Origin of the sequence: Rhodococcus sp. 27YEA15 (assembly GCF_049739425.1) — a bacterium.
Lineage (GTDB): Bacteria > Actinomycetota > Actinomycetes > Mycobacteriales > Mycobacteriaceae > Rhodococcus_F.
In genome coordinates this window covers 230,255-460,940 of the sequence record NZ_JBMHHW010000002.1, presented here as the reverse complement: position 1 = coordinate 460,940, position 230,686 = coordinate 230,255, and the positions used below count along the sequence as shown (strand labels likewise).

Annotated in this window: 212 protein-coding genes, 1 tRNA gene and 8 pseudogenes (2 of these 221 cut by a window edge); 79 read left to right on the top strand and 142 right to left on the bottom strand. The window is 61.1% G+C overall.

All coding sequences use genetic code 11. The annotated features are described in order from the left end of the window. From ABH922_RS27160 to ABH922_RS27150, 3 genes are all read left to right on the top strand, one after another. Positions 1-913, top strand: the 3' portion of a protein-coding gene (locus ABH922_RS27160; protein WP_424810131.1) for a cytochrome P450. 320 nt of this gene lie to the left of the window's left edge; the window shows 913 of its 1,233 coding nt (coding positions 321-1,233); its start codon lies off the left edge, out of view; its stop codon occupies positions 911-913. Next, positions 910-1,128, top strand: coding sequence for a ferredoxin (locus tag ABH922_RS27155; RefSeq protein ID WP_424810130.1), 219 nt, complete (start codon positions 910-912; stop codon positions 1,126-1,128). Before ABH922_RS27160 ends, ABH922_RS27155 begins: the two co-directional genes overlap by 4 nt. A gap of 70 nt (positions 1,129-1,198) precedes the next feature. After that, entirely contained in the window at positions 1,199-2,941 is a 1,743-nt protein-coding gene (locus ABH922_RS27150) for an FAD-dependent oxidoreductase (RefSeq protein ID WP_424810027.1), read from the top strand. 94 nt (positions 2,942-3,035) lie between these two features. Here ABH922_RS27150 and ABH922_RS27145 read toward each other — a convergent pair whose 3' ends face one another. The 6 genes from ABH922_RS27145 to ABH922_RS27120 form a co-directional block, all read right to left on the bottom strand. After that, complete coding sequence (locus ABH922_RS27145) at positions 3,036-3,314, bottom strand: DUF3263 domain-containing protein (RefSeq protein WP_424810129.1); 279 nt, start codon at positions 3,312-3,314, stop codon at positions 3,036-3,038. 30 nt (positions 3,315-3,344) lie between these two features. Then, positions 3,345-4,376 carry a 4-hydroxy-2-oxovalerate aldolase gene (gene dmpG, locus ABH922_RS27140; protein WP_424810128.1) on the bottom strand — a complete coding sequence of 344 codons (1,032 nt, stop codon included), beginning with the start codon at positions 4,374-4,376 and terminating at the stop codon, positions 3,345-3,347. Continuing rightward, positions 4,373-5,317, bottom strand: coding sequence for an acetaldehyde dehydrogenase (acetylating) (locus ABH922_RS27135; protein WP_424810329.1), 945 nt, complete (start codon positions 5,315-5,317; stop codon positions 4,373-4,375). The genes dmpG and ABH922_RS27135 overlap by 4 nt, the downstream gene beginning before the upstream one ends. A 5-nt stretch (positions 5,318-5,322) precedes the next feature. Beyond that, on the bottom strand, positions 5,323-6,126 hold the full coding sequence (locus ABH922_RS27130; protein WP_424810127.1) for a 2-keto-4-pentenoate hydratase: 804 nt from the start codon (positions 6,124-6,126) through the stop codon (positions 5,323-5,325). Positions 6,127-6,215: 89 nt separating this feature from the next. After that, on the bottom strand, positions 6,216-7,298 hold the full coding sequence (locus ABH922_RS27125; RefSeq protein ID WP_424810126.1) for an ABC transporter ATP-binding protein: 1,083 nt from the start codon (positions 7,296-7,298) through the stop codon (positions 6,216-6,218). A 164-nt stretch (positions 7,299-7,462) separates the two neighbouring features. Further along, entirely contained in the window at positions 7,463-8,824 is a 1,362-nt protein-coding gene (locus ABH922_RS27120) for an FAD-binding oxidoreductase (protein ID WP_424810125.1), read from the bottom strand. 237 nt (positions 8,825-9,061) lie between these two features. On the opposite strand from ABH922_RS27120, the gene ABH922_RS27115 reads away from it, so the two are divergent. Together ABH922_RS27115 and ABH922_RS27110 are read left to right on the top strand one after the other, a co-directional pair. Beyond that, positions 9,062-9,487 carry a GlcG/HbpS family heme-binding protein gene (locus tag ABH922_RS27115; protein WP_424810124.1) on the top strand — a complete coding sequence of 142 codons (426 nt, stop codon included), beginning with the start codon at positions 9,062-9,064 and terminating at the stop codon, positions 9,485-9,487. A gap of 371 nt (positions 9,488-9,858) precedes the next feature. Continuing rightward, a pseudogene (locus ABH922_RS27110) lies at positions 9,859-11,209 on the top strand (IS30 family transposase). 10 nt (positions 11,210-11,219) lie between these two features. On the opposite strand, the gene glpK reads toward ABH922_RS27110, so the two are convergent. The 11 genes from glpK to ABH922_RS27055 all read right to left on the bottom strand — a co-directional run bounded on the left by glpK (position 11,220) and on the right by ABH922_RS27055 (position 24,767). Next, positions 11,220-12,734, bottom strand: coding sequence for a glycerol kinase GlpK (glpK, locus tag ABH922_RS27105; RefSeq protein WP_424810123.1), 1,515 nt, complete (start codon positions 12,732-12,734; stop codon positions 11,220-11,222). An 18-nt stretch (positions 12,735-12,752) separates the two neighbouring features. Continuing rightward, positions 12,753-13,931, bottom strand: coding sequence for an ABC transporter substrate-binding protein (locus ABH922_RS27100; RefSeq protein ID WP_424810122.1), 1,179 nt, complete (start codon positions 13,929-13,931; stop codon positions 12,753-12,755). Positions 13,932-14,075: 144 nt separating this feature from the next. Beyond that, positions 14,076-14,813, bottom strand: a complete 738-nt coding sequence (locus ABH922_RS27095) for an ABC transporter ATP-binding protein (protein WP_424810121.1) — start codon at positions 14,811-14,813, stop codon at positions 14,076-14,078. After that, the gene (locus tag ABH922_RS27090; RefSeq protein ID WP_424810120.1) at positions 14,800-16,620 is read right to left on the bottom strand and encodes an ABC transporter permease subunit; all 1,821 of its coding nucleotides are present in this window, start codon (positions 16,618-16,620) and stop codon (positions 14,800-14,802) included. Before ABH922_RS27090 ends, ABH922_RS27095 begins: the two co-directional genes overlap by 14 nt. Continuing rightward, the gene (locus ABH922_RS27085; RefSeq protein WP_424810119.1) at positions 16,617-17,480 is read right to left on the bottom strand and encodes a branched-chain amino acid ABC transporter permease; all 864 of its coding nucleotides are present in this window, start codon (positions 17,478-17,480) and stop codon (positions 16,617-16,619) included. The genes ABH922_RS27090 and ABH922_RS27085 overlap by 4 nt, the downstream gene beginning before the upstream one ends. Positions 17,481-17,560: 80 nt before the next feature. Continuing rightward, on the bottom strand, positions 17,561-18,103 hold the full coding sequence (locus tag ABH922_RS27080; RefSeq protein ID WP_424810118.1) for a ribose-5-phosphate isomerase: 543 nt from the start codon (positions 18,101-18,103) through the stop codon (positions 17,561-17,563). After that, a complete protein-coding gene (locus tag ABH922_RS27075; RefSeq protein ID WP_424810117.1) occupies positions 18,100-19,830 on the bottom strand; it encodes a dihydroxyacetone kinase family protein in 1,731 nt (576 codons plus the stop codon). The genes ABH922_RS27080 and ABH922_RS27075 overlap by 4 nt, the downstream gene beginning before the upstream one ends. A gap of 42 nt (positions 19,831-19,872) precedes the next feature. Further along, entirely contained in the window at positions 19,873-20,631 is a 759-nt protein-coding gene (locus ABH922_RS27070; protein WP_424810116.1) for a GolD/DthD family dehydrogenase, read from the bottom strand. A gap of 92 nt (positions 20,632-20,723) precedes the next feature. Further along, positions 20,724-21,710: an LLM class F420-dependent oxidoreductase gene (locus ABH922_RS27065; protein ID WP_424810115.1), complete on the bottom strand. Its 987-nt coding sequence runs from the start codon at positions 21,708-21,710 to the stop codon at positions 20,724-20,726. A gap of 26 nt (positions 21,711-21,736) precedes the next feature. Next, the gene (locus ABH922_RS27060) at positions 21,737-23,374 is read right to left on the bottom strand and encodes an FAD-dependent monooxygenase (RefSeq protein ID WP_424810114.1); all 1,638 of its coding nucleotides are present in this window, start codon (positions 23,372-23,374) and stop codon (positions 21,737-21,739) included. A 106-nt stretch (positions 23,375-23,480) separates the two neighbouring features. Continuing rightward, complete coding sequence (locus tag ABH922_RS27055) at positions 23,481-24,767, bottom strand: amidohydrolase family protein (protein ID WP_424810113.1); 1,287 nt, start codon at positions 24,765-24,767, stop codon at positions 23,481-23,483. A 228-nt stretch (positions 24,768-24,995) separates the two neighbouring features. On the opposite strand from ABH922_RS27055, the gene ABH922_RS27050 reads away from it, so the two are divergent. Together ABH922_RS27050 and ABH922_RS27045 are read left to right on the top strand one after the other, a co-directional pair. Continuing rightward, positions 24,996-26,036 carry an isocitrate/isopropylmalate family dehydrogenase gene (locus ABH922_RS27050; protein ID WP_424810112.1) on the top strand — a complete coding sequence of 347 codons (1,041 nt, stop codon included), beginning with the start codon at positions 24,996-24,998 and terminating at the stop codon, positions 26,034-26,036. A gap of 594 nt (positions 26,037-26,630) precedes the next feature. Beyond that, the gene (locus tag ABH922_RS27045; RefSeq protein WP_424810111.1) at positions 26,631-27,395 is read left to right on the top strand and encodes a hypothetical protein; all 765 of its coding nucleotides are present in this window, start codon (positions 26,631-26,633) and stop codon (positions 27,393-27,395) included. Positions 27,396-27,621: 226 nt separating this feature from the next. Here ABH922_RS27045 and ABH922_RS27040 read toward each other — a convergent pair whose 3' ends face one another. The 3 genes from ABH922_RS27040 to ABH922_RS27030 are packed head-to-tail and all read right to left on the bottom strand — an operon-like array spanning position 27,622 to position 30,874. Continuing rightward, positions 27,622-28,785, bottom strand: a complete 1,164-nt coding sequence (locus ABH922_RS27040; protein WP_424810110.1) for an alpha-hydroxy acid oxidase — start codon at positions 28,783-28,785, stop codon at positions 27,622-27,624. Next, on the bottom strand, positions 28,782-29,690 hold the full coding sequence (locus ABH922_RS27035; protein WP_424810109.1) for a cyclase family protein: 909 nt from the start codon (positions 29,688-29,690) through the stop codon (positions 28,782-28,784). The genes ABH922_RS27040 and ABH922_RS27035 overlap by 4 nt, the downstream gene beginning before the upstream one ends. Next, positions 29,687-30,874, bottom strand: a complete 1,188-nt coding sequence (locus tag ABH922_RS27030; RefSeq protein WP_424810108.1) for a CaiB/BaiF CoA transferase family protein — start codon at positions 30,872-30,874, stop codon at positions 29,687-29,689. The genes ABH922_RS27035 and ABH922_RS27030 overlap by 4 nt, the downstream gene beginning before the upstream one ends. Before the next feature lie 165 nt (positions 30,875-31,039). Between ABH922_RS27030 and ABH922_RS27025 the strand changes: the two genes are divergently transcribed. From ABH922_RS27025 to ABH922_RS26995, 7 genes are read left to right on the top strand one after another with little or no spacing between them, the layout of a single operon-like run. Continuing rightward, positions 31,040-31,957 (top strand): hypothetical protein, encoded by a 918-nt coding sequence (locus ABH922_RS27025; RefSeq protein WP_424810107.1) that lies wholly within the window; start codon positions 31,040-31,042, stop codon positions 31,955-31,957. 7 nt (positions 31,958-31,964) lie between these two features. Next, on the top strand, positions 31,965-32,651 hold the full coding sequence (locus ABH922_RS27020; RefSeq protein ID WP_424810106.1) for a hypothetical protein: 687 nt from the start codon (positions 31,965-31,967) through the stop codon (positions 32,649-32,651). Further along, on the top strand, positions 32,642-33,607 hold the full coding sequence (locus ABH922_RS27015) for an NAD(P)-dependent oxidoreductase (protein WP_424810105.1): 966 nt from the start codon (positions 32,642-32,644) through the stop codon (positions 33,605-33,607). Before ABH922_RS27020 ends, ABH922_RS27015 begins: the two co-directional genes overlap by 10 nt. After that, positions 33,594-34,304, top strand: coding sequence for an SDR family NAD(P)-dependent oxidoreductase (locus tag ABH922_RS27010; protein ID WP_424810104.1), 711 nt, complete (start codon positions 33,594-33,596; stop codon positions 34,302-34,304). Before ABH922_RS27015 ends, ABH922_RS27010 begins: the two co-directional genes overlap by 14 nt. A 6-nt stretch (positions 34,305-34,310) precedes the next feature. Beyond that, on the top strand, positions 34,311-35,081 hold the full coding sequence (locus ABH922_RS27005) for a DUF6282 family protein (RefSeq protein WP_424810103.1): 771 nt from the start codon (positions 34,311-34,313) through the stop codon (positions 35,079-35,081). Then, positions 35,078-35,791, top strand: coding sequence for an SDR family NAD(P)-dependent oxidoreductase (locus tag ABH922_RS27000; protein ID WP_424810102.1), 714 nt, complete (start codon positions 35,078-35,080; stop codon positions 35,789-35,791). The genes ABH922_RS27005 and ABH922_RS27000 overlap by 4 nt, the downstream gene beginning before the upstream one ends. Positions 35,792-35,837: 46 nt before the next feature. Further along, positions 35,838-36,461, top strand: coding sequence for an RraA family protein (locus ABH922_RS26995; protein ID WP_424810101.1), 624 nt, complete (start codon positions 35,838-35,840; stop codon positions 36,459-36,461). 10 nt (positions 36,462-36,471) lie between these two features. On the opposite strand, the gene ABH922_RS26990 is transcribed toward ABH922_RS26995, so the two are convergent. Further along, on the bottom strand, positions 36,472-37,515 hold the full coding sequence (locus tag ABH922_RS26990) for an amidohydrolase family protein (RefSeq protein WP_424810100.1): 1,044 nt from the start codon (positions 37,513-37,515) through the stop codon (positions 36,472-36,474). A 135-nt stretch (positions 37,516-37,650) separates the two neighbouring features. Between ABH922_RS26990 and ABH922_RS26985 the strand changes: the two genes are divergently transcribed. Together ABH922_RS26985 and ABH922_RS26980 are read left to right on the top strand one after the other, a co-directional pair. Next, entirely contained in the window at positions 37,651-38,097 is a 447-nt protein-coding gene (locus ABH922_RS26985; protein ID WP_424810099.1) for an FAS1-like dehydratase domain-containing protein, read from the top strand. After that, the gene (locus ABH922_RS26980) at positions 38,094-38,522 is read left to right on the top strand and encodes a MaoC family dehydratase (protein ID WP_424810098.1); all 429 of its coding nucleotides are present in this window, start codon (positions 38,094-38,096) and stop codon (positions 38,520-38,522) included. Before ABH922_RS26985 ends, ABH922_RS26980 begins: the two co-directional genes overlap by 4 nt. A gap of 75 nt (positions 38,523-38,597) precedes the next feature. On the opposite strand, the gene ABH922_RS26975 is transcribed toward ABH922_RS26980, so the two are convergent. From ABH922_RS26975 to ABH922_RS26960, 4 genes are all read right to left on the bottom strand, one after another. After that, positions 38,598-38,882: a hypothetical protein gene (locus tag ABH922_RS26975; protein WP_424810097.1), complete on the bottom strand. Its 285-nt coding sequence runs from the start codon at positions 38,880-38,882 to the stop codon at positions 38,598-38,600. Beyond that, positions 38,845-39,510 (bottom strand): VOC family protein, encoded by a 666-nt coding sequence (locus tag ABH922_RS26970; protein WP_424810096.1) that lies wholly within the window; start codon positions 39,508-39,510, stop codon positions 38,845-38,847. Before ABH922_RS26970 ends, ABH922_RS26975 begins: the two co-directional genes overlap by 38 nt. Positions 39,511-39,624: 114 nt before the next feature. Beyond that, entirely contained in the window at positions 39,625-40,401 is a 777-nt protein-coding gene (locus ABH922_RS26965; RefSeq protein WP_424810095.1) for an IclR family transcriptional regulator, read from the bottom strand. Positions 40,402-40,559: 158 nt separating this feature from the next. Beyond that, complete coding sequence (locus tag ABH922_RS26960) at positions 40,560-40,907, bottom strand: antibiotic biosynthesis monooxygenase family protein (RefSeq protein WP_424810094.1); 348 nt, start codon at positions 40,905-40,907, stop codon at positions 40,560-40,562. A gap of 205 nt (positions 40,908-41,112) precedes the next feature. Between ABH922_RS26960 and ABH922_RS26955 the strand changes: the two genes are divergently transcribed. Together ABH922_RS26955 and ABH922_RS26950 are read left to right on the top strand one after the other, a co-directional pair. Beyond that, positions 41,113-41,922 carry an alpha/beta fold hydrolase gene (locus ABH922_RS26955; RefSeq protein ID WP_424810093.1) on the top strand — a complete coding sequence of 270 codons (810 nt, stop codon included), beginning with the start codon at positions 41,113-41,115 and terminating at the stop codon, positions 41,920-41,922. After that, positions 41,919-43,586, top strand: coding sequence for a glycerol-3-phosphate dehydrogenase/oxidase (locus ABH922_RS26950; protein WP_424810092.1), 1,668 nt, complete (start codon positions 41,919-41,921; stop codon positions 43,584-43,586). Before ABH922_RS26955 ends, ABH922_RS26950 begins: the two co-directional genes overlap by 4 nt. A 70-nt stretch (positions 43,587-43,656) precedes the next feature. Here the strand turns inward: ABH922_RS26950 and cynS are convergent, their stop codons facing one another. Both cynS and ABH922_RS26940 read right to left on the bottom strand, forming a co-directional pair. After that, a complete protein-coding gene (gene cynS / locus ABH922_RS26945) occupies positions 43,657-44,115 on the bottom strand; it encodes a cyanase (protein ID WP_424810091.1) in 459 nt (152 codons plus the stop codon). Between the two features lie 52 nt (positions 44,116-44,167). Beyond that, positions 44,168-44,533 (bottom strand): hypothetical protein, encoded by a 366-nt coding sequence (locus ABH922_RS26940; protein ID WP_424810090.1) that lies wholly within the window; start codon positions 44,531-44,533, stop codon positions 44,168-44,170. Positions 44,534-44,733: 200 nt separating this feature from the next. On the opposite strand from ABH922_RS26940, the gene ABH922_RS26935 reads away from it, so the two are divergent. Continuing rightward, complete coding sequence (locus ABH922_RS26935; RefSeq protein WP_424810089.1) at positions 44,734-45,486, top strand: helix-turn-helix domain-containing protein; 753 nt, start codon at positions 44,734-44,736, stop codon at positions 45,484-45,486. 82 nt (positions 45,487-45,568) lie between these two features. Further along, positions 45,569-45,829: a hypothetical protein gene (locus ABH922_RS26930; RefSeq protein ID WP_424810088.1), complete on the top strand. Its 261-nt coding sequence runs from the start codon at positions 45,569-45,571 to the stop codon at positions 45,827-45,829. Between the two features lie 139 nt (positions 45,830-45,968). Here the strand turns inward: ABH922_RS26930 and ABH922_RS26925 are convergent, their stop codons facing one another. Genes ABH922_RS26925 through ABH922_RS26915 form a run of 3 tightly spaced genes read right to left on the bottom strand, consistent with a single transcriptional unit; the run spans position 45,969 to position 47,433 of the window. Further along, the gene (locus ABH922_RS26925; protein WP_424810087.1) at positions 45,969-46,751 is read right to left on the bottom strand and encodes a hypothetical protein; all 783 of its coding nucleotides are present in this window, start codon (positions 46,749-46,751) and stop codon (positions 45,969-45,971) included. Beyond that, positions 46,709-47,110: a hypothetical protein gene (locus ABH922_RS26920; protein ID WP_424810086.1), complete on the bottom strand. Its 402-nt coding sequence runs from the start codon at positions 47,108-47,110 to the stop codon at positions 46,709-46,711. Before ABH922_RS26920 ends, ABH922_RS26925 begins: the two co-directional genes overlap by 43 nt. Before the next feature lie 26 nt (positions 47,111-47,136). Then, on the bottom strand, positions 47,137-47,433 hold the full coding sequence (locus ABH922_RS26915; protein ID WP_424810084.1) for a GntR family transcriptional regulator: 297 nt from the start codon (positions 47,431-47,433) through the stop codon (positions 47,137-47,139). Between the two features lie 265 nt (positions 47,434-47,698). Here ABH922_RS26915 and ABH922_RS26910 point away from each other — a divergent pair, with 265 nt between their 5' ends. Further along, the gene (locus ABH922_RS26910; RefSeq protein WP_424810083.1) at positions 47,699-49,180 is read left to right on the top strand and encodes an aldehyde dehydrogenase; all 1,482 of its coding nucleotides are present in this window, start codon (positions 47,699-47,701) and stop codon (positions 49,178-49,180) included. A 66-nt stretch (positions 49,181-49,246) separates the two neighbouring features. On the opposite strand, the gene ABH922_RS26905 is transcribed toward ABH922_RS26910, so the two are convergent. From ABH922_RS26905 to ABH922_RS26890, 4 genes are all read right to left on the bottom strand, one after another. Beyond that, on the bottom strand, positions 49,247-49,582 hold the full coding sequence (locus ABH922_RS26905) for a Dabb family protein (RefSeq protein ID WP_424810082.1): 336 nt from the start codon (positions 49,580-49,582) through the stop codon (positions 49,247-49,249). Between the two features lie 52 nt (positions 49,583-49,634). After that, positions 49,635-50,450 (bottom strand): SDR family NAD(P)-dependent oxidoreductase, encoded by an 816-nt coding sequence (locus ABH922_RS26900; RefSeq protein WP_424810081.1) that lies wholly within the window; start codon positions 50,448-50,450, stop codon positions 49,635-49,637. Positions 50,451-50,502: 52 nt separating this feature from the next. After that, on the bottom strand, positions 50,503-51,363 hold the full coding sequence (locus tag ABH922_RS26895; RefSeq protein ID WP_424810080.1) for a TauD/TfdA dioxygenase family protein: 861 nt from the start codon (positions 51,361-51,363) through the stop codon (positions 50,503-50,505). A 177-nt stretch (positions 51,364-51,540) separates the two neighbouring features. Next, entirely contained in the window at positions 51,541-52,386 is an 846-nt protein-coding gene (locus ABH922_RS26890) for an alpha/beta hydrolase (RefSeq protein WP_424810079.1), read from the bottom strand. Between the two features lie 133 nt (positions 52,387-52,519). On the opposite strand from ABH922_RS26890, the gene ABH922_RS26885 reads away from it, so the two are divergent. Further along, complete coding sequence (locus ABH922_RS26885) at positions 52,520-53,470, top strand: alpha/beta hydrolase (protein ID WP_424810078.1); 951 nt, start codon at positions 52,520-52,522, stop codon at positions 53,468-53,470. Between the two features lie 70 nt (positions 53,471-53,540). On the opposite strand, the gene ABH922_RS26880 is transcribed toward ABH922_RS26885, so the two are convergent. From ABH922_RS26880 to ABH922_RS26825, 12 genes and pseudogenes are all read right to left on the bottom strand, one after another. Next, entirely contained in the window at positions 53,541-54,752 is a 1,212-nt protein-coding gene (locus tag ABH922_RS26880; protein ID WP_424810077.1) for an acyl-CoA dehydrogenase family protein, read from the bottom strand. Between the two features lie 43 nt (positions 54,753-54,795). Continuing rightward, on the bottom strand, positions 54,796-55,890 hold the full coding sequence (locus tag ABH922_RS26875) for an acyl-CoA dehydrogenase family protein (protein WP_424810076.1): 1,095 nt from the start codon (positions 55,888-55,890) through the stop codon (positions 54,796-54,798). Continuing rightward, entirely contained in the window at positions 55,887-56,867 is a 981-nt protein-coding gene (locus ABH922_RS26870; protein WP_424810075.1) for an alpha/beta fold hydrolase, read from the bottom strand. Before ABH922_RS26870 ends, ABH922_RS26875 begins: the two co-directional genes overlap by 4 nt. Positions 56,868-56,992: 125 nt before the next feature. Continuing rightward, positions 56,993-57,844 carry a carbohydrate ABC transporter permease gene (locus tag ABH922_RS26865; protein ID WP_424810074.1) on the bottom strand — a complete coding sequence of 284 codons (852 nt, stop codon included), beginning with the start codon at positions 57,842-57,844 and terminating at the stop codon, positions 56,993-56,995. Next, positions 57,841-58,902, bottom strand: a complete 1,062-nt coding sequence (locus tag ABH922_RS26860) for a carbohydrate ABC transporter permease (protein WP_424810073.1) — start codon at positions 58,900-58,902, stop codon at positions 57,841-57,843. The genes ABH922_RS26865 and ABH922_RS26860 overlap by 4 nt, the downstream gene beginning before the upstream one ends. Before the next feature lie 16 nt (positions 58,903-58,918). Continuing rightward, complete coding sequence (locus ABH922_RS26855; RefSeq protein ID WP_424810072.1) at positions 58,919-60,244, bottom strand: ABC transporter substrate-binding protein; 1,326 nt, start codon at positions 60,242-60,244, stop codon at positions 58,919-58,921. A 220-nt stretch (positions 60,245-60,464) separates the two neighbouring features. Further along, positions 60,465-61,415 (bottom strand): aldo/keto reductase, encoded by a 951-nt coding sequence (locus ABH922_RS26850; RefSeq protein ID WP_424810071.1) that lies wholly within the window; start codon positions 61,413-61,415, stop codon positions 60,465-60,467. Positions 61,416-61,496: 81 nt separating this feature from the next. Next, positions 61,497-61,670 (bottom strand): hypothetical protein, encoded by a 174-nt coding sequence (locus ABH922_RS26845; protein WP_424810070.1) that lies wholly within the window; start codon positions 61,668-61,670, stop codon positions 61,497-61,499. 91 nt (positions 61,671-61,761) lie between these two features. Beyond that, a pseudogene (locus tag ABH922_RS26840) lies at positions 61,762-62,526 on the bottom strand (sodium:proton exchanger); the annotation flags it as partial. Between the two features lie 316 nt (positions 62,527-62,842). Further along, entirely contained in the window at positions 62,843-63,871 is a 1,029-nt protein-coding gene (locus ABH922_RS26835; RefSeq protein WP_424810069.1) for a LacI family DNA-binding transcriptional regulator, read from the bottom strand. 108 nt (positions 63,872-63,979) lie between these two features. Next, entirely contained in the window at positions 63,980-64,468 is a 489-nt protein-coding gene (locus ABH922_RS26830; protein WP_424810068.1) for a DoxX family protein, read from the bottom strand. Between the two features lie 11 nt (positions 64,469-64,479). Then, positions 64,480-64,815, bottom strand: a complete 336-nt coding sequence (locus ABH922_RS26825; RefSeq protein WP_424810067.1) for a Dabb family protein — start codon at positions 64,813-64,815, stop codon at positions 64,480-64,482. A gap of 253 nt (positions 64,816-65,068) precedes the next feature. On the opposite strand from ABH922_RS26825, the gene ABH922_RS26820 reads away from it, so the two are divergent. Together ABH922_RS26820 and ABH922_RS26815 are read left to right on the top strand one after the other, a co-directional pair. Beyond that, the gene (locus tag ABH922_RS26820; protein ID WP_424810066.1) at positions 65,069-65,704 is read left to right on the top strand and encodes a TetR/AcrR family transcriptional regulator; all 636 of its coding nucleotides are present in this window, start codon (positions 65,069-65,071) and stop codon (positions 65,702-65,704) included. Between the two features lie 79 nt (positions 65,705-65,783). Continuing rightward, positions 65,784-66,467, top strand: a complete 684-nt coding sequence (locus tag ABH922_RS26815) for an NAD-dependent epimerase/dehydratase family protein (RefSeq protein ID WP_424810065.1) — start codon at positions 65,784-65,786, stop codon at positions 66,465-66,467. A 93-nt stretch (positions 66,468-66,560) separates the two neighbouring features. Here the strand turns inward: ABH922_RS26815 and ABH922_RS26810 are convergent, their stop codons facing one another. Further along, positions 66,561-67,592: a PDR/VanB family oxidoreductase gene (locus ABH922_RS26810; RefSeq protein ID WP_424810064.1), complete on the bottom strand. Its 1,032-nt coding sequence runs from the start codon at positions 67,590-67,592 to the stop codon at positions 66,561-66,563. Positions 67,593-67,656: 64 nt separating this feature from the next. Further along, positions 67,657-67,782 carry a hypothetical protein gene (locus ABH922_RS26805; protein ID WP_424810063.1) on the bottom strand — a complete coding sequence of 42 codons (126 nt, stop codon included), beginning with the start codon at positions 67,780-67,782 and terminating at the stop codon, positions 67,657-67,659. A 359-nt stretch (positions 67,783-68,141) separates the two neighbouring features. On the opposite strand from ABH922_RS26805, the gene ABH922_RS26800 reads away from it, so the two are divergent. From ABH922_RS26800 to ABH922_RS26790, 3 genes are all read left to right on the top strand, one after another. Beyond that, a complete protein-coding gene (locus ABH922_RS26800; RefSeq protein ID WP_424810062.1) occupies positions 68,142-69,146 on the top strand; it encodes an alpha/beta fold hydrolase in 1,005 nt (334 codons plus the stop codon). A gap of 84 nt (positions 69,147-69,230) precedes the next feature. Then, on the top strand, positions 69,231-70,442 hold the full coding sequence (locus tag ABH922_RS26795) for a cytochrome P450 (protein WP_424810061.1): 1,212 nt from the start codon (positions 69,231-69,233) through the stop codon (positions 70,440-70,442). Positions 70,443-70,527: 85 nt separating this feature from the next. After that, on the top strand, positions 70,528-71,283 hold the full coding sequence (locus ABH922_RS26790) for an alpha/beta hydrolase (RefSeq protein ID WP_424810060.1): 756 nt from the start codon (positions 70,528-70,530) through the stop codon (positions 71,281-71,283). A 100-nt stretch (positions 71,284-71,383) separates the two neighbouring features. Here ABH922_RS26790 and ABH922_RS26785 read toward each other — a convergent pair whose 3' ends face one another. The 4 genes from ABH922_RS26785 to ABH922_RS26770 all read right to left on the bottom strand — a co-directional run bounded on the left by ABH922_RS26785 (position 71,384) and on the right by ABH922_RS26770 (position 73,922). After that, entirely contained in the window at positions 71,384-72,316 is a 933-nt protein-coding gene (locus ABH922_RS26785) for a sugar phosphate isomerase/epimerase family protein (protein ID WP_424810059.1), read from the bottom strand. A gap of 94 nt (positions 72,317-72,410) precedes the next feature. Then, positions 72,411-72,974 carry an enoyl-CoA hydratase/isomerase family protein gene (locus ABH922_RS26780; protein ID WP_424810058.1) on the bottom strand — a complete coding sequence of 188 codons (564 nt, stop codon included), beginning with the start codon at positions 72,972-72,974 and terminating at the stop codon, positions 72,411-72,413. Further along, positions 72,859-73,209: an enoyl-CoA hydratase-related protein gene (locus tag ABH922_RS26775; RefSeq protein ID WP_424810057.1), complete on the bottom strand. Its 351-nt coding sequence runs from the start codon at positions 73,207-73,209 to the stop codon at positions 72,859-72,861. Before ABH922_RS26775 ends, ABH922_RS26780 begins: the two co-directional genes overlap by 116 nt. A 467-nt stretch (positions 73,210-73,676) precedes the next feature. Beyond that, positions 73,677-73,922: a nuclear transport factor 2 family protein gene (locus ABH922_RS26770; protein ID WP_424810056.1), complete on the bottom strand. Its 246-nt coding sequence runs from the start codon at positions 73,920-73,922 to the stop codon at positions 73,677-73,679. 790 nt (positions 73,923-74,712) lie between these two features. On the opposite strand from ABH922_RS26770, the gene ABH922_RS26765 reads away from it, so the two are divergent. The 6 genes from ABH922_RS26765 (at position 74,713) to ABH922_RS26740 (ending at position 81,666) form a co-directional block, all read left to right on the top strand. Next, positions 74,713-75,750 (top strand): zinc-binding dehydrogenase, encoded by a 1,038-nt coding sequence (locus ABH922_RS26765; RefSeq protein ID WP_424810055.1) that lies wholly within the window; start codon positions 74,713-74,715, stop codon positions 75,748-75,750. Between the two features lie 457 nt (positions 75,751-76,207). Beyond that, on the top strand, positions 76,208-77,203 hold the full coding sequence (locus ABH922_RS26760; RefSeq protein ID WP_424810054.1) for an ABC transporter ATP-binding protein: 996 nt from the start codon (positions 76,208-76,210) through the stop codon (positions 77,201-77,203). Beyond that, on the top strand, positions 77,203-78,087 hold the full coding sequence (locus tag ABH922_RS26755; protein WP_424810053.1) for an oligopeptide/dipeptide ABC transporter ATP-binding protein: 885 nt from the start codon (positions 77,203-77,205) through the stop codon (positions 78,085-78,087). Before ABH922_RS26760 ends, ABH922_RS26755 begins: the two co-directional genes overlap by 1 nt. Continuing rightward, entirely contained in the window at positions 78,081-79,022 is a 942-nt protein-coding gene (locus ABH922_RS26750; RefSeq protein ID WP_424810052.1) for an ABC transporter permease, read from the top strand. The genes ABH922_RS26755 and ABH922_RS26750 overlap by 7 nt, the downstream gene beginning before the upstream one ends. A gap of 30 nt (positions 79,023-79,052) precedes the next feature. Further along, complete coding sequence (locus ABH922_RS26745) at positions 79,053-80,039, top strand: ABC transporter permease (RefSeq protein WP_424810051.1); 987 nt, start codon at positions 79,053-79,055, stop codon at positions 80,037-80,039. A gap of 88 nt (positions 80,040-80,127) precedes the next feature. Further along, positions 80,128-81,666, top strand: coding sequence for an ABC transporter substrate-binding protein (locus ABH922_RS26740; RefSeq protein WP_424810050.1), 1,539 nt, complete (start codon positions 80,128-80,130; stop codon positions 81,664-81,666). Positions 81,667-81,972: 306 nt separating this feature from the next. Here the strand turns inward: ABH922_RS26740 and ABH922_RS26735 are convergent, their stop codons facing one another. The 4 genes from ABH922_RS26735 to ABH922_RS26720 form a co-directional block, all read right to left on the bottom strand. Then, a complete protein-coding gene (locus ABH922_RS26735) occupies positions 81,973-82,671 on the bottom strand; it encodes a GntR family transcriptional regulator (protein WP_424810049.1) in 699 nt (232 codons plus the stop codon). A gap of 647 nt (positions 82,672-83,318) precedes the next feature. Then, positions 83,319-83,993 (bottom strand): GntR family transcriptional regulator, encoded by a 675-nt coding sequence (locus ABH922_RS26730; RefSeq protein WP_424810048.1) that lies wholly within the window; start codon positions 83,991-83,993, stop codon positions 83,319-83,321. A 495-nt stretch (positions 83,994-84,488) separates the two neighbouring features. Continuing rightward, positions 84,489-85,289, bottom strand: a complete 801-nt coding sequence (locus tag ABH922_RS26725) for an SDR family oxidoreductase (protein WP_424810047.1) — start codon at positions 85,287-85,289, stop codon at positions 84,489-84,491. 31 nt (positions 85,290-85,320) lie between these two features. After that, a complete protein-coding gene (locus ABH922_RS26720; RefSeq protein WP_424810046.1) occupies positions 85,321-86,628 on the bottom strand; it encodes an amidohydrolase family protein in 1,308 nt (435 codons plus the stop codon). A gap of 401 nt (positions 86,629-87,029) precedes the next feature. On the opposite strand from ABH922_RS26720, the gene ABH922_RS26715 reads away from it, so the two are divergent. From ABH922_RS26715 to ABH922_RS26700, 4 genes are all read left to right on the top strand, one after another. Then, positions 87,030-88,367: an amidohydrolase family protein gene (locus ABH922_RS26715; protein WP_424810045.1), complete on the top strand. Its 1,338-nt coding sequence runs from the start codon at positions 87,030-87,032 to the stop codon at positions 88,365-88,367. 126 nt (positions 88,368-88,493) lie between these two features. Then, entirely contained in the window at positions 88,494-89,408 is a 915-nt protein-coding gene (locus ABH922_RS26710; RefSeq protein WP_424810044.1) for a phytanoyl-CoA dioxygenase family protein, read from the top strand. A 38-nt stretch (positions 89,409-89,446) separates the two neighbouring features. Then, positions 89,447-90,286, top strand: coding sequence for a hypothetical protein (locus ABH922_RS26705; RefSeq protein WP_424810043.1), 840 nt, complete (start codon positions 89,447-89,449; stop codon positions 90,284-90,286). 51 nt (positions 90,287-90,337) lie between these two features. After that, positions 90,338-91,093, top strand: a complete 756-nt coding sequence (locus tag ABH922_RS26700) for an HpcH/HpaI aldolase family protein (RefSeq protein ID WP_424810042.1) — start codon at positions 90,338-90,340, stop codon at positions 91,091-91,093. Between the two features lie 303 nt (positions 91,094-91,396). On the opposite strand, the gene ABH922_RS26695 is transcribed toward ABH922_RS26700, so the two are convergent. From ABH922_RS26695 to ABH922_RS26595, 21 genes are all read right to left on the bottom strand, one after another. Next, positions 91,397-91,735, bottom strand: a complete 339-nt coding sequence (locus ABH922_RS26695) for a carboxymuconolactone decarboxylase family protein (RefSeq protein WP_424810041.1) — start codon at positions 91,733-91,735, stop codon at positions 91,397-91,399. Positions 91,736-92,050: 315 nt separating this feature from the next. Beyond that, positions 92,051-92,662, bottom strand: coding sequence for a GTP cyclohydrolase I FolE (folE, locus tag ABH922_RS26690; RefSeq protein WP_424810040.1), 612 nt, complete (start codon positions 92,660-92,662; stop codon positions 92,051-92,053). A 188-nt stretch (positions 92,663-92,850) separates the two neighbouring features. After that, positions 92,851-93,999 carry a glycerate kinase gene (locus ABH922_RS26685; protein WP_424810039.1) on the bottom strand — a complete coding sequence of 383 codons (1,149 nt, stop codon included), beginning with the start codon at positions 93,997-93,999 and terminating at the stop codon, positions 92,851-92,853. Further along, complete coding sequence (locus tag ABH922_RS26680; RefSeq protein WP_424810038.1) at positions 93,996-95,036, bottom strand: formylglycine-generating enzyme family protein; 1,041 nt, start codon at positions 95,034-95,036, stop codon at positions 93,996-93,998. Before ABH922_RS26680 ends, ABH922_RS26685 begins: the two co-directional genes overlap by 4 nt. A gap of 87 nt (positions 95,037-95,123) precedes the next feature. Then, a complete protein-coding gene (locus ABH922_RS26675) occupies positions 95,124-96,293 on the bottom strand; it encodes an acyl-CoA dehydrogenase family protein (protein ID WP_424810037.1) in 1,170 nt (389 codons plus the stop codon). A gap of 28 nt (positions 96,294-96,321) precedes the next feature. Further along, positions 96,322-97,776 carry an aldehyde dehydrogenase family protein gene (locus ABH922_RS26670; protein WP_424810036.1) on the bottom strand — a complete coding sequence of 485 codons (1,455 nt, stop codon included), beginning with the start codon at positions 97,774-97,776 and terminating at the stop codon, positions 96,322-96,324. 66 nt (positions 97,777-97,842) lie between these two features. After that, the gene (locus tag ABH922_RS26665; RefSeq protein WP_424810035.1) at positions 97,843-99,678 is read right to left on the bottom strand and encodes a flavin-containing monooxygenase; all 1,836 of its coding nucleotides are present in this window, start codon (positions 99,676-99,678) and stop codon (positions 97,843-97,845) included. A 362-nt stretch (positions 99,679-100,040) separates the two neighbouring features. Further along, positions 100,041-101,573, bottom strand: a complete 1,533-nt coding sequence (locus ABH922_RS26660; protein WP_424810034.1) for a DHA2 family efflux MFS transporter permease subunit — start codon at positions 101,571-101,573, stop codon at positions 100,041-100,043. A 50-nt stretch (positions 101,574-101,623) separates the two neighbouring features. Continuing rightward, positions 101,624-102,274: a hypothetical protein gene (locus tag ABH922_RS26655; RefSeq protein ID WP_424810033.1), complete on the bottom strand. Its 651-nt coding sequence runs from the start codon at positions 102,272-102,274 to the stop codon at positions 101,624-101,626. Between the two features lie 295 nt (positions 102,275-102,569). Beyond that, a complete protein-coding gene (locus ABH922_RS26650) occupies positions 102,570-104,609 on the bottom strand; it encodes an FAD-dependent oxidoreductase (RefSeq protein ID WP_424810032.1) in 2,040 nt (679 codons plus the stop codon). Between the two features lie 213 nt (positions 104,610-104,822). Then, on the bottom strand, positions 104,823-106,238 hold the full coding sequence (locus ABH922_RS26645) for an aldehyde dehydrogenase family protein (protein WP_424810031.1): 1,416 nt from the start codon (positions 106,236-106,238) through the stop codon (positions 104,823-104,825). Next, positions 106,235-107,455 (bottom strand): cytochrome P450, encoded by a 1,221-nt coding sequence (locus ABH922_RS26640; protein WP_424810030.1) that lies wholly within the window; start codon positions 107,453-107,455, stop codon positions 106,235-106,237. The genes ABH922_RS26645 and ABH922_RS26640 overlap by 4 nt, the downstream gene beginning before the upstream one ends. A gap of 52 nt (positions 107,456-107,507) precedes the next feature. Beyond that, positions 107,508-108,332: a mycofactocin-coupled SDR family oxidoreductase gene (locus tag ABH922_RS26635; protein WP_424810029.1), complete on the bottom strand. Its 825-nt coding sequence runs from the start codon at positions 108,330-108,332 to the stop codon at positions 107,508-107,510. Positions 108,333-108,373: 41 nt separating this feature from the next. Continuing rightward, entirely contained in the window at positions 108,374-108,592 is a 219-nt protein-coding gene (locus ABH922_RS26630; RefSeq protein ID WP_424810028.1) for a ferredoxin, read from the bottom strand. Between the two features lie 353 nt (positions 108,593-108,945). Then, complete coding sequence (locus ABH922_RS26625) at positions 108,946-110,688, bottom strand: FAD-dependent oxidoreductase (RefSeq protein ID WP_424810027.1); 1,743 nt, start codon at positions 110,686-110,688, stop codon at positions 108,946-108,948. 144 nt (positions 110,689-110,832) lie between these two features. Then, positions 110,833-111,765: an SMP-30/gluconolactonase/LRE family protein gene (locus tag ABH922_RS26620; RefSeq protein WP_424810026.1), complete on the bottom strand. Its 933-nt coding sequence runs from the start codon at positions 111,763-111,765 to the stop codon at positions 110,833-110,835. 70 nt (positions 111,766-111,835) lie between these two features. Further along, positions 111,836-112,750: an NAD(P)-dependent oxidoreductase gene (locus ABH922_RS26615; RefSeq protein WP_424810025.1), complete on the bottom strand. Its 915-nt coding sequence runs from the start codon at positions 112,748-112,750 to the stop codon at positions 111,836-111,838. Continuing rightward, on the bottom strand, positions 112,747-113,136 hold the full coding sequence (locus ABH922_RS26610; RefSeq protein ID WP_424810024.1) for a carboxymuconolactone decarboxylase family protein: 390 nt from the start codon (positions 113,134-113,136) through the stop codon (positions 112,747-112,749). The genes ABH922_RS26615 and ABH922_RS26610 overlap by 4 nt, the downstream gene beginning before the upstream one ends. After that, complete coding sequence (locus ABH922_RS26605; RefSeq protein WP_424810023.1) at positions 113,129-114,292, bottom strand: serine hydrolase domain-containing protein; 1,164 nt, start codon at positions 114,290-114,292, stop codon at positions 113,129-113,131. Before ABH922_RS26605 ends, ABH922_RS26610 begins: the two co-directional genes overlap by 8 nt. A gap of 24 nt (positions 114,293-114,316) precedes the next feature. After that, entirely contained in the window at positions 114,317-114,625 is a 309-nt protein-coding gene (locus ABH922_RS26600; protein ID WP_424810022.1) for a putative quinol monooxygenase, read from the bottom strand. Between the two features lie 166 nt (positions 114,626-114,791). Then, positions 114,792-115,295, bottom strand: a complete 504-nt coding sequence (locus tag ABH922_RS26595; protein ID WP_424810021.1) for a DoxX family protein — start codon at positions 115,293-115,295, stop codon at positions 114,792-114,794. Between the two features lie 202 nt (positions 115,296-115,497). On the opposite strand from ABH922_RS26595, the gene ABH922_RS26590 reads away from it, so the two are divergent. From ABH922_RS26590 to ABH922_RS26580, 3 genes are all read left to right on the top strand, one after another. Further along, positions 115,498-116,451, top strand: a complete 954-nt coding sequence (locus ABH922_RS26590) for a 2-hydroxyacid dehydrogenase (RefSeq protein WP_424810020.1) — start codon at positions 115,498-115,500, stop codon at positions 116,449-116,451. A gap of 21 nt (positions 116,452-116,472) precedes the next feature. After that, on the top strand, positions 116,473-117,234 hold the full coding sequence (locus ABH922_RS26585; RefSeq protein WP_424810018.1) for a dienelactone hydrolase family protein: 762 nt from the start codon (positions 116,473-116,475) through the stop codon (positions 117,232-117,234). Between the two features lie 196 nt (positions 117,235-117,430). Continuing rightward, the gene (locus ABH922_RS26580) at positions 117,431-118,618 is read left to right on the top strand and encodes a CaiB/BaiF CoA transferase family protein (RefSeq protein ID WP_424810017.1); all 1,188 of its coding nucleotides are present in this window, start codon (positions 117,431-117,433) and stop codon (positions 118,616-118,618) included. 565 nt (positions 118,619-119,183) lie between these two features. Here the strand turns inward: ABH922_RS26580 and ABH922_RS26575 are convergent. Further along, a complete protein-coding gene (locus ABH922_RS26575; RefSeq protein ID WP_424810016.1) occupies positions 119,184-119,528 on the bottom strand; it encodes a hypothetical protein in 345 nt (114 codons plus the stop codon). 512 nt (positions 119,529-120,040) lie between these two features. Then, complete coding sequence (locus tag ABH922_RS26570; protein WP_424810015.1) at positions 120,041-120,877, bottom strand: mycofactocin-coupled SDR family oxidoreductase; 837 nt, start codon at positions 120,875-120,877, stop codon at positions 120,041-120,043. A gap of 531 nt (positions 120,878-121,408) precedes the next feature. Between ABH922_RS26570 and ABH922_RS26565 the strand changes: the two genes are divergently transcribed. Together ABH922_RS26565 and ABH922_RS26560 are read left to right on the top strand one after the other, a co-directional pair. Further along, the gene (locus tag ABH922_RS26565) at positions 121,409-121,954 is read left to right on the top strand and encodes an aldo/keto reductase (RefSeq protein WP_424810328.1); all 546 of its coding nucleotides are present in this window, start codon (positions 121,409-121,411) and stop codon (positions 121,952-121,954) included. A gap of 352 nt (positions 121,955-122,306) precedes the next feature. Further along, entirely contained in the window at positions 122,307-123,149 is an 843-nt protein-coding gene (locus ABH922_RS26560) for an SDR family NAD(P)-dependent oxidoreductase (protein ID WP_424810014.1), read from the top strand. 80 nt (positions 123,150-123,229) lie between these two features. Here ABH922_RS26560 and ABH922_RS26555 read toward each other — a convergent pair whose 3' ends face one another. Then, positions 123,230-123,571 (bottom strand): NIPSNAP family protein, encoded by a 342-nt coding sequence (locus tag ABH922_RS26555; protein ID WP_424810013.1) that lies wholly within the window; start codon positions 123,569-123,571, stop codon positions 123,230-123,232. 156 nt (positions 123,572-123,727) lie between these two features. On the opposite strand from ABH922_RS26555, the gene ABH922_RS26550 reads away from it, so the two are divergent. After that, positions 123,728-124,699 (top strand): TIGR03621 family F420-dependent LLM class oxidoreductase, encoded by a 972-nt coding sequence (locus ABH922_RS26550; protein ID WP_424810012.1) that lies wholly within the window; start codon positions 123,728-123,730, stop codon positions 124,697-124,699. Between the two features lie 851 nt (positions 124,700-125,550). On the opposite strand, the gene ABH922_RS26545 is transcribed toward ABH922_RS26550, so the two are convergent. The 13 genes from ABH922_RS26545 to ABH922_RS26485 form a co-directional block, all read right to left on the bottom strand. After that, positions 125,551-125,763: a hypothetical protein gene (locus tag ABH922_RS26545; protein ID WP_424810011.1), complete on the bottom strand. Its 213-nt coding sequence runs from the start codon at positions 125,761-125,763 to the stop codon at positions 125,551-125,553. A gap of 556 nt (positions 125,764-126,319) precedes the next feature. Then, positions 126,320-127,030 carry an ABC transporter ATP-binding protein gene (locus ABH922_RS26540; RefSeq protein WP_424810010.1) on the bottom strand — a complete coding sequence of 237 codons (711 nt, stop codon included), beginning with the start codon at positions 127,028-127,030 and terminating at the stop codon, positions 126,320-126,322. Next, positions 127,027-129,780, bottom strand: a complete 2,754-nt coding sequence (locus tag ABH922_RS26535; protein WP_424810009.1) for an ABC transporter permease subunit — start codon at positions 129,778-129,780, stop codon at positions 127,027-127,029. The genes ABH922_RS26540 and ABH922_RS26535 overlap by 4 nt, the downstream gene beginning before the upstream one ends. A gap of 52 nt (positions 129,781-129,832) precedes the next feature. Then, the gene (locus ABH922_RS26530) at positions 129,833-130,909 is read right to left on the bottom strand and encodes an ABC transporter substrate-binding protein (protein ID WP_424810327.1); all 1,077 of its coding nucleotides are present in this window, start codon (positions 130,907-130,909) and stop codon (positions 129,833-129,835) included. Between the two features lie 992 nt (positions 130,910-131,901). Then, positions 131,902-132,303, bottom strand: a complete 402-nt coding sequence (locus ABH922_RS26525; protein ID WP_424810008.1) for a putative quinol monooxygenase — start codon at positions 132,301-132,303, stop codon at positions 131,902-131,904. 49 nt (positions 132,304-132,352) lie between these two features. Continuing rightward, a complete protein-coding gene (locus ABH922_RS26520) occupies positions 132,353-133,894 on the bottom strand; it encodes an aldehyde dehydrogenase family protein (protein WP_424810007.1) in 1,542 nt (513 codons plus the stop codon). A gap of 169 nt (positions 133,895-134,063) precedes the next feature. After that, positions 134,064-134,780: an alpha/beta fold hydrolase gene (locus ABH922_RS26515; protein ID WP_424810006.1), complete on the bottom strand. Its 717-nt coding sequence runs from the start codon at positions 134,778-134,780 to the stop codon at positions 134,064-134,066. Continuing rightward, on the bottom strand, positions 134,780-135,631 hold the full coding sequence (locus ABH922_RS26510; RefSeq protein ID WP_424810005.1) for a MaoC/PaaZ C-terminal domain-containing protein: 852 nt from the start codon (positions 135,629-135,631) through the stop codon (positions 134,780-134,782). Before ABH922_RS26510 ends, ABH922_RS26515 begins: the two co-directional genes overlap by 1 nt. 75 nt (positions 135,632-135,706) lie before the next feature. Then, positions 135,707-137,020, bottom strand: coding sequence for an acyl-CoA dehydrogenase family protein (locus tag ABH922_RS26505; protein ID WP_424810004.1), 1,314 nt, complete (start codon positions 137,018-137,020; stop codon positions 135,707-135,709). Between the two features lie 669 nt (positions 137,021-137,689). Further along, entirely contained in the window at positions 137,690-138,208 is a 519-nt protein-coding gene (locus tag ABH922_RS26500; RefSeq protein ID WP_424810003.1) for a cupin domain-containing protein, read from the bottom strand. A gap of 30 nt (positions 138,209-138,238) precedes the next feature. Continuing rightward, a complete protein-coding gene (locus ABH922_RS26495; protein ID WP_424810002.1) occupies positions 138,239-139,399 on the bottom strand; it encodes an alpha-hydroxy acid oxidase in 1,161 nt (386 codons plus the stop codon). 469 nt (positions 139,400-139,868) lie between these two features. Further along, on the bottom strand, positions 139,869-140,123 hold the full coding sequence (locus tag ABH922_RS26490) for a hypothetical protein (protein ID WP_424810001.1): 255 nt from the start codon (positions 140,121-140,123) through the stop codon (positions 139,869-139,871). Then, on the bottom strand, positions 140,120-141,295 hold the full coding sequence (locus ABH922_RS26485; protein ID WP_424810000.1) for an amidohydrolase family protein: 1,176 nt from the start codon (positions 141,293-141,295) through the stop codon (positions 140,120-140,122). The genes ABH922_RS26490 and ABH922_RS26485 overlap by 4 nt, the downstream gene beginning before the upstream one ends. A gap of 247 nt (positions 141,296-141,542) precedes the next feature. Between ABH922_RS26485 and ABH922_RS26480 the strand changes: the two genes are divergently transcribed. Beyond that, entirely contained in the window at positions 141,543-142,316 is a 774-nt protein-coding gene (locus ABH922_RS26480; protein WP_424809999.1) for a FadR/GntR family transcriptional regulator, read from the top strand. Positions 142,317-142,326: 10 nt separating this feature from the next. Here ABH922_RS26480 and ABH922_RS26475 read toward each other — a convergent pair whose 3' ends face one another. Together ABH922_RS26475 and ABH922_RS26470 are read right to left on the bottom strand one after the other, a co-directional pair. Beyond that, complete coding sequence (locus tag ABH922_RS26475) at positions 142,327-143,292, bottom strand: NAD(P)H-dependent flavin oxidoreductase (protein ID WP_424809998.1); 966 nt, start codon at positions 143,290-143,292, stop codon at positions 142,327-142,329. 106 nt (positions 143,293-143,398) lie between these two features. Then, positions 143,399-144,373, bottom strand: a complete 975-nt coding sequence (locus ABH922_RS26470) for a PDR/VanB family oxidoreductase (protein ID WP_424809997.1) — start codon at positions 144,371-144,373, stop codon at positions 143,399-143,401. A 419-nt stretch (positions 144,374-144,792) separates the two neighbouring features. Here ABH922_RS26470 and ABH922_RS26465 point away from each other — a divergent pair, with 419 nt between their 5' ends. Next, complete coding sequence (locus ABH922_RS26465) at positions 144,793-145,527, top strand: hypothetical protein (RefSeq protein WP_424809996.1); 735 nt, start codon at positions 144,793-144,795, stop codon at positions 145,525-145,527. Between the two features lie 138 nt (positions 145,528-145,665). On the opposite strand, the gene ABH922_RS26460 is transcribed toward ABH922_RS26465, so the two are convergent. Next, a complete protein-coding gene (locus ABH922_RS26460; RefSeq protein ID WP_424809995.1) occupies positions 145,666-146,757 on the bottom strand; it encodes a CaiB/BaiF CoA transferase family protein in 1,092 nt (363 codons plus the stop codon). A gap of 148 nt (positions 146,758-146,905) precedes the next feature. Further along, the gene (locus ABH922_RS26455; RefSeq protein WP_424809994.1) at positions 146,906-147,949 is read right to left on the bottom strand and encodes a WD40/YVTN/BNR-like repeat-containing protein; all 1,044 of its coding nucleotides are present in this window, start codon (positions 147,947-147,949) and stop codon (positions 146,906-146,908) included. Between the two features lie 208 nt (positions 147,950-148,157). On the opposite strand from ABH922_RS26455, the gene ABH922_RS26450 reads away from it, so the two are divergent. Continuing rightward, entirely contained in the window at positions 148,158-149,273 is a 1,116-nt protein-coding gene (locus ABH922_RS26450) for an acyl-CoA dehydrogenase family protein (protein WP_424809993.1), read from the top strand. Between the two features lie 363 nt (positions 149,274-149,636). Here the strand turns inward: ABH922_RS26450 and ABH922_RS26445 are convergent, their stop codons facing one another. Genes ABH922_RS26445 through ABH922_RS26435 form a run of 3 tightly spaced genes read right to left on the bottom strand, consistent with a single transcriptional unit; the run spans position 149,637 to position 152,262 of the window. Next, a complete protein-coding gene (locus ABH922_RS26445; RefSeq protein ID WP_424809992.1) occupies positions 149,637-150,584 on the bottom strand; it encodes an SDR family NAD(P)-dependent oxidoreductase in 948 nt (315 codons plus the stop codon). Between the two features lie 48 nt (positions 150,585-150,632). Continuing rightward, positions 150,633-151,838 carry a thiolase family protein gene (locus ABH922_RS26440; RefSeq protein WP_424809991.1) on the bottom strand — a complete coding sequence of 402 codons (1,206 nt, stop codon included), beginning with the start codon at positions 151,836-151,838 and terminating at the stop codon, positions 150,633-150,635. A 10-nt stretch (positions 151,839-151,848) separates the two neighbouring features. Next, positions 151,849-152,262 (bottom strand): Zn-ribbon domain-containing OB-fold protein, encoded by a 414-nt coding sequence (locus ABH922_RS26435; RefSeq protein WP_424809990.1) that lies wholly within the window; start codon positions 152,260-152,262, stop codon positions 151,849-151,851. A gap of 298 nt (positions 152,263-152,560) precedes the next feature. Between ABH922_RS26435 and ABH922_RS26430 the strand changes: the two genes are divergently transcribed. Both ABH922_RS26430 and ABH922_RS26425 read left to right on the top strand, forming a co-directional pair. Continuing rightward, a complete protein-coding gene (locus tag ABH922_RS26430; RefSeq protein WP_424809989.1) occupies positions 152,561-153,742 on the top strand; it encodes an acyl-CoA dehydrogenase family protein in 1,182 nt (393 codons plus the stop codon). Positions 153,743-153,859: 117 nt separating this feature from the next. Further along, positions 153,860-154,201, top strand: a complete 342-nt coding sequence (locus ABH922_RS26425) for a putative quinol monooxygenase (protein WP_424809988.1) — start codon at positions 153,860-153,862, stop codon at positions 154,199-154,201. Positions 154,202-154,217: 16 nt separating this feature from the next. Here ABH922_RS26425 and ABH922_RS26420 read toward each other — a convergent pair whose 3' ends face one another. Next, positions 154,218-154,475: a muconolactone Delta-isomerase family protein gene (locus tag ABH922_RS26420; protein WP_424809987.1), complete on the bottom strand. Its 258-nt coding sequence runs from the start codon at positions 154,473-154,475 to the stop codon at positions 154,218-154,220. Between the two features lie 171 nt (positions 154,476-154,646). Between ABH922_RS26420 and ABH922_RS26415 the strand changes: the two genes are divergently transcribed. Further along, a complete protein-coding gene (locus ABH922_RS26415) occupies positions 154,647-155,453 on the top strand; it encodes an enoyl-CoA hydratase/isomerase family protein (protein ID WP_424809986.1) in 807 nt (268 codons plus the stop codon). 195 nt (positions 155,454-155,648) lie between these two features. Here the strand turns inward: ABH922_RS26415 and ABH922_RS26410 are convergent, their stop codons facing one another. After that, a complete protein-coding gene (locus tag ABH922_RS26410) occupies positions 155,649-157,274 on the bottom strand; it encodes a class I adenylate-forming enzyme family protein (protein WP_424809985.1) in 1,626 nt (541 codons plus the stop codon). Positions 157,275-157,329: 55 nt separating this feature from the next. After that, positions 157,330-158,553, bottom strand: coding sequence for an acyl-CoA dehydrogenase family protein (locus ABH922_RS26405; RefSeq protein ID WP_424809984.1), 1,224 nt, complete (start codon positions 158,551-158,553; stop codon positions 157,330-157,332). 159 nt (positions 158,554-158,712) lie between these two features. Between ABH922_RS26405 and ABH922_RS26400 the strand changes: the two genes are divergently transcribed. Next, on the top strand, positions 158,713-159,879 hold the full coding sequence (locus tag ABH922_RS26400; RefSeq protein WP_424809983.1) for a CaiB/BaiF CoA transferase family protein: 1,167 nt from the start codon (positions 158,713-158,715) through the stop codon (positions 159,877-159,879). Between the two features lie 117 nt (positions 159,880-159,996). Here ABH922_RS26400 and ABH922_RS26395 read toward each other — a convergent pair whose 3' ends face one another. The 3 genes from ABH922_RS26395 to ABH922_RS26385 all read right to left on the bottom strand — a co-directional run bounded on the left by ABH922_RS26395 (position 159,997) and on the right by ABH922_RS26385 (position 162,248). Beyond that, a complete protein-coding gene (locus tag ABH922_RS26395; protein ID WP_424809982.1) occupies positions 159,997-160,626 on the bottom strand; it encodes a TetR/AcrR family transcriptional regulator in 630 nt (209 codons plus the stop codon). Between the two features lie 58 nt (positions 160,627-160,684). Continuing rightward, positions 160,685-161,473: an enoyl-CoA hydratase-related protein gene (locus tag ABH922_RS26390; RefSeq protein ID WP_424809981.1), complete on the bottom strand. Its 789-nt coding sequence runs from the start codon at positions 161,471-161,473 to the stop codon at positions 160,685-160,687. Between the two features lie 130 nt (positions 161,474-161,603). Beyond that, a complete protein-coding gene (locus tag ABH922_RS26385; RefSeq protein WP_424809980.1) occupies positions 161,604-162,248 on the bottom strand; it encodes a TetR/AcrR family transcriptional regulator in 645 nt (214 codons plus the stop codon). A gap of 313 nt (positions 162,249-162,561) precedes the next feature. On the opposite strand from ABH922_RS26385, the gene ABH922_RS26380 reads away from it, so the two are divergent. The 3 genes from ABH922_RS26380 to ABH922_RS26370 all read left to right on the top strand — a co-directional run bounded on the left by ABH922_RS26380 (position 162,562) and on the right by ABH922_RS26370 (position 165,725). Beyond that, entirely contained in the window at positions 162,562-163,728 is a 1,167-nt protein-coding gene (locus tag ABH922_RS26380; protein WP_424809979.1) for an FAS1-like dehydratase domain-containing protein, read from the top strand. Positions 163,729-164,016: 288 nt separating this feature from the next. Further along, entirely contained in the window at positions 164,017-164,844 is an 828-nt protein-coding gene (locus ABH922_RS26375) for an SDR family NAD(P)-dependent oxidoreductase (RefSeq protein WP_424809978.1), read from the top strand. A gap of 44 nt (positions 164,845-164,888) precedes the next feature. Further along, positions 164,889-165,725, top strand: coding sequence for a mycofactocin-coupled SDR family oxidoreductase (locus tag ABH922_RS26370; RefSeq protein WP_424809977.1), 837 nt, complete (start codon positions 164,889-164,891; stop codon positions 165,723-165,725). Here ABH922_RS26370 and ABH922_RS26365 read toward each other — a convergent pair. The 10 genes from ABH922_RS26365 to ABH922_RS26320 form a co-directional block, all read right to left on the bottom strand. Next, positions 165,708-165,842 carry a hypothetical protein gene (locus ABH922_RS26365; RefSeq protein ID WP_424809976.1) on the bottom strand — a complete coding sequence of 45 codons (135 nt, stop codon included), beginning with the start codon at positions 165,840-165,842 and terminating at the stop codon, positions 165,708-165,710. The genes ABH922_RS26370 and ABH922_RS26365 overlap by 18 nt on opposite strands. A gap of 105 nt (positions 165,843-165,947) precedes the next feature. Further along, a complete protein-coding gene (locus ABH922_RS26360) occupies positions 165,948-166,469 on the bottom strand; it encodes a VOC family protein (RefSeq protein WP_424809975.1) in 522 nt (173 codons plus the stop codon). A gap of 109 nt (positions 166,470-166,578) precedes the next feature. After that, complete coding sequence (locus tag ABH922_RS26355) at positions 166,579-167,682, bottom strand: ABC transporter permease (protein ID WP_424809974.1); 1,104 nt, start codon at positions 167,680-167,682, stop codon at positions 166,579-166,581. A gap of 34 nt (positions 167,683-167,716) precedes the next feature. Then, positions 167,717-169,228, bottom strand: coding sequence for a sugar ABC transporter ATP-binding protein (locus tag ABH922_RS26350; RefSeq protein WP_424809973.1), 1,512 nt, complete (start codon positions 169,226-169,228; stop codon positions 167,717-167,719). Continuing rightward, positions 169,225-170,358: a sugar ABC transporter substrate-binding protein gene (locus ABH922_RS26345; protein ID WP_424810326.1), complete on the bottom strand. Its 1,134-nt coding sequence runs from the start codon at positions 170,356-170,358 to the stop codon at positions 169,225-169,227. The genes ABH922_RS26350 and ABH922_RS26345 overlap by 4 nt, the downstream gene beginning before the upstream one ends. Positions 170,359-171,378: 1,020 nt before the next feature. Further along, positions 171,379-172,899, bottom strand: a complete 1,521-nt coding sequence (locus ABH922_RS26340) for a class I adenylate-forming enzyme family protein (protein ID WP_424809972.1) — start codon at positions 172,897-172,899, stop codon at positions 171,379-171,381. Positions 172,900-173,457: 558 nt separating this feature from the next. Then, positions 173,458-174,255, bottom strand: a complete 798-nt coding sequence (locus ABH922_RS26335) for a hypothetical protein (RefSeq protein ID WP_424809971.1) — start codon at positions 174,253-174,255, stop codon at positions 173,458-173,460. 4 nt (positions 174,256-174,259) lie between these two features. After that, positions 174,260-176,161, bottom strand: coding sequence for a hypothetical protein (locus ABH922_RS26330; RefSeq protein ID WP_424809970.1), 1,902 nt, complete (start codon positions 176,159-176,161; stop codon positions 174,260-174,262). 27 nt (positions 176,162-176,188) lie between these two features. Then, complete coding sequence (locus ABH922_RS26325; RefSeq protein WP_424809969.1) at positions 176,189-176,488, bottom strand: type II toxin-antitoxin system PemK/MazF family toxin; 300 nt, start codon at positions 176,486-176,488, stop codon at positions 176,189-176,191. Further along, positions 176,488-176,715 carry a hypothetical protein gene (locus ABH922_RS26320; protein ID WP_424809968.1) on the bottom strand — a complete coding sequence of 76 codons (228 nt, stop codon included), beginning with the start codon at positions 176,713-176,715 and terminating at the stop codon, positions 176,488-176,490. The genes ABH922_RS26325 and ABH922_RS26320 overlap by 1 nt, the downstream gene beginning before the upstream one ends. 582 nt (positions 176,716-177,297) lie before the next feature. Between ABH922_RS26320 and ABH922_RS26315 the strand changes: the two genes are divergently transcribed. Next, positions 177,298-177,368, top strand: a tRNA-Cys gene (locus ABH922_RS26315). 817 nt (positions 177,369-178,185) lie between these two features. Here the strand turns inward: ABH922_RS26315 and ABH922_RS26310 are convergent. The 3 genes from ABH922_RS26310 to ABH922_RS26300 all read right to left on the bottom strand — a co-directional run bounded on the left by ABH922_RS26310 (position 178,186) and on the right by ABH922_RS26300 (position 180,617). Continuing rightward, a complete protein-coding gene (locus tag ABH922_RS26310; RefSeq protein WP_424809967.1) occupies positions 178,186-179,133 on the bottom strand; it encodes a DUF2637 domain-containing protein in 948 nt (315 codons plus the stop codon). A gap of 390 nt (positions 179,134-179,523) precedes the next feature. Then, a complete protein-coding gene (locus ABH922_RS26305) occupies positions 179,524-179,838 on the bottom strand; it encodes a hypothetical protein (RefSeq protein WP_424809966.1) in 315 nt (104 codons plus the stop codon). Next, entirely contained in the window at positions 179,835-180,617 is a 783-nt protein-coding gene (locus ABH922_RS26300; protein ID WP_424809965.1) for a ParA family protein, read from the bottom strand. The genes ABH922_RS26305 and ABH922_RS26300 overlap by 4 nt, the downstream gene beginning before the upstream one ends. Before the next feature lie 2,807 nt (positions 180,618-183,424). Here ABH922_RS26300 and ABH922_RS26295 point away from each other — a divergent pair. Then, positions 183,425-183,595, top strand: coding sequence for a hypothetical protein (locus tag ABH922_RS26295; protein WP_424809964.1), 171 nt, complete (start codon positions 183,425-183,427; stop codon positions 183,593-183,595). 977 nt (positions 183,596-184,572) lie between these two features. Here the strand turns inward: ABH922_RS26295 and ABH922_RS26290 are convergent. Beyond that, entirely contained in the window at positions 184,573-184,830 is a 258-nt protein-coding gene (locus ABH922_RS26290; RefSeq protein WP_424809963.1) for a hypothetical protein, read from the bottom strand. A 956-nt stretch (positions 184,831-185,786) separates the two neighbouring features. Here ABH922_RS26290 and ABH922_RS26285 point away from each other — a divergent pair. Together ABH922_RS26285 and ABH922_RS26280 are read left to right on the top strand one after the other, a co-directional pair. Further along, a pseudogene (locus ABH922_RS26285) lies at positions 185,787-186,499 on the top strand (IS6 family transposase). Positions 186,500-187,195: 696 nt separating this feature from the next. Continuing rightward, positions 187,196-188,116 (top strand): toll/interleukin-1 receptor domain-containing protein, encoded by a 921-nt coding sequence (locus ABH922_RS26280; protein ID WP_424809962.1) that lies wholly within the window; start codon positions 187,196-187,198, stop codon positions 188,114-188,116. Between the two features lie 151 nt (positions 188,117-188,267). On the opposite strand, the gene ABH922_RS26275 is transcribed toward ABH922_RS26280, so the two are convergent. From ABH922_RS26275 to ABH922_RS26260, 4 genes are all read right to left on the bottom strand, one after another. After that, positions 188,268-188,822, bottom strand: coding sequence for a hypothetical protein (locus ABH922_RS26275; RefSeq protein WP_424809961.1), 555 nt, complete (start codon positions 188,820-188,822; stop codon positions 188,268-188,270). A 132-nt stretch (positions 188,823-188,954) separates the two neighbouring features. Further along, the gene (locus ABH922_RS26270) at positions 188,955-189,290 is read right to left on the bottom strand and encodes a hypothetical protein (RefSeq protein ID WP_424809960.1); all 336 of its coding nucleotides are present in this window, start codon (positions 189,288-189,290) and stop codon (positions 188,955-188,957) included. Between the two features lie 350 nt (positions 189,291-189,640). Continuing rightward, the gene (locus ABH922_RS26265; RefSeq protein WP_424809959.1) at positions 189,641-190,369 is read right to left on the bottom strand and encodes a DUF3800 domain-containing protein; all 729 of its coding nucleotides are present in this window, start codon (positions 190,367-190,369) and stop codon (positions 189,641-189,643) included. A gap of 394 nt (positions 190,370-190,763) precedes the next feature. After that, positions 190,764-192,428 (bottom strand): cutinase family protein, encoded by a 1,665-nt coding sequence (locus ABH922_RS26260; RefSeq protein ID WP_424810325.1) that lies wholly within the window; start codon positions 192,426-192,428, stop codon positions 190,764-190,766. Between the two features lie 10 nt (positions 192,429-192,438). Here ABH922_RS26260 and ABH922_RS26255 point away from each other — a divergent pair, with 10 nt between their 5' ends. Further along, a complete protein-coding gene (locus tag ABH922_RS26255; RefSeq protein ID WP_424810339.1) occupies positions 192,439-192,594 on the top strand; it encodes a hypothetical protein in 156 nt (51 codons plus the stop codon). Positions 192,595-192,890: 296 nt separating this feature from the next. Here the strand turns inward: ABH922_RS26255 and ABH922_RS26250 are convergent, their stop codons facing one another. Together ABH922_RS26250 and ABH922_RS26245 are read right to left on the bottom strand one after the other, a co-directional pair. Beyond that, entirely contained in the window at positions 192,891-193,571 is a 681-nt protein-coding gene (locus tag ABH922_RS26250) for a response regulator (protein ID WP_424809958.1), read from the bottom strand. A gap of 125 nt (positions 193,572-193,696) precedes the next feature. Further along, positions 193,697-195,949, bottom strand: coding sequence for a sensor histidine kinase (locus ABH922_RS26245; protein WP_424809957.1), 2,253 nt, complete (start codon positions 195,947-195,949; stop codon positions 193,697-193,699). A 478-nt stretch (positions 195,950-196,427) separates the two neighbouring features. Between ABH922_RS26245 and ABH922_RS26240 the strand changes: the two genes are divergently transcribed. Next, a protein-coding gene (locus tag ABH922_RS26240; protein ID WP_424809956.1) for an IS5 family transposase occupies positions 196,428-197,236 on the top strand; the annotation gives its coding sequence in 2 pieces (ribosomal slippage) (positions 196,428-196,767 and positions 196,767-197,236; 810 coding nt in all). A gap of 548 nt (positions 197,237-197,784) precedes the next feature. On the opposite strand, the gene ABH922_RS26235 is transcribed toward ABH922_RS26240, so the two are convergent. The 11 genes and pseudogenes from ABH922_RS26235 to ABH922_RS26185 form a co-directional block, all read right to left on the bottom strand. After that, positions 197,785-197,949 (bottom strand): hypothetical protein, encoded by a 165-nt coding sequence (locus tag ABH922_RS26235; protein ID WP_424809955.1) that lies wholly within the window; start codon positions 197,947-197,949, stop codon positions 197,785-197,787. Positions 197,950-198,053: 104 nt separating this feature from the next. Next, complete coding sequence (locus tag ABH922_RS26230; RefSeq protein ID WP_424809954.1) at positions 198,054-199,037, bottom strand: hypothetical protein; 984 nt, start codon at positions 199,035-199,037, stop codon at positions 198,054-198,056. Continuing rightward, a complete protein-coding gene (locus ABH922_RS26225; protein ID WP_424809953.1) occupies positions 199,037-199,798 on the bottom strand; it encodes a DUF4913 domain-containing protein in 762 nt (253 codons plus the stop codon). Before ABH922_RS26225 ends, ABH922_RS26230 begins: the two co-directional genes overlap by 1 nt. Continuing rightward, positions 199,795-200,226, bottom strand: coding sequence for a hypothetical protein (locus ABH922_RS26220; RefSeq protein WP_424809952.1), 432 nt, complete (start codon positions 200,224-200,226; stop codon positions 199,795-199,797). Before ABH922_RS26220 ends, ABH922_RS26225 begins: the two co-directional genes overlap by 4 nt. A 275-nt stretch (positions 200,227-200,501) precedes the next feature. Then, positions 200,502-200,702: a hypothetical protein gene (locus tag ABH922_RS26215; RefSeq protein WP_424809951.1), complete on the bottom strand. Its 201-nt coding sequence runs from the start codon at positions 200,700-200,702 to the stop codon at positions 200,502-200,504. A gap of 1,851 nt (positions 200,703-202,553) precedes the next feature. Continuing rightward, positions 202,554-202,706 carry a hypothetical protein gene (locus tag ABH922_RS26210; protein WP_424809950.1) on the bottom strand — a complete coding sequence of 51 codons (153 nt, stop codon included), beginning with the start codon at positions 202,704-202,706 and terminating at the stop codon, positions 202,554-202,556. 3 nt (positions 202,707-202,709) lie between these two features. After that, a complete protein-coding gene (locus ABH922_RS26205) occupies positions 202,710-203,525 on the bottom strand; it encodes a class E sortase (protein WP_424809949.1) in 816 nt (271 codons plus the stop codon). Between the two features lie 31 nt (positions 203,526-203,556). Further along, positions 203,557-203,700 carry a hypothetical protein gene (locus ABH922_RS26200; protein ID WP_424809948.1) on the bottom strand — a complete coding sequence of 48 codons (144 nt, stop codon included), beginning with the start codon at positions 203,698-203,700 and terminating at the stop codon, positions 203,557-203,559. Between the two features lie 139 nt (positions 203,701-203,839). Further along, positions 203,840-208,585, bottom strand: a complete 4,746-nt coding sequence (locus ABH922_RS26195) for a DUF5979 domain-containing protein (RefSeq protein ID WP_424809947.1) — start codon at positions 208,583-208,585, stop codon at positions 203,840-203,842. Positions 208,586-208,935: 350 nt separating this feature from the next. Next, positions 208,936-209,271 carry a hypothetical protein gene (locus tag ABH922_RS26190; RefSeq protein ID WP_424809946.1) on the bottom strand — a complete coding sequence of 112 codons (336 nt, stop codon included), beginning with the start codon at positions 209,269-209,271 and terminating at the stop codon, positions 208,936-208,938. Between the two features lie 417 nt (positions 209,272-209,688). Further along, positions 209,689-210,401, bottom strand: a pseudogene (locus ABH922_RS26185) (IS6 family transposase). A 291-nt stretch (positions 210,402-210,692) separates the two neighbouring features. On the opposite strand from ABH922_RS26185, the gene ABH922_RS26180 reads away from it, so the two are divergent. From ABH922_RS26180 to ABH922_RS26165, 4 genes and pseudogenes are all read left to right on the top strand, one after another. Further along, positions 210,693-211,571: a LysR family transcriptional regulator gene (locus ABH922_RS26180; RefSeq protein WP_424809945.1), complete on the top strand. Its 879-nt coding sequence runs from the start codon at positions 210,693-210,695 to the stop codon at positions 211,569-211,571. A gap of 111 nt (positions 211,572-211,682) precedes the next feature. Continuing rightward, complete coding sequence (locus tag ABH922_RS26175; protein ID WP_424810324.1) at positions 211,683-212,633, top strand: zinc-binding dehydrogenase; 951 nt, start codon at positions 211,683-211,685, stop codon at positions 212,631-212,633. Between the two features lie 37 nt (positions 212,634-212,670). Then, positions 212,671-212,979 (top strand): annotated as a pseudogene (locus ABH922_RS26170) (beta-ketoacyl synthase N-terminal-like domain-containing protein); the annotation flags it as partial. 56 nt (positions 212,980-213,035) lie between these two features. Next, a pseudogene (locus ABH922_RS26165) lies at positions 213,036-213,338 on the top strand (IS5/IS1182 family transposase); the annotation flags it as partial. 9 nt (positions 213,339-213,347) lie between these two features. Here the strand turns inward: ABH922_RS26165 and ABH922_RS26160 are convergent. Next, positions 213,348-213,794, bottom strand: a complete 447-nt coding sequence (locus tag ABH922_RS26160) for a DUF6968 family protein (protein ID WP_424809944.1) — start codon at positions 213,792-213,794, stop codon at positions 213,348-213,350. Positions 213,795-214,061: 267 nt separating this feature from the next. On the opposite strand from ABH922_RS26160, the gene ABH922_RS26155 reads away from it, so the two are divergent. Then, a complete protein-coding gene (locus ABH922_RS26155) occupies positions 214,062-214,277 on the top strand; it encodes a hypothetical protein (protein WP_424809943.1) in 216 nt (71 codons plus the stop codon). A 205-nt stretch (positions 214,278-214,482) separates the two neighbouring features. Here ABH922_RS26155 and ABH922_RS26150 read toward each other — a convergent pair whose 3' ends face one another. Further along, entirely contained in the window at positions 214,483-214,830 is a 348-nt protein-coding gene (locus tag ABH922_RS26150) for an ArsR/SmtB family transcription factor (protein WP_424809942.1), read from the bottom strand. Positions 214,831-214,884: 54 nt separating this feature from the next. Here ABH922_RS26150 and ABH922_RS26145 point away from each other — a divergent pair. The 3 genes and pseudogenes from ABH922_RS26145 to ABH922_RS26135 form a co-directional block, all read left to right on the top strand. After that, a pseudogene (locus ABH922_RS26145) lies at positions 214,885-215,871 on the top strand (MFS transporter); the annotation flags it as partial. Positions 215,872-216,034: 163 nt separating this feature from the next. Then, entirely contained in the window at positions 216,035-216,199 is a 165-nt protein-coding gene (locus ABH922_RS26140) for a hypothetical protein (RefSeq protein ID WP_424810338.1), read from the top strand. 28 nt (positions 216,200-216,227) lie between these two features. Next, a complete protein-coding gene (locus ABH922_RS26135; RefSeq protein ID WP_424809941.1) occupies positions 216,228-216,665 on the top strand; it encodes a PPOX class F420-dependent oxidoreductase in 438 nt (145 codons plus the stop codon). Here ABH922_RS26135 and ABH922_RS26130 read toward each other — a convergent pair. The 3 genes and pseudogenes from ABH922_RS26130 to ABH922_RS26120 form a co-directional block, all read right to left on the bottom strand. After that, a pseudogene (locus tag ABH922_RS26130) lies at positions 216,606-217,837 on the bottom strand (IS3 family transposase). The gene ABH922_RS26135 and the pseudogene ABH922_RS26130 overlap by 60 nt on opposite strands. Positions 217,838-218,075: 238 nt before the next feature. After that, positions 218,076-219,191: an IS630 family transposase gene (locus ABH922_RS26125; RefSeq protein WP_424810323.1), complete on the bottom strand. Its 1,116-nt coding sequence runs from the start codon at positions 219,189-219,191 to the stop codon at positions 218,076-218,078. Positions 219,192-219,519: 328 nt separating this feature from the next. Next, positions 219,520-219,912: a hypothetical protein gene (locus ABH922_RS26120; protein WP_424810322.1), complete on the bottom strand. Its 393-nt coding sequence runs from the start codon at positions 219,910-219,912 to the stop codon at positions 219,520-219,522. A gap of 198 nt (positions 219,913-220,110) precedes the next feature. Between ABH922_RS26120 and ABH922_RS26115 the strand changes: the two genes are divergently transcribed. The 12 genes from ABH922_RS26115 to ABH922_RS26060 all read left to right on the top strand — a co-directional run. Further along, positions 220,111-220,746, top strand: coding sequence for an FMN-dependent NADH-azoreductase (locus tag ABH922_RS26115; protein WP_424809940.1), 636 nt, complete (start codon positions 220,111-220,113; stop codon positions 220,744-220,746). Beyond that, on the top strand, positions 220,743-221,450 hold the full coding sequence (locus ABH922_RS26110) for an AAA family ATPase (RefSeq protein ID WP_424809939.1): 708 nt from the start codon (positions 220,743-220,745) through the stop codon (positions 221,448-221,450). The genes ABH922_RS26115 and ABH922_RS26110 overlap by 4 nt, the downstream gene beginning before the upstream one ends. A gap of 14 nt (positions 221,451-221,464) precedes the next feature. Continuing rightward, on the top strand, positions 221,465-222,457 hold the full coding sequence (locus ABH922_RS26105; protein ID WP_424809938.1) for an NADPH:quinone reductase: 993 nt from the start codon (positions 221,465-221,467) through the stop codon (positions 222,455-222,457). A gap of 36 nt (positions 222,458-222,493) precedes the next feature. Continuing rightward, positions 222,494-224,059, top strand: a complete 1,566-nt coding sequence (locus ABH922_RS26100) for an FAD-dependent monooxygenase (protein WP_424809937.1) — start codon at positions 222,494-222,496, stop codon at positions 224,057-224,059. 23 nt (positions 224,060-224,082) lie between these two features. Beyond that, complete coding sequence (locus ABH922_RS26095; RefSeq protein ID WP_424809936.1) at positions 224,083-225,504, top strand: MFS transporter; 1,422 nt, start codon at positions 224,083-224,085, stop codon at positions 225,502-225,504. 49 nt (positions 225,505-225,553) lie between these two features. Further along, on the top strand, positions 225,554-225,949 hold the full coding sequence (locus ABH922_RS26090; protein WP_424809935.1) for a nuclear transport factor 2 family protein: 396 nt from the start codon (positions 225,554-225,556) through the stop codon (positions 225,947-225,949). A 126-nt stretch (positions 225,950-226,075) separates the two neighbouring features. Beyond that, positions 226,076-226,948, top strand: coding sequence for a helix-turn-helix transcriptional regulator (locus tag ABH922_RS26085; RefSeq protein ID WP_424809934.1), 873 nt, complete (start codon positions 226,076-226,078; stop codon positions 226,946-226,948). Positions 226,949-227,468: 520 nt separating this feature from the next. Further along, on the top strand, positions 227,469-228,458 hold the full coding sequence (locus tag ABH922_RS26080; RefSeq protein WP_424809933.1) for an AvrD family protein: 990 nt from the start codon (positions 227,469-227,471) through the stop codon (positions 228,456-228,458). Then, the gene (locus tag ABH922_RS26075) at positions 228,442-229,485 is read left to right on the top strand and encodes a beta-ketoacyl-ACP synthase 3 (protein WP_424810321.1); all 1,044 of its coding nucleotides are present in this window, start codon (positions 228,442-228,444) and stop codon (positions 229,483-229,485) included. Before ABH922_RS26080 ends, ABH922_RS26075 begins: the two co-directional genes overlap by 17 nt. Next, positions 229,482-229,724 (top strand): acyl carrier protein, encoded by a 243-nt coding sequence (locus ABH922_RS26070; protein ID WP_424809932.1) that lies wholly within the window; start codon positions 229,482-229,484, stop codon positions 229,722-229,724. Before ABH922_RS26075 ends, ABH922_RS26070 begins: the two co-directional genes overlap by 4 nt. Positions 229,725-229,730: 6 nt before the next feature. Continuing rightward, positions 229,731-230,678, top strand: coding sequence for an LLM class flavin-dependent oxidoreductase (locus ABH922_RS26065; RefSeq protein ID WP_424809931.1), 948 nt, complete (start codon positions 229,731-229,733; stop codon positions 230,676-230,678). After that, positions 230,593-230,686, top strand: the 5' end (the start) of a protein-coding gene (locus tag ABH922_RS26060; RefSeq protein ID WP_424809930.1) for a winged helix-turn-helix transcriptional regulator. Its footprint extends 464 nt past the window's final position; 94 of the gene's 558 nt are visible here — the first part of the coding sequence; it begins with the start codon at positions 230,593-230,595; its stop codon lies off the right edge, out of view. The genes ABH922_RS26065 and ABH922_RS26060 overlap by 86 nt, the downstream gene beginning before the upstream one ends.

The following is a 230,686-nucleotide window of genomic DNA, read 5'->3' as shown; positions in this document are numbered from 1 at the left end:
CTCGCCCGCACGTATCGCCGCACGGGAAGAGAACATTCGAGCATTCTGCATCGAACTCATCGAAGGATTCATCGCCGACGGATCGTGTGATTTCATGGAGAAATTCGCCTTCCTGTACCCCACCACTATTTTCCTCGACATGTTCGGCCTGGACGTGCAGCGATGCGAGGAGTTCGTCGAGCTGACACACCGGTACGCGAGGCCACGAATCGACACTGACCGGCGAGACGTAGAAGCGTCCATCGATGCTGCACTGACGGAACTGTTCGAGCAGCGGCGTATCGAACCGCGGGACGACCTTGCCAGCGAACTGCTCTGCGCCGAGATCGACGGGAAGCCGATCCCCGACGACGAACTTCTGAGCATCGGCCGTCTCATGTTCATCGCCGGCCTCGACACCGTCGCAGCCACTCTCGGGTGGTCGTTCCTGCACCTGGCAACCCGTTCCGACGATCGTGCCGCGCTGGTATCGAACCCCGAGCTCGCCGATTCGGCAGTCGAGGAGTTTCTGCGGTACTACTCGGTGATCACCGTCGCGCGCACCCTGACCGAGGACGTCACGATCAACGAATGCCCGATGCATGCCGGCGACAAACTCGTCATTCCCTTCGCGCCGGCCAATCGAGACACCGCCGAGTACGACCGCGCCGACGAATTCGTCATCGACCGCTACCCGAACCGCCACGTAGGTTTCGGGCTGGGACCACACCGCTGTCTGGGCTCTCATCTCGCGCGCACCGAATTGCGGATCGCATTGACGGAATGGCACTCCAGAATTCCCGAATACGCTCTGACACAACCAGATTCAGATCCAGAGATATCCGGACTCGAGCCACTGCTCGGGGAAGGCCTCTCCGTCCCCATGCTGGACCGGCTGCTCCTCAGCTGGCCGATCGCCGAGCCGGAAGCGTGACGAACGTGGCCGACGCCGGAGTCAGGAAGTTGACCCTTCGACGGGAGCTGTGCAGTGGGCATGCTCGGTGCCATGCCGTCGATCCGGAGATGTTCCCGATCGACGACGAGGGGTACTCCACACTGGAAACGACGGCCGTCGCGGACGATCGGATCGACATAGCCCGCGAAGGTGTGCATGCGTGCCCCGAGGTAGCGCTGGCCATCGAGGACTAGTTCAGCCAGATCCGGCGGTCCACGCGCAAGTGTGTGTTTCGGCCGGTACTTACAGGTAGGGAAAATTGTTGTGGCTTATGTGATTACCCAGGCATGTTGTAACGACGCCTCCTGCGTGGCCGTGTGCCCCGTGGACTGTATCCACCCCCGACCCGACGAACCCGAATTCACCACCGCGGAAATGCTCTACATCGACCCGAACACCTGCATCGACTGCGGCGCCTGCTTCGACGAATGCCCCGTCGACGCGATCACCGAAGAACACGCACTCCGCGACGAACACCGACAATATCGCGCGATCAACGCCGACTACTACACACGCCACCCCATCACCGACAACCCACCCGAACCCGCCCACAAACACACCCTCGACCCGAACCTGGGCACCCTCCACGTCGCGATCGTCGGCACCGGACCCGCAGCCTGCTACGCCGCGATCGAACTGACCACCCACCCCCGCGTCGAGATCACCATGTTCGAACGCCTCCCCACCCCCTACGGCCTCATCCGCGCCGGTGTCGCCCCCGACCACCCCGGCACCAAAGCCGTCACCGACATCTTCCGCCTGACCATGGGCAAACGATCCGTCCACTGCCACTTCAACATCGACGTCGGCCACCACATCACCCACACCGAACTCCTCGAGCACCACCACGCTGTCCTCTACGCCGTCGGCGCCCCCGACAGCCGCCACCTCGACATCCCCGGCGAACACCTCCCCGGCTCCCACCCGGCCACCGACTTCGTCGCCTGGTACAACGGACACCCCGACCACACCCACCACACCTTCGACCTCACCGGCGAGCGCGCCGTGATCATCGGCAACGGCAACGTCGCCCTCGACATCGCCCGAATCCTGCTCACCGACCCCGACACCCTCGCCACCACCGACATCGCCGACCACGCCCTCCACGCACTACGCGCCGGCAACACCCGCGAAGTCGTCGTCATCGGCCGCCGCGGACCCGCCCACGCCGCCTACACCAACCCCGAACTGATCGCCCTCGGTCAACTCCCCGACATCGACATCATCGTCGACCCCACCGACGCACTCCTGGACCCAGCCAGCCGCACCTGGATCGACGGACCCCACAGCGAACCATCCGAGAAACTGAAAGTCCACCAAATCGAACAATTCGCCGCCAAAGGCAACAACAACAGCACCGGCACCGGCAGTAGTAGCAGCGGTGGCGGGCGTAAACGCATCGTGCTGCGCTACCTCACCGCACCCGAAGAAATCCTCGGCGAACACCACGTCGAGGCCATCCGCCTGGTCCACAACGAACTCCTCCCCGACCCCGACCACCCCCACAGCCCCGACACCGCACCCACCCTCACCACCCACGCCACCGAACACACCCACACCCTGCCCACGAACCTGGTCCTCCGATCGATCGGCTACAAAAGCCGCCCCATCCCCGACCTCCCCTTCGACGAACACCACGCCATCGTCCCCAACGACCACGGCCGCGTCCTCGACCCCGACACCGGAACCCCCATCCCCGGCGTCTACGTCGCCGGCTGGATCAAACGCGGCCCCACCGGCGTCATCGGCACCAACAAACACTGCAGCTCCGATACCATCGACAAACTTCTCACCGACTTCACCCACGGACACCTCACCCCACCCCTGCACAACCACACCCACCTCCACACCCTGCTCACCGAACGCCAACCCGACCTCCTCGACTTCCCCGCCTGGCAACGCATCGACACCCACGAACGCACCCACGGCAAACAAACCGGCCGACCACGCACCAAAATCACCGACACCACCACCATGCTCGACATCGCCCACGGACCGACACACTGAACCCCCTGTTGCCAAAAATGCAGCTGCCGTTCAGATCTCGAATTGGATCTGAACGGCAGCTGCATCTCTTGAATTCAAGGCCATGTGGCAGCGGTCAACGGTGTCGAATGTATCTCGGGCCTTCCGGTCTCGCCACCGAGGACAGCAGCACCGAGCGAGCACACTGACGCAGCTTCAACTGACAGAATTGGCGCAGATCTCGCCGTTCATCGTATGCGAGTGCGAGCATGCGCGGACGCTCCAGGATGTCCAACACCCGCCGATAGAACACGTCCACCGTCATACCGAATTCGGGCAGAACCTGATCATCCGCTCCGCCGTACGGCTTCCACATCTGGACGAATTTCAGCATCTCGTTTTCGTAGGGATCCATGGATTCTCGTTTCTCAGTACGTGGTAGACCTCACCGTGAACCTGCCACCGACTCGGCCGCGTCGACCATCGAAAGTGCGATGTCGATGATCATGTCCTCCTGACCTCCGACGAGTCTGCGACGACCGCATTCGAGGAGGATGTCGCGCACCTCGACGCCGTACTGCTCCGACGCACGTTCGGCATGGCGCAGGAACGACGAATAGACGCCGGCGTATCCGAGCGTGAGGGTCTGCCGGTCGACCCGAACCGGTCGATCCTGGAGTGGTCGAACGATGTCGTCGGCAGCGTCCTGGAGATGGAAGAGATCGCACCGATGCTCGAATTCGACGAGATCGGCGACAGCGATGAATGCCTCGATCGGGCAGTTTCCCGCCCCCGCGCCCTGTCCGGCAAGCGAGGCATCGACGCGCCGAACTCCGTTCTGCACGGCGACAACGGAATTCGCTACCGACAGCGACAGATTCTCGTGAGCATGAATACCGATCTCGGTGGTATCGTCGAGCACATCCCGGTAGGCACGGACGCGAGCGACAACGTCGTCCATCACGAGTCGGCCACCGGAGTCGGTGACGTAGACACAGTGCGCACCATAGGATTCCATCAATTTTGCTTGCCGCGCAAGTTGTTCGGGCTCGGCCATGTGCGAGAGCATCAGGAATCCAGAGACATCCATGCCCAGGGTGCGGGCGGCATCGATGTGCTGAGCCGATATGTCGGCCTCGGTGCAGTGGGTGGCAATCCGAACGGATCGAACACCGAGTTCGTAGGCTCGGTTCAGATCGTGGATGGTGCCGACACCAGGAAGAAGCAGCGTGGTCAGCCTGGCATTACTGATGACACCGGCGGCAGCCTCGATCCACGCCCAGTCGGTATCCGATCCGGGACCGTAATTCACCGAACCGCCGGAAAGCCCGTCACCGTGGGCAACCTCGATCGCGTCGACACCGGCCGTGTCGAGCGCTGTGACGATGCGCGCGACATCGTCGGTGGACATACGATGCCGCACAGCATGCATACCGTCGCGCAGAGTGACGTCTTGAACGAAGATGGGGATACTCACGCGGGCGTCTCCTCGAGTGCGGCGATCCGTTCGGCCACCCGCACTGCGGCGGACGTCATGATGTCGAGATTGCCGGCATACGCCGGTAGGTAGTCTGCTGCGCCCTCGACTTCGAGGAATACCGAAATCTGATGTGTCGGCCTGGATCTGCCCTCGACGATTAGAGTTTCCACCGGCTGATCCGCAGGGATCTCGGTGATTTGGACGTCTTGTTTGAGCCGATAGCCGGGTACGTAGGCGGCGACGTCACCGACCATCGCCGCCACCGACTGCCGAATCGCATCGTGCACGGACTCGTCCGGGGTGTCCACGAGAGTGAAGACCGTGTCGCGCATGATCAGCGGCGGCTCGGCGGGGTTGAGAATGATGATCGCTTTGCCGCGTTCGGCGCCACCCACTCCGGTGATGGCTGCTGACGTGGTTTCGGTGAACTCGTCGATGTTCGCCCGAGTACCCGGACCCGCAGATCTCGAGGAGATGGAGGCGACAATCTCGGCGTACGCGACCGGAACCACTCGCGCGATCGCCGCGACGATCGGAATGGTCGCCTGCCCGCCACAGGTCACCATGTTCACGTTCGTGGCGTCGAGGTGCTCGTCGAAGTTCACCGCCGGGATCACGTACGGCCCGACGGCCGCCGGGGTGAGGTCTACCAGGCGAATACCGTGCGGTTGCAGCTGCGCGGCGTTCTTCCGGTGTGCTCCCGCGGACGTCGCGTCGAATACCAACTCGATCTCGTCGAACCCCGGCAGTGCCATGAGCCCGTCGACCCCGTCGTGGGTCGTCGGAACCGCGAGGCGGGCGGCACGGGCCAGCCCTTCCGACGCCGGGTCGATGCCGACCATCGCTGCCAACTCCAGATGCTCGCTTCGCATCACCTTGATCATCAAATCGGTGCCGATGTTACCCGACCCGATTATGGCGACTTTCGTAATGGCGATCTCCCCTATTCTTCGCTGAAGGTCACTTTGACCTTGCCTATTCCCGAGATCATTGCGGTGACAGTGCTTCCCGGACCGACCGGTCGCATGGCACCGAGTGCTCCCGAGAGCACGATCTCGCCCGCCCGGAGCGGGACCCCGAGGTCACGCGCTTTCCTGGCCAACCATTGAAGGGCTATCAGAGGATCACCCAGACACGCCGCACCGTTTCCCGTCGAGACGACCTCCCCGTCGATTGTCATCGACATCTCGACGTCCCGGGGTTCGAACTCGTCGAGACGCATACGCCGCGGTCCGAGTACGTACGCGCCGGCGGACGCATTGTCAGCAACCGTGTCCCCGAAGGTGATGTCCCAGTTGCGGATACGGCTTCCACAGATCTCGAGTGCAGCAACGGCATATTTCACGGCGCCTCGCACCTGTGCCAGGTCGAGATCGCCGTCGACGAGATCTGCACCGAGGGCGAATGCGACCTCCGCTTCGACACGCGGCTGGAGAACTGCACCGATCGCGATGGTGTCTCCACCGCCGTACGCCATGTCGTCGAACAGCACCCCGAAGTCGGGCTGGCTCACACCGAGCTGACGTTGCACGGCCGTCGAGGTGAGACCGATTTTCCGGCCCACCGCAGTGGCTCCGGCAGCGATACGTTCGGATGCCAGTAGACGTTGGACGGCATACGCGGACGTCACGTCGTCACTGCCGATGAGATCACGTACCGGTGGTCCCGGGCGGCCTGACCGCGCCGCGTCACGAAGTCGATCTGCCGCAGCGACGACGTGCGCGTGATCTTGCGCAATAGCTGTCATGTCTTCACGATCTCCTTCTTCGATGGAAGCGTCCTCACCGATGTTCCGCCCGGCGGTACACCGGTGAGGAACTTCGGTATCGCCCGAACTCATGCGCTCAGGCGCGCACCGGTTTCGGTGTCGAACACGTGTACGTGGCGCGGATCTGTCGTGACGAAAATCGTGTCGCCCTTACGTACCGAATCGCGGCCGTGAACGCGGACGATAACGTTGCCGGGAGTGCCCTCGACTCCGCAGGAGCCGTAGACGAACGCGTCCGATCCGAGTTCCTCGACAAGGGTGACCCGCACCGGCAGACCGCCCTCGCTCGGCGCCACGATGCGCCACACCTCGGGGCGGACACCCACGGTGATGTTGCCCTTCATCCGCTTGGCTGCGGTGGGATCGACCGGCACGACGTAGTCGCCGATCCTGGCTTGCCCCTCGACGGCGGTGGCCTCGAGTAGATTCATCTGTGGCGATCCGATGAAGCTCGCCACGAAGAGATTCACCGGACGATCGTAGAGATTCAGCGGGGTGTCGACCTGCTGAATTTCACCGAGTTTCATGACGGCTACGCGATCACCCATCGTCATCGCCTCCACTTGGTCGTGAGTGACGTAGACGGTGGTTACGCCCAGTTCCGCCTGCAGTTTGGCGATATCGGTGCGGGTCTGCACGCGCATCATGGCATCGAGGTTCGACAGCGGCTCGTCCATGCAGAACACCTGCGGATTACGCACGATCGCGCGGCCCATCGCGACACGCTGCCGCTGACCACCCGAGAGCGCCTTCGGCCGACGATCGAGAAGATCCTCAAGGCCCAGGATATTGGCGGCTTCCAGGACCCGCGTCTGCCGTTCCGCCGGTGCGACTTTGGCCATCTTCAGCGCGAAGGCCATGTTCTCCGCAACGGTCATGTGGGGGTAGAGCGCATAGTTCTGGAACACCATCGCGATGTCCCGGTCCTTCGGCGGAACTCGCGTGATGTCCCGGTCTCCGATGAAGATCTTGCCGTCGTTGACCTCTTCGAGCCCTGCCAGCATCCGCAGCGTCGTGGACTTGCCGCACCCGGACGGTCCGACGAGGACCAGGAATTCGCCGTCCTCGATCTCGAGGTCGATGCCGGGAACGGTGGGCTTGTCTGCCCCCGCATACCAGCGCTGGGTCTTCTCGAACGTCACTGTTGCCATGGTTGTTTCTCCGTTTCTTCACCGGCAGGTACGTGCCGGACGATCCTCAGTGAAGCGACCCGCATCATGTGCGGGGCAGGTCGGAACTCGTGACTTCCGCATCGCCGACCTTGATCCGAGTTGCCGTCGACGGCAACGCATCGTTCCGGAAATCGGAACGCCGCTCAGAAACCCGAGCCGGGGTTGAGGATTCCCTGCGGATCGAGAGCGTCTTTGATCTTCCGGTTGAGCGCCAACACCTCCGGGCCCAGATAATCGGCAAGCCACGGGCGTTTCAACCTGCCGACGCCGTGTTCGCCGGTAATCGTTCCGCCCAGTGACATCGCCAGCTCCATCACCTCGCCGTACGCCTTCTGCGCGCGTTCGGCCATGTCCGGATCGGCGGGGTCGAACACGATCAACGGATGGGTGTTCCCGTCACCGGCATGCGCGATGACAGCGATGGTGACGGCGCGGTCGGCGGAGATGCCGGCGATCCCGGAGACGAGCGCCCCTAGCTGCGGGAGTGGTACTCCGACGTCCTCGAGCAGGAGAGTTCCCGTCCGTTCGACAGCCGGGATCGCCAGCCGGCGGGCGACGACGAACGCCTCCCCTTCTGCCGCGTCGGCAGTGGTGAAGACCTCGGTGGCATTGTTCGTCGCGCACAGCGACGCCATCAACTCGCATTCGGTACCGGCGTGCCCGGCCGGCTCGTCGGATTGAACGATCAACATCGCTGCGGCCTCGCGATCGAGCCCCATCTTCGTCATGTCCTCGACCGCGTTGACGGTGGGGCCGTCCATGAATTCGAGCATTGAAGGCCGTAGCCGCCGCGAGATCGCCAGAACAGTGTTGGTTGCATCGTCCAAGGTCGAGAACGTCGCAACGAGCGTCGCCGGAGGTCGCTGCTTCGGTATCAGCCGCAGCACGATCTCGGTGACGATTCCCAGCGTTCCTTCGGAGCCGACGAACAGTTTGGTCAACGACAGGCCCGCCACGTCCTTGAGCCTCGCACCGCCGAGACGGACTACGGTGCCATCAGCGAGAACGACGGTCAATCCGAGAACGTAATCGGTTGTGACACCGTATTTCACGCAACACAGGCCACCTGCATTGGTAGCTATGTTGCCGCCGATCGAACAGATCTCGTACGACGACGGATCCGGCGGGTACCAGAGATCGTGCTCGGCGGCAGCGGCTTTCACCTGAGCGTTCAACAGCCCGGGCTGAACAACTGCCGTTCGGGTGACCGGATCGACGGTGATCGTCGTCATCCGCTCGGTCGAGACCACCAGGCAGCCGGACACCGCCGAAGCGCCGCCGGACAATCCCGAGCCCGCACCGCGCGGTACGACGGGGATACCGTGTGCCGTCGCGAATCGCAGCGCCGCCTGCACGTCCTCGGTTGACCCGGCACGCACCACAGCCAGCGGCACACCTGCATCGGGGTCGTTGGCGCGATCCCAGCGGTACTTGTCCATCCGATCCGGATCGGTGACGACGACGTCGTCGCCGAGTTCCGCTACCAGAGCGTCCAGATGCTTCATGTTGTGTCGATCCCTCTCGTCGGTCCGGTCTCGCTGTCGATCACGACGTTCCTGGGGACCACCGTTCGCCACGACTCAAGCGGTCACACCTGCCCTGCGCCAACGAAAAGTTCCGGCATCCAGAACACCTCTGAGACATCGCGGCCACATCGCTGAACAATGACTGCTGCCTCACCACGAAGATTCGGCAGCGATCCATTCGAAGCCGAACATGAAGAACTGGAATGGAACTCAGAAATGAACCTTTCTCTCGCCCACTCCCGGACCATCATCGCCGGAGCCCTGGCAGCCGCGAACACTGCCAAGATGAAGCCGCTGACGATCGTCGTCCTCGACGCCGGTGGCCACGTCCTCGCGGCCGAGCGCGAGGACGGCTCGTCCAACAAACGCTTCGACGTCGCCTACGGCAAAGCCCACGGCGCCGTCTCTCTCGGGGTGGGCTCGCGCGCGCTGATGACGCGCGCCGAACAGCAACCGTCGTTCATCGCCGCCGTCACTCACTCGGTCGGCGCATTGGTCCCTGTTCCCGGCGGAGTTCTCATCAAGGACACGGACGGAACCTTGCTCGGCGCGGTCGGAGTTTCCGGCGACACCTCCGATAACGACGAAGAAGCCGCGCTGGCCGGCGTGACGTCCATCGGACTGATGGCCGACGCCGGTTGACCGCAGATCGTTCGCGCTCCTACGACCGAACCTGAAGTCCCGGTGCGAAGTCGCGGCGCTCGGTTTCACAGGGTCGGTGACGTAGGGAGGCCCACGCCGACCTACGGCACCCGAGCTCGCGACGCAGCCCGCACCATGGTTCTCGGCTACCTCGACCTCAACGATGCGCCAGTACCTGCGGGTATCACTATCTGTTGGATCGAGGCCGCCACATAGCCGCATCATTCATAGAGACTCACAAGCAAAGGGCGGATTCAACAGGTCGTCGCAACACCGCGTTCAAGGAGGTGCACGATGGGACGTGGTGGGAAGCAGATTCCGGAGGTGCCTTCGGGTGCGCGGCGGCAGCGGGCAGAGCATTGCGACCGCCGATGCGTTCACCCGGGCGGCCTGAGGCCTCTCGTGCGGTGCAGCGGGACTTCTGGCGGCGGATCGCCTCGGGCGTGACGCCCGTCGAGGCGTCGGAGGCTGTTGGCGTGTCGTGACCGGTCGGAGTCCGCTGATTCCGCCACGCCGGCGGGATGCCGCCGATCAGCCTGGACGAGCCCACGGGCCGCTATCTGTCGTTCGCCGAGCGTGAGGAGATCGCGCTGCTGCGCGCCCAGGACATCGGCGTCCGCGAGATCGCCCGCAGGATCGGGCGCGACCCGGGAACGATCTCACGTGAACTTCGCCGCAACGCGGCGACCCGAAGCGGTAAGCATGTCTACCGGGCGCTGGTGGCACAGTGGAAGGCGCAACAGTCCGCGAAGCGTCCGAAGACGGCGAAGCTACTGGACGACAACAGATTACGTGAGTACGTGCAGGAGCGGCTCGTTGGGATCGTTCGGCGTCCCGACGGCACGATCGTCACCGGGCCTCAGGCGCCAGTGTGGAAGGGGTTGAACAAGCCTCATCGGCAGGACAGACGTTGGGTGTCGGCGTGGAGCCCGCAGCAGATCTCGCAACGCCTGAAGGTCGACTTCCTCCGATGATGAGTCCATGCGCATCAGCCATGAGGCGATCTACCAGTCATTGTTCATCGAGGGCCGTGGCGCACTCAAGCGGGAGTTGGTCGCGTGTTTGCGCACCGGCCGCGCGCTGCGGGTCCCTCGGGCGCGGTCACAGAACAAGCCGCAAGGGCATGTCACCGCGGATGTCGTCCTCTCAGAGCGCCCCGCAGAAGCCGCCGATCGCGCCGTTCCGGGGCACTGGGAGGGGGACCTGATCATCGGGACCGGCCGGTCCGCGATCGGCGCGCTCGTCGAGCGCAGCAGCCGATCCACAATCCTCGTTCATCTTCCTCGGCTGGAAGGCTGGGGCGAGAAACCAGCCGTGAAAAATGTTCTGTTGCTTGTCGGTTACGGGGCCATCGCGATGAACGCCGCTCTGACGGCCTCGATGACGCAGCTCCCCGGACAGCTTCGCAAGACCCTGACCTGGGACCGCGGGAAGGAGCTCTCCGGGCATGCTCAGTTCGCGCTCGATACCGGCACGAGAGTGTTCTTCGCCGATCCGCACTCTCCCTGGCAGCGACCGACGAATGAGAACACGAATGGTCTACTGTGCCAGTATTTTCCGAAGGGAACTGACCTTTCGCCCTGGTCCGCCGAGGACCTTGAAGCTGTCGCCCTTGCGCTCAACAACCGCCCCCGCAAGTCCCTTGACTGGAAGACGCCCGTCGAGGTTTTCGACGAACAACTATGCTCGCTTCAACAGCCTGGTGTTGCAACGGCCGATTGAACTCGCCAAGTCAATCGCCCACGTCCACCCAGCCCATGGTCTTCTCGACCGCATTCTTCCACTGCGACTGTCGGCGTTCCCTATCCCCCGGCGAGGAGTGCGGCTCCCAGCGCCGGGACTCGTTCCAGTTGGCGACGAGCTCATCGGTGTCGGCCCAGTATCCGACCGCGAGGCCGGCGGCATAGGCCGCGCCTAGGGCCGTGGTTTCCGCCACGACGGGACGGCTGACCGGAACTCCGAGGACGTCCGCCTGAATCTGCATGCACAATTCGTTGGCGGTCACTCCTCCGTCGACTCGCAGGATTGTCAGGTCGAGACCAGCGTCGGCGATCATGGCGTCGACGACGTCCTTGCTCTGCAAGCAGATGGCTTCGAGTGCGGCGCGGGCGATGTGGGCGCTCGTGTTGTATCTCGACAGCCCGACGATGATGCCGCGCGCATCCGAGCGCCAGTACGGTGCGAACAGTCCGGAGAACGCCGGAACGAAACAGACCCCGCCGTTGTCGTCCACCGATGCCGCCAAAGCTTCGACGTCACTGGCGGAATCGATGATTCCGAGTTGATCACGCAACCACTGGATCGACGATCCGGTCACGGCAATGGAGCCCTCCAGCGCGTAGACAGCAGGGGCGTCGCCGAACTTGTAGGCGAGCGTCGTCAATAATCCGTTTGCGGATCTGACGATCTCAGTACCGGTGTTGAGCAGCAGGAAGTTTCCGGTTCCGTAAGTGTTCTTGAGCTGACCGGGCTCGAGGCACACCTGACCGACCAGGGCTGCGTGTTGATCGCCGAGATCACCGGCGATCGCGACTGCCCCTTTGAACGGACCGTCCACTTCGGTGTACCCGTACACCTCGGACGAGGACTTGATTGCGGGCAGCATCGAACGCGGAATGTCGAAGAGCGCCAACAGTTCGTCGTCCCACATCAGTGATTCCAGATCCATGAGCATGGTACGGCCGGCGTTGGTCACGTCGGTGACGTGCAGACCGCCGTCGGGGCCGCCGGTGAGCCACCAAATCAACCAGGAGTCGACGGTGCCGAAGATTGCGTGGCCGGCGTCGGCGTCGGCTCGCACGCCATCGACGTTTTCGAGGATCCAGCGGACCTTGCCGCCCGAGAAGTACGGCGAGGGAGTCAGTCCCGACCGCTTGCGGATCACGGCGCTGTGCCCGTCATTGGTCAGTGCGGCGGCGATCTTGTCGGTTCGAGTGTCCTGCCACACGACTGCGTTGCAGTACGGTACGCCTGTGCGGCGATCCCATACGAGCGTCGTCTCACGCTGATTGGTAACGCCGATTGCGGCGAGATCTTTGGCGGTGATACCGGCCTTGCCCAGTGCCGCCGAGACGACTTCTTGTGTGGCCTGCCAGATCTCGTACGGATCGTGCTCCACCCACCCGGCGCGCGGCAGGATCTGTTTGTGTTCGCGCTGATGCTTGGCCACCTCGCGCCCGCAATGATCGAAGACCATGAATCGGGTACTTGTGGTGCCCTGGTCGATCGCACCGACATACTTGGTCATCAATGAGTCCTGGCCCGGCTAACCCACAACCGCACTGGCCGGAAACTGGCCGATACTGTTGTACGAAGCCACCTCGACGAAGTTGAACTGGTCAGGCGGAGACTTGAGAAGCAGCGAGGTCGAACTCACCGGCTCCCACACCTGCGGGAAGGTGAAATCAGGGCTTTCGAGCTTCCCCCGCAGCGCCTTGATCATGTCCACCGGATCGGTCGAGCCTGCTTTCGTGGCAGCGGCAGCGAATGCCTGCAACCCGGTGTATACGGTGGCCTGTGACTGAATCACGGAAATGGGGCCGGTTGCGGTGAGCGCTTCGATCATCGTGTCCCAGCCCTGCCCCGACACTGCGCCCTCGACCTGAGGATTAGCGGCCACCAAGACGACGTTCTTCTGATCGGACGGCGCGATCGCTTTGGCCGGGTTGGTCTGCGCGACAGGTGAATCGCCGATGGTGGGGATTTCCTCCATACCCGCTGCGGTGCGTGCAGAGAAGATGTACGAGGTAAGTGAGGTGTACGACTCGACAACCAGGTGGTCGATGCCCTTGTTCTTCAACGACAGCATGTTGGGCGTGACATTGAGCGATTTCAGGTTCACCGGCTCGTTGAACAGTGTCATGCCGGACCCGTCCATCGCCTCCTGGAAAGCCGGCCAGTCGACCAGCCCGACACCGTCGTTGGTGGTCATGAATCCGACGTTCTTGGCGCCTTCTGCTTCGAGCCGTTTCCGCATGGCAACATAGGGTGCCCGCTGATCGGACGCGAGCGAGGTGAGGTACGGGTACTTCTCGGGGTCTGCGAGCGGATCACCCGAGACGGTCATGACCAGGATCTTCTCCTCGTCGAGGATCGGCATCAACGCCTGCCCCTCGTCGATCGTGAAGAAGGTCACCAGATCGGGGCGCGATGCCACCAATTCCTGCTGGAGCAAGCTGACGGCCTGTGTGGCGTCGCTCTGATCGTCGACGACTTTGACCTCGACCTCACGACCGCCGATCCCACCGGCCTCGTTGATCACCTTCGCCGCCGCCTTCAATCCGATCACGTTCGCATTGGCGAACTCGGCGAAAGCCCCCGAAGTTCCGGTGATGACGAGCACTCGGAACCGGCCACCCGCATCGCCCGAACTCGCCGAGTCCGCGACCCCACAGCCGGTGAGTACCAGCAGAATTGCCAGGATGCCGTACATCACTCTGCGCACTGTCAAGTTCCCTTGTTTCTGCCGGCACCTGTCACGGCCGGGTGAGATTCAATGACGAACTACTGGGAATGGTGGACTCCGCCACGCTGCAAGGCGCGCCCCGGTGCCACTTGCCGGAACATCGACACCGATGTTCCCTCCGAGTCATCCGGATTGCTTCCCCAAGTAGATGTTTCGTAGTTGCTCGAAATCGTGCAGACCGTCCGTCGACGCATTGTACTGCACTCGTCCGTGATCGAGCAGAACCACGTGATCGGCCACGGACAGCGCCTGGTCGACGAGCTGCTCGACGAGCAGAACACCGATACCTTCCGCCTGGATCGACACGAGTATCTCGAGGACGTCGTTGACGATCGCCGGTGCCAACCCGGCGGTGGGCTCGTCGAGCATGATCACTCGGGGTCCAGGCATGAGCGCCTGAGCGATGGACAGCATCTGTTGTTGCCCGCCGCTCAAACCACCGGCCGCATCGTGCCGTTTGGCGTGCAGCGCCGGAAAGCGTTCGTATGCATTCTGAATGGCTGCGCGTCGTTCGCCACGTGTGAGGACGTACCCGCCGATGGCGAGGTTCTCCTCGACGGTGCGGCGGCGGAAGACCCGTTTGTTCTCAGGCACTAGCGAGATCCCCGAACCGTTACGTGCATACGGCGAGAGGGAGGTGATGTCGGCTCCGTCGAGTAGGATCTGGCCGGACGCACGCTTGGCCAGGCCCGCGATCGTGAGCAACACCGTGCTCTTGCCTGCGCCGTTTCGCCCGAGCAGCACGGTGACTTCGCCGGGGTGGACGCTCAGGCACACATCGCGGACGGCGAGTAGGTCGCGGTAGCCGGCACTGAGGTCCTTGACTTCCAACAGCGTCGAGGACGCGTCATTCGTGCGCATTGGTCGTCGCTCCCAGTTCGTCGGCATCGGGCAGTTGTCCCAGGTAGCTTTCCGCCACAGCCGCATTGGCTTGGATCTCGTCAGCAGTGCCTTCGGCCAGCAATCGCCCCGATTCGAGGACGTAGATCCGGTCCGACACTGAGCAGACCATCTTGAAGTTGTGTTCGACGAGGAGCACTGTCGCACCGGCATCGGCGACTCGCCGGATCACCGACGCGAGTTCCTCCACCTCCCCCTCGTCGAGCCCGGACGCCGCCTCGTCAAGGAGAATCAGATGTGGGTCGGCGGCCAGTGCACGAGCAACCTCGACGCGTCGACGGGTACCCAGCGCCAGGCCTGCGGCATCCTGGTCTGCGAGGTCCTCGCACCCCACGAGTCGCAGAGCTTGCCGGGCAGCCTCCGCCCGGGATCGCTCGGCGCGTCGGTGAGCGGGCAGACGCAGTATCGTCGCGGCGATGCTGACGGCGTCGTTCGCATACCGCGCGGAGGCGACCGCCTCGAGCACGGTCATCCCGTCCGGGAGCACCGGTGTCTGGAAGGTTCGGGCCACCCCACGGCGAGCAATCAGATGCGGCGCTCGGCCGGACAACCGTTCACCCGCGAGGCTCACGTCACCGGAGGTCGGTCGGTAAAGGCCGGAGATCAAGTTCAGCAGTGTTGTCTTGCCTGACCCGTTTGCCCCGACGAGGCCGGTGACCTGGCCGGGCACCGCAGTGATGGAGACGTCGTTCAGCGCCTGGTTTCCCTGGAAGTGTTTGGTCAGTCCGTGTATTTCCAGAACGCCGCCCGGAATCGGCTGTACCTCGATCGCGGGAATCGGTCCGGGTTGTTCCCGCGACTCGGCAGTGGCTGTCGGACGCGAACGCCACCGCGAAAGGTGTTGGTCGGCAAGACCGGCGATCCCCCTCGAGAAGAAGACACCACCGACCACAAGGAACAATCCGTAGGCAACCAACGAGTACTTGTCGAAGGCGGTGACCTGCCACGTACCGAGACGGATCACTGCCACTCCGAAGAACGCGCCGTAGATGCTCTCGGAGCCTCCGAGCACGGAGGCGGCGATGATCAGAACCCCGAGCGTCAGGGTGAAGGACGTCGGCGCGATGAAGTGGTCGAGGCACACCACGAGGCCGCCGCCGAGACCGGCAGGTAGCGACGAGATGACAAAGGCCTTGGCCTTGATGACGTTGGTATTGAGGCCGAGAGATGTTGCCAGAACCGGGCTTCGCCGCAGAATGCGCAGCGAGTTTCCGAACGAGGACAGCATCAGGTTACGCAGCAGCGCGAGGACGATCACCATGGCGATGATGCACACGGCATAGAACTCGTTCTTGTCCAGCACGCGGCCACCGATCGTGGCGGCCGGGATGGCAGTCAGTCCGTACAACCCACCGGTCTGCTCAGTGAAGATCTGGGTGATGTCGGGGATCAGCAACACCAGGAAGAACGACGTCATGCCAAGTCCCCAGCCACCCAACCGAAGCCCGGGTAGACCCGTGACGAAGCCGACGACGCCTGCGGCAATCACCGCGACGGCGAGACTCGACAGCATGGACCATCCGCGGATCATCAGGATGCCGGTGGTGTACGCGCCGAGCGCGAACATCGCCACTTGACCCAACGACAGCATCCCGGCGTAACCGAACGTGATATTCAGTCCCGCAACCAACATGGTGTAAATCGCGATCAGGGTCAGCTGCCGTACCCAGAGTGGATCGGTCCCGAACCATGGTACGGCGACCAACACGAGACCGGCGACCAGGGGAAGGAACCAGGACGGGATTCGATCCAACCGCCACGCAGTCATACGACCCTCTCATTTCGCTCGCCGAACAGTCCTTGGGGGCGCAGAAGCAACACCGACAGCAGCAGTGCGAACGTGAGTACGCTGATCCACTTGTCACCCCAGTGCAGGGAAATCTCGGCTTGAAAGATGCCCAGCCCCAGACCACCGATGATCGCGCCGATGTTGTGCCCGAAGCCGCCGATCGCCATGGCCAGGAAGGCGTAGAGCACGACGGTGTCGCCGAAGCTGTAGACGGCGAACGTCGTGGGTCCGGCGATCGGGCCCATCGCGCAGAGCAGACCGCCGGCGAGGGCGAAGGCGCCGATACCCAGCCGGGGAACGTTGATTCCGCGGAGCATTGCGACGTCGCGGTCTTCGGATGTCGCGAGGCTCGCGATGCCCAGCATCGTCAGGTGCGACCACAGGTACAGTCCTACGGCGAGAACGAGTGTGACGCCGACGAGCACCAATTGGGCGGCTGTCACTCGCACACCGAGGAGGGTGAACACGTGATCCGGCGCGAGGCCCTTGACCGCGAGTGGATTCTCCTTCCAGATCAGGAGCATGACGCCCTGCATCGCGACCGACCAGCCGACCATGGTGACCAACTCGGCGTTGATTCCCTTGGACCGCACCGGACGAATGACGAGCCGTTCTTCGGCGGCACCGATCGCAGCGCCGGCGAGCAGGCCGAACGGCAACGCCACCCACGGCGACAGACCGAAGGTGAACACGGTGGCATACGCCAGGAAGGTGCCAAGCACCAAGAACTGCGGTTGAGCGAAGTTGAACGTTCCCGACGCGACGAAAACCATGTTGAAGCCCGTCGCAACCAATACGTAGACGCATCCAGTGCAGATGCCCAGCCACAAGGTCAGCACGTCACACGCACCAGCATTCGCGGTGCTCTACTCTCCGGAATCATTCGCAGATAGTGTCCGTATCGACCGGGGGTGTCCTGTCACCGTTCCAACGCTCGGAATTGTCGGGATTTGAACTTCGAATCCGTGTCGAGTCGAGGGTCGAGGTCAGCCGCCACCGAACGGCCACAGTCGGATTCGTAACGGCTTATCCGCGCCACCTTCGCCGCGGACGGGGACGCCGGATCGAAGTGATAGCCCAACCATTCGCGGGCAAGGCGGCGCGCGATCTCCACTCCGACGACGCGTTGACCGAGGCACAGCACCTGGGCGTCGTTGCTCAGTACTCCCCTCTCGACTGAGAAGCTGTCGTGGGCCGTGACCGCCCGGATGCCCTGAACTTTGTTGGCTGCGATGGCAACACCGAGACCGGTTCCGCAGATAAGCAGAGCGCGATCCGCCTGACCGTCGGCGACGAGCTGCGCGGCGGTGACGGCTACGTCGGGGTAGGGGGTGGCGTCGCTCGCCCCGATGTCCTGAACGCTCTCCACCCGCGGATCACGCTCGAGATCCTCACGGAGCAGTTCACGGTAGGTTGCGCCGGCGTCGTCGCTGCCGATCACCACTCTCCAACCGGCAGTCATTTTGCCACCGAATCGGTCGCGGGCATCGCGGCACGCGCGCATGCAGCCAAGGACACTGCACCGGGATCGGGTGTGCCGATGCTTTTTTCCGCGAGCGGCCGCGCGCGCCCCACTCGTGGCCGAAGATCCGCAGTGTCACGCGCCGCATCTTCGGCGGCGTCGGAGGCTTTGCTCCATGCTGTCTGCCAGTGGGAATCGGCCGCCAACTCGGCATCGACGGCATCGACGAACGGCGCCAACGCATCGAGCATCGTTTTGTCGCCCGGTGTCGCCTTGCCGAGTCTCCGCACCTCCTCGTAGGCGACGCGAACGGCGCTCACCCAATTCTCCGGGTTCGGCTCGGACACGTCGGCGAGTGAGCGTCCCGCTGCCGCGAGCCCCGCTCCCCACAAGACACCAGACGTCCCACCCGCGCGCGCCGCCCAGGCGTCACCGGCGGCGATAAGCGTTGCCCCGGCATTGTCACCGACGGCTGCTGCTCGCTGCGCGGCGGTGAGCGCGGCTGCGGCACCCCTCGTCATGCCTCGGCCGTGATCCCCGTCTCCCGCAACAGCATCGAGCCGACCGAGTTCGGGGGCAATGTCCTCCAAAGTGTCCACCACACGGCTCAGCGCCTCGACAACGGCTGTGGCGTAGCGGTCGGGCTCCGCAGTGGGGCGAACCGGTTCGACAACCTCCGCCCGGTCATGTTCAGACTGATTCGCTCCGGAGGCACGAGTCGATTCGAGCACTGCGCCGCCCCGCCGGAAGGCCGGTGTGTCTGCGGCGCTGCTCCACAGCGCCTCGAGTTCGTCGTCGAGCCAGCTGAGGGTCAACGAGCAGCCGGCCATGTCGAGGCTCGTCACCAACTCGCCGATTTCGGGGTCGACGACTTCCAGTCCCAGGCTCCGCAGCCGCACCGCCACCGACGACCAGACCACGAACAGTTCCTCGTACTTGACTCCGCCGAAACCGTTGAGCACCACAGCAACCCGACCAGTACCCGACACCGGAGCGTTGTCGAGCAGCCGGTCGACGAGGAGCTCGGCGAGCTCTGCCGCCGTGGGCACAGCCGTCTCGTCGACACCGGGTTCTCCGTGGATGCCCAGACCGATACCCATCCGCCCGGCCGGAACCGTGAACAAGGGAGTGCTGTCGCCGGGAAGGGTGCAGCCGTCGAACGCGACACCGATTGTCCTGGTCATGGCGTTGGCGTGCGTCGCCACCCGCGCCACCTCGGCGAGCGGCGCTCCCCCGTCCGCAGCGGCGGCTGCCACCTTGAAGACGACGAATCCGCCGGCGACGCCTCTTCGCCGGGCATGTTCCTGCGGTGGCGCACTAGCCACGTCATCGGTCACCGTGAGGTAGACGGTTTCGATTCCGTCGGCGCACAGTGCATTCCGCGCGATGTCGAAGTTGATGGTATCGCCGGTGTAGTTGCCGCTCAGGAGAAGCACCCCGCCACTGGTGGCAGCCGCCCGCGCCACCGATTCGACCTGCGCCGCCGACGGGGAGGTAAAGACGTTACCGACGACGGCGCCGTCGGCGAATCCGGGGCCGACGAGGCCGCAGAAAGCCGGGTAGTGACCGGCGCCCCCGCCGACGATCACCACGGTCTTCCCTGGCGGGGGCGGCGTCGCGCGCACGACTCCACCCGCGACTTTGCGGACGTATTGCCGATGGGCATCGGCGAAACCAGTGAGCATGTCGTCGGAGAACGCGGCAGGATCGTTGTACAGGCGGGTCATCGGTCACCTTCGGATGTCGCGGATCAGGGACAGGGCTTGTTGTCAGCGGATGGTGTAACCACCGTCGAGCACGAGATCGGCGCCGTTGACCATTCCGGCCGACGACGACACGAGATATAGTGCAGCTGAGGCAATTTCGTCGGGTAGCGCAAACCGGCCCGTGGGGATCTGTGTGAGTAGGGCGTCGCCGCGCGGGCCGTCCCAGGCTTTACGGCCCAGTTCGGTCAACACCACTGTGGGTGAAATGGAGTTGACGGTGATGCCGTGGGGTCCCCACTCGGAGGCGAGCACCTTAGTCAGCCCGATGACCCCGGCCTTCGAGGCGCAGTAGGCGGCGTGCTGGTCGAGTGCGACGTGTGCAGCTTGTGATGCAATGTTCACGATTCGGCCCTTACCAGCGCGGATCATGTGCTTTCCGAGGTGTTTCGCGACCAGGAAGGTGCCGGTGAGGTTGACAGCCAGGGTGCGGGACCAGCCTTCGAGGGTGAGATCCTCGGCTTTCGCAAGGACAACGATTCCGGCGCAGTTGACGACGATGTCGACAGTGCGAGAGTGCACGATGATCTGCTCGACTGCATGTTCTACTGACGTTTCGTCGGTGACGTCACAGGGGATATGCGTCCGCGACGGTTCGTCCTCATGGGTCCGGATGACCGCGGGGAGGTCGGTGACGAATACGTGCGCCCCGTTGTCGATGAACTTGGCGGCGATGGCCGCGCCTATTCCGGAAGCACCTCCCGTCACAACTGCCGTCATTCCGTCGAGACGAAAACTGTCGTGTGAACCCTCAGCGGTGGCCATGCCTGTACACTAGGACGACCACGACAATGAGGGGCGTCACTGTTCCGCACTCCAGAATCTGTTGGAGGCAAGCGCTTTACGGCCAATCGGCGTCAGACGAACGCCGGGATGACTTCACGCTCGAACAGTTCCATTCCGCGTCGATCGTAAGCAGCTTCGACGAACGTGCAGATCGCGTAGGTCATTCCGATTCGCTCGGCGGCGCGGAGCTTTTCCACGATCTGTTCGGGCGTCCCGACCAACTGGGTGGTGCGGTACGTGTGTTCGAGCGTCGCCAACTCGGCGGGCGGGACCAGCGGAGCGTAGTGCGCGGTGATCCAGTCCAGGCGCTCTCGCACCTCCCGCTCGGTGGCCCCCACGATCACCGGATAATTGGCCGAACGAGTGATCGACCCGAAATCCCGGCCGAGATCAGCGCAGTGCCCGGCCAGGACTGCTGACTTGTGCACGAACTCGTCCGGCTCCGGAGCGAAGTTCGCGTAGTCGGCATACTCGGCGACGATGCGCAGTGTCTTCTTCTCTCCGCTACCGGCGATCCAGAGCGGAATGCCGCCTTCCTGGAGCGGCAACGGACGGCAGATCGCGCCGTCTGCATCGAAGTGCTTGCCCCGCATAGTCGAGCGGCCCTCTAACCAAAGGTCACGCATGATCCGGACGCCCTCCTCGAGCATTCCGAGTCGGGCGCCTGGGGCGGGAAAATCGTAGCCGTAGGCACGGAATTCCTGCTCGTACCAGCCCGCCCCGACGCCTACCTGGGCTCGGCCGCCGGAGACGATGTCCACCGTCGCGGCGACCTTGGCCAGGTAGGCCGGGTTCCGGTAACAGATGCAGGTACACATCTGCCCCAGGCGTACTCGTTCGGTGACGGCGGCGAAGGCCGCCATGAGGGTCCATGCCTCGTGCGTGGCCTCGTCCGTCACCACCGGAACGGTGTGGAAGTGATCGAACAACCAGATACTCTCCCACCCACCACGATCGGCGGCCTGAGCGAGGCCACGCATCACCGGCCACTGGCTTTCGACCGGCACTCCGGCGAGGTCGAGAGTCCAACCCTGGGGAACGAACACACCGAACTGCACATCTGTCCTGTCGTAGATCGGCTCGATCAGCGACGGTAACTCGGGCCGTGCCCCGTGACGAGATCCGCGAGAGCTCGGGCGTCGGCAGGTGCCGCGTCCCCACGCCAGGCGATGTGCAGATCCGGCCGGAGTAGGAACAGCGAGCCGTTGTAGAAGTCACGCAACTGCGGCTCGTCCATCCGGACTACCTGCAGTGGCGCCTTCAGGTCACCGAACGCGTCCTCGAACGCGCTGGTGTCCGCCTCGCCGGTCAGGTCGAGCAGCGTGTAATCGGCGCCGAGCGAATCCTGCAGCGGCGAACCGTCCTTGAGCCACATGTGTGGGATGCGGATGCCCGGGCGACCATGCGGTTCGATCCGGCAGAACTCCCACGACGGGATGTTGCCGGGCTCGTGCGCCACCAACGGTGAACCGGCGTACGAGTAGCAGGTCTCCACGCCCACCATGCCGTGCATACGGCCGTGATCGTTGAGGAACGAGTTGACCAGACGCTCCCGAGCGGCCGCACCGGCCTCACCCTCGGACTCCTCGTAGGTGCTCGAAATCTGGCGGTACAGTGTGGCACCGTCGGTTGCCCACCCGGACGCCTCGATGTTCCGTCTGCCCACCGGCCTGCGTTCGAGTTCGTAGCCGGCGAGTAGTTCTTCACCGCCCCAACCATTCACGACGCCCGCGAGCTTCCAGGCGAGGTCGATCGCATCGCCGATACCGGTGTTCATTCCCAGACCGCCGGTCGGGATGACGAGGTGCGCGGCGTCACCGGCCAGGAATACCCGGCCGTCACGGTACCGGTCGGCAAGCAGTAGGTGCGGTCGCCACGTGTTCACCGTGAGGATCTCGAGGTGACAGTCGAACCCGATCAGGCGACGGATATGTGCCTCGAAGTCGGTGTCCTCGGGAAGCGTCGTACCGTAGGACATTTCCTTGCGGTCACCGTGGACGACGAGTCCGTCGTCACTGCCGACGAAATGGTAGTGACGGCCCTTGCTGATGGCCATCTTCTCGTACATGTCGTCGGATCGGCAGATCACCTGCCGGATCTCACCAATCGCGGCCCGGCCGTTGAGTCTGATACCGAGCTTCTTGCGCACCGTGCTGGTGCCGCCGTCGCTGCCGACGAGGAAGGCACACCGATAGGTGTGATCCGCGCCGTCCGCATCGCGGACCACGACGGACACGCCGTCGGCGTCCTGCGTGAAGTCGATCAGTTCGTGACCGTATCGGACCGTGGTGTTCGGCGTCTCGTTCTGCGCGACGTCGCGCAGCAGCGGTTCGATGGTGTTCTGCGAGACCAGCTGGTACGGCTCGAGCGGGTAACTACCGTCCGTGGACGCCGCGATCTGCTCGCGGCGCTCTGCCACCGACGGGTACGACTGCACGGCAACGGCAGGCTCGTTCATCGTCGTGGCGAGGACGATGTCCATCGGGTTGTCGGCGGGGTAGCCGAGTTCACGTACACGCTCGGCGATCCCCAATCGACGATAGATTTCCATGGTCCGGGCATTGGACCGATCCATCTTGGGCCACGGCGCCGGCGTCGGTTCTTTCTCGATGATCAGACAGCGGACGCCGCGGCGCCCCAAGTCGATCGTGAGTGTCAGTCCGGTGGGTCCGGCACCGACGACGATCACGTCGAAGTCGAAGGTGTCATTCGTTTCAGGCATAGCAGGCTGCTCCTACACACGTCGTCGACCTGGGACGACGCGAAAGATCATCGGCGGGTTGCCCGTGAGGACCCGCGGACGTGGTGAATGGTTATCCGCTCGTGGCTCAGACGAGTGCGCCTGCGGCCGGCTTGTGGACGTCGCCGCGCGGGTACAGATCGCGGCCCGGCTCCGACAGAACGACGTCGGCGGTGGGGCCGATCCGCTCGACGAGGGGGGCAAGCTTCTCGACGTCGAAGTCGAAGACCTTGGCGGCGGTGGTGCCCATCATCTGTCGAGCCTCATCTTCGGGCACGTGGTTAACGCCGAAGGTGGCCCGCAGGTACTCGGTCACCGAGGGATGCCACATGCCTTCCAGGTGTGGGAAGTCGGTACCGATCATCATCTTGTCGATTCCGATGTCATGGCGGATCGCGACCTCATGACGCGAGAGCAGCGACGACCCTATCCAGCACTGACGCTCGAAGTACTCAGTCGGCGAGTGCTTGACGACGTCGCGCAAGTCGCTGCGCACGTAGCTTCCCTTCCACGTGTAGTCAGCACCGGCGAGCTTCGGGCGAACCCATGCCGAGCCCTGCTCGGTGAAGACAACCTTGAGGTTCGGGTGCCGCTCAAATACTCCACAGAAGATCAACTGATCGAGAATCTCGTGGGTGAAGAACTCGATATGTCGTGCCATGATCGGGAGAATCATCGCCGGGTGCGGCATCGCGTCGGCAGAGATGTCGCGCTCACCGCTGCGGTTGGTCGAGGAAACACCGCCATGCGAGTTGAGGATCAGTCCCAGATCCTCCATGGTGCTCCATACCGGATCGAACTTTTTGTCGAAAAGCGGTGCGCTGGTTTCGAACATCGGGCAGAGAACACCCTTGAAGCCCTGTTCCTTCGCCCAGTGCATATCTGCGATTGCTGCGTCGACGTCGTCGAACTCGATCATCGCGATGTTCGCGAAACGCTCCGGCGCGGGAGACGTGAAGTCGACCAGCCAACGGTTGTAGGCGCGGTCCGACGCCTGCTTGTGCTTGAAGTCCAGCGGCTTGGCGCCTTCCTTGGCGCCCTGCGTGGCGGAGTACAGCTCGAACGGCTTACCGAAGTCGGGGAAGATGATGTCGGCGGCAACACCGTGCTTGTCCATCTCTGCCAGTCGGACATCCATGTCCCACTTGCCTTCCATGACACCGGCCTCGTTGACCTCGCGGTCCCACTCCTCCACGACGTCGAGGTCGGCGCGAAGCTTGAACACCTCGGGATCGAAGGCGTACCGCGGCTGCTTCTTGAACTCCACGCAGTAGTCGTCGTATTCCTCGCGGAATTCGGGATCGAGGTACTCCCGATAGTCGTCCACACGACCTGTCGCGTGACCGTCCGAAGAGATGATCATGATCTTGTCCATAGCGATTCCTTTCGCCGTCCGTCAGGTTGTCGAGGGCATCACCCTTGTCCGGCCGCGAGTGAGTCAGGCCCGGGATACTGCTTGGACCCCATCTTGCGTGCGCCACCGCGGCGGAGCGAACGGGTGTTCCAGTGGCAGGAACGTTCGCATCGCTGCGCCGGGAACACACCCACTACCGTTTGGGCGACAACGGGTCTCGGGCCCGACTTTCATATCCGGGAGGAACACATGGTTTGGTCGATCGGGTTCGTACCCGTCACGGAGCACGGCCGGGCGGTCGCCACCTCGGCGCTACGAGTCCTCGACATCATCGGATATCCCGTCGACGTCACCGAGTTCGATCTCGGGGCTCGGCGGTTCCTGAGGACCGGCGACGTACTTCCGGGCGGCGATCTCGACGCCCTGCGCTCGATGGACGCACTGGTGATCGGATCGCCTCCGGTGGGAGCGGACGGTATCCCCCGCGGACTCCTCGAACGCGGCATCATCTTCACCCTCCGTGCGGAACTCGACCTGTACGTCAACGTGCGTCGCTATACCAAAGCGGACGGCGTCGACGTCGTCGTGGTGCGTGAGAACACCGAAGGCGGCTACATCGGGGAGGGCGGAATCCTGCGACCCGGCACGCGACACGCAATGGCGACTCAGGGTTCGGTCACCACGGCCTTTGGAGTCGAGCGGACGCTACGGTACGCCTTCGAACTGACACGGAAGCGGCACGGGACGCTGACACTCGTACACAAGGTGAGCGTCCTCGAATACTCCGGCAGTATCTGGCTGTCACTGCTCGAGAGCCTGTCTCCTCAATACCCGGACGTCGACTGCACCTACCTCGACGCCGACACCGCCTGTGTCCGGTTGATCGAGGACGCATCCCGATTCGACGTGATCGTCACCGACAATCTCTTCGGCGACATCGTCACCGACGTCGCCGCCGCAGTCACACAGTCCCTGCACCGGTCGGGTTCGGCAGATCTCAATGCCGACGGCAACGGCCCGTCCCTGTTCGAACCACTCCACGCCGCCGCCGCGAAGGTGACCGAAACACCGTCCGACAATGCCGACCCTCGTGGAGCCTACGCCGCCATCTCCATGCTCTTGGAGCATCTCGGGCACGAAGCCGACGCCGCCCGACTCCACCTCGCCGTGCAATCGGTGCCCGACGACGCCGCCCGAACACTGACAGCTACCGAGGACGCGGTGCTCGCGCACTATCGGATTCATTCCACACCGAATGCGGTGGAAACCGATTCTCCTGCAGGACGATGAACTCGATATCGATCAATGCCGGCCGGCGATGAATATCCTCATCGGTTGTATGCGATTCCCTGTCACACATAACGACTGATTCTGCGGCCCGTGGAATTGCCGATATTCATTCCTGTGTATATCCTCCCGAAACAGAAGGAGTGAAGCCGCATTTCACCACAATGGAACTCGTGAATCACGACTCCTTCCTGGCCGATATCCGAAACTTCCTTCCATGGATTTATCCCGTTGAACTGCGCTTCCACCCGAACGCTGATTGCAAGGTTTTCATCGAACGACGACAGATCTTCCGGTAACGATTTCGGCAATCATCCGGGAAACGAAACAATAGCCTGGATCCTCGATTGCATCTCGAGGAAGATTGGAAACTTCTGATCCAGCGCATTCCAAGGCGCCCATCACGCAATTCGCAAAAAATTTCGACGCCTACCCGGAAGGCTAGGGAGGAAGCGAAATATTAGCCTCGATCCGAAAGATTTCTCCTGTAAGCAGATTCGGATTTTCTTTTGACAGCCAAATGCGTGCAAACCGGTCAGTTTGTGTTAATTTCCACAGGATCATCATCGCTACAGTTCACCGAGAGGTTTCATTCGCATGTCGAAGAACACCCGCAGAGTCGCCACCATCGCCGCACTGGTCAGTGCAGCTGCGTTGGTCGCACCCACATTCGCCGGCGCACTCCCCACGGGCTCGCTCGACTCGGACGCCGCGCCTCTGGGCGGATTCGTCTGCTCAACCCTGTCCACCGAGACGAGCCCCAATGGCTGGGGAATCCCGTTCCTCGACGAACAGGACCACACCGCCTCCTACTCCGCCGAGAACGTTCTCGATACAGACGGCTCCCTCGAGCTGTCGGTCACCGGGGTGGAGGATCGCTCCGCGAGCTACCACTCCGCAGGTGGAGTCAAGCTCGCGGACATCCTGGATCAGGAAATCGGATTCTCCGAACTCGCGGCCACCGCGAAAGCATCGTTCCAGCTGCGACTGAGCGGGACCACCGGCGGAAAGTTCAGCGACACCACCGGCTTCACCACTCTCGTCTGGGTTCCGGATGCCACGGCCCCCGACACCACCGCAGGGGCAGTCCACCAGAACTTGCAGGACGGTCAGTGGTGGAGCACCCAGAACATCGACGGCGCAAAGGACTTCGCGCGCGTGAGTCTTTCTGCGATCGCCGATGCTCAGCCGGACGCCATCGTCGACCACTACGGTGTCAGCGTCGGCCGCGGCTCAGCGGCAACCTCGACCCTCGTCGACGCGGTGAAGTTCAACGGTTGCACCACGAACTTCGCCAAGAAGGACCCCCTGCCCGAGAGCGGCACCGGTTCGCTCGGAAACCTTTTCGGCAGCCTTTCCTAGTTCCAGAGGTTTCCGACCGGCGACGCTCCACCCTCTCGGGTACTGCGGGGTGGAGCGTCGCCGGTCGGAGCATTCACCGCCGGCGACAAGGCGACCTTCCGCACCGCAGGAATTGCCATGATCACCGCCGCGCACTACTTCATGATCCGAGGACGAGAAGCGCAAGCACTTCCGGCCTGGGACAAAAACGACGACATCGAATCACAACGCCTGACACCGCCTGCACTCAGGCCAGGTGCGACGAACCCAGTTCACTGACGCTGCGGACACCGAGAAGCGCCATGGTGGTGGCCATTTCCTCCTCGAGGATGTCCAGGACGCCGTTCACCCCGGAGACCCCGGCCGCAGCGAGGCCATACACCCAGGGGCGCCCCACCATGCAGGCACTCGCACCGAGACAGAGGGCTTTGACGATGTCCGCGCCCCGGCGTACCCCACCGTCGAGGATGAGGTCGACGTGCTCATCCACGGCGCCGCGCACGCGCGGGAGCAGATCGAATGTCGCCGGTATGCCGTCCAACTGCCGGCCACCGTGATTCGAGACCACGATGGCGTCGACGCCGAGACGTGCGGCGTGCCGCGCATCCTCAGGATTCACGATGCCCTTCACCGCCAGAGGACCTGACCAGTTGTCGCGCAGCCACTCCAGATCCTCCCACGTCGACTGGCGTGGAAGGAGCTCCACGAGATTGGCGGCGGAGTCACCGGCCGAGCGCAGCAGGCTGCGCAGCGTCGGTCGGTCCTGACCGAGCGCTTCCGTCGACATTCGGGCAACGATGCGACGCTCGCGCAGGACACCGGCCAGCCACCTGGGGTGGCGTGCGGCGCCGGTAACGTTTCCCCAGGTGACACGGAGCGGACGGACGCTGAGGTGGTTGGCGAGATCACGCTCACGTTTACCCGACACCGATGCGTCGACGGTCAGACAGAGCCCGGTGAAGCCGGCGTTCGCAGCGCGAGAAACCATTTCCCCGTAAAAGCCTCGGTCTTTGTACGGATAGAGCTGAAACCACGGACGATGGTCCGGTACGGCGTCGGTCAATTCTTCGAACGAGTAGGTCGACGCCGACGACGTGACTGCGATGACTCCGTGCTCACGGGCGGCAAGCACCTGTGCTCGTTCACCGTCGGGGTGCATCATCCCAACCAGTCCGGCCGGGGCCAGCATGATCGGGCTTGCCATCTCACGGTTGCAGACAGTGGTGGCGAGGGAGCATTCGCTGACGTCACGCAGTACCGAGGGCAAAAATGCGCGCCGCTCGAACGCTGCCCGATTCTCGCGCATCGTCCACTCGTCACCAGCAGCGCCGTCGACGAAGTCGAAGATCGCCTTGGGGAGGGCGCGCCGAGCCTGCTCCCGGTACCCGGCGACGTTGTACGGCCGACTCACAGGATCACCAACGGATTCACCGGAGAACCGGTTCCACCGGCAACCGGCAGAGGCGCGGCGACGAACATGAAGTCGTAGCGGCCGCGTTCGGCACAGGCGTCCGCGAGCGGCTCGAGCACGGCGTTGTCCACCAGTGCAGTACCGAAGGCATAGAGGGCAGCGTGCACCGCCCAGTCCATGTCGACACCGTTCGGTGCCATGTCGAGCATGTCCCAGACCAGTACCGAGCAGTCGGTGTCGCGAAGAAATGCCAGACACGACGCGTGCAGGCCGGGACGAGCGGTTCCCGTCCCCCACGGCTCCTCGTGTCGGTCGTGTTCTTCGCGGCCGGAGTGGACGACGACGGCGTCACCGGGCTGAATCTCCACTCCCTGTGCCGTGCAGATTTCATGCAGCTCGCGGCCGTGCACGGGACGGTCCTGGGTCACATAGCCGACTCCGCGATGGCGGGGTACGTCGAGAAGCACTCCGCGCGTCACGATTCCGTTACTCCAGGCGTCAATTCCTGCCCACAGCGCACCGGCGGGACGCAGCACGTCCTCGGGTTGACGTCCGTTCCACATGCCCTCCTCACCCCAGGCATGATTGAGAGCGTCGATGTGGGTGCAGGCGAGCCCGTGATAGTTCAGCCCCAGGTAGTCCGACGCCATCCCGCCGGCGCCGCGCGGTTCCTGCATGAGGTAGTGGTTGGCCGGTTTCCGGTTAGTCGGGCCGGGTTCTTTGGGGAACGGTCGACTCAGCGACATCACCGTGCCGGCGCCGACACTGGCCGCCGCGGCGCGGGTACGTTCTGGAGTCACCAAGTTGACGGCTCCGCGCTGATCATCGGAACCCCAACGCCCCCAATTGTTCCGAGTGGATATCAGTGTGGCGATCTCGTCGTGGGTCACTGCATCGGTACTCATCGGACAGCGACACCGGTCGTGGTGGCTCGGTCGACGAGTTCGCGAAGAACTTCGTCGGTGTGCTCGCCCAGTTGCGGGGCACGAGTGCGCACCGCTGCCGGGGTCCGCGAGAAGTCGACGGGGCTGGCCACCATCTGCCGCGAGACCGAACCGTCCTCGGTGTCGACCAGCATGCCGCTCGCCTGGGTCTGGGGATCTGCCAACAGGTCGGTGACGTCGTTGACGGGTGACCAGAAGAAGTTGACCTCGTTGTCGAACCGCGCCGCCCATTCCGAGCGCGGGCGCTTGGCGAACTCGTCGTCGAGCAGCGCCACCAACTCCCCGGCGTTCTCGTAGCGAGCTTCGATGCTCGAGAACCTCGAATCTGATTCCAGGTCTTGCCGTTCTACGATCCTGATCAGCGCGGGCCAATGTCGATTCGACTCGATCCCTAGTAGCCAGAATCGCTTTCCGTCAGCAGCTGCGTAGTTGTTGGCCAGCGGATTGGCCGGTGCGGTACGGACAGGGTGCGCGGGGTCCAGGTCCAGAAGCAGTTTCGTGTTGAGGTCACTGCTCACCTGATATCCCGCCACGCGCGCCAACGATGTCGACACCAGTTGTCCCTCACCGCTTCGCTCACGATCGAACAGTGCCGCGCTGATCATTCCCGCCGCCGTGACGCCGGCGAAGTGATCACCCATTCCACTACGCTGCAGCGGGATGTCCTGGCCGGGAACGGACAGCAGATCAGCGATCGCCCCGCGCGCCCAGCAAGCCCCGAGATCGAATGCGCCGGCGGCAGCAGTCGGCCCCGACAGGCCGTAGCCGGTGATGAATGCATAGATCAGGCGTGGGTCGCGGGCACGGAGGGTCTCGTGGTCCAAGCCCAGTCGTGCGAGCGCGGCGCCGCGCATGTTCGTCAGGAACACATCGGCGGTGGCGATGATCTCGAGTGCGCGCTCGGCTTCCTCCGGATCCCGCAAATTCAAGACGACGCTGCGCTTACCTCTGTTGTCCGGATCGAAGAACGGGTTGTAGTCGACGTCAGGACCCAACTCGGTGTAGATCGCGCGCAGCGGGTCTCCCGTCGGTGGCTCGATCTTGATGACGTCCGCACCCCAGTCGGCAAGAATCCCGCCGGCCGACGGCCCGGCGACCCACGCTGCCAACTCGACGACTCGGACCCCGTTCATTGGTCCCGGCATGGCCGTACCTCCTCAGTTCGTTTGGCGCAAAAGTAGTTCGGCGTCAGCGGTACTCGCCCCACACCGTTCCGGCGCCCGGAACTCGGGGAAGTGGCGACCGACGCCACATGCCTATCTTGCACATGTCCACACACAACAGGTGCGCCTCGATCGAGGCGCACGGAGATGGTCGGGAGCGAAGACACGGTGAATGCGCGAGATCCGATCGACGCAAGGGGCGATGCGATCACAGGTATGGAATCCGTGGCCGGGACCTGGTTGATCGTCGGCCACGGTTCGGTCGGCTTCGTCTTGTCCGAACGGATTCTCGCCGCCGGCGGTTCCGTTCTGGTCAGGGACGACGCTCCCCGGATACCGCCTTCACGTCACGAACGAGTCACCCGGGTCGGCGCGCAGGAGCACATCAGTGCATCGCATGTTGCGATGTGTGTGCCGTCGTCGGTCACACCGAACGCCGCCGTGTACGTCCGTACCCACGTCGACGGACGTCCGACGATCCTCGACTGGGCGAGTGCGCCGCCGTCGACGAAAATCGCAACCGCCGCTCCCGATGCCGACGACTGGATCGACGTCGCCCTGCTCGACTCACTCGACCGAGTGGTTGACCATCCGCTCCTGGCGATCAGCGGAATACGTTCGGAAGCTGCGGCGACAGCTCTGCGAGGTCTCGGTTTCGCAGTCGACGTCGCAGGCGGTGCGGTGGGGCAGGCGGCCGCGGTGAAACTCACCCGTTCCCTCTTCATGAAACCCCTCGAGGGACTGGTGATGGAGTTCCGGGCGAACGCCGAGGTTCTCGACCCCTCCGGCGTCGCCTGGCGTTCGATCCAGCAGAACCTCGGAGGTGTGTTCGCCGACTTCGCGGACGTACTGGTGACCAGCGATGTCACGCACGTGGCTCGGCGCACTCCCGAACTGCGCCATGCCATCTCGTATGCCACCGATCTCGAATGCGCATCCCGTGTCGCCGATGCCGCGGCCCAGGTTCTGGCACGTCTGGCTCAGCACTGGACCGAGACAGGTGTGGATGCCGAGCGAACCGTTGACGACATCTTGTCGGCCGCCCGGCCGGCATTCCAGCAATGAGGACTACATGAGCATCGATCTGGTAGACACCGACGCATCGTCGGCAGAGGCAGCACGACAAGGCTCCGGTTACGAGGCGTGGGTGCCCGAGCTCTCCGTGACCGAGACCTGGCAGGAGAGTTCCAGCAGTGGGGCCCTGCTTCGCCGACAGGTCGTCTTCGTCCCGTCCCTCGACCCGTGGGAAAGCGTCGACTCGGCGCGAGCAGCCGTTCGAGCGGGAGCTCCCGGCGTCCTGAGGCTGAACCTTCGATCAACGAAAGGTGCTCTTCCCCTCACCGAGTGGGCGCTCGATCCGCTTCCGGCGGTATGTGAACGTGAGGGCTACGCCCTTGCGCTCGACTACGGCCCGACCGGCACGGTCCCCCTGACCGAGTTGGCCGCCTTCGCCTGTTCGGCCCCTGAAGTGGCATTACTCGTACTGGGAGACCGGGTATGTGAACAGCCCGCAGTCTGGCGACTGCTCGACTGTTGCCCCAACGTACTCCTCCAGGTCACCGATCAGACGGCTCCGGCGAGCCTGGCGGCCGGTGTCGGGACCTTCGGTGCGCACCGGTTCGTCTTCGGATCCCGCGGATCCGCCACCGGGGCCGACGCGGTGTTGCTCGCCGCGCTCGAGGCCGACGACCAGGTCGCACTGACAAGCGGCAACGCCCGAGCCCTCGACACCCTCGAATGGCGTCAGCGATGGCTGTGACGGGCGGGCTCGTCCTCGCCGTCGATTCTTTGCTCGACGACGATCTGACCGTCGAGGAAGCCGCGGCCGACGAGTTGGGCTGGGAGCTGCGTCGCTGGAGCGGAGACTACCGTGAACTCGCCGCCGCCGACGCAATCGTCCACGTGCGCAGGGTGATCGACCGTGACTTCATCTCCCGCCTGACGTCGTGCCGCGTGGTGGGACGTTTCGGCACCGGTGTGGACACCGTCGATCTGGCGGCGGCGGAGGCTGCCCGGATCGCGGTCGTCAACGTCCGGGACTACTGCGTGAGCGAGCTGTCCAATCACACACTCGGTCTCGGTCTGACGTTAGTGCAGCAACTAGGTCCACGCCACGACAATGTCGACGGACAGCGTCACGGTTGGCAGGAGTACATCACCGGGAACAGACGGGCCGGGGATACCAGCGCATTGGTGATCGGACTCGGCGCTGTCGGTCGCCACCTCGCCAAAAGCCTGGTTGCACTCGGATGGAACACCATGATCACCAGCCGCCGAACCGACGTACCGCTCGATCCCGGCATGCGTGCCGTCACCTTGACTCGAGGGCTTGCCCGCGCCGACGTCGTCTTCGTCCAACGCGAGCTCGATCCCGGCACCCAGCGCTTCTTCGACGAAGATCTCCTCCGGTGCCTACGCCCGGGTGCGGTCCTCGTCAACACGGCGCGCGTGGGACTGCTGGACGAAGGGGCGGTCGCTGCCGCCGTCCTGGACGGCAGGCTCGGTGGTCTCGGTCTGGACGCCCGGCTTCGGCCGGACAGTCCACTCACCGACATCCTCGACCATCCACGCGTACTGGTGACGCCGCACATCGGATGGTACAGCGAGCGCTCGCTGTCCGAGCTCCGACGACGCACCGTGGCAGACACCATCACGACATGCCAACACAGTTCACACCACGACACCGAACAGGACGTACCTCATGTCTTCCACTGATTCCCGCGTCTGCGTCGTCACCGGCGCCGCAGGCGGTATCGGCCTCGCCACCGCGAATGCTCTTCGCACGGAAGGTTGGACCGTGATCGGTCTGGACCGTCAGGCGAACACCGCCACCGGAATCCTCGCGTGCGACATCACCGACCCGGCCGCGGTCGACGCGGTCAGCGCGCAGATCCGCGAGCAACACCGGCAGATCGATGCGCTGGTGAACGCGGCGGGAGCTGGAACCCCCGTGTCCTTCGACGACGCAACCGACGCGATATGGCAGCAGGTCTACGACGTCAACCTGTTCGGCACCGTCCGCGTCTGCCGCGCGTTCTTGCCACTGTTGCGTGCCTCGGCGTGCGAGTACCGGAGCATCGTCAACTTCACGTCGCAGGCCGCGAAGACCGGCGGGCTCCTCATCGGTGCACCGTATTCGACGGCCAAGGCCGCGGTGCTCTGCCTCACCATGTCTCTCGCCGGGGAGCTCGGCCCCGAGGGCATCCGCGTGAACGCGGTGGCGCCGGGCATCATCGAAACCCAGTTCCTCGACAACGTGCCCGGTATCCGCGATCGTGGCGCGGGCATTCCGCTTCGTCGGATCGGGCGCGCCGACGAAGTAGCCCAGGTCGTGAACTTCCTCCTGTCACCGGCGGCGTCGTATCTCACGGGCGAGACCGTGGACGTCAACGGTGGCATCTACATGGACTGACCGGTCATGCTCAGTTGGGATCTACACGTTCATCCGGGTTCGGCCGACGAGGGCCGGTGGGGTGACGGCGACGCGGTGCGAGAAGCAGCACGCCGGGCAGGCGTCAAGGGGCTGGTCTGGAAGTCGCACGGCGGCTGCACGGCAGAACCTGTCGATGCGCTGCCGCCGGGTTCTCCACATGTCATTGCGTCGATCGTGTTGAACCCGGGCATCTCTCCGAAGGACGTGAGCGACGCTCTCGCACGTGGTGTGCGCTGGATCTGGGGCCCGTCTCGTAACGCGGACGGTTCGCTGGGTTGGGAGCTGCCGCTGCCCCGGTTCTGGACGGAGATCGCCGAGATGTTGAGCGATCTCGCGCAGCCGATCGTGCTCGCCACCTCGCACCTCTCCCGAGACGGCCGCCGGGAGTTCGCCGAATTCGCGGCGACCGTCGGTCCGGTTCTGTGTACCGTCACGCACAGCCTGTATCTGACCGACGACGAAGTCGGGACCCTGGCCGGTTCGGGGGCGGTTTTCGAGGTCGACCTCTTCACGTTGACACGGACGGTGCGGGAGATGCCGTTGGCGCCGTTGGCCGCGCGGACAGATCTGGTTCACTCCCTCGGCTCGACGATCTACCTGACCTCCGACGCCGGGCAGGCAGCCACCGGCGATCCGTACGTCTTCGTCGGTGAAGAACTGGAACGGCTGCGTCCCGCACTCGGGCAGCGTCTCGATCAACTCGCATCCTCGGGACCCGAGCGTGTCGCCCGCCATCTGGAACAGGAATCACGATGAGTATCGGAATCGTCGTCGGCGCAGGAGATGTCGCCGCGGCTGTAGTGGACCGCCTCCGCGGCTCGACCCAGCACGTCATCGCTCTCGATCTTTCCCCCGAGCCCCTCACCCGACTGCAAGGCGACGGGCTCGTCTCGGTGGCCGGAGACGTGAACGACGAGGCGGTGCGCACTGCAATGGTGCGCGCCGCCCAGGAGTCGGGTGGGTCGATCGGCTGGGTGCTGCTCACCGCGGGCGTAGGCGCACGTGGACGTTTGGATACCGTGGCACCGGAGCGCGTACAGACGACCTTCGCCACCAACGTGGTCTCTCCGATCTTGCTGCTGCAAGCGCTCTTGCGGGACTGTGACTGGTCCTCGGGAGCGCGTATCGTCGGGCTTGGTTCCATCTCCGCCCGCCGTCCGCTTCCCGAGCGGACGGTCTACGGCGCCACCAAGGCTGCTCTCGAAGCCTTCCTCGTCTCGTTGGGCGTCGAACTCGCTCCTCGCGACATCGTGGTCAACGTCGTCTCGGCCGGTGTGATCGACAGCGCGTTCATCGCCGCTGCCCGAGGCGATCTCGATGACTGGGCAGCAGCGCGAGTGCCCGCTGCACGCCTGGGCCGCGTGGACGAGGTAGCAGACCTGATCGCCTATCTCGTCAAGGATGCCCCGGCTTACCTGAGTGCTACTCGTGTAGTCCTCGACGGCGGTGCGGAGGCACTTGCGTGAGAACCCACATTTCGATCGATCACCCTTCCACGCGTCAGGAGACGGCATGAACACGATCAAAGAGGACCTACTGAAGCTCGGGGTCCCGACGCTGTACGAAGCAGCCGGACGGCGCGGACTTGCGTCCGGGCTGAAACTCCTCGTCGGTGTGCCCTTCGCAGGGCAAGCACATACCGCCGAGATTACTGCCGGGGACAACCTCGGACTTCACCACGGGCTCATGGCAACCAATCCCACTGGCGACGTCTACTGCGTCGCCAGCACCGGAAAGGGCCGTTACGGGGCCATCGGCGATCTGCTGGTCGAGCAGCTCCGCGCCGGCGGCTGGCAGGCCATCGTCCTCGACGACGGGATTCGTGACCTGGATTCGTTGGAGGCACCGCCGGCGATCGCGGCCCGCGGCGTCTGCTCACGCGGCACCGTCAAGAGACGTACCGGCCAAGTCGGCGGAAACATCAGTCTTGGTGGCATTCTCGTGCAACCCGGAGATTGGATTGTCGGTGATCGCGACGGTGTGGTGGTCATCCCCGACAGCCGCGTCACCGACGTTCTGGTTGCCGCGGAGACCCGACTGTCCAAGGAGACGCGGATCGCCGAGCTCGCCAGAACTGGAATGACCGTCCTGGCGGCGAATCTCGTCGCCTCCGACGAGATCGCCATATCCCGCTAGCGGTCCGAGCTCAGACCGCTCCGGCTATCCGACGGCCGAGGAACTCCAACGCATTCCCACTCCTGACCGCTCGGAGTTCCTCGGCCGACAGCAGTCCGCGCTGCGCCGCCACCTCCAGGATCGACTGCGGGCTCGGCCCGTTCGGCAGGAACGGGTAGTCGGAGCCGGCCACGATGTGGTCGATTCCGAAGCGCGTTCGCAGCAGATCCAGATGCTGCGGGTCGAAGACGAGTGAATCGACGTAGAAGCGGCCCACGAGTTCATCCCAGTGGGCTTCGAGACCGGGCTGGCTGATCGAGCGACCGAACTTGAGCCGCGGCCACATCCAGGGCAGCCCGCCCCCACCGTGCGACAAGCAGATCCGCAGACCGGGAAAGTCCTCGAGCACACCACCGAAGACGAGAGCACCTGCTGCCAGCGCGGTATCGGTCATCATTCCGATTCCGAACGAAAGATCCACGGACGCCGCTCGGCTCACGCACCTGGTGTCCATGGGGTGAATGAACAGCGGCGTCTGGAGCTCCTCGGCCGCGGCGAAGAACGGGCGTAGCTCTTGCGCATCCAACTCGGTTGTTCCCACCACGGTACCCAACTCCAGCCCGTCCAACCCGAGCTCCTCGACACACCGCTTCAGTTCCGAGACCGCAGCTGTCGGATCCTGCAGGGGCACCGTGCCCAACCCTCGCAGCCGACCACGGCCCTCGCCGACGGTCTGTGCCAGCCAATCATTGATGTGCCGAGCGTAGCGCAGCCCGAGTTTCGGCTCGGCCCAGTAAGTCAGTGCCACCGGGATCGGCGAGATCACTTGAACGTCCACGCCCAATGCGTCCATCTCACCGAGTCGGGCAGCGGTGTCCCAACACGGTCGCCGCACGACCCGGAACGTCTGGGGACCGCGCATCACCGAGCCGGTCAAGGCATCGGGATGCGCGAAGAGCATCGGCCAGCGGTCGTCGCCGGTCTCGGCGGCCAGATCAGGTAGGTCAGGTGGCATGAAGTGGGCGTGTAGATCCACCACCGGACTCGTCTGGGATACGTCATCGGGATTGGTCACCGAATCAGAAGTACGCAGTTGGAGATTCCTTTGCCAGTCGTCGTTCTGCCTCGCGGAAGCGGCTGCCGGGATTAGGCTTTCCGACCGACGGAACCGGCGCATGCCGGCGGAGGCGGGACGCCGGAACATGACGGTATGGATCACTCCGCTGTAGTCATCGGTAAGACCGGACAGGATTTCGTTCTTCCGATCGAGCGGGGGAAGCTGCGTGAGTTCGTAGGTGCGGTCGCGGAACGATCGATCGACACCGACGATCCGGCCGCAGTCATTCCCCCGACCTTTCTCGCCACCGCCATGTGGTGGCAGGGAGACGACGCCAACCCGTTGCACGACGCCGAACTCGACTCCGCTCGCATGCTCCACGTGGAGGTCGAATATGTCTTCCCGAGCGGGGCGCCGCAGGTCGGCACCACCTTGACCGGAACCGCCCGGATCTCCGACACCTGGGAGAAGGAAGGCAAGCGCGCCGGACCCATGACGTTTGTCGCCGTAACCACCGACTATCGAAATGAAAAGGGAGACATGGTTGCTCAGTGCATCTGGACCGAAGCTCATATTTCACGTCCGGCGAGTGCCCGGTGAACATCCCCCGCCCCCGCATCTCACTGACGGCACCGCCGGAGCCCAGCGTGTTCGGGCCGCTCAGTGTCACCGATTTCGTCGTCTACCAGGGCGCGTCGGGCGACCTGGCCGCCATCCACCATGACCCTGCAGTGGCAGGCGCGGCGGGTTACGAGAAACCGTTCGCTCCCGGAATGTATCCCGCCGGCCTGCTCGCGTCCTGGGCCACCTCGTGGCTGGGCGCGGTGAACATCCGCCGGTACAAGGTCCGCTTCGCACAGATGGTCTGGCCGGGTGACACGCTCACGTGCAGTGGCACGATCACCGGCACCGAGGTGCGGGGGTGCGACACACTCGTCGACGTCGAGTTAGAAGCGCGCGCCGGCGATACCGTCGTGGTGAAGGGGTGGGCAAGCTTCGCCGTCCCCGATTCCGAGATGATCTGATCCGAATCTCTTGACACAAGATTGAACTGCGCCTACCGAGATCGGCAGGCGCAGTTCATTTTTTCCGATCGTTTGCTACAGGGCATCCACCGGGTCCAGGTACTCGGTGAACGATGCCACCGAGTCCACGCGCGGAGCAGGAAGCGGTTCCTTCCACACGTCGAGTGCGCCTTTGCCCATGGCAAAACGCCGAGGACGATGTGTCGCGTCGACGATCACCTCGTGATCGGTGGAGAACTCGATCGAGAAACCCAGCCACGGCTCGGTCACGTAGACCCCCATCGAACCCGATGTGGGGTGGCGCAGGATGTCCAGTTCGAGCTCAACGCCCAGCGATACGGCGTTGTGTCGAAATCGCATGACGTCGTCGAGAGTGTCTACCAGAATGCAGAAGTGCGAGAACTGGGGCCCGGCGAGCTCCTCTCCCACCACGAGCGAAGCCGAGCGAGTGGTGATAGCCGTTCTCACATCTGAGGAACTCCACCGATTCCTCGACCTGATCCGAGATCCGGAATCCGAGGACGTCGCGACAGAACGCCGTTTCTTCGTCGAAGTTCGGCACCACCCAAAGGGTGTGCAACATCTTGTCCAGCGAAATACCGTTCGGAGCAATGGGAACGGCTAGTTCGGCCATCTTGGTAAAGATCTCCCATTGGATCCCCGCCGGGTCCCGGAACCGGAGCCATTCCTCGACACGGTCGGCGATGAAGTCGCCACCTCGAACGAATTCGATTCCCGCCGCTTCGAGGTCTGCAGCGATGCCGTCGTAGGCAGCGCGGTCGAGTGCCTGGTAGGCGATCCGCGAAATTCCGGGGTTGGGCCCTTGCTCCAGACGTACCCAATGATGGTCTACGCCACCGCTCATGAACGCGACGCCGTCGCGACGCTCGGTTACCTCGAGCCGAACCACTCGCGCATAGAAGTCGATCGCCGCCTCCAGATCAGCCACTTCGATCGCGACGTATCCGAGGCGTTGAATCCGGTACATGTCCTTACTCCTTCATTGGGCGACCCGTTGCTCGGGTGGCCCAGTATTGCGTCCCGCCCGCACCGTCCCCGCCGGTGGTTCCGGCGCGTGGAACGTCGATCGACTCCGTGTCGATCAGTAGGGCGTCGACAGTGCCTGAGCTATCTGTAATGCCGTGCGGCGCACATGATTTCTATCCGATACCATGTGCCCACTCGAGCCTAGCCGCGCCAGCGAGACGGCGGCGACAGAACGTCCTTCCGTCACTACCGGTGCCGCTACGCAGAACAACCCGAGCTGGGATTCCTCGAGGTCTTGCGAGTACCCGACCCGACGCACCTCTGCGAGTTGATCGAGCAACAGGCGTGGAGCGACGATGGACCGTGCCGACGGACGAGGAAGGTTATGCGAGAGCACCGAACGAATCATGGACACGTCACTGAATGCCAGTAGGGCCTTGCCGATCGCCGTACAGGTGGCCGGCATGCGCGCGCCGACGCGAGTGGGAATCCGAGTTCCACCGCGGGCGGTGAGCTTCTCCAGGTAGAGGACCTGACCTCCCTCGAGGACAGCAAGATGGACGTTGGCTCCGGTGGCCTCGAACACGTTTTCCAGCGGTCGTCTCGCGATGTCGAGGAGATCGCCCCACATCGACGTACTCCGGCTCATCTGCAACGCATACCAACCGGCACCGAGGGCGTACCGAGAACCGCTGTGAGCGACCATTTCTTCCTGGATCAGCTCGGCAAGTACTCGATGCGCAGTGCTCTTGGGCAGTCCGGCAGCGAGCGCCAGTTCCGTGACACCGGCCTCGCCGTTACTGCGCGAGAGTGCGCGCAGAAGTCGCGCGGCTTTGGCAACGGAGGACACCACACCCGCCGTCGTCTCAGGTCTTTCCAGAACAGATTCCACGTTCGTACCTCCATCGCCTGCCGTGTGTCTCACGTCACTCTACGCGCGTAGATTCCACTATGGCAACCATTTCGCATGACCAAGGCCACGTTAATTCCGGCCAGTGGAACGACGTGCACCAGTGCATATTCGGGCGGCCGGCGCGCACACCGAGCCGGTCATGCCGAGTACGGATCGCCGCACGGCACGAAGTGGCCGTCGCGGGGCGGCTCCACAATAAACGGGACAACCAGATCGCTCCATTCCGAATAGTGCGGCGAACTGCGCCACTGCACCAGATGCGCGTCCAATGAGCGCCATTTGAGCAGGAGCGAGTAAACGTTGCGTTTCTCCACACCACGCCAGTACTCGATCGAGACGAGTCCGGGACATCGTGCAATGACGGTCCGCGCCGTGAGCATCACCTTTTCGAATTCCAGTTCACGGCCCTCCGGGACCACGAACTCACACAACTCGTAGACCGGCCCTACGTACTCGGCCATTGCACTGTTCGTCTCGGCATTCACGATTTCCTCCACATGATCAGCAGTACTGGGGTCGTCGGCACAACATCGGCCGGCGCAGCTTCAGAAACTACGAGTGCCCGATCCGGCGGACGGGTTCGGGTTCCACAAGGTGGAACCCGTCGGTTTCGCCTCCCGGAACACGGGATCGATGCGGCTGCCGGAACTACCTAATCTGTAGCGACGCAAACGGATCGGAGAGACCTATATGTCGACGCAACGCACCATGGAAGTTCCCTCGGGAGAGTTGACCGTGCACGTGTGGAATCCCTCGCACGCCGCAGTCGGAGTTGTGTTCCTCGCTCATGGATACGCCGAGCACGCGGGTCGGTACGAGCCTCTCGCCCGATGGCTGACGGACGCCGGAACGATGGTGATCGCACCGGATCACCGCGGACACGGACGCTCACCCGGCGAGCGCGGGCTCCTCTGCGATCTGGACGAGTACGCCGCAGATCTGGCCGCAGTGCGGGCAACTGTCGTTGCCGAACACGGTAACCTTCCTGCCACGCTGATCGGGCATTCGATAGGCGGGAACATCGCGATACGGTTCATGCAGCTCGGTCTCGGCGACGACCTTCGCGCGTTGGTACTGTCCGCACCGGTTGCGGGCGGTAACCCCGCGGTGTTCGCGTTGGCAGATCACGATCCGATCGAGAACGTACCCGTCGATCCTGCCGCGCTCTCCCGAGACAGTAATGTGGGCAAGGAATTCGAGTCCGATCCCCTCGTCTATCACGGGCCTTACCTGCGCGAGACCTTGACTGCGTATCGGACGAGTGTCGATCGGATCGCTGCCGGCCCCACGCTTCCCGACGTCCCCACACTCTGGCTCCACGGCGAACTCGATGCGCTGGCCCCGCTGGATCTGACCCGGGCCGCTCTCGAGAAGATCCGCGGCCCCCACTTCGACGGCATCGTCTACGACGAGGCCCGGCACGAGGTCTTCAATGAGACCAACGCTGCAGGCGTGTTGGGCGATGTCGTCTCGTTCGTGTCCCGGTGCGTGCGGAAATGAGCGGTGCGCTGTCCTCACTCGCCCGCGAGCATTCCCTCGAACGTATGGGACGAGAACCGTTCGACATCCTCGTTGTCGGCGGCGGCGTGGTGGGCGCCGGAGCGGCTCTCGACGCCGCGACACGCGGCCTGTCCACTGCCCTCGTCGAAGCCCGGGACTGGGCCAGCGGTACGTCCAGTCGCTCGAGCAAACTGATCCACGGCGGTCTGCGATACCTCGAGATGCTCGACTTCGGCCTGGTTCACGAGGCACTACGAGAGCGCGGCCTGCTACTCAACCGTCTTGCGCCGCATCTGGTTCGGCCGGTTCCGTTCCTGTACCCGCTCACCCGGCCCGCATGGGAGCGAGTCTACGTCGGTGCAGGTATCGCAATGTACGACGCGCTCGCCCTCGCGTCCCGCGCCAAGAAGGGCATCCCGACGCACCGGCACCTCTCCCGCCGCGCGGCGCTCGACGTTGCTCCGGCCCTACGACCCGACGCGTTGCGCGGAGCCATCCAGTACTTCGATGCCGCCGTCGACGATGCCCGACACACCATGTCGATCGTACGCACAGCAGCCGAATACGGTGCTTGCGTTGCGAACCGAGTCGAGGTCACCAAGTTCGTGCGCGACGGCGATCGGGTCGTCGGTGCCGAACTTCACGACCTCGAGAGCGGTCGACGGTCAACGGTGCATGCCCGGCAGATCATCAACGCTACCGGGGCCTGGTCGACCGCTTCGCAACAACTGGCCGGCTCCGCGCGCGCCTTGACGGTGCGCGCGTCCAAGGGTGTTCACCTCGTGCTCCCCGCCGACCGCATCGATTCGGCCAGCGGCATCATCGCGCGCAGCGATCACAGTGTGTTGTTCGTCATCCCGTGGGGGCAGCACTGGATCGTGGGAACGACCGACACCGAATGGGACGACCCCACCGTGGAACCCGTCACCGATGCCGACGACGTCGACTACCTGCTCGAGCAAGTCAACCGCATACTTCGCAGACCGGTCGGTCGTGCCGACGTCGTGGGCACGTACGCCGGTCTGCGTCCTCTGGTCGCCGGCTCCGCCGATTCGACGACCAAGCTCTCGCGCGAGCATGTCGTGTCCGCCCCTCTTCCCGGTCTGCTCGTGATCGCGGGCGGAAAGTACACCACCTATCGGGTGATGGCTGCGGACGTGGTCAACGAGGCTGTCCGAGAGTTCGGGCCGGAAATACCACCCTCGTGCACCCAGGACGTTCCACTCGTCGGCGGCGCGGGCTTTGCAGCCCTGTGGAACAAGCGGTCCCGACTCGCAGTCGAGTTGGGACTCACCACCGAGGCCGTCGAACGACTCCTCCGTAGATACGGCGACCGGATCTCGGATCTGGGCGCGCTACTTCACGATCGGCCCGAACTCGCCTTTCCGGTGCTGGGTGCGCCCGGGTATCTACGCGCCGAGATCGTCTACGCCGTCACTCACGAAGATGCTCGGCACCTGGACGACATTCTGATCCGCCGGACCCGTATCGCGATGGAATACCCCGGCCACGGAATCGACGCCGCCGCAGAGGTTGCCGACTTGATCGCACCGCTCCTCAACTGGGATGCAGCGACGGTGGCCGAGGAGCTCGCGTCGTATCACGACCTCGCGAGCGCGGAATCCACCTCACTCGAAGGAGTCATGTTAACCGAAGTTCCTTGAGGCCGAGCGATTCTCGGTATCGACGAGTGCGTCTAGATTGCCGCAGTCATCGTTCGGCACCACACCGAATTCACACGTCGTGCTGGTAGGCGAGAAACTTACCGTCGAAAGTGACGACCACCCGGTCACCGTCGTCGTGGGTTCGACGTTCTACCGTGAGATTGAAGTTGACTGCGCTCATGATGCCGTCGCCGAAGTCCTCATGAATGATCTCCTTGATCGCAGGTCCGTACACGTCCAGAGCCTCGTAGAACCGATAGATCGTGGGGTCACTCGGAAGAGAGTTCGCGCGGGTGCCACGATACGGCTGCCTCTGCAGAGCCTCGACCACCTCTGCGTCGAGATCGAGTACCCGGCCTACTGTTTCAGCATCGGATGCAGGCAGTGGGTGCTGCCCCTGCAGGGACGCAATGGTCCATGCCGTCGGTTTGCCGATGTCCTCGGCCAGCGATCTCCACGTTCTGTTCTTGCGTATTCGCTGGGATGCCACGTGCTGTGCAGCCTGATCTTTACTCATGATGGTCGACATGTGTGTCCTTTCATTGACAACGGGAAACAACGGGCGGTGCGACGAGTGCGATTCAGTCGGCATCGTAGTAGTCGTTGCCGTGTGAGAATTCGATGAAGGTGCAGGCAACGTCCCCGACACTCCAGGCGTCGTGCCCCGGCGGCAAGAGCATGACATTCCCCGTCGGGAACTCGCGGTAGGCGCCGTCAGTCATCCGGACGCCGAGGGTTCCAGCAGTGACCACTGCGACATGAGGGAGTTCGCATAGATCGGTTCGGGCGTAGCTCTTGAGATCTTCGGACCACTTTGCTCCGACGTCGAAGGTCACTTCGGTAACCGTGACACCGTCGAGTTCGGCGCTGCGCTTGCTGATCCGGCCGTGGATGTCAGGGGTGATCGAGGCCAGGTGTGCTGCTTGCATATCAGGGTTGTACGCCATGAAAACTCCTCGTTCGAACTGGTGTGGAGTTACTACTTCATCATCGCCGGACCTGCCGCCGCGAGAGGAGAACGCGCACGACAATCAGGCAAAACGCGCACATCTGCCGGCGAGAGTCCGGTTGACCGGCATGTAACAGAATCGGCTCAAATCGTTAACATCCCGCACATACCATTGTTTCTCGCTTGAACAGGAGTGCAATGAGACGAAGCGAATCGATTGCGGTGGAGCGGGTGATCCACACCATCGATCACCCGGTGTGGATCGTGGACGGCGTCGGCGGAATCGTCACGATCAATCGTTCTGCATTGTCGACGATGGGCTACGGCGACGACAAGAGTCTGGTCGGCCAGAACTGCCACACGTTGTTCCATCACTCCCATCTCGACGGATCCGACTATCACCAGAGCGACTGCCCCCTGTTCCACCGCACCCGTCAGGACCATTCCGCAACTGCCGCGAGACGGGGCACCGAGTGGTTCATCAGGCGAACGGGGACAGTCGTACCGATCGCATGGTCGACCACCACGCTCGAGGTGGATTCGGCGACCCTGACGATGATCTCGTTGGACGTTCTCGCCCACCAGCCGTCGACGGTGATTCCCGGCACCGGCAGGCAGGCTCGACAGTCCGTCCTGGACCGAAAACAGATATACCATCGTGCCTGTCGGATGATCGCTGCGACATCCGACGATCCCGAGCTGACGCCCGCGCGGATCGCTACCCGGCTGCACGTCTCACTCAGATATCTTCAGGTGGCATTCGCCGAAGCGGACGACTCGCCGGCGCGTCGGATCCGCCACGTCCGATTGGATCGGGCACTGTGCCTGCTCGAGTCCGGCTTCGGTGCAGCCGAAGCCGGCGAGCAAGCCGGGTTCTCGGACCCCACGACCTTCCGCAGACTCTTCCGTCGGCGCTTCGACACGAATCCGGCGCAGCGACGGCGACGGTGATCCCCACCGATCAGCCACATCACCCGAAAACCTAGTCGTCACATCTTTGAATTGTCCGAAATACTCAGTCCTGCAATATATTATGGACATAGCACTGGAATGGACCCCGTCACGCGGGCTGCGCTCGGAGCTGGTCATTGCAGCTGTCGGCACCTACTCGGGTATCTCCGCGCTCTTCGGATCGTACGTCGTCGGAGCCGCGGGCAAGGCACTCTCACTCATGCTGCTCCTCCTTGTCCCGTGGAGCGCCGTGAACCTCGTCGACTACTTCGTCGTCAGACGCGGAAACTACATCAGCCCGGACCTGTTCACTGCGCACGGAATCTACGGAAGTTGGAGGTGAAGACGCCTGACCGCATATGCGATCGGATCCTGTCGATGTCGCCGTTCGCGAACCTGCCGTTCCACGAGGGTTGGGCCGCATCCGCACTCAGCGACCTCGACGTCTCCTTCGCGGTCGGACTCGGCACCTCGGCTCTCGCCTACCTCGCTCTCACCGGCAGCCGGTACCGATCCCGCGACAGGCACGACACTCGCGAACCCGGCTCCGACCTGCACTCCCGAACGACTCCGTCACTGTCGACTAGACCTGCCGCGACGACAACCGCGCATTCTCGGGTGCCGACGGCGTAGCCCTCGGAATGCGGCCACCTCGAGAAGAGTTCGAATGCCGAGAGCATCACACCACTGGAGAGCCGGTGCGGCGTCGGCCAGGCGATGATCGCCCCCTCCGCGCACTCTGTTCTGCTCTGGCCAGTGTCAGGGTCGAGCCGACGCAGCGCCCACAGCGACGGAATGAGCAAGGTCGCCGAGAGCACCTTTATCAGTGCAGCTTCGATCAATTGGAAGCGATGGAACAGACCGGCGGGATAGAACTTGACCTTGAAGTGATCCGCTCCCTGTGCACGCAGGCAGTCGTCGTACGCGCGATAGCCGGCGGCTACGAGCGCCCCGTATCGGACGTCGGACTGAGCATCGGATTGGTACGGTAGTTGATCCCACACGGAACCGGACCAGACCCTTTCACGCCGGGAATAGTCGACTGCCACGGATCTGCCGTCGGCGTCGACGCAACCCGTACCGGGCAGCCACGACGTCAGCTTCGGGATGTCCTGCGAGTAGACGGTCCGACTCGGTGGACTGAGTGGACGCTCCCCCACCATTGCTGTCGCGTAACGCGGACGGGCAACTGTCTGGAAACCGACGAGTAGCGCCGACATCGCTACCAGCACCACCACCATCGCGCCGATCGTGTTGCGCAGCAACCTGCGGCGCTGCTGCCCAGGATCAACGCAAGTAATGTGAACGAGCATGCCACGATGCCAGTGGACAGAAATACAGGGAAGATCAGCGGACTGTCGCCGCCGGCCGGGGGGATCGGTTCGACGATAGGTGAGCGAGCCCAATGCAGCACATACCCGAGCAGCGTGGCGGCAGCGGTGACGGTAACGAACACGACCAGCACCCGATTCCAGTACCAACGGGCTCGGCTCACGAACTGAGACCGTCCCAACACGTATGTGCCCCGTTCGATGTCGAACGAGTATTGCCGCAACGTCTGCTTACGTCCGAAGCTCTTGTCGACCGCTCTCATCGACAGCGCATTGTCTCTCGCTCCACTCATGTGAATTATCATGTTTCCTAACCGAATTAGGTGTCCAATGCCACCGCGACCAACGCTTCGAGGTCCGATCGCCCCAGACCCACCAACTCGTCCTGCAGCGCCTGCCGTTCCGCCGTCCCGGGCTTGACCAGGGACTGGGTCAACGTCCCCAGGCCGGGTCGTGCCTGGACGAGCCCGTCGTTCTCGAGTTCGCGGTACGCCTTGAGCACGGTATTGGGGTCCGCCGCGACGGCCGCGACCACTTCTCTGGCAGTGGTCAGTCGGTCTCCCGGATTCAGATCACCGAGGCGTAGCGCCTGCTTGAGTTGGAGGACCAACTGCACGTATGCCGGGATTCCGGATCGCGGTTGAACTCGTTGTCCACACGCACCCTACTCGCCGCGGTCGCACGCGGGCCGAACCCACTCACACCACCCGCGCTGTGGGAACTCGCGTTCCAGCGTCCCAGCAGACGGAAAACCGAGAGGCCCATAACTCCTTCACACCACGAGACTCGTCTCGACGGCTCGCCCACTGCGGGCCGGCGGGCGATCGTCACAGATATGTGATGCCCGGGGTCCACGGCAACCGGGCACGAAGGGACTGAACATGGATTTGAGACACGAGGCACCGCTGCCCTTCCGGCATCCGGACAAGTTCTACATCGGAGGACATTGGGTTCGGCCGGCGAGTGACGGACACATCGACGTGATCGATCCGAGCACTGAACTGGTGGCCTACACAACGCCGGCAGCGGGTCCGGCGGACGTCGAGCATGCTGTCGCGACGGCACGCACCGCCTTCGATGACGGCCCCTGGCCGACCATGGAACCGATTGAACGGGCCGGGTATCTGCGAGCCATCGCGGCTGCGCTGCGTCGCCGCACCGACGATTTCGCTATGCTCTGGTCCCGCGAGACGGGCGCCGTATACAGCGAGGCCGTAGCGGCGTTGGCGACGCCCCCGCAGATCTACGAGTTCTACGCCGATCTCGCGGAGTCGTTCGAGTTCGTCGAACACTTCCCCGACGAGGAAGAGGACGGAATTCGGTTGCAGCGGATGCTGGTTCGTGAACCAGTTGGCGTCGTTGCGGCGATCCTTCCGTGGAATGGTACGACACCCATGATCGCGATGAAGGCCGCACCGGCCCTACTCGCCGGCTGCACCGTCGTGGTCAAATGTTCCCCGGAGGCGCCGGGTGCCGGGCAGATCATGGCCGAGATCGCCGAAGAGGTCGGATTGCCACCCGGGGTGTGGAACGCGATCACCGCGGACCGGGCGGAGTCCGAGATGCTCGTTCGGGATCATCGCATCGACAAGGTCACCTTCACCGGATCCACTGCGGCCGGGCGCCGAATCGGATCGATCTGCGGTGAGCGTATCGCCCGGTGCACCTTAGAATTGGGTGGCAAGTCCGCTGCAGTCGTCATGGACGACTACGACATCGCTGCAGTGGCGAAGGTGCTCTCCAACACCTGGCGCTGGGGTGGCCAGGTGTGTGCGGCGCTCACCCGCGTCATGGTGACCGAGTCCCGTCACGACGAGATCGTCGACGCGTTACGCAGCGAGTTCAGCGGTGTCGCGATCGGTGATCCGTTCGATTCCACGACACAGATGGGGCCGTTGTCCATCGGTCGCCAGCGTGATCGGGTCGAAGGGTTCATCCGGGCCGGAATCGACGAGGGCGCCCAACTGGTCACCGGCGGTAAGCGGCCGGCAGGGCTCGATCGTGGTTTCTTCGTCGAGCCGACACTGTTCGCGCGGGTCGACAACGCGTCGACCATTGCGCAGCAGGAGATCTTCGGTCCTGTACTGGCTGTCGTACCTGCGAAGTCCGAAGAACATGCCGTCGAGCTCGCCAACCAGTCCGCCTACGGCCTGAACGCGTCGGTCTTCACCAACGACACCGAACGTGCTTTTCGGATAGCACGCAAGATTCGGTCGGGAAGTGTGGGGCACAACGGATTCCGGACCGACTGGAGGATAGCATTCGGCGGGTTCAAGGATTCGGGGATCGGCCGTGAATGCGGACGTGAGGGTCTGTACCCGTTCCTGGAGCCGAAGACCGTCGTCCTCGAGGCACATCCGTAGCTGTAGCCGGAGCAGAGAGCGGCCCGCAGACACCGTGTACAGTGTCTGCGGGCCGCCCTCGTCGGGTCAGGCTCCGGCGACGCCCGGGTAGTCGTAATCGGCGCCGACCCCGGTCTCTTCCGCGTCCGAGAGCAGCTGGCTTGTCGGGTGATTGCGTGCGAGCTCCCGGTATTCACGAACGGCGTCCATGTCGGTGCCGACAATGGTCATGGCATGAGTGTAGCCGCACGCGTGCGGTGACGAGTTGGTCCCCCAGCTGACCACTCGGATGCCCGGCACCTGGTCGCCGAGCTTGCACACGTCCTCGAGTGCGCGCTCGACGTCGGCGATCACCGTGCCCTCCTTGTAGCGGTAGACCGCGAAGTGCACTGCATGGTTGTCGATCAGTCCTGATGAAGTCATGATGAGTGAATCCTCTCGAATATTGGGTGGTGCAACAATGTACGGTCGACGATCAGATCGAGGCGAGTACCTCGTCGAACTCGTCCTTCAGCGTCTGCTTCGACGCCGGGTCCGGGAAGACATGAAACTTGCCCGATCGCATCGCGTCGATCGTGCAGTCCGCCACGAATTCCGGTGTCTGCTTGGGCAGCGCGGCCACCACCGCCTGATCGGCGGTGTATGCCGCCCCGGATTCCTTGCCGGCCGCCTCGATCCGTGTCTTTTCACGTTCCGTGATTCCCGTGTCGACCAGTCGGGGGCACAGCAGGGTGGTGGTCAACCACGGGTACTGATCGGCTGCCTGCAAGCGCAGCGATTCGGTGAGTGAGACAACCGCATGCTTGCTGGCGAAGTACTGTGGTACGGACGAGGCGGGAACCCAACCACACTCGGAGGCGGTGTTCACGACGTGGCACGACTGCCCCAATTGCTGCATTCGCGGTAGGAACGAGCGCATGCCGTTGAGCACACCGGTCACGTTCACCCCGAACACGCGGGACCATTCTTCCGCGTCGATCTCCCAGACCGGGTTTCCCGTCGGCCCGACGATTCCCGCGTTGTTACAGAGGATCTGAACCGCGCCCAGCCGATCGAAGGCGAAATCCGCGAGGCGGTCGACGGCGGTCGGGTCGGCGACGTCGGTGACACAGGTGAACGCGGCGGCCCCGGTCTCGGTCACCAGATTCTCGGTCTCATGGAGGCCGCCGCGGTCGAGGTCCGCGAGAACCACCGAACAGCCCTCACGGGCGAGGGCCAATGCGAGGGCTCGGCCGATACCGTGTGCGGCACCGGTGACGACCGCACCGCTTCCGGCGAAGTTGTCGAACAAAATTTTCTCCTGTGTAGTGGCGGGTCGTGCCGGGAACTGCGGTCGACACAGATCAGCGCATGGTGATGTTCTTCGAGACACCGGCGAACAGATCAGCGAAGTCCAGTTCGTTGAGCACGACACGACGCAGACGCCGGCCGCTGGCACCCGAAGCGGCGTCACGGGCGTGCTGCAATGCAATGTTGTCCCAGATCACCAGATCACCGACCTGCCAGTGATGCACGTACCGGTTTTCGGGGCCGTACTGGTGAGCGACGATCTCGGCGAACACGGCGTCGCTCTCGTCTTCGGTCATACCGACGATGTGACTCGTCTGCTGTTCGCTGAGGTTCAGCAGTTCCTCGCCCGTGATGCGGTGTCGTCCGAGCAGTGGATGGATCGAGCGCGGGAACTGTGAATCCGGAACGCCCGGCCCCTGTGCACTGAGCCGGAAGTTGCCGTCTTTGGGGGTCGCACCCGAAAAATCGGTGCACTGGACCAGATCGAAGCCGGCGACCCGCTCACGCAGTTCAGCGGGCAGCGCTTGCGCGGCAAAGGTCATGTCGGCGAAGATCGTCGGGTCGTCGCGCTCCATCTCCTTCGCGTAGAGCGAGATAGCTTGCAGTGCACCACTTTCCGCGCACTGCCAGTCGGAGTGGAAGCGCAGCCGATCTGTGCCCTTGACGTAGTCTTCAGGACTGGTGCCCACATGTGTGAACAGCGACCCGGCGTCGTCTTCGCGCATGATCCGGCCCATCGACTCGAGTAGACGTACGTGGTCGTCGTCACTGACGGGGCCCTGACGGAAGAGCAGCAGCTTGTGTGTGGCGAGCGCGGTGTTGAGCTCGGTGGCGACATCCTCCGAGATCGGTGCGCCGAGATCCAGATCGTGAACCTGAGCTCCGATGTGGTCCGAGAGCGGGGTGAATCTCATATCTCATCCTTCTGTCGGGAACGCGTTGTGGTCTTTACACTTTCAGGCCACGGATAGTCCGACGACGTCACTGCCTATCCCGGCCGTCTCGCAGCACAGTACAGTTGGTGAGCTTCGGCACCAAGGCACTGTTCAGTGGGCCGGAATCCGGCCTGGCCGTGGCCCACACGACACATCTCACGGACCCGAATACGCCGTCTGCGGCCGTGGTCTCAGGGCGCGCGTCATCGCCAGGTCGAAGATCCGTTGCGCTTGCGCTGCGACCGGGGAATCACCGGGAACTGCGCCGTGGCCGAGCCCCGGCGCGCAGTACATCTCGACCGGGACCCCGGCGCTCATCAAACGCTGCGCGAACACGATTCCCTCGTCCCGCAGCGGATCCAATTCGTTGACCTGGATGAACGTTGCCGGCAGCGCGGTCAGATCCTCGGCCCGCCCGGGGGCGGCATAGTGCGAGGTACGGCGACGGTCGGTGCCGAGTGGCAGGTACACGTTCCACATCTGCTTCGCGTCCGCTGCGGTGAAACCACCCCCACTTTCCCGTACCTGCCGCATCGACGACGTGCTGAGCCGATCGTCGAGGGCAGGCACGTGGAGAAGTTGACCGGTCACTCGTGGGTTGCGCCGATCGCGCGCCAGCAGCGACACCGCAGCGGCCAGGGCACCACCGGCACTGGACCCGGTGACGACGACCCGAGTTCGATCGATGTCGAGCGTCGCATGAGCCCAACACAAAGCGTTGTAACAGTCGTCGAGCGCTGCCGGATAGGGATGCGCAGGCGCCAGCCGATAGTCGACGGACACGACTGTCGCGCCGAGGCAGGCGATGGCAACGTCGGTCGCGGAGAACGTGTCGGCACGAAATCGTGCGAAACCGCCGCCGTGGATGCGAAGCACCAGTGGTAACGGGATGCCGACATCTCGCGGCTGATACACCAGTACCCGCACCGGCGGGCCTGATCCGGTCGCGGCGAATCTCTCGGTGGTGTCGATCAATCGACGGTCGTGAGCGATGAAGGTCATACCGGGATGCTTGCAGGTCATCGCCCCGGTAGTGCTTCGTCCGGTTCTGTCCTGTGGAACGAGATTGCGACGTATCCGCCACTGGTGACGCAGCATCGGCGATCGAGTGATCGGCAACGAAGAAGAGGATGACATGACTGCTTACGATCCCCAGTTGGAACCCTACGTCTCGCAACTACCGGCAGTGGACCTCAGCGATGTCGTCGCCGCCCGCGAGGAGATGGAGCGGATCCGCCAGAACTTCGGCGCAACACCGACTTTACGTGACGTCGGGTGGACCGATCATCTCGTCGGAAGCGGCGGCGGCGAACCGGTCCCGGTTCGTGTGTACGAACCGGACCGCCGATCGGCCGAACCGACGCCGGCAGTTCTGTTCCTGCACGGCGGTGGTTTCGTCATGGGAAGCATCGACAGTGAACATCTGGCAGCGGGGGTGCTCGCCGTCGCGATCGGTGCCGTGATCATCTCCGTCGACTATCGGCTCGCTCCCGAACATCCGTATCCGGCCGCGATCGAGGATGCGTACCGGGCTCTGCGATGGGTTCACGACAGCCATTTGTCGCTCGGCATCGATCCCGAACGGGTTGCGGTGGCCGGACACAGCGCCGGGGGTGGTCTCGCGGCGGCCTTGGCGATCCTCGCGCGTGATCGCCAGGGGCCCTCGATCTGCGCGCAGTTACTCGGAACCCCGGAACTCGACGATCGACTGCTCAGTCACAGCAGCCGGGAATTCGTCGACACACCGTTGTGGAGTCGTCCGGCTGCCGAACACAGTTGGCGGTATTACCTGGGTGAACTGCACGGGCGGGAGATCCTGCCGCTGACTGCGGCACCGGGCCGAGCCACCGCCGAGGACCTGGCCGGTCTGCCGCCCGCCTACGTCTCGGCCATGCAGAACGATCCGCTGCGCGACGAAGCCGTCGCCTACGCGCTCGATCTGATGAATGCCGGCATTATCGTCGAATTACATTGTTTCCCTGGCACTTTCCATGGTTCAACCCAAGTGAGGTCGGATGTGTCGAAACGCCAGCATCGTGAACAGGTGGCATGGTTGCGTCAGGCGCTCGGCCAGCCCATCGGCTGAGCTGCCTTCCGCATTCGACTCGGCCCGATCACCAGCGATGTCCGATGATCGGGCTGTATCGTCGACGTGCTCAGGCTCGCCCGGCACCGCTACCCATGAGCATGCGGCTGATGGTCAGACGCTGGATCTGACCGGAGCCTTCCCAGATGTCGAAGATCCGGATGTCGCGGCACCACTTCTCGACCAGGTGCCGTTCGGAGGTGCCGTCCGGTCCCATGAGCTCGGCAACCCGACGGCACGCTGCCTCTGCGATCTGCGGAGCGTACGCCTTCGCCGCCGATGCCTCCCGACGGTTGTCCACACCCTTGTCCTGGAGTGCGGCAGCACGCAGATACAGCCGTCTCGCCGCGGCCAGGCCCGCTCTCATTCGGAGAACCTCCTCGTCGATTCCGCGTCGACGGCGAGGGGTGAACGCCCGACCGTGTTGCCGGGTCCACTGTTCGAGGTAGTCGACGCTTCCGGACGCGATGCCCACGGCCCACGCCGCGGTGAGGGGTCGGCTCGTGTTCAACGTGCCCAGCGCAGCGTAGAAGCCGCGGCTGTCCTGATCCTCACTGCCCAAGAGTGCGTCCGTCGGTACGTGCATGTCGTCGAAAGAGAGCCCGGACGTTTCGAAGGCGCGCATCCCGAGTTTGTCCTCGCGCGCCTTGGTCACGATGTATCCCGGAGTGTCTCTGGTGACGACGAACGCTCGGATCCCGTGTCGGCCCGATTCCTTGTCGACGGTGGCGAACACCACGGTGTAGTCGGCACTCGCCCCGAGGGAACAGTACATCTTCGAGCCACGGATGACCCAGCCGTCCGAGGTTCGGGTTGCCGTTGTTGCCACCTGGGAGGCGTCGGAACCGAAGTGCGGCTCGGTGAGAGCGAACGCGCTGGAGCGGAAGTCGCCGCGCATGAAGCCGCCTACCCAGCGCTCCTGCTGCTGCGGGGTACCCAGTGCCAGTATCGCCTTCTCGGCGATACTCCCCCGCAGCGTCGCCAATGGCCAACTGTCTCCGTAGCCGATTGCTTCGGAGACGGCAGCACCCAGGACGTAGTTCGTGGTGAAACCGCTCAGCGCGAACTCCTGCCCCCAGTCGCCGTGGGTTCGCCCGAAGGTGGCGATCGCGAGCGGTGACAGATCGACCGGACAGTCTGCCATCACGGCGTCTGCTCCGGCGGGCAAGCCCTTCGCACGATCACTCTCGCGCGCCAGCGGCCGCACCTGATGCAGGCTCCAGTCACGAACCTCGTCGCTGACTTTTCTCACGTCGTCTGGCAGTTCGAAACTGACGGTCATCGGTCACTCCCATTGCTCGTGAATAGCTCGAAATGGTTTTGCATCACACGGTTCCGGGGACGGCGAGTGGGTCCGTGTCGATGGCGGCCAATGTCATGGCGCTGCGCCACCACCGTTCGACCGGGTGATCCTTCACGTAACCGGAACCGCCGAGAACCTGGACCGCGTCCCGGGTGACACGTTCCATGGCGGCGCAGATACGTGCCACCATGGTGGACACGAGATCGTCGATCACCGACACGTCGGTGATCGTGTCCAGTTCGATCGCAGCCGACCAGAGCGACAACCGGGCGGTGTCGATAGCGGTGTCGGCATCCGCAACGAGAAATGCAACGCCCTGGAACGAGGAGATGGGCCGTCCGAAAGCCACTCGATCCTGGGCATACGCGGCGGCATACGTGTTTGCCGCACGGGCCGCACCGATTGCGACCGCGGGTACTGTCAACCTGATCCAGGCCAGGGCCCGCGCCAGGTCGATTCCTCGGCCCGGGAGGGCTGCGGTGTGAGGAACTCGCAGGTGCCGGATGCCGACGGGCCCGGTGTGGGCAGCACGTAGACCGCTGTTCGGTGTCGTCCGGTCGTCACTCGCCGAATCGTAGCCGGGCGGGGTGGATTCGAATACGAAGGCCCGCAGATCACCGGTTTCGACGTCCGATGCCACCATGACGGAGGTCGCGGCAGTGGCAGGGTTCGGGACGAAGAACTTCTCGCCGTTGAGATTCCAACCGGCAGGCCCGCGACGCGCGGTGGCCTCGAGTTCTGCGGTTCTTCTGCCCCATCCCTCGTAATACAGGACGCTACCGAGACCACCGTCGGCCAAAGCAGGTAGATGTGTCGCCTGCTGCTCTTGGCTTCCGCAGAGACCGAGCAGCAGAGCTGCATGCCCGGTCGAGAGTGCGCCGTAGGCGATCCCCGGGTCGCCGCAGCCCAGTTCTTCCGCCGCCACGACGTAATCGAGCGCGGTCATCCCGGTATCACCGCTCGTGATTCCGAGAGCGTTGATCTTCGCACCGAGCTCGGCCGGTACTTGCCCCTCGACATCGCAGTGCGGGCCTGCCGGCCGTAGTTCTCGCTCCGCGAACGTCACGAGCATCTCGCGCAGCGCAGACTGTTCTTCGGAGAGTTGGACGTCGATCACGGCGCTACCCTTTGTTCCACGAGATGAGTGAGTTCGGGACGACGCTTCGACACACCTGCGCGGTCGGCGGTAGCCCGGCTGACGCGGCCGTCTCGGAAGAACTCGGTATAGACGTCGTTGAACAGATCTGGCAGATCCGTCTGAGACTGGTGACCGGCGCCCTCGGGGTAGAAGAACTGGACGTTCGGCAGAACGTCTTCCTGCTCGTGTCCCCACACCGACGGCGTGAGAACGTCGTCGTTGCCGTACAAGTACAGCGCCGGAATCTCGAGCCTTTCGATCCGGCCCTTCGTCGACATACTTGCCTGTAGGTCGGAGTCCTCCCATGGAATCGTTCCGCGATACTGCAGTTGCGTCGGCCACCACTGAGCGCGAGATTCTTTCTGGAGTTGCGCGGAACGCCAACGCATCTCGACGAGATCTTCTTCGACTGCCGCGTCACGTCCGATGATCGACGCCATCAGACGCCGCATGCTCTCCCGACTGCCGTCGTATTCCTCGAAGTGCGCCGCAGCCGGCGGCCTCTTCTCGAGTGGCGCCGCGTCGCCGATATCGGTCCCGATCAGAACGTAGCTCAGGATGCGTTCCGGGTGTGCGACAAGGTAGTTGGCAGCGGTGGTGCCGCCCATCGAGTTACCGGAGAGGTGGAACTTGTCGAGGCACAGGGCGTTCGCGAAGTCGTGGACGAACTCGACGTGCGAGTGCGGACCTTGCGGCCAGTATTCCTCACGGGTGTCGGCGAGCCCGAATCCCGGCTGATCCGGGCAGTATACGCGAAATCCCTGCGCTCCCAGATACGGTGCCAGGAAACGCCATCCAGCCGTTCCCGACGAGCCGGGCAGTCCGCCGTGCAGAAGTATCACCGCCGGCCCCGTGTCGCCGGACGTGACGTAGTGAGCGCGGGCTCCGTTGGCCAGTCGCACCCACCGGCTCGCCAGGCCTGGAACCGCCATCAGGGCTTCCTCGGTCAGCGCCATGTGTTTCTCCTTCGAAGTATTCGGCCACCACCCGAGGATCTCGGGGGGTGACTCGAATCTTCGGTGCCGCCCACCCCCACTCGCCAATGTCGGTTCCGCTGGCACGAACGGGGGTGGACGGTAGGTCAGCCGGTCAAGGCACCTTCGGTCAAACCGCTCATCACACGCCGCTGGAACACCACGTACATCAGCAGCAGCGGCAGATTGGTGAGTATGACGTGTGCGAAGACGAGGTTCCAGCGGAAGGTGTACTCGGTCGCCGACGCAAACTGGAAGAGCGCAACCGGCAACGTCGCCCGCTCCGGCTCCGGGAGCAGATAGAGGCTCATGAAGAAGTCGTTCCAGGTGTTGATGGACAACAGGATCGCCGCGACGAACAGTGCCGGTTTGACCATCGGGAGCACGATGTACCGGTACACCCCGAGCCGTGAAGCACCGTCGATGAACGCCGCTTCCTCGATGTAGGGCGGTATCGCCCGAATGAATCCGGTGACGAGAAAGATCACGATTCCCATTCGAGTACCGGCGAGAGTGAGCATGTAACCGGAACGGCTGCCGTTGAGACCGAGCTCTTGGAGCACGAAGATCGTAGGAATGATCGCCGGTGGTATCAGCACCGAGAGAATCGACGCGTAGTACGCGAACTTCAACGATCGGGCGTCCGAGCGGGCGTACACCCAGGCCGCCATGGATCCCAGTACGAGCACAGCAGCCAGTGTGGGCACCGCGATCCACAGACTGTTCACCAGCGCCCGCAGATAGCCACCCTCATCGAGGACTGTTCGGTAGTTGTCCAACACATTCCAGGTGGATGGCCACGCCAGGCTCAAAACGCTCGCGTCACCTTCGGTCTTGAACGAGTTCACCACGAGGAACCAGAACGGAAGAGCAATCCACACGAGACCGAACGCCGTCAGGAGAGTGATACGTACGGCCGACCCGGCTTTGGGTGTCGGCACTACTTGCCTGATACTCACATCGACACCTCTCGTCGGCGCAGCCAGGCCACCAGGGGAACTGCCGTGCACAGCACGAGTAGCGTCACCACCAGGCTGATCGCACTGGAGGTTCCGAAGAATCCCTGCGAATACTGCTGGTACAGAGAAACATTCAGCACCGAAGTGGCGTTGCCTGGACCACCGTTGGTGGTGGACATGATTACGTCGAATGCACTCAGTGATCCCACCAACGCCACCACTACGTTGAAGGTGAAGGCAGGTGCCATCAGTGGAAATTTCACTCTCCAGAAGCGCTGCCACGCCGATGCACCGTCGATCGTCGCAGCCTCGAGAACGCTCGTCGGGACGCCGTTCAGCCCGGCGATGTAGACCAGGGTCACAAGACCGCTCCACTTCCACGATTCGATGGCGGCGACCGACAGCAGCGCGGACGTCTCGTGACCGAGCCACGCGTAGTCGAACTGTCCGGGAACCACGAGCGATATCAAACTGTTCATCGGCCCGTCCGGCCGCAGGATCGCGGACCAGATGTATCCCGCAGCAAGGGGCGACATGAGAACGGGGATGAAGAACAGGGTTCGGAAGATCGAGTTGATTTTCGACGACTTGTGCAGCGCCACGGCGAGGGTCAAACTTACGACATTCTGGATGATCATCACCGCAACGGCGAAGATCGCCGTCACTTTGATGGCATGCGACAGCACGCCCAGTTGGCCGATCAGGCGGAAGTTGTCGAAACCTGCCCATCGAAGATCCTCGTGATAACTCGTCCAGTCGACGAAGGCGAAAATGCTGCCGGACGTGAAGGGGAACACGAAGAAGACAACGATCAGGGCAAGGGCAGGGGCCACGAAGCCTACGCGCCCCCACGGCCCCCAGGACAGTCGTCGGATGGTTGCTCCGATACCTGCGGCTCGGCCGGCCCCAGCCGATTTACCGGAAATCGTCGAGCTCGCGGGTCGGCGAACCGATCCGGGCTCCGCAGGTGGGGGCTCGGTCGGCGATCCCGCCGGATCCGACGACGGGGCCGCGTCCAACCGTGGCTCGTCATCGATCTTTTCGGTGTGGATGTTCATCAGTCCGATCCCCCGGTCAACGCATCTGGGTGAGAGCGGTCAGGAAGGCGGAATCCATCTGCTTACCGGCTTCCTCGGGAGTCAGCTGCCGGTTCAGCACTCGGTTCGTGATTTCCTGGAGCGAGGCCCCGCCGGGCAGGTTGATCACATAGGTCGGTGTGGCGCCTGCCTCGTACGCTGTGAGGACTTCCTTGGACAACCCCTCCTGCGGCGGCGCCTCGTGGCCTGACATCGTGGGCAGCGCACCGGCATCGACGATGTAGTCGGCGTAGCCGGGACCGGTGATCCAGTTGACGAAATCGATGGCAGCGCGTTCCTTCTCGGAGTCACCGCTCTTGGGCAGGTAGTAGGTTCCCGTCACGTTCGGCGCGTACGCCAGGGTCGGTCCGCTCGCGGAGACACCGACGAACCCCACCACGTCTTCGGGGTTGGTACCCGAACCCGCCAGACTCGCCTTCGCGGTGTCGATGAAGATCGACGAGCTTTGCGCAACCATCGCCGCAGTGCCTTTGACGACGGCGTCCACCGAGTCGGCCATCTTTGCCGTTGTCGCATTCTTGTTGAAGCATCCGGATGTGTTCAGATCGTCGTAGGCTTCGAGCCCCTTGACGAACACTCCGTCAGGATCGCTGAGCTGTTCTTCCTTGGACAGCAGTGCCTGAATGTACTTGCCGTCCTTGTTGGCGTCGGACTGATACATCATCCCGGACAGGATCTGGGTCGGCCAGACATCGCCGCCGGCTTCGAAGATCGGAGCGACACCCGGCGCCTTCGCCTGCAGGTCGGTACACAATGCCGACAGATCTGCAAACGTCCTCGGCGGTGCCAGACCGGCATCCGCGAATACCTTCTTGTTGTAGAACACGCCGTACTCGGTCAGCGGCCCGAGTGTTGCGCCGTACACCTTGCCGTTGACAGCGCCGGACGAGGTGGCCAACTCCCCTTCCTTCTCGACGAAGTCGAGATCGCTCAGGTCGATCATCTTCTGCGTCGGGTTCAGTCCGGCCAGTCGTGACAGTCCGGGCTGCCATTCGAGGATGTCCGGTTTACTGCCCGCCGTCCACTTCGTGAGCACGGTGTTCTCGAAGGCATCAGCGGGAAACGTCACGAGGTCGATCGTGTTTCCCGACGCGGCTTCGTAGGCCTTGTACAGGCTCTTGAGGGCCGGGGAATCCAGCGCCGTGTTCCACAGGGTTAACGTCACGCCGGTGGGAGCAGGCTCGGACATTCTCGATCCGGCTGTCGCGCTGTCGTCGTCGGCGCCCGACGAGCAAGCCGAAAGCATGCCCGACGCCACCACGAGGGCAGCGATAGCGAGATATACAGGTCTGGTACGCATCATTACGTCCTCCTCGGAAGCGCCATGAGCACCTCCTCATGGGGCAAGTGGTGTTTGGTTGGGGAGTTTCGCACGGCCGCAAATCAGCAGCGAACGTCTACCCCGAACCAACCGTCAGGCTGAGTGAACCTAGAATCCCGCAAAAACACGGTCTACGGTTCGTCCCGACGGCCGGAACCTGTCAGTGATCCACATCACCACCGATTGTGGCGAACTGGCGAGCTCATGACGAGCTGACGGCCGCAACATCGATCCGTCGCCGAGCCTCGTCGTAGACGTCGGAGTCCAACGGCCCCTTCACCGCGGCCGAAACATTATCGGCCAGATGAGCCGGGCTACCGGTACCCAGGATCGTCGAATCGACCGACCCGGTTGCAAGAAGATACCGGATCATGAATTCTGTCCGGCTCGCACCGTCCAGTAGATCCCCCAAGCCGGCGGATTCGAACCTGTCCCTGTTCGTCAGCCACTGTTCACGCCAGCCGTCCGGGATGGCATCGACCTTGTCCTTGCTCGCCGAAACGATTCCGCGCGCGACCCCGTTACGTGCGATCGTGCCGACACCCGCCGCCGACGCTTGCGACAGGAAGTCCTCGTGGTCACGCTCGACCAGCGAGTACGGAACCTGGATCACGTCGAAGACGTTCATCTCCAGGTGCTCGTAACAGTTCGGAAGCGTTGCGGACATACCGATGAATCTGACCATGCCGGCCTCACGCAGCTCGAGAAGCTCTGCGATGGAATCCTGTTCGACGAGTTCACTTCTCGTCGGGCTGTGATGGAACTGGATGATATCGATGTAGTCGGTCTTCATCCGGCGGAGCGACTGCTCCACCGCCGCCCGGATGTTCGGTCGCTCGAAGGTGTGCAGATTGCTTTCGAACGGCTCGCCGTTCTCACGGACTGCGCAGCCGCATTTCGTCGCGAGGTAGTACTCGTCACGGCGATGCGCGAGGAACTCTCCGATCAGCTGTTCGGAAAGTCCGTAGTCCGGTGCCGTGTCGATGAGGTTGATTCCCAGATCGAGAACCGAGTGAAGTAGTGTCGAGGCCGTCTCGTCGTCGACCCGAGTAGGCCAGTCTCCGTACGGCCCCCGGAGTTCCATGGCTCCGAATCCGATCTTCGACACGGAGAGGCCGGTCTGTCCCAAAATCGCCTGTGGCATGTTGTCCATAGCGAGCGACCCTAGGTAGATCGGGCCCGCACTCGGCAGCTCGGTTCCGCGCGGTGGAACCGCAGGCCTGAGGCGGGCCGTTCAGCGGGCCGTGTGAGCACCTGCGCATCCGTCCTCGTGCTCGATCCACGCGAGCACGAACACGTCGGGAATGGCCCCCGCCACGACGCTCTCCCGGCTCGGGCACCGGCAGTCGCGCGCCGAGTCGGCCTCGAACCCCGACCGATGCTTGCGCGAGTAGAACAACCTACGCATTCGTGACAACACCTGTATCCTCCCGTTTCTCCACCCACCCGAGACCGGGCGACAGCTTCTGAATCTCCATGTGCGGCAATGTTCTCGATGGCTACTCGACGAACGGGGAACGCAACGTCGGTAGAAAATGTCTGCGGTTCACCAGCACCGCGACGACCGCGATCGCGACGTACGCGGAGCAAAGGACGAATCGGCCCTGAGTCGACGTGACGGCGAACTGAATCACGAACAGCGTGATCAGCGCCCACGCCGAATACTTCCCGAAGCGCAGCGAATGGATCAGTGCGACACCCATTATCGTCTGGGCGGCGGTGAGGAGTACTTCCTCGATCTGGCATCCGTTCAGCGCAAGAGACGAGCTACCGCCACCGACCAAGTAGGCGATAGGCAGCGAGCCGACCAGAAGGGTCCTCTGATTGATCTTGGACGAGATCAAGGCGGCAATCGCCACCGTGCCATTTCCTCGGCGGGCGAAGATGACGGCGATGATGAACTCCGGCGCCTCGGAAGCCAGTGGCGCAAGCCACTGGACAAGGAGGAATCTGTCGACGCCGAGTTCGGTGCCGATGTCGACGAGGCTGTTCGCGAACGGTTTCGCGCATACCAGGATCACGGCAGCCGCTACGACGAACAGGGCCACGACGGTAGCGCGACGGGAACGGTCGGGAAGTTCACCGATCACGGCGGCAGTCCCGATCAGTTCCGGCTCCTCCATTGCGCCACGGCTGAGTTTGTAGAGGTAGAAGCCGAACCAGGCCAGCAGTGCGACACCGAGGACGACGTGGATGTGGCCGGTCGCGGGAATGACGAACGCGACGGAACCGGCGACGAGCAGGAGGCCGAGCCCGAGGCGGTTGTCGAGTGCGAGGGCCATCAGACGCTCGTCGAGGATCTCGCCGATGTAGATACGACACGGCTGAACCCTCCTCACAGGAGCTCGAGCCGCAGTCGAGCCCGTACAGACAGTGCGTGTCGCCGTCGATCGGCGAGCCGGAGCCCCCCGCGACCACTCGGCTGTTAGGTTAGGCAATCCTCTCAGCCTTGTCGTCAAGCTGTCCCGACACCTGGAACGTCGACCGTGAAACATATTGAGAGTCAAGTAGATTGATCGTACTCCGACCACAATCGAGGCCACCTCCCAGTGGCACTACCAACTCACGTGGCGCGTCGGATCATGCCGATATCTGCGACCTGACGGTCACTGTCGGCTCGACACATCCACAAGATCCTCGAGTGACGAGTTCGACGGGCAGTACGTCACACGTCACCTTGGGATCCTTGAACTGGCCGACCAAGCGCTGTACGGCCAACTCGGCCATCTGGCGAAGTGGTTGACCTACAGCGGTGAGCCCTGGATTCAAATACGGCGCGGTGTCGGCGCTGTCAAAGGACACGAGCGCGATGTCGTCCGGAATACGTACCCCTCGTTCGCGAGCGGCTCGATAGACACCGAGCGCCTGCTCGTCAGCAGTAGTGAAAATAGCTGTGGGAGTGGGTGTGCGGTCGAGAAGCTCGAGGGTACCGTGGTACGCCTGCTCTCGCGAGACGTCGGTATGGATGAACAGACCGTCGGTCGATTCACCTGCCTCCACCAATGCCCGCTGCCAACCACGACCTCGCATGCGCGTGTTGTTGACATCGATGGGACCCAACAGGCAGGCGATCCGGGTGTGGCCGTGTTCGAGTAGATGTTTCGTGGCAATGTAGCCACCGTCCTCGTTCGCGACCAGAACACGAGAAATATCCTGCCGACCACCGTCACGATCGATCAGCACAACACGATCGTCCCCCGCCGCCAGGTGACCGAGGGCATCGCTGGGTATGGCCGTCGGAGCAATGACGAACCCGTCGACCCCACGTTGACGGAAGGTCTCCACGTAACCGATCTCGCGTTGCTGCTCCTCCATCGTGTTCCCCAACAGAACGGTGTACCCGAGTTGAAACGCTGCCGTCTCCACGTATCGGGAAAGAGTCGCGAAGAACGAGTTCGACGTATCCGGAACGATGAATGCAAGTGCAAATGTGCGGTTGGTGGCCAGCGCCCTGGCCACACCGTTCGGTCGATATCCGAGTTGTTCGATGGCACGCCATACTCGCTCCGCCGTATCGGCAGCCACAGGTCTCGGACCACCGTTCACGACATAACTGACGACCGCACTCGAGACGCCGGCGACACGCGCTACGTCATCCCTGGTCACCATCGTCTCTCCCGTCCGCCTATTCGAGCGTAGTGCACCGGAGTCGGATTCCGTCCGATTCTCCCGCAGTGCGGGCCTTCAGGATCGTTCTACCGGCCTTCGGCGATCGAATCAGCGCGGCGAGTAAGCCAGCGATCGAAAACCCAGAGCCGAGAGGCAACCGACAACTGCAGCACCCGACGCCCAACCGACACCAGACCAGTTGTCCAACCCGAGCACATGATCCATAGACCACGCGCCGGGCCCCATGACGACGACCGCGATCGCCACCATGGCAACCATCACCACGTATTCGAATCCGCCCTTGAAGACGAAATACCCCTTACCGCGATGGTCGGTCAACGCGGCCACGACCATGAGTCCTACGCACGCCGCGCTCGCCAACGGAATCATGAATCCTATTGCCAGCAGCACACCGACGCCGACTTCCGACGCAGCCGCGATTCGTGCGTGTAGCCACGCCGGTCGCATGCCGAGTCCGGTGAACCAACTCGTCGTGCCCTGGAGCCCGCCCGGGCCGAAGGCCTTGTTCCACCCGTGAGCTACGAGCATCGGGCCCAATGCGAGCCTCAGAACGAACAGTCCCAGGTCGTGGTCCATTGCGGCGAACCTCAGGCAGGCAGTGCGTAGTAGATGCCGATGCCCGACTTCTCGGAGGCGTGTACGAGATCCGACATCGGATGCTTGCTCGTGCGAAGGTTGTAAGCGTCGACTGCCGCTTTGTTGTCGGCGACAACGATCATGGCATGGCTGTGCCCATTGGCCGATCCCGCTTCGTTACGGCCCCAACTGGCACGCCGAACTCCCGGCGTGTCGTCGCCCATCGCGCACATCTCGTCGAATGCGCGTTCGATCTCACCGAGCGGTGCGTCGTCCTTCCATTCCCAGCTGTAGACGGCGTAGCTGACAGCCTGCTGGGTGCTTGATGAATTCTCTTGTGCTACCACGTGTTCCATTCCTTCTGTGATGGGTTGACTCACGACAGTGCCGCAGTCCGCCGCGCCGTCGGATCTCAGGTTATGAACCCGGGACCGCACCCGGCAGTGAATCTTCCGCCAGACGGAACCACGAGCCGCGCGGCGCACCCACCGAGGTCGGCACGACTCCATCTCCGCTGCCGCCCGCCTTCGCACCGCCTGTCGACCTCCAGCAATCACGGACAATATTGAACTCAGTACAACATTGATCTAAGGTTAGGATATGACGGCAGCAACCCCCTTCGGACTTCGCGAGCGCAAGAAACTCGCGACCTGGAGGGCCGTCCGATCTGCGGCATTGCAGCTGATCGACGAGCGCGGTTACGACGACGTGAGCATCGACGAGATCGCTGCTGCGGCCGATGTCTCCCGCAGCACGCTGTTCAACTATTTTCCCACGAAGGAAGCGCTCGTCCTCGACCCGGATCCCCAGGATCCACAGAAGTGGCGGGCACTGATGGGCGAGCAATCGCCCGACGCGCCTCTGTGGGCCGCGCTCGAAGCCGTGCATCTGGGCTACCTGGACCTCTTCTCCGAACGCGTCACGGCAGCCAAGAAGTTGAAGGCGATCAGTCCGAGACTGGGTGACACCACACGAGAGCTGGACGGCCAGTTCATGGCCGAGGTGCACGAGTGGGCAGCATCACGGACACCCCCCGAACACAAGGTGCACACCGCACTGATGGTCAACCTTGCCCACGGGGTAATCCTGACGGCCTACGAACTGTGGTCACCCGATCAGGGATTCGCACAGATGACGAACACCGCTCGCTACGGGTTCGACGTCGCGGGCCGGGGAATCGCGAACCCGCCGGACAGTTCTCGACGTCTGCCACCTCCGATGGCACCGACCGTTTAGTCGTCGAACCCGCCGGCGAGAGGTGAATTCACTCGACCCGACATCCACACATTCTCTTCCACGATTGAGGAATCTACATATGCGCGTAGCCATATTCGGTGCATCCGGCATGATCGGTCAGGGCGTGCTGCGCGCATGCCTCGCAGACCCGACAGTGGAACAGATAGTGGTCATCGGGCGAACAAGTCCAGGACTGCACGAGAACAAGATCCGGGAAGTGGTGCACAACGACTTCACCGATCTGACCGCCATCGCCGACGTATTAGACGGCCTGGACGGATGCTTCTACTGCCTCGGCGTCTCGTCGGCAGGACACACGGAAGCAGAGTACACACGCATCACCTACGACTACACCCTCGCCGTTGCACGAGCCGTGTATGAAAACAGCCCCGACGCCACCTTCATGTACGTCTCGGGAGCAGGCACCGACAGCTCCGAAACCGGACGAGCGATGTGGGCAAGAGTCAAAGGCAGAACCGAAAATAACCTGCTTGCAATGCCGTTCACTGCATATATGTTCCGGCCTGGATACATTCAACCCGGAGACGGAATCGTCTCGAAGACCCCCCTGTACCGATGGATGTATCGAGTGGGATCGTGGCTCTACCCCGTACTACGACGAATAGCCCCCGGATACGTGACAACCACAGCCGAGCTCGGCCGCGCCATGATCGCCCTCGCATCCTCCGACGGAAAGGGACCTTTCATCCTCGACAGCCACGAGATCAATCGCCTCGGCCTCGATTCTGCCGACCGACGGTAGGTGGTCGGTTCACCGCAGGCTCGCGGAACCACCGCGCTGCATCGGTATGGTCGGTGGGTCACCGGTCCTCGAGTGACCCACCGATCACCTCAGCTAGAGATCCAGCACCAAACGCCCACCCCGACAACGCGAGACACACACCATCAGCATCTCGCCGCTGTCCCACTCCTCAGGACTGAGCACGGTGTCTCGGTGTTCGATATTCTCGCCACCGCTCAGGACACTCACCTCACACGTCCCGCATGTCCCCTCCGAACACGAGGACAACACTCGAACACCGTTGTCCCGGAGAACTTCCAGGACCGATCGGTCTTTCGGCACCGTCAGGACGGTATCGCTGCTCCCGAGTACGATCTCGAACTCCGCCTTCGTCGACTCGTCGACGACAAGAGGCTCGAACCGTTCGATGTGCACGCTTCCGCTTGGCCAGTTACTCGCAGCGGACACCGTCGCGTCGAGGAACGGCGCCGGGCCGCACGCGTACACCGAGGTTCCGGGGCGAGGATCACGGAAGTAACCGGTCAGGTCGAACAAACCTGATTCGTCATCTGCATTGACGATCAGCCTTTCACCGAACCGTTCGGTCAATTCCGGCAGATATCCCATGGATTCGCGACTCCGACCGCAGTAGACGAACGTGAAATCTGCTCCTGCACTCAGCGCCTGTGCCGCCATCGGAATCATCGGCGTGACGCCGATGCCACCGGCCACGAAAACATAATCCGAGGACGGTTCCAACGGAAAATGATTTCGAGGGCCACGCACCTCGATGGAGTCACCGACCTGAAGGGTGTCGTGCACGAAGATGGATCCACCTCGGCTTCGCGGGTCGCGGAGAACGCCCACCCGATACGACGAACGGTCGGTGACCGAACCACACAGGCTGTACTGACGGATCATCTCGCCGGGCATCACCAGGTCTATATGGGCACCAGGTTCCCACGCCGGGAGTTCTTCCTCCGATGTCGACCGAAGTGTCAGCGAGACGACCTCCGGCGCCAACCGAACCTTCTCGACAACAGACATCTCCAGCACCGGTTCGTCGCATGCGACGGCAGCACTCGTCCCGCTCGTCGACTCGGATATGTCTGGCCTCGCCGAAGTCGTGGGGGCGATCGGTGTCATGAATTCCTCCTTGGACGTCGGATGATGTCGTATCGAGCACCGCGGCTGCGTAGCCTGCACCAGCTCAACCGCGGACACGCCCGCCGGGTAGGTCCGCGGGCCGTACGAGACCCACTCCGGCCAGGACGCGAACTGCGAGTGGATCCTCGAAGTGCATGTCCGGGCACGAAGCACGGATGTTGATCGGCATCCCCCAGACCTTATGCACATGTGACGGGCGCCTCACCTGAGATGCGTTCGATTCCTGAACGTGGAACGCAGCACTTCTCGAGGTGCGCACGCCGGGCCAACGGGAGCGCATTGCGCAAGTTTCTTTCCGTGGAATCCGTGACACGAGCCTGACAGACGTGGCGCAGATCACCTACGTTGATCGCATGATCGACGCGATGCCAGTCGTGGACGCGTTCGTCCACGAGCACACTCTTTCACCGACACACGCTCGTACCCGGTCCGCCGAATCCGTAACTCTTCCGGCATGTTCGCACTTGCTTTCTCGGAAAACGGAATTCGCCGTCGAATGCGGCCGGGCCGCGAAAGACGCCGTGACCTATGCTGCCCACTGAACCGACCTCCGCCGTGCCCGCAGCATCCGTGGTGAGCGGGTCAGCCGAACGACTGGTGGCCCAGGTCAACGGAATCACGATGAGCTACCTCAGCCAAGGCACCGGTCCCCTCGTCGTCTTCATGCACGGATTCCCCGACCTCGCCATCTCGTGGCGTCGGCAGATGAAAGCCGTTGCCGACGCCGGATACCGGGCGATCGCACCGGACATGCGCGGCTACGGAGGAACCGACGCACCCGAGGACGCCGACTCCTACAGCCAGTTCCATCTCGCCGGGGACATCACCGGCCTGATGGACCACCTCGGAGCGAGCTCCGCAGTCCTGGTAGGTCACGACATGGGCGCCACCCTGGGGTGGACCATCGCTACGCTGGTCCCGGCCCGGGTTCGCGGCGTGGTCATCGCGAGTGTCCCACATAAACCTCGCGGCGCCGGCGCACCGGTCGAATCTTCGCCACAACGCTTCTACCAGAGACTTTTTCAGGACGTCGGTATCGAGGAACACGATCTGGACGAGAAGGTCGACACGTTCTTGCCCGGTATCTTCGATCGCCTCAGCGGAAGCTCCGAATTCGGCGCCCCACCGTCTTTGATGGTTCCGGAGGGCGGCCACTTCAGCGATCTGTTCACCCCGCCCAGCGCAGCGCCCGAATGGATGGGAGCAGAAGACCTCGGAACCTACGTGAACACCTTCCGCCGAACCGGATTTCGCGGTGCGTTGAACTGGTATCGCAATATCGACCGCAACTGGCACACCGCCGCACCCTGGGCGCCCGGACATGTCAGCGTTCCAGCGAGTTTCGTCGTCGGAACCGCCGACGTCACCTATGCGCTCTTCCACGCGAACGGTGTGATCGACAGTCAGCGCGATCGAGTACCGCTGCTCCGAGAATCACGCATCCTCGACGGCGTCGGCCACTGGACAGCCCAGGAATCCCCCGACGAAGTCAACGACGTGATCTTGACCTTCCTCGCGCATCTCGACTCGTGACCGGCAAGGCCTGCGCCCGTTCCGTTCCGACAGTGTGACAGACACCGACGTGCCCCCCGAGCACACGACGAAAGGACACTCATCGTGTCGACCATCCCCGCTCTGGCAATCGACCCCTTCGAGGACGCAGTCCTGGCCGACCCCACGAATTTCTTCGCCGACCTTCGCGAGGCCGGCCCCATCGTGAAGGTGGAACAGAGTGAAGGTCACGACATCGTCGCGGCCGGACGTGACTCGATCGTTCGCGCGATCTTCGAAGATCACGACAGTTTCGTCAACAGTCGAGGCGGCGGCATTCTCGATCTCGCGCGTGACGAACCCTTCCGAACCCCCGGCGTACTCCAGGAGACGGACCCCCCGTACCACAGTGGAGTCCGGAAAGTCATGACAGACATCATCTCTCCTCGCCATCTGCGCTCGCTGAAGAACTCCTTCCAGCAGACCGCCGACGAAATCGTGGACACGTTGCTGGAGATGGGCGAGTTCGACGCTCACACCGACCTTGCAGAAGCCTTCCCCCTACGGGTCATCCCTGACGCGATCATGGGCGTACGGCCTGGTGGCCGCGAGAACCTTCTGCGATACAGCACCTGGCTGTTCGAGTCCATGGGGCCCCGAACTCCGCGCGCGCGTGCCGTCATCGACAGCGTCGAGAACATCGAGGGTGCACTGGCCTGGGTTGCCGAGAGCACCCAGCGAGAAAACGTGGCCGAGAACAGCTTCGGTGCGAAGCTGTGGGCCGCCGTCGACGAAGGTCTGCTCAACGAGAACGAAGCAGGTCTGATGACCCGCTCCTTGGTAGGTGCCGGCGTCGATACGACGATCTACGCGCTCGGTCTGACGTTGAACCTGCTGGTCGACAACCCCGGTGAGTACGCAAAACTGCACGATCAGCCCGGACTCGGAAAGTTCGCCTTCGACGAGGGAATGCGGTGGGGATCGCCGGTCCGTCAGATCTGGCGCACACCGTCACGAGATATGGAGATCGCCGGGATCCCGATTCGAGAAGAACAGAAGATCATGCTCGTCATGGGAGCCGCGAACCACGATCCCGATCGCTGGGGACCGACCGCCGGGGATTACGACATCGAACGCGACTCGAGCGCACAACTCTCGTTCGGGCGAGGTATCCATCAGTGCGTCGGCGCACCGATCGCACGCATGGAAGCCGACGTCCTACTCAGCACACTCGCCAGACGAATCAAGAAGATCGAGCGAGTGGGCAAGTCGGTTCCGTTGCTCAACAACAGCCTTCGAGGATGGTCGTCGATCCCGGTTCGTGTCGAAGCAGCATAGCTATCGTGTCGAAGTAGCATGGCCGCACCAGCGTCGGTCTTGAGCCCGGCCTGACGTACCTTACGACACGAAGACGAGGAGCTCGATGAAAGACCCTGACACAGCGGCACGACACCACTTCGTGCTCGTCCACGGATCATGGATGGGTAGCTGGTGTTGGGACGCGCTGGCAGACCGACTGCGATCCCGCGGCCATGTCGTGGATACCCCTGATCTGCCGGGGCGCTCACGCACCGCCGCCACTCCCCCGTTCACACTGGATGACTACGCCGCAGTGGTGGAAGCGTGTGTGCGAGCTGCCGACCGACCTGTCATCCTGCTCGGTCACAGCTTCGGCGGCATCGTCGCAACCCAAGCTGCCGAACGCGTCTCAGATGACGTCCACACCCTGGTGTACCTGGCGGCCTTCGTCCCGCGTCCCGGCGCCGGGCTGGCCGAATTGGCCTCGATTCCGGAATTCGCTTCCTCACTCGCATTGAAACACGCTGTGAACGACGCAGTCGAGGGAACTCAGACATTGCCGGCTGACGTCGCCCCACAGGTGCTGTTCAACCAGGTCGCTACACCCTTGGCAGAGCGATTGTCGGCCCGTCTTGTTCCCGAAAGCCTCGGCCCGCTCACATCTACTCCTGTCGTCACCGCGGCCGGAGCTGGGTCGGTCGATCGCGTCTACATCGAGTGCACGCACGATCACGCAATCCCCCTGAATGCCCAACGCGCGATGGCTGCCGCGGCCGGGATCAACGCGGTCTCCACGATCGACTCGGATCATTCGCCGTTCGTCTCCCAGTTGGATTCACGCGTCGATCATCTGGACCTACTCGGTTACCCGACGCCCTGACGCATTTCGCGGGCGCCGAGCACGGGTGCTCGGCGCCCGCGAAACCACTAACCGGAGAAACGACTGCCACTGCGGCAAGGCAGTCACCTCGTCGGCGGGCTCACGAAGTTGAAAGTCTGCCTTCAGCACGAAGATTCGTCAATGCCGACGCGTATACACGCTCGAACTCCTGCTTGGTCTCACGAATGAAGTCCACATGCGGCATCTTCCAGTAGGAGTCCGGGAAGTCGTTCCCGTACGACCCGTCGTCGGAGAAGACCTCCATCTCCCAGTAGCTGCGGTAGCCCGCAGCGATCAAGGCCTCGATGATGGGGCCGGCCGTCGCCCGTCCTCGACCAGGTAGTTCCCGGTCGAAACCGCTACGCTCGTCGATCCTCGCGTCACACACCTGAACGCTGTTGATGTAGGGAGCGTATTTCGCGATACGGTTGATCAGATCCGGCTCGGGCCAGCTGTGAAAAACGTCGAACATGATGCCCAGACGGGGACTACCCACTTCGTCGAGCATTTCGGCCATCGCCGGAAGGGTATGCACCGGACAACCACGACGCTCTGCCAGCAACTCGAAGCCGATCAGTACGTCATTGGCCTCGGCAACCTCGGCAATGGTCCGCAAATTGGGGATCAGTTCTTCTATCGGTCCAGCCGGCGCCGACGCGTCACCGGTGGTTCCCGGTGCAACAGCGACTACGGCCGGCCTGAACTTGGCCAACCGTTCGATGCTGCGGCAGATCAACTCTGTCCGCGCTTCCGGATCCTTGGGTGTACCCGGTAGATCGAACGGAATCCCCAGAATCGAGTGCCGCTCCGGCACCGCAGTGCTGGTGGCGATGTTGTGTGTCGCCATGAACTCGAGTAACTTCTCGTCTTCTCCGTCGACGAACTTGCCCTCCCACAGGCCGACCGCCGCGGCGCCGACCACCGCCGACTGCTCGACGTCGTCGTAGATCGAATTGTGCGGCGTCGAGTACGAGCACATCGCGAACTGGGGAGCCTCGACATCTGCGAACGAACGTGGCTGAAGGGGTGTCATCGTCAAAACCTCCGGTTGGTGTTGCATCGACACGACGCTACCGAGCGGGCCGTGGCCGGTGGCACCTCGGAGAACCTATTCCTTTGACCGGAACTCACGCACCCTCGAACGAGGCCCGTCGAGGGCCGTTCTCCACGAACGACTTCAACCCCACCTCCGCATCACGGGTAGCGAAGACACCGGCGAACAACGCATCTTCCAGCCGCAAGCCGTTCACCAGGTCGAGGTCGAGCCCCCCGTCGATCGCACGCTTGGCGGCTCTGACGGCGAGCGGCGCTCGATCGGCAAGTTGTCGTGCCAGTTTCACTGCCCGTTCGAATACACGATCCGCATCGACAGCTTCGTCCGCGAGACCCCATTGTGCGGCAACCTCACCGGTGACAGTCTCCCCCAGATAGATCAACCGCTTCGCACGTTGCACGCCGACAAGACGTGGAATCCGTTGAGTACCGCCACCCCCGGGAATCAGCCCGAGATGCACCTCCGGCAGCCCCCACGTCGCATCCGATGCAGTGATCCTGAAGTCCGCCGCTGCGGCAAGTTCACAACCCCCGCCCAGCGCGAACCCGACCACTGCCGCGACAACGGGAACCGGAATGTTCGCCACAGCTGCCACGGCATCCGAAATACGCCTCTCTACCTTGAACGGCGAAGACACGCTCCGACCCCGCCATCTCCTTGATGTCGTCTCCGGCCGCAAAATGCCTCGGCCCGTAGATCACGACCGCACCGAGATCTCGCTGCAACGACAGGTCAGCGGCGACTGCGATCAGAGCGTCTTTGGCAGCAGAGTCCAACGCATTGACCGGTGGGCGATCAATTGTGACAATCGCGATGGGCCGTGCCCCAGCGGGCGCATCGTAGTCGACTCTGATCGCGCCGTATTCGCTCATCTTCGCGGCCCCTTACCTGTTGCGCTGTCTACCATCGACATCACTGTAGACGTGGCATCCGGCTCCCGTGCAGACCAGGTCGTCACCACGAAACACGCTCGGCAAGGTAGCATTCGGGATTGTCCAGACCAGGTTCACCGAGATCGTTTTCGTGCCGCGCCGAGACCCTCATCGGAGACCGAAGCACTCAGGTGACACCCTACGTGGCTACGAGGAACCAGACATAACGCACAGCAGAAATCTGGTCTCGTCCTGCGTTCCCGAGGAATCCCGACCACGCGGTGCCCGTTCCTGCCGCACCGAACTGTCCTCCCTTGGCGACTCGTGCACTGGTTCACTCACCCGATCATGCACACGTGCGTTCTGCACCCGAGGATTACAGCGCTGTAGCCGTTCGGCCCCGGTCCTGGTAGCGGCCCGTTGCGCCAACAGTCGATCCCGAAACCAGGGGTTCTGAATCAGGACCATCACGTACGCCGCTCTCGTAACGTCTTCGCAGGCGGGCGCGGCATGATGTTGGTGGTGGCATGTTTGGACCGGTTCGAGCTGTCGCGGTGAGCGATCGCGAATGCCCGCAAGGAGACGCGTCCTTGCAGACTAGTGCCGAGAGCCGGAATCTCGGGAATTCCGGCGGTAGCGAAACAGTCACTCCAACCATCATCGTCACCGCCGTCGATCGCACGCGCATATCGAGCACAGATCCAGAATCGCAAGGTGGTCTTCTATAGTGAGCGCCTGGTCACTCCAATACTCACGGGCCGGGTGGAATCGTGCGAGGAGTGAGCAGCGGCCATGGACCTACATTGACGGTGATCGACGATTCGTCTTGATCGCGGCGATCATCACTGGACCACCATCGCGCGGCTCGCTCGCGGAGCGTCTTCGCAGATTGTCATGCGTCAACGATTAGTTATCAACTGTGACAATGAATTCCGAATTATTCCCGAATCCCGCTGACGCTCTGACAAGATGGAAATTCCGGAGTGTGTACACCAGATACCGACTCGAAACTGGCCACCAGATACCGACTCGGAACTGGCTCTGCCCGCAGCCAAGAACGACGAACACGTCAAGCACGCGGGGCGCACCCGAAGGCGAGCGGCATCGCACTGCCGACCCGCAACATACCGATGGCCACGAATAGACGAGAAGCGATTCCAGGACCGGCGCGCTATTCGAACACCTCCCCTCTATCCATCTGCGCAGACATCCGCTCGACGTCTTTCAGCCTCGACCACCTCCCCGAAACGAGCTTGGGCTGATCAGGGACACGGGCAACATCGACCTGGTCTACGCATACACATTCTTCGGCCACTCATCTGCATCAGCGCTCGGCCATTGCTTGACAGGCGGTACGTGCCGTCATAGTTTATGCATACAAAATTTTACTTCATCATGAGTGCAAATATTCGGCATGGAGACCTTCAGACTGCAGCGGTCTCGACATCGACCAGAACGGTCGAGTCGTAGACCGCTTCGAACGAACGAACGGACGGAACACCAATGGCTCCCGAGAACCCCGCGATCTTCCTCAACGAATACGCACTCGGCGGACAACTGACGAAAGACCACTTCTCAGTCCGAAACCACCCGCTGCCCACAATCCCCGACGGCGGCCTCCTCGTCGAAACCACACACCTCTCCGTCGACCCCTACATGCGTGGATGCATGACCGGCCTCGGAAACTACTACATGCCACAATTCGCACTCGACACACCACTACACTCCGTAGGCATCGGCACCGTACTCGACACACGCAACCCCGACTTCACACCCGGCGACCTCGTCCTCGGCGCACTCGACTGGTCCACCCAGTTCGTCTCGGACCCGACCACCGCCCACCTCCGACGCCCCGGCGGCGCACTCCGACGAATCGAACCGAACACACTCTCACCCTCACACCACCTCGGCGCCCTCGGAATGACCGGCATCACCGCATTTTTCGGCATACTCGCAGTCGCCAAACCACGATCCGGAGAGACCCTCCTGATCTCCAGCGCAGCCGGCGGCGTCGGATCCATCGCCGGCCAAATCGCCAAACTACGCGGCGCCCGCGTCATCGGACTGACCAGCACCAAAGAAAAACGAGACGCCCTCCTCGAACAGCTCGGCTTCGACGCCGCCCTCGACTACCGCTCCCCCACCCTCACCGACGAACTCCACGAACTCATGCCCACCGGACCAGACATCTACTTCGACAACGTCGGCGGCACACTCTCCCAAACCATCATGTCCACCATGCACCAACCCGCACGCATCGTCGAATGCGGCCAAATCTCCACCTACGACAACAACGACGGAGGCTGGATGGTCGACGTCCGCCCCATCCACGGACGCGGCCTCCGCTTCGAAGGATTCAACCCCAAACTCTACGCCGACTTCCACCCCGCCGCCGTCGCACAACTCACCCACTGGATCCACACCAAAGCCCTACACCCACTCGAAACCGAACACCACGGATTCGACTCCATCGTCCCCGCCTACCTCGACATGATGCAAGGCGGAAACATCGGCAAAACCATCATCAACATCGAACACTGACCCCGCACCAGGACATCGAGCCGAAAAGTATCAATTTACCTGTACCCAAATGAATTTCGGCTAGGGAAAACGCACGTACTTTCGACCGCGTTCTATTGCACCGGCGCGATAGACCCCGGTATCGCTGATCTTCATACGAATCGAGCCGTCACACAGGGACACGGAGGCCGGTTACGAACATCGAACATTTCTGAATATTCGATTGCAATATCAATCGAATACTGTTGATCAGCAAAATGATTCACAACTTTGACGATATCGTTACATCGAATACCGAGCTCGACCGAGTCGTATCGCTCGGCCTCATCGTGAAGAACCACTACCAGTACGCTCCTGATCTATCTCTCTCGCTCGAGGTTCGATACAGACGAAAGAGTCAGATTTCGATCCCACGCTTGGTCCATGAAAATCATCCAAAGCAAGCACAGAAGCCGCAAGCAAGGAAGCAGGATTACCGGTGCCATACGACAATGTGCTCGAAATTTCTGATCTGAGCGTTGATTTCGTCACAGATCGAGGAGTAGCTCGCGTAGTGGACAACGTCGGTATCACTGTTCCGGCGGGAACCACGGTAGGACTGGTGGGCGAGTCCGGTTCGGGTAAGACAGTGACCTCACTCGCCGTGATGGGTCTGTTACCGACCAAAGTTTCCCACATCACAGGGTCGATTCGGATCTGTGGGCGCGAAGTCGTCGGACTCGGAGAGGACGAACTGTCGAACATTCGCGGCGCCGACGTGTCGATGGTGTTCCAGGAACCGCGACGCAGTCTCAATCCTGCTTTCACGGTTGGCCACCAGATTGGAGAAGTACTGCGACGACACGAGGGACTATCGAAGAAGGCTGCCCACATACGAGCGGCCGAACTACTCGAGATGGTCGGAATCGACAACGCGAAACGGCGCGCATCAGCCTATCCACACGAGTTCAGTGGCGGCATGTGCCAGCGAGTGATGCTCGCAGCGGCCATGGCGTGTAAACCTCGATTACTCATTGCCGACGAACCGACGACAGCGCTGGATGTCACCGTTCAGAAGGAAATGTTGCGCTTGATGAAGGAACTCCAGCAAGAATTCGACGTTGCGATACTGTTCATCACACATGATCTGGGTGTGGTTGCGCAGATGTGCGATCAAGTCAACGTGATGTATGCGGGACAGGTCGTCGAGTCGACAACCACCGACGGTCTGTTCGACGATCCTCGCCACCCCTATGCCGAAGGACTGATCGAGGCGATCCCTGATCCATATTCAAAAGATCGGAAGCTCAAGGCAATTGCCGGTGCAGTGCCGGCGCCGTGGGACTGGCCGACATCCTGCCGATTCAACCAGCGCTGCCGTTACGCAGTGCCCGGGGTGTGCGATGCACATCCGGTTTCGCTGCACGCGACACCCGACGGGGGCACTGTCCGCTGTGTACGCAGTGACGAGTTGGAACTGAGAGGGCTGGCGTAATGGCAACGCTGTTGGATGTGAACGGTCTGAACAAATACTTCTCGGGACGCCGAAAAATGTTCGGCAAGAGCGCCAGTGTGCACGTCACTCGCAATGTCTCGTTCACTCTCGACGGTGGTGAGACACTCGGGATCGTCGGCGAAACAGGCGCAGGTAAATCGACCGTAGGGCGTCAGGTTCTGCGGCTGATCGAGCCGGACTCCGGGTCGGTTCGCTTCCATGGAGACGAAGTCTTGTCGATGAAGGCTCCTGCCCTTCGGTCGTTTCGACAACGAGCGCAGATGATCTTCCAAGATCCGTTCAGTTCGCTGGATCCACATCTCACGATTCGTGATGCTGTTGCCGAGCCCTTGACGATACATCGAAAGATGTCCCGCGACGAGCGTGACGAGCGGGTTCTCGATGTCCTACAACGCGTAGGTTTGCGCCAGGACCAGCTGCAGAAGTATCCCAAGGAATTCTCAGGGGGTCAGCTGCAAAGGATCGCGATCGCGCGGGCTCTGATTACCGACCCCGACTTCATCGTCTGCGACGAGCCTGTCGCAGCTCTCGACGTCTCGATTCAAGCTCAGGTCCTCAATCTGCTTGTCGATCTACAAAATGAACGAGGCATGTCGTATCTGTTTATTTCACACGATCTCTCACTCGTACGCTTCCTCGCACATCGAGTCGCGGTGATGTATAAGGGCGAAATCGTCGAACTCGCGACGTCCGACGAGATCTTCGAGAACCCCCAACATCCATATACGAAGAGTCTGATCTCGGCGATTCCGCAACTGCGAAGGCGGAACTCGAGTCGTCAAGTCGATGCGATGTCTGACGAATCGGATTCTGAGCCAGTCCTCGGGGAAGACCTCGTGGCCGACAAGGAGTTCTCATGTTGAAGATCGTCGGCAATCGCATCCTCGCAGCGATACCCATGCTGTTGTTCGTCAGTTTCTTCGTGTACGTGTTGCTCGACCTGATTCCCGGCGATGCCGCGGAAAGTCTCGCCGGAGAAAGCGCTCCCCCCGAGAGAATCGAAGCTCTCCGGTCGGAGCTCGGGCTCGACAAGACCCTGCTCGTACGCTATTTCGACTGGGTCGTCGGTGCAGTACAAGGAGATTTGGGACGCTCTTTGTACAGCTCGGAATCCGTCACCCAGATCCTTCTCAGCCGACTTCCGGTCACTCTCTCGTTGACGATCGTCAGCATGTTGTTGGTGGTGACCGTCGGTATTCCCCTTGGAATCTACGCTGCCATGCATGCCAACTCCAAGATCGATCGTGCGATCACCGCAATTTCCGGTGTAGCACTGGCAGTTCCGGCATTCATCCTCGGTCTGATACTGGTCGTCGTCTTCGCGATAACAATGCCGATTCTTCCCGCGACCGGATACAGCCCGATCGGAAACGGTATCGGCGATTGGTTGCGGCATCTCGTCCTCCCGGCGCTAGCACTGGCCAGTGTCCCCGTTGCCGAGTTGGCAAGGCAAACGCGAGCCGCGATGATCGACACCCTGGGGAAGGACTTCGTTCGGACAGCAAGAGCAAAGGGGCTGCGACGCTTCGACGTCGTAGGTAAGCATGCGCTCAAGAATGCCGGTGTTCCGATCGCCACCGTTGTCGGTCTTCAAGTCAATCGCGTCTTGACCGGAGTCGTGACAGTCGAAGTCGTATTCGCACTGCAAGGATTCGGTGCGCTCGCCGTGAATTCGGTTTTCAGCCGCGATATTCCGGTGATCCTCGGTTTGGTCGTCGCGACAGTCCTCATCATCGCGGTCGTCAATGTAGTCGTCGATCTGTCGTACGGCTACTTCAATCCTCGGGTTCGGCAGTGATGCCGCCCAGACTGACAATTGGTGAATGACATGACAGAGAAACAACTAGCGAGGCGTCTACGTGCGAGTTCGCCTCCAACTCCGGCCTCTGCTCGGGACGATTCGCTGTCCTCCCTGCCAGCGCCTTCTCCGAGGCGGTTGACTCGCGTCCTGCGGAACAGTCGCCCGTTGCAGCAGTTCGTACGCAACAAAGCTGCTATGGCATCGCTGCTTTTCCTAGTTTTCGTGACGATGGCTGCCGTTCTCGGCCCGATGCTCGTACCACACGACCCCAACACTCAGGATTTGTCGAATACCCTCCAGGGACCAACCGGTGCACACTGGCTGGGAACCGACGATTACGGCCGCGACGTGTTGAGCCGTCTTGTCAGCTCCGCAGGGGTGACTCTGTTGGCAGTGGTCGAGGCAGTCGGTATCGCCGCCGCCATCGGAATTCCCCTCGGCCTGTTCTCGGGTCTGGTCGGTGGTTGGGTGGGCGCTTTCCTGAGCAGAGTATCCGATGCCATCCAGAGCCTTCCTTCATTGATATTCGCTATCGCGGTCGTCGCCGTACTCGGTATCAGCCTCACCAACGCAATGCTCGCGATCGGAATAGTTCTCGCGCCCTCCCTCTTCCGTCTAGCTCGTGGGGCCGCGGAATCGGTTGCCACCGAAACCTATATCGAGGCGTGTCGTGCGATCGGATGTTCGAACTGGCGATTGTTGTGGCGCCACGTGCTTCCGAATGCTTCCTCCCCCCTGTTGGTTCAAGTGTCGTTCTCCGCAGGGGTCGCGATCGTCGCCGAAGCAAGCCTGAGTTTTCTCGGAATCGGTGTGCAGCCCCCGAACTCATCGTGGGGAAGTATGGTCCGCAGTTCGTTCGACACCATCTACGCCGCGCCCGGTCAATTGATGGCCCCATCGATCATGATCGTGCTGACCGTCCTTGCCTTCTCCACATTGGGTGACGGGCTCCGCGATTCATTGGAAACCACGGGAACTACCAAGTCACTCAAACTCTTCTCGAAGAAAAAGTAGACGATCTCGGCAACTCCGCTCGACCTCACATATTCCGATCCTGAAATCCTATCCGCCGAACTGCGTGCGGACCTCGAAGGAGCTTCGCTTGAACACCACGACGAGACGCATCGCCCTGATGTGCTCCGCTGCCCTCATCTCCATGGGCGCGGTGTCATGTGGGACATCTGACTCCGATACAAGCGGCCATCTACGCATCGCCACACAGTTGCCACCGATGGGTATGAATCCGCACACCGCCATCTCGGAGGTTCGATCGTATCCATACTTCACCCCGGTCTACGACAGGCTGACTCAGATGGTCGTCGGCGACGATGGGCTGGCCGAAGTTGCGCCGATGGTGGCTACGGAATGGACAACATCGGAAGACGGGCTGTCCACCGTATTCAATCTGCGCGACGACGCCACGTTCTCGGACGGAGCAAAACTCGACGCAGCAGCAGTCAAAGTCACTCTCGATCACGCCATCGCACCGGAATCGTCTGTCGGCAATCTATTGTCGATGATCACATCCACCGACGTGATGGACGAATACACGGTCAGGATCAATACCAATCGTCCGGATGTCGATCTTCCGGCGACACTGTCCAGTCCCACCGGAGCTTTGATCAGTCCGAATGCCATCGACAACCCCGATCTGGACGTCAACCCCGTCGGTTCAGGGCCGTACACAGTTACATCTGTGAAGATCGGCGACAGCGTCGAGTACAAGCGCCGCGACGATTACTGGGACTCGTCGGCGCAGGGCGCGGAGACAATCACGATCAAAGGAATGACGGATCCGAACGCGCGCCTGAACGCACTACGCTCAGGCCAAATCGACTTCACGCAGCTGACCATCGAACAGTTCGACCAGGCGTCGTCCCTGGGTTCTCGTTTCGAAGTCCACAGCTATCCCAAGACCACTAACGTCGCCATGATGCTGAATATCGACAAGCCTGCATTGTCCGATGTGCGGTTCAGGCAGGCCCTGAACTACGCCGTCGACCGTGATTCGATCAACAACAGTCTGCTGGACGATCAATGCGCTCCTACCACGCAATTGTTGGCCAGTGGAGTAGACGGGTTCCTGGCAGCGCCACCGGCCGACTACACCTACAACCCCGAAAAGGCACGGCAGTTACTAGACGAAGCCGGTATCGACAATGTGACTCTCAATGTGGCTCTGAGTAAATCCAGTGTGTACTTGCAGAAGGTCGCTACCGCTATGGCCGATCAACTCGCAACTCTCGGAATCGATCTGCAATTCAAGAAGGGTGATACCGATCAGTCGATGAGCTCGTTCCGAAGTGGTGAAGTCGACGGATTTCTGACGACCCGCTCCGGATATGCAACTCCCGGCCTCACACTGAGCCAGAACTTCCTCAGCAAGTCACGATTCCCGGGCACAATTCCCGACGAACTTTCCACCGCGATCTCAATCGGATCGAATTCCACATTGACCCCCGCCGATCGGACCGCTGCCTACGAGCAGGCATCAGCGGTAGTGAACGGAGGCGCCCTGGACTTGTACGTATGCAAATTGGGTGCGCAGGTCGCGTACACGGACAAGGTAACCGGAGCCGACAGAATGGGCGGATCCGCGTACATGAACGGATTGGATCCAAGGTATCTCGGAATCAGCTGACGTCAAGGCAGCCAAGCGGGCACGCGTTGAGCGTTTGGATATTCGGGACTGCCCCCACACCACACCTGCCCCAACTCCACTGACGGGCAGACAATCGGCCTGCGTTCAACCGGCCGGTGCGCTACTCGCGTGAGTAGCGCACCGGCCGGTTGCATGCAGACGCACGGATCGCAATATTCCCTACATGATCCGCGTTTCGCTTCAATTGAGGTCGAATGATTTATAGAGCAACAACTTTCACTTCCAATTGCCCTAGTATCTTTCTGCAACAAGATAAATAGACACGTCTTTCGCACCGGGCACAGTTCAGCGTGGCGCGGCCAGCAACCCAACTACGACATCCTCGCTGGCAGAGCGATGACCGGAGCACAGTTCAACCAACGCAGCGAGGTCGAACCTACGCAGGGAATCGACGATCGACGCGTGTTCGTTGACGATGCGCCTGCGAGTTTCCGGTAGCCATAGATACGTGGCCCGATAGCCCTCCGACAGATGCCAGAGTCGACGTGCCTCACGGCGGAACAGGTTCAGCGGTGAAAGATCGAAGATCGCGAAATGGAACTCGCGGTTGAACCGAAGCAGGTCGGTGATGTCGCCGATTTCCATAGCGGACGCCATCGAGGCATTGAGGGATTCGAGTTCGGTCAGATCTGCTGGTGTCGGCCGGGTAACACTGAGCAACAGCTCGGCTTCGATGATCGCCCTCAGGCGATACACCTGCGCGAGTTCGTCGACATCGAGCCTGGCGACTATATAGCCCCGATTCTTCTCGTAGCTGACAATTCCCTCGGATTCGAGGGTGCGCAACGCTTCTCGTAACGGGCTGCGTGAGACGCCGACCTTACGCGCCAGTTCTACCTGCCCGATCTTCTCGCCGGGAAGTAGCTCACGCCTCATGATCAAGTCGCGAATATGATCTTGCGCTTGGCGCGTGAGCTCGGCAGCTTGATTACGGCGAGGAGCTTTAGCCCCGTCACCGGCCTCGTCGCTGATTGCTGTACTCATTGCTCCACAAGTTTCGATCGGAACAGGCACTTCCTGGCCGAGAGTCGGACGGGAATCGTGATGCCTGTCGAGTTGATGAATTACACCTTACGTCAGGGTACACATATTTGTGCACAAATTTGCATGCTGTGAGTAGGTCAACATTGCATTCATTTTAGTGAGCAAATCACATCCGGTTAACACCCAAATCAGTACGTCAGAAAGAACCGAACCGCAGAACTTTCGAATCTACGAGACTTGGATGGGCCTGCGCACGTACCGCAACCTCTGCGCGGGCAAGAGGAAGTTGCCGGCACGATGCTCAATGAGACGAACTCGCAAGGGCACTTCGATCGCGGATCGTCACGATCATGTTTTACACAGCCCAGCCGGCATTCGACTGTCGACACGGAAGCACAACAAGTCCACGCCGAAAATAACGACAAACAGATCTGGCGCTAAAGCCAACACTTCTCGCATCGTGGAGTCTACGCCGGGAAGAGAAGCCGATTCACGTCGGAGAACCGCCCGTCCATACGGATGTCACATCGCCGGTAGCCCGAAATCGATTGCGAGAGCTATCCATCGCGACACCAACCATGGACCTGCAACGACGGTCACCGTCACTTCAAGGCAGGCGATTAGTGAGGTACAGCCTCGAACACTGATCAGTCGAGACGAGGGAGACCTACGATGACGTCGACGTTATTGGAACGCATCCGACTGAAAGCCGCCAACAGGCGCTTACGATCATTGTCCCGAAGGGCCTCGAGCGCTTGCCGATGACCTTTGACGATTCGGGCCATGGTGGCCGGCGGCCACTGGTATGTCGCACGGTATGCAATGGCTTGATTCCAGAGTCTGTCCAGTTCCCGCCGGAATACGGCCCGGTCGGACAGCGAGAAGATCACGATCTGAAATTCGCGATGCGCACGAATTATCCGGACACTGTCGCCGGCCTTGGCCGCAGCAGCCAACTCGTCGACCCACACTTCTGCATCGGCGAGCACCTCCGGTGTCGGGCCGCTGATGCTGCGCAACAGTTCGTCCTCGATCAATGCTCGAAGCCTGTATATCTGCGCAAGATCGTTCAAGTCGAGTTTGGTGACGACGTATCCGCGGTTGGTCTCGTAGGACACGACGCCTTCGGATTCGAGTGTTCGCAGAGCTTCACGCAGCGGGCTGCGTGACACGCCGAGTTGCTGAGCAACCTCGACCTGTCGGATTTTCTCCCCGGGGAGGAGCGTACGAACGCCGATGAGTTCGCGCAGCTTGTTTGCCGCATCGCTGGCGAGCTGAACCGCCGCGGGGGCCTCCTCGGCCAGAGCCTCGCTCGCCATCATTCCTCGCCCTCACTCAACTACTTCAGCACACTCGTCGATCGACAAACACGCACAAACCACCGACACCACGCCACCCGTACATTCCGACCTGAAGTCGGCGTTCGAGATGAAGCTCAGCCCTTACTTGCAGCGATCATACATGTAACTTTGAATGCAGATATAGGGTCGAAATCCAACATATGGGCCCGAACAAGTCGAGTTCTCGACTACAGTGCTCCTCTTCAAATGCAATAGCAAGAGCTCGCGCCGAACGCAAATCTACTGCGGATCGACCGACTGCGTACACATTTACGGTGCAGCCGAAGCGGCCGGCAGGGCACTCGTTGTGCCCCGATTCCGGATGGCTCCGCTACGTCAGCACGCGGGAGGGCACCTCGAGTGCGTGCCCGATTCGTTTCGGCATACCGCCGGCAGGGGCTGACTGCCGGAAGTATGCCGAAACGTGTTCGGCTGCTATAGCAACTTGCGCTAGAGCATGCGCACATCACGCATGCATCACGGAGCGCCGACCAGCGGCGACGGTGACGTCGGATTGAGGAGAGCGTCGTAACCGCCGTCGCAGAACACCACGGAACCAACAAACGGCGCGCCGTCCGGGCCGACAAGGAAGTGGGCAACTCCGGCGACCTCGTCCGCCGTCAAGGTACGGCCGGCCGGAACGGCTGCCATCACCGCCGTCGCATTACTCGCAAACTCCCCGTCCGTGAACCGTTCAGCGAACATAGCTGTATCCGTGTTGCCCGGCGCCAGGCCGTTCAACCGAATTCCGGCACCGATCCAGTCTGCCGAAATCGCCTGAGCCCGCATCCACCTCATCTGTGCGATCTTCGACACCGGATAGGAAACATCTGAGTTCAACTCCTCGTCCGCTGCTCTCTTGGCCTTGACCTCGTCGCCGTCCAGACAAAGTTGCACCAAGTGTTCCGGAACTGGATTCCGATGACACGAGATGGTGTTGGAGCACACTGCAAGTGCAGTCGGATCGATCCCCTGGCTCAACAACGGACGGAGACCCATGAGAATCTCGACAGTACCGAAGTAGTTGACCGCCACCAATTGCGATGGGCGCCGGCCCGTTGGACCTATTCCGGCTGCTGCCACGACTACATCGAGCGCGCCCTCCGAAAGTCTGTGTACCTCGTCGATCGCAGACCGTCGTCCGTCCGATGTTCCCAGATCTACTTCGATGTCCGCTCCAGCCAGATCTATTCCGATCACCCTGTGGGTCGGACGAAGACGCTCCGCAAGCGCAGCCCCGATCCCCGATGCCGAACCCGTGACAACGGCGATACCCATCAGAAGTCTCCTACCACGCGCTCCTGCTGCATCACCGTTCGCCGATCGCATTCTCGGCGAACACCGGACTCAAGCTCTCCTCAGGGACATCAGGCAGCGATGTGGGGATTTGATTGATTTCGTCAACTGTCGGCCCGATCTTGTCCGCGATCTTCTGCATGGCCTCGAGATCAAATCCGAACACCTCGATCGCATTGAGGCCCAGCATCGCGGCGATTTCGTCCTTCGGAACGCCGGGGAACGTGTGAGCGATGGCGTCCCGCGAGTAAGGGAAGGTACCCTCCGAATGCGGGTAGTCTACTGCCCACATGATCTTGTCGACGCCGATCTCGTACCGCTTCTCGGCCTCCGACGGCAGGAACAAACTAGAACCGAGGAAGAAGTTACGCTTGAAGTACTCACTCGGCGGCATCGAGAGGGTGCGCATCGACGGCGTCAGGAAGGCCAGCAATCCGTTCTCGTTACTGCCCGCATGGTAAAGAGAATCAAGGCGGCGCAGGTGATCGGGCACCCATGACGAACCGCTCTCGGACAGGACCACCTTCAGACCCGGATGGCGTTCGAGTACACCGGCGAAGATCAACTGCGCAACGCAACGATGGTTGAAGAACTGCCGCTCGGCGAATCCGATAGCGATCTCCCCGAGACTTCCCGGCGTACCGTTCGCCTGCTCCGGCGGCGCCGAGGAGTGTTTGTGGATCGGGACGTCCAACTCTTCACAGACAGCCCACAGCGGCTCGAGGGATACGTCCTGCATCGGTCTGGTACCGCCGAGGGGGCCATCCATTGGGAGCAGAATGCCGCCGCGCAGTCCCATCGCCTTGATCGCGCGCACTTCTGACACGGCATCGTCGACATCGTCCAGGAGCACTTGGGCGATCCCGGCTCGTCGCTCCGGAGCCTTGTCGCAGAAATCTGCCAGCCAACGGTTATGCGCCTGCAGGCCTGCCCATCGACGCTCGTACTCGGCACGAGATGCAGGACCCTTACCGGTCAACACCGATCCCGACATGAACGGGGGAGCTGTATTGGGAAAAATCACTTCACCTGCGACCCCATCGATATCCATGTGTTCCAGTCGCGTCTCGCTCTCCCAGTTCAGCGGACTATGCCAGGATGCAGCCCCGGCGAGAAGCTGATTCTTGTCGACGCGAAAGTCGTCGCGCTTCATACGCGGATCCACGAAATCCCACGGGTTGGTGTAGGCCGCAGCCCACACGTCGAACTCGTCGTGCCACTTCTTTTCGAGAAAAGGCTTGTACCCCAAGAGATCGGATCCAGCATGGTTGTCCGCTGAGATCACGACGTAGTGATGGTCGTCTGTTATCTGCTGTGCCATTTCGAACCTCCGTTGGGTGACTTGAAAACGTCTGACACCGAAAAATGTGTGCAGTTATTACGACGTTTTGTCGATGGTAGATAGCCGCAGCCAATAGAGTCAAGGTTCGAGACCGAGATATTCGCAGCACCCAGCCCTTGACAGCCAAGAGGGTTAGTCGTACGTTTATGCACACAAGAACGTATACAAAAATGCGCACCGTGAACATGAGTGAATACCTCACATTCGCACCAATCTTATTCACCCAGTATGGATCTCAGGCACTACCGGTACGGTCGAGTTGCGCTCAATCGACAGGATCGAACGACGATTCTTCGGATCGAATCCGACATCTCTCTGCCTCGGACGATGCCCCATCCACACTCGGCACGGATGCGCGAACAACAACAAGGAGTACGACGATGGTGTCGGTGCTAACTGAACGTGGGACGACTACCGCAGACGGCACGTCCTCAGCGGCGAAGCCCGTGGCGTTCGTTTCCGCAGATAGTCACATAGGTCCACGAGCTGCCGAGGATCTTCGGGCCTACTGCCCGAAAGAATTACTGGACGACTACGACGCTTGGCTGGTCGCCGTGACCGAAGCGGGTAAGGACAGTGCCTACGACCATCGGCACGCCGGTAATCCAGGACGACTCGAGCGCCTGCGCATGAACGACATCTCCGGCCACTACGACATGAACGCCAGAATCGCGGACATGAACCGTGACGGGATCGCCGGTGCCGTGGTCTTCCACGGCAGTCAGAACCTCGAACCACTCCCCTTTCTCGATTCCGTGGGAACGCGACTCTTCCGCACCGGCGGCAACGACGAAATCCAGATGGACCGCGAAGCGCTGGAGAAGGTCAAGGTCGGCCTGAGGATGTACAACCACTGGCTTGCCGATGTGTGCTCGATCGAGCCGGAGCGCCATGCAGGCCTTGTCCACCTGCCGATCTGGGATCTCGAAGCCTCGCTCGAAGAGCTCCGCTGGGGCTACGAGCACGGACTGCGTGGAGTGAACTTCCCGGCGCCCCGAGCCGGAGTGCGTAACTTCGACGATCCGGCATGGGAGCCCTTCTGGGCCGCGTGCGAAGAATTCAACATGCCGCTGACCACCCATGCCGGCGTCGGTAACCCTGCAGACTGGGCCGGGCCGATCTCCGGAGTGCTGTCCCAGCTCGAAGCGACCGGATTCAACGTCGTCAAAGGTCTGCATCGACTGATCTTCTCGGGCGTGTTCGAACGGCACCCGAATCTGAACATCGTGTACACCGAGCAGGCAGCGCAACCGTCCATGTGGTGGCCCGGCGCGTCGCAAGAGTACGACCACGTCTGGAAGAAGCGTTACTGGCAGGTCGGCGAGCTCTGCCCTCGGCCCCCGTCAGAGTACATGCGCGAGAACGTATTTCTCGGAGCCAGCTTCCTTCATCGCGCACCAGACGAGCCGTGGAAGGCCCAGCGTGGAGGATGGGACGGCAACGTCTTGTGGGGATCCGACTACCCGCACACCGAAGGTGCCCTGGTAGAACATGGCGATGGTACGTCGACGATTCGAACGTCGTTGGCACACATTTTCTCCGGGACCAGCGAGCGCGCAGTCCTCAACATCGCCGGCAAGACCACGGCGGAGGTGTACGGAATGGACTACGCCGCGTTGGAGAAAGTTGCCGCCAGGATCAATGCCCCCACCCTCGAAGAGTTGGCCGTTGCGCCACGGGAAGAGGATATCCCGGATTACTGGGACGGTGACGATTAGACCTCGAACACCCGGCCGCCGCACGGAGGCCGGGTTTCGGTCCGTCTGAGCACCAACGTATTCCGACATCGGCGGAGGGGCCCTTCCGCCGCCATCCCGTACCTTCACCATCAGAGGAGAAAAATCGTGACGCAGTCTTCGAGCGCAACCGAGATCCACGACGAGCGGCGAAACGACCTGCCGCTACTCGATACCGACTACGTGGTTCCGGAAGGAGAAATCGAGAATCTGCACGCCCACGGGTGGGCTCGTCTGCCAGGCCTGCTGGACACGTCAGTCGTCACCGAACTTCGCGAGCGTCTGGCCGCCGAGCCACTGCGACCACTGGATGCCCTGGGAAAGAGCTACCGCCGTGCAAGTGGCGACACCTCCGCCGATACCGAAGAACAACCGGTCAAGTTCCTCGACCACGAACTCGATTCCAAGCACAACCAGAACCACGAGGGCATGGCGTGGCGGAATGACTTCTTCCGTCGAGTCGGCACCTCGCGACGTATCTCCGGTGCCGCAGTGCAGCTGATGCGTCGCGAGCAGGCAGCGTTCATCCAGGACATCTCGTTCTTCAAGCCCGGCGGCGGCGGCAGCCCGACTGCGATGCACCAGGACTACGCGAGCTGGCCGTTCGACCGCAAGGGCGCGATTACCATCTGGATCGCTCTCGTCGACGTCGCCGAAAACATGGGGCCGCTAGCCTATCTCGAAGACTCACACCTGGAAGGCCCCCTCGGACTCGCGGGCAAACTCGATGTCCGCGCCACTTATCCTCATCTTCAAGATGCGAAAGTTGTTGCCGGCAAAGCGCTCAAAGCAGGAGATGCTCAGGTGCACTGGGATCTCACCGTGCACGGTGCAGGCCCGAACGAATCCGATATCGTCCGCGAAGCCTACCTGACTCGATTCACGGGAACCGACGTGATCTACAACGGAATCGGGCACCCGCATTACGACACTCTCGGCTTGCAGATCGGTCAGGCCCTCGGTGAAAACGCCTCCTTCCCGCTGGTCGGGCGGAATGGCGAGATCTCCCGTGAGTCGCGCTGACCAGCTCCGAGCAAATCGCGAGAGAGGGTGACACCTAGATGCATGTAACTGATACCGAAGCACTGGAGTGGGAAGCCACACTCAGCAGCCGGGAAGGCAAGGTCTACCGCAAACTGATCCGCGAAGGCGAGATACTTCCCGGCGTCAACTACTACATTCGGATGACGAAATTCACCTCCGAAGAAGGACCGTTCCAAGCCCCTCGTCATCAGCACGATTTCGAGCAGATTCGGTACTGCATGGCGGGGGAACAAAGTTTCGGAGACGGATTCGTCAGCCGTACAGGATCATTGAGCTATTACCCAGCCGGCACCGAATACGGACCCGAATACATCGAGGATGCCGAACAGCTACTCATCCAATGGGGCCCGACCTTCGTCTCCAAAACCGACAACGATGCCGCAATCCTGCGCATGAAGGAACGCGGCGAGTTCCGCGGCGGCATGTACGAATACGTTGACGAGAACGGCGGCCTGCAACGCGTCGATTCTCTCCAGGCGATCTGGGAAGAAGCCTTCGGACGTCCATTGGTGATCCCGCCTCGCCGTTACGCCCAGATGGTTCTCGTCGATACCGACGCCTTCGAGTGGACACCCGGCGAGAGCGAGCACCTGCAGCACCGGCGCGTCGGCCGCTTCGGTGCCGACGATCTGGCTCTCGACGTCGTCCAATGGAGCAACAACGGCACACTCGATCTGGCAGCCGAACGCACCTCGCTACTCTTCGTCCTCAGCGGCGAAATCGAAATCGGCGGCATCCGCCACGGTAAGGGAACAACCGTGTTCTCCGACTTCGGTGACCGGGACGCGATCATCGGAATCGCCGGAGCCGAGATCCTTCGCGTCGGATTCCCGATCCAGTTGGCGGTACTGGCGTGAGCCCCGGCGGACACCACGAGCCTGCGACCCTGACCACAGTAAGGCGTGACAATGACTGGTAGCCATATCCGAGCGAAATGGGACCACGGAGAATCCGCTCTCGGCGGCTGGTGCATGACCGGATCCCCGTACGTTGCAGAAGCAATCGCCCGAGCCGGGTACGACTACGTATGCCTGGACATGCAACACGGTTTGATCGGCTACGAGTCGGTCGTACAGGCCCTGTATGCGCTCACCGGAACCGGCACGTCTCCCGTAGTACGAGTCCCCTCCCACGACAGCGGCATGATCGGTCGCGTCCTGGACGCCGGCGCCGAAGCAGTCGTCGTCCCGCTCGTCGAAACAGCCGAGCAGGCCGCAGCCGTCGCGAAAGCATGCCGGTATTTCCCTGAAGGCCACCGCAGCGTAGGTTCCATCCGCGGCGGATACAACCTGCAGGGACCGGTGGCGACAGTGAACAGGCAGGTCTCCTGCATCGTGATGATCGAAACGATGCGCGGCGTGGAAAACGTCGATGCCATCTGCTCGACACCGGGTATCGACGGTGTGTACGTAGGTCCCGGAGATCTCGCACTCACACTCGGCCTCCCCCCCGGGCTGGCACATCAACCGGGAGCGCATGCAGATGCCATTGCGCACGTAAGGGATCGGTGCATCGCGCACGGCCTCGTCGCGGGACTTCAGTGCCACACCGGGGTGGATGCGCGGATCATGCTCGATCAGGGCTATCGCATGGTCACCGTGACAACCGATTCCACGGTGGTACAAACAGGTTTCGCGGCGCAGCTGGCCGCGACACGCGACTAGCAGCCCGTCACTGCACGACACGAGGGCCGACGGAACACCGTCGGCCCTCGTGTCGTGTGCGTGCGAAACATCGGCATGCACTGCAAGCATCCAATTGCGCCATTCTGATGGAACTTCACCCACTCGATGTCGACATACGCAGCCGCCCCGTCGAATTCGAAGACGACATATCATGGAATCTCCACCAAGACATCGACATTTTTCACAGAAGGACCCGTCTATGCCCGGGAATCACCAGTGACCCGGTATGACTTGTTCGCATACCGGGTTACCGGAGCAGCTTCTCGAATACGCCGGAAGGTGTCAGCCCCTGGGCCGCCAACGGGCGAGTCTTTTCACCGCCGCATCGGCAGTATGGAGTGCCTTTCGCGCTACCTCGCGCCCCCCGAAAGGTGCTGCCTGAAAGATCGCTTCCTGAATCTCTTCCTTGGTGCATCCGCTGTTCAGCGCGCCGACTACCTGACTCGCCAGTTCCTCGAACCGCCCCTGCGCGGCAACGATGCCTATCGAAATGAGGCTGCGCTGTCGGGCGTCCAGGCATGGGCGGGCCCATAGTTTGGGCCATTCGATGGAGTCCAGTTCATCCAGTGAACGCGTGAAGTACTCGGGGTCCACCGTCTGCGAGTTGCATTCGTCCTGCATCTCTCACTCCTTTGTTTCACACAATTTTTGAGTGCATTTTTGACCACACTATTGCGAAAGTAGTCCACCCCATCGAAATCGGTCAAGGACTGAACTCGATCCGGTGGATAACTCATCCGAATGGCGATACTTGTGATATGCCCCAACCGAATACAGCTGGACGTCCATTCTGATCCGTTGGGAGAAACTCCCCGCCGCGCCACCGGACAGTTCACTGCCTTTTCACAGCGAACAAGGAACACCGATCGCAGTAGCTACGACGAAAGGTGAACGAGGGTCGGGCCATCACCCGACCATTGTCCTCCCGACGTCTGATCAACCCCGCAGAATGAGACTGAGAGCCTCCTGGCGAGATGCTGCGTCGGACTGGAAGATACCCCGTACCGTCGACGTCGTCGTGCGGGCACCCGGCTTACGAATACCGCGCATCGCCATGCACAGATGTTCGGCCTCGATTACCACGATCACCCCACTCGGGTCCAGTTTGTATACGACGGCATCGGCGATCTGACGGGTCAATCGCTCTTGGATCTGGGGGCGTTTCGCATAGAGGTCGACGAGCCGCGCCAATTTCGACAGGCCCGTAACCCGACCGTCGGATCCCGGTATGTATCCGACGTGCGCGACTCCGTGGAACGCAACGAGGTGATGTTCGCACGTGGAGTACATGGGGATATCGCGGACCAGCACGAGTTCTTGGTGCCCTTCGTCGAACGTCGTGCCAAGGACGTCGTCCGGGTCAGTGTGCAGACCAGCGAAGACCTCTCGATATGCGCGTGCTACCCGTGCGGGGGTGTCCATCAGACCCGGACGGTCCGGGTTCTCCCCTACCGCAATGAGCAGCTCCCGAACTGCTGCTTCTGCTCGATCCTGGTCGAATTCGGGTTCGACGCCGAACGAGACGAGTTCGCGAATGTTCACAGACAAATCGACAACTCTCCTTTCGGAACGTGGGTACTCACCCTGTGTGAGGACAACCGCAGCCACGGTCGACGAGAACGAGGCCACGGTCGATGGAAACACACTGGCTGCTGCAGCGGCATCGGCCGATTCCGCTCTGCCGTCCATGCCCGTGCGAGGATCCGTTTGCCTGTGACGGCACAGGTAAGGGGCGGTCAGACTCGATCGGCGGCGATCCGAAATGCGGTTTCCTGAAGCAAGCTCCGTGCCTCGGCCATACATCGCACACTGTCCGGTTCGATATCGGTCAACGCGTAGGTGGCCTCGAATCCCGCATTCTGCAGTGACGATTCGTCGAGTAGGACCCGACCGCCCACCACGATGGTCGGTACACCGGCCCTCGTCGCCGCGATGGCAATTCCGACCGGCGCTTTTCCCCGCAACGTCTGGGCGTCGACCGAACCTTCGCCGGTGATCACGAGATCAACTTTCGACAGGCGGGAAGCGAAGCCGACGAGGTCGAGCATGAGATCGATCCCAGGGCGCAGCGTCGCACCCAGCACGGCCATCGCGGCGAACCCCACGCCCCCGGCTGCACCGGCACCGGGGCGAGCGCTGACGTCGCGTCCAGTTGCATCGGAAACCAACGAAGACCAATGCCCCAGTGCCGCTTCCAGCACGGTGACGTCGCCGGGCGTGGCGCCTTTCTGCGGACCGTAGACGGCGGCTGCGCCGTGTGTGCCGAGAAGCGGGTTGTCGACATCCGAGGCTACGACGACGTCGACCTCAGCGAGTCTGGAGTGCAGGCGGACGAGATCGACCGTGTGGAGTTCACGCAACGCAGCTCCGCCCGGTGCGATCTCGTGACCAGCGCGATCGAGCAGTCGAGCACCCAGCGCAGCTACCATCCCAGCACCCCCGTCGGTGCACGCACTGCCACCGAGACCTAACACCACGGTGCGGCAGCCACGGTCGATTGCTGCGGAGATCGCTTCTCCCGCACCACGGCTGGTAGCGGTCAGGGGCGCCGGTGTTCCACCGGGAAGTAGATCGAGTCCGGACGTCGCCGACAGTTCGATCACCGCGGTCCCGTCACGCTCGGCGTACTTCGCCTGTACCGGCACACCGGTTGGTCCCGTCGCAGTGAACGTGACAGGGGTAAAGCCCGCCGCAACTGCCGCGTCGACGGTCCCCTCGCCGCCGTCCGCTACCGGGCACATGTCGATCAGCACGTCGGGGACGGCCATACCGAATCCGGCGGCGAGTTCGGCGGCAACCTCATTCGCGGTCAGCGAACCCTTGAATTTGTCCGGTGCGATGAGAATTCGTTCGATCGCCAATTCGGGTATACGCTCGATCGTCATCGGGGACCGGGATTTACAGGTTGCGATTCGGTGAGGAGCAACGGCACGGAGTGACCCTCGCTCGGCGGACGTGCTACGCATCGAAATCCTATGTGCGACATCGATGAATCGACCTGCTGAGCCTGGCGTGCCGCCGGCCTGTAGCGTTGACAGTAGTTTTCTGCGCACAGATGAGATCCACCCTTGAGCACCCGTCTCGGGATGTGGGCACCGCCCGGTTCGTACTCGTCGTAGCTTCCGTCGGGATCGTCGATTCGGGGATTCTCCGGCGGCGCGCAACACGACTTGCCGACGGGCCGTTGTGCGCGGTAGAAGTCGCTTGTCCATTCCCACACGTTGCCGATGAGGTCGACGAATCCATATCCGTTCTCCGGGTATGACCCCACCGGAGTAGTCCGTTGCCGCCGAGCCGGTTTGACGTTGTTCCAAGGGAACTCACCGATCCAATGATTGGCCATTACCTTCCCGTTCGGCATCAGTTCATCACCCCAGGCATACAATGCGCCGTCCAATCCGCCGCGAGCCGCCCACTCCCATTCCGCCTCGGTCGCCAGACTCTTTCCCGCCCACTGCGCATACACCGAGGCGTCCTCCCAGGCGACATGAGTGACCGGATGCTGTTCGCGGCCCGCCACAGTCGAACGCGGCCCTTCCGGATGTTCCCAATCGGCGCCCGGCACGTACCGCCACCAATTGGTTATGTCTGTCAATTCCACCGGGCGGTTCGACGGTGTGAAAACCAGGGAACCCGCCGCCCGCGCCGACGCCGCGAGATTCGGATAGTCGGCCCGCGAGAGTGGGCGCTGGGCGACCGTCACGTACCCGGTGTCCCGAACGAAGCGCCGGAACTCCGCGACCGTGACCGGTGTTCTGTCCATGCGGAATCCGGCCACCGTCACGCGTGTGGGCGGTCCTTCCTCCGGATACTCGGCCAGATCCGATCCCATCAGGAAGGTTCCGCCCGGCACGTCGATCATCTCGGGGACCTTCGCACCGGAGGACCGTGCTCCGGAACCGGCGGCGGCATGGAACGTCATATCCGAATCCTTTCATCCAGAAGGCGAGCTCTACCTAGCGCCGCAGCTCATTCTTCCACCGGTAGAACAAAGAACCGCGAAACCTGGTCAGTTCCCACGTTGATCGAAGCGCAGACCCAGGTACTCGGATGCGATGCGCACTCGCTGGATGTTCAACGTGCCGCCGGCCAGAGCCCAGCCGTGCGCATCGCGGTGCAGACGCTCCACCTCGTACTCCGACGAGTATCCGTACCCGCCGTGCAGCTGAATGGCAAGATCCGACACCGTCTTCGACATCTGATTGGCGGTGCACTTGGCGATGGATGCGGACAACGGGCTCGGGGCTCCTCGTCCGGCTTCGGCGGCCGCAGCGTAGATCAACAGGCGCGCCGCCTCGACCTGCATGACCATATCCGCGATGGAGCCTTGCACCATCTGGAAGTCGGCGATCTTACGACCGAACTGGGCACGCTCACGCACGTATCGAGCAGTCCTGTCGAGAGCAGTCTGACCGACGGCGAGCGACATGGTCGCGTTGCCGAGCCTTTCGATCGAAAACGCCGTGAAGAGCTTCGAGAAGCCCCCCGCCGGAACGACGAGATTCTCGATCGGAACCCGGACGTTGTCGAAGAAGATGTCCGCCGAGCAGATTCCGCGGAACCCCATCAGCTGCTCCTGGGGACCGAAGCTCACCCCCGGGGTGTCTCCGTCGACGACCACTGCGCCGATGGCCTTCGATCCGAGCGCGTCGTCGAGGCGCAGGTAGACGAGATACTGCTCGGAGTGCCCGGCTCCCGAACACCACCGCTTGACACCGTTGACGACGAGGACATCGCCGTCGACGCGGCCGTAGGTCTTCATGTCGGTGGCCGCGGTACCGGCGTCGGGCTCGGAGATCGAGACGGCGAGAGTTTTTTCACCAGCCGTGATCGGCGGCAGTAGCCGCTGCTTCTGCTCTTCGGTTCCGAACTGTTCGATCACACGCGCCGGCCCGGTGTTCGCCTCGAACACCGGCCAGGCGGCAATCGGGGAAGCTTTCGCGAGTTCCTCGAGAACGATGAGTGCATCGATCAGCGGACGCCCCTCGCCACCGAATCGTTCCGGCAGCGTGATTCCCAGGAGGCCGAGGTCGGCGAGTTCCTTGCGGTCCTTGTGCGGCAACGGGGTTCGGTCGATGTCCCACTGACGTGCATGCGGCGCGAAGCGTTCAGCGGCCAGTTTGGCCACCATATCCCGCAAACTCAGTTGATCGGGATCGAGCTTGGCCAGAATATCCATAGTCGGTTCTCCGTGTCGGATGACGAAATCAGTCCACACCGAGGTAGACGGACTTAGTCCAGCTGTAGAAGTCAAGAGCGGACTGCCCTTGCTCGCGATAGGTGTTGGTCGAGGATTCCTTGGTACCCCCGAACGGAACGTTGAGTTCGAGTCCACTGGTCGGCCTGTTGACCTTGACGACTCCGGCCTCGACCTGATCGACGAAACGATGCACGGCGCGCATGTCGTTGCTCACGATTCCGGCAGTCAAACCATATCGAACACCATTGGCGATGGCGGTGGCATGATCGAGGTCGTCGGCTCGCAGAACCGCCAGGACGGGACCGAAGACCTCTTCCTGAGCAATCGTGTGATCGGGTTCGACCCCGGTAACGACAACAGCGGGATGGAAGAGCCCGTCTGTCGCTCCCGAACCCGCCACGATCTCGCCTCCCTCGCGTCGTGCCGTCTCCACGAAGCGTTGATCTGCCGCGAATTGAGCTTCGCTCACCACAGCGCCCATCCTCGTGCCGGATTCCAACCCGTCACCTGGTGTGTAGGACTGTGCCACCCTGGCCAGTTCCTCGACAAGGGCGTCGTGGATGCCGGGTGTTGCGATCACCCGGCTCGTGGCGGTACAGGCCTGTCCGGTCAGCCCGAACGCACCGGAGGCCGCAATCGCGGCAGCGCGGACCGGATCGGCGTCATCGAGGACGACCAGCGGGTTCTTTCCGCCCATTTCCAACTGCACGCGCGCCATCCGCGCCGAGACCGCAGTGTGAATGCCCGCGCCCACCGTTCCCGAACCGGTGAAACTCACTGCCGCCACGTCCGGATGCGAGACGAGTGAATCACCCACCACCGAACCTGCGCCGAGGACCAGGTTGAGCACTCCGGCCGGCAGACCGGCGTCGAGAAGGCATTGCGCCAGATGTTGCATGGACAGCGTCGTCAACTGGGCTGGTTTGGCGACGACGGCGTTCCCGGCGGCAAGTGCCGGGGCGATCTTCCACGCCGGGATCGCGATGGGAAAGTTCCACGGTGTCACCACGCCGACCACACCGAGCGGTTCGCGGCGTGTGTACACCAGGGTGTCCGGCGTACCGGCGGGCAGCGTCAGTCCGTCAGCATTACGGCACACCGCGCCGAAAAACCGCAGGACGTCGGCCGCCCGAGTGACTTCGCCGGTGGCTTCGGTGAGAGTTTTCCCCTCTTCCCTGACCAGGTCGTGTGCAACCAGCACAGTACGTGCCGTCAGCAGTTCCGCTGCCCGCGTCAGGACTGCTCCCCTTTCGGGACCGGTCTTCGATCGCCAGGCGGGTTGCGCGTCGGTAGCCGCTGCGACCGCGTCACGCACGGTGGCGGCGGTGCCCAGTGGGGCCAGTGCGACAACCTCGTCGGGTCTGGCCGGGTTGCGCCGCTCGACGGTACCCTCCCCCACCCACTCGCCAGCGATGAGGTGCGCAGCGGGCGTAGGCGGGGCTACAGCTGTCGTTCGTGTCATGGGAATTCGTCCCCGATCGGTAGTTCGATTATCGCTTCGTGGTGTGGCGGACAGGTCTACAGCGCCTCAGACAGCCGTCGCCTGCGGTACCAGGGCTCCGGCGACGTCGTCGATGTCGCTCGCACGGATTTCTCCGCGAGGAATCGTCTCGTCCCTCGACACCGAGATACGACCGATTTCGCAGGCTTTGATCTGCAAAGCAAGGAATTTCGAGTAGATACGGCATTGAGCGAGGCTGCCGGCGGTGAACCACAAGCCGTCCTGGTCGGTTCGCTTCCACATGTTGCGGAGCTCACCTTCCTCGTCGTAACCCCAGACCGGTCCGACACGATCTGCCACGTCGTCCCCGAACAGTGAGCGCACCAGCTCCTGTTGCGGCTTGTATCCGGTGGCGAGAATGACTGCGTCTGCCGCCAGTTCGCTACCGTCGGTCAACCTGATCCCGGTGGGTGCGAATCGCTCGATGTCCGAGTTCTGCAGCAGCGCAATTTCTTTACCGGCAATGAGTGAAGAGCATCCGACGTCGAGATAGTAGCCGCCACCGCGCCGGAGATACTTCATCTGGAATCCGGTGCCGTCGCTGCCGTAATCGACTCGGAATCCAGCGGATTCGAGGCTTTGGATGAGCGGTGCGTCCAGTTCGGCCAGTTTCTTGGTGACGTGCTGGTACGACCGTCGCAGCAGTGGGTACGGAACGGACACCGTGATCAGGTCGCAGTCCTCCGTCGACGGGCCCTCGCCGTAGAGCGAGTACACGCGTCCCGCGGCATCGGGTCCGACGCTGACCACCGTGGTGGCACTGCGCTGAACCATCGTCACCCGCGCGCCGCACGCGTGCAGTTCCTGCGCCACGTCGTGTCCGCTGTTTCCCGAACCGAGCACGACGACGTGCTTACCGGCATAACCGGTTCCGTCGGTGAATCGACCGGAATGCACCACGTCTCCGGCGAACCCGTCGAGTCCCGGCACTGCCGGCAGATTGGGGATACCGCTGACCCCGGTGGCGAGAACTACGTGGCGGGGACGCAGAGTCCGTTTCACGCCCCGGCGCTCGACCGTCACCGTCCAGCGCTGTTCCGCCGCGTCGTAACTGCCGCCGGTGAATTCGGTTCCGGTCCAGAAGTTGATCTCCAGGGATTCGACGTAGGCCTCGAACCAGCCTGCCAGCTTGTCCTTGGGCACATAGGTCGGCCAGGTGTCGGGGAACGGTATGAACGGAAGATGATTGACCCAGACTTCATTGTGCAGAGTCAGCGAGTGATAGCGGTTGCGCCAGTTGTCACCGACGCGGTCCATCCGGTCAACCACGAGGGTGTCGACGCCTTGTTGACCGAGTCGGGCCGCGAGCGCGATGCCTGCCTGCCCACCACCGACGATCACCACGGCCGGTTCCCGATCCTCGTATTCGACCGAAGAGATTCTGCGGTCCAGCCAGTTCGTTCCACCGAAACGCTTCGAATGATCCGATTCGAGGCGTCGCGAATCGGGATAGCCGCTCAATTCCTGCAACGAGGTCATCACATTCAGCGCCCGGGCCGGTGCGTCGGCCGATTCCGACGTGGGCACCAGACGCACGACGCCACGAGCGCGACCGTCGGCGGTGTCCATCGTGAACAGCGCTTCGATCGCCGAAATTCCGCCTCGCGCCACCAGTCTCGGCGGCACCGATTCGTCGAGTTCGAGCGCGGTCACCTGAACGAGCGGCAGTGAGCTGCTCAGCCCGGCCCGTACCTGAACGTCTCCGTAGTAGGTATGGAGGTCCCACGTCAACGCGAGCACGTCGCGCCAGGCTCCGTCCGGGTCGATCAGATCAGCTGCAGCGTCACCGTCGCCGGCGACCATCGCGTCCCGAAACCTCTCGATCCACGTCGTCGCGATCTCTCGTGCAGATCGACCTGACATCGTACTGTCATCGTAATTCGGCACAGTCGTTTACCTCCGCTTCCAGGTCCCACTACACCGGACGCCGATGTCGACGACGCCTCGATGCCGGATTTCTCGCTCTATCCACATCCAATTCGATTACCGGCCAATGTATTCGACATTCAAACCAAGCCGGCTGCACTCCGCGCGGGAGCCCGTTCCGCACCTGCCGCATCGCCAAGGTGCACACTCCCGAATACGTTACCCACAAAACTGTATACGTTATTGCATAAATTGCAACCCTCTTCGTGATCACGATGAACCCGCCGGCACGATGGGCACGCCTAGCAGGCCTCTGAAAGCATTTCCGCTCCCTAAGGCCTACGTGATCCGTGCATTGACTATCTCGAAAGTTCTCCGCCGCGGCCGTCCTGATCTCGCGAATCTACCGATGTAGCAACGTACCCCGCCGACGTGGGCAAGCCATCAGCGCTCGCCTCGGCACTGACAACCACTTCCGTCCCGGAATGGGAAGACGGCTTACGCGCAATCGAAGCCCACAGCGCCAGTGCACAGATCCCGGCCATCACCGAGAATGCGGCGCGATACCCCGTTGTCAACGTGGAGAAACCCTCGTCGGACAGACCGACAAGCGAACCCGCGAATGCAGCCCGCTTTTCGTCGGGGTCCAGCCACGACGTGGCAATTCCCAACGAAAGCGCAGTGCCCACAACAAAACCCGCGCCTTGCAGCGCAGACCGAATCCCGTTGGCAACTCCCCGCTGTTCCGATTTGACGCCGGCCATGATCGCACTCGTATTCGGAGTCGTGAAGAACCCGGTCCCGACTCCGACCGCAAGCAGACACACGACCAACCACCCTCCGGTGAAGGAAGGACCGAAGAACACCGCCAGGGTAGTCAACCCTGCAAGAGTCACCGCGATGCCACCACTCGACAAAACCCGCGCAGTGAACCTCCGCGCCAGAAATCCTGCAATCAGCGCTGACGATGCCAAACCCAATGCCACTGGAGTAACATGCATTCCAGCCTCGAACGAACTGTATCCGGCAGCCGCTTGCAGATACAGCGCTATGAGTACCACCACGGCACATCGAGCGACGGCGAGCAGAAAACCGGAGAGGTAGGCCAGAACCCGCTCCCGGTCCGTGAACAACCCCAGATCCACCAAAGGGAAATCCCGTCGCCGCTCCACCAGCAGGAAAGCTGTTCCCGATACGACGAAGCACAGCGCTCCGGCCACCACGCCGGGACTCGTCCAACTGATACCGCCGGCTGACAGCGCGAACACCAGCCCACCGACGGCCAGCGTGGACAGAACCGCGCCCAGTAGATCGAACGGTTCTCTTTTCTGCTGCTTCGGTTTACCACGCAAGACACACCATGCCATCACCAACCCCACTGCACCAGCGGGTACGTTGAACCAGAACGTGGCACGCCAACCCAGTAGGTCCACGAGCGCACCGCCCACGATCGGCCCCATCAGCTGAGCGGTGGACACCACCGTGACACTGATACCCAGCGCCGTACTCAACATTCGAACCGGAAAAACGTCGGCGATCAATGCCGTGACATTGGTGATGACGGCGGCCGCACCGACTGCTTGCAGGACGCGGAAGGCTATGAGCCACAGCGGCGACGGGGAAAGCCCACAGAGCAATCCGGCAATTGTGAAGAGCGACATGCCGAACAGATAGAGTCTACGCCTACCGAAAATATCGGCAGCCCGCCCGAACACCAGGATCAATGACGACATCACCAGCAGATACGACAGGAGAATCCACGACGCTTCGGTCGGTGTCGCATCGAAGTGACGTGCCACCGCCGGCAGCGACACATCCATGACGGAGCTGTTCAACCCTGCCAGCATGATGCCGATGGACGTGACCACAAGCACCCGCCAGGCGTACTTCATGTCCGGTTCGCGTTCCGGGACAGAACTTCCTCCGCACTCGGCCGTTTGGGTCACGAGGCCGCGCAGAAGGCCTGCACCGCGACATCAGGACACAGGCAGTGGCAGCGATCGGCGATCGACTCGAGTGGCGCCGCCGACCGGGCAACAACCAGCACGCCACTGTCGAAATGCTCTACAGCAAGCCGTAGGAGCCTGTGCATCACCACCGAGTCCGACGACCGCTCAGATGCCGACAACTCGTCGACCAGTAGCAGTCGCGGTCGATTCACCAGTGCAACCGCAACGTCGAGCGCACTCGCCAAATCCGGGTCGACGTAGGGAACTCGATGCCGGACAGCGTCGGCAAGCCTCGGAATCTGCAGCAACAACGATCTCAAATTCTCGTCGCGGTCGACTGCGATCCGGAGCCGACGCCGAGCTTCACCCCCTGGTCCAGTCCTGCCGATCTTCACGTGGCCCAGTCCTCGTAGGCCCGCCAACCGCGGTCGTCGCATCGAAGGACGGGCACCCAGGAGCATCACTTCGCCGCCCAGGGGTGCAGTTCGCCCCAGCAGAGTGTCGAACAGTATCGAACTGCCCGTGAGTACCGGCTCGACGAGCGTAACCAGCTGTCCGGAATACACATCCAGATCGACCTTTTCGGCCACAACCGACCCATGCACACCGATGGCCAGATCACGGATTTCCAACAGTGAATCCATTTGCCCTCCCAGAGCAGACGAGCGCCGATAACGTCGACCGCGTACTCGCACAGTGGGCACTCGCCTTCTGGGCCACGCAGGTGGAGCACGTCAGTTTCACGAAGGCACCTACCGTTACCGACGACCCGAACCTCATAGCGCGACCGAGAAGGTGGTATTCGAAACCTCGCCGACCTGTCGCATCAACGTCCGGTTCCGAGGTGTCTTCGTATGGACATCGTCAAAAAGTCGCAACATACTAGTTTGCATGCGATTATGTGTTCATTTTAAAGGCTATGGCTCTGCAATTGTGATGTCAAGCACTTTGACCGAAACGGAGCGGCGAGCCTTGGAAACCCGTGGCCGACTCCGGCAACAGCAACGGATCCAAACCCGCACGGTGACCTTCCAAGATGGCCAGCTGGAGGAACCTCGGACCTAAAGCGTCGCCGACGACCGCGACATCCACGGCTCCTTGTAACCGATCGGCGATCTCTCTCTGCGAAACGTTGGCTCCGACCACGACGACCAGATCTGCATCGATCCGCTCGTCACGCAGCCCGTACAACGAGTTGAGGAGAACATGGTCTGCGGCGATCTCACCGAGCTTGACGTCTCCAATGAACCGAAACTCCGGGACATAGAGTCGCTTCTTCACACTTGTCTCCATCCGCGCGTTCTCCAGCAACGGCATCAGACGATTCAAACGAGTGGCAAAAGTGACGGTGCATCCGCGGGCAAGCAGTGTCTCGGCGACCGATACGGCCTCGTGATGTCCGACATCGTCGTAGACGACGGCGCGTCGGCCGATCAGCGACGTATCACTGATCGCTTCCCAACTGGACAGGACATGGCCTCGTGTAATCCCCGGTATTGATGAATCCGGAGCGGCTATCGTAGTCAGGTTTGTCCGCGGAACTGAACCTGTCGCGACGACGACGCGGTCCCACTCACCCGCGGCCACCACCTCTGCTCCGACATGGCTGTCGAGGTTCACCTTCACTCCGAGCTCCTCCAATTCCCTGGCGAGCCAGTCCACGATCAGGCCGATTCGAGCACGATGTGGCGCCAACCTCGCCACCTTGAGCTGACCACCTAGTGACGAACTGGCCTCGTGCAGCACCACGTGATCACCTGCCAGTGCGGCAGTCCGCGCAGCCTGCATACCTGCCGGTCCGCCACCGACCACGAGAACGCGTTGCCCTCGCGGAGAGTTCGACGTGTAACGAGCCTCGAGAGCCTCGAAACCCGCCCCCGGGTTGACCGTGCACCCGAAACGCGCATGCGGTGAACTCGCCAGTCCGACACAACCTTGGTTGCAGCCGATGCATGGCCGCACTCGATGTTGCCGCCCGGCCGCCGATTTCACGACAAGCTCGGGATCGGCGATGTGCGCGCGAGCCATCGCGATCAAGTCCGCGGCTCCGTCGCGAACCAATTCCTCAGCCTCGTCGAGTGTGGTGATACGCCCGGCGAGAATCGTCGGAACCGACGCCACCTCGGCGACCGGTCGAGAGTACGGCAGTTCGTATCCGCTCGGCTCTTCCATTCCGCCGATCACTTTGGTCACGTTCATCGGCGAGCCGAGCGAGACGTCCAGGAAGTCGATCAACCGCCCGGCCTCGACGGCCCGCACGATCTCTTGCGATTCGTCAGTCGTGATGGAGCCCGGGTACATCTCGTCGGCACTGATCCGCACACCGAGCACGACGTCGGGGCCGATCGCCGTTCGCACGGCAGTCAGGACTTCCACCAGAAGCCGAACCCGATTCTCACGACTCCCGCCATAACGGTCCTCGCGTTTGTTCGTGTGCGGAGACATGAACTGACCTAGTAGATAGCCGTGCGCCGCATTTATCTCGATACCGTCGACACCAGCTTCGACCGCGCGCACCGCCGACCGCGCGAAGCAACCGATCAGATGCGCGATCTGGTCTTGCGTGATTGCCAGCGGCGTCTGCGAGAGTTCCGCCTGCACGATCCGGGCTGCCGGAACAGCTGAGGCCGACCAGGGAGGATCACCTCCCGGAGTCAGGAACGCTCGACCCGTGTGAACCAGTTGTTGGAATATCCTCATCGGATGACGATGAAGCCTTGTCACCATCTCGGTGTAGGGCTTCATCAGAGAATCGTCCTCGAAACGCAGCCGCCCGGTCGACGTCGGGTGCACCGCAGCAGCTTCCAGAATTGTCAGACCTGCACCACCGCGCGCAGCCCTCTCGTGGTAGGCAGCGAGGTCGCCACCGTCCGTCCCGAGGTCGAGGCCGGTCGCGTGAGCAGTTCGGACTATGCGATTCGGGAGTTCCACTCGCCCGATCGACATCGGACTCAGGAGGTAGGGATAGTTGGCAGACATCAGGGCAGAGTTCCTTCGATCGATAGTTGAGCGGAATTTCCGTGCGCAAATCGACGGACCATGCAGCACAGCGTTCGACGCCCGGCCGCACGAGCTGTCGACTGTAGATCGACTTCGTTGTATTCGACGGTCTGCGGCACTGCAACGCGCCCCGGACGAGATTGGCCGTCCAGGGCGCGTGGGAGACATATCAACCGGCCAGCGGTTGTCGATTCACCCGATGCCGTAGGTTTTGATGTTCGCGAATTGATCCATGCCCGAACGACCCAACTCCCGGCCGGTACCGGAGGCTTTCGTACCGCCGAAAGGAATCTCGACCGGTGCACCCACGTAGCCGTTGATCCCGACCATGCCGGTGTCGAGTCGATGTGCGACGTGTTGGGCCTCCTCGAGGTCCAAACCGAAAACAGTTCCTCCCAGTCCGTATTTGGAGCTGTTGGCCACCTCGATCGCGGCATCGGCGTCGGGAACCCGGTAGATCAACGCCACAGGCCCGAACACCTCCTCTGTGGCGACCCGCATCTCGGACGTGACACCGGCAATTGCCGCAGGACGGAAATATGCACCGGGACCGGGCATCCGGCCACCGGGCACCACTACCGTCGCACCCTTGTCGATTGCGTCCTGAAGTTGCGCCTGCACACGATCTGCAGCTGCGATACTCGCCATCGGGCCGATGGTGGTCGCGGGATCGAATGGGTTGCCGACGGTCTGACTTCCGAAGGCCGACGCGAACTGCGCGATGAACTCGTCGGCGATTTTATCGGTGAGGATGATGCGTTTGGGCGACACACAGGCCTGGCCGCCCATGTAGATCCGGCAGGCAGAGGCAACCGCGGCCGCCGTGGGCACGTCGGCGGAGTCCAGGACGATGAACGCGTCGGAGCCCCCGAGTTCCAGGACCACCGGTTTGACATGAGCTCCGGCCTGGGCGCCGATTACGGCCCCCGCCCGGTCGGATCCTGTGAACGTGACAGCACGAACTCGCGAATCGGCAATGTATGTAGAGACGTGATCGACCGATACCAACACGGTCTGGTACACGTCGGCCGGAAACCCTGCCTCGACGAACAAATCGTCGAGCATCAACGTCGAACCAGGACATTGTTCGGCAGGCTTCACCAATACCGTGTTTCCGAGCATCAGGTTCGGCACAGCAGCCCGCATGGCCTGGAATATCGGACCGTTCCACGGTTCGATGCCCAGCACTACTCCGACCGGTTCGCGGCGGATGATCGTCTGCTGCAGACCCGGAACGTCGAGGGTTTCGTCGCGCAACAGTTCTTCACCGTTGTCGGCGTAGTAGCGGAACAGGTGGGCAACCAGTGCGACCTCGTCTACGGACTGCGCGAGCGCTTTCCCCATCTCCACCGTGATCTGGTACGCCAACTTGTCCCCGTCACGGTCGACCAGATCGGCGAACCGCCGGAACAGTCGCACACGCTCTACCACTGAAGTGTCGCGCCAACCGGGAAAAGCCTTGTGCGCACGGGCAAGATGGTCCTCGGCATGAGCATCGAGCAACTTCGGATACTGACGAACCAGAGTGCCGGTCGACGGGTCGATCGTATGATAAGTCCGAGCATCGACTGTGACCGCGACTCCCCCGTCGATGGACTGCGTCGTCACGAGGTCCGCTCCTGCACACGGGCGAAAACCTGTGTGATCGAACGCCCTTCCGACGCAAAGTAGATCATCGCCTCGTGGTCCTCGATCTCGAAAGTGTCTACCGCGGCAAGGAACTCCTCCAATCCGATCCGAACAACGAGCTTGCCCAGGTGCGATCCCAGGCAGCGATGTGGTCCGCTACCGAATCCCAAGTGCCGGTTGGGATGCCGATCGAGGAGAACCTGATCCGGCGACTCGAATACCGTCTCGTCGTGGTTCGCCGAGGCAATTCCGAACTGGACTGCCTGACCGGCGGAGACCGGACACCCGTTGAATTCGACGTCACGCGTCGTGGTGCGGCGCATGTGCGAGACCGGACTGGAGTAGCGCACGAACTCTTCGATCGCTGTCGGCATGAGGTCGGGATCGGCTCGCAGTTTGTCCACGTCGCCGGGGTGATCGGCCAACCAGACCAGTGCGCTCGTCAGAGCGGAACCCGTCGTGTGGAAACCACCGAAGACGAGGAGGAGAACCAGACTCGTCTGCTCTTGTCGATCCAGGGGTCGTCCGTCGATCTCGGCATTGGCAATGGCAGTCAGCAGATTCGACGACGAATCCTGCCCGATTCGCGCATCCAACGCCGTGTTGAAGAACCCCATTACGTCCGCTCCGGCCTGCTGACCGGCCTCGCTGTCGCGCTCCGGACCGAAAAGTATTTCGCACCATGCACTGAGCCTGCTCAGATCCGCAACGTCGAACCCGACCGCACGCATCGTGACGGTGTGCGCATAGGTCTCGCCGAAGTGCGCCAGATCGATACGCCCGTCGACCACTTCGCTGGCCAGTTTGGTGCTGATCAGTTCGCGGGCGAACCCCTCGTACTTGAGCACCTCCGCCGGAGTGAGGTACGGGTTGAGGATGCTTCGGTACTGACGTTGGATCGGCGGATCGGCCTCGAGTGGCAACATCGCCAAGGGCGTTCGGGGGATGGTGGCACCCTCGGCCGCAGAGAAGTCCTCGAAGTCCGTCAACACTCGTTTGACGTCATCGTATCGACTGAGGAACCAGAATCCACCGTAGTTGTCGCTGTGCAACACCGGGCACTCACGACGCAAACTCGACCACAAGTCGAACGGTGCAACTTTCACCTTCGACGAGTGGTGGTCGTATTGCAAGCCGCCCCAGCGGCCGACCTCCGGATCTGCGACAAGGCTTGCAACGGCGCGTTCTTCGATCACTGTCGGGCTTCCTTCCTGAAAGTGGCGAAACATTGAAAGCAACGCGACGCAGTCACGGCTTTACGAGATAACCGGCATCGACGGTAAGCGTCGTTCCGGTGACGTACCGACCGGAGTCGGCACACAGGTAGACGATCGCGTTGCTGATGTCGATGGACTCGATGTAGTCGACCGGAAGCGCGTTTCCGAATCCCTTGACGGAGTCCGCGTTGGCGATCGCGAATCGAGTGAACTCGTCGTTGTGCGCCATGGGAGTGTCGACACCGGTTGGATGGACGGTATTCACGCGAATGCTGTGCTGCGCCAACCGAGATGCGTACAAGCGCATGATTCCGACGACGCCGTGTTTGGCCGCACTGTAGCCGGCCGAACCCGGGAAGGTGTTGACGCCGAGACTGCTCTGTCCGGCCGACGAGCTTGTCACCACGATCGATCCGCCCTCACCGCGCTCGATCATGCGCGGCGTCACCACTTCGAGTGTGTGCCATACGCCGGTCAGCATGATGTCGATGGCGTCGTGCCACGCCTGGCGCTCCACACCCTGATCGATGATCGGCATGATGCCGGCATTGGCAACCGCGATGTCGACGTCACCGAGTTCGGCCACACCGGCGTCGTATACGGCTTTCATTGCATCGAGATCTCGAACGTCGGCGATCTCAGCGTGGATCCGACCTCCCGCCTTCTCCACGAGTCGCTTGGTCTCCTCCAGGTCTTGCGCATCCGGCATCGGGTAGAAGACGGTGTCGACCTGCCGACAAATGTCCAGTCCGATGATGTCGGCGCCCTCCTCCGCCAGTCGAATTGCATGCGAACGACCTTGCCCACGAGCAATTCCCGTGACAAATGCGACTTTGTTCTCGAGCTGACCTGGCATTGCCCTTACCTCCGTTGTCTTTTGTCGTGACGATTGGTAAGTCACCGCTCTTCGACGCTGATCTCGTGGGCACTGATGGCGTACTCCGGGCACCCCGCGACTGCACGCAGAACCGCGTTGCGATGCTCGTGCGCGACCACGTCGACCTCGGGTTTGACAAATCCGAAACCTTGATCGTCGAGGTCGAACACCTCGGGGCTGTCCATGAGACACTTTGCGTGACCTTCACAACGGGTCGGATCAATCGAGACTCGAAGCATTACTTTCCTTTCGCACCCTGGTGCGGTCTGAGAGTGCGTCGCCATGAGAGATGTTGTTGACAGGCTCAGGCCCGCTTAGAATTTGCATGCGTTTCTGTGTTCATTTCAAGCCTATGGTTAGACCATTGTGACGTCAAGCACTTTTTGAATAAAACGTGACCCCACTCACTTCAGCTCCCTCGGATTGTCGCCGGATCGCGGCTTCGAAGGGCTTCTCTGAATATGAAATCATCTGCAGAATAATAGATTTCATGTTCACAACATTGCACAATCAACACCGGCAAAGACTGCTGCCCAACTACACGGTCGCCCCGGCAGACACCGTCGGCATCACCTTCGACCGATGCGCCGGTTCAGTGTGTCGGTCCGTGGGCGATGTCGAGCATGGTGGTGGTGTCGGTGATTTTGGTGCGTGGTCGGCCGGTTTGTTTGCCGTGGGTGCGTTCGTGGGTGTCGATGCGTTGCCAGGCGGGGAAGTCGAGGAGGTCGGGTTGGCGTTCGGTGAGCAGGGTGTGGAGGTGGGTGTGGTTGTGCAGGGGTGGGGTGAGGTGTCCGTGGGTGAAGTCGGTGAGAAGTTTGTCGATGGTATCGGAGCTGCAGTGTTTGTTGGTGCCGATGACGCCGGTAGGGCCGCGTTTGATCCAGCCGGCGACGTAGACGCCGGGGATGGGGGTTCCGGTGTCGGGGTCGAGGACGCGGCCGTGGTCGTTGGGGACGATGGCGTGGTGTTCGTCGAAGGGGAGGTCGGGGATGGGGCGGCTTTTGTAGCCGATCGATCGGAGGACCAGGTTCGTGGGCAGGGTGTGGGTGTGTTCGGTGGCGTGGGTGGTGAGGGTGGGTGCGGTGTCGGGGCTGTGGGGGTGGTCGGGGTCGGGGAGGAGTTCGTTGTGGACCAGGCGGATGGCCTCGACGTGGTGTTCGCCGAGGATTTCTTCGGGTGCGGTGAGGTAGCGCAGCACGATGCGTTTACGCCCGCCACCGCTGCTACTACTGCCGGTGCCGGTGCTGTTGTTGTTGCCTTTGGCGGCGAATTGTTCGATTTGGTGGACTTTCAGTTTCTCGGATGGTTCGCTGTGGGGTCCGTCGATCCAGGTGCGGCTGGCTGGGTCCAGGAGTGCGTCGGTGGGGTCGACGATGATGTCGATGTCGGGGAGTTGACCGAGGGCGATCAGTTCGGGGTTGGTGTAGGCGGCGTGGGCGGGTCCGCGGCGGCCGATGACGACGACTTCGCGGGTGTTGCCGGCGCGTAGTGCGTGGAGGGCGTGGTCGGCGATGTCGGTGGTGGCGAGGGTGTCGGGGTCGGTGAGCAGGATTCGGGCGATGTCGAGGGCGACGTTGCCGTTGCCGATGATCACGGCGCGCTCGCCGGTGAGGTCGAAGGTGTGGTGGGTGTGGTCGGGGTGTCCGTTGTACCAGGCGACGAAGTCGGTGGCCGGGTGGGAGCCGGGGAGGTGTTCGCCGGGGATGTCGAGGTGGCGGCTGTCGGGGGCGCCGACGGCGTAGAGGACAGCGTGGTGGTGCTCGAGGAGTTCGGTGTGGGTGATGTGGTGGCCGACGTCGATGTTGAAGTGGCAGTGGACGGATCGTTTGCCCATGGTCAGGCGGAAGATGTCGGTGACGGCTTTGGTGCCGGGGTGGTCGGGGGCGACACCGGCGCGGATGAGGCCGTAGGGGGTGGGGAGGCGTTCGAACATGGTGATCTCGACGCGGGGGTGGGTGGTCAGTTCGATCGCGGCGTAGCAGGCTGCGGGTCCGGTGCCGACGATCGCGACGTGGAGGGTGCCCAGGTTCGGGTCGAGGGTGTGTTTGTGGGCGGGTTCGGGTGGGTTGTCGGTGATGGGGTGGCGTGTGTAGTAGTCGGCGTTGATCGCGCGATATTGTCGGTGTTCGTCGCGGAGTGCGTGTTCTTCGGTGATCGCGTCGACGGGGCATTCGTCGAAGCAGGCGCCGCAGTCGATGCAGGTGTTCGGGTCGATGTAGAGCATTTCCGCGGTGGTGAATTCGGGTTCGTCGGGTCGGGGGTGGATACAGTCCACGGGGCACACGGCCACGCAGGAGGCGTCGTTACAACATGCCTGGGTAATCACATAAGCCACAACAATTTTCCCTACCTGTAAGTACCGGCCGAAACACACACTTGCGCGTGGACCGGTGACAGTGAATTCCGGTGTTGACCGATAGCCGTTGCGCGGGAGGACTATTGGTTGCATCGAAATGCAAACCATCGTCTGTGCGGTCACTCAGCCAGTATGCGAGTACAGGGTCGCTCCTCGCCTGGGTATCGACGCACTGGCTATCGTCCCGGTTTCCGCCTCGGTCACGAATACCGTGTCCCGGTTCGGACCACCGTAGACGACGTTGGTCGTTCCCAGTCCAGCCGGTACATGAACGACACCCGCCGGTAGCCCCAGTTCGTCGAAGACACATACCCTGCCCAGGCCGTAGTGCGCCACGGCGAGCCCACCGGCGGCGTCGATCGCCATCCCGTCCGGTCCGCCTGACCCACCAGAAAGGTGTAAGTGCACACCGATCTTTCCGACCTTCCCGTCCGGCCTCAACGGAATCCGATACACAGCGTTCGCGCGCGTGACCGCGACGTACAGCATGTCCGCAGCCGGAGACAGTGCCAGCCCGTTCGGGCTGGCGATACCGTCCATGAGCAGATGCAGTCCCTCCGCGGCCCTGAACCGAAATACCCGGCCGAAGGGGTGTGCGAGATCCGACTGTCCTTGATCGGAGAAGTAGAGGGCACCATCCGGGCCGAAGACAAGATCACTGACGCCGCGCAGGTTTTCGAATCGATATCGGTCCACGACCTTCGATATCGCACCCGTCTTCGGGTCGAGGGTGAGGATTCCTCTCCCGTAGTCGGCAATATAGATCAGACCGTCACGATGTATCGCCAATCCGTTCGGCTCGCCGTCGTACTCGCACAGGACCGACATCTCGCCACCGGTTGACACTTGCAGAATACGGCCGTGCGCGAGGTCGGACATGTACATCGTGCCGTCTGTGGCGAAGCACGGCCCTTCGAGGAAGGAGCCGACCGAGGCAGTACCCAGCACAGCGTCCGCCCACGGCGAGGGACGGTGCTCACGCCGCAGTGACTCCGGCACCTGCGCGTACACCTCGGCGATGACATTCCAGGGACCCGGCACTGCCATGCCGGACATCTGTGGAACATCACGATCATTCGAGCATGCGTCGCCTCGGTATCGATCTGGTCGGCCGCCGCCGGTCACGTCAGAGTCTCGATTCCGGTCGGATACTGGTCACAACCGGAGCGCCGATCGCGGACTCGTACGAAGCGATGATCTCGTTGATGTCCGCGGTGGGACCGAACTCGCCCAAGGCGTCCGCGAGTCGCTCGTTCACCCCTGCTGCCAGAGAAAGCTTTTCGAGTCCTTTCGGAATCAAGGTGCACCCTAGACGGACGTCCTTCGCCATCAGACCGAGGGAAAACCCCTGCACCAATTCCGGCCCGAACACATGCCGCGGCATGGTCACCTCGGTGGCGTAACTACGCCCCGAGGACAGGTTCACCGCGTCGATGAACGTCGCCGGTTCCACTCCACTGGCAGCGGCGATCGCCGTCATCTCGAAGGCGAGCAGTCGGTGGCCGGCGGCGAGCACGTTGTTCAGAAGCTTGACCGTATGCCCCGCTCCTACCCCACCGACATGCTGGACGTGGGCAGAGATGCGGGTGAGCACCTCTTCCGCGCGAGTGACGTCGGCCGATTCCCCACCGACGAGAATGGCAATGGTTCCCTCACTCGCTCGCTGTGGTCCACCGCTGACCGGTGCGTCGACGAACGAGACCCCGGATAGTTTCAGCCGCTGGGCAATCGAGCGGGTGACGTCCGGATGGCCGCTCGTGCAGTCGACGACCAGAGCTCCGGAACGCAACCCTTCGGCGAGTCCGTCAGCGCCGTAAATCGCAGCCTCGACGTGCTCGGAGGTCGGCAGGCAGATCAACACCACCTCGCTCGACTCTGCGAGGTCCCGTAACGAGGCGGCGACGTGCGCCCCGCCGGTTGCCAGTTCGAGCACCTTCTCCCGATCGATGTCGAACACCGTCAGCGGCTCGTCCCCGGTGAGAAGTCGGCCGGCAAGCGCACTGCCCATACTGCCCAGACCGACGAAGCCGATTCGAGTCATTTCTTCCTTTCCGTCGCGACGGCGTCGAAACACTCGTCGGCAACCTGCATCGCGTTGAGTGCGGCAGGAAAGCCTGCGTACATCGCCATCTGGGTGATCACTTCGGCTATCTCGTCCTCGGACACCCCGACGTTCAACGCTCCGGTGACGTGTGCGCGGAGTTGTGGCAGTTGACCGAGCACGGTCAACGCCGCAACGGTGCTCAACGAGCGTTGCTCAGGGGTGAGTCCTGGCCGGGGGTAGACCTGCCCGAAGACCACACTATCTGCCAACCGGATCAGATCTCGGCGACGGCCCGCAGGCGCATTGGTCCTGGTGGCTTCGTAACGCTTGTCTCCGAACAACTCCCGGGCTTTGGACTCTCCGACGAATCCGAAATCAGGCATTGGTTCCTCGCTCTCTTGCTACTTTCCGGACTGCGTCGGCAATCGGGGTGATCCGGGCGATGAACCCGGGATCCTTACGATCGACGACGAATTGTCGGTTGTGGCAGATCGCCACGGCAAGTCCGGTTTCCAGCTCGGCCCAGCCCGTGGAGCCACCGGCACCCGGCTGATTGATCACCGACGGCAGGCTCCCGTCAGCGGGGATGTTCCGCCGTAGATCACCTCCGAGCCAGTACCCGCCCTGCCCGATCCACGCCGGCGCCTCGAAGATGACATCGTCTGCCCGACTGTCGTCGCGGGGCACTCGAAATCCGTCCACTCGATCCGGTGACAACAACCGGGTGCCCCGGAAGGTCCCGCGCTGGGCCAACATCGCGAACAATCGTGCCACCGATTCCGCGTTGGCAATTGCTCCCGCACCCGGCAGGCAGGCCAGCCACGTGTCCGCACGGTTGTGCACCGGCGGCGCCGCCGCCACCGACAACGGCTGGGCAGCATCGCGCAGGTGGTCACGATCGACGCCAGGCTCCCAGTCTGCGGCAAGCCGGGTCACGCGTCCGACATGCTCTTTCGCCAACGGCAGGTGAAAATCGGTGATGCCGAGCGGTCGGCACACTTCCTCCTGCAGGAAGTCCGACACCGAGCGCCCTTCGGGATCTGCGCGTTGAATCAACTCGCCGATCAGCCAACCCCACACCAGGATATGGTAAGAATTCGTCGTCCCGGTCGGAAACCACGGTCGGTAACTGGCAATCTGCTCGACCATCCAGTCCCAGTCGTACATGAGTTCGGTGGTGACGCCGACCGGCATCTGAGGAATTCCGGCCCGATGGCACAGGGCATCTCGAACCGTGATCCGGTGCTTTCCCCGTGCACCGAACTCCGGCCAGTACCGGGCCATCGGCAATTCGTAATCGATATGACCGCGCTCGGCCAGCACGTGCAGCCCAGTCGCGGTCAACGCCTTGGTAACCGAGAAAACCTGGAACAGCGTCGTCTCGTCGACGACGCGGCCGGTTTCCGTGTCGGCGATTCCTGCCCAGGTGTTGACGATCAATTCGTCACCCAGATATGCAGCGACCCCGAGTCCTTCTTCGCCGGCAGCGCGCGCCACCTGCATCGCTGACTCGATCCGCTCGTCGGTGATCTTGTCCATGGTTTACCTTCTGCCGATCAGGCTCTACTCGGGCAGGCCGAAGGCGCTGTGCGGGTTACCCTTCGAGACGGTGAGCGGCTCCGCGAGAACATCTTTGACCGCCGCCTTGAGCCGGTCGGTGGCCGCACTCGACGAATGCGCTTGCTGGGCAGCCGCATCGGTGTACAACTCGTACATCCACACGACGTCCGGCGTGTCGGGAAACACGTGAATCGCGTAGACGAGCGTTCCCTCCTCCGATCGCGCTGCGATCGAAGCTTCCTCGAGTGCGGCCACGACCTTGTCGGCTTGTCCCGGCTTTGCGGTAAAACGTGCGAACTGAGCAACCTTCATGACTATCTCCATCTCTTGGTGTGCGGTGGGCGCGCCACGAACGGCGAATGCCGTCCGACGCGTTCACCAGGAAATTTGACAATGCGTGCTGTTCGCCGACCATTGTCTCGACCGGCGGATTCGGAAGGAAAGTGTGCAAGGGTCTGCCGCCCAGACGAATTCGCAGTCAGGCGCCGACTCGTGCCACTGGCCGGTAGGTGGCGCCGAGGAGCGCGGCGACACCGACTACCGCGAGTCCCAATGCGACGCCGAAGCCCGCCCATCCGGCCATGACAATTCCCAACGCGGCGTCGACCGACACACGTCCCGGACCGGTGATCGCAATGACCAGCGCAGTGACTGCGATGAAGAGAACGTACTCGTATCCGTCGCGGAATATGAAGAAACCGTTCTGCCGGTGCGCGACGATTCCGGCGACGAGCATGACGGCGATCACCGCAGCAGCCGCGACAGGTGTGAGAATACCGAAAACTATCCCGATGCCTGCGGCGACCTCGACAACTGCGCTCATCGTTGCCTGCACCATGCCGTGCCGCAACCCCAAACTCTCGAACCAACTCGCTGCCCCGGGGAGCCGACCACCCCCGAACGCGTGATTGAACCCGTGGATTGCAACGACGGTGCCGGTCAAAACCCGGAGAACGAGGATGGCGGCGTCGACTCGATCCACTGTGAACCTCCTACTCGGAAACCTTTGGATGGCGAGAAGGTCAATCCTCGGACCTTCTCGAGTGATACTTGCCTCATGCTAGCGCTAGTGTAGTCTAAATTACATACATTTCTGACGATTCTTTAACGAGGTGCATTTTGGCGCAATTCCTCACCTGCCGCGAGCGCCTCGACCGACCGCACAGTAACTCGGAGGGCCTCTGATGGCGCGGATCCTTCTCACCCGACCACTTCCGCCCGGCGGCGACAAGCCGCTCACGACAACGGAACACGAGATAGTCCGCCTGCCCGACGACAATCTCGGGCATGCTGACCTCGTCGAGTTGGCGCGCAATGTGGACGCGATCGTCTGCGTACTGTCGGACCGAATCGATCGGGACGTGTTGGAGGCCGGACGTGGGCGTCTTCGCGCCGTGGCGACCGTCTCCGTCGGGCACGACAACATCGATGTCGACTACGCGACCCGTTCCGGGGTCACCGTCTGCAACACCCCTGGCGTCCTCGACGAGGCAACGGCCGACATCGCGTTCCTGCTACTTCTCTCCGCTGCGAGGCAGGCATCCGAAGCAGAACGGGTGCTCCGCTCGCAGCAATGGGAAGGCTGGGGCTTGACCCAGTTCCTCGGCAAAGACCTGCGGGATGCATCACTCGGACTTGTCGGATACGGTCGTATCGGTCAGGCAGTGGCGCGTCGCGCCGAGCCTTTCGGTCTCGTCGTTCGCCACCACACCCGTACCGACACCGGAATTCCCGGGTGGACCGCCGATCTCGACGACATACTGGCGACCTCGGACTTCGTTTCACTGCATGTACCACTCAATCGATACACCCACCACCTGATCGACCGTGATCGACTTCGACAGATGAAACCGGGTGCCGTACTCGTGAACACCGCGCGCGGTCCGATCGTGGACGAGGATGCCCTGGCCGAAGCGTTGGAGTCTGGTCACATCTTCGCCGCCGGGCTCGACGTCTTCGAGCGTGAACCCGAAATCAACTCACGATTGCTCGCCGCACCGGGAACGGTGCTACTCCCCCACATCGGAAGCGCAACCGAGGGAACCAGGCGCAAAATGGCGCAGATGGCTTGTTCGGGTGTCATTTCCGTCTTGGCGGGAGAACAACCGGCTCATCGTGTACTCGTTCAATCCCCCTGAAAACGAAGGAAGGTTCAGACCATGACCACTCTGGCAGCACGCAACGAGGCGCTCACAGCCGATACCATCACCATCTCCGGTCACGGTGGAGACGAAATCGAAGCCTATCTCGCCACTCCCCTCGACGATCAGCCGAAGGGCGGTGTCGTCCTGATACACCACATGCCCGGATACGACTGGGCGACCAAGGAACTGGCCCGGCGCTTCGCCGCGCACGGATACAATGCCGTCTGCCCGAACCTGCACCACCGCGATGCACCCGGCGCCGAACCCGACGAGGCGGCCGCCGCGTCACGGGCCGCCGGTGGAGTTCCGGACGAGCAACTCGTCGGCGACATCGTGGGAGCGTCGGAGCATCTCAAAGAGCTCGCCTCGAGCAACGGCAAGGTAGGCGTCATCGGCTATTGCTCGGGTGGTCGCCAGGCTTTCCTCGCCGCAGCCGAAGCCGGTGTCGACGCCGCAGTCGACTGCTACGGACCGTTCGTGATCGGGACGCCACCCGAGGCCATCGGACTCTCCATCGGGCCCATCGTGCACTTGGCCCCCAAGGTCTCCGCACCGATCCTCGGATTGTTCGGCGCTGACGACGTCTACCCACCGAAAGAAGAGGCCGCCGAACTCGAGTCAGTGCTGAAGGAGCACGGTAAGGAGGTCGACTTCCACATCTTCGACGGCGCCGGCCACGCCTTCTTCGCCGTGGACAAACCGTCGTACCGCCCCGAGGTCGCCGAACAGGCCTGGGCATTGATCTTCAACTTCTTCGGCAAGCACCTATCCGCCTGACCTGGATACCGAACCCGACCCGCAGATTCGTCGGCGGCGCGGTTTCCACTTCGGGCCGGGCTCGGTGTCCTACCTGTATCGATATCGATCAGCACGACCACCTCAATGCTGGACACATCACCAGGCAATGCCTCACGTGCACTGCCGCTCTCAATCAACGGGAGGGTTCGACTTGAACTCGACACGTTCGTCTTCCATGACGCCGGGCGCCCTCGACGGCCTTCTCGTCGCCGATTTTTCTCGGGTCCTTGCCGGGCCGTACCTCACCATGTTGCTGGGCGATCTCGGCGCCACCGTAATCAAGGTGGAGAGCAGCGACGGAGACCAGACCCGCGGGTGGGGGCCGCCGTGGCGTGACGGCCAGAGCACCTACTACCAGGCGATCAATCGCAACAAACAGTCGATCGTGTTGAATCTGAAAGACCCGGCCGACCGCGACCTGGCCGCGGAGTTGGCACGACGTGCAGATGTTCTGGTGGAGAATTTCCTACCGGGAACCATGCGCAAGTTCGGGCTCGACTACGACAGCGTGTCCGAGACCAACCCGGGAATCGTCTACTGTTCGCTGTCCGGGTTCGGCTCTCATCCTGACGCGGCAGGCCTTCCGGGATTCGATCTGGTGGCACAGGCCGTTGGCGGACTGATGTCGATCACCGGGGAGGCCGACGGCCCACCCACGAAAGTGGGCGTGGCACTCGTCGACGCCATCTGTGGACTTCACGGTGGGATCGGGGTCCTGGCCGCGGTGGCAGCCCGCAAGCAATCGAGTCGAGGTCAACTGGTCGAAGTCAGTCTCTTCTCGAGTTTGCTGTCGGCCCTGACCAATCAAGCCGCCGGATACCTGATGGGCGGAGTCGTACCCGGCCGAGCGGGCAATGCTCATCCCAGCGTCGCACCGTACGAGGTGTTCGAGACCCGCGACAACAGTATCGTGATCGCCGCCGGTACCGACGTCCAGTTCGTTCGCCTGTGCCAGTGCCTCGATCTGGATGCATTGTCTTCCGACCCTCGATTCAGCACAAATTCCGCCCGCGTGTCCAACCGCCTCGAACTACGCGAACTCCTGATCGGAGCACTGAAGGAGTGGACGAGCGAGGAAGCTGTGCAACGTCTTTCGCAGGCTTCGGTACCAGTTGGACCGGTCAACGACCTGGCTGCTGCCTTCAAGCTTGCCGAAACCTTGGGACTCGATCCGGTCTGGGACATCGACGGTGTCGACCACGTCCGAGCACCGATGACGATGAGCGTTACCCCCCCTCGGCCTACTTCCGCGCCACCGATGCTCGACGCACATGGCACTACACTTCGAGCGTGGTTGTCCGACAACGATGCCGGAGCTGACGTAAACCGCAACCACGAGGCGATGCCGACGTCAGTGATCTGATCGAGCAGGAGACAAGGAAGAAATCTGTTCAGGCCGAGCTATTTTGACCACATACCTCTGCCTGAGCTAGATTTTCCACAGCAGTTCTCCCGGCCAATGAATTTCACCTGGGCGGCGAACGAGTCGACGATCTCAACGGAACCCGCTCCTGACGAATGGAATACGTTTACGGAATGCGTTTTCACACCCGCGTACTGCGGCCATGATCTCGTCGATTGCTCCGCCGGGTGTCCTCCCTGGGGCCGATCGACGACAGGGACCCTCGAATCGTCCGACAACTGTGCATCACAGACTGTCCGGGAGCACCTCACCGCACTGCGAAGAGGGCAGTCGTGATCATCACGTCGACGAACCGAGGGTCCCTTGACCTGCCACATCACCATATATGATCCAAATCATGTTGTTCGCCAACGCATATGAAGGTCTTCATTGACCCATCCCAGTGCGGCGTAGACACATGTTTTGGATCGACATCCGCCAAACTTGCACTCTCTCGAGATTTCGGCGATCTCCGACAAGACGATCCGCGCATTCGGACTACCGAAGAACCGGAGCACCGCCCGGCTCACCGCCTGCGGTTGACCTTTCTCGGATACGCCGACTCCAATGCCGCGATCATGCCCGATTCGAAGCAGAACTGGGGAACCAGAAGCCACACACGCTCGACGAACTTGTCACGCGGAATACCGAATTCGGTGAAAATGTCACCAGCGGACGGGCCGCCGTACGGTGCCCAGTGCCAGGCGAACCTCATGAAGTAGGCGTCTTCTGTTGCCGCGAGCAACAGCGCCTCACTCGGCACTTCCCTGGTCACCCGGTACTCATTCCAGGCTCCTGAACCGAGAGCGGAGCGTCCTTGCGGCCCTTCCTGCTCGTCGATTCTACGGAAACGACGATAGATCTCGTCCACCGTCGCACTATCGGTTGTCTCGATTCCATTACCGAACATTGTGTCCCCCGATCCGCCGGGGCGATGCCGGCATTTTCCGTTGGTCGTGAAGAATCCCGCTGATCTGCGGGTGTGGATATATTCGCCGGGATCAGTTCCGTGCCGCACGACGTGTGCTCCTGGGCGGAACGACCGAATCGAATCTGTAGCAGTCAACCCGTACCGTTCTGGTCTGGTCTGCAGGTTTTTGCGGGCTCGTCGAGTCTCGAATACGCTCGGTGCCCGGCGTCTATGTCCGAACCGACCTGCGGCAGGGACGCGAGTGAATCCGCGATAGATTTTTCTCATATGGATGGCCGGCAACGCCCGACGTGTCGGTGATCACCATGGACAGCATGAATTACTCGTCACCAACCGAGTTCCTTCACGCGTGGCAGGAAACGCAGATACGTATTCGATTCGTTCGGCCACTCGTCTGTCGAGAGAGCCTCACTCGCCGCGGATCGTTGTCCACGGCGAGTGCCGTCGCACAATCAGCGCAGGCTGGCACCAGCGTCGATGCGCATCGCGTTGCCGGTGTAAAACTTCGATTCGTCGGAACAGAGCCATGCCACGGCATTGGCAATGTCCTCTGGATCGACGGCGTCCACCGGAATCGCATTGACCAACGCCTTGATGTCCTCGGGGTTTCCGTTGGTGAAACGGTCTTCGACCATCTCGTTCTGGATCATCGGTGTGTTCACGCCCGTGGGGTTCACGGTGTTCACCCGAACGTGGTAGTTCGCAAGGAAGCTGGCGTAGTTCTGAGCGAGGTTGATCAACGCCGCCTTGGCTGCGCTGTATCCGAGCAGTCCGAGTGTGTGACCGCCTCGAGTACGCATCATCGGCCTTACCGCGGCCATTGAACTCGTGAGCACGATGGAACCACCTGTCCCCTGATCGATCAAACGCGGGTATGTAGTCTCGACCGTGTTCAACACGCCTGTCAGGAGAACGTCGAGGCAGTCCTGCCACGCCTGCATGGTGTTCGAATCCTTGCCCCAGACCGGCATGATTCCTGCGTTCGCAACAACGAAGTCCAGGCGTCCGAACTCCGCGACTCCGGCATCGACAGCCGCGGTCAGAGCGTCACCATCCCTGACGTCTGCACGCCTGGCGACGATTCCCCGGCCGAGACCTTCGACTAATTTGACGGTCTCGTCGAGGTCACTTGAATTTGCCATCGGATAGTCGACCGTATCGATCTGCTCACACAGATCGATACCGATGATGTCAGCGCCCTCACGTGCCAACCGCACGGCATGCGCACGACCCTGGCCACGGGCTATTCCGGTGATGAACGCAACTTTTCCTTCGAAACGGCCAGACATACTGCTACCTCTCGTTCAACAATCCTCTTCACGCCATCGACTGCACTGACGACCAAAGCGCTTGTATCGACAGGCCATCGACGAGCACTTTTGCGTACACTTTTGAATTTATATTGCATAATGTGTGATGTCAAGCACATTTACCAATCATGCGGACTCGATTCGGAAGGGTCCGCGGACTCGATTCGGAAGGGTCCGCGGCCTTCATCGAATGACTCAGTTCTGTATCGTGAGAACAGACTTGCGGAAAGATTGCATTCGGCGTGACAGGAATCCACGGGCATCCGGTTTGGAGTTGTTGAAGTTGTAGTTGCAGTCCGCATCGCGGCGACGACGTCGTCGCTTCGTTCCAGGCGATTTTCGCCGAACACCGAGTCACGGACCTGACACATATCGGTGCAGTGCAGCGGGCGGGCCGAATATCGGGCGCTCGCGAATCAGGAGGAATGGCAATGCACTACGTCCGACTCGGAAATTCAGGGAGGAAATTCTCCGCGGTTGTCCTGGGATGCATGAGTTTCGGCCACCCCGATCGCGGGACTAGCCGCCTGGTCACCATCCGAAGAGCAAAGCCGACCGCCGATACGCCAAACACTTGAATCCGGCATCACGACGTTCGACACCGCCGATGTCTACTCCGACGGAACCAGCGAAGAGATCGTCGGCCGCGCGTTGGCAGACTTCGCCAGGTGGGACGAGGTGGTCATCGCGACGAAGGTGCGCGGACGGGTTGGACCCAGCCCGAATCAAGCGGGTTTGTCTCGGACACATATCCTCTCGGTAATCGAGGACAGTCCGCAGCGTCTCGGTACCGAGTACGTCGACCTGTACCAGATCCACCGCTGGGATTCGGACACACTCGTCGAAGCGACGATGGAGGCTCTGCACGACGTGGTGCGCCCCGGCAAGGCTCGCCATATCGGAGCATCTTCGATGCGGGCGTGGCAGTTCGCAAGAGCACCGCATGCCGCCATCAGCCACGGTTGGACGTCGTTCGTATCCATGCACGCTCAGTACAACTTACTCAACGAGAAGACTAACGTGAGATGTATCCACTGCGCCTCGACCAAGATGTAAGTGTGCTGCCCTGGTCACCACTGTCCAGGGCCCTACTCACCCGTGACTGGAGAGAGACCACCACGCGCACCGCCGCCGACGTATTCGGGTCGACGCTCTACCGGACCGAAGTGATACGAACCGAGCGATCGTCTGCGCAACCACATCCGCGCATATTGCCGACGCGGTGGACTCCGTGAGGTTGACCCTGTCCGCCAAAGACTTCGACGCGCTGGAGATCGCATACAGGCCGCGCTTACCGGAGGGATTCCGACCTCGTCGGGTCGATCACTACGACCGATCGAACTGTTGACGTCGACATCACACCACATTACAATAATGGATGCATTATAGTGTACAAACTTGGAGCGATATGAATGCATTCACTGATCGTGTCGCCATCGTCACCGGAGCTGGCGGCACAATGGGCCGCGCTATCGCAGCCCGCCTGGCGCGCGACGGCGCCCACGTCGTCGGCTTCGATCTACCCAACGCCCCGATCCAACGGATCGAGACCGTCTCCGGGCCTGGCAGCATTCGAGTCGTATCGGGAGATGTCAGCTGCGCCGACGATGTAACGAATCTGGTCGCATCAGTACTGGACGAGTACGGCCGAATCGACGTCGTGGTGAACAACGCGGCGGCCCAGGACGAGGTCCGTTCGGGTCGTGAAACCCAGATAGCCGATCTGGACCCCGAGGTGTTCGAGCGCATAATGCGGGTGAACCTGCACGGTCCGTTCCTTCTTGCCCGATCCGTTCTGCCCGCTATGGTGGAGCGTCGCCGCGGCACGTTCGTCAACATTTCTGCATGGTCGGCCACCCGTGCCGTTCCCCGGATGAGCGCCTACAGCATCAGCAAAGCCGGCCTGGAGGCACTCGGTCGACAGATCAGCCGGGACTACGGTACATACGGGATTCGGGCGAACAATCTGGTTCTCGGCTTCATACGTGTCGACACCAACGAGGCAATGCAGGATTCACCGCTCGGGGCTCAGATCCGCGACAGCGTCCAGATGCTCCCGACGGTAGGGCGACCCGAGGACGTTGGTGAGGCTGTCGCATTCCTCGCAGGCGACGGCTCACGATTCATCAGCGGAGCATCCCTACCGATCGAAGGCGGCTCCATGGCCAAAGGTGTCATCCCGCCGGAGTTGTTCGCACAGTACATCGATCACTTGCCGACGTACGCTCAATCGGCAACTCCGATCGGCTAGTCGACATTGATCCGCAAGCCGATCAATCATGCGGATTCCAGCGAGGACGAACGGTGAAAAGTCGAGTTTCGTTGCAGGAGCTAGACTTCACTCCCTTCTGATCCATACGTCGGTGAGAACGAGACGTCGCGCAGTATTCGAGTGTCGATATGGGTCAGGATCGGATTCAGTGCCGCCGCGAACGACGCAAAATCCGCGTGTGCGCGAAATGCGGTCAAGCCGTCCGCCCGTTCGTTGAGATCCTTCCAGGCAAGCATCCAGACAAATGTTGTGCCTGTTCGTGGACCGATCTCTTGCAACCAGGCTCCCTCGAGTCGCCATCCGCAACTACGCATCGCCGGCAGTCCCAGCCGTTCGAACACATCGAGATACTCCTGGACGGCATCGAAGCGGACGTAGTACTCGCGGATCTCGTGCAGCATGCGACCCTCCAGATCGGTTGTTCTGAAACACTGGGAATATGACGTACTAAAATGTATCATTTTTTGTATTCATTTATGTGCCTGATTTTTATTGGATCCCCGCCGTCGATTGCAGTTGAAGCCATCGATAGCAACCCGACTGACTAGAGGTGTCTCATGACCCAACTGCGTCCATTCCGATTCGGCGTACAGGCCCGATCGGCGCGCGATCGCACAGCATGGACCGAGCTGGCTCGCCGAACCGAAGCCGGCGGGTACTCCGTCCTCACCATGCCCGAGCATCCCAACGACCAGTTCGCAGCCGTTCCCGGCCTGATGTCGGCGGCCGACGCAACCACGACGCTGCGACTGGGGCAACTGGTGCTCACCAACGACTTCAAACACCCGGTGGTGCTGGCCAAGGAACTCGCGACTCTCGACGTGCTTTCCGAAGGCCGACTCGAAATCGGCCTCGGCGCAGGCCATGTGCGTGAGGAATACGACCAGGTAGGAATGCCGTTCGACGACCGCCGGACTCGGGTCGACCGGCTGTTCGAAAGCATCACCGTGATCCGGGGCCTGATGGCCGAAGAATCACTGACGTTCCACGGCAAGCACTACACGATCGAGGGACTCGACGGTTTCCCGAAGCCTGTTCAGGCACGCCCCCCGCTGCTCGTCGGTGGTGGCGGCCGCCGCATTCTCAGCTTTGCTGCTCGACACGCCGACATCGTCGGGGTGAATGGAACAACCGGGCTGGGTTCGCAGAGCCCGGACTGGACGGACACCACCCAGTCAACCCCGCCGGGTGGACACGAACTCATCGGCACCATGACCGCCGAGGCTGTCGACGCGAAGGTCGCCCTGATTCGCGAGGTTGCCGGGGATCGTTTCACCGACCTCGAACTCAACATCCGTGCGTACATGACAAATGTGGTCGACGACATTGCCGACGGCATCGATACCATGTCTCGCCGACTACACGTGTCCGAATCTTTCCTGAAGACATCCCCGTTTGCACTGATCGGCCCGCCCTCGAAGCTGATCGAAGATCTGCTCTCGTACCGCGAGCGGTGGGGCATCAGCTACGTCGTGGTCAGCGCCGACGACCTCGATACATTCGCACCGGTCGTAGCGAAGCTGGCGTAGACGCGCCGGTTCCGCACCAGTCCAATTCACAGGGCCACCAGGTAATTCCAGACCGTGCTACAGCCCTTTTGGCCCATTTGCTTGATTCACCTGACGACGCGCGGTACAGCGCGGCCGTCCATCCTTCGGTTCCTGCCCGACAAATCGTGTGCGCTCCATGAGGAAAGTGCTCGCAACGAGGATCCTCGATCGACAACCCGACATCTCGCCGCTGTGAAATCGATCAGTCACCCAATCCCTGACTCATCTCGTGCTCGTGCTCGACGCGATGGGCACACTCATCACCGACGTCGAAGAGAATGTCAGGCCGCGACTGGGCCCAGTCCGCTGTCAGAGCGCTCGTCCGGCTGCACACCAACCAGCTCCGCTGGAAGTTCCTCTACATAGGAGCAGATCAGGACGCAATCGAGATCGGCGCCCGACCCGGGTCAGACGCGTGCAGTCCCCGACCTACAACAAGGGCAAGCCTCGGCGCGATGGCCGCCGCATCGGTCGACATCCGCCGCTACCGGCACGCCAAAACCGTCAACCCGCAACCGTCATAACCGAGTTCACTGACGAATAGCGAGCAACACTCGGCGACTGATACCCACACCATCGGGGTGACACCTCCGCCAACCGTTCACCTCACAGCATCTGTTTCCGGACCACGTTTCCTCGTCGACCGGAAAGGGGAAGTGGCACATTTTCTTGCATAATCGAAACCGAAGCAACAACAGCTGACGCCGGCCAACCTCGAAGGTGTCCACTCCCGCGAATACATCGAGGCAGTTCAGACTGGCGAGCCGCACTATCGAGCCGAATTTCGCGGTTCCTACCAGGACCCAGCCTTGTGGCCGGTGGCGCAGGCCTCAGGCCGCGGTGTACTCGCCGCCGCCCGCAGCGCACTCGACAACGGCGTTGCGGGTCACCGCCCTCTGCGTTGCACCACGCCAAAGCTGATCGTGGAGAACGATCAGCACCTTCTGCAGCCCGGTCTTCGTCGCAATGACTCTCCTCGACGGGCGTAGTCCGGTCGGTTCCGATCCTCGATCTCGACGCCCACTGCCGCTGCGGAATTGCACAACTCATCGATTGCGACACGCATCCGGTACGAAGAAGTCTCCGTCGACACCTTCTCACGATTCCGATTGCACGACCCCGGCGCTCACGAACGTCGACCACGCCGACAAATATCCGGCTACAGTCAAATACACTGTGGCACAATTTGATCAGATCGGCATCTTCGAACTGCGCCTCTACAACGCCGGAATGTATTCCTGTCAGGGTCGCGAAATCGTCGACTTGTAGGGCCTCACCACCGCATTGCTCACGCACCGGGCGCCGTATCGTCTTCGACTGGCGCCGTCAACGGAGTCTGCTCATCGCTTTCGCCTCGACCGACGGCTATACAGGTTCTCGTCTCGACCGGAACGCGCTCGTCGACCGACACCGACTCACCCTCGCCGAAGGCACTCACACAAACCCACGCCCCCGAATCACACTGACCATCGAGAAAACGGCGCCCGGGCACGAAGGGACGGCATCACGAGTGGAGAAGACGGGACCGCCACGCTCGCAATGGGAATCAGTCGAGTATGCCGGTCCCGATCGCCGTGTGTCACGGCCCCGATGCGGGACCTACGTGACAGTGGCTCCGAGGTAGCCTGCTTCGATCTCTTCCGCCTGCGCCGCAACATCTTCTGATCGTCCGCTGACCATCAGCCGGCCGTGACTGAGAATTGCGGCCTCGTCGGCGATTCCGAGCGCGAGATGAACGTGCTGCTCGACCAGAAGCACGCCGATCCCAAGGTCGTCGGCGATCCGTCGTACGACGGCGAGTAACCGTTCCACGATCACCGGAGCCAGACCCATGCTCAGCTCGTCGATCATCAGCAACTTGGGCTGACAGAGCAGCGCCCGTGCCACCGCCAACATCTGTTGTTCACCACCGGAGAGCACTGCGGCCTGACGATCCAGAATTCGTTCCAGTTCAGGCAAGTACTCGAAAACCGTCTCGATATCGGTTTTCGTCCGGTGTGCAGCCAACTGCAGATTTCGGCGCGCCGACAGGTTGCGGAACAAGCACCTGTCGTCGGGAACATATGCCAGACCACGTCGAGCATTCACGTGGGGCCGACGAACCGACGGCGCCGATCCGAGAACCGCGATGTCACCCGACATCGGAGGGATAATCCCCGCAATAGTCTTGAGCACCGTGGTCTTTCCCGCACCGTTCGGACCCATCAAAACCATCACTCGTCCAGCCGTCACCGACAGGTCGACGTCCCGGACCACTGCCAAACCGTTGTATCCACCAGTGAGAGCGGAAACTTCCAGAACTGTCGTCATCGGACCAACTCTCCCGAAACTCCGGTAGCCGCTTCCGGAGCGTCACCGATATACGCACTACGAACTGCCGGATCCACCCGAACCGCCTCAGGTGGCCCCGAGGCGATCAACCGACCCTGGTCGAGAACATCTACCCGATCACAGACTCCCATAACAAGATTGAGGTCATGATCAACCAGAAGGATGGTCAGACCCAAGCCCAGAAGACCCCGCAACCGTTGTCCGAGAATCTCACTCTCGTGACTGTCGAGACCTGCAGCGGGCTCGTCGAGGAGGAGCATCCTGGATCCTCCGCGCAAGGCACGCGCAAGCCCGGCGAGTTTCCGCTCTCCGGTAGAGAGCTCACCTGGGTACACGTCCCCCCTGCCGGCCAACCCCACCAATTCCAGGGTCTGGTCTACCGTCAACGACTCGATTGTCGTGCCCTCGGTAGATACCGACGAATTCGAGCCACGAAGCTGCAAATTCTCACGAACGGTCAGATCGTCGAAGAGTTCGACGTTCTGGAAGGTGCGACGAAGACCCAGCCGAGCACGCCGATAGGCCGGTACGCCCTCTATCTCTTCACCATCGAAAGTGATCTGACCGGTACAGTCGACGAACCCACACACCGCATCGATGAATGTGGTCTTACCTGCGCCGTTCGGCCCGATCAACCCGATCAACGCACCACTCGGATACTGAAGACTCACTCCGTCCACCGCAGTGACACCCGAATACTCGACGCGTACGTCTTTCACCTCGAGCAACATTCGACTGTCGGGTACGGCCCCGGCACGTGCAGTCAGAGAGTCCATCAGAGTCGTGTCGATCTCGGACTTGCCTGCCGATGTGTCCGATACATCCACGTCACGGGCACCACCTTCTCCAACTCTCGAGCGTGACAAGCGAGCCTTGAGTTTCTGGAACTGTGCCGCGTTGAACGGCCCGAGTCCATCCGGGTTGTAGATCGCCGTGAACACCACCCCCAAACCTGCGATCAGCATCTGGTATCGATCGATTTGAGGATTGGACGACATGAGATTGAATATCGGTCCACCAGCCACCAACAGACCGGCGAATATCGCACCACCGATACTTCCGATACCCCCGATATATGCAACGGCCAGGAATCCGATTGATGCCAACGGCGCGAATCGCTCGAAAGAGATACTGCCGTAAAGATATCCCAGCATAGCGCCAGCGACACCCGCCAGAAAAGCCGAGATGGCGAAAGCAATCAACTTGGTACCGACGATGTTGACACCTTCTGCCGATGCCGCCCGCTCGTTGTCGCGAATGGCCAGCATTGTCAGCCCGAGTGAGCTACGGCGCACCCACGCCACCAGTGCGACGCACAGAATCAGCGCTGCCAAAGCGAGCATCGCGAATCGGAACGGATACAACACACCGTCGAATTCGATGCCGAACAACACCGGCGGCGGTACCTTTGCGCCGTTGAATCCACCGGTCAGATTCGAATCTTTGAACACGAGCGCATCGATGGCCACAGCGGCACCCAGGGTGACGACCGCCAAGTTCACACCTCGAACCTTCAAGGCCGGCAGCGCCAGGAGAATACCCACCGGTACCACGGTGACTGCCGCTATGAAGATCGGGAGCGGAAACGGCAATCCTAAGCGATCTGCATAGACCGAGCAGAAATAAGCGCCGAGTCCTGCAAAGGCTATCTGTGCCAGAGATATCTGACCGATGTATCCCGTCAGGACCACCAACGACAACGCGATGATTCCCGAGATCAATCCGATCGAGATCGCCGTCTGATAAGAGGCCGATGCCATATAGGTGACGACAACTGCAATGACGACGACGCCCAGGAGAACCGCCGGCTTACCGCGTGCCGGAGACGCCGTCGGAGGTCGCCCGATCGACAACGTGGTGCGGTCGGGGATCGACCTGCCGCGCCACACCATCACCACGATGATCAACAGGAACGGAAGACCCTGCTGAATGCCGTCGATCGTCGGGGACTCCAACGGCCAGTAATTCGCCAATACCGACTGACCGACACCCAGGACCAGGCCGGCGATCGAGGCGACCCAGAAGGACGAGAACTTCGCCAGAAGACACACGGCCAATGCCGGAATCACCAGCAGGATCATCGTGACGATGTCGAGAGCAGTCATGGGCGCCAACACGATTCCTGCGAAGCCTGCAAGGACCGAACCGAGCACCCACGTCAACGCCGACACGGCGTTGAGTGAGTATCCGAGCAGCGCGACGCCGGCTTCCGAATCGGATGCACCGCGCACCAGCGCACCCGTGTTCGTTCGATTCGAAAATGCGCTCAGCGCAGCGGCGAGGATCAACACGATCACCAGGAGAACCAGACGATCCACTCCGAACATCACACCGAACGCGGACACCGTGTTCGTCGGAAGAATCGGAGGGACTGTCCGCAGTTCCGTCCCGAATATCAGACTGGCTGCGGCCTGAAGTACGAGCATCAAGCCCAGCGTTGCCACCAGTTTGGCCAATAAGGGAGCACGACTGAGTGGGTGCATCACCACACGTTGAATCACCGCGCCCAACACTGCGGCACCAATCAGCGAAAGGACAACCGCGACAACCGGTGAGAATCCATCGTTCGCCAACCAGGTATACAGGTACGCGGCAATCATCGCGATCGCACCCTGCGCGAAGTTCACCACGCCGGTGCCCCGATGAACCAGGATCAACCCTTGCGCGATCAGTGCGTATGCTGCGCCCGCTCCCAATCCTAGAACTGCATACAACATGACGTCACTCATCGGATCAGCCTCTTCGATTCAAAACTGTTCGGAAAGAACAGATCTGGTCTGGTCATGATGCGGTATCGAACTGGAAGAAGCCATCTCCGGCCGGCACGAATGCGCCACCGTCCCACTTGTACAGGTATGAACCTGTGTGGTAGGCAGTCGGGAAATCCGGTAGATGACGCGACGTATCGAGCTCGGGCCCCATAAACTGGTGGACCTGACCAAAACCACGCAGCAGATCTGGCAATTCGGCTCGGGTCATCTTGTCTCCACCCGCGGTATCACCGAGTTCCTTGAGAGTCATCAGCGTCGAGAACACCGTCACTACATTGTTGTTGATCGGCGATCCCGGTGCATGCTGCTCGAGTACACTATTGAACACGTCGACATCAGGCTCGCCTGTGACAGTCCACATCTTGTTGTCGAACCAGAACACGACGTTCTTGGCATCGTCACCGAGTGTGCTGAAGAAGTCAGGCTGAGCGACGCTACCGGAGAAGACCCACTCCGGCGAGAATCCGACCTGCCCCGCCGCTTGGATCATACGCACGTCTGCCTGCTTGGATGCCGGCGAATAGACCAACTCCGCTTTCGACTGCGCGGCCTTCGCGACATACTGAGACACATCGGTCACTGTGGGCGGCAAGGCAATCAGTTGAACGTCTTCGATACCTAACTCTTTCGCCTTGGGTGCGAAGTTGTCCACACAGGCCGCCTTCAACACCGCAGTATCCGGGTAGATACACGACGCTCGCTTGACACTCTTCCTCGCCGCGTACTCGGCTACTGCGTTGCCACCTGTCAAAGTACTGCCGGCCAGCGGAAATGACACCGCACTTGCGAACTCCGCGTGCGAGAGCGGGACCGTCTGATTCACTACCCCGGCCCGCTCCATGATCGAGACACCGTTGTCACCCCACTGCGTGTCCAGTCCGACAACCGACACCACACCGTCGTTGACGAACTGAGTAGCGCACTTGACGTTGCTCTCCGGGTTGTTCTTGCCATTACACGGAACGATCTCGACCTGCCTGCCTCCGATGCCCCCGTTGGCGTTGATGTGTTGACCCGCAGCAAGTGCGGCATCACGAAGTTCCGGAGACACAGCCAAAGGGTTGTCGTCGGTATAGAGAACACCGATCTTGATCGGACCATCTGTGCCCGAATCCGATGAACTTCCCTGAGCCTCCGGAACACGCCGTGATGCCGACGACCACAGCCGACAACGCCGCCACCACCCCCACAGCTCGCCGTCTGAAGCCGTCTCGACTCAACGTGATTTGCATCATTGAACCCTTCATAAGTGAGTGAGGTCACATCAAGTTCGAATTCTATGTCAGCATTAATGAATACACAAGTGAGCACAATTATTTGCACATAGCATTCAAAATATTCACCCTAATCGCCAAAATCCCTGCACAGCAGTGGGACTTCGCTCGCCTTGGGCGACATTGCCCACCAAACTGATGCCAGATCAGCGGAAAATACACATTGGAACGCGCACAGCTCGCCCCCCAAGCATCACGCCCCTGTTCACACGGCTCTACTCGATCGTCGTATCCGATCGGTAGACCGAAACCGGTCGTCCGGCGTAGTCGCTACCTGTGTGAGTAGCCGGCAATCAGGCAACGCTCGACTTGTTCTCTGCGGTAGCGTTGCCAATGCGGAGCCGCGTGATCGAGTACGTCGGTGGTCGAATGCTGTCGACGGCCTGGCATACGTCGTGGGGGCAGAATCTATTGCCGACCAACACGCCAATACTCCTCACTCAGGCGAGGAAAATGGAGGATACGCTTTGCAGGCCCACTACAAAGCAGTACACGTGCCCGGTGGGAGGTGGGATCAGTTCCGACTCTGACTTCAGAAGAATGTTTCACAGAGCCGCCGACCAACGATCGGTCCACGGGTCTCGGTAAATCCGAAGATCGCCCACAATCGAATCAATCGAAGCTGATCGACAGTACCGACTACCGAATCACCTACGTATGAAAGGTGCCCGTTCACGGACGACCGACGCGAAACGGGGCACCCCTGATTCAGGGGTGCCCCGTTGTCGAACGCCTTCGCGCATCAGAACTGTCTATTACGGTTAGGGCTGCGCCAGTACCTGCCCGGCGATCGAGAAGTGCTACTTCAGCTCGTGGCCAGTCCACGCGAGGTACGAAGCTCGTCGATCAGTCGGTACATCTCACTGCGCTCCTCCCGATCGGCGAGACGCTGTTCGGTACGATTTCGACCGCGTTCGATGTGTCCTTCTGCCTTGCTCCAGTGGTGGACGTACACGTCCCGCATCCCCTTCTCCGAACCGATTGCGATGATTTCCACATGGTCGGGATCGACGAGATGTGCCAGATGGTCGTCTTCGGTCTCCCATACCTCGGTCAGAACGCGAGCTTCCGGGTCCAGCGGATCGTGAAGCACTCGGTAGAGGACGTTTCCCGGCAGAGCTCGCATCTTGTCGGCGAGCGGCAGGATCCACTTGTCGAACTCTGCGCCGTCACCCTCGACCCGAAATCTCGATAGTGTGATGTACATAGACTTGTCTCCTCTGTGTTGATGAGTACTTACTAGGCCGAGACGACTGTTATTCGCCGGCTACGTCGGCGAACAGTTCAGTGGGCCGCCACGCTTTCGCGCCGGCCCGGATGTTGATCAATCTGGTCGTGGAGAACGACTGGTATCCGGCCAGTCCGGTCACCGATCCGATGCCCGAAGACTTGTGGGGGCTTCGAGGGGCCAGGAGATTGGTTGTGTATCCGTTGACGGTCACACTGCCGGTGTCGAGCTGCGACGCGACACGATGTGCCCGATCCAGATCGGTCGAGAACACGCTTCCGCCGAGCCCGTAGTCCGAATCATTGGCTATAGAAACAGCTTCCGATTCACTGTCGTAGCCGATCACCGTTGCGACCGGACCGAAGACCTCTTCCCGCGCAATGTGCATGGTGTTGTCCGCGACGAGCAGGGCCGGCGTCACGTACCAGCCCCGTTCGGTGCCTTCCGGGCGGATTCCGCCGTAGACCAGACGTGCACCCTCAGCTGCTCCCGCCTCGACACGATCGAGAACTCGACGATAGTGATCCGCCGTGGCCATCGGGCCCATCGTCGTCGACTCCTGCAGGGGGTCGCCGATCACGACCGCGTTTGCCTTCTCGCGAAGAAGTTCGGAAATCTCGTCGATCCTGTTCCGTGGCACCACCAGACGGGTCAGTGCGCTACAGATCTGGCCGGAATTGAAATAGACACCGGAGGCGACGCTGTCGACTGCCAACTGCAGGTCGGCATCCGGCAGGACTACGGCGGCGGACTTTCCACCCAACTCGAGTACTACTCGCTTGAGATTTCTCCCGCACAATTCAGCGACTCGACGCCCCACTGTGGTTCCTCCGGTGAACACCACCAGGTCGACGCCCGGATGAGTCACCAGCCGCTCACTGACCTCGGCTCCCGCTGCCAGTACACTGAATACACCCTCCGGTAGCCCTGCGGCTTCCAGGGCGCGCGCCCAGGCCAGGACGGCAAACGGCGCGGTGGGTGGCGGCTTGCTGATGACGCTGCAACCGGCAAGTAGAGCCTGCGCCGATTTCATCATCGTCCCGCTGAACGGGCTGTTCCATGGCACCACGTCGACGACGACACCTGCGGGCTCACGTTGTATTTCGTACTCCCACAGTCCGTTTCCTTGCTCCACAACGCCGGCGGATACTGCGATATCGGACATTCCCGCGATCACATTTCCCACCACGCCGGTCATCATTCGCGTGATCTGGACCGGCGCTCCCATCTCGTAGGCCGCCGTTACCGCAATCTCGTCCAGCGATTGGATTGCGATCTCGTACGCCCGGGCAATGATCGCAGCGCGTTCCGCGACGGGAATATCTCGCCAAACCCGGGATTCGAACGCCTGTCGTGCTGCGAGCACCGCTTCGTCGGCATCCTCCACGGTCGGAATCACGGCGTGCGCATACACCTCTTCGGTGGACGGAGCCACCAGCGGCAATCTCTCTGCGGAGGGTCGTGATCTCCATCGTCCACCGATGTACAGACCAGAACTGTCACTTTCGAAGCGCGGCGCACCGACAGGCTGCCTGACACTCGAGCCGTTCGTATCACCGTTGCGTACCATTTCGGGACCACTCCTTAATTCACGTCGGTTCCTGATTCCTCTTGCTGCCGAGGCCGGCACCGGGAGGAGCGGGCCGATCTCGACGTCTTGACCGACATCGACCCGATGCGCTTACACAGTGGATGTACGAATACGTCATCCGACTCTTCGCTGTCGATCCTGTGTCGGATCATTCTGCCGCATTCGGCACCCGGACATACTCGTTCCGAGAGACGTCGACACTCATCGTCCGGGTCACGAAACGGTCGATCGCGCTGTTGACGATCTGCGAATGAGATCGATGCGGATCATGACCGGCGTCGGAGATGTCCAACAACTCCGCATTCGGCATCTTTGCTGCAATGTATCCACTACCGCTGAGATACATCTCGTGGTCGTTGCTGCCGCGGACGACAAGGGTGGGAGTGGCCAGGGACGGAAGACGTTCCATCACCCGAGCGTCCGTCATGTAAACCACCCGCGAGGCCGATGGAGGCAACGACAACGCATCGGTCATTCTGTCCATCTTACTGTTCCAGGCAGCTATCTTCTCCGCGCTACGAAACCCCGGTCCCGCGCTGATCACGACCAACCCGGCGATCGAATGCGTCGACGTGGCCAACGCGCATCGCAGCGAAATGTATCCTCCGATTGAGTGTCCGATCAGGAATACCGACCCGGAAGAATCAGCCACGATCGAATCGAGTTCCGTTGCTGTGGAGTCGATATCGCAGTCAAGCGGCACCTCCCCTTGGTGATCACCATGACCGGGCAGGTCCCAGACCTTGACCTCGTACCGATCCGAGAGACCAGCCGTTTGACTGTCCCACGACCTACTCGAATCGCCGAACCCGTGAGTGAAGACGAGCGTCACCGGACTCGTCGCGCTGGATCGCGGTGCGCTCATCAGCGCACTCGAAGCACACCGTTGTTCAACGCAACCACATCGCGTTCCTTCACACCGACCTGAACCAGGATCCGATCGTCCTGCCGCCACGCCGACACCACCAAGGTCTCGCCCGGATAGATCGAGCTTGCGAATCTCGCCGACCAGCCCGCGACAGCCGTCGGATCGCCGTCGAGCAGATTGTCCACCAGTGCCTTGCATACGATTCCGTACGTGCACAGACCGTGCAGGATCGGTCGATCGAAGCCGGCTTTCGCAGCGAACTTCGGATCGATGTGCAGCGGATTCCGGTCACCTGACAATCGGTAGATCGCAGCCTGCTGCGGCAGGGTCGGAATCTCGACGTGAAGATCCGGGGACCCACTCACTTCCCACGGATCTGGCTTGGGCCCGGCATCGCCACCGAATCCGCCCTCACCTCGAATGAACAAGCGGAATCGGTTTGTGCACAATTCGATTCCGTCCTCCGTTCGAGTATCGGCGCGCAGGACCAGAACTCCTGCCTTACCCTTGTCGTATACCGCCTCGACGGCAGGCGTCGTGACGATCGAGGCCTCCGGCGGAAGTGGTGAATGCACGACAAGTTCCTGTTCACCGTGCAGCATCTTCGACAGGTGGTAGTCGAGTCCCGGGCCCTGCATCGCGGGCCGTACAGCTTCGAATCCGGGAATCACACTGAATGAAGGCAGCACCTTGAGGATTCGCTCGTTGACATATCCGAGTTCAGCGGGGTCGGTGGGACGCCCGCCTGCACCCAGCCCCAGGTTGTAGAGGAGAACACGGTCGGTATCCCACGAGTCGTGGTGGTCCTTCTGGATCGTCGAAGTTGCGACATCCGGATCGAGTGGCATGATTCATCTCCTGAAGTAGTGGCGTGTACCGGTGCAGTCGAGCTCAGCTGCCGATCGATCGACCGGCGGCGTACATCACTTCTGACTGAACCGACGATCTGGAAACAGCTGCGATGCAATGGCGTTCCGCAACACTGGCGGTGAGCCACCGGCAACCATCGCGGCAATCGCATCGCGATGGATCTGCTGGATCGGAAAGTCGAGCGTCGCCCCGTCACCGCCGTGCAGCAGCAATCCGTCCTGGGTCAGGTTCGGCAGCATCATCGCACCGGACAACTTCGACACGGTCGATTCCAGGGGTTTCGGGAAACGAGAGTCGATAGCGGTGACTGCCGCCTTGTAGGTCAGAAGTCGATGCGCTTCGATCTTGACGTACATGTCGACCAAGGTGTGGTAGGTCGCTTGAAATTCGATGATCGCTTTGCCAAACGACTTTCGATTCTCGCAGTATTGCACCGTTTCCTCGTATGCAGCCTCCGCGAAGGCCAAACTGTAGATCGAGTTGTGCAGACGTTCCATGTTGAATGCCGTCATCAATGTGGCGAAACTACCGGCACCACTGATCAGATTCACGCGAGGAACCCGGCAGTTGTCCATGTGAACTTCTCCGTGCGGCAAACCTCTAGAGCCGACGAACGCCGCGCCGGGGAGCAATTCCAGCCCTGGGGTCCCCTTCTCGACCAAAATGCAGCCGACGCCCTTGGCGCCAGGCACATCGTCGAAGCGCGCGAACACCGCATAAATTTCGTTCTCTGGTGAACCGGTGATGAAGCGTTTGGATCCGGTGACGATGAAATGGTCGCCGTCTTCGACCGCGGTGGTTTCAAGATCCGTCAGATCCGAACCATGTTCGGGCTCGGTCAGCGCGATCGCGCAACCCTTTACTCCAGCAACGATATCCGGAAGAAATTTCTGTCGTGTCTCCTCCGAATCTGCAAGCAGAACCATAGAAGGACCGGGACCGGTCGTACAGAATGGCGGCTCGCCGAGAATCCAGCTCTGCGATGTCCGGAACAACTCTTCGACGACAATCACGTAGTCGAGCGCCGTACCGCCTTTACCGCCGTATTGCTTCGGAATCGTCAACCCCAACAGGCCGGCATCGCGCATCGCCGCGGTGATCTCGGCATAAGGACTGTCGTTCTCACTGTCCCACTGCTTGTGGCGCCCCCGCCATGCCTGCCCGGCTGCCCGAGCGCGCTCCTTCAACTCCAACTGTTCGGGTGTGAAGTCGAAGTCCATTGACGCTCCTTTGTCGAAGTACCAGTACAAGTAGGTACTATACATAGTTAATACGTTCAGACCTAGACCTCCCGAGAAATATGTACCGCACCAACTTTCGGATACGCTCACGGCAGCCGTTGTGCACCTGCCGAGACCGTCGAACACACGGCGTCGACGCATGATTCGCTCGAACGAGCTGAGACGACCGCGCGCCCGACAGCACGAGATACGGACGTCAGTGACACGGTGGCGTCGATACTCGGCAGATGGCCACGCGTCGCTGAGACGAGAACGATCGAGAATGACGGCCAGCTCAACGATTCGACATACTCACCGCCCAAGTGAGTCGCTCGCATCCGCCGGTTCGATACACATCGGCGTCAGCAGGCAAAGAATCACCCCATCGGGGTTGTACGACGATGGAATCAATCACCTCACACGGAAGTGCCCCAGTTGAATACCCGCGTCGTCCAGATTGTCCACCGAAGGGACGGATCGACACTCACTCGTGTGCAGTCGTCTTCAGTTCGTCGTCCACTCTTCGACGAATGAGTTGTCGAAGAGTGGACGAGTTCGGATGATGCAACGTCTGAGAACCGTTCGAGTTGAGGTCTTTCCGTCAATCGGCAGGCGAATCAGTGAGCCCGACCTTCCGTCGTCGATCGACACGAGATCGAAAGCCCCTACCGTCGAACAGACTGGTGCCGGATCGAAACCCGCGGCACCGTATCCTATCAACCATTCCCCGATCACACCCGGACGTGATCGGGGAACTACCTCACACTCGCGGGTGCGCGAGCATGACTACCTCATTCGATGACTTGTGCTGCAACCTCACACCCGCGGTGCAAGACCTCGGTGCTCGGTTCCCACCAGAAAGACTCCGACACGAGCTGGTGTGGCGGTGTAATTACGCCATCCGTGCAGGGTACCGCTCTGCACCACGCCGTCACCTTTCTTGAGATGGACTTGTTTGCCGTCCGAAAGTTCCAGCCACACTTCGCCTTCGATCACCACGCAGCAGTCGACCGAGGCAGTGGTATGCATACCGGGCGCTTCGCCCTCGGCCAGATGTACGTTGTCCGGCCCTGATGCAGAATAGTCACTCTCGCTGTCGGGCAGGACGATCATCTGCACGAATCGAAGGCCGCCCACCGGCGGAAACGGCGCGATGTCGCCACTCACCGAACCGTCGTTCGGATACTCGGGTAGTTCGTCAGATCCCCACAGGAGGTGGAAAAGCGATCCGGCCGAGGGCGTGCCGGCGGGTGGGACTTGTTTGTCCTCGTAAACGACCGATTTGCCGCTCACGCTGTGCCCGGTCACAACCACACGTACAGCATCCAGCGACATCACATGCCTCCCGTTCGAGTGAATAGAGAATCACACACGAGCCCAGTCCCCCGGCACCCGGACGTGCTCCGGCCCGAGTTCTTGAATCGACGAACATCCCAGGAACGCCAACGCCCGTTGAATATCGTCCTGAAGGAGTTCGAGCATGTGAAGAACTCCCGCTGCCCCTCCCACTGCGAGCGCCATCACGTAGGCCCGCCCGACGAGAACCGACTTGGCTCCGAGTGCCAGGGCCTTCACGACGTCGTTTCCGGTCCTGATACCACCGTCCACCAGTACCTCGACTCGATCTCCGACTGCTTCGAGCACTTCCGGCAGCACCCGCAAGGTGGCCGGGGCGCTGTCCACGGTGAGTCCACCGTGATTCGACACGACAATGGCGGATGCACCGAGGTCAACTGCCCGACGGGCATCCTCCGCAGTCACCACTCCCTTGACCACGATCGGTCCGCCCCATTGGTCACCCATCCAGGTCAGGTCATTCCATGCCAGCGGCCTGGCGGCTGTACTCGCAGACGCTCCGACTGCAGAATTCGCCACGCTCAGCCGCATTCCGTCACGAAGAAAACCGACTGTCCAGCGCGGATGACGCACCAGGTCCGGAGCGAACGACGCAATGGTGCGGGCGTTCAAGCGAATGGGTGGGGTCTTGGGTCTGAGTGCCGAGTCCACCGTGACGACGATTGCTTTGTATCCGAGCGATTTAATCGTGTCGATGGACTGTTCGGCAGCATCACGACCGGCCATCGCGGTGGTCACCTGCGCCCACAGAGGGCTGTCGTTCGACGGAGTGAGCTCGGTCAACGGGTGGCCGGTTGCCGGACTCACCGCACAGACCGTACCGAACCGGCCTGCAGCTTCGATCGCGGCAACCGCGCCTGCCGGGTGTTGCAACCGTAGCGCACCGACGGGTGCCAAAATCACCGGCGCCGAAATTTCTTCTCCCAGAACCGTTGCGACGGTACTTCGATCGGGACTCACAGATGCGCCGCGGGGCCGGAATTCAACCTCCTGATAGGCCTGGCGATTGGCTCGGAAGGTCGCACCGTCACCGACTCCACTGTTGAGCCGTTCGAACATAGCGTTGGGCAACGTTCTTCGAGCCAATCGCTCGACATCTGCAAAGGTGTCGAATTGATGCCGATACCCGAGTTCGAGCTCCGACGAGGTGGTGCCTGTGTGAGCGCGCACGCGTGTCACTGAGTGCTTCCCTTCTGAACTGATCGGCCCTCCCCCGCCGAATCTCAGAACTGACGACTGATTCCACGGGGTGCAAGTAAATACTGTACTTGCATTGTCGGTGAAAAGGGCCGGTATCGCACGCTATTGTGAAGCGATTTGATCTGTCGCTTCGCACTGCGGGAAATACCCTTGATCGGTTCGAGGTAGCGCCGAGTTGGACTCGATCCATCTCGAAATCTTGTGCCGAGCAAGAACTTATCGACGATCCACGAATGTATCGTCGATTCGCATTCGACAACGAGAGAGGTGTCGACGTCGCGAGGCGCTGGTCGAACATGACCATCCAGCGACCACCGGAACCGAGTGCTACCGGGCCACCTACACGGATACGACGATGCCGAACCCACCGATCGATCGGCAATACGAACAGCATCCGATACCGGGCCGGCGATCGGCGGCAGACTCTGCCTGCTCACGACTACGGGTATGCCAACCGCGAAGGTCCGGCCCGGACTATGTCGAGGCACTTGTTCAGACCGTCCAGTCGATCTCGCGCCTTCTCGAGCTCAGCAGCCTGGGCCGAATCCGACTCCAGTCGGCGAACCAGCGAAGTGCAGTGGGCAATCTCGGCCTCGAGTCGCGTCGACGCTTCGTCGATCGTGAGCAGATCTTGATCGTCCCAATCGGACTCGCCCAGAATCTCGTCCTCGGGGATCGCGTCCTCGAACTTCATGACCGCTCGAATCGGTACAGACGCCGAGCGTTCATTTCCACGATCTTGTGCACCTCGGGCGACGGGACATCGTGAAACATCTCCTCGACCACCTTGCGACTGTTGGGCCAGAAGGAGTCCGAGTGCGGGTAGTCGCATTCCCACGTGATGTTGTCGATCCCGATGGCGTGGCGATTGTCCACCCCGTACTGGTCGACGATGAAGCATCCCCAGATGTTTCGCCTGAACAGTTCCGAGGGCCGAACACTTTGATTGATGTTCTGGTAGAAGCGATGCCGCTCCCAAATGATGTCGCAGCGCTCGAGGAGCCAGGGAATCCAGCCGGTTCCCCCTTCCGAGAGCGCGACCTTGAGACCGGGATAGTTGTGAAACACCGGGGAGAACATCAAATCGGATGCAGCAGCCATCGTGTTGGTACCCATCAAGCTCATCAGCACTGCCATCGGAGCATCGTCAGACGTTCTCGTCACCTGGCCCGAGGTACCGAAGTGGAGGTTGATCACGATCTGCCGTTCCTCCAGAACAGCCAGGAGCGGATTCCAATGATCCGAGTGGAATGAGGGGTGACCGAGTTTCGACGGGTTCTCCGGAAGCGACACCGACCTGATGTTGTGGTCGGACAATCTGTCGAGTTCGGCGATCGACTCCTTCAGATCCCAGAACGGAAGTATCGCCATCGGGATGAATCGATCCGGGTAAGGGGTGAACCATTCCTCGACGACGTAATCGTTCCAGGCTCGGATACACAGGATCGCCAGTTCTCGATCCTCGAGAGTCCCGAAGAGAGTTCCCGCAAACCTCGGAAACGAGGGAAAGAGCAGAGCCGCTTGCACTCCGTCCACGTCCATGTCCTTGACCCTGGCAGCGGGGTCGTAGCACCCCGGCAGCATTTCATCGAAACGAACTGGGTCCGTACCCAATTGGTCGCGTGGCTTTCCCGCGACCGCGTTCAACCCCAGCTCCGGATAGACCTGACCGTCCAGCATCCACACCTGACGGCCTTTCGACACGCGCTGACCGAATCCGTACGAGTCGACTTCGTCTCCGGTCGTCTCGACGATGGTCGGACCGACGTCGAGATATTTGCGTGGAAGTCGATCTCGCCAGACTCTCGGGTGCTCGATCAAGTGATCGTCGACTGACACGAGTTGCATTTCGGCTTCGAGGGGCATGCGAACCTCCATGGTGTCGAAAATGGAATCCATCGAATGTGATGTGTCACACACGTTAAATGATGATGCTTATCTAAGCAACAAATTCCACCTTGAAACCTTATTAGCTGCATATATAGTTACATACGCATGTTTTTAAGTCGTATATACGAATTTAATGAACACCATGAACTTGCTTCGACGTGGTGGGAGCACGATGAAGTCGAGCATATGGATAGGCTGAGCGACCAGACTGGACGGAGACCGTATGGACATATCTGATTCGGTGGGCGATCACGCATCGCCCATTCCGGCATCACTCGCCGTGAAACGCACGATCAAGACGGCCGAGCGCACGGCATTGGCCATTGTCGAGGAGATCGTCAAAAACGATCTCCGCGAAGGAGATCGGCTACCTCGCGAAGCCCAGATGATCGCTACCTACGGGGTGAGTAGGCAGTCCATCAAAGAAGCGCTACGCATCCTCGAGGTACAGGGCATGGTCACGCTACGACCGGGCCCGGGTGGTGGTGTCGCCGTGGGTGCGAGCTCCGCACGCCACCTCTCCCGTACGTTGACGCTGTATCTGCATTTCGAGAGAACAACCTACGAAGACCTCATCGACGCAGTTGTCGAAATGGAAACCCTCTGCTCGACATTGGCCGCCCGAAATTCCGACAAAGAGCGTAAGACTGTCCTACTTCGACCATTTCTGGATCACGACTATCCGCGCGCAGCTCTCGAATGGTCGTCCGGGGTACCCAATCTGCATCAGGCGATCTACCAGTTGGCCGGCAACGAAGTCCTTCAATTACTCACTCACTCCGTTACCAGCACCATGGAGGAACATGTGATCTCGACCGACTTCCCGGTCGATTTGCGAACCGAGATGTTTCGAGAACATCGTGACATCGCGACGGCGATCATTGCTGGGCAGCCGTCCAAAGCTGCCCGTCTGACGCGAAAACACTTCCAAGACGTCGCGGACTACTACCGCGCACACTGGCCGGATCGTCTTCTGGAAAACATCGAATGGCGTTAGGAGGTCTCCGTTACGCCGAGAACGGCACCGAAGAACGGGCCTGTCGGTACTGCTCGGCCAAACGGTCCACCATCACAGCAGCCGGCGCGATGTCGTTGACTACACCGATGCCTTGCCCGGCGCCCCAGATATCGCGCCACGGCTTCGAATCCACGCCTTCGGCGTCGGTGAAGCTCATCGCCGACGGATCTGAAATCGGCAGGCTCTCCGGATTCAGTCCAGCAGCAGTGATACTGCCGCGGAGGTAGTTACCGTGCACCCCGGTGAACAGATTGGAGTAGACGATGTCTGCGGCCTCGGACTCGACGATCATCTGCTTGTACCGATCTTCAGCGGTGGCTTCTTCAGCGGCGATGAACGCCGAGCCTACATAAGCGAGATCAGCGCCCATCACCTGAGCTGCGAGAACCGCCCTGCCGTGCGCGATGGCCCCACCGAGGACGACCGGGCCGTCGAACCATGCCCGGATCTCCTGCACCAGAGCGAAGGGCGATTGGACGCCGGCATGCCCGCCCGCGCCTGCGGCAACGGCGATCAGCCCGTCGGCGCCCTTGTCGATCGCCTTGTGCGCGAAAACGTTGTTGACCACGTCGTGAAGTACGATCCCACCGTAGGAATGGACTGCGTCGTTGACTTCGGTGCGCGCACCCAGTGATGTGATGACGATCGGAACGCGATTGTCGACAATAGTCGAAAGGTCAACGTCCAGACGGTCATTCGTCTTGTGGACAATAAGGTTCACTGCATACGGACTCGCGCCAGTCGGAACCCCGCCCGCATCTCGTATTTCGAGGGATTCCGAAATTTCGGCCAGCCAGTCCGCGAGCATCGATTGCGGCCGGGCATTGAGCGAGGGAAAAGATCCGATGATTCCCGCCCGTGACTGCGCGATCACCAATTCAGGACCCGACACTATGAACATCGGGGATGCCAGCACCGGGACTCGCAGTCCGGTCAAGATAGGCGGAAGGTTCACTCGTACACTCCTTGGGTTTGTCGTGGGATACCGACGAACAAGACCTCGCCGGCCTCTCGGAAATCCGATCGGTCACGAAACAAGGGCTCGTCGGCCCGACACGGGGTTACAGATCGAGGATCAATTTCCTCGTCTTGGACCTGCCGACACAGATCATCATCGTCGTGTTCGACTCACGTTCTTCCTCGGACAACAGACTGTCGTTGTGCTCGGGCCTACCGCCGAGAACCTTTGTCTCGCACGCTCCGCAGATACCTTGCTCACACGAGAAGTCGACGTCGCCGATAGTATCGAGTACTACATCGAGGATGGACTTGTCCGGCGGTACTGCAATAGTCACACCCGAGCGGCGGAGCTCCACCTCGAACGCGGTTCGCGGCGAGTCGACCACATCGGGGGCGACGAATCGCTCGATGTGCAGGGTGACGTCGTCACGAAGCGATTCGACCGCAGACTCGACCGCAGCGAGCATCGGACTCGGACCGCAGCAATAGATCGCGGCGCCTGCTGGGGCATTACGGATCAACTCGTCTATGTCGGGTAGGCCCGAGACGTCCTGCGGAACAGGCACTACTCGCGTACCACCGAGCTCGGTCAGCTCGTCCAGGAAGGGCATGTGATCGGCTGTGCGCCCACCATAGACCAACGTCCAATCTCGTTGCGCCGATTCAACTTCACGGATCATGGCTGAGATAGGAGTGATGCCGATACCGCCGGCGACGAACAGATAGTTCGCCGCATCGCCCATCGGGAAGTGATTGCGAGGGCCACGTATCGTCAACAGTTGTCCGGTAGCGATGGAGTCGCACACCTCCACCGAACCTCCTCGACCGGACGGCTGTCTCTGCACTGCAACGACATAGGCGTCAGGGTTTCCCGCGTCGCCACAGAGCGAATACTGACGAATGCGTCCGGACGGCAGTATCAGGTCTATGTGAGCTCCGACAGTCCATGGAATCAGCGCACTGCGCTCGGGAGAGCGCAACTCCAGTTGTACGACGTCCGCCGCCACCTCGACCCGACGCGTGACCACCAGTTCCATGTCCGCTTCTCGGCCCCCCGCCGGATTCGGGTCGTTCATGACAGTTCTCCAAACGTCGAAGTCTGCGAGACCGGCGAATCGATCTGCACATCTTGTACAGTGGGCACTATACACTCACGGATCCCCCGAGTAGCAAGGCGCGCGCGCCCCGGTCGGCGCGGAGTCGGCGTCCCGCGCTCAGTCCAGTCACGTTGAGCGACAATGCGTCATCGTCGAATTGTCACACTCGAGAGCGCTTCCCGGAATTGCCGGCATCGGGATCGCCACCGCCGTTTCGGGCCCCCTTGGCCATAACCACCCTGCGACACACAAATAAAGGTAGTATTTACTTCGATGCATTTTTCGGGTAGCCGCGGGACGCTGCGACTCCCGTTCACCGCGGGCGGCGTGATCGACCGGTCACTACCGCCGGGATGCACTCTGTACCGTACGAACTACTTCTCTAAGTGGAGGCTGCCGTGAAGTTTGTTACTTTCGAAGACGCTGTTCGTGTCCGCGAGGATGCCCACGGATTCGACAGCCACGTGTTCTTCGGCGATCGAAAGCACGAGGGGCCGGGGCCTCAGATCTACATGAATGCAGTCGATCCCGGCGTCAAACTCGCTGCGCATTTTCATCGAATCGACCAGTTTCAGGTGTTCTTCGGCGGTGACGAGTCGGTCTTTCAACGGCGCCCCATCCCGGCCGTTTTCGTTCACTACACCGATGCCTACTCTTCGTACGGCCCCTTTTCCGCATCGCCTGACGCTTCTCTGCTGTACGCAACGATTCGCGCGCGATCGGACAACTACGGCGGCATCATGCCCGGGGCCAGGAAGGAACGCCCACACGGCGGGGGTCGACAGATGTCCGCCGAAGTCCACGATTGGTCGACAACGTCTCTGCCGAGTCAGGGTGGCCATGAGATTCGGGAAGTCTTTACTGCCGAATCCGACGGATTGGCAGCCGAACTCGTCCGACTCGGACCGAACACCGCATACACACCGTCCCCCGCCGACGGTACCGCCGGCCGCACATTCTGCGTGTTGGATGGATCGTTGAACACTGCAGGAAGCGAATTCGGACCGCGATCCATCGGATGGCAGGGACGGGAGGAGGCACCCGTGCCGATACAGTCCGGTGACGAAGGCTGCAGCATACTTCTTCTCGACTTCCCCTGGCCTCCCACCGGCCTGGGGAAGTCAGAAGCGTAACCGCCTGCCGCCGCACTGGACGTGCGGTCTCCGAAGAACCGCCTCGACCCGCGTCTGCCGGGCCAGAACGCCGTCACGACGAGAAATTATCGTGACGGCGTTCTGCCGGCCGTAACCGTCTGTCAAGGCCGGTGGAAGTCAGTCGCCCCAGAGCGTTCGCGGATCGGTCGCCGTACGTACCGGTGGTGAGGGCTGCGACGTCACGGTACGCGAGAAACGAGGTGCGACCGCAGCCTGGGTCACTCCGTCCAGCGAGATGAGATTCCCTCGAGACTTCATGTGCGCGTTGTCCGGCGCTTCGCTCCACTCGAGGACCGGGGTGGTGCAGGCATCGGTACCGTCGAAAATCTCAGTCCATTGGTCGCGAGTTCTGGTCTTGAATATTTCCGCGAAACGACGTTTGGTGGCCGGCCAATGAGCCTTGTCCATTTGACGCGGCAAAGACGGATCGTCGATGATCCCGATACCACGGAGTAGCTCTTTGTAGAACGCCGGCTCGATGGCGCCGACCGACATGTACTTGCCGTCCGATGTCTCGTACACCTCGTAGAACGGCGCCCCACTGTCGAGGAGATTCGACCCGCGTTCGTCCTGCCAGACACCGTTGCCACGAAATGACCACATCATTTGGGCGAGGACGTTTGCTCCGTCGACCATGGCAGCGTCGACCGTCTGCCCCAGACCCGACCTTTCCCGTTCGAACAGTGCAGATACAACTCCCAGGACGAGGAACATCGAACCTCCGCCGAAATCTCCGAAGAGATTCAGAGGGGGCACCGGCGTCTCGTCTGCTCGTCCGACGGCATGCAGGAGTCCGGTCAGCGAGATGTAGTTGATGTCGTGGCCGGCGGTATGGGCCAGCGGCCCGTCCTGACCCCAACCAGTCATTCTGCCGTAGACCGCACGCGGGTTCACTGCTCGTACGTCGTCGGGTCCGAACCCCAGTCGTTCGGTCACTCCCGGCCGGTATCCTTCGAGCACGACGTCTGCCTTGACGATGAGGTCGATGATCGCTCGTTTGTCGTCGGCGTCCTTCAGATCCGCTTGAACCACTGTTCGGTTTCGCAGTAGCTGATCGGCTACCTGACCTTCTTTGGGCAACTGCCCCGGGCGTTCGATCCGAATGACGTCGGCGCCCAAGTCCCCCAGGATCATTGCCGCATGTGGGCACGGTCCTATACCCGCAAACTCCACAACTCTGATTCCGTGTAGCGGTCCGGTTGTCGTCAACGCCCTCACCTTGTTCGAGTTCCGATACTTCCCAACGCCGCGGCATCCAGTTAGCTGCCGGGCACCTGTTCACAGCACACAGGTCCGGCTCGAACAGGTCGTACCCATGTTCGAGCCGGACAGCACAGCACCTTCGGCTGTGGATATGTCAACGTGCGGTGATGCACACACCGCGGATCTCGCCGAACTCGCGCTCGACCTGAATCCAGCTCTGTCCGCCGTCCCGCGTAGTGAGGACCTGGCCGAACAACGTGACTGCAACGGCTATGTTCGGGTCGAGCGGGTGCGAGCCGATCTTCCAGACCACCGAGCGAAGGATCGGGCTGACCGGCTTCCAGTTCAATCCCCCGTCCTCACTCCGCACGATACCGCCGCGCGCCCCGTGATCCGGGGGTCGGAAACCCACACCCGCCACTACGACGGACGGGTCGGCACCGTTCACGGCAAGGCTTCTGGTGTAGAAAACCGACGAGTCGTAGTCACCCTGGACGGGGTAGCGGCTGCATCGCCAGGTGGCACCGGTGTCCTCGGACGCGAAGAACCCTATGGGTGTCGCGACGTAGATCGTTCGAATGCCGTCTATGGAGCTACCGACAGACACATCGTGGATATCGATGTGTCGCTCTTCTTTCCATACTTCTCCTGGTCCGACGAGAGACTCACCACCCGCGAGTTGTAGTCGCTTCCAGGTGTCGCCGCCGTCGGTACTGTGAAAGAGGCCGTCGATTTCCACAGATACCCAGATCTCGCCCGGGATGTCGGTGAAGTGAATGTTTGTGACGCGAGTGAATCCGATACTGCACGTCTCCGCGATACCCACCGGTAGCTGCTGCCACGACTTGCCGTCGTCCACGCTACGGAACACCCCGCCCGGGCGCGTGCCGGCAAAGATCGACGACGGATTGTGTGGATCTACGGCCAACTCCCACACTTGACGCCCAGGAGCTGCAACAGCTGTGTAACTGTAGGTTTCACCATGATCGTCACTTCGAGCCACTACGTCCTCGGCGTGCTCCGAATCAATCGACGTCCAGACCACGTCCGGTCTCGTCGATGCAACCGCTACCGACCGCGCGCAAAGCTCGTACGGGTACTTGGGATTGTCGCAATGCGACAGAATCCACGTCTGCCCAGCATCGTGACTGGTCCACAAACCAGCGCCCGTCGTGGCCAAACAAATCGAGTATGACATTCGATGATCCCTATCTGTCGATCGCGAAGCTGCCAGACCTTGCATGTGATGTGCGTCCCATGATAGCCCTGTTCTTAGCGCAAGTAAATGCTATACAATTTTGGAGTGCGCCGGTGGTGCACTTCGAGACCGGCACCTCGTCGTATCTCTCGGGCTATGAGGCGCCGAATCGTGCTCAGTGATTAAATCGCAACTGGCGGAGGGCCGCGTGAAATTCACATTCAGTGCAGAACAAGACGAGCTGCGCGCCACAGTGCATCGCTTTCTCGATCTGAAATCGCCGGAAGCGGAAGTGCGGCGATTGATGGAAACCCCGCAGGGGTACGACGCCGACGTATGGAAACAGATCTCCGAACAGCTGGGCCTGGTGGGTTTGGCCGTACCCGAAGAGTTCGGCGGATCGGGATTCGGTTACGCCGAACAGACCATCGTCTTCGAAGAGATGGGCCGAGCGTTGTTCTGCGGCCCCTATTTCTCGACCGTCGCATTGGCTGTCAACCTGTTGCTCAACAGCGACGACAACGCTGCCAAGGCAAAATACCTACCCGCGCTGGCCGGCGGTGAAAAACTCGCGACCGTCGCACTCGCCGAGAAGTCAGGGCTCTGGGATCAGAGCGGGGTCAACATGCACGCGACTTCGACTGACGGACAATGGATTCTCGACGGCGAGAAACTCTACGTACTCGACGGTACCGTCGCCGATCTGATCCTCGTGGCAGCCCGGACAGCTGCCGGCATTTCGGTCTTCGCCGTGGAATCCGGCGCATCCGGATTAGAAGTCGAAGCCTTGTCGACGATGGATCAGACCCGCAAGCAGGCTCGAGTTCAATTCGAGTCGACACCCGCGGAGTTGATCGGCACCGACGGTCAGGGCTGGACCTACATTTCCAAGATGCTCGATCTCGCTGCCATCGCGTTGGCGGCCGAACAGGTCGGTGGGGCGCAGTTCGTCTTGGACCTGGCTGTCGACTATGCCAAGACTCGGGTGCAGTTCGGAAAGCCGATCGGAAGTTTCCAAGCGATAAAGCACAAATGTGCCGATCTGCTCCTGGAAGTGGAGTCGGCGCGGTCGGCCGCGTACTACGGCGGTTGGGCGGCGGACGACAACAGCGAGGAAGTCCCGGTCGTGGCCAGCCTCGCCAAAGCGTACTGCTCAGAGGCATATTTGCATGCCGCGTCGGAGAACATCCAAATTCACGGCGGTATCGGATTCACCTGGGAACACCCGGCCCATCTTTATTTCAAGCGGGCCAAGAGCAGCGAGTTACTGTTCGGCGATCCCGTCTATCACCGCGAACTGCTCGCCCAAAGAATCGGAATCTGATCGCTACTGCTTCGCGCACCGGAACTGTGTGCGAAGCAGTAGTTCCGGCGGAAAATCGACGGAACCAGTTCGTGCGGAACGACAACGAAGCGCCGAGATCGAGTGCATCCACTCGATCTCGGCGTTAGTCGTCTGCATGTCCTGTTGTCCGAAAACTATGTGGGCATGACACTATTGAGAACCCGTGAGAGATTCTGCGGACATGCCGACAGGTCCCGGCGAACGAATTCGTCGGGACCTGTCGGCGTGCCGATCGCAGGGCCGGCGGTCGGCCGAGACGATTCGGCACAAGGGCTGCAGCTCGGTTGAGCCGACCCTCCCGCGGTGGACTACCCCGAGATGCCTCCGATCATGCTCTTCTTGCTAACTTCCCTGCTTCGGCAGCCGTGCGTATCCACGCGGTCCCTCGTAGGAATTAGAACCGATCTCCTTGAAGAGACCGGCCTGCTCGGCGACGAGTTCCTCGACCGACCATTTTCCGTCTTTCACGATCAGATCGCCTACCTGAGGCAGCTTGACGTGGGCGACGATCCCGCCGTAGACGATGAAGGTCTGGCCGGTGATCTCAGAGGCCGCATCCGTTCCGAGGAAGGTCACGAACGGTGCGATGTTCGACGGATCCATCGCGTCGAATCCTTCGACGATGTCCTTGAACTCGCCGGCCCGGTTCGATCCTTCGAACGTCGTGGTGGTCAGCCGTGTTCGCGCACGGGGTGCGATGGCGTTGACGGTTACCCCGTACTTGGCGGTCTCCTTTGCCACCGCGAGCGTCAGGGACACGATTCCCAACTTGGCCGCACTGTAGTTACTCTGACCGACGTTACCGAACAGTCCGGATTCACTCGTGGTGTTGACGATCGCACGGTGCTTGGTGATTCCCGCTTTGCTCTGCTCGCGCCAATGCGCGGTGAGTGCACGAGTCGGCAGGTAGTGACCGAGGATGTGGACGTCGATGACCGACGACCATTCGCCCGGCTCCGAACTGAAGATCATGCTGTCGCGCAAGATCCCGGCATTGTTGACCAGGATGTCCACATCGCCGTACGTGTCGAGCGCCTGCTTCACCAGGTGCTCCGCCCCGGAAGCGGTAGCGACGTTGTCGAAGTTGGGTGACGCCTCTCCACCGAGTTCGCGGATCTCCGCAGCTACTTGGGCGGCAGGCGCCTGATCGGCGCCGGCTCCCTGCCAGTCACCACCCATGTCGTTCACGACGACCTTCGCACCCTGCGCCGCCAGCGAGAGTGCTTCTTCACGCCCGATACCACGTCCGGCGCCGGTGACGATTGCAACTTTTCCGTCCAACAATCCCATGATTCGATTTCTCCGCTTCTCGTTGTTGCAATGATTCGAATACGCTGGCTACGTTGCCGAACGCTCGAGGATGTGAATGCCGCACGCAGATCCCAGCCCGATCACATGAGCTAATCCGACACGCGCTCCGTCGATTTGGCGCTTTCCGGCTTCACCTCGCAGATGTGTGGCGACCTCGTACAAACCGGCGACACCGGTTGCCCCGATCGGATGCCCCTTGGAAATGAGGCCGCCGGACACGTTCACCGGTGTCGTTCCGTCACGGGTAGGCGCACCCGAATCGATGAACTCTCCAGCCCCGCCTTCGTCGCAGAGACGAAGGTTGTCGTAGTGAACGAGTTCCGCCGTCGCGAAGCAGTCGTGCAACTCCACGAGGTCCAGGTCGGCCGGTCCCACGCCGGCAAGGGCGTAGGCCTGATCCACGGCACGCCGGGTCAGAGTGTTGATGTCGGGCATCGCATGGCTGGTCGGAGTGTACGGATCGGTGGACAGCACCGACGCCGAGATCTTCACACTCCGATCACGGATCGCTTTGTCCAACTGCTGACGCTTCTTGTCCGACATCAGTACCAGTGCTGCCGCACCGTCGCCGGTGGGGCAACACATCAGCACGCTGTTCGGGTACGAGATCATCTCCGCGGACATGATCTCTTCAAGCTCGTATGCCTTCTGGTACTGCGCCAGTGGATTCAACGTGGAGTGTCGGTGGTTCTTTTCCGCAACCTTGGCGAATTGCTTGAAGGTCACATCGTGCTGACGTGCGTAGTCCATGCCCGCTTGAGCGAAGACGCCCGGCATCAATCCGGTTCCGAGGATGCCTTCGGTTCCCATGACGGCTCCGAAGCGACCACCCGGCTCGTACACCTTCCGATCGGATCTGGCTTTTGCCCCGGCGCCGAGCATGCCCATCTTGCCCATCTTCTCGACACCGACCACCAGTGCGACATCAACCTCACCGGCCTGGATTGCCAAGTGGGCAAGACGAATCGCCGTCGCTCCGGTAGCACAGGCGTTGAAGACGTTGTACGCCTCGATGCCGGTCTGACCGATTTGCTTCTGAATCCGCTGCGCCACCATGCCGTTGGACTCGTACGCATTTCCGACCGCGAAGATCTCGATCTCCTGCATGGTGACATCCGCATCCGCCAGTGCCGCCAGTGCCGCGTCGGATCCGAGATCGATGAGATCACGGTCTCGATGCCGACCGAAAGGCGTCATCGCGGCGCCGACGATCCAAGTAGGGGTATTGCTCATCACGAATTCCTCACTGTTCCTGCTCGAAGCCGAATGCGACGGCATCAGTGCCGTCGTCATCGGTGCCCACAACAAATGTCGTCAACCGCACTCGGCCGCCGAGCTTCACGAAATCCGGATCCGGTTCCACACCGACTAGATTGGCTTTGATCACACCGCCGCCGTCGAGATCCACCACAGCCGAGATGTACGGTGCCGGAACCTTCGGGGCGGCGCGATGCACGATGGTGAAGGAGCGCAGAAATCCGGTTCGTTCGAGATCTTTACTCTCGAATGCCCGCGCTCCACATCGAGCACACGCGTTCCTTCTGTCGAAGAACAGAGCGTTGCATTCGACGCAACGATTCGCTTTGAGATGAGGCGGCTTGCCGGCCTCGAGGACAAGGTAGTCAACCATGGGGATCTGCGCTGGAGGAGACGTCATAGTTGGTCAGCATACTTCGATAGTAAGTACTGCACAACCATATTGAATATGCGAGCGAAGACACCGAATCGGTTGCAGCCTTTACCGAGTCGGCGTGAATTCAGTCGAGCCTGAAGTCTCGACTCCCCCGAATGCGAGTCGACATCCTTCGCCTAGATCCGGCCCCACCTGCCATTTACCACGATCCCGCAGTTCAATCGTCATCAAGTGTTATAGTGTTTACTTCATAATAGTGAACAGCAAAAAGTATCACTGCCTACCCGTGAATCGAGAGCGAGTTATGGTGACCCCGGATGATTTGGACCTTGGACTAGTCGCTCAATCCTTCCGCGGTGAAATCCGCCAGTGGCTGTCGGAAAACACTCCAGCCGGCCTGATCGACGTGGATCCGGAGTCCGCGACCCCCGCCCAGACCGTCGAGCTGGAAAAATGGGCGGATCAGCTGTACCGCGCCGGCTACATGGGCATCACCTGGCCGAAGGAGTACGGTGGCCGCGGACTGTCCGTGGTCGAGGTCTCCGTCATGAACGAAGAGTTCGATCGTGCCCGCGTTGCCCGAATGACCCGCGGCGTCGGAGAATGGCTGGTTGCACCTGCAATTCTCAAGTGGGGCAGTGAATCCCAAAAAAAGCGACTACTGCCCCGCATTCTGGACGGGTCCGATGTGTACTGCCAGGGCTTCTCCGAGCCGGGAGCCGGTTCGGACCTGGCGGCACTGAGCACCGTCGGCCGCGTCGAGGGAGACGATGTGGTGATCACCGGGCAAAAGCTCTGGACATCTGGTGCCACCAGAGCCAACATGCTGTTCTGCCTGTGCCGAACCGATCCCTCGGCACCTCGTCACCGCGGAATCACGTACGTACTCGTACCGATGCGTCTGGCCGATGGCAGTTCCAACGCGATGGAACTCAATCCGATCCGGCAGATGACCGGTGAAGCCGACTTCACCGCTACATTTCTCGACGGAGCGCGGGCCCCACTGGACAACGTGATCGGCGGGCTCAACAACGGCTGGCAAGTGACGATGACAACCCTCGGCAGCGAGCGAGGTGGCAGCGTGACCACTCAGCACGTGCCGTTCGCCAGGGAGTTCTGGCAAGCTGTCGAGATCGCCCGCAAGACGGGCGCCGCCGAGGACTCGCGAGTGCGCCAGCAACTCGCCTGGGCATTCACTCAGGTCGAGATCATGCGCTATCAAGGGCTCGCCACTCTGGGCGACGTACTGACCGGCAAAGAGTCCGACGCCCGCGCCTCCGTCAACAAGATGTTCTGGTCCGAGTATTCACAGGCATTCCTCGACCGGGTTGCGAACATTCGCGGAGCAGAGGCGATGTTGCTACCGGCGCAGCCTTCCGACAGCTACGAACCCGACAGTTGGACCCGCAACATGCTCCAAAGTCGATCGAGCACCATTTGGGGCGGGACGGCCGAAGTGCAACGTAACATCGTTGCCGAACGGGTACTCGGACTACCTCGTTAGACACGGATCGAACTACACCGGCACCGGCTCCGAAGCTTTCGACCACTACAGCGGATCCCCCGATACTCTCGACTGCGTTGTCGATTACGCAACCGCCCATCATCTACGGAGGAAACCGTGGCCCATCACCCTGATGCATTCGTGACCTTGACCCGTGTCTCGGTGGAGCTCTCTCATCGAGACGCGGTCTTGCAAATTCTGCGCGAGATCGTCGCACTCGACGCGGAAGAACCCGGAACTCTCGTTCAGACCGTCCAGGTCGACTCCACCAGACCCGGCGACATCTGGTTGTACGAGTTGTGGGCCAGCAAAGCCGCCCTGGATCTTCACCGGGAAAACGGTTCGACACTTCGGACGCGGCTGGCGCCACTCGTATCGGCACCGTTCGAAGTAGTCAGCTGCGAACCACTTTTCGGCCACGGACTCGATCTCGAAGCTCTGGTCCACGGCAGCAGTTAGACCTCGCGCCTGCTCGTCAGAGAACCTGGCGAACTTCGAAGATGTCGACCGTCATCGCTCCGTGGACGTAGAACGGTAGCCGCTCGATCGCCTCTCGCGCAGCGGCTTCGTCCTCGGCCTCCAGCACCGTCAACGACGAAGCACCGTCAACGCGAGCATAGACACGATCGATCATCCCCGACCGATACAGCTCTTCGACCGCTGCGGTCTCCGCCTCCTGGATCGGTGCTCGATCGACACGGGGGTTCGGTATTGCGACGACTACGAACTTCACGGCGCGGTCTCCTTGAATTCTCGGGGACATTCACATTCGGGCCGGGCAGGCGACGCCGGACGATTGACGCCCGCATAACACCCGTACGCGACTCATTTGTAGGATAGCATTTACTTCACTATATTCAGCTGACATTGGTTCTGCATCATCCCCACCACTCGAGGAGACTCGATGACCGCTCCTGCCACACAGAAAATCGCCGTATCTCGGGATCCAGACAACCTCTCGGTTGTCACCGTGACTTTGAACAACCCCGAGAGGAAAAACGCGGTGAGTTGGCCTATGTGGCAACAGCTCCTCACCGACCTCCACGAGATCGAAGCCGATCCTGACATCCGGGTGGTGATCGTGACCGGAGCAGGCGGATCGTTCTGCTCGGGGGCAGACATGTCCAGTCAACCACCTCGCATGCATCCACTGGCACAGATGGATTCGATCAACAACGTAGTTCTGGCCCTGCACCGGCTTTCCAAGATCACCGTGGCCAAGGTCGATGGTGACGCTATCGGAGCAGGCCTCAATCTGGCGCTGGCCTGTGACGTCATGATTGCCAGCGATCGAAGCCGGTTCTCCGAGATATTCGTTCAGCGAGGGCTGTCGATCGACTTCGGTGGATCATGGATACTGCCCCGATTGATCGGCATGCATCGCGCCAAAGAACTCTGCTTGACCGGCGATATCATCAATGCCGAGGAGGCCGCCGAGATCGGACTGACCGGCCGTGTCGTCCCCGCGGACGACATCGACACGGCAACAGAAACCCTGATTCGCCGACTGCTCCGTGGAGCCCCCGTGGCACAGTTTCTGACCAAACGGCTACTCAACGAAGGTCTGCACTCAACCCTCGAACAGGCAGTTAACCACGAAGCCATGGCCCAGGTGGACAATCTCGGCTCATCCGATGCCGTGGAGGCACGGAACGCCTTCCTCGAGCGGCGAGCACCACAGTTCACCGGTCGGTGGCCTGGACGCGCCTGAACAGCACCTCGCGGTCAGATGATCATCAGGGCGTCGGCCTCGGTATACACCGAGGCCGACGCCCTTCGCGTTGTGAGCGAAAAGACCGAGAAACCGGAAAACCCACGGCGCTTCGCCGTGGGTTTTCCGATCTACTTCGACTCCACCGGTCGTCTCGAACGAGTCAGCCCGTCGACCACAGGTCGTCTGAGACGATCACGACTCGATCTCCGCCGCCCACTCGTCACGAAGTACCCGCTTGACCACCTTTCCAGTGGCATTCTGAGGGAGGGGAGACTGCCTCAACTGCCAACGAGTCGGTACCTCGAAATACGCAAGTTTCTCCCGCGCGAAAGCGGCCAGCTCGTCAACACTGACCTGGGATCCCTTGTCCAGAACGAGAATCGCTCCGACTTCCTCACCCAGATGCGGATGCGGAAGGCCGACCACAGCGGCCTCACGGACATCGGGATGCTCGAGCAGCCTGTTCTCGACGTGCGGAGTGGCGATGTTCTCACCACCTCGTATGACGATGTCCTTACTACGGTCGGTGACATACAGATAGCCGTCGTCGTCGAGCCAACCGACGTCGCCGGTCCGAAGCCATCGATCGGCTGTGATCGGATCGTTGGCAGCCCGCTCGCCGTTGCCGGACCAGTAGCGAAGCATCACCGATGGGCTCCGCACCATGATTTCACCGTGCCCGTTCTCGTCCGGATCGTCGATTCGCACGGTGACGATCTTCAGCGGCTTCCCCACCGTTCCCGGACGGTTGAGCAGCTCGTCACCGACTCCCGTCGCCAGAACCCCTCCGGCCTCGCTCAACCCGTAGGTCACTGCTACCCCACGCGACGCATTCGGGAACCAGTGCGGCACTCGGGACCGCAACTGCATACCTACCGGAGATCCGCCGAGTCCGACCGTCCGAAGCATGGAGAGCGGCTCGTGGTCCACCTCTTCGAGGTGGTCCATCACCCGACTGACCATGGTCGGAACGGTGGACCAGACCGTGATGTTCTCGTCCTCGATCAACCGCACCACCGTCGCCGGATCGAACCGACCCTCGGTGAACACGAGAGTTCCGCCGGCGAGCATCGGCGTGATGATCTGTTGTAGCCCACCGACGTGGAAGAGCGGGATGCTCAACATCGCTTTGCTGCTGCGCGGCAGGTCCGCTCCGGATTCCGGCAGCCTACGGGTCAGCAACGCCAAGCTCTGCAACGTTGCCAGTATCCCCCGGTGAGAGAGCACAGCACCCTTGGGCAACCCGGTGGTGCCGGAGGTGAACAGCACTACCGCAGGATCGTCTTCCTGCATGACCGGACGAGCGTAGGTTGCGGCGGGCTCGGGATCCGCAACCGCCGCCTCGATGACCTCGAAACCGACCTTCGCCTGGGTGAGACCGATCTTCTCGGTGCGCGGTTCGTCGGTGATCACCAGGGCAGGACTGACCGTCCGTAGCGCGTGCTCGACCTCCCCTTGACTCCACCAGGCATTTCCCAGAACTACGATTCCGCCGAGTTCCATTATTGCCCAATAGGATACAACCCATTCAATCGAGTTGGCGCCGAACAACATGATACGGTCGCCTGCCCGAACGCCGTGGCCCTGCAACAGTGCCGCAACCCTCTTCACCGCAGCTTCGTGCGCGTCGAACGACAACCTCCGATCTCCGTGGACCAGATACTCGCGTTCCCCGAATCTGCGGCCGTCGAGTAACAGGTCGCCCAGGTGTCGTCGCCGCTTCACAAAGCTCGAACAGGGATGCCCGAGAATGTCGATCTCCTCGACGCTACTGCCCCAGACCTCGTCGATCGCGTTGCTGCTGTCAGTGGTAGTCACATCGATAGTATAGTGGGTATTCACTTACGTTTCAAGGAAATCCCGAGGCGCCGCACTACCGAGGTAGGCCGAGAACCCTCTCGGCGAGGATATTGCGCTGAACCTCGTCCGTCCCGCCTCCGATCCGCAGCCCCGGCTGCCCGAGAACGAGTTCGGACCACATGTACGTGCCGACCTCGCCGGAATCGGCAATCAGCCGCGGCCCGAGCGCAAGCGAGACCAAACGGCTCACTGCCGCCAGGTTGTTCGTGAGTGCAAGTTTGCCGATCGACATCTCCGGGCCCGGTCGCTGGCCTGCTCGTAGCTTGGCTTCGCTCCGCAATCGCGTCATCTTCGACACGGCCAGTGACGTATGCAGTCGCATCAACTCGTCACGGACCGCATCGTCGCCGAGTCGACCAAATCGATTCAACAGCGCGGCAAGACGTTCCGTACTGAGGATGCCACTTCCGCCGGCAGCAGGTCCTCCGACTGCGGCCCGCTCGTTCATCAGCGTGGCGATCACGACGTCCCAGCCCTTGTCGACTTCACCCAAACGTAAATCGTCGGAGATACGAACGTCGTTGAGGAACACTTCGTTGAATGACGATCCACCCGTCATCTGACGAATCGGTCGCACGTCCACACCCTCCGCATCCATCGGTAGCGCGAAAGCAGTCAGATTGCGGTGCCGAGCATCCGGGTCGCCGGTCCGGCAAACCAGAAGCCCCAACGAACTCAGGTGCGCACCGGAACTCCAGATCTTCTGACCGTTGACAAGCCACTCGTCCCCGTCGCGGACCGCCCGAGTGGCAATGCTCGACAAATCGGAACCGGCACCGGGTTCACTGAATAGTTGGCAGGCCACGATGTCACCACGATAGAGAGACTGGAGATACTTCCTCCTGGCGACATCGGTACCGAACGCCAACAAAGTAGGCGCAACCATCCCCAGCCCGATGTCGTAAATACGTTGCGGCGCAATCTGATAATTTCTTTCGAGCTTCAGGTACGCACGTTCGTATGCCGGTGAGAGTCCGGCGCCGCCGAACTCGGTCGGACCGGCAGGCCAGCCGAATCCCGCGTCGAAACGTTCCTGCCGCCATGCCCGTGCAGCTCGGAGTTCTTCCGCCTCTTCGGCTGGACTCAGATCCGGAAAGAGTGCGACTCGCTCGGGCGCAGAATCGCGGCCGGCCGCGTTCACCGCCGCATGCCGCGGTGCCGCCTCCTCGAGAAACGTCTTCGCGGAGTGCAGGAACTCGTCCAATGCCACGGAATTGTCGATTGAAGTAGTCGTCATCGGTCACTTCTTCCTGTTCATCGTGTAAGTAAGTGATATACCATCTTTATAGTCCAGGCGACACCGTCGAACCACGCGCGACGACGGTACGGTCGTCGCGTCACTCGAATCGGGCGACTCGGCCGATCCTGGACGAATCACTGCAAGAAGGGACGGACCATGAGGCCATTGGATGGAGTTCACGTCGTCGATCTCTCAGTCGCCAGGGCAGGACCGGCAGCAGTTCGCCTGCTGACCGAGTGGGGCGCTTCGGTGGTCCGCGTGGAAATCCCCGGTGACGTCGGGGGCATCGCCGCCGACCACGACAGCTCCGACTACATCAATCTTCATTGCAACAAGGAACTGGTCACTCTCGATCTCAAAGATCCTCGAGGACGCGAAGTTCTGTTCCGACTACTCGAGAACGCCGATGTTCTCGTCGAGAACTTCCGACCGCCGGTCAAGGAACGACTCGGACTGGCATACGAGATGATCTCCGAGCAGTTCCCACGACTGGTGTACGCCAGCATCTCCGGCTTCGGGCAGGACGGGCCCCTCAGCAGCAAAGGGGCCGTCGACCAGATCATCCAAGGGATGGCCGGGCTCATGAGTATCACCGGCGAGCCGTCGTCTGCACCGACTCGCGCCGGGATCGCCATCGCGGACATGTCGGCGGGAAATATCCTCGCAAATGGGATCTTGTTGGCTCTGTTGGAACGTGAACGAAGCGGCAAGGGTCAGTGGGTGCAGACATCCCTGCTCGAAGCGTTGATCTCGATGCTCGATTTTCAAGCCGCTCGATGGACCGTCGACGAGGAATGTCCGACCAGGGTCGGCAACGATCATCCCACCATTTCACCCATGGGCACGTTCAATACCGCCGATGGGTACTTGAACATCGCGGCACCGAACGACCGGTTGTGGAAGAAGCTGTGTGAAGCCCTCGGCGAACCGGAACTTCTCGATGATCCGGACTATTCCACGGTCGCACTGCGCCATCAGAACAAAACACAACTCACCCGAGTGCTCGAGAACATCTTTCTCACACACACGCGCGAAGAGTTGGTGGCCAAACTCGACGAGGCCGGAGTTCCGTGCGGCCCGGTCAACACCGTCGCCGAGGCCTTCGCCGAGCCACAGGTGACCCATCTGGGCCTGGTCGCTTCTGTCAGCCACCCGGTCCGAGGGGATGTGAACGTGCTTCGCAGCCCTATCACCATGAGCAGAACGTCCGTGGTACCCAAGACGTCGTCTCCATTGGCCAGCGCCGATACCGACACAGTTCTCCAGCGTCTCGGGTACACCATGGATCAGGTGGAGAAGATGCGAGCCGACCAGGTCGTCTGACCGACAAGTCGATCCCGGATCCGACAATGCGAAGTTGCCGGCCCCTGCACGAGAAATCCCCGGTCGGGTCTCGATTCGAGCGAGACCTGACCGGGGACGTCCTGCGGCGTAAGCGGATCAGCTCTGGACAAGATCGCGTCTGATACCGCTGGTGAACAACAGTGTCAAACGCTCGGCCGCCTGCGGAAGGTCCATTCGGCGGTAACGGAGCATGATGTCGAGTCCGATTGCCCATTGCGCACCGAGAATGGCCCGACGAACGAGGTCTGATTCGAGGCCTCGTTCGGTCCATCCCATTCTATCCGCGATGAGTACCCCGATTTTGTCGAGAATCGGCTTCAGGGCGCGCTCGTACAGTTCCCGACCATTGCCCAGCTCCGAATACAAAGCGACGGCTTGCAGAGCTGCAGCTTCGCTGTAGAAGCGCAAGCACCGTTCGTTCACCGCATTCATGAACGCAATCGGCTCGTCGATCGTGTCGTAGTACCCCTGGATGTCGTACGCCAAGGCGGCAAAGCCGCTGCGCAGCGGTTCGACTACCGAAACCTCGTACATTTCCTCTTTCGACGACAGATGCCGGTAGAGGAACGCTTCGGTGACACCGGCACGTTCGGCGATCTCCTTGGTGCGGGCGCCGCTGAACCCTTGCTCGACGAAAACCTCGCCGGCGGCGGCGATGATCTTCTTTCGCCGTTCCGCAGCCGACAGACGTCCTTGCTTCGGTCGCGGCGTTGGTGTAGTAGTCACTCCCCGACTCTATCAGGTCACGCGAAAAACGCTCGTCGATCCGTCATCCCGAAATCCTTCACCTACCGGTGAAATGCGGAGCGCGCCTTTCGAAAAACGCTGTACGCCCCTCGACGAAGTCCTCGGAGTTCATGCACACTCGAACGCTCTCCTCGAGTCGGCGTACATCCCGCTCCGCTGCACAGTTTCGAATTTCGCGCAGGGCTATTTTCGTCGATTTCACCGCCAGTGGTGCATTCTCGGCTATTGTTCCGGCGATCTCGTCGACCGTCCGATGCAACGATTCGTCGTCGACGACGCGGTTGACCAGGCCGAACTCGAACGCCTCGGCGCCGTCGATGCGTCTGGCGGTGAAGAGCAACTCCGCTGCCCGCGCGCTCCCCACCAGCGATGCCAGAGGTTCGATCCCGGGGAATGCCAACCCAATTCGTGCCGCAGGGATTCCCAAGGTGCTCGTTTCGGCTGCATAACGCAGGTCGGTCGCCAGGGCCAATTCCAAACCTCCTCCCAGACAAGCCCCTTCGATCAGCGCAATGGTAGGGACGGAGGTATCACGTACCGATGCCAACATATTCGCATAGGCAGATTCGATCGAGTTGCTTTCCTCTGCGCCCGCACCGGCGAACGCCGTGAGATCCGCACCGGCGGCAAAAGCTCGACCACCTGCGCCGCGAAAAACGATCACTCTCGTGGAGCCATCGGCATGGATCTGCTGGAGAACCTGAACGATCCCATCCATCATGGAGCGGGACAGTGCATTTCGCCGTTCAGGATTGTTCAGCACTATTGTTGCCACCCCACGAGAGGTGGTCGCGATCAATTGGTCGGTCCCGGAGTCGAATTTCATCGCCGCCCTCGAAGTGAATGAATGCCCGACACTGCGCATGGGCACGCGTACATGACCCACGTCATTGTATAGCAATCACTACATCAAAATACGGGAACCCCGGATTGTGGCGCGACCGGCACGCTACGCCTCACCCCTGCGGTCGAACAACGCCGACCGCGAACATCTTCGTCACCTGTTTCGCCACGTACGGAACGTCGACTTTCTTGTTTTCCAGCAGATGCTCCAGAGCGATGGTCAGATGGATACCGATCATCGAATCGACGAACATGTCGAGCTCGATGGCCTTCGCCGGATAACCCGTGATGTCCGGGATCACAAGTTCGAGCACGCCTCGCAACCGCGGAAACAGATAGTCCACGTAGAACTGACTGTTGGTCGACGCCTCCGACAACAGCGCGGCGGCCACCAAGGGGGCTATTTCGACCATGCACTCCAGTAGCAGCTCGTGCGATCGCTGAAGTACTTCGACTCGCGGTACATCGCTGCGTTCGGCAAGTTCACGAGTCTCGTCACGGAGCGTGGCGATCAATCGATTGAGTGGCTCGTCGATCGCGAGTTGAAAAATTTCGTCCTTGGAGTGGAAATGTCGGTACAGATACGCCTCGGTGATACCTGCACGCTCAGCGATGTCGCGCGAACGCGCCCCGTTCACACCCTGTTCGACGAATACTTCGCGAGCGCTGGCAATGATCTGCGCCCGCCGTTCGTCGGCATTCAGTCGCGTCTTCACTTCAGGCTTACTCGACGACGATTTACCAGCGGTTCGTGCCATTACTCGATGGTAACACCCGCTCGGCAATCGGACATCGACGTTGAGGCGAAGTGACTGATTGCCATACGACCGCATCCACACGGACAGCAGGCATTCGAGTTCAGTCGACCATTGTTGAAAGCATTTGCCGAAGTAAGCACTTGACATTATTTGCGAATCCGCGCATTCTCGCAACAGAGACGGAGTACTGCTCGCCCATGAAAAACCGGGGCAGCAGGCCAGGGACAGCAGATCTGACACGCGGACCGGATCACCCTCTCGCTGATCAACATCCCGACAATTCCCAAGCAGAACAACCGAAATGGAGACAACGATGTCGCAGTCAGTCGTCGACCTCGAAGCCGATAGCGGCGAAGAGAGGTTCGCAAAAATTACCGACAGTGCGCTGGACAGCTTGCGCAGCCTCATCGGAGTTCCGATCGCGAATACCGTCGAACCGTGGTGCTACGAGGCGACGCGTGACAACATTCGCCACTACGCGCACGGAATAGGTGACGACAACCCGCTGTGGTGCGACCCCCAGTATGCAGAACAGACCTCGTACGGCACCCTGGTGGCCCCACCCAGCTTCGCTTTCGCCCTCAGCCGGATTCTGTCGGGCTACGTCGGCGGCCTTCCCGGAGTTCACGCCATGTGGGCCGGCGCCGATCTCACCTGGCACAAGCCCATCCTGCGCGACACCAAGATTCAGGCAGCAGCCCATCTGAAAGACCTCGTCGAGCACGACACACGTTTCGCCGGCCGCGCTTTCCAGCAGATCTACCACGTCGAGCTCACCGATGAGAACGGCGACAAGCTGGTCTCGGGAGACTCCTGGTGCTTCCGTACCGAGCGGGACGCCGCACGCGAGCGCGGATCGAAGTATTCCGCACAGAAAGCTGCGGGCAAGACCCGCTACACAGAAGAAGACCTCGCAAAGATCTATGATCTGTACGAGAACGAGGTCGTCCGCGGAGCCGAGCCCCGCTACTACGAAGACGTACAGGTCGGCGAAGAACTTCCGGTCATGGGCAAGGGACCGATGACGGTAACCGGATTCATCGGGTTCGCCCAAGGTTGGGGCGGTCTGTACATTCGCGCGAACAAGCTGGCCTACAAGTTGATCAAGAATCACCCGGGGCTCGGCATCCCCAACGAGCTCGGCATCCCCGACGTTCCCGAGCGCGTCCACTGGGAAGAAGAACTTGCCCAGGACGTGGGCACCCCCGGCGCCTACGACTACGGCCCGGAGCGCTGCTCGTGGCTGACCCAGCACCTGACGAACTGGATGGGCGACAGCGGATTCCTCGCCCGTCACACGGCGCAGATCCGTCACCACAACATCGTCGGTGACGCGATCAGGATCACCGGTACCGTCACCGAGAAGTCGGTGGACGAGCAGGGGCGGAACACCGTCACCATCGAGCAGAAGGCACACAACCAGCACGGCGACACCTCCGCCATCGGCAAGGGCGTCGTAGTACTTCCGACGCGCAGCTAGCCCGGCCTCAGATCACCCGTCACCGGCAGGTGATCGCCGGCAGGTGATCGCCGGCAGCAAACGCGGCCACGCTGCCGGCGCCATGTCTCGACAGAGGGCGGGCAACGCTTCCTCCGAAGCTCGCCCGCCCTCGCTCATCCCGCGGTCCACGAAACCGCTGTCCGACCATCCGGAAACGCACGTCTGTGCCGCACTATCGAAGTATGGTTATCACTTACTAGATCAATTACTCTGATCACGCCTGGTCGACTGTCAGATATTGGATCTCTATGCGCAATGGAGCGAAGGATGAAGTTAAGGCAAGGGCAGGTTGCCGTCGTCACCGGCGGCGCCAGTGGCATCGGTTTGGCCCTGTGTGAAGAATTCTCCAAACGTGGTCTACACGTGGTCATCTCCGATATCGATGACGAGTCACTTGCGGCCGCAGCCGAACTCCTGTCGCCATATCCAGGGAAGGTGTTCACCTCGGTCGTCGATGTCACCGATGCCGCCGCTGTGGACCGACTCGCCGACGAGACCATCGAGAACTTCGGTCGTGTAGACGTGATCTGCAACAACGCGGGCACCGTCGGCAAGAACATGCCGATCTGGGAATTCGAACGCGTCGAGTGGGAATGGATCTTCGGCGTCGACCTGTGGGGCGTCATTCATGGGATCTCCTCATTCGTACCGCATCTCGTTGCTCAAGGGTCAGGTCATATCGTGAACACGGCATCCATGGCCGGGATCACCACCGTCCCACTCAACGGCCCGTACAACGCCGCCAAAGAGGCAGTCATGTCCATCTCGGACACACTCCTGGCCGATCTGCAGCAACGCGCTCCCGAGGTCGGGGTAACGGTCCTGTGCCCGGGACCGACGAAAACCCGACTGCTGACCGAAGGACCTCGGGACCGTCCCGATCACTTGAAAGCTGCACAGGACAACGGGATCGACCCGACGAAGAATCCCAATACCTTCGCCGGGTCCGGCGCCGAACTGTCTCTTCCCGAAGATGTTGCCCGGGTGACGCTCGAGGCAGTGGAGCGCAATCAATTCCTTCTTGCCCCGCACTCCGGGTCCAGGGACCGATTCGATCAGCGAATTCAGCGATGGCGCAACGATATAAGTGAATAGTTCAACAGCACCCTGATCTTACGAAGACTACGAAAGAGGACAAGATGGATCGGCTGGCAGGAAAAGTTGCGTTGATCAGCGGCGTAGCCCGTGGACAGGGCCGGTCACACGCCCTGCGGCTCGCGTCCGAAGGTGTTTCCATCATCGGGTTCGACGGATTGTGCACCTATGACACCGTCCCCTACAAACAAGCCACACAGGACGATCTCGACGAGACGGTCCGCCTGGTCGAAGAGGCCGGCGGCAAGATAGTCGTCGGACAAGCCGATGTCCGAGAACGCGATCAGATCGCTGCCGTCGTCGACGAGGGACTGTCGGCCTTCGGCAGTATCGACATAGTCCTGGCCAATGCCGGCATCGGCATCAATTCCGTTCCGTTCTGGGAAGTAACCCAGCAGGAGTGGGACGACGTGATCGGCGTATGCCTCACCGGCGTATGGCATACCGTCTCCGCGGCGATACCGTCCATGATCGAAGCGGGTAAGGGCGGATCGGTGATCATGACCAGTTCGGCCTCCGCGATCAAGGCAGCGCCACAGCTCAGCCCGTATATTGCCGCCAAGACGGGTGTCATCGGGATGATGCGCAGCATGGCCAACGATCTTTCCCGATACAAGATTCGCATCAACTGTGTTGCACCGACAGCGGTACCCACCGATTTCGTGTTGAACGATCGGCTTTACCAGATCTTCTGCCCCGACATCGAGAATCCGACAGTCGACGATGCCGCAAAGATCCTTCGGGGAATGCATCCGCTCGACGAACCCTGGATTCAGACCCAGGACATTTCCGCTGCCGTCGCCTACCTGGCTTCGGACGAGGCGCGTTACGTCACCGGAATCGTACTACCGGTCGACCTCGGCCTAGGTTTCGCCTGGTAGATCATCCGACTGGTCGTCATTGCCGACGTGATCGTCCATGTGGTTCATCTCCACATGGACGATCACGTCTTTGCGTCGACGATCCACCAGTGCGGCACGATCTACGTGATCCTGCACGACAAGGAGTCCGGGGCGCCACAGAGACGGGTCGCGAAGGCACTTCGGACACGCCAAAGGCCCTCTCCGCCAATTCAGTCGGAGAGGGCCGTGAGACGAGCTCGATCAGTGCTTGCCGATGATCACCGGATTGTCCAGAGATGCTGTCGCCTCACCTGCACGGATGTTGGAGGCAACGAGGTACTTTCCGGTCTCGACGATCTCGATGTTCTTGCCGTCGGGGTCCTTCAGAACCATGAATTTCGATCCCGCAACCGGGCCGGCGTGCGTAACCTGTGGGCGAGCGTTGATCTTGTATCCCAGCCGCGTCCACTCGTCGTAAGCGGCATCGATGTCTTCGACAGAGAAGCACGGATACGCGTATCCGACATCGTCCTGACGTCCGTCGTACGACTCGCGGCGGGCAGGGTGGAATTCGATGAGTTCGAAGATCACATCGCCCGCAGCCAGTAGCGCCACTCGCTGCTCGTGCTCGGGTAGTCCCAAAGCCTCGGCAGTCTGGTTGCCTGACTTGACTCGTAGTGCCATTCCGGTAACGATTCCGAACGCGTTCTCGAAGAATTCGAGGGTGCGTTCCAGGTTGCTGACCGTGATTCCGATGTGATGAAATTTGACGTTCACTGCCATGTTCGTACTCCATTTCCGGTCGATCATGTTCTGGACGTGTAGCTCGACGCTCGTTCGGGCGTAAAAACCAATTCTGGAGAAATCGAGACTTGACGGGAGCGAGTGGACCTCAACTACTGGCAGCAGGTCTGCCCAGTTTGGCTGCCACCCATCGGACCGGGCCACCTCCGTTGCGGGTCTGCCTGACAGCTTGGATACCGACTGCGATCAGGAGCGCGACTCCGTTGGCTACCTCGGTAACCCAGAAGGGCGCCCCACCCAGTTCAAGTCCTTTGACGACGATGGCGAGTGTATAGACCGCCAGTAGTGTTCCCCAGACGTTGTAGGTGCCGGGTTTGACCTGCGTGGAACCGAAGAACATCGCTGCGGCCGCAGGAAAGAGATACGACTGTCCGACCGCGAAATCTCCGGTGCCGACCCTCGATGCAACCAGGACACCGGCGATTCCGGCCAGGATTGCGCTGGCAACGAAGGACGAGAACACCAAGCGCTGAACCCGAACACCGGCCAAACGCGCCGCTTCCGTGTTCCCGCCGATTGCATACAGGTACCGTCCGAGTGGTGTGTGCCGCAGTACGTACCAGAGCACGATCGCGATACCGATCAAGTAGAAGAAGACGATCGATATTCCGAAGACGTCCGTCTGAGCAACGGACAGGAAGCTGGTGGGGAGCCCGAAGACCTGCTTCCCCTCGAATGCCGCTGTACCCACTGCCTCGATCATGGACATCGTCGCGATGGTCGCGATGACTGACTCTATTCGAATGACGGTGATGAGAACACCATTGAGCATTCCGATCACTGCGCACAACAGGAGGGCCACGACTATCGCAACGGGCCACGGTAAGCCACCGCTTGTCATCAACCAGGTCGAGGTCAGCGCGCTGACACCGACCATCACTCCGACCGTCAGGTCGAAGTTGTGCGTGGTGTAGGGAATCAGAAAGGCGAGCGCCACAATGGCAGTAACTGCCTGTTGATAGAGGATCGACTTCAACGTGGTCTCGGTGTAGAACAGATTTGGTATCCAGAACGCGAAAACGACAAGCGCGAAGATAGACACGTACAGCGCACTCACACGGGTGGGGCTGAGAGCGTGCGCGATCTTGGACACAAGAGTGGGCCCAACAGGATTCGAACTTTCCGGGGGGCTACCGACCGATGGAGAATCGGATGGTTCCGTGGCCGATTTGGTGGGCGTGGAATTGGTCATCGAAGCCTCGTTCGTTGTAGACAGCGGCGTGTTGTCAGCTGGCGCAGGAAATCAGGAGGTCGTTTCTGTTCAATCGGGACTCCGCGAGTTCGTCGACGACGGTCCCCCCTCGCATGACGATCACGCGATGGCAGACGTCCGGCATGTCCTCGGGCTCAGCCGTGCACAGCACGATTGCCGTTCCGCGGGCAGCTGTTTCCCGGAGAAGTTCGTAGATCGCGCTCTTCGCTCCCACATCGATACCCTGGGTAGGTTCGTCGAGGATGAGCACCGCCGGGTTCAACCGGAGTGCGCGAGCGAGCAAGACCTTCTGCTGATTGCCACCGCTGAGTGTGATGACCGGACGGTCTGGGTCCGGAGGTCGTAACCCGACCGCTTGAATCCATCCGTGGACCTCGGCGTCCTCGACCTTCCCTCGCAGGCGCCCGTTCTTCTTGATGTCGTCGAGATTGGCGAGTGTGATGTTCTCTCGAACAGGGAGTTTGGGGACGATTCCGCGCAGCAGACGGTCACGCGGGACGAAGGCGAATCCTTCTTTCATCGACTGGCGAGGAGAGCTCGCCTTCACCGGGCGGCCCTCGACCTCCAGGACGCCCGAATGTCGCCGACTCGCCCCCACTATCGCGTCGGCGACAAGCTCGCGCCCTGATCCCAATATCCCGGCTACACCGACGATCTCACCCTTTCGAACGACCAGATCGATGTCGTGCAAGCCGTCGCTCGACAAGCCGCGGCAACTGAACGCGATCTCGTCAGCTGCGGGTAACGGTCTACGTGTCTCGCCCAGGTGATCACCCACCATCAGAGCGACAAGCTCTTCACGGGTCAGGGAGTCCGTGTCCCGGGTGGCCACCAGCTGTCCGTCGCGTAAGACCGAGACTCGATCGGCGAATGCGAATACCTCGTCGAGTCGATGCGTGATGTACAGGACACCAGCGCCCCGTGCCACCACCTTGCGTACCGACGCGATCAGCACTTCCACTTCCTCGTGAGGAAGTGCGGCAGTCGTCTCGTCGAGTACCAAAGTCCCGGTCTCCGATTTCCAACCCAACAATCCTCGCGCGATTGCCACGATCGCTTGCTGGCTGGCAGTCAGAGTCGAGATCGGTGCATCCACATCAAGGTGATCAAGATCGAATCCTGCCAGGACATCTCGAGCGCGCCGCCGAGAGTGCTTCCAATCGACATTGCCGAACCGACCGGTGCGGTACCCGTGTGAGAGTCCGATGTTGTCGAGGATGCTCAACGACTCCACGAGACCAAGATCCTGGTGAACGAAGTGCAGAGATTCACGGCCGTCGTCGCTGATCGGGAACTCGTACGTATGCCCGAACAGATCGATCTCCGCACCGGGCTCCGGCAGGTGAAAGCCTGACAAGATCTTGGCCAGAGTCGACTTGCCGGATCCGTTCTGACCGACGATCGCATGAATCTCGCCGGACCTGATTTGCAGATTGACGTCGTCGAGCACTGTCGCAGTACCGAAGACCTTCGACGCATGACGTAGGTCCAGTGCCACCGGCGCAGAAGACTGAGCGGCGGTCACGGGGTCTTTCCCCACAGTTCGAGGAAGTGCTCGTTCAGGCCTGCCACCGCAACGGAGCCATCGTCGTTGACCACTGCCGAACCGATATTCTCACTGGTCAGTAGCTGAATGGGCATCATCCATTCGTCGGCAGCTTTCATCGAACCCCCGAGCATTCCACGCGACAAGGTATCCATGATGACGTACGCCACGAACGGGTGTGTGAAGGCTACGTCGGCAGCCTGTCCACCGTCGCGAATGTACTGGATATTGGCCGCCGCCGCGGATTGTGAGGCCACCTTCACGTCACGAATTCCCGCAGAGCGCAATGCATCCGGAACACCGGTGACCATGTCCGAGAACGCCATGTACACGTACTTCACATCCGGGTGCGACTGCAGGTAACTGACCAACGTGCCGGGCAGGTCCTTACCGATGGCCGAGAAACCCTTCACATCGACGCGTTCGGTCGAGCATCCCGGGCAGGTGCTCTTGACCCGGTCCGTGTACGCGTCCGCGATCTTCGCCAGCGCCAACTGGACCGGAATCGTGAAGACCACGCTCTCGCCGGTTCCGTTGCTGTCAGCGACCATCCAATCTGCTGCGTCATTGGTGCTGTTCACCACGACCCGATCAGCGGACAGGACATTCACCGATCGAGGGGTCCACGCCGGGTCGTCGGTGATCGCACCGAGAACGATCGGGATGTTCCTCGCCGCAATTCGATCGAATTGCGGTTGCCACAGGCTTGGGTCACGGCTGTTGACGTACAGGCCGTCGAGATCCTTGTCGTTGGCAATCTCGTCGAAAGTGTTGGTGATTTCCTCGGCGCTGGTTCCTACCTGCTTGATGGTCAGGTTGATTCCCAGGATCCCCGCGGTCTGCTGGAACAGAGCGACGTTGGTCTGCCCCTTGGCCGTTGTCGGAATGACCGCTGTCACGTGCTTCCCGGCCGGGTTCCCGGGCAGTGGGCCAGGGTTGTAGTTGATCGTGGGCGGTTGCATGTTCTTTTCGGTATTCGCCTTTGCCTCTTGAACATTCTCGGCGGGGGTGTCCCCTGTTCGTCCACCCCCCGAATCCGTACTGGAACACGAAATCGCACTGGCCACCAATGACACACCTAGAACTACCGTCGCCAAGCGACGAAGCATGGGATTCACGCGGACTCCTCCGACTCAGATTCACGAACCAAACAGACGTGTGTTGTGCGCCACACTAGGCAACGTAGCCAAAATATGTCAAGTAAGTACTTACCTTCATTGTCGACAGTATCTCGTACGGGCCTGGTCGATACCCCTCATGAGCATCCGTTTCGGCCGTAGACTTCGATGCGGAATACTGCCCATCAAGCGCGAACTCCACACGGGGTAGCGAGCGAATCTCGCACCCATTCGGACGTCGTGACCGCCAGTGCGAATTGTCAGCAATCTACCAAATTTACTCTGACACTGAGATTTTCCAGATTCGGGTGAACCACCACGAAATCTTGCAGCACCGAAATTCGACGACAAATAGATGTCCGCCCACAGGAGGGCTCACAAAATCGATCGATTGTCACGATCGACTGGTCACAATCCGGGAACCTGAACGTCGACCTAGCCTTCGGAAGCGTCAATGAAGTGAAGTTGAAGTAGACACTTACAAAGTCACGTGAAGCGGCATCGCTGTGGAACCGGAACAGGTGTGCGAGTTATTTTTCAGATATGGCGCGCCGACTCTGCCCGTGCGATCTCATGAGCAGAATGCACAGCGCAGTTGACCAGCTCTGACTTCTGCAATGGCTTTTCGCGTCGACGAATCGACCGGTTACGGCATGGATATATGGCGTAAGATTTCGCGACCGACCTGAGTCGGGCAGGGTGAGCTTCGGGTAGGGCGTCGTCCACAACGTAGTCGACGTCGGCAGATACCCCGCCTGGATCATCCGCTGCATCTACCGGATCGGCCGACACCGAATGCGCTCCAGCATATCCGTCTGTAACGAGCAGGCCGAATCCGCGATGCGTGAGAGCCGGGAAGAATTGCGTTACAGGGTGGTACAGCCGTCCCGACCTGTCGGAGTTCGATCGTTGTTCGCCGATCGTCGGATCGGCGAACAACGTCGGTGAACAATGCTGCCTACCTCGTGGTATCGCGTGAGGCAACGCGAACGCCATCAGGAATTTCGATGCTCAGTCCAGTGTCAGTTCGCTACGCTTCATCTTGCCTAACTCGTTTCGTGGCAACGCATCCACAAAAACGACCCGGCGTGGCCGCTTGTACGGCGCGAGTCGTGCCGCCGCGTAATCGATCAGTTCGACGTCGTTCCCGACACTGCCGGACGCCGAGACCACGAATGCGACCACCATCTCGCCCCATTCTTCCGACGGGCTTCCCACGACAGCGGCTTCGGCGACATCGGGATGATCTTGAAGTAGCTCTTCGATTTCGCGTGGATAGACGTTGTAGCCGCCCGAGATGATCAATTCCTTGGAACGACCGACAATTCGCAGGTACCCGTCCGGATCCAATTCGCCGAGATCACCGGTTCGGAACCACCCGTCAGGGGTGAATGTCTCGGCAGTGGCAGAGGGATTGTTCAGATATCCGGAGAAGACACTCGGCCCCCTCAACTGAATCTCTCCGCTGTCCCCCTCCGCCAGTCGGAGATCGACGTTCGGAAGGGGGAGCCCAACCGTACCCGGCCTACGTTCACCTTCGTACGGATTCGAGACGGTGATCACCGTCTCGGTCATCCCGTACCGCTCCAACACCGTCTGACCCGACGATTCCCGAATGCGACTGTGCAATTCCGCGGATAACGGTGCCGACCCGGATACGCACAGTCGCAGTTGCCCCAATGCCTCGGCACTCGAGCTGGACACGAATCGGTGGTACATCGTCGGCACACCGAAGAACATGGATCCCGAATGTTGTCGGGCGGCTTCGGCGACGGCAGCCGGACTGAACTTCTTCAAGATCACCGCCGATGCACCCGCGACGAGCGTCCCGTTGATTCCCATTCCCAGCCCGTGCAGGTGAAACAGTGGTAATGCCAGGACGAGTCGATCCTCAGGGGTCCAGCGCCAAGCCGCGCGCACTGCCACAGCCGAGGCCAGCAGATTCCCGCTGGTCAGCACCGCGCCTTTCGGCGACCCTGTCGTTCCGGAAGTGTGACAGATCAATGCCTGCGTATGGCGATCTGCAAAGTCCAATGCCACCGACGACGTCGCCGGTAGATCGACGTCGCAACCTGCAACGACCATCGGGCCGGTGCCGGCCTCGGCAATGGCGCGCCCCCGCACATTGTCGTCCACCAAAGCGCCCCGAGGACTGGTGTTCTGGATGATCTTTCGAATCTCGGCCGGACCGTACGCCGTGTTCAGTGGTACCACCGTCAGACCCAGTCGTTGCGCCGCGACGTAGGCGACCATCAGATCGACGGACGGCTCGGCCGAAATGACAAGCCTGTCCCCTGCCGACAATCCGGCTCCAGCCAACTTCGAGGCGATGCGCGCGGAGTTCGCCTCGAGTTGTTCGGCAGTCATGCGGATTCCGTCTTCGGAAATCGCCACAACCTGGTCCGGGCGCTCCGACCAACGCGCGAGCCAGGCTCGAGGTAACGATTCTTCGACCAACACGTCGAAGGTGGAACCGGTCAAGCCGGCCGGACGATGCGGTTGCGACAAATCCGCCGACGATGGAATGGTCATGTTCTCCGTTACTCCTGGTGGCGTGAGCTTTCGACGAAGTTCGCGGCCCTGATCATAAGTAGGTATATTGCTTACTATCAGTAGACCACAGTACCCGCGACGAATACACTGTCAAGCATGATTCGTGACCGACGGGATGCACAGTCGGCTGCCGCTCGATACCGCGACTTGTCGACATTGCCGATCCGCGGCTTCCCACTGTCGGTCAATCCGTCGCAACCGACAGTCCAGTTCACAGTTCCGGTCGATGCCAGAGCTGCTCGACAACACCGAGCTACCTCACCACGCCGAACACCCTGATCACGTTGTGGCCCATCAACTTCGCAATCGTAGCCGCTGCGCAAGACCGGTACGATCGCTTTGGCGATGCCCCGACGTGCTCGATACGAATAGCACGAACCAACGACAGGCAGCGAACCCTTCGTCCCGCGCGAGCAACTGCGAGACGTCATCGGAGATGGAGGATGAAGACATCGTCTCGATCGTGCGAGACATGAAAATAACTGGTACCGAATCTGTTTCGATCAGCCGAGTATCTGATTCAATGGGTTTCGCACTCTACGTCCAGTCGATGTGGACGGACTCGATGGAATCGAAATGGAAGCCGAAATCATCGCTGTACAGATCGAATCCCTTGTTCTCCGGATAGTCCATCGTGGCGTGCCGCTCCAACAATGCCACTACCCGCGCATGATCGTCATTCGCCAATGCCGCAGCCAACTCCCGCGACTCCTCCGCCGTGAACGGCGAATCCGAATTCGCGAAATTCAACGTCCGAACCCGATAGTCGTACCCGTCTTCCGACCCATTGCGCACCGACACCCCACCCTTGACGCGAATCGTCGCCCGCTTCGGCGTCCCGTCCGCGCGAAGCACACCCGCGCGCCTCATCACCTCGTCCGCTTTGACGTTCTTCAGTTTCTTCTTCGCATCCGCCCGCAGCTCGTTCGTCTCCCCCGACCGATAACGGGACACCGCCGACGAGGAGCGCCCGATCCTGCGCGCCACCTCGCCGATACCGCCGAGCCGCTCGATCGCCGCCCGGCGCTGCGCCCGCTCGGCCACATCAGCGTGTGGGATGCGTCCCTGCTGCGCCCACCGGCGCAGCGTGCGATCCGACGGCGGTCTGCGGCCGGCATCGATCGACGCCTGCCGCAACCCGTCGTTCCCGATCTCCTTGCGTATCTGCGCAACAGAGACGGTGCTCGTCAACCCCGCCAATCCCCCGCTCTTGACCGATTTGGACTTCTCCACACCGGCGGTCGCGGCCCTCGAGACCGACACCTCGAGTCCATCCAATCCGACGGCCTGCTGCACCGACTTCCGCGATCGAGGTTTCGGAAGGTGAAGAGCCATGGACTTATTCCTCGCCCTCGTCGTGAGCGAAGGCGGCCTTGACCGTCAGATTCATCTCATGGCTGTCTCGAGCATCGGTGAACGCAGCCGTCAACGCCTCGGTGAGAGCGGCGCGTTTCTCCACCGACATCTTGCCCAACGCATCACTGTCGTCGGCGATATTCTCTCCTCCCGCCAACAAATACACCCAGGAGTCGGTCACCGTCCGCACCGGCCACCGGCCAGTTTCCCGGGCGATGCGCATCGCTACCCGCCGTCCGCGCCAGCGGCAATGTGCAATGATCGCCGCCCGCCACAACGGCTGATGATGATGCTGCATCTGCCGCGCTGTCCACATGTCCGGATTCACCATCCGACCGATATAGCCCTTGTAGCACGAACCGACAAACCGTTTCATCGCCACGTCATCGGTCTGCACCGCAACCTTGCGACCTTCACGCAGAATCTTCGCCCACTTGTCCAGCGCGCGACCCTGCTCTGGATACACCCATGCTTCGGCGACGTCGAGGTCATCGAGTTCGGCTCCGATACCGCCGTCCGCGACCGAAGACTGCAGAGCGTCGAGACTGACCGAGGTCACCCATGTCTGCACCGGTTGATCGGCCAGCATGTGCGGGTGCGGGAGCGGGATCTTCGCCGGCAGCGAGAGCATGTTTCCAGCAGGCAGGGTGACTCGCCACAGCCCGAACGGCGCACCACTCGCTCTCGAAGTAGCAGCAGCCAGCGCTTTCTCGCCCATCAGATGACGGGGTTTGCCATAGCCGAATTCCAGCATGCCCGCCGACGCCAGATATGCCGCCCGTTGATCGATCGACACCACCACGTCGGCTCCGTCCAGATCATCGACGTCGAGACTGCTGCGGGTCCAGCCGGCGGCCGGTTCGAGATCTCCGCGCGGTTCCCCGTCCAACGGCGGAACCGGACCTGCGGTGGTCACCACGATCCCCTTACCGCTGCGGGTTCGTTCGCGTTTGATCTTGTCGAGCACCGCAGCCCCGGTCCGAGCCGGGGTCGGCCCTGGCAGCGTTCCGAGATGCTCTGCACACCAAGCGATCCGGCGGCCCAACTCCTGCGCTGCCGGAAGATCCTCGTCTGGGAGGTACGTTCCCGCGTCCGGCGATCCGAGAATTCCCATGTCTCCGACCCGGTTGCCCCACCCGAAGTCCTTGTTCCAATACGTCCACACGTACGGCTCGATGAAGATATCGACCATCGAGGTGAATTTGCCGGTCGCACGCGAGAGGTGCACGACGTGGCCCGGATCGCCGCGCAACTCCCACCCCGCCGTCAACATCGGTGTCAACGCCGCGTCGAGCACCGCCCCCAATTCCGCTGCGGCGCGGGTGCGCAGTGTCTCCATGTCCTCGACGTCATCCTCGTCACCCGGGTCGATAACCCAGCCCAGCAGCTCACATGCGTCGATACCGACGATCCACACCTGCGCGGGCACACCCAGTGGTGTGAGGGTGGCCCAGCGAACAAGCTTGTCCAGTTTCTCCACCGAATCCACCGGGCCGGTCAACTTCTCCCCCGACGGCGTATACGACCCCGCCGCAGTCACGATCACCGCATGTCCGTCGGCCGCGACACTCGCAGGCAGAGTGGCACAGGACCCCTCCAGGGCAGCAGGCTCGACTGCCGCTTCCTCGGCGGCAGAAGGCTCGAGAGCGGAAAACTCGGGATCGCCTTCTGCGGCAATTCCCGCCGAGACCGGGCTCGATCCAGGTGTCTTGTCGTCAACGGCGTCAAGCAAGTCGGCGGCGTCAGCGGCGTCGAACAAGTCAGCGGCGTCGAACAAAGACGATTGCACCGCATCCACACCTTCGGTGCGAGCACCCTCGGCAGCGGTGTCGACCGCGGCGTCCACATCGAACAGCGCGAACTGCTCACCCTTCTTCTTCGCCACCACGCTCACCTCCCACCACTGCCCTCGTCATTCCAGATCGAAAGCTGTCCGAACCGCCACGGTCAATGATTCCTCCTGCGCCGGAAGCAGGTATCCGATACCCACACCCAAAGCGCTCACCGGAATAGTCGTGATGTCTTCGCAGCTGATCACCGCATCACCGCTCAGACCATTCATCACACCCACCCGAACTTCCGTGGACAAACCCCGAATCGACTTCACGATCGGCGCTACCGTCACCCGCGTCAGATACGGCCGAACCACATCTCTGGTCAAGACCAATACCGGACGAACAACGTCGAGCTGCGCCTCATGGATCGGGCGCATCAGTTGCGTTCCTGGGCGGCAATGTGCGATGCCAGGGAATCCAACTCATCCCGCCGTCTGTCACCAGAGAGGATTTCCGCATCCCGCTCCGCCACCAGCCTCCGCCGCTCACGCTCGAGAGCGCGCGCCACCAGATCCGCCCGCGACGACGCCCGACCGGCGGCAACCTCCCCGTCCAGGAAGACCACCATCTCATCCGGTAACCGCACGGCGATCTGGGTACTCATACCGAATATCATACCAAAATGGGATGCATATTGGTATGATATTCGATATTACATGCCCCACGCGGTTCGCCTTCGAGCGGGCAGTACCGAGACATTGGACGAAGAGCAGCTCGTCTCGCGAGTCGCATTCGGCGAAGAGGCCCTGGTCAGGCAGATTGCATGCGTTGCATGATGCGCGTGCTCTGCATGCAATGCATGTTCAGGACGCACTGCCTGCACCGGAACGCTCGATACAGACTGTGAAAACGTGTCGAGCACGGTGACGTTGCGAAATCGACCCGGAATGCACGGCGGCGTCGCCCACGTACCGGGGTCCGAACTTCGGCGAGATCGCCTCTCCATCATGATGCGGGCATCCATGCCTGCGCTCCCGGAGACCAGGTCGACATCCACTTCGTGTTGCATTGCATTGCATCGCGGCCGCACTTCCTTCCTTACCTTCGGCCCAGCTCTCGCCGGATCGCGGGCACCGCATGCACCAGTGCAGCGAGCGGTCCGCAAGCGTTGCAGTGCGATTCGATCAATTCATCATGATCGAAATGCTCGTGAATTTTTCTGACACGAACATAATTAACTGTTACTGCGGGTGTGGCCGAGAGGCAAGGCAGCGGTCTGCAAAACCGTCCACGCGGGTTCGAATCCTGCCATCCGCTCTTCTCTGGCAACCTCTCTCGCGCGCCCTTCCCCCGAACCGATTCCGTTCTTCCGGAACAGAAGTCGACTGGCATCCCCCGGAAGGTCCAACTTCTCCTGCACCTGAACTCCAACCTCATGTGCGGTAAAAACCCTGCGGTCCAAGGGAAGACAGAAGACCGAACCGGCGGCGGTCGAGACGCCGAATAGCTTCCGCATGATCAAAACCATTGTTCAACCACTCCTACGCCGTCACCCTCACCTCATGCCCACCATGGAGCCTGCTGAACTTCTTGTCGCTGATCGCCCCGGTCGTTGCACAGAGTGCTCCCATCCCGCACCGTCCCTCGGCCGCGGATGGATCGAGCGATACCTCAACAGGACACCTCGACCCGCTCGATGCGCCGAGATCGTGGCTATGGATTACTACACCGGATTGATCGAATTCTGCCGATGCAGATACCCCTTCCACGGATCATGAGCTCAGCGGTCGTGGGTTTGGGGAAACCTCACGTTCGAGGAGACGGTGAGCACCGACCGGCCGTATCGAGCTGTGCGCAGAGCGCCCCGTGATAGAGGCCTCGAAGGTAGCGTCAGGGCTGATCCCGCAGGCTCGCGAGAGTGTTTGGCGCAGCTGGGGTACGCGCCGATCACGGAGAGTTCCCCCACTTCCACCACGGACAGCGGCGCATCGCCGTCCGAGTTCTCGAGCACATCAAGTCCAGAGGTTAGAGCGAGGCCCTGAGCTGGTCAGGTCGCATGCCTGCATTGGTCGCCCATTCGTCCCTGAACGTGGCACATCACCGTCGCACGCAGACGACACGTGCATCTTCCCGTTCAGCTCACGGTGACGAGCCCTCCGACGTCCGAATGCTCCGCCACCCGCAAATCCGGCAATGGCGGACTTTCGAACCCCGCGGCGCGTGCCGCAGCATCGAACTTCTCGTAACGGCGCCAGGCGGTGGACGTCGCAACAGGTGGAAACGAGCTTTGCGCAATTGATTCCCAGGTCAATGAGGGGTCTGACAGTTTTCTTCTGGCAGTGTCCTTGACACTGTCGTGTAAATCAGACGCCGCAATGAACTCGAAGAGATCGTCACAAACACCTGATTCGGATCCGAATACCTGCCTTGCACGTTTCGGTAAGTCGTCTACTTCGATTCCGCCGTCAACACTCAGATCGTTCGATGCCCCAGCAGACGTGTCTTCGACAGCGAGATTTGCGAAAAGATCAACCGCTATGCCATCGCCGACGGACGAAGACTCGTTGATCTGCATCCGATAGTCGCTGTATGCGACGCCCGTCGCCCTGACAAGAATGGTGATCGCGTGAGTGAAGGCCAGAACAAGGGCCGGCGGAATGACCGCAATGAGTGCAGCAATTGCGGGAGTGAGCGGGGTGAATCCGACTTCCCACCCGTCAGCAGCCATGGTGGTCGCTGCCCTCGCAGCGTGAAATGCGTGGTACGCGTTTCCCAAGATGCTGATCGTGACGACACTGATGGCGAGAGAGATGAAGAAGCGAGTGTCCCAGCGTTTGACGGTCAGTTTCCCCAGAAGCACTATTGCGATGGTCGAACCGAGAATTGCGCTGTCGACCATGACGGGGAAGATCCATGCCAACGATTCCGGAATCATCGCTTGCCTGGCAAGGTCGCGTTGCACGGCGAAGGAGAGCACGAACGCTCCAGCGGTGATGCCCAACGCAATGAGTATGGCCAGCACAAGTGAGGCTAACAGTGCACCTAACTGGATGCGTGCTGCACGCAAGCTAAAGTTGTCCATGATCGGGGTTTCCTTCCTACAGGGCTTTTCCCGGTCGGTGCCTCGCCGGTTGCAGCCGGCGAGGCACCTTTTTGCGCTCGGTTCGACGTTTTCGAACCGAGATATCGGTGTCACGAATGCTCTATGCCCACTGCCCTGGATCGACAGGCGGGCACGTAAGCCTGCTTTTTTTGCAGAATCCTTGAAGCACTTTTACTGACACTCCGTGCTGATTTCACGGCCCCGGTAACGGCAATCTTTGCCGAGTTCTGCGCAAAATCACTGGTTGCATCGTTGCAGCGACGCAAACAGAATTCATGTTCGATCTTGCGTTCCCGTCGTTACCGATTCGAAGTGTCTGGTATCGATGCCCGTCGGACTCCTACTTCGCTACGCACACGCATTGAAGGCTTACAGACCGCGGGTTTTCAGGTACTCGTCCAGGGCAGCCTCGGTCATCGAAGCCTCGCTGATTTCCCGGTCGCCCGTTTCGTACCTGAGTTTGTCGACTCCCCGCCGAAGCCGATCCTTGGTGGACGGCTTGATCCGCGTGTTATGCGTCATCGACAGCTTCTCGTCCTCGTCTTTTCGACTGCTGGAGACATCAGTGACCTGCGGTGAAACCCGGATAGGAGAAAGGCTCGCCGTATCGCTCTTCGGCGGACGCTCAGGAATGAGCTCCGCTGGATGGGTTTTACGAATTGCAGGTTCACGCTTGACACTCACGCCGTTGCTCCGATCACGATGGGCAGTTCTTCCAGAAGATCACTGTAGGCAAGCTGCAAGGCCAGGGACTTGCCGCCTTTGAATTGGTGTATCGGCGTGTGGTTGGAGTGTGCGTCCTGCCTGGCCGCGAGTTCCGGGATGACTGTCTTCGCAACGAGTTCACCGTACGTTTCGCGGAGTTCACCCTCGCGAAACTCGTGCTCCCCCGTCGTACGTCGTCGGCTGATGACTATTTTGTCGAACACAAGTTTGGGGTTCGCTCGTTTACGAACGGTGTCGATCGTCTGCTCGAGCTTCTGCACACCCCGCACACTGTCGATGGTGGGCTCGGTAATGGCGACGATGCCGTCAGCGGCAATGAGCACGGCGAAAAGAACCTTACCCATGTTTGGTGGGCAGTCGAAGAGCACAGCGTCATAGGGCGAGAGGTCCAGTCCCTCGAAGGCGACATCAAGCCTGAACACCAGATCGTTCGAGCCGTCGGATTCGATCTTGCCTAGTTCTTCGTCGGCCGGAATGAGGTCGACGCCATCCCACGGGGTGGCGATGATCGCGTCTGCCGCAATCCCTTCCCTTGTCTGATTCATCAGGTGGTAGGCGGTAAGCATTCCATCCTCGAGTTCAACCCCGAGTCCGCTGGTGGTGTTGCCCTGCTGATCCATGTCGACCACAAGCACTTTTCCGCCGACCGCTGTGATTGCGCTGGCAAGCCCGAGCGTGGTCGCAGTTTTTCCGACACCGCCTTTCTGGTTACCAAGTGCGATTTTGCGTGGCTGCATTGCGGACCTTTCATCGGAATCATTCGAGCGGTGCGTGCACTGCCGGCAATGCACGCATGGCATGTACTGCACGCATGGCATGCCTGGTCCGCACTGCGGACTCTGCATGCATCCGTCCTATCGCATTCATTGCATGCATTCCACGCGCGAAGCGCAATGCCAGCATTACGTGCGCGCGTAGCATAACACGCGTGCGGTGCTCCGTATACTTGCTGAGCACCGCACGCTAGCCGCGCACTGAACGCTCACCATGCATCGGCAGCACGTCGCGCACTGATTGCATGAGGTGCGTCTACCGCAATCATCGCGTTAAACGCACGGAGTGCATGCGGCGCGATCAACGCATAGCGTGCTCTGCTCGCAATGCATGCATGCCATTCATTGCGAGATTATAACGCCGTGCGTGCATTGCGTGCTAAGGCGCTGCGCATGCGTTGCATGCAGAGCGAGCATCTAGTTGAACCGGTGCACGCGTTGCGTGCAATACACGCACGCCAGTTCAAGCCATATATTTCAGAAAATCGGTTCTTCTTCAGAGGACTGGCGACAGAATCGATACGCAAGATAAACCGGACTCACTATCTTGGATAGTCGTCGGAAGGTCGCCGCATAGGAAATTTCCCGTGCGTAATCCATCGATCTATAGCACCGAGTTCGAAGGCTGCGGCATCCCACACCGTCCTGGGCGCAGGCCATGAGTAATTCACAAACCTACAAAACAACACGACCTACGCCGATTTGCACCTCACGAACCCCGCCCGGCAGTAAATCAGCGACTCACGTCATGGGACAGCCCATCTCAACCACCCGATGAGTCGATGACTCGATGAGCGATAAACCTTCAAAACGTTCAGATTCCCCACCGTCGAGACGAAGATCGTTCCCTCGTCTCATGCCGCGAGAGCAACGCAGCCGCCGCCTCTATTTCCAGTCGAATCTCAGGCGAGGAGCTCAGTCGATGTGGCCGTCCCGAGCGAGGAGGGAACCGAGATCGGTTGGTGACGGAATTGTCATGATCGAAGACATGCGCATCCATGTCGGTTGCACTGAAATTCACCGAGCATTCGAGGCAATGCGACTTCGCGCGACCCAGATCCCATCGGAGCGTCACATTAATCTCGGTGTACGACCTACGAATGAGAGCAGTAGGGGAGAGGGGTGAACAGTGTGACACGGAGGCTTGCGTCCTGCCCGGGCATCCTCAGCCTCAGACAGGCAAACGACCAAATTTATCGGTTAGTGCGGACTACCCAAACGTCACCCACGCCCATAGTTTCATCACAGTGACGTATCGGGGTGGTGTGTCTGGCTTCACGCACCACACGTCCAAACTGAGTTTTCGGGCAACATAACCCGAAGCAAGTGCCACACCGAGAGAGAGAATTCCGCTCTCTTGCCTCGGTAGACATACGTCGTTCACACGAAAATTACCCAGCCATCGGCGTCGGCAGACATCCTGGGTAAACATGTTGACGCTATGGCCGACTCGCCTGCGAATTTGCGAAGTAGGCGGACAAGAAAAGTGAGTTGCACGCAGTACATGCAGTACATGCTTCGCAATGCACGCACAGCATGTACTGCACGCGGTACGCGTCTCGTATGCATCGCACGCATGTAGCGCACGGGGAGCACGCGGTGCCTACGGTGCAAATAGCCCGGACTTTGCACGTCGATGGTCCTGACCAGCAGTAACAGTGCGAATGAGGTATCGGAACGACAAGGTATCGCAATAGTCGTTCGTCCCACATCACAATCATCTGCGAATCAGGTAGGCCCGTCGCCGCGAACTCACGCCACATATCCATGACTCCGGTGAAATCTCAGACCGAGCGCCAGAAGCCAGCGCTGGTCGAACACCGAACGTGATCCCGTGACATCACCCCACGGGTCGTGCATATTTCGTCGACCACCCACAAATCCTCTACGAAGCTATCCAGGGTGCGAGTAACGGAACCGACAAAGTGCAGGCCTACCGGTTTTTGCGACTGGTGGAGCTCAGATGATCTCGTATTCGGGCCATGGCTCGTTCTCGTTGTGAGTGGCTGGCCGCGTTGCTCGTGCGGTGATCTTGGTCGGTTCTTCGCCGTTCCTGCGCCCGGAGCCTGGCGAAATCGGCCTCATTCCGTTGTTCGTCGGGAGATTTCGCCGTCCAGTCGACCAACCGAAGTCTGTACCTGAGGTAGGCGATCGGTGAGGTCAGGGTGGACGAGGTCGGCCAGATCCAGCCCCGTTCTGCGGTGTCACGCGACAGAGTTCTCGCGATATCGAGACCCGACCATCTGGTGGGATCGATATCGCATTTCATCAGAACATCGCACACAGCACCGATGTGGCCCGGTGGCATCAAGGCGGGTGCGTGCCGGATCAGTTCTGCTGCGACACGTTGAACTGCCAGCGGTCGGGGGTGTTTGTCGTTGGTCGGTTGTGGTGTGCACGCGTGCGCGCGTTGGTGAGTTCTTCCTGACGGAAGAACTTCACAAGATAAAAAACCAACACTAGATAGGGTGTCAGCCGGTATCGAGGTTCTGCGCGGCTTCGAGAGGAACCTCGATACCGGCTGGGAGCCCTTCCGAGATCGAGTCGATCGCTCCATCGCGCGAGAGGCGCGACTCCTGCGTGATGGAGCCGCTGGTGTCAACTCCACAATCTGACGTGGCGACGACAGCGACCACGTGGATGCTGCGCGGTGCTGCTGACCCCCGTGATGGGCCTCTGCGGCGAGGAACTCCAGTGTTTTGAGGTTCCGCCCCCGAACGTGCTCTACGCCCATCTCGAGGGCAATCAGGACTCGCCGCGCTCGGTTGACGGTGGATTCACTGACCTTTGCGCGTGCGGCGATCGTGGACTTTGCTGCGGTGACCGACCTGCCGGTGCGTGATTCTGCAAAATGTGCGTGTGCCTCGGCTACGGCGTACGCCTTCTCCGGACTGATGAGACGCCGGGCGCACAAGGCTCTGCCTGCTGCGGTGGTGGTGTGATGCCTGAACTGACGAAGCCACTCCTGACGTGAAGTCCACACGGGGATACGCGCCTGTTCTGCGGCCGGGACCGGCAAGGACCATGAGCGTCCGCGTTGTTCAGAGGCCGCGTTCAGGTCTGTGGTCAGTTTGTCGATGTCCGCCACACGGGCAACCGCTACGGCGACGGCCTGTTGCCAGGAGTCGCCGATGTCGGGTGGTGTGACGGAAATTCCAACAGCCGGGATGCTGTCTCGCAACACGCCGATACCGAGTGGTAGGGAATGTGTTGATGGATATTCAGGGTATGCGCTACCCTGAGACGTACCTGGCATAGGTAGTCCCTTTCTGGGATGCAGTTCGAGCCGAGGAAGCGTCAACTTCCGGAGCTCACCTCTCGAGAACGTTTCGAGAACAGGTGACGGAGAACCTGCCAGTTCTCTGCCGCAGTCAAGGACCTGCCAGTCCTTGTTCGCCGCCGATGCGGTCCTATTCCCGATCACCCCCTTTGGGGGCCCGTGTTCCTTGTCGAGGTCTGCGCTGTGTAGTTAGATATCGAGGCCGTCCAGCAGACACTTGGTTACCAGGCGCCGCCTGCACTGCTGAACCCCGAAACGAGCGTGACGGTGACAGCGGGGAATGTGAACGTCTGCCGGGTCTGGTGGTCGTCGAACGCTGCCGGTGCGGGCACGGCGTCGACCTGCGCAGATCCTCGGGAAAATGGCGCGACTGGAAGCAATTTGCTCGTCGCGGAGATGAAACTGTGATGTATTTGTGTTGGACGTGACACAGCTACATCATCAGCAAGTACCGCAGAATTGCGTTTTTGCGATATCATCGACTAAGTACCGCCTCTTCCTTCCGAGGTAGTGGTGGTCACCACCTCATACCTGACCGGGTTAGTGGTGGTCGAGGAGCTGGGAAGCTCCTACAACCGCATAAACGGACAGCCCCCGATGCCGCCAAGCCCTGGGGGTTGTTCGCTGTCTAGGGGGAGTTCATGCTCCGATCGCCATCTGCTCGATGCGACGCAAAGACCCGGCCGCTTCGACTTCGAGAAGGCGAAGTTGTTCAGGGTGCAGTTTGTCGCTGATGTAGTCCGGAATGTCTAATCCATGCGTAATGGCCAAAATGAGCACGGAATAGTCCCCAGCAGGGATTCCGAGTTCGGCGGCCCGATCCTCGTACACCTTGTGCTGCTTGAGGGGAGCACGAGTCGCGATGTGTCCGCGGGGTCCCTTGTTGTGCTGTGCCATGAGGAAAGACTAGAACCAATCTGTAACTGATACGGGTAGGTGGGCATGTTCGGTGTGTCGCGTGTCGTAGATGTTGCCATGGAGTTCGATGCACTTCTGATCCGGCCCGGACAACGGTGTGCTGTGGACAGAAGAAATGAGCGCTGCCGGCGGGCGGTACCGACGAGGAGGGCGGCAGAGAGCACATGCCGAGGTTTTGTCGCGTGGCATCTCTTCGTCAAGCGGCGACCACTTGCGATCAGTGCTTACCCCGAGCGATGAACTCGTCCGGCGTTGCGGGCCGGGCGGGTTGTGCTAGTCAGGCTCGACGGCGTCGCCGATGTTCTCGGCGGACGAGTGGACTCATGGGGGTAGCTCGGTCGTCTCGACGTCGATCGGTGTGCATTTCCCGAGAAGCCCTCGTCGGTATCGTCGGCAACGGGGTGTTGTCGGTTTCCATCGCTGTAGCCAGGTCTCGAGTCGACGACGGCGGCGGTGCCCGGTGTGTTCATGGGTAATATCGTTGAACTGCAATCAGTTCGAGAATTGTGTAATGCATAGTCCGGCCAGGGTGTGAGCCTCGTGTGCCCGCCGGGGCCGGATCCTGACTGCTTTTGGCAAGCCTCGATCGCCTGGGCATAGCCGATCGATTCGCTCCTGACTAGGTCAAGCCTGCGGGTGTCCTACGTTCTTGGGCTGCGGCAATCACTGACCAAGGGTCTAGTGGTCCGCGCGGCGTATTGCTGGAAAAATCCACTGGCACAGACGAATCGAGCAGACTGCGGCAGCGGTAGACGTCGACGGCATCAAGCGGATCGACGTGTTCGAGGTAGTCATAAAGACAGTTAGCCAGCCTTACGGTTAGACAGCTAGTTCTAAAACTGATGGAGGTTGTTGACAGTTGAGTGGCATCGTCAACTTAAACTGGGCCGTCAATCAGGGATGATCGTCGGATGAGCCTTGGAGACGAGAAACGGGTGGATTCGACGCGGTCGCCGTATAGACGGCACCGCTATCCCTCGGAGATCATCGCGCACAGCGTGTGGCTGTACTACAGGTTTGCCTTGAGCTTGCGCGACGTCGAGGAGTTGATGCTCGCCCGCGGCATCGTCGTCTCGCACGAGACGATCCGCACGTGGTGCGCGAAGTTCGGACCCGAAAATGCACGTGGCCTGCGCCGACGCGCTCCCGAACCCGGCGACACATGGTTTCCCGGCGAGGCGACCGCCCAAGATCGGCGACATCCGAGAGTACCTGCGGCGGGCTGCCGATCAGGACGGCAATATCCTCGACGTCCGGGTCCGGCCACGACGCAACGCGAAGGCTGCGAGATGCTTCAGCCGCAAGTTGATGCGCAAGCAGGCTCGGGCGCCGAGGGTGCTGACAACCGATAAGCTCACCAGTTACGTTGTGGCGCATCGGGAGTTGATGCCATCAGTCGAACACCGGCGCTCGAAGTACCTCAACAACCGGGCCGAGAACTCGCACCAACCCACCAGACAGCGAGCACGCGCCATGAAGTTCTTCCACTCACCCCGTACTGCACAACGGTTCCTGGCGGTGTTTCAGTGCAATTTCGCCGCACTTCCGGCCAGGCCGACACAAGCTCACCGCGAGCGATTACCGCTCCGAAATGACCGGCCGATTCGCCACCTGGTACGACGTGACTGGCGTACCCGTCGCCGCCTGAACTCGGCTTCCCACCAAAAGGATCCGCCCAAGTGTGGCCGAATGCTGTTGATTCCCAATTGCGTTCAGTTAAGTTGACAGAGCCATTCGGAGAGGTGAGCATTCGAGTCCTTCGAGAGGGCGCGCCGAGCCGGAAGACGGCAAACAGGCACGCCAAAGACGGCGACCGCGTTGGGTCGAGAACGAGCGGCCACCGCTGACTCGGATAACTGCACGAGCGAGGAAGGCCTTACTCGGCCGTCTCAGGAAAAGTACAAATGCACGGAACTAAGGTAAAAGACTCGGAATAGTTTTGTAAAGCATATTGTCCTGGGCTGGACTTGGTCGCCTGACCGGACGGTTGGACGGAGTCGGGCTGGCCCACATCCGGAGCGTGTCTGAACTCAGGGTGAATGCATCAGGTGCAATTCCACATCCTTCTTCAACACCGTGATGTTGATTTTCTCGCAGGCCCCGGACGCGAGCCAGGTCGCCGGATTCCGCAAAATTGTTTCTAATCTCCGTGCGGACGCGTTTGAAACGATCCGTTGCCCTCGCCGAGTATGGCGAAAAGCTGTCAGACTATTTCTGCGGGTTTCGGTGTGCGTTTTGACCATCGCCAAACAGCACGATGTCATCGGCGATGCGGCAGCGGACCAGTCTGAGCGACCTGAGAAGATCATGGTTCCAGCAAAGGGCAGGCGATTGGAGAGATTCTTTGGGCGCGGATCTATTCATCTCGTATGCATGGAGTTCTGACCAGCATCGCGAATGGGTTCGGTTGCTCGCCGGCCAGTTGAAGGCACTGGGGTTCGACGTACTCATCGACGCGGATCTCGACTACGGCAACGAGCTCACCGGGTTCATGCGGCGCGTCGTGGACAGCAAGCACGTTCTTCTAGTCGTCGACGAGAACTACGTGCAGCGAGCCAACACCCTGCCCGATTCAGGCGTCGGAATGGAGAACTTCTGGATCGCGGACGTCAAAGTCGATCGACCGGCGACATGGCTTGCAGTGCTGTTCAAGGACAACCTCGGCTATCAGCTGCCGGACTGGCTTGCGGATGCGAGCCCAAAGGGCTTTCCCTTTAACCATGATCCGTCGAAGCCCGCAGACTTCCCCGGATCCGAACAAGTCGAGGATCTGTGGCGCTGGATCGAAGGACTGCCGGCGAATCGTGACCACGCGACGCCGATTTCAACCTTGCGGGAACGTTTGTCTCGACTTGAGCAACACTCCTTGCGCAGCGATCCGTTGCAATGGCGGAGCCCCTCGTTGAACGGAGAAGTCCGCTTCGCGTACGCCGACGCGCCCCGCAACACGTTCCGCTGGGGATTTGGGGTGTCGGAGTTCGCGTTCGAAGTTTCCGGGTGTGGCTCCGACTCGGTCAAGGTGTACAAAGACCAGATCGAGGCCGTCGGAATGGTCCGGAGCGCCGATTTCGAGGACTCAGAACTCGCTGCGCACCTGTCCATCGGCCGCAATGTGACTGCTCACGTGGGGCACACCGTGGTCCTGATGAACAAGGACGGAAGGCTCGCGCTGGTCGAAATCCTTGATGTCCAGGATGAGGTAACTCGCGGCTTGTATGTCGCGCCTCACGTAACGTTTCGATGGCGTGTCGTCGAAAGTTCTTAACTCCATTTGCGGGAGATCGGAGATCGACGCGGTCGCCTTCCCGCTACCCCGGCATTTTTATCGGCTGCATCCTGAGCGCCCTCCTGCGGGTTTGGGTGTGCGTTTTGGCCATCGATAAAACGGAGAAATCAACTGCGGTTAGGGAAATCCTTTAGTCCCCGAAATTGATCCAATCGGGTACGTGAAGCTGTTCTATAGTAACCTGGTCCGAAAGCGTCTTGACCATGGCTGACACGAACCACTCACAGAAACGCATTCTTGACGTGAGGCTGTCATTTCTAATATTCTTCGATATACCTTTAGCGACCGCATCCTCGTACCATTGAGACGCTTCTATGCCGAACATGAATCTTGGTTTTATCCACGACTCGCGCACCGCTCTACGTGCAGTTTCGGCGGACTCGTATTCAATCGTCGCAAAAACCGTACCACCGTCAACGCTCAGCATGGGAGTTTCGGGCCCGGCTGTCACAGAAACCGGCCTCGGGGAACGGCCATCGAAGTCAATACCATTGTCCTCACCGGGCATTATACGTAGTGCTAGATCAAACGAATGACGATGTCGGTCGATGCGTGCCATGTTATGAATCCACAGAAGGCTGTCCCCATCTGCGCCGTATTTTCCGTGATACGGCTGTGAGCGTTCTATCTTCTCGACAGTTGATTCAGTCATTCCTCGTGTCGGGTTGGAATCGGAAGCAATCATCTGGTCAAACTCGACACGGGTAGTGCGAATGGGGAAGGTTCGAGTTCGCGGACGTGATGGTGGATATGAGCCGGTTTCGAGCGCGGCGAGGGTGTAGAATGCTCCATCTAATGAGGATCGTACCTGGTGAAGTCAGTCGCTTAAGATGGTAGATCCGACAGGTGGTATCGGATCTGATTGTTTTACGGTCACGACGACAGAATTGCCATTCGTCGTGAAATCCAGAGTTACTGCAGACTCTTTCTTGCAATATTTTTCCAAGGATTCCCGATGATCCACGGCACGTTGCAGACGCGCGATGAACCGTCCGAAACCTTCATTCAAATCTTGTCTCAAAATGTGGTCGTCATTCATGGAAAACTCTCTTGTAAGAAGCTGAAACGTCAGCAATTCAAGGAACAGTCTGAACTCGATGCGATGCGATGCGATGCGATGCGATGCGATGCGATGCGATGCCGACTCGCGCATGACTTCCAAATTACGGTATCCACCTTTCGTAAACCGAAGCAGGTGGACGATCACGAATCAGCATCAAACGTAATTGTCAGTTACAGAAGGAATGGCGCGGGCAAAAACGATACTTACGCCACTGTCGGTCATGAAGAAATCCGGCGGGAGGGCTCTGTCTCATGTCATCTTGGCACGCTCCGCGGCCGCCTTAATCCTCCGTACTCGGTCGTCTGGTAACTGATCACCGAGCAATCGTCCGGTTGCGCTCGGATGCACAGTTCGGGAATGCCGGAAGATCTCGGAATGATTGAGATCACTTACATCTCGTTGCCATAGATGCAGCTTGGATTCATGGGTAAAGGCACCTCTCACCGTAGGTAGCGCTCGGGAGGTAGCGCTCGGGGCTCGGCGAGCCAGTTGTAACGGGAGTCTTGGATGAGTTGATAATCGATAGCTCGCGTGACGCATGCAGCTATCCAGTCCGAGAACTGGATGTTGGAACTGAGAACACTGTCGATGTGCATAGGAGGCTCGACGATTCGCTTCATCTCGGCATAGCCTGCCGCGCGACCCAGGATGTGTTCATACATGGCTGGAAGTCTTGCAGCCCTTGTTTTCTCGTTGATCTGGTCGATCATGACCGTCACATTGGATTGATTGTGGTCGGCGTACCTGGCAATGCGGTTGAGCGTCTCTCGCATCGCTGCGGTCTCGCGGGCGTCGGTGTCGAGGTCGGTTTGTCGAGGCGTTCCCAGCGGTTTCTCATCGGCGTAGTAAAAGAGAGACCCACCGAGTTCCCTTAGGCTCCTCACCAAGTAGCTGAACACGCGCATCTGCTGTGGATATTTCTCGAATGTGTCAGGACGGAATATCTCGGATCCCTTACGCTCCCATCTACCGGGATGCTCGGCAGCTGCGATGTCAGCCTTGAACAGTACCCGCTTCTCCCGGGTGAACACTTCACCGAACTTACGGGCTTGATCGCCGGGGATGATCAAGCCCGCATAGCCGAAGGCCGGGCTGGTCTTGTAGCGAGCGTCTTTGTTCGAGACGAATGCCCCTGTCTCACCGATCTCGTCAATGTAGGCCAGCAACATGGCATGATTATGCCAACAACGCGAAAATCCACGCACAGTGGCGTGGATTTTCGGAATTAGTGCTCGGGGAACTATTGCATCCCTAGCTACTACGTCACAGGGTAGTACGTAGAGCAACCTGCGGCAACCTCTACACCTCTGCCGGTGCTGCCCATCGACGCGCCTCACCAATTTTACGACGGTACGTAGTAGATGGCTGCATTACAATACCGACCCTCACCCGCGCATCTCTTCGACGAAGTAGAAACGACGCTCGGCTGGGATAAACCAGCCGAGCGCCTGCACGATCTACCTCGGTCCGAAAATTGAAACTACCCGTGTTGCAACCTCCCGTCAGAACCTCGCCTGCGGGAACTGCAGTCCGAGGATGAACGTCATTCGTGTGTTTCAGATGTCAACTCCCGAACAAGATGGCGGCGCTTCCGCTTCCGGACCCGAGGCCATCCTCAAACCCATCCTCTGGACCAAATGAAAACACAGGAGTCGACATCGAGGACGAGTCGACCACTGTGACTGGTACCGATACAGAACGCCCACCTGGTTGTTGGACGATCAGGTGATGATCGCCTAGGTCAGCATCATCCGGAACACGTACCAGCGCTGTCGCATTTCCGTTCTCATCGGTCGTGAAATTGCCAACCACCTGAGGTGTCGAGGCGAAGAGCGCCAAGCTGGGCTGATTTGCGATCCAGCCTCCCACTGAGAACAAAATCTCCTGCCCTCGTTGCAGCAGCGTCGGAGTGCGCTCGACTGAGGGGAGGGCGTAACCAAGATCCCGCATTACGCGGAAGGCGCCGCACTGGTAGAGCACCACATTTTTTTCCCCGTTGACCGGGCAGGTGATCTTCGTATCTGGGGAGCCGTACGATCCGTGGATTCCTTTCCCGAACACGACATCCACGGGAGGATTGCAAATGATGTCTCCACTCAGACAGAACGAACTGACCACGTTCGGGTGAGACGAGAGATAATCGCTGATGTCGGCGTCACCGTTGGTAACACCCGCTGCGACGACCCCGAGAGCCTTGTACGACGTTCCCTCGTGCCGCTCACCGGCGCGGCCCGGGCGGAGGTTGGGATCACCGAAGTACACGACAGATTTGACAAGTGCGAGTTCCGGTGCCGTAACAGCCTGCTTCTGGGCTAGGTATCGATTAACGACATTTGCTCCCTGCGAGTACCCGGCGAGGACGATGCGTGCACTGTCGCTGCATTTCGTATGCAGTGCTGAGATGATGCGTCCCAGATTCGATGCACCGATGTCGACGGACTCCCGGTAGTCGTTCGTGTAGTAGCCGATGTTGGCCGTTTCCACATTGATGGCGGGGTACGACACCGACATGATGTTGAAGTCGTAGTCGACGGACTGTTGACGTTGCAGGAAGCCGAACATCGGCGCGAGGCGCTCACCCATACCGAGGTTGACTGCCCCCTCTTCCGTGTACGGCTTGTTCGTGCGCGCGTGCGTCCGGAAGTAGGAAAGATCAGGGCTTTGTGGTGATTCGCCAGAGCCTCGAACTCCGATGAAAGTAGGTGAATCGCAATCGACGTCGCTGCGGATCTCTCCTGATCCGGTGGCGACGGCAGCTGATATGGCGTCGCTGAGTTCCGTGGTGTTCGTCGCTGTGAAGTATCGCCCTCCAGTAGCATTTGCGATGCAGCTGAGCTCACTTTCCGCTACATCCGGAGCATTGAAACCGACTGCGTGGACGCGGAAGTCGATGCCGAGCTGATTTTTCAGTTCAGTTGCGACCGCGCAGGGATCTCCACAGGTGCTTTGGCCGTCGCTGATCAGGATGATGGTGCGATCGCCTGTGGACGGGAGATCGCCGGCCGCTGCGCGCAGAGCATCTGGTGTAGGGGTGGTGCCACCTGCAGTGAGTTGATTAGTGGCGTTGTTGAGTTGGTCGCGATTGTCGGTTGCCACTGGAACCAGCAACTGTCCACCGTTACCGCAGTCGCCCGCGAAGGAACGCAGACCGGCAGCTTGTCCCGAGGAGAGTGCTCCAATCCCGGCACGGAGCGCATCCTTCGCTTGCGCCAACGGTGATCCCGCCATCGACCCCGACGTGTCGACGACGAACAGCACGCTCGACGTGGTCTCCTCTGCCTGGGCAGTCGGTGTCGAAATCAAGCCGAATGTCAGAGCGACCGCCGCGAGCGCGGCCAACGCCGCATGGCCGACAGTTCTCGGCGCGAGCGGTCTTGCACGCGAAACCGTCTGACCTCGTGTATATGACATTCCGTTCCTCTCGACAGCTTCATTTCGATCGCCGACATGCTTGCGCATTGCGCAGCATGTCGGTTTTACCAGTCACGGCACAGAGCTGTCTGTCAGTCGATCGAAGTACATGCCTGCAAGCAAATGAAGAAACAGTAGGCATCGCAGAGTTTCCTCGTGCGCAACTCACAACATCTCGCGCTTGGTGATCTCGCGCTTGGTGAATCGCCCAAGCCCGACGCTTCTTCTCCCACCGTCACACGCGAGCATGCCGGACAACCCCCGCCGATATTGTTCGGGCTAGAGATCGTCGATGCTGATGATTCCGTCCTGCAAAGCGCGAGCGACGAGTGCTGCTTTCGTCGGCGCCGGCCGGCCGGCCGCGGCGTATTTGGTGCGCACCCGCCCCAGATGAGTGGCCAGGGTGGATGCGGTGATGTACAGGGCTTTGGCAGCGAAGGTTTTCGATTCGGTCCGGAACCACTGGATCAGCACTTCACGTTCCCGCTCGGTCAGCTTGGGTCGCGACGCCCTGGTGTCCGCGGACATCGCTCCGGCCATACTCGGCGACATATACGGGTGATCGGTTACTGCAGCCTCGATCGCGGGAACGAGATGTTGGCGGCCTTCCGATTTCGTCAGATACGTCACCGCGCCGTTGTCGAGGCAGTCCAAGATCGTCGCCGCGTCACTGCGCATGGAGTAGATGATGACCCGGTATCCGGCGTCAGTGAGAGCGCTCACCATGTCCAAGGCGGGCAGCGGCGAGCCGTCCCCGAACTGCAGATCCAGCACCACCGCGTCGATCCGCACGCCCTGCCCACCTGCTCGATCGCGCAGAAACTCTGTCGGCCGTAGGTATCGTCCGGCGACCGCGATCGGTGGTGTGGCGCCGGCACACCATGAGGCGAGGCCTTCGTGCACCACGTCGTGGTCGTCGATCACCGCGACGGTGATCTCGGTCAGGTCGGGTGCAGTCATCGAATCGGCCCTTTCGTGCGGGCATCTCGCCCTTGGTTGATTGTGTTCACAGCGCAACGTCAGTCAGCGGTACGGCCCGCGCCGATATGGGAGCGGCGGTGGCCTGAACCCAGATCAGGCCCTCGTCATATTCGACCCGCACCTGAACCTCGGTCGTTTCGTCCCATTCGAGGTCCTCGACGTGGGCGGGGTCGCAGTCGGCGACGACGCTGATCTGAAGCTGCGGGGTTTCGGTGACCACGATTCGGGCATGCGCCCGGGCGGCGGCGACGACCTGCGCGGGGACCTCCAACAGGGTGGTGCGTAGGTGAGCGTCTACTGGGGACAGGTTCGGTGGTATCTCCACTGCCACCGATACGCCGTTCTTCTCCCCCCAGTGCGGTCAGGCCTTGAATCTCGCGTGCCAGCGGGTGAAGCTGCAGTTGCCCGTCCGCTTGTAGGAACAATCGGCGCATCCGAGCGGACTCGACCGCTGCCTGCTCGCGCACACCTTCGGAATCGGCGGTGATCGATCCTTCCGCAAGGGCCCGCAGCAGCGGCACTGTGGTTTCCTCGAGCGCGGTGTAGCGGCTCCGATAATCCGTCTGCACACGGTCCGCGATCTCCCGGTCGGCGATCAGCGCGGACTGGGCCTCGGACTCCTCCGCTGCCAACCGTGCGGTGCGGCGCAGGTCAGTGGCGAAGAACCCGGCGATCATCTGGACCGCCAATTCACTGGCCAGGCTGTACCCGAACAGCTCGAACGTTCCCGCGTTCATCTCGCCTCCGACGATCGCCGCCGCGGCGGTGACCACTCGTAAGAACACTAACGCCGCCATGATCATTCGCACCGGCGATGTGAGTAGGAGTGGCAGCAGCACCCACCCGGTCATCCCGAACGCCCAATGCTCCCCGGTCCCGAACGCATCGTCGGTGGTAAACGGTTGAACGAACGTCACCACCGATACCGCGGCGAATCCCGCGGCCTTCGCCCACCGCGGCACCGCCATCCCCGTGACCGTGCACGCTCCCAACCCGATGACCACGAACAGAACACCGATCAACACCATTTGTGTGGGCTCGGTGACGATCCGGGGTCCGTACAGACGTACCGGGATCAGCGTCGTCAAAATCGTGGCAACCCCGACCAGACCCAGCCCGTATCCGCGGCTGAGCCGAAATGCGCGGCGGGCAGGATCGGAGAGCTCCCATACCCGCGCGGCATCACCTGCGGCGCTTTCCGTTGTCTCCGTGGCGCTCTCGGTGTCCCAGCCCAGGACAATTCTCGTCCCAGCTCCCGGAGCCGATTCGACTCGCGCCGAAGCGCCGACCCGCGTCATCCGCCCGGTGATGGATTCGGCGATCCCCCGGCCATGACCCATTGTCGACGCAGAACCATCGGTATCGGGCGCATCGGCTGCGCTGAATCCGGTGCCGGCGTCGACGATGTCGACCCCGGACCCGCGCAACACCAGCGATGCTGCCCGCGTGCCGGAATGTCGCTCGACGTTCGTTAATGCCTCCCTGACCGCACCCGCTATCGCATGAGCAAGAGTCCCAGACACCCGCACCCGCTCAGCTCCGGTCACGGAGACCGCGAGGTCAGACTCCGCCGCGATGTCGTCGAGAATCCGGCGAACATCGATCTGCTCGCCCGACTCCAGTGCCGGCGCCGACCGAAGTGCCTGCAGATCCCGAGCAGCTTGACGACGCACCCGCTCCTTCGTCAACGGCACACCGTGCCCGATCATCAACATCGTCGCCGCGGCCGTATCGTGCACCGTCGCCCAATGTTCACGCTGATACTCGCGCCGCGCCTGCGCGACCGCGACATCTCGTTCGGTCTCCGCGAGCTGCATACCCGCCGCATCCGCTGCTCGTGCGCCACGTTCGACCAACTGCCGCAGGAAAATCCCGATCCCACACTGAACGAGGAAAAAGTACGGCCAGAACACCGTCCACGGCGACTCCACACCCGCCACGCCCGACAACCCGAACACGAACGCCACGGCAATACCGACCGCAGCCAACACCGCCTGCCAATGCCGCTGCGAGAACGCGAAACTCAACACCGCACTCCCAGAGACCGCCAACGGCAACGAGTTCGACGACACCACGTCGATACCTTCGGTCGTCGACGGAATCGTCACCGCCACCACCACAACCAGCACGTAATCCGCCCACACCGCGGTCGATGACGTCATCGACCGCGTCAACAGACGAAACGAACCCCACCCGATCAACACCACGGCGACCGCCACACCCACCGTCGTGCGCGGAGGAAAGCTCAGATACACCACCCCACAGAGCACATTGACACTGTGCCGAAGAAGGACACCGAACCACGCCGCCTGAAAACGTGAACGCGCCGCAGACGACTCCCACCTACCACTTCCCACACCGCCTCCGTGGATAACTCGTACCAGCATTGGAAGAAAGCTGATATCTCCCGAATTGATCATTCACCGAAGCCTAAAAATGGTTCACCCTCGTATCCCCCACCAAATGCGATGCAACGACACCACTACGACCTGCCGAGAATTGACGACAGACCCTGACATCGCCAGCAAAAGGACATTACTGGAATCAAAATCACTTTAGCAATCGTCGTCTGGCGGACACCCCGTTTTGCGGTACGGATGCGATCACCGAAGCAGCACCGCCCGGTGCGCAGGCTCCCCTATCGCAATGGTCGGCACTAACGTCGACATCGTCGGCCCTTCATGCGGGGTGAAAACGCAGGTGCGGCGCGGACCCGGGCACGGCATCAGTCGCGCTGCGAAGACGCGATTCGCAAGGCATCATTTACTGACCGTTTCAGAATGAGTTCGGCGTGGCGGATGGCGTACCGTCTGCTTTTTCGGCAGGGTGCACCGAGTGTCTGTTGATCTTGTTCCGAACGATCTGTGGGAGCGGGTAGCCCCGCTGCTGCCACCCAGAGATACCCGCCGGTACCGATTCCCGGGACGCAAGCCGGTTGACGACAGGGTCGCATTAGCTGGCATCATCTTCGTTCTACATACCAACCTCGCCTGGCGGGACGTCCCGGCAGAGAAGATCGGATGCAGCAGCGTGACCTGTTGGCGCAGGTTACGGAAGTGGACCGAGGCCGGAGTATGGCCGCAGCTGCACGAGCGGTTACTCGCCGAACTCCGCGCGACTGGGCTGCTCGAGATCAACGATGTCGCGGTCGACGGCTCACACGTGCGAGCCCTCAAAGGGGAGATCTCACCGGCCCGTCACCGGTCGATCGAGCCCGTACCGGCAGCAAGCACCATGTGATCGTCGACCGGCACGGCACTCCCTTGGCGGTGTCGTTGACCGGCGGAAACAGTCACGATGTCACCCAGCTGATGCCTCTGGTCGAGGCGATTCCACGTATTCGTGGCTGCCGTGGTCGGCCGCGGAATCGGCCCCGAAGGTTGTTCGCCGACCGTGGATACGACCACGACAAGTATCGGAACTTGCTCCGCGCCAAGGGGATCACACCGATGATCGCCCGCCGCGGTGCCGCACACGGTTCCGGACTCGGCAAGGTTCGCTGGGTGGTCGAACGGACCTTCGCCTGGCTCCACCAATTCAAACGCCTACGAACACGTTCCGAGATGCGCGCGGACCTTCACCAAGGACTACTCGAACTCGCATGCAGCATCATCTGCTTGAGGCGACTACGGAAATCATTCTGAAACGGTCAGTTACTCCAGGTATACGAAACACGGCAGTTCAAGATCGAAACACTCTGCAAGAACACCGGATTGAAACGATCCGCCCTCTACAGCAACCTCACCCTCGCGCGGGAAGAACGAGACGCTCTAGCGGTCGCGAGAGGTGAGTAGTGCAGTCCACTTCTGAAACTGACAACCGACAAGGCATCAGGAGCGAAGAAGTGGCAGGCGAACAAGATGAAGGGCGACGTTGTCTCCATGACCGAGATTGCGGAAGTTCTTAACGTCGAACGAAGCACCCTTTATCGAAATATCAAGTAATACAAAGGAACCCACTTCACCTCGTAGTTAATCGAAATGAAGTGGGCAGCCGGCGTGGAGCTGAACTAGATGACGAGCGGGCAACGCTAGTGTGGTTGAACCCGTGGTCCGCCAGGTCATGGGTACGGCCATTTCATGACGGCTTCACGACGGGAAGCGAGGGATTCCGCGGAGTGGATGCTATTCGGGTGTCGCGCTGAGAAAGCCGCGGCCAAGAAGAAGTACCTGACATCGTTCACTGCCTCCTCCTATGCGGTCTGGCCTTGTGCGTACGCTCCGATGATCATCGCGCAATGCTCGGCTTCGAAAGCCGTCACTCGGACGAGTGCGGTATTGGATGGACTGTCGATGTTGACCAGTTCCTGGTACTCGTCCGGATCTAGCCCGTAATCGTTGTAGCTAGAAGTCGTCACGATGTTTGATGTGGATTCCGGTGAGCGAATATCGAGGCGGTCGGCGCTGTTCCGTCCTACTGCGCCGCTTCCGCTGCTGGCGCTGTCCTTGTATCCCTCGCCGGTCAGCCAATCTGGCTGCGCTTCTGCAGTTCAGGACGCCTGTGGCCAGCCAAGGAAGGCCACAGGCGTTTGTGTTCTAAGGATGTCGGATTCCGGCCCGACGAAACCTGGTCCAACGATGATGTGCCACTGCGTGCGGGAGATTGATTCCCTCGTAAGTGCAGCGTGTGCGGATATCGCCCGGCGTGTTGACGTTCCTGGCTGCGGCCCTTGGTCGGGCGTCCTTTCCTCGCGACAGGTGGTTTACCAGTCCCGGTCTGCACCGCTCCTCGGGGATGCTTGCCCTGGTCGAGATCGGCCGTCATCCGGGCGCCGATCGTTTCCTTGTCCACTCCTGCGGCGTTCATGTCGGCGGCGAGTGCATCGCGTCGTTCAGCCGAGTCGTACTCGGCTTCCGCGGCCGCCCGATGAGCGTCTGCGTCTTGGGCGATTTCAGTTTCGGCCGGTGTACCTTCGGCCTCTGTCGCCGTCTTGTCGAGCCGATCGGCCTCAGCCATCAGCTCGGAAGCCTTCACGTTCTCGCGTTCGGCGAGTTCCTGTTCGGCGGTAGCGGCCCGCTTGGCTTCTTCGGCTGCCTGGAGCAGGGTCTCGATTTCTCGCGGGTCGATCCCGGGGGCGGCCGCATCTATTCCGTACCGTGTCTGGACTTGCGTGCGGATGCGATCTGCGGCGTCGGCCGCGGGCTGCGAGTGGTCTTGCCAGCCGCGGGCCTGCTGCCAGCTGTCGGCGATCTGCGCGTGGGAAGCGTCCTCCCACGAGCGGTCCGTCATCACCGGACGTAGCTGTGCCTCGATCGCGCTGCGCTCGGCGACGAGCCGTTCGCGCAGTTCACGGGCCGCTTGCACGCTTTTGGCTTCGGCGTCGCGGATCTGCTTCTCACGTGCGCGGCCCATCTGCTCTGCGAGACGGGACGCAGACTGCAAACCGACCCGGAACATGCGCGTGAGTTCTTGATTGACCTCACCGATTTCGTCGTGCTCTGACATCAGTTGTTGCCTTCCTTGTGGGGTGACGACTCTGTGGGCGCGGATTCTGGGGATTGACGCATGTCGGGGAACATCGACGACGGTGCGGGTTCGATCGGCAAGGGCACGATCGCGAAGTCGCCGCCGGCATGACCGCTGCGGACCGAGCACGCTTTGAACGTGCCCTCTGGATCGAAAAGCTGTGCCATGTGGTGGTCAGCGTGATCGCGCCACCACACACTCATGCCCGTCGAGGGATCCAGGCCCAGACGCTCCCACGCGCGCCACAGGGCTTCCAACCGGGAGATAGCTTCGGCATGTTTCCACCACTGCGTGCACCAGTTCCTTGACGTCCCCTCGATCACTTCACGCCGATAGACGGGGGCGATCCGTTCGCGCACGAACTCCTCCACCGATCCGAACACCAGTTTCGGCTCTGCCGGCTGCTCCGACTCCGGTTCCGGATCGGCGAGCGAAATCTCGAGCTGCGCCAGCAACCGCGCCGCCGCCGCTTCGAGTCGCGCGTACAGCTCCGGAGTGAGGATTTCCGCCCACTTCGCTTCGGCGATCGCGTCGGCTTCCTTCTGGATGCGTTTGAGAATTGCCTTGCCGACCATCGCCTCGAGGTTCTCGCTCAGCGGCGCTTCGACGCTCGGTTCATCTCCTCCGCTGAGGGGCGTGTACGCGGATGGGCGTGGATAGTCCGCATCTTCCGGCGGCAGATAGTCAGCCTCACCCGGATCGAAATCGTCCTCCGGCGGTGGTTCGAACGGCGCGTTCACAGCGACACCGCCTCACGCGCCGACCCCGCGTGGTCTGGCTTGAGCCATTCGGACAGGCCTTCTTCTGCTTCCGCCAATATCGCCGGGGCTGCCGGATCGTGGGCTTCGATTGACGCCCTGATCCGGTCGGCATGCGGGCCGGCCATCCACGGCGCCGTCCGTACGATCACAGGCCGGTTACCGGAGGAACGTACGATCGCCCGGCCACGCGGCAGTGCTTCGAGCTCGGATTCGGTGAACGTACGAACTTTGGTGCGCTGCTTGGAAGTGGATCGGCCTTGCGAGGAGGCCGTGACCGACCCGGTGATCTCCCAATGGTCACCGATCGCGGTGGACATGTCCCGAAGGAACACCCCGTCATCGACGGCGACACCGCCGCCGTAGACCTTGACGTCGCCGCGGTCGGCTATGAACTCGGGTTGGGTCACCACCGTCAATCCGAGGCAGCGGATATCCCCGATTGACTCAGCGGGGACCAGCGCCCCGTGTTCAATCCGGTCGCCAGGGCATCGAGCCGACCTCGTCGAGTGCGGCCAGCAGGATCAGAAGAGTTTCGCGGCTGACACTGTGCGCCGCTATGGCTCGACCGGCGTTGTGGCATCTGCTGATTGTTCGACCAGTGATTCGATATCCGGCGGCCCGGAATCTGCAAGTAGGATCTTGTGCGGACCAATGGTCGGTCGCCCCGGTGTTCGGCGGATTTTCAGCGGGCATCCAACAGCTGTACCCGTTGCGGGAGATCGCCTTTCGACATCGCTTTGGCGATCGAAGCGATACCGGCCGCATCGAGGTCGGGTGTCACATCGGTGACGGGCGTGGTTCCCAGAGCGGCGAGTTCGGACCCGACAGCTTTCCGTGGCGGGGAGCGTTTCCGGGTATCCGATCGCGGAGCCAGGCTCGCCACACTCGACCGGTGGGATACCAGTTCGAATCTCGTTCGATACCGGGGTGATCTGCTTGATCCAACCCCGTTGCCTCGACGACGGCGGGGTTGAGGAACCGCAGGGCGCACTGCGATGTTGAATTCGAATCGGAAGTGCGCTGTGGCATCGGTCGAGTTGTTCTCGGTCCAGGTTCCCGGCCGCCGAATCGAAGTACCTTGACGCCACGCACCCAGCCATTTGTTCCCAGCGAACCACGCAGTGATGCGGCAATTTTTGCTGTGTTTCGGACATGTGGAGGACCGCTTTCGACGGACGCGCGCCGTGCCGCCAGGGCGCGAAGATGAATATGGTACCACGAGCGACGTTGTGCCCATTCTTGATTCGACTATGTAGTCCCGAAACTTCTTTGACCATATGGCCGGAAAGCATATGGGTACCTCACGAGATGTCGATTCAGAGACCACGGAGCACTGACTCGGTGTCGGCTCCCTATGTTGACTCGATGCCACACTCGATCTTCTCGTCGGCAAGGCTGTGAAACGGGGGTCGTATCCGGGCATCCCGGTGTCGGGGTGATCAGGGGTTGTGGACGATACCAGCCCTGCCATCGAAATATCCCAGAGATACCCAGTGTCGGGCAGTGTTTCGGACATCGTAGGTGTGGCAGCCGGCGGTCCGGTCAACGGGTCGGCGATTGAGTCGGCGACAATGACGGGCGTTCCGTCCGCGTCGTGAGTGATCAAGGTGCTCGACGCCACGATGTCGTCACCGAAACCGACATGCGCCGAGTCACGTCCGGCTGCGGTGATCGAGATCCATGTCGTACCGGATGAGACCACGGTGTCGACCAGAGCGCATGGTCTCATGCTTCGATCATGATGTCTGCCTGCGCGAGTAAACTTCCAAGGGCAGACCGTCCGGTAGGGGAGTCTGGACCCGAGTGCGACGGACTCGTGTCCTGTGTGCAACAGTGAGTAGAACCGGATTTTCGCGCCTCGCCCCGTTGCGCTGGTGGGTGTTTCGAACTTTGGCCACGCGTGCATCTGAGATACCGATGTTGGTAGCAGGCGAAGTTTTCGCGCTGACAGCGACGCTACCTTCTTGAACTTTCCGGTGAATACAGCTCGCGTGGCGAGAGAACAGGCACCGCCTGCTGCCGTGTCGTTGGGGCGAACTTGACGTCTATGGAGATGCGTGGTGGAACGCCGCGTTTCGTGAAATCCGTGGAGGCGAATTGCTCGCTGCCACCGTCGTTATCGTTATCGTGAACGTGAACGCAAACTTCTCTCGTGAACCCGTTGTAGGGGATACACAGGTCTTCGTCTCGCTCGCCAGAATCGGTCGAACATCGTTTGTGCTCGAGACGTCGATCGCGCAGGCAGACAGCATTGCCGCCGTCGCACCCTTCACCCTCACCCGTCGCGAGCGGTGTACCGTCACCGCTTTCTCCGCAGCAGATCGAACTCCTCCGAGATCTGGAGCCCGAGAGTGCATCCGGGAATTGATGACGATGGCTGCCGGCGAGCTTCCGAAGAAGACGGCGAAGCCGCCGCTCGTACCGGGGAGAGCTCGTCGTGCCCGTCCCACACGGATCGCGGGCAGCGCTGCACGGCGGTGACACCGCTTCGGCGTTCGTCGGTATCGAGCGCAGGCCGCGGCGGAGGAATCTGATTGATCTGCACGAGCGTCAGGAGGGCAGTCGGGATCTCACGTTCGTGTCGAGCCGGGGTGACATCGTCTGCGGCTACGGGAAAGGATGTCACATGTCAGTCGGCACGGATCGAGCATGGGTAACTCGGATGTGTCGCCACCCGTCTGACGAGGGGTCGGCACGCCAGGCGGGCGATACCGAGGCCGGCCCGGTGAGCGGTCTACACGGTGACGTCGGAGTAGGGCATGTGTTCTGACACCCAGGGAAAAACGACTTCCATGAGTAGCAACACGATCGCGACGACGATGATGATCGCGAGCAGCGCCTTCACCGGTCGGGGGCCAGGAAGCACACTCCAGAGGTAGCCGTACATCTATTACTCCTGCAATGCCGCGGGAATATAGCCCGAGGACTTCGAGATCGTTTCGACGAGAACAGCATGCACGATCATGCGTTCGGAGTTCGAGAACAGCGGATGGCACGTGGTCAGTGTCAACGTACTTTCCAGTCCGGGTTCAGCTTCCACCCACGGGGCGCCGGGCAACGGGTTGACGACGTCGATGTCGCCAGGCACGGTGATGTGTCGCCCCAGGAGGTGAGCGTAGTCGCCGTCGGACACTCGATCGGTTTGCTCGGGACTCAGGCACGCTTCGGCGGCCGTACGTCGTTCAGGCGAGCGAGTCTCCAGTGGCAGGAGTCGGTAGGTCATCCACTCGAACTCCGTCTCCACGACCACGGCATCGCACGAATCGAGTCGATCGAGGTGCTGGAACACCGCACCGGAACCGATGCGGTGCCCGGCGAGCGCGAAGTTTCCGGCTTCGCCGGGCATCTGCGTGGCGGGATAATGGCCGGGACCTGCCCGTAAGTCCTCGTTGCGGGTGCCCTCGACGACGGCGGACACTACATCGGCACCGAGTGCGGGAAGATACACACGCGCGATCCCCTCGCCGAGTGGCGGGGGCCCCGGGACGATCGGCTCGTTACCGACCGCCCCGACGTCGGTGCTCCAGGATTCCTCCAGACGAGCGTTGACCTCGTCTTGCAGTCGACCTGAGACGATGTTGGTCCAGAACGCCTCGTAGATGACAAAGAGCAAGATGAGAATCCCGGCCGTGAGCAGTAGTTCACCGACGATCTGGCCGGGCCGCGGCCGTAGCCGCCCGTCAGCCGGAATCTTCCCATCGCTCATCGACCGGGTCTCCTTTCCACAGTGGAACTGGCTAGCTGCCCACGTTGATCTTGGCGCTTCCGGTGCCGCCGAGAAGGTCGTAGAGGAGGACGGACAGGCGACCGAGCCCGTCGATGGCGACAGAACCGGTGGTGCTGACGTCCTCGAGGACGATCGGGAACGGGAGGATGAACATGGTGCTTCTCTCCTTCGAGGGGCGGGCGAGTGAACGGCCGCCCGATAGCTGTTCTGCTGTTCGATTGGTGTGGCGGAGCGGGGCGGGTGCGACCAGAAGACGGTCGTACCCGCCCCGCTACCGTGTGACGGCTGGGAGGTTAATTCCCGCCGGGTGCCTGCCTGCGGTTACGCAGGACGAGCCAGGCGCCACCGGCGATCAGCACGAGTGCTGCACCGGCAAGCCAGATGACGTTGGCACCTGTTACCGGCAGTGACGACGACTGGTCCGGCTTGACCGGAACAGGCTTGCCCGGAGCGCCGTTGTGACCGGGGCTCCCTTGCCCGTCAGAGCCGGGGAAGGACGGTCCGTCGATCACCGGTGTGTCGATTCCCGGTCCGTCGATTCCGGGCCACGCCGGGATCAACGATCCCCACGGCGGCAACGGAATCGGCAGCGGGATGATGATCAGCCCGTTGCTGCTGGTCTTGTTCTCGAGTCCCAGCACTACCGGCTTGTCGGCGCCACCGGTGAGGGTGACGGAAATTCCGGTCGGTTCGCCGTCGATCGTGGCGATATCCGCGCGCCCGTCCTCGAGGCTCCAGAGCACTTCACCCCACTTGACGTTGGTCACGTCGGTGTGGGCACCGGTTTCGATGAAAGTGATCTCGGTGTCGAGCGGGAACTGGACTCTACCGTCTACGACGGCCGCGTCGCACTGGGTGGTCGGGGTGACCGAGGCACCCGGCCTGACGTCGAGAACGCAGGACCGGAACTCGTCGTCGATGTCCGTCCACGTGGCCGTGACCTGGAAGATCGTGGAACCGTCCTTGGTCACTTGGCTACCCTTGGGGCCGGTGACGATCTTGTCGATGTCCACGTCCGCGGTCGGGATCGGGCGGTTGTGGATCTCCACGACAGCTTCCGCGCCTGCCACGATCGTGACGGTGTCGCGGTAGTCGGCGTCACCGGCATCCGCGGCCACGTAGTAGTACGGCCGTGCCCAGTCGATACCCGCCAGAGGTGCAGGATCGATCTCGGAGAAGGTGATCACGGTGTTCCGTGGGACCACGTCGCCGGACTTCCAGCTCCAGTTGTTTCCGGCGTCGAGGGTGATGGTTTCACCTACTGCCGGGAAATCGGTTCCGGCGGGAAGTGCCGGGTCGATTCCGTCGATCCGTACCTGGAACGCCGCGCCGTCAGGCAGGTCTGCCTCGGTGGCTCGGACAGCGTCGTCGCCGTCGAGGATGAACTTCGTGAACTCGACCGAGCCGAACTTCCACAGTGCCTCGTTCGACAGAGTGATCAGCCGACCGTCCGTCGGGTCGTCGGAGACGATGCCCGTCGCGGTGCCGCCGGGGTTCGTCACGAGCCACGATTCGCCGTCCGGGCTGGTACCCCAGGAGATGGTGCCCCATTCGACTCCGGCGACGTCGGGACGACCGATTTCGGTGAAGGTCACCTCGGTTCCGACCGGGAGATCGACGCCGAGCGGCGTGGCCTCTCCCTGCTTGACGGTCAGATCTGCGGTGCGGTATCCCACACCGTCCTTCCACCGGGCCTGGACGCCGAATTCGACACCCTCACCCACGGCCCCGGCTGCCTCGCCGCTGACCTGCTTGGCAACGCGCAGAGTACCGTCGTTGACGTCGACGAAGTTCGTCACGTCGACCTGGCGCAGGTCCTTTCCGATGGTCACCACTGCCGCGTTGTCCGCACCGACCCTGACATTCCCGGAGTAGGCGGGCACGCCGTAGGCGAGACCGTTACCGTCTGCCGGAACCACCTCGGTCAGTGTGACCTCGGTGCCGCCGGGCAGATTCTCACCGAACGGAACCTTGGTGCCGTTGGAGGGTAGCGTCAGCGTTTTACCCTGCAGGTTGCCGTCCGCATCGAGCCAGGTGGCATTCACGTCGAAGCTCGCGGGCACTGCTCGGTCGAATGCCTTCGGGCCTGTGAGTTTCTTGCTCACCTCGAAGGTGCCCTGTGTGGTGGTGGCTTCGTTGGTGATGGAGACCGTGTTCGCCGCCGCATCGGTACCGATGGTGAGCGTCTTCGGAGTGATCACCGGTACCGACCAGGTCACGAGGTCGGTGTTCAGCGGCTGCACCTCGGTGAAGGTGACCTGCGATCCGATCGGCAGATCGCCCAGGTTGTAGAACTGACCGTCTCGCAGAGTGAACGGGGCCAACACCTTGCGGTTGGCGTCGTCGTGCGAGTTGATCTCGGCATTGACCGTGAACGACTCGAGACCGGTGCGCGGGCCGTCACCGATAACGGTCTTGGTGATCTTTGCCGTTCCCAGCTGAGCCTTGTTGAACAAGGTGACGCCGATGTTGCTCTTCGGCGTGATGCTCACCAACGCCTCGGTGCCGTTCTTGGTGACCGTCACCCCTTCTGCCGCGGCAAACTTCCCCTGCTCGAAGTAGACGCCGCCAACTGTGGGCAGGTTGATCTCGGACAGGCGGATCTGCCAGCCGATGCCTCGAGGATTGAGCCCGCTGACGGGTGTCCCGTCAGCCTTGACCTTGATCTCGTAGGAGCTGGCCGGCGCGTCGGTGTCCGGATTCTGTCCGGGTGCGAACTCGTCCACCTTTACGGTGAACTCGGTGTCCTCCGGGAACTTCTCGGACGAGGACGTGATGTTTTTCAGCAGTGAGAACGAACCGCGCGTGACACCTTGGCCGGTGCCGCCACCGCCCCACTCCTGCTTGACGCCGTGCGAGATCTGAGCGCCGCCCTCGTAGTCGAGTGCGTTTCCGTACTCGGTGCCGCGTTGGTCCAGTCCGCCACTGGTGGTGCACAGGGTGTAGCTGATGTAGTACCGCGTTTCACGGTTGTAGTCGCCCGCATCCTTGGGGAGGGTGAAATCGATCCCGTTGGCAGTGCGTTTGACCGTCGTCGCGCCGGTGAGGTCGCGGTCGGCATTGGCCTTGCTGTCACCGAGGAAATCGCGTGCGGTGACCTGGAGATCGAGATTCTTCGTGAGATCGTTGCCGACCTCGCACACCGTCATGGTGTCGGAGAACGTGTCCGTGATGACCGCGGGTGTGGTGCGGCCCTCGAGATGGCGTCCGGGGATTTCCACGTCCCAGCCGAGAGTCGTTCCAGCCGGTTGGGTCTCGCCGGCGATCACCTTCGGATCGGTGTTGAGCTTGCCGGTCTTGCGGCCGCTGAAATCGTGCCCCTTGGCCGTATCGCCGACCTTGGTGCCGTTGACGAGCGCCGTGTTGGTGAACGTCTCCGTGCTGTCCGGAACCTTGTCGCCGGTCAGGCATGTCCGATAGCTCACCTGGTAATAACGATCCTCGTCGATCGTGGTGCCGGCCTTCGGTGTGATCGTCACGGTGAAAGTTTTGGAGCCGGGCGCCGCGCTGGTGTCGACGACGAAGTCGTCGGTGACATTCTGGCGAGCGGCCCACTTGCCGTCCGGCCCGGGTAGGCGGTCGGCGAGCTCGATCTTCACCTTCAAGCCGCTGTCGCAGACAGCGTGGTCGCCGGTGAGAGTTTCGGTAATGGCGACCTTGTTGTCAGGGTCGGCGGCGATAAAGACACCCGGAACCTGGATGTTCCAGGCGGCCTCGCGGTAACGCTCGTTCTTGTCCAGGCTGCCGGACTTCGAGGGAACAGCTTCCGGTCGCCAGGTCTGCCCGACCCCGACTGCGCCGACAGTGATCCCGCCAACGGTCACGGAGTTGTCGTAGACGATGGACTCGTCGCCTTCGGTGGGCAGATCCACCATCCCGCTGGTCGTGCACGAGGTGTACTCGACCCGGTAGAGCTTGTCGCTTGCGAAAGGTGCGCCGTTGGTGAGTTCGATACCGACTACGCTGCCCGCTCCGTCGGGCTGGGTGACGGCGACGCCGCCGGGAACGTCCTTGAGATCACCGGGCCGTCCGGACAACAGTCTCGCGTTGAGTCGACCGTCCTCGCACAGCGTCATGTTGGCAGAGAGCGCATCACTCAAGTTCACCGAACCGGTGTTGCCCGTGTCCAGAGCAGCCAGATCGGAGCCGGGGATGTCGATGGTCCATCGCACCGCAGCCTTGTCGGGAGCGAGCTCGCCGGACTTCTCGATCACGCCGATGTCCTGGCCGTCGCCGATACCGCCACCGCCGGGCAGCGGGACGGTCCGGACCCTGTCATTGATCGTGAAGTCGACGCTCTTGGCCGTGGTGTACTCGACCGCCTTCGTGTAGACGAAGAAGTCGCCGTGCACCTCCTCTTCGTGACCGACCACGGCGTCGGAGAGCACACAGGTCATGACGTTGGTGGAGGAGTTCAGCTCGCAGGTGCCCCAGACGGTTTCGTTGGTCTTCAGGTCGATCGTGGGGTTACCGCCGAGCTTCAACTCGTCGGGGAACTGGATGGTGAACTCGTCGCCCGGCTTCGGGTTGGCGTTCCTCGCATCCCACGTGCCGCGTACCTCTACGGAGTCCCCGACCGTGATCTGCTGGTCGTCTCCGGCGCCCGTGACGTTGACCTCGGTGATCTCGACATCGATGCCGGGATTGAGTCCGCGTGGAGTGATCGCCGCGTTTCCTGCTCGTTTCTCCGTCGTGGCGGTCCCGCTCGTCGTCGTCGGCGGCGGAGTTGTCGACGACGACGTCGCCGGAGCTTTCGTGGGCCCCACCTGCGTGGTGGGGGTCACGCTCTTCGTTGTCGTCGGCGGAGTCTTCGAGGTGGATGTCGCCGCGGGGGAGTCCTGATCCCCTGCAGAAGGTGGTGCCTCGACAGTGCGCGTCGGGGCAGGGGCGATCGAGGTCTCGATTTCGTCAGCCGAGGCTATCTGGGCAAACGAGAACGACGACATGACCAAGGCCATGATTGCCACGATCATCCCTAGAGCTGCCCACCGAGACACCACCCCCTCTCCGGCACGTCGCTGGAAGACTTGGTTACGCATGGAAAAACGCCTTTCGTTCAACACGCTGGACTCATCGCGCACCCGGCCGGTGACCGGAAGCGGATAACAGATAAAACAGGCAAACAACTCTTTTTACATGAGGCGGTAATGCGAAAGTAAATGCAAGAAGGCCTGATCCCACGACGGATTTACGGCCATTGCCACCAAATAGCTGACAAAGATGTTGCGGCGCTGCCCAATCCGGAACCGCGCTGAGGGCCGAGGCTCGACAAGTGATCTACGACACTCGGATACGGCGTTCTCGGGCGCGATCGGGTTCAGTGGAAAAATTTCGGAGTTATCGGTAACTCATCGTGCGACAGCGCCCAGGTGCGATGAGGGGTGAGGGGTCACTCGCTTGTTGCCGAAACCGGTGCATTGGCCGTCCAGAATTGGGGCAGTATGGCCGAGTTGGTGAACAATGTCGAGAGTATCGGCCGCTGCTTGCGGGCGCCGTCAAAGTCCCCATGGCGTCGCGTCGCCCCGCGATCTGTTCCCGGGGCTGCGCTGTCGAAGGATTTGCCGCAGCCGTCGCACAGCGATGTGCGCGGCTCCTCGGCGCCGCCGAGCTCGGTGTGGATGGGTTCGAGGACTGAATTCGCGATCGGCCGGACGCTCGCCTGTAGTTCTCGCGCGGTTACTTGTCCGGTGGCCCTGGCGCTCGGGTTGGCTTCGTGCGATGTCACCTCCCGCCGGTGCACCGGAGTAGGTTTCACGGTCTCCGGACGAGATGACGACCACGCGTACGGTGCCTGAAGTACTGAGCGATGCGCATCCGTCGTTGACGTCATCGGGTGCCACCGTGCAGGTGACAAGGTCATCGAGGTTCATCCGACCCTATGCGCGCAGGTCGGCATAGAAGGAAACATCGTACGTCGAGGAGAATTGCGTCGGCACCAGACGCAACCAGAGATTGCGCCTGGTCGGCTTCGATGATCGTCGATGTCATACGTTGATTGAGATGGACCCCGTGGTCTGGACAGTCCGCGGTGATTGGTAGGTGACGGGCTGCCGGGTTGTCATGTGACCTGTGATAGCCGCTGATGTTGATGATATGCCTCGTCGGGAGTTGGACCATCGAGTCCTTGGTGGCGACGGCGGGTTCAGGCGCCACCTGGTACTCCAGTCACGTCGTGCCAGGTGGCGAATCGGCGGGTCATGTCGGAGCGTAATCGCTCGCGGTGAGCGTGTGTCGGTCTGGCCGAAAGTGCGGCGAAATTGCACTGAAACACCGCCAGGAACCGTTGTGCAGTACGGGGTGAGTGGAAGAACTTCATGGCGCGTGCTCGCTGTCTGGTGGGTTGGTGCGAGTTCTCGGCCCGGTTGGTGAGATACTTCGAGCGCCGGTATTCGACTGATGGCATCAACTCCCGATGCGCCACAACGTAACTGGTGAGCTTATCGGTTGTCAGCACCCTCGGCGCCCGAGCCTGCTTGCGCATCAACTTGCGGCAGAAGCATCTCGCAGCCTTCGCGTTGCGTCGTGGCCGGACCCGGACGTCGAGGATATTGCCGTCCTGATCGGCAGCCCGCCGCAGGTACTCTCGGATGTCGCCGATCTTGGGCGGTCGCCTCGCCGGGAAACCATGTGTCGCCGGGTTCGGGAGCGCGTCGGCGCAGGCCACGTGCATTTTCGGGTCCGAACGTCGCGCATCATGTGCGGATCGTCTCGTGCGAGACGATGATGCCGCGGGCGAGCATCAACTGCTCGATGTCGCGCAAGCTCACGGTGAACCTGTGGTACAGCAACACGCAGTGCGCGATGATCTCCGGGCGCGATAGCGGTGCCGTTGTACGGCCACCGCGTCGAAACCATCCGTTTCTCGTCTCCACGGCTCATCCGACGATCACCCCTGAATTGGATTGCCCAGCTAAGTTGACGATGCCTACATGGTTGCTTTCCCTGTCATGTGCACGATGAGGTTCGCCGAGTGCGTGATTCAGGGATGCAACATTCGAGACAAGATTTCCAACACTGACGGGTGGGTAATCCGAGGGCCGTGCAGCGAACGGATCAAAAGCTCTCCATCGAGCGCACAGGCGATCCGCACGGGATAATGACCGCAAGTTCTGTGCACGCGAATTCGAAGCGGGGGACGGTTTCGACATGGAGATCAAGCAGCTCAGGTACTTTCTGGTGGTCGCAGAGGAACTTCACTTCGCCCGCTCGGCAGAACGATTGCACGTGGTGCAAGCCGCGGTCAGTCAACAGATCCGAAGACTCGAGCACGAGCTCGGCAAACCCTTGTTCGATCGATCCAGACGTCAGGTGACGCTCACAGCTGCAGGGCACAGGCTGGTTCCGGAGGCTCGAGCGGTGCTCGATGCCGTTTCGCATGCTGCGGAAATTGTTCGATCTCGATCCGATGAGCCGGACGCGCCCCCGCATTTTCGATTGGGAATAGCCGGCGGTTCGGGTAAACGCATGGATCTCGTGATGGACTACCTCGGAATACACCTGCCCGATCTGCTCGTCACTCTGGAGATCGGGCAGGTGTGGGAGCAACTCGATGCCGTGCGTTCGGGTGCGCTCGACGCGGCGCTGGTCCGATTACCCCGAAACGACCAGGATCTGGAATTGATTCCGGTGTGGGTCGATCGGATCGTAGTTGCGATTCCCTCGCGCCATCCATTGTCCTCCAAACCGGATCTTGCGTTGTCGGATTTGGCGAACCTTCCGTTGCGACTGATTCCCTCCGAACAGAACCCGGCCTTTGCCGCGACCGTGCTCCGTGCCTGCGCAAACGCCGGTTTCGATCCGCCGACGGGATTTCCGTTCCGAGACCTCCAGACGACGGTCCTCGAACTAGGATCGGGCCCACCGTCATGGACGGTGATGTACGAGGGCTCCGCGCAGGCATTGCGGACCGAGCGTGTGATATTCCGGCCCGTGGCCGATCCAAGCATGGTGGTGCAAATGTGGCTGGCGGTGCGGGAGAAGACGGCACTCGTCGACGCGTTGATCGAGGCGTGCGCACACGTTTGACAATCATACTCGGATTCCGTGAATCCTGAGTTTGCGTATTGCTTCTGGTTCGCGCAGACGACCCGGCGTTGACTGGTCATCGTAGAGAATTCACACCGTCTCGGTGTGACCATGCGACAAGATCGGAAGACTCCGATGTACACGACGATCAACACACCCGACGCAGGCAACCCCATCGAACGTCTCGAAGCCGAGGACCCGAAACCGTCCGCCGATGAGGCTCTCGTGCAGGTACATTCGTTTTCGGTGAACCGGGGGGAACTGTCCCTCATGGCGGCGCGAGCCCACGGCTGGCGTCCAGGTCAGGACGTCAGTGGTGTCGTGATCGATGCGGCCGCGGACGGTAGCGGACCCCCGAAAGGAACGTCGGTCGTCGGGATGGTCGATGGAGCCGGGTGGTCCGAATTGGCGGCCGTACGCACCGACCGGATGACAGTGTTGCCGGACACAGTGAGCGCGAACACCGCCGCAGGCCTACCGATGGCGGGATTGACGGCGTTGCGGACCGTACGAATGGGCGGAAACTTACTCGGGCGCCGTGTCCTGATTACCGGCGCCAATGGTGGTGTGGGTCGGTTTCAGATCCAATTGGCAAGCACTGCCGGAGCTTCGGTCACAGCGATCACCACAGCCGGTGCGGATGCGGGCAGAGAACTGATAGAGCTAGGTGCGAACGAGGTTGCGGCGACACCATCGGATGCGTCAGGTTCCTTCGACCTGATCATCGAATCCGTCGGAGGCCCAGTGCTTGAAGCGGCCCTCACGATGCTGGCACCCAAGGGTACGCTGCTGATGATCGGCAACAGTTCGGGGACCAAAGCGGAACTGGATGTCTTCTCGTTCATCGGCCACGAGGGCGCCGCGATCACCAATTACATGTCGTACTCCGTCGGCTACCCTGAACGGGAGGACCTCGAATTGCTCGTAAGCCTCGTCGCCGACGGTCGCCTAGACCTGACACCCGGATATTGCGCCGATTGGTCCGAGCTCTCGCACGTCATCGAATTGATGAAACGGCGTCAATTGCCAGGTGGTAAAGCCGTACTCACGATCTCCCATTGAGCTGCACCACTCGTCACCTACGAACAGGACCAGTGAGATGCGAGAAAACCCGACAGATATCGACAACGAAACCCACGGCGGCACAGCCGTCGTAGGTATGGCATGTAGGGCTCCAGGTGCCCACGGAGTAGATGAATACTGGAACCTCCTAACGCAAGGCGTCGATGCGATTTGTGACGTTCCATCCAATAGATTTCGAGTCGACGAAACCACCGATCTACGGATGCGGCGAGGCGGATTCATCGACAATGTAGCGGGTTTCGACGCCGAGTTCTTCTCGATCTCGCCCCGTGAAGCCGAGGCGATGGATCCACAGCAACGTCTCCTTCTGGAATGTGTGTGGGAGGCATTCGAGGACGCAGGTCATCCACGATCGAAGTGGCAGGGAACCAGCACCGGGGTGTTCGACGTCGCCGTGGGCGGCCGCGGAAGCGGCCCCGCAGGTTGTGCGCCGAACGAGGCTATGACTACGGCACGTACCGTAAACCCTCCGTGGGAAAGGGATCGCACCGATGATCGCCCGGCGCGGTGCCGCACATGGTTCCGGTCTGGGCACGGTCCGCTGGGGGCGAAGGTACTTTCGCCTGGCTGCACCACTTCAAGCGTCTGCGAACGTGTTCGCAGGTCCGAGCTGACCTGCATCAAGGGCTGCTCGAACTGGCATGCAGCATCATCTGTTTGAGACGGCTGCGAACCTCATTCTGAAACGATCAGTTAGAATGCTGTCGGGTAGTTGACGGCTGCCTGCCAGATGTCGCTGCTTGTCGATTCTGTGCGGAGCAACCCTAGATGGTGAGTGTCCACGAAGCGGAAGTCTTCGTCTTTTTTCGATTCCACCAAATCGCCGACCGCGGCCAACGCGAAGATCAATGCTTGAAGGGAATCGACTCCTGCGGTGAAGCTTTCGATGTCACCATCAGCGAGACCGGAGACGCGCCACGGGCAAAACCAGTCCGGTCCGTCAGAGTCCTGTACCGGTTTTCCCAGTTCGAGTGTGATGTCCCCCGACTTTCCTGTGAGCGTGCGAGATGCAACCGACTCGGTAAACGGATACATACTTGTTCTCCTATCCTGCGAGACATGCTGCGTACGTTGCGGCTGCTGCGGCGTAATCAGCACGCGCCGGTGGCAGCGGAACTCACTTGCATTTTCCTGCAACACTTGCGTAGAGCTTGGCGCACGAGGCTGCCGATCCCTTCAGCATAGCCCGGCAATACTGTTCTGCTGCACCGGAACGAGCGCGGGTGCAGCGCTGACCGCTCCAGACGCCCCAAAAGTGATCCCTAGTGCAGGTGCCCCGGCACCGATCGCAATTCTCGAGTCTCTTCACACCCACCCCTTCGATGTCCGTGAACAAACCAACCAGGCATGCCATATTAGCGTTACCTAACGAGACAACCGTCGCTTGATGGATGAACCTTCACTTACATGATCGACGGCGTCGCCACCGGAGACAACGGCATCACGGCCGGACGAGGCCGAACCAAAGCTCTCGAACTCGGAATCGTGGCCTCCGGTAAAGGATTCCAGCGCCGTACACAACGCACCGACATTCGCGACACCAACCGGCGCCTCACCTGGCAGACCGTCGCTGCTGATCCGCACACCGATACAGCACCCGCTCGACTCCTCGGGGCACTGTGATCGACACCCACGGCTGGACCGATCGATGGCCCGAACATCTCGACATCCACTGGCTCACATCATCACGAACAGTGCTCGTCGACATGGACATCGCACTCGGACTGGGCCGACGGGCATCCCCCTACACATGGGAGCCGCCGCCATCCATATCGCGACGGACAACACAGCGTCTCATCTCACCGGAATACTTCCGATCGAAAATTGTTCAGCCTCTGGCTATCAGATCGAGAAGTCCCGGGAACCGAAGTTCGAGATCCTGGTACCGCACGCGACTGCGCCGCTCCATTCCGTATTGGCGTTGCCTGATCAATCCGGCTTCTCGTAGAGCCTTGAAATGGTGCGTCAGTGACGATTTCGGTCGATCGAAGCCGAACCAACTACACGGGTGGTCGTATTCGACGGAGTCGGCGAGCAAACGTCTGACAATCTCGAGGCGGATGGGGGTCGAGAGTGCGCCGAAAATTGCGGCGAGGACGAGTTCGTCGACTGATGGCTCTTCGATGGGAGGTGGTAGGTACCTATCTGTGACTTCAGGAATCGCGATTGTGACCATAACAGCAGAATACATCGAATACGAGATTTTTCGAACAGGTACGAATTCGATTCGATGACTTCACTAGAAACTTCGAACCAATACGACTATGGTCTTTTCAGTACGAATATTTACGTACATCGATTCCGAAGGGAAGAATTCATGACAAGCTCTGAGATTCAGCCCTCCACACACTCATCGACACCCGCACCCGGATCGATGCCTGCGATACTGTCCGCGGCTTTCGTCGTCGTGGCAGTATTCGCACTCTCGAATTCGCCAACGCCGCTCTACCTCCATTGGCAACAGAGCATCGGGTTCAGCTCGGGCATGCTCGCGGTCATTTTCGGCGCGTACATCCTCGGCCTACTTCTGACGCTTCTAGTCGCAGGGCAACTATCCGACCATTTCGGTCGGTCACGCGTACTTCTGCCCGGACTCGTCGTCGCGTTGGCGGCCAGCGCCCTCTTCCTCGTCGCCGACAACGTCGCCATGTTGATAGTTGCGCGACTGCTCACCGGTATCTCGGTCGGCGTTATCGTCTCTGCCGGAATGGCTTCCGTCGTCGACGCAGGAGGCGACACCCTTCGCGCGACCGCCGCGCGACTCGCGTCCGTTGCCATGGTCCTCGGGGCCGGACTCGGCCCACTGTTCGCAGGAATCATGGCTCAGTACCTTGATGAGCCAGTCACCTGGGTGTTCGGTGCGGAAGCGCTACTCATTGTCATCGCCACTGCCGCTGTCTCCCGTTCCCGCCCACTTACCAACCTCGCAGATATCGATGATCGCAGTCCATTTCAGCTACATCTGCCGTCGGTCCCCCGGCGTTTTCGCCGTTACGTGCTGTTCGGTATCGCGGTCTTCGGACCTGGGATTACTGCAACCTCATTCGTCCTTTCCCTCGGTCCTTCGTTGCTTGCCCGGCAGCTAGGAGTTACGAGCCCGTTGGTCGCGGGCGGAACTGCATGCGCGATGTTCCTCGTCGCCACCGGCATTCAATTTGCCGTGGCTCGCGCTCAGATCCGAACGATCTTCATCGGCGGCGCAACATCCACGGCGCTGTCGATGCTCGCGTTGTACGGTGCCGTCCAATCTGACGCCGCAGCACTACTCATCGTTTCCGCACTCCTTGCCCGGCGCAGGCCAAGGCCTCGGCCAACTCGGTGGGCTCACGCTGATCGGAATACATGTTCCCCCTACATCTCGGGCACAAGGAATTGCATTGATGAATATCGGCGGCTACATCCCCGCAGGAATACTGCCCTTGGTGACCGGTTACCTGATCGACGCCACATCCATTCCCACAGCGGTAACCGTGTTCGGCGCCATCCTGTTCCTCGCCGCCGTCGCCGGCGGAGTCGCAGACGCAAAATCCATCGAGACCGCCTAAACAAATCGGCCAACCGAGAAGAGTGAAGATGAACGAACAAGAACTCGCCACCTTGGCATCAGATCTGGCCAAGGCTCCCCATATCGCCACTGTCGGCACAATCGAGCCAGACGACTCACCCCAACTGTCTCCAGTCTGGATAACACACGACGACAATACTGTGGCATTCTCGATCGTCGAGGGGCGCCGCAAACACTCCAACATAGTCCACGATCCACGTATCAGTATCAGCATCTTTGACTCGGAGAACCCGATGCGCCGCATCGAACTTCGAGGAAGCGCCGTCATCGTCGACGACCCGGACGGAGATTTCATCCAACAGCTGTCACTCGCATACACCGGAAGTAGTTGGACCGAAAAAGATCCTGAAGCGAGAAGGGTCATCATTCGCCTCGCCCCGCAGCGCCTAGTGGGCCGCTTCTGTGAGATGGACCCCGTGGTTTGGATAGTCCGCGGCGGTTGGTAGGTGGCGGGCTGCTGGGTTGTATGCGATCTGCGGTAGCCGCTGATGTTGATGATATGCCTCGTCGGGAGTTAGACCATCGAGTCCTTGGTGGCGACGGTGGGTGTTGTAGTACTCGAAGTAGGTGCCGAGTCCGGCGCGGGCTTGGGCCCCGGTCTCGTAGGCGTGCAGGTAGACCTCCTCGTATTTCACCGAGCGCCAGAGTCTTTCGATGAATACGTTGTCCATCCACCGGCCGCGGCCGTCCATGCTGATTTTTACCCCGGCGTCGGCGAGCGCTGTGGTGAAGGCGGTCGCGGTGAACGTCGATCCCTGGTCGGTATTGAAGATCTCCGGTGGCCCGTAGGTATTGATCGCCTCGGTGAGGGCGTCGATGCAGAATGCGGTGTCGATGGTGTTCGACACCCGCCAGGTGAGGACCTTGCGGGAGTGCCAGTCCATGATCGCCACCAGGTACAAGAACCCGGACGCCGTCGGCAGGTACTCCCGCGTCCGTGCACCAGACGTGGCCGGGCCGGTCGACGCTCTTGCCGCGCAGCAAGTGCGGGTAGATACGGTGTCCCGGCGCCGGCGTGCTGGTCTTGCGCTTGGGATACAGCGCGGTCATGCCCATGATCCGCATCAGGCGTTGCACCCGCTTACCGTTGACGACGATCCCGTCGTTTGTGAGGTGGTCGACGATGCGGCGTGAACCCAGGAACGGCAACCTGAGGTGGATCTCGTCGATCCGCCGCATCAGGTCCGTGTCACCGCGATCAGCCGATCGTCGCCGGTAGTAAACCGTAGAACGAGCCACCTCGAGCAGTTCGCCTCGAGCAGTTCGCACTGCGCGGCGACCGGCAGGTCGTGGTCGCGGTTGATCATGGCCCGCCTCACTTCGGATCGAAGCGATCGAGCCCGCGATCTAAAAAATCGCGTTCCATGGTAAGTTCGCCGATCTTTGCGTGCAACGTGTTGATTTTCGCCTTGGACTCATCCCCGCGATGCCCTGTCCCTGCGGCGAACGCATCGGGCGCCCCATCGAGGAGCTGACGTTTCCATGCGGTGATCTGGTTCGGGTGCACATCGAACTGTTGTGCAAGCTCAGCGAGGGTCTTCTCCTCCCGCAGCGCTGTCAGAGCCACCTTGGCCTTGAACTCCGGCGAATGATTCCTGCGCTTACGACGTGGTGCCATCTGTGGTTGCTCCTTCGGCCTCAACAGCCATTATCGAAGCAACCCAACACCTAACGCCCTGTCCGAAATCCCGGGTCCATTTCACTCACAACGAAGATCCGGAACTTCATCAACGGGTGGAATCCGCGGGCGCAGCCGTTCGTATGGACGAAAACCGCCGAGCAGATTCTGGCGAAAGCTGACCGTAAAACAACTTCAAACTCGGGGCACTAGTGTTCTGCGTTAGAAATTAAGCATGTTAGTTATTGATTGTTTTCGTCGTGGTTGGGTTGATCTTGGCGAGGTAGTCGGCGAGGGATCTGAGGATCTCGTCAGCAGTCTTGGTCCAGCGGAAAGGATGCGGATTGTCGTTCCAGGTATCGATCCACTCGGTGATCTCGCCTTCGAGGGCTTTGACCGAGGTATGGACACCGCGGCGGATGAGCTTGTCGGTGAGCAGTCCGAACCAGCGTTCGACTTGATTCATCCAACTCGAACCTGTTGGGGTGAAGTGAATATGGAAGCGGGGATGCCTGGCCAACCATGCCTTGATCTCGGCGGTGTTGTGGGTGGCGTAGTTGTCGCACACCAGGTGCACGTCGAGGTCACGGGGTACGGCTTTGTCGATGGTGATCAGGAACTTGCGGAACTCGACGGCTCGATGCCTACGGTGCAGTGCGGAAATGACGGTGCCGTCGGCGATGTTGAATGCCGCGAAGAGGCTGGTAATACCGTGACGAAGATAATCGTGGGTGCGCCGTTCGGGAGTGCCGGGCACGATCGGCAGGATCGGTTGTGACCTGTCGAGGGCTTGGATCTGAGACTTCTCATCGACGCAGAGCACGATCGCCTTCTCAGGTGGATTGTGGTACAAGCCAACAACATCGACCACTTTCTCGACGAACAGCGGGTCGGTGGACAGCTTGAACGAGTCCTGCAGGTGCGGTTTGAGATCGAACTTGCGCCAGATCCGCCCGATCGTTGATTTGGACAGTCCGGTGTGCGCAGCCATCGACGTCCGGGACCAGTGGGTGTCCTTGCTGGGCGTCGACTCCAAGGTCGCGATGATCACGTCCTCGACCTGATCGAGCAGGATCGACGGCGGCCGGCCTGACCGGGGCTCGTCGACCAACCCGTCGAGCCGGTGTGTAATGAAACGCTGACGCCACCGGTTCACGGTCGACTCGTCGACACCGAGATCGGCCGCCGCCTGCTTGTTCGTCCCGCCTTCGGCGCAGCGCAGTACGATCTTTGCCCGCATCGCAAGGTACTGAGCGGTTTTCGCTCTCCTCGCCCACGACGTCAGCTGCGTTCGTTCGTCCTCGCTCAACACCAATTCCGCCTTCGGGCGCCCACTTCGCCCGGCATCGGCCAGTCCCTCGAGCCGCTCGGCGGCGAACTTTCGCCGCCATGTCGCTACCGTGAGATCGAGTTCGCGTGCAACACCCGCGTTCGACGCACCTTCGGCGCAGGCCAACACGATGCGCGCCCGCTCCGCCTGCCGCCGGCCACCCGATTCGACCCTGCGCGTCAGCTCGGCACGTTCAGCCACGGACAACGTGATTTCAACAGCCGAAGGTCCACGATGCGACATGAAACAGATTATAAACTAATTGGTGTAATTTCTAACGCAGGACACTAGCCCCACGCTGAGCCGTAGCTTGCTGGAATCGGATCAAGCCGGAAATGGTTCCAAGAGAAGCTCAGCCCCGCCTACATTCGGATGGTTTCAATACTTGACTGTCTGATGAGGTTCGGATACTGGGCTGCCAGCTCAAATGCCCACAAGTTCGATACGCCGTTTCGCTAGTTCGATTGCGCAGCAGCTTGTAGCGCGCGGCTGATGGAGGATCGGCAGACGCCGAGCGTTTTGGCGATGCTGTCGAAGGCTTACCTTGTGCGCGTAAGGTTTTGGCTGTTTCTGTACGTTCGGCGGTCATGGCGGTGGGTCGTCCGCCGTGTCGGCCTTGTCGGATGGCGGCTTCGAGGCCGGCGTGGGCGCGTTCCATTTGGGCGAGTGCGGACATGATATGGAAGAGGAATTCGCCTCCGGGGGTGGTGGTGTCGAATCCTTCTGTGAGGGAACGGGATGCGATTCCGCGTTCGACGAGTAGGTGGATGGTGTTGGTGACGTGACGGTGCCGTGGCCGGCCATCAATGTGTGAGAGTGATCGTCATTGGGGGCTTACTTCAAGGTTAGTTGCTTGCTCACCTCAAAGTGCGTTCTTGTGCAACGGTTTCCAGGCCGGTACTAAGGGATTAGTGCTACATCGCCCCTACCGAAAGCGAAAATCATGACGAAGGTTCTGGAAGTGCGTGTCTCGCCGCGCGGCGACAACTCTTTCTCCTCGCAGATCACCAGTGCGTACGTGGGTGAGCTCGCTGCAGGCGGGGCGGAAGTAACCACGTGGAATCTGTTCGAGATGAATCTGCCGGAGTTTGGCACCACGGCTGCTGACGCGAAGATGGCTGTGTTCAGCGGTGCTGAGCAAACTGCTGAGCAGAAGCAGGTGTGGGCCGACTGCGAGCAGCTGTTCAGCACGTTTGCGGACTTCGATGTGTACGCCTTCGGTCTGCCGCTGTGGAACGCCGGTGTCCCTTACAAGTTCAAGCAGCTCATCGACATCATCACGCAGCCCGGTTGGTCGTTCGGTTTCGACCCGGAGGCCGGCTACAGCGGGCTGCTGACCAGCAAGCGCGCTTTCGTCGCACTGACCAGTGGTGTTTACAAGCCCGGCCAGAGTGCGGCGTTCGGATCGGACTTCGCCGAGCCCTTCATCGATGACTGGCTGCGGTTCGTCGGTATCAACGACATCACCGTGGAGCGGTTCTCGCCGACAGTGATGACTGCCGACGCCCAAGCTGATCTGGCCGTGCATGTGGCATCTGCCCGGGCTGCTGCGGCTTCGTTGGTAGGGGCTCTCTCGTGAACCTGGGGATCTCTGGTACGTACTCGAGCGGGAAGACTCTCACCTCGATGGCGCTCTCGCACTACACGGGTATCCCGCGGACGCGGGCGAAGACTATGCGGGAGATATTGCCGGACGCGGCACCTGGGAAGACGTTGGAGGAGTGCACCTCGGCTGAGCTGATCCAGATGATCGTGGTCCGACACTCGGATCGTTGTGCGCATGAGCGACTGCTTGATGGCAACTTCATCTCGGACGGGTCGTCCCTGCAGGAGTGGATCTACGGTGCTGTGCGGGTGAAGGTTGGGATCAACCCAAACGAGTCGGCGAGCCTCGATTCTGATGCTTCGGTGGAAAAGACACCTGAACTGGCCCACTTCGAGGACGTGATGAGTGAGTTGGGGAAGGCGTTCAAACGCCATGTCCGCGAGACGTTCACGGCGTTTGTACATCTGCCGAACGAACTCCCTCTTGCAGAGGACGGACATCGCCCGGTCAATGCCACGTTCCGGGACTCTTCGGATCAGCTACTTGTTCAGGTCATGGATGAGATCGGGGTGCCGTACACGGTGATCGGGGGCGATCTCGGTGAACGTGCCGACCGTATCGCTCGGCACTTCGACCTCCCCGTTCTGACGTCAATCGATGAGGCGATCGAGGCCGCGGAACTTGAATACAGCTCGCTCGACGTGCGCGACGAGACGCAGCGAACCGCTGGCGTCTGAGAGGAGACGGACGAATGTCGACGCTAATGCAGGTGGCGGCGTACCGCGAGCTCGGTGACGCGCAGGACGTTCTCCAGGTGCGCGAAATCGAGGCACCTGCGCCTGGTCGCGGTGAAGTGCTTGTGCGGGTGTGTCTTTCCGGTGTCAATCCATCCGACTGGAGGGCACGTCGGGCTGGGAGGCCGTGGGCTGGAGCGGAGTGGTCAATTCCGCATTCTGATGGGGCCGGCGTGATCGAGGCAGTTGGACCAGGAGTTGCTGCCTCACGCATCGGTGAGCGTGTGTGGATGTGGAATGCTGCGTGGAACCGTTCACACGGAACGGCTTCGCAATACGTGTGTCTACCTGCGCGCCACGCGGTACTGGTCCCAGATCACGTCAGTAACGAGTTCGCGGCAGGTATCGGTATTCCCTACATGACGGCGTGGTATTGCCTGCATGTCGATGGCCCGATCACGGGGAAGACGGTGCTCGTCACGGGGGGCGCAGGCGCTGTTGGCAACGCAGCTATCCAGCTGGCTAAGTACCTGGGCGCGATCGTCATCACCACCGTGTCGTCTCCGGAGAAGGAGGATATAGCTCGCGCTGCTGGTGCCGACTTCGTGATCGACTACCGCGCCTCGGAGTCTGTGGTCGACGAGATTGCCGCGGCCACTCCTGACGGTGTCGACATCATCATTGAGGTCGCACTCGGCGCGAACATTGACTGCACAGCGCGAGCGCTGAACCCACGGGGCACGGTGGTGGCATATGCCCCTGAGCCGGATCTTCCGAGGATTCCAACGCAGAGGTTGCTGTTTCTGCAGGCGTCGTTGCGGTTCGTGCTCGTCTACACGATCTCTGAAGCGGAGCAAGATGCTGCGGTGGCCGGCATTATGGATGCTCTGTCGGACTGTACGTTTACGCAGTTGCCTACCCGAGTGTTCGGGCTCAGTGACATCGTAGCTGCGCACGACGCCGTCGAAGCTGGTGCAGTCGGCAAGGTGCTTGTCGATCCCTGGGCATGAAGAGCTGAATCCTGATCCGCTAGTCGCAAACATCCAATGTTGGGGATTTGTAGTTGCTTACGTTCAGATCCCGCCGCCTATGCCGCTTATGTCGCAACAAACCGTTTAAGTACTTGCTTCAAGAATTTTCCGAAAGTTCAGTCTTCCCTAAGGTGGTGGTGTCAGATGCGAGACCGATCTATACGGGAAACAGAAGTGCTGATCGTCGGCGCTGGCCCTGTCGGTTTAGTTTGCGGCGTGCTGCTGCGAACGTACGGCGTTGAATGTACGATTGTTGAAAAGTCGCGATCGCGAGATAGACGCGCTCGTGCAATCAGTCTTCATGCACCCACGCTTGAGCTATTCTCAGAACTCGGACTCCTTGAGGGTATCTCCGGTTATGCGGAACGTCTGACCAGCATAAGTTTGTACGGTCGCAACAATTCTTATGTAGGCGATCTGACAGGGTTAGATTCCCCATATGAAGGCTACTGGAATGTTGAGCAACCAATTTATGAAGAATCCTTGGAAGGTCTCTACGAAGAGCTTGGAGGAACACTAATTCGAGGTCTCGAGGTCACTTCAGTATTGAAGCAATCTGCGGAGCTTCGACCTCCGAGTCCGAATTGTGACGACGCACCATCACCGCGCCGAGTGGATCGCGTCGATCAATCCACTAGTCATATACACTTTCAATTTATTATTTGCGCCGATGGTGTCGGCAGCTCAACGTGGAACCTGTTAGTCGGCAACAACGAAAGACTTCGAAAACAACACTCTGGTGAGTATCTCCTACTGGAGGGAGTTCCTGCACTTAAATCCCAAGTGGCCGATACTGGGATATACATAGGTTCCGATGGGATGGTGACACGCGCACCTTTGACGCAGGGTCGAGTTAGGATAGCCGGTCCGGCCCAACCTGGCCTCAGCAGAGCGAACTCTGTCGCGGATCTCATTAAAGCAGTGGATAAAATGGGATACGGTCAGACACTTCGACTTCGAGAAATTGAGAGGTCGTCAGTGTATCGCGTGTCAGCGTCAATAGTACCCAGGCCGTTTGATTTGTCTATGCGTTTCTGTGTTGTCGGTGACGCCGCACACACTACACCGCCGGCTGGAGGGCAAGGGTTAAATTCCGGAATCGCAGATGCGCTATCATTATGCTGGCGGCTAGCCCTATTTCTAAAAGGTTCCAGCGGGGCTGAAGTGTTCGACGGCATTACCGATGATATTCAGGCAAATGCGCGGCACGCAATTGAATCTGCAGATATCTCTACTGCGGTTCGCCTGATTCGAGAAAATCGGACCGAGAACGATTCGGCAATTAGACACGAAATGTCGACCAGAGCGATTGCGTGGTCACAGATCTATCGGGGGAGAGGAAATCCGCTCCTGAGGCGGCACGGATTGAAGCTGCACTCAGGCGATAGGGTTCCAAGCGCTCGTCGCATTGTTGACGGCCAGAGCCGAAGTATGCATGTGAGCGCATTGCCGGTTAACCGTATTGGACTGACGTTTACAAAACTACGTAGAGATACTTTGACTACAGATGTCATGCCTTCGAAATTCTGGCCTGACGACGTGGCTGAACTCGTCCTTCGACCTGACGGTGTGGTCTTGTGAGGGAAGAAAGGAACGAACTCTCAATGAAGCGGCCGATACAGCAAGGAGGTAGTTGCGCTAAGGAGTCGCCCCCCAAGGATCTCCACTTGTCGAGGGCGTCCGTTCTTATGGCAGGCGCCCTGGGTTTCCTAATGGTTGTCCTTGACGTAAGCGTCGTGAATGTGGCAACTGAACAGATTGCATCCAGCTTAGATGTTGGTGAAAGTGGACTGGTGTGGGTGTTGAATGGATACACACTGACTTTCGCGGCATTTTTGCTAACCGGAGGCTCACTTGGAGACAGGGTTGCCCCGTGGCGTCTATTTTGCATTGGGCTAGGTGTGTTCGCGGTAGCGTCCATTCTATGTGGTAGTGCGAAGTCGATCGACTATTTGGTTGCGTTTCGTCTCATCCAAGGGATTGGCGCCGCGTTAATTGTTCCAACATCGCTTACCATGGTTGTTAATGCGTACCCGCCAGGTGCCTCTAGAGTAGCAGCAATTAGCGGATGGTCGGCTGTAGGAAGTGCGGCCTTAGGGTTCGGTCCTATCGTTGGGGGCGCTGTGTCCCAGCTAGTTGGATGGAGGTTGATATTCTTCATCAATGTGCCAATTGCCGCTATCGCTATAGCACTCCTCTTTAAGTCTGGGTTGCCACGCCATAAGAATATCAAGAGTGGCGCTCGAAAGAAGATCGATCTCTGGGGCCAGATATTAATAGTCACATTCTTGAGTTCATTGACTTTGATATTGGTTCAGGGCCCGGGATGGGGTTGGGGCGCGCCAACGACGGTCGTCTTGATGGTCTGCACAGCTACTTCATTTGCATTGTTTCTCATAGTAGAGCGTCGCGACGGAGCCATGCTGCCTCTGCGGCTATTCTCGATTCCTAATTTCACGAGCAGTGCGGTAACTGGATTCTTTGTAAATTTTGCATGCTACGCGTCTATTTACGTCATCAGCCAAGCTTTGCTATTTAGATTCCATTACTCGCCGATCCTGTCTGGGGTGGCATTGTTGCCGCTGAACGTCGCTATCATGGGCGCCAACTTCTCGTCCCCGTATCTACTGAGACGATACTCCGCTGAAGCATTGCTGCTGGGTTCAGGAATACTGTCATGTGCGGGATTTTCAATCGTCTCACTCACGCTAAATCCGAATCAAATAGAAATCTGTTTCGTCGGGATGGTTCTGGCCGGCTTTGGCGGCGGGGTAATGGCCGCTTGTGCGGCAAACATGATTGTTAGCGCTGTCTCGCCAGAGTTTGTTGGTGTAGCTTCAGGAACGTTAAACGCTTCGAGGCAAATCGGAGGGCTGATCGGTGTCTCAATCGCTGGAGCAGCCGTTACTCAGGCCATTGCGAGGGGGCAGTCCGAATTTGGTTCGGCACTGTGGGCTAGCGCCGTTGGGTGTGGTTTAGTTGCCCTGGTTGGAGTAGGCATGATTTCGCGAAGAGCCTCTCACTAGTGCTACTGCTACTACTACGTCAGAGATCAATCCGAGTTTAGGAGCAAAAATGCACTTTCCCGCAATGCCGCAGAAGGTGGCACAGTTTTTCGAAGGGTCCCAAACGAGCGATCCACGGATGTGGGCCGACTCCTTCTCGAAGGACGGTCTATTCTACGATCCTGTTGGGTCTGATCCAATTGATGGACGTGAAAACATTTACGCTCGATTAGTCGGCGCGTTTGACGCATTTAAGCCATTCTACGGACTGACTCCGGAGTCCGCCTTCACGACTGGAGGTGTGACTGCTGTAAAATGGTCTGGTGCTGTAGTGCATAGGGAGTCGGGTTCCCCTGTTAATTGGGCTGGAATCACAGTGTTTGAACTTACAGATTCCGGTGAAATCGCCAATGCTCGAGCGTATTTCAATCATGACGTTTTCGCTGCCCAACTGCCATCAAAGTAGCGGGCACCGATTGTCCGGGACTGCATCCTCTGCCGAGCTGATCCGAATGATTGTGGTCTGGCGCTCGGATCATTATGCGCAGGAGCGGCTCCTTGAGGGCTGCAAAGTGCTTGTCGACCCCTGGAGATGGCTCCCGTGACGGGGGCCATCTCTGGGGACTACCGGCGTGCCGAACTGGCGCGGTTCCTGCGGTCATGTCGTGAACGTACGTCACCGGTGGATTCAGGCTTATTGGAGACAATGCCACCCCGGCGAAGGATCCGTGGACTACGACGTCCAGAGGTCGCCCAGCTCGCCGGTGTTGGGTTGTCTTGGTACACGCAGTTGGAACAGGGACGCGAAATCTCGTTGACCATCGATGTTGCACGGTCGTTAGTAGGGGCCTTCAGTCTCTCCAGTGATGAGGAGGAGTACCTGTACTTGCTCGGCGGGTTAACCGCTCCTGTCGATAAGACCGACCAGAAGCTTCGTGGTCACCGGAAAAAACAACTTGCGGAACCTCAGAAGCTGGCACAGCCAGTGCTAGTTCCAGAGACGGATTTGACAGAAATCCAGCTGGTGATCGACAGCTTCAACGCCGGCGATCCCATATATGCGATTAGTAGACACTGGGAGGTACTAGCCGCCAACTCCAGCGCAGAGCAGCTACTCGGCGTGCGTGTTGGCACCAACTGTCTGGTGCGCATGTTCACCGAGCCTGGCCGCGAATCGTGGTACGGCGACCCCACTACTGCTGGTCGGCTACTTGTGGCGCGGTATCGCCAGCAAGTGGCCCGGTACCCATATGACAGGAGCCTGCAGGACACGGTAACGATGTTGAAGCGTGTACCCAGCTTTCTGGCGTTGTGGGAGCGGCATGAGGTGCTGTCGTTACTACCGGAAACTCTCAGCTACTGTGCTGGTGGTATCGCCGCCCCTGTGGAGTACAGGACGATGGGGATGGTATTGGCGGCGTATCCGTCGGTGAATCTCGCGCTAGGCGTTCCTGTCACCCGTTGACGGCGCTCGCTGAGCCCCGGTGGTCCTGCGTCACTTCGCGCTCCGGAGCACACACCAACTACAGAGAACATGCCTGGCGAGGACTGCCTGATGCCCCCAAATCCTGCTCACCCGCACCACGCAGCTCACCGAGAAGAAGCAGCGGGTCAAGCTAAATTCCGTGTTGGGCGCTGATGACCTAACTCTGACACCGGCGTCAGCACCGCCGGTCGAAGCGATCAATGGCGGGCTCGAACACCTCCGCGGCGTCGCCCTGGGCTACGGTCGCTATTTCACTCCGGTCAGCTCGCCGACCGGGCCAACGGCCTGAAGTGAGAAGATCTACCAAATTCGGCCGAGCATCGACCATCGGACCGCAATGTGACTTGATTCACTATCGTAGTAGCCCCGGTCATCCCATAGTGCAATTCAGAACATTCAGTCGACAATCAGGGCCGTGTCTCGACAGTATTTGAGTAGGGATGGCGATCAATCAGCCACCCCGAGTCGATCGCCTACATACCCCAACTTGGGAGCATTCATGGCCAACAGAAGTTCTGACTCATATACGACTATCCAGACCGCGACCGCCGATGATTATCTCGGCCCCTTCGGGGGTCGGTTCTTTGGCAGCGGCTATAAACGAGTCCGCCAGGATATCTCGATCGGCCCGATGTTCGCGGGAAGCTTCGCGGGTGAGTTAAGTCTGACGATGCCGGACCAATGGTCCACTAAAGGCGCTGCACGTCAGCTTCCCCACGCCAGCAGCATTGACATCATTGTCGCTGCCGCGCTGCTTGGCGAGCACTCCGCACGCCTCCGCAAAGTCGAAGGGCCCTGCTGGACTGAAGAGCTGACCATACGCGCACCAGTCGCGCCTGAAGAGGGTGCTGCCATAAACCTTGCTGTGTCCGGCGAATCCCACGTCGCCGGAGACGACCGCACAATCACTACAGCCGACATCGGCGGTTTCAAGGCGCAGATCACAGTCGCTCATCACGCCACCAACTCCGAGGAGATCGCGAATACCGAGTCGGAGGCAAATCGCCCGGTGACTACGGCCCCGCACCCCTACGTGGACGGCTTCCGGCACCACATCAACACCGTCAGTAACCTTGAGATCGACTTCGACGGCAACAACGCAACTTCACAGCTGCTAACCGAGCGCGACACTGAAAATACGGCGGTGGTCGGAGTTGACGCCAGCCCAGGAGTTGCGAGTGTGCACCTCATCGACGCGTTCTGCGAGGCGTTGCAGGTGGGACAGATTCTTCTCTATGACCTCGACAACTTGCAGCGAGCAACGAGCAACACTCTTTGGATGAGGCGACTGCGCATCCGCGCTCAGGCCCCCGAGTTTCGAGTTCCGAACGTGAAATCTGTAACCGATCTCCAGAAACTGTCTTTGGTGGCTATTCAAAAAGAGACCTGGCGAACTGCTGACATTCGGTACAGGCGGCCAGGCATAGAACTGACTTGTTCCGTAGCGCACAAGATTGCACAAGGAGGTGGATATGACCAAATTGGATGACGTCGAAATCATCGGAATAGGAGGGTTTGTCCCCGGCTCTCCGGTGCTTAATAGTGAAATGTCTCTCGCGCTTGACACTTCAGATGAATGGATTACTCAACGAACCGGAATCCGCAGTAGGCATTTCGTTAGCCCCGGAATAGCCACCAGTGACATGGGTGTAGTCGCCGGCCGCAATGCCCTGGACTCGGCCCAGGAGCAGTGTGTTCCCGACGTGGTGATCTGTGCGACTACGACACCCGATTTCCGCTGCCCCGCCACCGCCCCGATCATCGCTGACAAGCTTGGGCTCCCGCCTCGGCCAGCGTTCGATGTCTCGGCAGTGTGCTCCGGGTTCATCTACGCTCTTGCAGTTGCCGGATCGATGCTCGGAGAGCACGGCTATAAGACCGCGCTCGTCGTCGCAGCCGAATCGTTCAGCACGCTGTTAGATCGGCAAGACCGATCCACCGCAGTGATCTTCGGTGACGGTGCCGGCGCGGTGCTGCTGCGCCACAATCCTGATGCAGTCAACGGTCGTATCCATAGCGTTGAAATCGCATCCGATGGGGCTGATCACCAGCTCATCACCGTACCCGGCGGAGGCGCCTACGCGGAAGCTCACCCGGAGCAGGCCCTGTCGCCGTACTTCCAAATGGACGGTCGTCGCGTGTTTACACGCGCGATCAGGTCAATGGCCGACATCTCTCGCAAGGCGCTCGCGGGCCCCGGCTGGAATATCGACCAGGTTGACACCCTCATTGGTCATCAAGCCAACGCTCGAATCCTTCGCGGAGTCGCCAACGAACTCGGGGTCGCATGGGACAAGGCCGTGGTCCACCTCGACGAGGTCGGTAATACCTCCGCAGCGTCCATCCCCCTCGCCATGGCGGCACGAGGCGGAGCCATCGCCACCGGCAGCAGGACCCTCCTCACCGCCTATGGCGCAGGAGCAGCGTGGGGTGCCGCAACCCTGACCTGGCCGGAAGTCACACCGATCTATACCTCAAACACACTCCTCACACACGAACAAGGAGCAGCATCATGACCACTCTCACCGCGGCCGCCCTTCAACAGATTGTCAACCGCGAGTTACCCGACGACACAATCGAGGTCGCCCTCGAAACTCGCTTCGAGGATGCTGGCCTCGACTCCTTATCTGTCCTCGAGCTCGGATCGGCACTGGAGAAGGAACTCAAGATCGTCCTGCTCGATGACGACCTGCACAACTGCGAGACCTTCGGGGATCTCGTCGCATTGGTCGGCAGCCGCGAGCGCGCCGCGTAGCCACCGATGTTCCTCGGCTACCAGATCCCCAATTTCGAGTACGGCACCACACCACACCACACCGTCGCTACGGTCATCGCCCAGGCGCATGAGGCGGAGTCCGCCAGGTTCGACTGCCTGTACGTGATGGACCACTTCTATCCACTGCCGCTTATCGGTCCGATCGACGGAAGGATGTTTGAGTCACAGACTCTGCTGGCGGCCCTCGCAGCAGTGACGTCAACGATCGGGCTATCGCCACTGGTGACGAGCGCGACCTACCGAAACCCCCTGCTTCTGGCCAAGTCGACCGCGACGATCGATGCGATCAGCGGTGGACGCGCCAGCATTGGTCTCGGAACAGGGTGGTTCGAGCAGGAACATCGGGACTTCGGATTCGACCTCGGCAACCTGACGGACCGCTACGGCAAACTCACCGAGACACTGCAGATCTTGAGGGGGCTCACTTCAACTAACCCAGGACTACCCTTTACCGGCCGCTGGTACCGGTGCGATAACCCGATCCTGAATCCACCGTTGCGGGCAGATACAGAGATCCTGATCGGCGGCGGCGGCGAGGTCCGCACTTTCGGTCTCGCAGCCAGATTCGCTGACCACCTCAACATCCTCAGCGACGTAGGAGCGGTTCCCCGCAAAGTCGTTGCTGCACATGTCCGATGTGAAGAAGTCGACCGGGACCCTGCCACACTTCGCTTGTCCTATACGGCCTATCTGTTCACAGGCGACACCGAGCGGGAAGCACAACAGGGATACGCTGACTTCATTGCAAGCCGACCCGCGGCTCGAAGTGCTGCTGGCAGGCACTTCGTCGGCACCTCGGCAACCGTCGCCGACCAGCTAGCGCAGCAGGTGATTGCAAAGGGAATCGATGGACTCGTCGTCAACTTGGTTACCGTTGGACATGTACCCGGTCGCATCAGCGAGGTGTCTTCAGCGCTACACGCTGCACTCTGACCATCGAG

Excerpts from the sequence above, each read along its gene's own strand:
- ABH922_RS27145 (WP_424810129.1), bottom strand. The coding sequence starts at position 3,314 with ATGGATCCCTACGAAAACGAGATGCTGAAATTCGTCCAGATGTGGAAG.
- ABH922_RS27130 (WP_424810127.1), bottom strand. The coding sequence starts at position 6,126 with ATGACAGCTATTGCGCAAGATCACGCGCACGTCGTCGCTGCGGCAGAT.
- ABH922_RS27125 (WP_424810126.1), bottom strand. The coding sequence starts at position 7,298 with ATGGCAACAGTGACGTTCGAGAAGACCCAGCGCTGGTATGCGGGGGCA.
- ABH922_RS27120 (WP_424810125.1), bottom strand. The coding sequence starts at position 8,824 with ATGAAGCATCTGGACGCTCTGGTAGCGGAACTCGGCGACGACGTCGTC.
- ABH922_RS27115 (WP_424810124.1), top strand. The coding sequence starts at position 9,062 with ATGAACCTTTCTCTCGCCCACTCCCGGACCATCATCGCCGGAGCCCTG.
- glpK (WP_424810123.1), bottom strand. The coding sequence starts at position 12,734 with ATGACCAAGTATGTCGGTGCGATCGACCAGGGCACCACAAGTACCCGA.
- ABH922_RS27095 (WP_424810121.1), bottom strand. The coding sequence starts at position 14,813 with ATGCGCACGAATGACGCGTCCTCGACGCTGTTGGAAGTCAAGGACCTC.
- ABH922_RS27090 (WP_424810120.1), bottom strand. The coding sequence starts at position 16,620 with ATGACTGCGTGGCGGTTGGATCGAATCCCGTCCTGGTTCCTTCCCCTG.
- ABH922_RS27080 (WP_424810118.1), bottom strand. The coding sequence starts at position 18,103 with ATGACTGCCGGTTGGAGAGTGGTGATCGGCAGCGACGACGCCGGCGCA.
- ABH922_RS27075 (WP_424810117.1), bottom strand. The coding sequence starts at position 19,830 with ATGACCCGCCTGTACAACGATCCTGCCGCGTTCTCCGACGACATGCTC.
- ABH922_RS27070 (WP_424810116.1), bottom strand. The coding sequence starts at position 20,631 with ATGGCCACCGCTGAGGGTTCACACGACAGTTTTCGTCTCGACGGAATG.
- ABH922_RS27060 (WP_424810114.1), bottom strand. The coding sequence starts at position 23,374 with ATGCCTGAAACGAATGACACCTTCGACTTCGACGTGATCGTCGTCGGT.
- ABH922_RS27055 (WP_424810113.1), bottom strand. The coding sequence starts at position 24,767 with ATGGACAAGATCATGATCATCTCTTCGGACGGTCACGCGACAGGTCGT.
- ABH922_RS27050 (WP_424810112.1), top strand. The coding sequence starts at position 24,996 with ATGGTTTGGTCGATCGGGTTCGTACCCGTCACGGAGCACGGCCGGGCG.
- ABH922_RS27045 (WP_424810111.1), top strand. The coding sequence starts at position 26,631 with ATGTCGAAGAACACCCGCAGAGTCGCCACCATCGCCGCACTGGTCAGT.
- ABH922_RS27035 (WP_424810109.1), bottom strand. The coding sequence starts at position 29,690 with ATGAGTACCGATGCAGTGACCCACGACGAGATCGCCACACTGATATCC.
- ABH922_RS27030 (WP_424810108.1), bottom strand. The coding sequence starts at position 30,874 with ATGCCGGGACCAATGAACGGGGTCCGAGTCGTCGAGTTGGCAGCGTGG.
- ABH922_RS27025 (WP_424810107.1), top strand. The coding sequence starts at position 31,040 with ATGGTCGGGAGCGAAGACACGGTGAATGCGCGAGATCCGATCGACGCA.
- ABH922_RS27020 (WP_424810106.1), top strand. The coding sequence starts at position 31,965 with ATGAGCATCGATCTGGTAGACACCGACGCATCGTCGGCAGAGGCAGCA.
- ABH922_RS27015 (WP_424810105.1), top strand. The coding sequence starts at position 32,642 with ATGGCTGTGACGGGCGGGCTCGTCCTCGCCGTCGATTCTTTGCTCGAC.
- ABH922_RS27010 (WP_424810104.1), top strand. The coding sequence starts at position 33,594 with ATGTCTTCCACTGATTCCCGCGTCTGCGTCGTCACCGGCGCCGCAGGC.
- ABH922_RS27005 (WP_424810103.1), top strand. The coding sequence starts at position 34,311 with ATGCTCAGTTGGGATCTACACGTTCATCCGGGTTCGGCCGACGAGGGC.
- ABH922_RS27000 (WP_424810102.1), top strand. The coding sequence starts at position 35,078 with ATGAGTATCGGAATCGTCGTCGGCGCAGGAGATGTCGCCGCGGCTGTA.
- ABH922_RS26995 (WP_424810101.1), top strand. The coding sequence starts at position 35,838 with ATGAACACGATCAAAGAGGACCTACTGAAGCTCGGGGTCCCGACGCTG.
- ABH922_RS26985 (WP_424810099.1), top strand. The coding sequence starts at position 37,651 with ATGGATCACTCCGCTGTAGTCATCGGTAAGACCGGACAGGATTTCGTT.
- ABH922_RS26975 (WP_424810097.1), bottom strand. The coding sequence starts at position 38,882 with ATGCGATTTCGACACAACGCCGTATCGCTGGGCGTTGAGCTCGAACTG.
- ABH922_RS26970 (WP_424810096.1), bottom strand. The coding sequence starts at position 39,510 with ATGTACCGGATTCAACGCCTCGGATACGTCGCGATCGAAGTGGCTGAT.
- ABH922_RS26955 (WP_424810093.1), top strand. The coding sequence starts at position 41,113 with ATGTCGACGCAACGCACCATGGAAGTTCCCTCGGGAGAGTTGACCGTG.
- ABH922_RS26950 (WP_424810092.1), top strand. The coding sequence starts at position 41,919 with ATGAGCGGTGCGCTGTCCTCACTCGCCCGCGAGCATTCCCTCGAACGT.
- cynS (WP_424810091.1), bottom strand. The coding sequence starts at position 44,115 with ATGTCGACCATCATGAGTAAAGATCAGGCTGCACAGCACGTGGCATCC.
- ABH922_RS26940 (WP_424810090.1), bottom strand. The coding sequence starts at position 44,533 with ATGGCGTACAACCCTGATATGCAAGCAGCACACCTGGCCTCGATCACC.
- ABH922_RS26935 (WP_424810089.1), top strand. The coding sequence starts at position 44,734 with ATGAGACGAAGCGAATCGATTGCGGTGGAGCGGGTGATCCACACCATC.
- ABH922_RS26930 (WP_424810088.1), top strand. The coding sequence starts at position 45,569 with ATGGACATAGCACTGGAATGGACCCCGTCACGCGGGCTGCGCTCGGAG.
- ABH922_RS26920 (WP_424810086.1), bottom strand. The coding sequence starts at position 47,110 with ATGAGTGGAGCGAGAGACAATGCGCTGTCGATGAGAGCGGTCGACAAG.
- ABH922_RS26910 (WP_424810083.1), top strand. The coding sequence starts at position 47,699 with ATGGATTTGAGACACGAGGCACCGCTGCCCTTCCGGCATCCGGACAAG.
- ABH922_RS26905 (WP_424810082.1), bottom strand. The coding sequence starts at position 49,582 with ATGACTTCATCAGGACTGATCGACAACCATGCAGTGCACTTCGCGGTC.
- ABH922_RS26895 (WP_424810080.1), bottom strand. The coding sequence starts at position 51,363 with ATGAGATTCACCCCGCTCTCGGACCACATCGGAGCTCAGGTTCACGAT.
- ABH922_RS26890 (WP_424810079.1), bottom strand. The coding sequence starts at position 52,386 with ATGACCTTCATCGCTCACGACCGTCGATTGATCGACACCACCGAGAGA.
- ABH922_RS26885 (WP_424810078.1), top strand. The coding sequence starts at position 52,520 with ATGACTGCTTACGATCCCCAGTTGGAACCCTACGTCTCGCAACTACCG.
- ABH922_RS26880 (WP_424810077.1), bottom strand. The coding sequence starts at position 54,752 with ATGACCGTCAGTTTCGAACTGCCAGACGACGTGAGAAAAGTCAGCGAC.
- ABH922_RS26870 (WP_424810075.1), bottom strand. The coding sequence starts at position 56,867 with ATGGCGCTGACCGAGGAAGCCCTGATGGCGGTTCCAGGCCTGGCGAGC.
- ABH922_RS26860 (WP_424810073.1), bottom strand. The coding sequence starts at position 58,902 with ATGAACATCCACACCGAAAAGATCGATGACGAGCCACGGTTGGACGCG.
- ABH922_RS26855 (WP_424810072.1), bottom strand. The coding sequence starts at position 60,244 with ATGATGCGTACCAGACCTGTATATCTCGCTATCGCTGCCCTCGTGGTG.
- ABH922_RS26850 (WP_424810071.1), bottom strand. The coding sequence starts at position 61,415 with ATGGACAACATGCCACAGGCGATTTTGGGACAGACCGGCCTCTCCGTG.
- ABH922_RS26845 (WP_424810070.1), bottom strand. The coding sequence starts at position 61,670 with ATGCGTAGGTTGTTCTACTCGCGCAAGCATCGGTCGGGGTTCGAGGCC.
- ABH922_RS26835 (WP_424810069.1), bottom strand. The coding sequence starts at position 63,871 with ATGGTGACCAGGGATGACGTAGCGCGTGTCGCCGGCGTCTCGAGTGCG.
- ABH922_RS26830 (WP_424810068.1), bottom strand. The coding sequence starts at position 64,468 with ATGGACCACGACCTGGGACTGTTCGTTCTGAGGCTCGCATTGGGCCCG.
- ABH922_RS26820 (WP_424810066.1), top strand. The coding sequence starts at position 65,069 with ATGACGGCAGCAACCCCCTTCGGACTTCGCGAGCGCAAGAAACTCGCG.
- ABH922_RS26815 (WP_424810065.1), top strand. The coding sequence starts at position 65,784 with ATGCGCGTAGCCATATTCGGTGCATCCGGCATGATCGGTCAGGGCGTG.
- ABH922_RS26810 (WP_424810064.1), bottom strand. The coding sequence starts at position 67,592 with ATGACACCGATCGCCCCCACGACTTCGGCGAGGCCAGACATATCCGAG.
- ABH922_RS26805 (WP_424810063.1), bottom strand. The coding sequence starts at position 67,782 with ATGCCGATCAACATCCGTGCTTCGTGCCCGGACATGCACTTCGAGGAT.
- ABH922_RS26800 (WP_424810062.1), top strand. The coding sequence starts at position 68,142 with ATGCTGCCCACTGAACCGACCTCCGCCGTGCCCGCAGCATCCGTGGTG.
- ABH922_RS26790 (WP_424810060.1), top strand. The coding sequence starts at position 70,528 with ATGAAAGACCCTGACACAGCGGCACGACACCACTTCGTGCTCGTCCAC.
- ABH922_RS26785 (WP_424810059.1), bottom strand. The coding sequence starts at position 72,316 with ATGACACCCCTTCAGCCACGTTCGTTCGCAGATGTCGAGGCTCCCCAG.
- ABH922_RS26775 (WP_424810057.1), bottom strand. The coding sequence starts at position 73,209 with ATGAGCGAATACGGCGCGATCAGAGTCGACTACGATGCGCCCGCTGGG.
- ABH922_RS26765 (WP_424810055.1), top strand. The coding sequence starts at position 74,713 with ATGGCTCCCGAGAACCCCGCGATCTTCCTCAACGAATACGCACTCGGC.
- ABH922_RS26755 (WP_424810053.1), top strand. The coding sequence starts at position 77,203 with ATGGCAACGCTGTTGGATGTGAACGGTCTGAACAAATACTTCTCGGGA.
- ABH922_RS26750 (WP_424810052.1), top strand. The coding sequence starts at position 78,081 with ATGTTGAAGATCGTCGGCAATCGCATCCTCGCAGCGATACCCATGCTG.
- ABH922_RS26745 (WP_424810051.1), top strand. The coding sequence starts at position 79,053 with ATGACAGAGAAACAACTAGCGAGGCGTCTACGTGCGAGTTCGCCTCCA.
- ABH922_RS26735 (WP_424810049.1), bottom strand. The coding sequence starts at position 82,671 with ATGAGTACAGCAATCAGCGACGAGGCCGGTGACGGGGCTAAAGCTCCT.
- ABH922_RS26730 (WP_424810048.1), bottom strand. The coding sequence starts at position 83,993 with ATGATGGCGAGCGAGGCTCTGGCCGAGGAGGCCCCCGCGGCGGTTCAG.
- ABH922_RS26725 (WP_424810047.1), bottom strand. The coding sequence starts at position 85,289 with ATGGGTATCGCCGTTGTCACGGGTTCGGCATCGGGGATCGGGGCTGCG.
- ABH922_RS26720 (WP_424810046.1), bottom strand. The coding sequence starts at position 86,628 with ATGGCACAGCAGATAACAGACGACCATCACTACGTCGTGATCTCAGCG.
- ABH922_RS26715 (WP_424810045.1), top strand. The coding sequence starts at position 87,030 with ATGGTGTCGGTGCTAACTGAACGTGGGACGACTACCGCAGACGGCACG.
- ABH922_RS26705 (WP_424810043.1), top strand. The coding sequence starts at position 89,447 with ATGCATGTAACTGATACCGAAGCACTGGAGTGGGAAGCCACACTCAGC.
- ABH922_RS26700 (WP_424810042.1), top strand. The coding sequence starts at position 90,338 with ATGACTGGTAGCCATATCCGAGCGAAATGGGACCACGGAGAATCCGCT.
- ABH922_RS26695 (WP_424810041.1), bottom strand. The coding sequence starts at position 91,735 with ATGCAGGACGAATGCAACTCGCAGACGGTGGACCCCGAGTACTTCACG.
- ABH922_RS26685 (WP_424810039.1), bottom strand. The coding sequence starts at position 93,999 with ATGACGATCGAGCGTATACCCGAATTGGCGATCGAACGAATTCTCATC.
- ABH922_RS26680 (WP_424810038.1), bottom strand. The coding sequence starts at position 95,036 with ATGACGTTCCATGCCGCCGCCGGTTCCGGAGCACGGTCCTCCGGTGCG.
- ABH922_RS26675 (WP_424810037.1), bottom strand. The coding sequence starts at position 96,293 with ATGGATATTCTGGCCAAGCTCGATCCCGATCAACTGAGTTTGCGGGAT.
- ABH922_RS26670 (WP_424810036.1), bottom strand. The coding sequence starts at position 97,776 with ATGACACGAACGACAGCTGTAGCCCCGCCTACGCCCGCTGCGCACCTC.
- ABH922_RS26665 (WP_424810035.1), bottom strand. The coding sequence starts at position 99,678 with ATGTCAGGTCGATCTGCACGAGAGATCGCGACGACGTGGATCGAGAGG.
- ABH922_RS26660 (WP_424810034.1), bottom strand. The coding sequence starts at position 101,573 with ATGAAGTACGCCTGGCGGGTGCTTGTGGTCACGTCCATCGGCATCATG.
- ABH922_RS26655 (WP_424810033.1), bottom strand. The coding sequence starts at position 102,274 with ATGGATTCACTGTTGGAAATCCGTGATCTGGCCATCGGTGTGCATGGG.
- ABH922_RS26650 (WP_424810032.1), bottom strand. The coding sequence starts at position 104,609 with ATGTCTGCCAACTATCCCTACCTCCTGAGTCCGATGTCGATCGGGCGA.
- ABH922_RS26635 (WP_424810029.1), bottom strand. The coding sequence starts at position 108,332 with ATGCCAGGTCAGCTCGAGAACAAAGTCGCATTTGTCACGGGAATTGCT.
- ABH922_RS26630 (WP_424810028.1), bottom strand. The coding sequence starts at position 108,592 with ATGCTTCGAGTCTCGATTGATCCGACCCGTTGTGAAGGTCACGCAAAG.
- ABH922_RS26620 (WP_424810026.1), bottom strand. The coding sequence starts at position 111,765 with ATGTCCGGCATGGCAGTGCCGGGTCCCTGGAATGTCATCGCCGAGGTG.
- ABH922_RS26615 (WP_424810025.1), bottom strand. The coding sequence starts at position 112,750 with ATGACTCGAATCGGCTTCGTCGGTCTGGGCAGTATGGGCAGTGCGCTT.
- ABH922_RS26610 (WP_424810024.1), bottom strand. The coding sequence starts at position 113,136 with ATGCCTGATTTCGGATTCGTCGGAGAGTCCAAAGCCCGGGAGTTGTTC.
- ABH922_RS26605 (WP_424810023.1), bottom strand. The coding sequence starts at position 114,292 with ATGGACAAGATCACCGACGAGCGGATCGAGTCAGCGATGCAGGTGGCG.
- ABH922_RS26600 (WP_424810022.1), bottom strand. The coding sequence starts at position 114,625 with ATGAAGGTTGCTCAGTTCGCACGTTTTACCGCAAAGCCGGGACAAGCC.
- ABH922_RS26590 (WP_424810020.1), top strand. The coding sequence starts at position 115,498 with ATGGCGCGGATCCTTCTCACCCGACCACTTCCGCCCGGCGGCGACAAG.
- ABH922_RS26585 (WP_424810018.1), top strand. The coding sequence starts at position 116,473 with ATGACCACTCTGGCAGCACGCAACGAGGCGCTCACAGCCGATACCATC.
- ABH922_RS26580 (WP_424810017.1), top strand. The coding sequence starts at position 117,431 with ATGACGCCGGGCGCCCTCGACGGCCTTCTCGTCGCCGATTTTTCTCGG.
- ABH922_RS26570 (WP_424810015.1), bottom strand. The coding sequence starts at position 120,877 with ATGTCTGGCCGTTTCGAAGGAAAAGTTGCGTTCATCACCGGAATAGCC.
- ABH922_RS26560 (WP_424810014.1), top strand. The coding sequence starts at position 122,307 with ATGAATGCATTCACTGATCGTGTCGCCATCGTCACCGGAGCTGGCGGC.
- ABH922_RS26555 (WP_424810013.1), bottom strand. The coding sequence starts at position 123,571 with ATGCTGCACGAGATCCGCGAGTACTACGTCCGCTTCGATGCCGTCCAG.
- ABH922_RS26550 (WP_424810012.1), top strand. The coding sequence starts at position 123,728 with ATGACCCAACTGCGTCCATTCCGATTCGGCGTACAGGCCCGATCGGCG.
- ABH922_RS26540 (WP_424810010.1), bottom strand. The coding sequence starts at position 127,030 with ATGACGACAGTTCTGGAAGTTTCCGCTCTCACTGGTGGATACAACGGT.
- ABH922_RS26535 (WP_424810009.1), bottom strand. The coding sequence starts at position 129,780 with ATGAGTGACGTCATGTTGTATGCAGTTCTAGGATTGGGAGCGGGCGCA.
- ABH922_RS26525 (WP_424810008.1), bottom strand. The coding sequence starts at position 132,303 with ATGTACATCACACTATCGAGATTTCGGGTCGAGGGTGACGGCGCAGAG.
- ABH922_RS26520 (WP_424810007.1), bottom strand. The coding sequence starts at position 133,894 with ATGGTACGCAACGGTGATACGAACGGCTCGAGTGTCAGGCAGCCTGTC.
- ABH922_RS26515 (WP_424810006.1), bottom strand. The coding sequence starts at position 134,780 with ATGAGCGCACCGCGATCCAGCGCGACGAGTCCGGTGACGCTCGTCTTC.
- ABH922_RS26510 (WP_424810005.1), bottom strand. The coding sequence starts at position 135,631 with ATGCCACTCGATCCGGATGTCGCAACTTCGACGATCCAGAAGGACCAC.
- ABH922_RS26500 (WP_424810003.1), bottom strand. The coding sequence starts at position 138,208 with ATGTCGCTGGATGCTGTACGTGTGGTTGTGACCGGGCACAGCGTGAGC.
- ABH922_RS26490 (WP_424810001.1), bottom strand. The coding sequence starts at position 140,123 with ATGAAGTTCGAGGACGCGATCCCCGAGGACGAGATTCTGGGCGAGTCC.
- ABH922_RS26485 (WP_424810000.1), bottom strand. The coding sequence starts at position 141,295 with ATGCCCCTCGAAGCCGAAATGCAACTCGTGTCAGTCGACGATCACTTG.
- ABH922_RS26480 (WP_424809999.1), top strand. The coding sequence starts at position 141,543 with ATGGACATATCTGATTCGGTGGGCGATCACGCATCGCCCATTCCGGCA.
- ABH922_RS26470 (WP_424809997.1), bottom strand. The coding sequence starts at position 144,373 with ATGAACGACCCGAATCCGGCGGGGGGCCGAGAAGCGGACATGGAACTG.
- ABH922_RS26455 (WP_424809994.1), bottom strand. The coding sequence starts at position 147,949 with ATGTCATACTCGATTTGTTTGGCCACGACGGGCGCTGGTTTGTGGACC.
- ABH922_RS26445 (WP_424809992.1), bottom strand. The coding sequence starts at position 150,584 with ATGGGATTGTTGGACGGAAAAGTTGCAATCGTCACCGGCGCCGGACGT.
- ABH922_RS26440 (WP_424809991.1), bottom strand. The coding sequence starts at position 151,838 with ATGAGCAATACCCCTACTTGGATCGTCGGCGCCGCGATGACGCCTTTC.
- ABH922_RS26435 (WP_424809990.1), bottom strand. The coding sequence starts at position 152,262 with ATGACGTCTCCTCCAGCGCAGATCCCCATGGTTGACTACCTTGTCCTC.
- ABH922_RS26415 (WP_424809986.1), top strand. The coding sequence starts at position 154,647 with ATGACCGCTCCTGCCACACAGAAAATCGCCGTATCTCGGGATCCAGAC.
- ABH922_RS26405 (WP_424809984.1), bottom strand. The coding sequence starts at position 158,553 with ATGACGACTACTTCAATCGACAATTCCGTGGCATTGGACGAGTTCCTG.
- ABH922_RS26400 (WP_424809983.1), top strand. The coding sequence starts at position 158,713 with ATGAGGCCATTGGATGGAGTTCACGTCGTCGATCTCTCAGTCGCCAGG.
- ABH922_RS26390 (WP_424809981.1), bottom strand. The coding sequence starts at position 161,473 with ATGAAATTCGACTCCGGGACCGACCAATTGATCGCGACCACCTCTCGT.
- ABH922_RS26385 (WP_424809980.1), bottom strand. The coding sequence starts at position 162,248 with ATGGCACGAACCGCTGGTAAATCGTCGTCGAGTAAGCCTGAAGTGAAG.
- ABH922_RS26380 (WP_424809979.1), top strand. The coding sequence starts at position 162,562 with ATGTCGCAGTCAGTCGTCGACCTCGAAGCCGATAGCGGCGAAGAGAGG.
- ABH922_RS26375 (WP_424809978.1), top strand. The coding sequence starts at position 164,017 with ATGAAGTTAAGGCAAGGGCAGGTTGCCGTCGTCACCGGCGGCGCCAGT.
- ABH922_RS26370 (WP_424809977.1), top strand. The coding sequence starts at position 164,889 with ATGGATCGGCTGGCAGGAAAAGTTGCGTTGATCAGCGGCGTAGCCCGT.
- ABH922_RS26360 (WP_424809975.1), bottom strand. The coding sequence starts at position 166,469 with ATGGCAGTGAACGTCAAATTTCATCACATCGGAATCACGGTCAGCAAC.
- ABH922_RS26355 (WP_424809974.1), bottom strand. The coding sequence starts at position 167,682 with ATGACCAATTCCACGCCCACCAAATCGGCCACGGAACCATCCGATTCT.
- ABH922_RS26345 (WP_424810326.1), bottom strand. The coding sequence starts at position 170,358 with ATGCTTCGTCGCTTGGCGACGGTAGTTCTAGGTGTGTCATTGGTGGCC.
- ABH922_RS26340 (WP_424809972.1), bottom strand. The coding sequence starts at position 172,899 with ATGACCATTCCATCGTCGGCGGATTTGTCGCAACCGCATCGTCCGGCC.
- ABH922_RS26335 (WP_424809971.1), bottom strand. The coding sequence starts at position 174,255 with ATGGCTCTTCACCTTCCGAAACCTCGATCGCGGAAGTCGGTGCAGCAG.
- ABH922_RS26325 (WP_424809969.1), bottom strand. The coding sequence starts at position 176,488 with ATGCGCCCGATCCATGAGGCGCAGCTCGACGTTGTTCGTCCGGTATTG.
- ABH922_RS26320 (WP_424809968.1), bottom strand. The coding sequence starts at position 176,715 with ATGAGTACCCAGATCGCCGTGCGGTTACCGGATGAGATGGTGGTCTTC.
- ABH922_RS26310 (WP_424809967.1), bottom strand. The coding sequence starts at position 179,133 with ATGGACAACTTTAGCTTGCGTGCAGCACGCATCCAGTTAGGTGCACTG.
- ABH922_RS26300 (WP_424809965.1), bottom strand. The coding sequence starts at position 180,617 with ATGCAGCCACGCAAAATCGCACTTGGTAACCAGAAAGGCGGTGTCGGA.
- ABH922_RS26290 (WP_424809963.1), bottom strand. The coding sequence starts at position 184,830 with ATGGCACAGCACAACAAGGGACCCCGCGGACACATCGCGACTCGTGCT.
- ABH922_RS26275 (WP_424809961.1), bottom strand. The coding sequence starts at position 188,822 with ATGATTGCTTCCGATTCCAACCCGACACGAGGAATGACTGAATCAACT.
- ABH922_RS26270 (WP_424809960.1), bottom strand. The coding sequence starts at position 189,290 with ATGCGCGAGTCGGCATCGCATCGCATCGCATCGCATCGCATCGCATCG.
- ABH922_RS26265 (WP_424809959.1), bottom strand. The coding sequence starts at position 190,369 with ATGTTGCTGGCCTACATTGACGAGATCGGTGAGACAGGGGCATTCGTC.
- ABH922_RS26260 (WP_424810325.1), bottom strand. The coding sequence starts at position 192,428 with ATGGCGGGATCACCGTTGGCGCAAGCGAAGGATGCGCTCCGTGCCGGG.
- ABH922_RS26250 (WP_424809958.1), bottom strand. The coding sequence starts at position 193,571 with ATGACTGCACCCGACCTGACCGAGATCACCGTCGCGGTGATCGACGAC.
- ABH922_RS26230 (WP_424809954.1), bottom strand. The coding sequence starts at position 199,037 with ATGTCAGAGCACGACGAAATCGGTGAGGTCAATCAAGAACTCACGCGC.
- ABH922_RS26210 (WP_424809950.1), bottom strand. The coding sequence starts at position 202,706 with ATGTACGGCTACCTCTGGAGTGTGCTTCCTGGCCCCCGACCGGTGAAG.
- ABH922_RS26205 (WP_424809949.1), bottom strand. The coding sequence starts at position 203,525 with ATGAGCGATGGGAAGATTCCGGCTGACGGGCGGCTACGGCCGCGGCCC.
- ABH922_RS26200 (WP_424809948.1), bottom strand. The coding sequence starts at position 203,700 with ATGTTCATCCTCCCGTTCCCGATCGTCCTCGAGGACGTCAGCACCACC.
- ABH922_RS26195 (WP_424809947.1), bottom strand. The coding sequence starts at position 208,585 with ATGCGTAACCAAGTCTTCCAGCGACGTGCCGGAGAGGGGGTGGTGTCT.
- ABH922_RS26180 (WP_424809945.1), top strand. The coding sequence starts at position 210,693 with ATGGAGATCAAGCAGCTCAGGTACTTTCTGGTGGTCGCAGAGGAACTT.
- ABH922_RS26175 (WP_424810324.1), top strand. The coding sequence starts at position 211,683 with ATGCGACAAGATCGGAAGACTCCGATGTACACGACGATCAACACACCC.
- ABH922_RS26155 (WP_424809943.1), top strand. The coding sequence starts at position 214,062 with ATGATCGACGGCGTCGCCACCGGAGACAACGGCATCACGGCCGGACGA.
- ABH922_RS26150 (WP_424809942.1), bottom strand. The coding sequence starts at position 214,830 with ATGGTCACAATCGCGATTCCTGAAGTCACAGATAGGTACCTACCACCT.
- ABH922_RS26140 (WP_424810338.1), top strand. The coding sequence starts at position 216,035 with ATGAATATCGGCGGCTACATCCCCGCAGGAATACTGCCCTTGGTGACC.
- ABH922_RS26135 (WP_424809941.1), top strand. The coding sequence starts at position 216,228 with ATGAACGAACAAGAACTCGCCACCTTGGCATCAGATCTGGCCAAGGCT.
- ABH922_RS26115 (WP_424809940.1), top strand. The coding sequence starts at position 220,111 with ATGACGAAGGTTCTGGAAGTGCGTGTCTCGCCGCGCGGCGACAACTCT.
- ABH922_RS26105 (WP_424809938.1), top strand. The coding sequence starts at position 221,465 with ATGTCGACGCTAATGCAGGTGGCGGCGTACCGCGAGCTCGGTGACGCG.
- ABH922_RS26100 (WP_424809937.1), top strand. The coding sequence starts at position 222,494 with ATGTTGGGGATTTGTAGTTGCTTACGTTCAGATCCCGCCGCCTATGCC.
- ABH922_RS26095 (WP_424809936.1), top strand. The coding sequence starts at position 224,083 with ATGAAGCGGCCGATACAGCAAGGAGGTAGTTGCGCTAAGGAGTCGCCC.
- ABH922_RS26090 (WP_424809935.1), top strand. The coding sequence starts at position 225,554 with ATGCACTTTCCCGCAATGCCGCAGAAGGTGGCACAGTTTTTCGAAGGG.
- ABH922_RS26085 (WP_424809934.1), top strand. The coding sequence starts at position 226,076 with ATGGCTCCCGTGACGGGGGCCATCTCTGGGGACTACCGGCGTGCCGAA.
- ABH922_RS26080 (WP_424809933.1), top strand. The coding sequence starts at position 227,469 with ATGGCCAACAGAAGTTCTGACTCATATACGACTATCCAGACCGCGACC.
- ABH922_RS26075 (WP_424810321.1), top strand. The coding sequence starts at position 228,442 with ATGACCAAATTGGATGACGTCGAAATCATCGGAATAGGAGGGTTTGTC.
- ABH922_RS26070 (WP_424809932.1), top strand. The coding sequence starts at position 229,482 with ATGACCACTCTCACCGCGGCCGCCCTTCAACAGATTGTCAACCGCGAG.
- ABH922_RS26065 (WP_424809931.1), top strand. The coding sequence starts at position 229,731 with ATGTTCCTCGGCTACCAGATCCCCAATTTCGAGTACGGCACCACACCA.